Origin of the sequence: Bacillus badius NBRC 15713 (genome assembly GCF_001591605.1) — a bacterium.
Lineage (GTDB): Bacteria > Bacillota > Bacilli > Bacillales > Domibacillaceae > Pseudobacillus > Pseudobacillus badius.
In genome coordinates this window covers 1-179,298 of sequence record NZ_BCVF01000002.1, presented here as the reverse complement: position 1 = coordinate 179,298, position 179,298 = coordinate 1, and the positions used below count along the sequence as shown (strand labels likewise).

At 43.2% G+C, this 179,298-nt stretch carries 187 protein-coding genes, 6 pseudogenes and 3 riboswitches; of the genes and pseudogenes, 48 read left to right on the top strand and 145 right to left on the bottom strand.

Annotation, left to right across the window (positions count from 1 at the left end; all coding sequences use genetic code 11):
- Window positions 1–133: 133 nt before the first annotated feature.
- The 5 genes from BBA02S_RS02110 to BBA02S_RS02090 form a co-directional block, all read right to left on the bottom strand.
- The gene (locus tag BBA02S_RS02110) at window positions 134–691 is read right to left on the bottom strand and encodes a GNAT family N-acetyltransferase (protein ID WP_041113589.1); all 558 of its coding nucleotides are present in this window, start codon (window positions 689–691) and stop codon (window positions 134–136) included.
- A 168-nt stretch (window positions 692–859) separates the two neighbouring features.
- Entirely contained in the window at window positions 860–1,951 is a 1,092-nt protein-coding gene (locus BBA02S_RS02105; RefSeq protein ID WP_041096002.1) for a branched-chain amino acid aminotransferase, read from the bottom strand.
- 155 nt (window positions 1,952–2,106) lie between these two features.
- Window positions 2,107–3,624: an ABC transporter permease/substrate-binding protein gene (locus tag BBA02S_RS02100; protein WP_041096003.1), complete on the bottom strand. Its 1,518-nt coding sequence runs from the start codon at window positions 3,622–3,624 to the stop codon at window positions 2,107–2,109.
- A complete protein-coding gene (locus BBA02S_RS02095; RefSeq protein WP_041096004.1) occupies window positions 3,617–4,585 on the bottom strand; it encodes an ABC transporter ATP-binding protein in 969 nt (322 codons plus the stop codon). The genes BBA02S_RS02100 and BBA02S_RS02095 overlap by 8 nt, the downstream gene beginning before the upstream one ends.
- Window positions 4,586–4,886: 301 nt before the next feature.
- Window positions 4,887–6,362 carry a PAS domain-containing sensor histidine kinase gene (locus tag BBA02S_RS02090; protein WP_041096005.1) on the bottom strand — a complete coding sequence of 492 codons (1,476 nt, stop codon included), beginning with the start codon at window positions 6,360–6,362 and terminating at the stop codon, window positions 4,887–4,889.
- Between the two features lie 181 nt (window positions 6,363–6,543).
- On the opposite strand from BBA02S_RS02090, the gene BBA02S_RS02085 reads away from it, so the two are divergent.
- The 3 genes from BBA02S_RS02085 (at window position 6,544) to BBA02S_RS02075 (ending at window position 9,876) form a co-directional block, all read left to right on the top strand.
- On the top strand, window positions 6,544–7,206 hold the full coding sequence (locus tag BBA02S_RS02085; protein WP_052475060.1) for an NUDIX hydrolase: 663 nt from the start codon (window positions 6,544–6,546) through the stop codon (window positions 7,204–7,206).
- A 290-nt stretch (window positions 7,207–7,496) separates the two neighbouring features.
- Entirely contained in the window at window positions 7,497–8,612 is a 1,116-nt protein-coding gene (proB, locus tag BBA02S_RS02080; protein ID WP_041097975.1) for a glutamate 5-kinase, read from the top strand.
- 22 nt (window positions 8,613–8,634) lie between these two features.
- Window positions 8,635–9,876: a glutamate-5-semialdehyde dehydrogenase gene (locus tag BBA02S_RS02075; RefSeq protein ID WP_041113590.1), complete on the top strand. Its 1,242-nt coding sequence runs from the start codon at window positions 8,635–8,637 to the stop codon at window positions 9,874–9,876.
- Window positions 9,877–9,913: 37 nt separating this feature from the next.
- Here BBA02S_RS02075 and BBA02S_RS02070 read toward each other — a convergent pair whose 3' ends face one another.
- Window positions 9,914–10,249 carry a hypothetical protein gene (locus tag BBA02S_RS02070; RefSeq protein WP_041096007.1) on the bottom strand — a complete coding sequence of 112 codons (336 nt, stop codon included), beginning with the start codon at window positions 10,247–10,249 and terminating at the stop codon, window positions 9,914–9,916.
- A 145-nt stretch (window positions 10,250–10,394) separates the two neighbouring features.
- Entirely contained in the window at window positions 10,395–11,126 is a 732-nt protein-coding gene (locus BBA02S_RS02065; RefSeq protein WP_041096008.1) for a hypothetical protein, read from the bottom strand.
- Window positions 11,127–11,388: 262 nt separating this feature from the next.
- Here BBA02S_RS02065 and yfkAB point away from each other — a divergent pair, with 262 nt between their 5' ends.
- On the top strand, window positions 11,389–12,501 hold the full coding sequence (yfkAB, locus tag BBA02S_RS02060; RefSeq protein WP_041113591.1) for a radical SAM/CxCxxxxC motif protein YfkAB: 1,113 nt from the start codon (window positions 11,389–11,391) through the stop codon (window positions 12,499–12,501).
- 47 nt (window positions 12,502–12,548) lie between these two features.
- Here the strand turns inward: yfkAB and BBA02S_RS02055 are convergent, their stop codons facing one another.
- The 4 genes from BBA02S_RS02055 to ytvI all read right to left on the bottom strand — a co-directional run bounded on the left by BBA02S_RS02055 (window position 12,549) and on the right by ytvI (window position 16,399).
- Window positions 12,549–13,490, bottom strand: a complete 942-nt coding sequence (locus BBA02S_RS02055) for a metal ABC transporter substrate-binding protein (RefSeq protein WP_041113592.1) — start codon at window positions 13,488–13,490, stop codon at window positions 12,549–12,551.
- A gap of 20 nt (window positions 13,491–13,510) precedes the next feature.
- A complete protein-coding gene (locus BBA02S_RS02050; RefSeq protein WP_041113593.1) occupies window positions 13,511–14,368 on the bottom strand; it encodes a metal ABC transporter permease in 858 nt (285 codons plus the stop codon).
- Window positions 14,368–15,111 carry a metal ABC transporter ATP-binding protein gene (locus BBA02S_RS02045; RefSeq protein ID WP_041113594.1) on the bottom strand — a complete coding sequence of 248 codons (744 nt, stop codon included), beginning with the start codon at window positions 15,109–15,111 and terminating at the stop codon, window positions 14,368–14,370. Before BBA02S_RS02045 ends, BBA02S_RS02050 begins: the two co-directional genes overlap by 1 nt.
- Before the next feature lie 256 nt (window positions 15,112–15,367).
- The gene (ytvI, locus tag BBA02S_RS02040) at window positions 15,368–16,399 is read right to left on the bottom strand and encodes a sporulation integral membrane protein YtvI (protein ID WP_041096013.1); all 1,032 of its coding nucleotides are present in this window, start codon (window positions 16,397–16,399) and stop codon (window positions 15,368–15,370) included.
- Window positions 16,400–16,587: 188 nt separating this feature from the next.
- On the opposite strand from ytvI, the gene msrA reads away from it, so the two are divergent.
- From msrA to BBA02S_RS02025, 3 genes are read left to right on the top strand one after another with little or no spacing between them, the layout of a single operon-like run.
- Window positions 16,588–17,130, top strand: a complete 543-nt coding sequence (gene msrA / locus BBA02S_RS02035; protein ID WP_041096014.1) for a peptide-methionine (S)-S-oxide reductase MsrA — start codon at window positions 16,588–16,590, stop codon at window positions 17,128–17,130.
- Between the two features lie 51 nt (window positions 17,131–17,181).
- The gene (pdxR, locus tag BBA02S_RS02030; protein ID WP_082040212.1) at window positions 17,182–18,600 is read left to right on the top strand and encodes a MocR-like pyridoxine biosynthesis transcription factor PdxR; all 1,419 of its coding nucleotides are present in this window, start codon (window positions 17,182–17,184) and stop codon (window positions 18,598–18,600) included.
- Window positions 18,601–18,620: 20 nt separating this feature from the next.
- Window positions 18,621–19,691, top strand: coding sequence for a DUF3900 domain-containing protein (locus BBA02S_RS02025; RefSeq protein ID WP_041113596.1), 1,071 nt, complete (start codon window positions 18,621–18,623; stop codon window positions 19,689–19,691).
- A 730-nt stretch (window positions 19,692–20,421) separates the two neighbouring features.
- Here the strand turns inward: BBA02S_RS02025 and BBA02S_RS21215 are convergent.
- The 4 genes and pseudogenes from BBA02S_RS21215 to BBA02S_RS02005 all read right to left on the bottom strand — a co-directional run bounded on the left by BBA02S_RS21215 (window position 20,422) and on the right by BBA02S_RS02005 (window position 23,509).
- Window positions 20,422–20,571 carry a hypothetical protein gene (locus tag BBA02S_RS21215; RefSeq protein WP_231557169.1) on the bottom strand — a complete coding sequence of 50 codons (150 nt, stop codon included), beginning with the start codon at window positions 20,569–20,571 and terminating at the stop codon, window positions 20,422–20,424.
- Between the two features lie 427 nt (window positions 20,572–20,998).
- Entirely contained in the window at window positions 20,999–21,535 is a 537-nt protein-coding gene (locus BBA02S_RS02015; protein ID WP_041113663.1) for a GNAT family N-acetyltransferase, read from the bottom strand.
- A 105-nt stretch (window positions 21,536–21,640) separates the two neighbouring features.
- Window positions 21,641–22,518, bottom strand: a pseudogene (locus BBA02S_RS02010) (tyrosine-type recombinase/integrase); the annotation flags it as partial.
- 151 nt (window positions 22,519–22,669) lie between these two features.
- A complete protein-coding gene (locus BBA02S_RS02005; RefSeq protein ID WP_041096023.1) occupies window positions 22,670–23,509 on the bottom strand; it encodes a LysR family transcriptional regulator in 840 nt (279 codons plus the stop codon).
- A 125-nt stretch (window positions 23,510–23,634) separates the two neighbouring features.
- On the opposite strand from BBA02S_RS02005, the gene BBA02S_RS02000 reads away from it, so the two are divergent.
- Window positions 23,635–24,375, top strand: a complete 741-nt coding sequence (locus BBA02S_RS02000; protein WP_041113597.1) for an SDR family NAD(P)-dependent oxidoreductase — start codon at window positions 23,635–23,637, stop codon at window positions 24,373–24,375.
- An 82-nt stretch (window positions 24,376–24,457) separates the two neighbouring features.
- Here the strand turns inward: BBA02S_RS02000 and BBA02S_RS01995 are convergent, their stop codons facing one another.
- The 18 genes and pseudogenes from BBA02S_RS01995 to BBA02S_RS01915 form a co-directional block, all read right to left on the bottom strand.
- Entirely contained in the window at window positions 24,458–25,408 is a 951-nt protein-coding gene (locus BBA02S_RS01995) for a sensor domain-containing diguanylate cyclase (protein ID WP_041113598.1), read from the bottom strand.
- A 278-nt stretch (window positions 25,409–25,686) separates the two neighbouring features.
- Complete coding sequence (locus tag BBA02S_RS01990; protein WP_052477283.1) at window positions 25,687–26,901, bottom strand: hypothetical protein; 1,215 nt, start codon at window positions 26,899–26,901, stop codon at window positions 25,687–25,689.
- A 35-nt stretch (window positions 26,902–26,936) separates the two neighbouring features.
- Window positions 26,937–27,587 carry a glyoxalase/bleomycin resistance/dioxygenase family protein gene (locus tag BBA02S_RS01985; RefSeq protein WP_041113599.1) on the bottom strand — a complete coding sequence of 217 codons (651 nt, stop codon included), beginning with the start codon at window positions 27,585–27,587 and terminating at the stop codon, window positions 26,937–26,939.
- Window positions 27,588–27,620: 33 nt separating this feature from the next.
- Window positions 27,621–28,250, bottom strand: coding sequence for an immunity protein Imm33 domain-containing protein (locus tag BBA02S_RS01980; RefSeq protein WP_041113600.1), 630 nt, complete (start codon window positions 28,248–28,250; stop codon window positions 27,621–27,623).
- Window positions 28,251–28,340: 90 nt separating this feature from the next.
- On the bottom strand, window positions 28,341–28,859 hold the full coding sequence (locus tag BBA02S_RS01975) for a GNAT family N-acetyltransferase (RefSeq protein ID WP_041113601.1): 519 nt from the start codon (window positions 28,857–28,859) through the stop codon (window positions 28,341–28,343).
- Between the two features lie 312 nt (window positions 28,860–29,171).
- Complete coding sequence (locus tag BBA02S_RS21495; protein WP_223663945.1) at window positions 29,172–29,255, bottom strand: putative holin-like toxin; 84 nt, start codon at window positions 29,253–29,255, stop codon at window positions 29,172–29,174.
- A gap of 205 nt (window positions 29,256–29,460) precedes the next feature.
- Window positions 29,461–29,931 (bottom strand): DinB family protein, encoded by a 471-nt coding sequence (locus BBA02S_RS01970; RefSeq protein ID WP_041113602.1) that lies wholly within the window; start codon window positions 29,929–29,931, stop codon window positions 29,461–29,463.
- Between the two features lie 39 nt (window positions 29,932–29,970).
- Entirely contained in the window at window positions 29,971–30,405 is a 435-nt protein-coding gene (locus BBA02S_RS01965; protein ID WP_041113603.1) for a VOC family protein, read from the bottom strand.
- Between the two features lie 92 nt (window positions 30,406–30,497).
- A complete protein-coding gene (locus tag BBA02S_RS01960) occupies window positions 30,498–30,914 on the bottom strand; it encodes a hypothetical protein (RefSeq protein ID WP_041096031.1) in 417 nt (138 codons plus the stop codon).
- Between the two features lie 128 nt (window positions 30,915–31,042).
- Window positions 31,043–31,402 carry a DUF7674 family protein gene (locus BBA02S_RS01955; protein WP_041096032.1) on the bottom strand — a complete coding sequence of 120 codons (360 nt, stop codon included), beginning with the start codon at window positions 31,400–31,402 and terminating at the stop codon, window positions 31,043–31,045.
- A 175-nt stretch (window positions 31,403–31,577) separates the two neighbouring features.
- Window positions 31,578–32,095 (bottom strand): annotated as a pseudogene (locus BBA02S_RS01950) (DUF2199 domain-containing protein).
- Between the two features lie 195 nt (window positions 32,096–32,290).
- Complete coding sequence (locus tag BBA02S_RS01945) at window positions 32,291–32,902, bottom strand: C39 family peptidase (protein WP_041096034.1); 612 nt, start codon at window positions 32,900–32,902, stop codon at window positions 32,291–32,293.
- Between the two features lie 58 nt (window positions 32,903–32,960).
- The gene (locus BBA02S_RS01940; RefSeq protein WP_041096035.1) at window positions 32,961–34,190 is read right to left on the bottom strand and encodes an MFS transporter; all 1,230 of its coding nucleotides are present in this window, start codon (window positions 34,188–34,190) and stop codon (window positions 32,961–32,963) included.
- 284 nt (window positions 34,191–34,474) lie between these two features.
- Window positions 34,475–35,038 carry a hypothetical protein gene (locus tag BBA02S_RS01935; RefSeq protein ID WP_156141451.1) on the bottom strand — a complete coding sequence of 188 codons (564 nt, stop codon included), beginning with the start codon at window positions 35,036–35,038 and terminating at the stop codon, window positions 34,475–34,477.
- 182 nt (window positions 35,039–35,220) lie between these two features.
- Complete coding sequence (locus BBA02S_RS01930) at window positions 35,221–35,928, bottom strand: potassium channel family protein (RefSeq protein ID WP_041096037.1); 708 nt, start codon at window positions 35,926–35,928, stop codon at window positions 35,221–35,223.
- Window positions 35,929–36,198: 270 nt separating this feature from the next.
- A complete protein-coding gene (locus BBA02S_RS01925; protein ID WP_255211739.1) occupies window positions 36,199–37,410 on the bottom strand; it encodes an S-layer homology domain-containing protein in 1,212 nt (403 codons plus the stop codon).
- A gap of 290 nt (window positions 37,411–37,700) precedes the next feature.
- The gene (locus tag BBA02S_RS01920) at window positions 37,701–38,150 is read right to left on the bottom strand and encodes a GNAT family N-acetyltransferase (protein WP_041113606.1); all 450 of its coding nucleotides are present in this window, start codon (window positions 38,148–38,150) and stop codon (window positions 37,701–37,703) included.
- Between the two features lie 37 nt (window positions 38,151–38,187).
- A complete protein-coding gene (locus BBA02S_RS01915) occupies window positions 38,188–39,633 on the bottom strand; it encodes an aminotransferase-like domain-containing protein (RefSeq protein ID WP_041113607.1) in 1,446 nt (481 codons plus the stop codon).
- A 99-nt stretch (window positions 39,634–39,732) separates the two neighbouring features.
- Here BBA02S_RS01915 and BBA02S_RS01910 point away from each other — a divergent pair, with 99 nt between their 5' ends.
- A complete protein-coding gene (locus tag BBA02S_RS01910) occupies window positions 39,733–40,335 on the top strand; it encodes a LysE/ArgO family amino acid transporter (protein ID WP_041113608.1) in 603 nt (200 codons plus the stop codon).
- 145 nt (window positions 40,336–40,480) lie between these two features.
- Window positions 40,481–40,879 carry a DUF1259 domain-containing protein gene (locus BBA02S_RS01905; RefSeq protein WP_082028085.1) on the top strand — a complete coding sequence of 133 codons (399 nt, stop codon included), beginning with the start codon at window positions 40,481–40,483 and terminating at the stop codon, window positions 40,877–40,879.
- A 60-nt stretch (window positions 40,880–40,939) separates the two neighbouring features.
- Here the strand turns inward: BBA02S_RS01905 and BBA02S_RS01900 are convergent, their stop codons facing one another.
- Both BBA02S_RS01900 and BBA02S_RS01895 read right to left on the bottom strand, forming a co-directional pair.
- Window positions 40,940–41,392, bottom strand: a complete 453-nt coding sequence (locus tag BBA02S_RS01900) for an SMI1/KNR4 family protein (protein WP_041113609.1) — start codon at window positions 41,390–41,392, stop codon at window positions 40,940–40,942.
- Between the two features lie 53 nt (window positions 41,393–41,445).
- Complete coding sequence (locus BBA02S_RS01895) at window positions 41,446–41,886, bottom strand: WapI family immunity protein (protein ID WP_156141453.1); 441 nt, start codon at window positions 41,884–41,886, stop codon at window positions 41,446–41,448.
- A 194-nt stretch (window positions 41,887–42,080) separates the two neighbouring features.
- Here BBA02S_RS01895 and BBA02S_RS01890 point away from each other — a divergent pair, with 194 nt between their 5' ends.
- From BBA02S_RS01890 to BBA02S_RS01875, 4 genes are all read left to right on the top strand, one after another.
- Window positions 42,081–42,680 carry a short chain dehydrogenase gene (locus BBA02S_RS01890; RefSeq protein WP_041096044.1) on the top strand — a complete coding sequence of 200 codons (600 nt, stop codon included), beginning with the start codon at window positions 42,081–42,083 and terminating at the stop codon, window positions 42,678–42,680.
- A 178-nt stretch (window positions 42,681–42,858) separates the two neighbouring features.
- The gene (locus BBA02S_RS01885) at window positions 42,859–43,086 is read left to right on the top strand and encodes a FeoA family protein (RefSeq protein ID WP_041096045.1); all 228 of its coding nucleotides are present in this window, start codon (window positions 42,859–42,861) and stop codon (window positions 43,084–43,086) included.
- On the top strand, window positions 43,083–45,095 hold the full coding sequence (gene feoB, locus BBA02S_RS01880) for a ferrous iron transport protein B (RefSeq protein ID WP_041113611.1): 2,013 nt from the start codon (window positions 43,083–43,085) through the stop codon (window positions 45,093–45,095). The genes BBA02S_RS01885 and feoB overlap by 4 nt, the downstream gene beginning before the upstream one ends.
- 21 nt (window positions 45,096–45,116) lie before the next feature.
- Window positions 45,117–45,275, top strand: a complete 159-nt coding sequence (locus tag BBA02S_RS01875; protein WP_041096047.1) for a FeoB-associated Cys-rich membrane protein — start codon at window positions 45,117–45,119, stop codon at window positions 45,273–45,275.
- An 88-nt stretch (window positions 45,276–45,363) separates the two neighbouring features.
- On the opposite strand, the gene BBA02S_RS01870 is transcribed toward BBA02S_RS01875, so the two are convergent.
- Complete coding sequence (locus BBA02S_RS01870) at window positions 45,364–45,822, bottom strand: divergent PAP2 family protein (RefSeq protein WP_041096048.1); 459 nt, start codon at window positions 45,820–45,822, stop codon at window positions 45,364–45,366.
- Between the two features lie 339 nt (window positions 45,823–46,161).
- On the opposite strand from BBA02S_RS01870, the gene BBA02S_RS01865 reads away from it, so the two are divergent.
- Complete coding sequence (locus BBA02S_RS01865) at window positions 46,162–46,989, top strand: glycerophosphodiester phosphodiesterase (RefSeq protein ID WP_041096049.1); 828 nt, start codon at window positions 46,162–46,164, stop codon at window positions 46,987–46,989.
- Between the two features lie 225 nt (window positions 46,990–47,214).
- Here the strand turns inward: BBA02S_RS01865 and BBA02S_RS01860 are convergent, their stop codons facing one another.
- The 10 genes from BBA02S_RS01860 to BBA02S_RS01815 all read right to left on the bottom strand — a co-directional run bounded on the left by BBA02S_RS01860 (window position 47,215) and on the right by BBA02S_RS01815 (window position 56,562).
- Entirely contained in the window at window positions 47,215–48,084 is an 870-nt protein-coding gene (locus BBA02S_RS01860; protein ID WP_052477284.1) for a GNAT family N-acetyltransferase, read from the bottom strand.
- Window positions 48,085–48,137: 53 nt separating this feature from the next.
- Window positions 48,138–49,364 carry an MFS transporter gene (locus BBA02S_RS01855; RefSeq protein WP_052475063.1) on the bottom strand — a complete coding sequence of 409 codons (1,227 nt, stop codon included), beginning with the start codon at window positions 49,362–49,364 and terminating at the stop codon, window positions 48,138–48,140.
- A 54-nt stretch (window positions 49,365–49,418) separates the two neighbouring features.
- Window positions 49,419–49,910, bottom strand: coding sequence for a GNAT family N-acetyltransferase (locus BBA02S_RS01850; RefSeq protein ID WP_041097985.1), 492 nt, complete (start codon window positions 49,908–49,910; stop codon window positions 49,419–49,421).
- Window positions 49,911–50,053: 143 nt separating this feature from the next.
- Window positions 50,054–51,280, bottom strand: a complete 1,227-nt coding sequence (locus BBA02S_RS01845) for an MFS transporter (protein ID WP_041113612.1) — start codon at window positions 51,278–51,280, stop codon at window positions 50,054–50,056.
- Window positions 51,277–52,320: an ArsR/SmtB family transcription factor gene (locus BBA02S_RS01840; protein ID WP_041113613.1), complete on the bottom strand. Its 1,044-nt coding sequence runs from the start codon at window positions 52,318–52,320 to the stop codon at window positions 51,277–51,279. The genes BBA02S_RS01845 and BBA02S_RS01840 overlap by 4 nt, the downstream gene beginning before the upstream one ends.
- A 127-nt stretch (window positions 52,321–52,447) precedes the next feature.
- Window positions 52,448–53,026, bottom strand: coding sequence for a YdhK family protein (locus BBA02S_RS01835; protein ID WP_156136571.1), 579 nt, complete (start codon window positions 53,024–53,026; stop codon window positions 52,448–52,450).
- A 100-nt stretch (window positions 53,027–53,126) separates the two neighbouring features.
- Complete coding sequence (locus BBA02S_RS01830) at window positions 53,127–53,807, bottom strand: response regulator transcription factor (RefSeq protein ID WP_041113614.1); 681 nt, start codon at window positions 53,805–53,807, stop codon at window positions 53,127–53,129.
- The gene (locus BBA02S_RS01825) at window positions 53,804–55,180 is read right to left on the bottom strand and encodes a sensor histidine kinase (protein WP_041113615.1); all 1,377 of its coding nucleotides are present in this window, start codon (window positions 55,178–55,180) and stop codon (window positions 53,804–53,806) included. The genes BBA02S_RS01830 and BBA02S_RS01825 overlap by 4 nt, the downstream gene beginning before the upstream one ends.
- A 163-nt stretch (window positions 55,181–55,343) precedes the next feature.
- Window positions 55,344–55,754, bottom strand: coding sequence for a DoxX family protein (locus BBA02S_RS01820; RefSeq protein ID WP_041113616.1), 411 nt, complete (start codon window positions 55,752–55,754; stop codon window positions 55,344–55,346).
- A gap of 25 nt (window positions 55,755–55,779) precedes the next feature.
- Window positions 55,780–56,562 (bottom strand): dioxygenase family protein, encoded by a 783-nt coding sequence (locus tag BBA02S_RS01815; RefSeq protein ID WP_041096055.1) that lies wholly within the window; start codon window positions 56,560–56,562, stop codon window positions 55,780–55,782.
- A gap of 138 nt (window positions 56,563–56,700) precedes the next feature.
- Here BBA02S_RS01815 and BBA02S_RS01810 point away from each other — a divergent pair, with 138 nt between their 5' ends.
- From BBA02S_RS01810 to BBA02S_RS01795, 4 genes are all read left to right on the top strand, one after another.
- Window positions 56,701–57,249, top strand: coding sequence for a helix-turn-helix domain-containing protein (locus BBA02S_RS01810; RefSeq protein WP_041113617.1), 549 nt, complete (start codon window positions 56,701–56,703; stop codon window positions 57,247–57,249).
- Window positions 57,250–57,444: 195 nt separating this feature from the next.
- Window positions 57,445–58,482 carry a dipeptidase gene (locus BBA02S_RS01805; RefSeq protein WP_052477285.1) on the top strand — a complete coding sequence of 346 codons (1,038 nt, stop codon included), beginning with the start codon at window positions 57,445–57,447 and terminating at the stop codon, window positions 58,480–58,482.
- Window positions 58,454–59,680 (top strand): DUF819 family protein, encoded by a 1,227-nt coding sequence (locus BBA02S_RS01800; RefSeq protein WP_041096057.1) that lies wholly within the window; start codon window positions 58,454–58,456, stop codon window positions 59,678–59,680. Before BBA02S_RS01805 ends, BBA02S_RS01800 begins: the two co-directional genes overlap by 29 nt.
- A gap of 83 nt (window positions 59,681–59,763) precedes the next feature.
- Window positions 59,764–60,300 (top strand): helix-turn-helix domain-containing protein, encoded by a 537-nt coding sequence (locus BBA02S_RS01795; RefSeq protein ID WP_041113618.1) that lies wholly within the window; start codon window positions 59,764–59,766, stop codon window positions 60,298–60,300.
- Between the two features lie 62 nt (window positions 60,301–60,362).
- Here the strand turns inward: BBA02S_RS01795 and fosM are convergent, their stop codons facing one another.
- Entirely contained in the window at window positions 60,363–60,785 is a 423-nt protein-coding gene (gene fosM, locus BBA02S_RS01790; protein WP_041113619.1) for a FosM family fosfomycin resistance protein, read from the bottom strand.
- 183 nt (window positions 60,786–60,968) lie between these two features.
- Window positions 60,969–61,244 (bottom strand): YqhV family protein, encoded by a 276-nt coding sequence (locus BBA02S_RS01785; RefSeq protein ID WP_041096060.1) that lies wholly within the window; start codon window positions 61,242–61,244, stop codon window positions 60,969–60,971.
- Between the two features lie 176 nt (window positions 61,245–61,420).
- On the opposite strand from BBA02S_RS01785, the gene BBA02S_RS01780 reads away from it, so the two are divergent.
- Window positions 61,421–61,774, top strand: a complete 354-nt coding sequence (locus tag BBA02S_RS01780; protein ID WP_041096061.1) for a hypothetical protein — start codon at window positions 61,421–61,423, stop codon at window positions 61,772–61,774.
- Window positions 61,775–61,847: 73 nt separating this feature from the next.
- Here the strand turns inward: BBA02S_RS01780 and BBA02S_RS01775 are convergent, their stop codons facing one another.
- Both BBA02S_RS01775 and BBA02S_RS01770 read right to left on the bottom strand, forming a co-directional pair.
- On the bottom strand, window positions 61,848–62,324 hold the full coding sequence (locus tag BBA02S_RS01775) for a C40 family peptidase (RefSeq protein ID WP_231557175.1): 477 nt from the start codon (window positions 62,322–62,324) through the stop codon (window positions 61,848–61,850).
- A 125-nt stretch (window positions 62,325–62,449) separates the two neighbouring features.
- Complete coding sequence (locus tag BBA02S_RS01770) at window positions 62,450–63,268, bottom strand: GDSL-type esterase/lipase family protein (RefSeq protein ID WP_041096063.1); 819 nt, start codon at window positions 63,266–63,268, stop codon at window positions 62,450–62,452.
- A gap of 207 nt (window positions 63,269–63,475) precedes the next feature.
- On the opposite strand from BBA02S_RS01770, the gene BBA02S_RS01765 reads away from it, so the two are divergent.
- Complete coding sequence (locus BBA02S_RS01765) at window positions 63,476–63,781, top strand: DUF6509 family protein (RefSeq protein ID WP_041096064.1); 306 nt, start codon at window positions 63,476–63,478, stop codon at window positions 63,779–63,781.
- An 86-nt stretch (window positions 63,782–63,867) separates the two neighbouring features.
- On the opposite strand, the gene BBA02S_RS20935 is transcribed toward BBA02S_RS01765, so the two are convergent.
- The 9 genes from BBA02S_RS20935 to BBA02S_RS20930 all read right to left on the bottom strand — a co-directional run bounded on the left by BBA02S_RS20935 (window position 63,868) and on the right by BBA02S_RS20930 (window position 72,262).
- Complete coding sequence (locus BBA02S_RS20935) at window positions 63,868–64,008, bottom strand: hypothetical protein (RefSeq protein WP_169799348.1); 141 nt, start codon at window positions 64,006–64,008, stop codon at window positions 63,868–63,870.
- Between the two features lie 174 nt (window positions 64,009–64,182).
- The gene (locus BBA02S_RS01760; protein WP_041113621.1) at window positions 64,183–65,466 is read right to left on the bottom strand and encodes an acetyl-CoA hydrolase/transferase family protein; all 1,284 of its coding nucleotides are present in this window, start codon (window positions 65,464–65,466) and stop codon (window positions 64,183–64,185) included.
- Window positions 65,467–65,598: 132 nt separating this feature from the next.
- Complete coding sequence (locus tag BBA02S_RS01755; protein ID WP_041113622.1) at window positions 65,599–66,633, bottom strand: ribonucleotide-diphosphate reductase subunit beta; 1,035 nt, start codon at window positions 66,631–66,633, stop codon at window positions 65,599–65,601.
- Window positions 66,634–66,646: 13 nt separating this feature from the next.
- Window positions 66,647–68,872, bottom strand: coding sequence for a ribonucleoside-diphosphate reductase subunit alpha (locus BBA02S_RS01750; RefSeq protein WP_041096067.1), 2,226 nt, complete (start codon window positions 68,870–68,872; stop codon window positions 66,647–66,649).
- 267 nt (window positions 68,873–69,139) lie between these two features.
- A riboswitch (cobalamin riboswitch) is annotated at window positions 69,140–69,317 on the bottom strand.
- An 82-nt stretch (window positions 69,318–69,399) separates the two neighbouring features.
- Window positions 69,400–69,819: a sporulation protein gene (locus BBA02S_RS01745; RefSeq protein ID WP_082040213.1), complete on the bottom strand. Its 420-nt coding sequence runs from the start codon at window positions 69,817–69,819 to the stop codon at window positions 69,400–69,402.
- A gap of 245 nt (window positions 69,820–70,064) precedes the next feature.
- Window positions 70,065–70,694, bottom strand: a complete 630-nt coding sequence (locus BBA02S_RS01740; protein WP_041096069.1) for a metal-dependent hydrolase — start codon at window positions 70,692–70,694, stop codon at window positions 70,065–70,067.
- Between the two features lie 282 nt (window positions 70,695–70,976).
- On the bottom strand, window positions 70,977–71,189 hold the full coding sequence (locus BBA02S_RS01735) for a hypothetical protein (RefSeq protein WP_041096070.1): 213 nt from the start codon (window positions 71,187–71,189) through the stop codon (window positions 70,977–70,979).
- Between the two features lie 158 nt (window positions 71,190–71,347).
- Window positions 71,348–71,665, bottom strand: coding sequence for a hypothetical protein (locus BBA02S_RS01730; RefSeq protein ID WP_052475065.1), 318 nt, complete (start codon window positions 71,663–71,665; stop codon window positions 71,348–71,350).
- A 249-nt stretch (window positions 71,666–71,914) separates the two neighbouring features.
- Entirely contained in the window at window positions 71,915–72,262 is a 348-nt protein-coding gene (locus tag BBA02S_RS20930) for a hypothetical protein (protein WP_041096071.1), read from the bottom strand.
- 213 nt (window positions 72,263–72,475) lie between these two features.
- Here BBA02S_RS20930 and BBA02S_RS21210 point away from each other — a divergent pair, with 213 nt between their 5' ends.
- Complete coding sequence (locus BBA02S_RS21210) at window positions 72,476–72,607, top strand: hypothetical protein (RefSeq protein ID WP_255211737.1); 132 nt, start codon at window positions 72,476–72,478, stop codon at window positions 72,605–72,607.
- Window positions 72,608–72,690: 83 nt separating this feature from the next.
- Here the strand turns inward: BBA02S_RS21210 and BBA02S_RS01720 are convergent, their stop codons facing one another.
- Window positions 72,691–73,785, bottom strand: a complete 1,095-nt coding sequence (locus BBA02S_RS01720) for an AbrB family transcriptional regulator (protein WP_041113623.1) — start codon at window positions 73,783–73,785, stop codon at window positions 72,691–72,693.
- A 125-nt stretch (window positions 73,786–73,910) separates the two neighbouring features.
- Between BBA02S_RS01720 and BBA02S_RS01715 the strand changes: the two genes are divergently transcribed.
- Window positions 73,911–74,783, top strand: coding sequence for a LysR family transcriptional regulator (locus BBA02S_RS01715; protein WP_041096073.1), 873 nt, complete (start codon window positions 73,911–73,913; stop codon window positions 74,781–74,783).
- A 143-nt stretch (window positions 74,784–74,926) separates the two neighbouring features.
- Window positions 74,927–75,508: a hypothetical protein gene (locus BBA02S_RS01710; RefSeq protein WP_041096074.1), complete on the top strand. Its 582-nt coding sequence runs from the start codon at window positions 74,927–74,929 to the stop codon at window positions 75,506–75,508.
- Window positions 75,509–75,575: 67 nt separating this feature from the next.
- On the opposite strand, the gene BBA02S_RS01705 is transcribed toward BBA02S_RS01710, so the two are convergent.
- From BBA02S_RS01705 to BBA02S_RS01665, 9 genes are all read right to left on the bottom strand, one after another.
- Window positions 75,576–77,174, bottom strand: a complete 1,599-nt coding sequence (locus BBA02S_RS01705; RefSeq protein ID WP_041113624.1) for an amidohydrolase — start codon at window positions 77,172–77,174, stop codon at window positions 75,576–75,578.
- A gap of 200 nt (window positions 77,175–77,374) precedes the next feature.
- Complete coding sequence (locus BBA02S_RS01700; RefSeq protein WP_052477286.1) at window positions 77,375–79,558, bottom strand: bifunctional diguanylate cyclase/phosphodiesterase; 2,184 nt, start codon at window positions 79,556–79,558, stop codon at window positions 77,375–77,377.
- A gap of 41 nt (window positions 79,559–79,599) precedes the next feature.
- Window positions 79,600–81,318: a methyl-accepting chemotaxis protein gene (locus BBA02S_RS01695; RefSeq protein ID WP_231557170.1), complete on the bottom strand. Its 1,719-nt coding sequence runs from the start codon at window positions 81,316–81,318 to the stop codon at window positions 79,600–79,602.
- Window positions 81,319–81,365: 47 nt separating this feature from the next.
- Window positions 81,366–83,501, bottom strand: coding sequence for a sensor domain-containing protein (locus tag BBA02S_RS01690; protein ID WP_041113625.1), 2,136 nt, complete (start codon window positions 83,499–83,501; stop codon window positions 81,366–81,368).
- 428 nt (window positions 83,502–83,929) lie between these two features.
- Window positions 83,930–84,451, bottom strand: a complete 522-nt coding sequence (locus BBA02S_RS01685) for a MogA/MoaB family molybdenum cofactor biosynthesis protein (RefSeq protein WP_041096078.1) — start codon at window positions 84,449–84,451, stop codon at window positions 83,930–83,932.
- Between the two features lie 20 nt (window positions 84,452–84,471).
- Window positions 84,472–85,482: a GTP 3',8-cyclase MoaA gene (gene moaA, locus BBA02S_RS01680; RefSeq protein ID WP_041096079.1), complete on the bottom strand. Its 1,011-nt coding sequence runs from the start codon at window positions 85,480–85,482 to the stop codon at window positions 84,472–84,474.
- A 57-nt stretch (window positions 85,483–85,539) separates the two neighbouring features.
- Window positions 85,540–86,145, bottom strand: a complete 606-nt coding sequence (locus tag BBA02S_RS01675) for a molybdenum cofactor guanylyltransferase (protein WP_041096080.1) — start codon at window positions 86,143–86,145, stop codon at window positions 85,540–85,542.
- A 7-nt stretch (window positions 86,146–86,152) separates the two neighbouring features.
- A complete protein-coding gene (gene moaD / locus BBA02S_RS01670; RefSeq protein WP_041096081.1) occupies window positions 86,153–86,383 on the bottom strand; it encodes a molybdopterin converting factor subunit 1 in 231 nt (76 codons plus the stop codon).
- Window positions 86,376–86,849 (bottom strand): molybdenum cofactor biosynthesis protein MoaE, encoded by a 474-nt coding sequence (locus tag BBA02S_RS01665; protein ID WP_041113626.1) that lies wholly within the window; start codon window positions 86,847–86,849, stop codon window positions 86,376–86,378. Before BBA02S_RS01665 ends, moaD begins: the two co-directional genes overlap by 8 nt.
- Window positions 86,850–86,966: 117 nt before the next feature.
- Between BBA02S_RS01665 and moaC the strand changes: the two genes are divergently transcribed.
- Window positions 86,967–87,461 (top strand): cyclic pyranopterin monophosphate synthase MoaC, encoded by a 495-nt coding sequence (moaC, locus tag BBA02S_RS01660; protein ID WP_041096083.1) that lies wholly within the window; start codon window positions 86,967–86,969, stop codon window positions 87,459–87,461.
- 7 nt (window positions 87,462–87,468) lie between these two features.
- On the opposite strand, the gene BBA02S_RS01655 is transcribed toward moaC, so the two are convergent.
- The 7 genes from BBA02S_RS01655 to BBA02S_RS01625 form a co-directional block, all read right to left on the bottom strand.
- On the bottom strand, window positions 87,469–88,491 hold the full coding sequence (locus tag BBA02S_RS01655; RefSeq protein ID WP_041113627.1) for a ThiF family adenylyltransferase: 1,023 nt from the start codon (window positions 88,489–88,491) through the stop codon (window positions 87,469–87,471).
- Window positions 88,492–88,666: 175 nt separating this feature from the next.
- Window positions 88,667–89,200, bottom strand: a complete 534-nt coding sequence (gene mobB / locus BBA02S_RS01650) for a molybdopterin-guanine dinucleotide biosynthesis protein B (protein WP_041096085.1) — start codon at window positions 89,198–89,200, stop codon at window positions 88,667–88,669.
- Window positions 89,185–90,450: a molybdopterin molybdotransferase MoeA gene (locus BBA02S_RS01645; protein ID WP_041096086.1), complete on the bottom strand. Its 1,266-nt coding sequence runs from the start codon at window positions 90,448–90,450 to the stop codon at window positions 89,185–89,187. The genes mobB and BBA02S_RS01645 overlap by 16 nt, the downstream gene beginning before the upstream one ends.
- Before the next feature lie 97 nt (window positions 90,451–90,547).
- Window positions 90,548–91,564, bottom strand: a complete 1,017-nt coding sequence (locus BBA02S_RS01640; RefSeq protein ID WP_041113628.1) for a zinc-binding dehydrogenase — start codon at window positions 91,562–91,564, stop codon at window positions 90,548–90,550.
- Window positions 91,565–91,780: 216 nt separating this feature from the next.
- Window positions 91,781–92,167: a hypothetical protein gene (locus tag BBA02S_RS01635; protein ID WP_370670936.1), complete on the bottom strand. Its 387-nt coding sequence runs from the start codon at window positions 92,165–92,167 to the stop codon at window positions 91,781–91,783.
- Between the two features lie 129 nt (window positions 92,168–92,296).
- Window positions 92,297–92,617, bottom strand: coding sequence for a 2Fe-2S iron-sulfur cluster-binding protein (locus BBA02S_RS01630; protein WP_041096088.1), 321 nt, complete (start codon window positions 92,615–92,617; stop codon window positions 92,297–92,299).
- A gap of 205 nt (window positions 92,618–92,822) precedes the next feature.
- Window positions 92,823–94,220 carry a M20/M25/M40 family metallo-hydrolase gene (locus BBA02S_RS01625; protein ID WP_041096089.1) on the bottom strand — a complete coding sequence of 466 codons (1,398 nt, stop codon included), beginning with the start codon at window positions 94,218–94,220 and terminating at the stop codon, window positions 92,823–92,825.
- A 330-nt stretch (window positions 94,221–94,550) separates the two neighbouring features.
- Between BBA02S_RS01625 and BBA02S_RS01620 the strand changes: the two genes are divergently transcribed.
- Window positions 94,551–95,348 carry an SDR family NAD(P)-dependent oxidoreductase gene (locus BBA02S_RS01620; RefSeq protein ID WP_041096090.1) on the top strand — a complete coding sequence of 266 codons (798 nt, stop codon included), beginning with the start codon at window positions 94,551–94,553 and terminating at the stop codon, window positions 95,346–95,348.
- 46 nt (window positions 95,349–95,394) lie between these two features.
- Here BBA02S_RS01620 and BBA02S_RS01615 read toward each other — a convergent pair whose 3' ends face one another.
- From BBA02S_RS01615 to thiD, 7 genes are all read right to left on the bottom strand, one after another.
- Window positions 95,395–96,495, bottom strand: coding sequence for an ABC transporter substrate-binding protein (locus BBA02S_RS01615; protein WP_041096091.1), 1,101 nt, complete (start codon window positions 96,493–96,495; stop codon window positions 95,395–95,397).
- A 13-nt stretch (window positions 96,496–96,508) separates the two neighbouring features.
- Entirely contained in the window at window positions 96,509–97,288 is a 780-nt protein-coding gene (locus BBA02S_RS01610) for an ABC transporter ATP-binding protein (protein ID WP_041096092.1), read from the bottom strand.
- A gap of 4 nt (window positions 97,289–97,292) precedes the next feature.
- Window positions 97,293–98,108: an ABC transporter permease gene (locus tag BBA02S_RS01605; protein WP_041096093.1), complete on the bottom strand. Its 816-nt coding sequence runs from the start codon at window positions 98,106–98,108 to the stop codon at window positions 97,293–97,295.
- 168 nt (window positions 98,109–98,276) lie between these two features.
- The gene (locus tag BBA02S_RS01600) at window positions 98,277–98,729 is read right to left on the bottom strand and encodes a YaiI/YqxD family protein (RefSeq protein ID WP_041096094.1); all 453 of its coding nucleotides are present in this window, start codon (window positions 98,727–98,729) and stop codon (window positions 98,277–98,279) included.
- Between the two features lie 30 nt (window positions 98,730–98,759).
- The gene (locus tag BBA02S_RS01595; RefSeq protein ID WP_052475067.1) at window positions 98,760–100,346 is read right to left on the bottom strand and encodes an ATP-binding protein; all 1,587 of its coding nucleotides are present in this window, start codon (window positions 100,344–100,346) and stop codon (window positions 98,760–98,762) included.
- A gap of 415 nt (window positions 100,347–100,761) precedes the next feature.
- A complete protein-coding gene (locus BBA02S_RS01590) occupies window positions 100,762–101,523 on the bottom strand; it encodes a hypothetical protein (protein WP_041096095.1) in 762 nt (253 codons plus the stop codon).
- 154 nt (window positions 101,524–101,677) lie between these two features.
- Window positions 101,678–102,502, bottom strand: coding sequence for a bifunctional hydroxymethylpyrimidine kinase/phosphomethylpyrimidine kinase (thiD, locus tag BBA02S_RS01585; RefSeq protein WP_041096096.1), 825 nt, complete (start codon window positions 102,500–102,502; stop codon window positions 101,678–101,680).
- A gap of 124 nt (window positions 102,503–102,626) precedes the next feature.
- On the opposite strand from thiD, the gene BBA02S_RS01580 reads away from it, so the two are divergent.
- Together BBA02S_RS01580 and BBA02S_RS01575 are read left to right on the top strand one after the other, a co-directional pair.
- A complete protein-coding gene (locus BBA02S_RS01580) occupies window positions 102,627–104,132 on the top strand; it encodes a phytoene desaturase family protein (protein WP_306305157.1) in 1,506 nt (501 codons plus the stop codon).
- Window positions 104,133–104,597: 465 nt separating this feature from the next.
- Window positions 104,598–105,440, top strand: coding sequence for a polysaccharide deacetylase family protein (locus BBA02S_RS01575; protein ID WP_041096100.1), 843 nt, complete (start codon window positions 104,598–104,600; stop codon window positions 105,438–105,440).
- A gap of 123 nt (window positions 105,441–105,563) precedes the next feature.
- Here the strand turns inward: BBA02S_RS01575 and BBA02S_RS01570 are convergent, their stop codons facing one another.
- From BBA02S_RS01570 to BBA02S_RS01555, 4 genes are all read right to left on the bottom strand, one after another.
- Complete coding sequence (locus BBA02S_RS01570; RefSeq protein WP_169799347.1) at window positions 105,564–106,913, bottom strand: polysaccharide deacetylase family protein; 1,350 nt, start codon at window positions 106,911–106,913, stop codon at window positions 105,564–105,566.
- A gap of 1,041 nt (window positions 106,914–107,954) precedes the next feature.
- Window positions 107,955–108,926, bottom strand: a complete 972-nt coding sequence (locus BBA02S_RS01565; RefSeq protein WP_041096104.1) for an NAD(P)H-dependent flavin oxidoreductase — start codon at window positions 108,924–108,926, stop codon at window positions 107,955–107,957.
- A gap of 183 nt (window positions 108,927–109,109) precedes the next feature.
- The gene (locus tag BBA02S_RS01560; RefSeq protein ID WP_041113630.1) at window positions 109,110–110,267 is read right to left on the bottom strand and encodes a CapA family protein; all 1,158 of its coding nucleotides are present in this window, start codon (window positions 110,265–110,267) and stop codon (window positions 109,110–109,112) included.
- Window positions 110,268–110,465: 198 nt separating this feature from the next.
- Window positions 110,466–112,142, bottom strand: coding sequence for a glycosyl hydrolase family 28-related protein (locus tag BBA02S_RS01555; RefSeq protein WP_041113631.1), 1,677 nt, complete (start codon window positions 112,140–112,142; stop codon window positions 110,466–110,468).
- Window positions 112,143–112,422: 280 nt separating this feature from the next.
- Here BBA02S_RS01555 and BBA02S_RS01550 point away from each other — a divergent pair, with 280 nt between their 5' ends.
- From BBA02S_RS01550 to BBA02S_RS01530, 5 genes are all read left to right on the top strand, one after another.
- Window positions 112,423–113,418, top strand: a complete 996-nt coding sequence (locus tag BBA02S_RS01550) for a glycosyltransferase family 2 protein (RefSeq protein ID WP_041096110.1) — start codon at window positions 112,423–112,425, stop codon at window positions 113,416–113,418.
- A complete protein-coding gene (locus BBA02S_RS01545) occupies window positions 113,357–113,746 on the top strand; it encodes a GtrA family protein (RefSeq protein ID WP_041096112.1) in 390 nt (129 codons plus the stop codon). Before BBA02S_RS01550 ends, BBA02S_RS01545 begins: the two co-directional genes overlap by 62 nt.
- Window positions 113,743–116,358, top strand: coding sequence for a YfhO family protein (locus tag BBA02S_RS01540; protein WP_041113632.1), 2,616 nt, complete (start codon window positions 113,743–113,745; stop codon window positions 116,356–116,358). Before BBA02S_RS01545 ends, BBA02S_RS01540 begins: the two co-directional genes overlap by 4 nt.
- Before the next feature lie 58 nt (window positions 116,359–116,416).
- Complete coding sequence (locus tag BBA02S_RS01535) at window positions 116,417–116,740, top strand: YflT domain-containing protein (protein ID WP_041096117.1); 324 nt, start codon at window positions 116,417–116,419, stop codon at window positions 116,738–116,740.
- 275 nt (window positions 116,741–117,015) lie between these two features.
- The gene (locus BBA02S_RS01530) at window positions 117,016–117,753 is read left to right on the top strand and encodes a CBS domain-containing protein (protein WP_041096119.1); all 738 of its coding nucleotides are present in this window, start codon (window positions 117,016–117,018) and stop codon (window positions 117,751–117,753) included.
- A 143-nt stretch (window positions 117,754–117,896) separates the two neighbouring features.
- On the opposite strand, the gene BBA02S_RS01525 is transcribed toward BBA02S_RS01530, so the two are convergent.
- From BBA02S_RS01525 to BBA02S_RS01485, 10 genes and pseudogenes are all read right to left on the bottom strand, one after another.
- A complete protein-coding gene (locus tag BBA02S_RS01525; RefSeq protein WP_041113633.1) occupies window positions 117,897–118,574 on the bottom strand; it encodes a C40 family peptidase in 678 nt (225 codons plus the stop codon).
- Window positions 118,575–118,786: 212 nt separating this feature from the next.
- Complete coding sequence (locus BBA02S_RS01520) at window positions 118,787–119,281, bottom strand: PaaI family thioesterase (RefSeq protein WP_041113634.1); 495 nt, start codon at window positions 119,279–119,281, stop codon at window positions 118,787–118,789.
- A 121-nt stretch (window positions 119,282–119,402) separates the two neighbouring features.
- Window positions 119,403–119,660, bottom strand: a complete 258-nt coding sequence (locus tag BBA02S_RS01515) for a DUF2533 family protein (RefSeq protein ID WP_041113635.1) — start codon at window positions 119,658–119,660, stop codon at window positions 119,403–119,405.
- Between the two features lie 80 nt (window positions 119,661–119,740).
- The gene (locus tag BBA02S_RS01510; RefSeq protein WP_052477287.1) at window positions 119,741–120,061 is read right to left on the bottom strand and encodes a hypothetical protein; all 321 of its coding nucleotides are present in this window, start codon (window positions 120,059–120,061) and stop codon (window positions 119,741–119,743) included.
- Between the two features lie 52 nt (window positions 120,062–120,113).
- Window positions 120,114–120,407: pseudogene (locus BBA02S_RS01505) on the bottom strand (helix-turn-helix transcriptional regulator); the annotation flags it as partial.
- Window positions 120,408–120,639: 232 nt separating this feature from the next.
- Window positions 120,640–120,801: a hypothetical protein gene (locus BBA02S_RS20510; protein ID WP_156136572.1), complete on the bottom strand. Its 162-nt coding sequence runs from the start codon at window positions 120,799–120,801 to the stop codon at window positions 120,640–120,642.
- Between the two features lie 51 nt (window positions 120,802–120,852).
- Window positions 120,853–121,101, bottom strand: coding sequence for a YesK family protein (locus BBA02S_RS01500; protein ID WP_041096139.1), 249 nt, complete (start codon window positions 121,099–121,101; stop codon window positions 120,853–120,855).
- Window positions 121,102–121,678: 577 nt separating this feature from the next.
- A complete protein-coding gene (locus BBA02S_RS01495) occupies window positions 121,679–122,164 on the bottom strand; it encodes a hypothetical protein (RefSeq protein WP_041096141.1) in 486 nt (161 codons plus the stop codon).
- A gap of 97 nt (window positions 122,165–122,261) precedes the next feature.
- Window positions 122,262–122,594 carry a zinc ribbon domain-containing protein YjdM gene (locus BBA02S_RS01490; RefSeq protein ID WP_041096143.1) on the bottom strand — a complete coding sequence of 111 codons (333 nt, stop codon included), beginning with the start codon at window positions 122,592–122,594 and terminating at the stop codon, window positions 122,262–122,264.
- A 123-nt stretch (window positions 122,595–122,717) separates the two neighbouring features.
- On the bottom strand, window positions 122,718–123,140 hold the full coding sequence (locus BBA02S_RS01485; protein ID WP_041096145.1) for a hypothetical protein: 423 nt from the start codon (window positions 123,138–123,140) through the stop codon (window positions 122,718–122,720).
- A 156-nt stretch (window positions 123,141–123,296) separates the two neighbouring features.
- Here BBA02S_RS01485 and BBA02S_RS01480 point away from each other — a divergent pair, with 156 nt between their 5' ends.
- Window positions 123,297–123,629, top strand: a complete 333-nt coding sequence (locus BBA02S_RS01480) for a hypothetical protein (protein ID WP_041113636.1) — start codon at window positions 123,297–123,299, stop codon at window positions 123,627–123,629.
- Between the two features lie 24 nt (window positions 123,630–123,653).
- Here the strand turns inward: BBA02S_RS01480 and BBA02S_RS01475 are convergent.
- Window positions 123,654–124,224: pseudogene (locus BBA02S_RS01475) on the bottom strand (MOSC domain-containing protein).
- A gap of 203 nt (window positions 124,225–124,427) precedes the next feature.
- A complete protein-coding gene (locus BBA02S_RS01470) occupies window positions 124,428–125,033 on the bottom strand; it encodes a histidine phosphatase family protein (RefSeq protein WP_041113637.1) in 606 nt (201 codons plus the stop codon).
- A gap of 304 nt (window positions 125,034–125,337) precedes the next feature.
- Between BBA02S_RS01470 and BBA02S_RS01465 the strand changes: the two genes are divergently transcribed.
- Together BBA02S_RS01465 and BBA02S_RS01460 are read left to right on the top strand one after the other, a co-directional pair.
- Window positions 125,338–125,520: a CsbD family protein gene (locus BBA02S_RS01465; protein WP_041113638.1), complete on the top strand. Its 183-nt coding sequence runs from the start codon at window positions 125,338–125,340 to the stop codon at window positions 125,518–125,520.
- 197 nt (window positions 125,521–125,717) lie between these two features.
- Window positions 125,718–126,173 (top strand): DinB family protein, encoded by a 456-nt coding sequence (locus BBA02S_RS01460; protein WP_052475068.1) that lies wholly within the window; start codon window positions 125,718–125,720, stop codon window positions 126,171–126,173.
- Window positions 126,174–126,566: 393 nt separating this feature from the next.
- Here the strand turns inward: BBA02S_RS01460 and BBA02S_RS01455 are convergent, their stop codons facing one another.
- The 19 genes from BBA02S_RS01455 to BBA02S_RS01365 form a co-directional block, all read right to left on the bottom strand.
- Window positions 126,567–126,839: a YiaA/YiaB family inner membrane protein gene (locus BBA02S_RS01455; protein WP_041096154.1), complete on the bottom strand. Its 273-nt coding sequence runs from the start codon at window positions 126,837–126,839 to the stop codon at window positions 126,567–126,569.
- A 171-nt stretch (window positions 126,840–127,010) separates the two neighbouring features.
- Window positions 127,011–127,877, bottom strand: a complete 867-nt coding sequence (locus BBA02S_RS01450; protein WP_052477289.1) for an energy-coupling factor ABC transporter ATP-binding protein — start codon at window positions 127,875–127,877, stop codon at window positions 127,011–127,013.
- A 16-nt stretch (window positions 127,878–127,893) separates the two neighbouring features.
- On the bottom strand, window positions 127,894–128,670 hold the full coding sequence (cbiQ, locus tag BBA02S_RS01445) for a cobalt ECF transporter T component CbiQ (protein WP_041096156.1): 777 nt from the start codon (window positions 128,668–128,670) through the stop codon (window positions 127,894–127,896).
- The gene (locus BBA02S_RS01440) at window positions 128,667–128,960 is read right to left on the bottom strand and encodes an energy-coupling factor ABC transporter substrate-binding protein (RefSeq protein ID WP_041096158.1); all 294 of its coding nucleotides are present in this window, start codon (window positions 128,958–128,960) and stop codon (window positions 128,667–128,669) included. Before BBA02S_RS01440 ends, cbiQ begins: the two co-directional genes overlap by 4 nt.
- A gap of 3 nt (window positions 128,961–128,963) precedes the next feature.
- Window positions 128,964–129,716, bottom strand: a complete 753-nt coding sequence (locus tag BBA02S_RS01435) for an energy-coupling factor ABC transporter permease (RefSeq protein ID WP_041113639.1) — start codon at window positions 129,714–129,716, stop codon at window positions 128,964–128,966.
- Between the two features lie 33 nt (window positions 129,717–129,749).
- Entirely contained in the window at window positions 129,750–130,526 is a 777-nt protein-coding gene (gene cobA / locus BBA02S_RS01430) for a uroporphyrinogen-III C-methyltransferase (protein ID WP_041096162.1), read from the bottom strand.
- Window positions 130,523–131,161 carry a precorrin-2 dehydrogenase/sirohydrochlorin ferrochelatase family protein gene (locus BBA02S_RS01425; RefSeq protein ID WP_041096164.1) on the bottom strand — a complete coding sequence of 213 codons (639 nt, stop codon included), beginning with the start codon at window positions 131,159–131,161 and terminating at the stop codon, window positions 130,523–130,525. The genes cobA and BBA02S_RS01425 overlap by 4 nt, the downstream gene beginning before the upstream one ends.
- Window positions 131,139–132,554 (bottom strand): cobyrinic acid a,c-diamide synthase CobB, encoded by a 1,416-nt coding sequence (locus BBA02S_RS01420; protein ID WP_052477290.1) that lies wholly within the window; start codon window positions 132,552–132,554, stop codon window positions 131,139–131,141. Before BBA02S_RS01420 ends, BBA02S_RS01425 begins: the two co-directional genes overlap by 23 nt.
- Before the next feature lie 12 nt (window positions 132,555–132,566).
- On the bottom strand, window positions 132,567–133,694 hold the full coding sequence (locus tag BBA02S_RS01415) for a cobalt-precorrin 5A hydrolase (protein WP_052475071.1): 1,128 nt from the start codon (window positions 133,692–133,694) through the stop codon (window positions 132,567–132,569).
- Window positions 133,691–134,464: a precorrin-4 C(11)-methyltransferase gene (gene cobM, locus BBA02S_RS01410; RefSeq protein ID WP_041096166.1), complete on the bottom strand. Its 774-nt coding sequence runs from the start codon at window positions 134,462–134,464 to the stop codon at window positions 133,691–133,693. Before cobM ends, BBA02S_RS01415 begins: the two co-directional genes overlap by 4 nt.
- A complete protein-coding gene (cobI, locus tag BBA02S_RS01405) occupies window positions 134,461–135,162 on the bottom strand; it encodes a precorrin-2 C(20)-methyltransferase (RefSeq protein WP_041096169.1) in 702 nt (233 codons plus the stop codon). Before cobI ends, cobM begins: the two co-directional genes overlap by 4 nt.
- Window positions 135,159–136,373 (bottom strand): bifunctional cobalt-precorrin-7 (C(5))-methyltransferase/cobalt-precorrin-6B (C(15))-methyltransferase, encoded by a 1,215-nt coding sequence (locus BBA02S_RS01400; protein WP_041096171.1) that lies wholly within the window; start codon window positions 136,371–136,373, stop codon window positions 135,159–135,161. The genes cobI and BBA02S_RS01400 overlap by 4 nt, the downstream gene beginning before the upstream one ends.
- Entirely contained in the window at window positions 136,366–137,469 is a 1,104-nt protein-coding gene (locus BBA02S_RS01395) for a cobalt-precorrin-5B (C(1))-methyltransferase (protein ID WP_041096174.1), read from the bottom strand. Before BBA02S_RS01395 ends, BBA02S_RS01400 begins: the two co-directional genes overlap by 8 nt.
- A gap of 2 nt (window positions 137,470–137,471) precedes the next feature.
- Window positions 137,472–138,119: a precorrin-8X methylmutase gene (locus BBA02S_RS01390; protein ID WP_041096176.1), complete on the bottom strand. Its 648-nt coding sequence runs from the start codon at window positions 138,117–138,119 to the stop codon at window positions 137,472–137,474.
- Window positions 138,109–138,900, bottom strand: a complete 792-nt coding sequence (gene cobK / locus BBA02S_RS01385; RefSeq protein ID WP_041113640.1) for a precorrin-6A reductase — start codon at window positions 138,898–138,900, stop codon at window positions 138,109–138,111. Before cobK ends, BBA02S_RS01390 begins: the two co-directional genes overlap by 11 nt.
- The gene (locus BBA02S_RS01380; RefSeq protein WP_041113641.1) at window positions 138,897–139,781 is read right to left on the bottom strand and encodes a sirohydrochlorin chelatase; all 885 of its coding nucleotides are present in this window, start codon (window positions 139,779–139,781) and stop codon (window positions 138,897–138,899) included. The genes cobK and BBA02S_RS01380 overlap by 4 nt, the downstream gene beginning before the upstream one ends.
- 15 nt (window positions 139,782–139,796) lie before the next feature.
- Entirely contained in the window at window positions 139,797–141,383 is a 1,587-nt protein-coding gene (cobJ, locus tag BBA02S_RS01375) for a precorrin-3B C(17)-methyltransferase (RefSeq protein WP_041113642.1), read from the bottom strand.
- Window positions 141,384–141,402: 19 nt separating this feature from the next.
- Window positions 141,403–141,786 (bottom strand): (2Fe-2S) ferredoxin domain-containing protein, encoded by a 384-nt coding sequence (locus tag BBA02S_RS01370; protein ID WP_041096183.1) that lies wholly within the window; start codon window positions 141,784–141,786, stop codon window positions 141,403–141,405.
- 184 nt (window positions 141,787–141,970) lie between these two features.
- Window positions 141,971–142,162, bottom strand: a riboswitch (cobalamin riboswitch).
- A gap of 103 nt (window positions 142,163–142,265) precedes the next feature.
- Window positions 142,266–143,165, bottom strand: coding sequence for a GHMP family kinase ATP-binding protein (locus tag BBA02S_RS01365; protein WP_052477291.1), 900 nt, complete (start codon window positions 143,163–143,165; stop codon window positions 142,266–142,268).
- Between the two features lie 251 nt (window positions 143,166–143,416).
- On the opposite strand from BBA02S_RS01365, the gene BBA02S_RS01360 reads away from it, so the two are divergent.
- Window positions 143,417–144,037, top strand: a complete 621-nt coding sequence (locus BBA02S_RS01360; protein WP_041113643.1) for a class I SAM-dependent methyltransferase — start codon at window positions 143,417–143,419, stop codon at window positions 144,035–144,037.
- Between the two features lie 329 nt (window positions 144,038–144,366).
- On the top strand, window positions 144,367–144,939 hold the full coding sequence (locus BBA02S_RS01350; protein ID WP_041096189.1) for a biotin transporter BioY: 573 nt from the start codon (window positions 144,367–144,369) through the stop codon (window positions 144,937–144,939).
- Window positions 144,940–145,000: 61 nt separating this feature from the next.
- Here BBA02S_RS01350 and BBA02S_RS01345 read toward each other — a convergent pair whose 3' ends face one another.
- From BBA02S_RS01345 to BBA02S_RS01325, 5 genes are all read right to left on the bottom strand, one after another.
- Complete coding sequence (locus tag BBA02S_RS01345; protein ID WP_041096192.1) at window positions 145,001–145,771, bottom strand: NRDE family protein; 771 nt, start codon at window positions 145,769–145,771, stop codon at window positions 145,001–145,003.
- Between the two features lie 21 nt (window positions 145,772–145,792).
- The gene (locus BBA02S_RS01340) at window positions 145,793–146,845 is read right to left on the bottom strand and encodes a mechanosensitive ion channel family protein (protein WP_063441459.1); all 1,053 of its coding nucleotides are present in this window, start codon (window positions 146,843–146,845) and stop codon (window positions 145,793–145,795) included.
- Window positions 146,846–146,928: 83 nt separating this feature from the next.
- Window positions 146,929–148,266: a D-serine ammonia-lyase gene (locus tag BBA02S_RS01335; protein ID WP_041113645.1), complete on the bottom strand. Its 1,338-nt coding sequence runs from the start codon at window positions 148,264–148,266 to the stop codon at window positions 146,929–146,931.
- A gap of 69 nt (window positions 148,267–148,335) precedes the next feature.
- The gene (dapF, locus tag BBA02S_RS01330) at window positions 148,336–149,328 is read right to left on the bottom strand and encodes a diaminopimelate epimerase (protein ID WP_041113646.1); all 993 of its coding nucleotides are present in this window, start codon (window positions 149,326–149,328) and stop codon (window positions 148,336–148,338) included.
- Between the two features lie 117 nt (window positions 149,329–149,445).
- Entirely contained in the window at window positions 149,446–149,787 is a 342-nt protein-coding gene (locus BBA02S_RS01325) for a GlpM family protein (protein ID WP_041096198.1), read from the bottom strand.
- 138 nt (window positions 149,788–149,925) lie between these two features.
- Here BBA02S_RS01325 and BBA02S_RS01320 point away from each other — a divergent pair, with 138 nt between their 5' ends.
- Complete coding sequence (locus BBA02S_RS01320; protein WP_041096200.1) at window positions 149,926–150,810, top strand: LysR family transcriptional regulator; 885 nt, start codon at window positions 149,926–149,928, stop codon at window positions 150,808–150,810.
- A gap of 60 nt (window positions 150,811–150,870) precedes the next feature.
- Here BBA02S_RS01320 and BBA02S_RS01315 read toward each other — a convergent pair whose 3' ends face one another.
- From BBA02S_RS01315 to ribD, 5 genes are all read right to left on the bottom strand, one after another.
- A complete protein-coding gene (locus BBA02S_RS01315; protein ID WP_041096202.1) occupies window positions 150,871–152,157 on the bottom strand; it encodes an NCS2 family permease in 1,287 nt (428 codons plus the stop codon).
- 147 nt (window positions 152,158–152,304) lie between these two features.
- Window positions 152,305–152,775: a 6,7-dimethyl-8-ribityllumazine synthase gene (gene ribH, locus BBA02S_RS01310; protein ID WP_041096204.1), complete on the bottom strand. Its 471-nt coding sequence runs from the start codon at window positions 152,773–152,775 to the stop codon at window positions 152,305–152,307.
- A gap of 16 nt (window positions 152,776–152,791) precedes the next feature.
- Complete coding sequence (locus BBA02S_RS01305) at window positions 152,792–153,985, bottom strand: bifunctional 3,4-dihydroxy-2-butanone-4-phosphate synthase/GTP cyclohydrolase II (protein WP_041098010.1); 1,194 nt, start codon at window positions 153,983–153,985, stop codon at window positions 152,792–152,794.
- A gap of 22 nt (window positions 153,986–154,007) precedes the next feature.
- Window positions 154,008–154,655, bottom strand: a complete 648-nt coding sequence (ribE, locus tag BBA02S_RS01300; RefSeq protein WP_041096206.1) for a riboflavin synthase — start codon at window positions 154,653–154,655, stop codon at window positions 154,008–154,010.
- A gap of 5 nt (window positions 154,656–154,660) precedes the next feature.
- Window positions 154,661–155,749 (bottom strand): bifunctional diaminohydroxyphosphoribosylaminopyrimidine deaminase/5-amino-6-(5-phosphoribosylamino)uracil reductase RibD, encoded by a 1,089-nt coding sequence (ribD, locus tag BBA02S_RS01295; protein ID WP_041096208.1) that lies wholly within the window; start codon window positions 155,747–155,749, stop codon window positions 154,661–154,663.
- A 145-nt stretch (window positions 155,750–155,894) separates the two neighbouring features.
- A riboswitch (FMN riboswitch) is annotated at window positions 155,895–156,037 on the bottom strand.
- A gap of 631 nt (window positions 156,038–156,668) precedes the next feature.
- On the opposite strand from ribD, the gene BBA02S_RS01290 reads away from it, so the two are divergent.
- Together BBA02S_RS01290 and BBA02S_RS01285 are read left to right on the top strand one after the other, a co-directional pair.
- Complete coding sequence (locus BBA02S_RS01290; RefSeq protein WP_041113647.1) at window positions 156,669–157,217, top strand: DUF7010 family protein; 549 nt, start codon at window positions 156,669–156,671, stop codon at window positions 157,215–157,217.
- Between the two features lie 219 nt (window positions 157,218–157,436).
- The gene (locus BBA02S_RS01285) at window positions 157,437–157,838 is read left to right on the top strand and encodes a carboxymuconolactone decarboxylase family protein (protein ID WP_052477296.1); all 402 of its coding nucleotides are present in this window, start codon (window positions 157,437–157,439) and stop codon (window positions 157,836–157,838) included.
- A 101-nt stretch (window positions 157,839–157,939) separates the two neighbouring features.
- On the opposite strand, the gene BBA02S_RS01280 is transcribed toward BBA02S_RS01285, so the two are convergent.
- Genes BBA02S_RS01280 through BBA02S_RS20505 form a run of 4 tightly spaced genes read right to left on the bottom strand, consistent with a single transcriptional unit; the run spans window position 157,940 to window position 159,750 of the window.
- On the bottom strand, window positions 157,940–158,383 hold the full coding sequence (locus BBA02S_RS01280; protein ID WP_041113649.1) for a DUF1064 domain-containing protein: 444 nt from the start codon (window positions 158,381–158,383) through the stop codon (window positions 157,940–157,942).
- The gene (locus BBA02S_RS01275; RefSeq protein ID WP_041113650.1) at window positions 158,380–158,568 is read right to left on the bottom strand and encodes a hypothetical protein; all 189 of its coding nucleotides are present in this window, start codon (window positions 158,566–158,568) and stop codon (window positions 158,380–158,382) included. Before BBA02S_RS01275 ends, BBA02S_RS01280 begins: the two co-directional genes overlap by 4 nt.
- On the bottom strand, window positions 158,565–159,470 hold the full coding sequence (locus BBA02S_RS01270) for an ATP-binding protein (protein ID WP_231557171.1): 906 nt from the start codon (window positions 159,468–159,470) through the stop codon (window positions 158,565–158,567). The genes BBA02S_RS01275 and BBA02S_RS01270 overlap by 4 nt, the downstream gene beginning before the upstream one ends.
- Window positions 159,355–159,750 carry a hypothetical protein gene (locus BBA02S_RS20505; RefSeq protein ID WP_156477585.1) on the bottom strand — a complete coding sequence of 132 codons (396 nt, stop codon included), beginning with the start codon at window positions 159,748–159,750 and terminating at the stop codon, window positions 159,355–159,357. The genes BBA02S_RS01270 and BBA02S_RS20505 overlap by 116 nt, the downstream gene beginning before the upstream one ends.
- 348 nt (window positions 159,751–160,098) lie before the next feature.
- Here BBA02S_RS20505 and BBA02S_RS01265 point away from each other — a divergent pair, with 348 nt between their 5' ends.
- The 3 genes and pseudogenes from BBA02S_RS01265 (at window position 160,099) to BBA02S_RS01255 (ending at window position 162,748) form a co-directional block, all read left to right on the top strand.
- Complete coding sequence (locus tag BBA02S_RS01265) at window positions 160,099–160,728, top strand: TetR/AcrR family transcriptional regulator (protein ID WP_041113651.1); 630 nt, start codon at window positions 160,099–160,101, stop codon at window positions 160,726–160,728.
- Between the two features lie 5 nt (window positions 160,729–160,733).
- A complete protein-coding gene (locus tag BBA02S_RS01260; protein WP_041113652.1) occupies window positions 160,734–161,273 on the top strand; it encodes a GNAT family N-acetyltransferase in 540 nt (179 codons plus the stop codon).
- Window positions 161,274–161,389: 116 nt separating this feature from the next.
- A pseudogene (locus BBA02S_RS01255) lies at window positions 161,390–162,748 on the top strand (ISL3 family transposase).
- 29 nt (window positions 162,749–162,777) lie between these two features.
- Here the strand turns inward: BBA02S_RS01255 and BBA02S_RS01250 are convergent.
- Window positions 162,778–163,014, bottom strand: coding sequence for a hypothetical protein (locus tag BBA02S_RS01250; RefSeq protein ID WP_156136583.1), 237 nt, complete (start codon window positions 163,012–163,014; stop codon window positions 162,778–162,780).
- A 442-nt stretch (window positions 163,015–163,456) separates the two neighbouring features.
- Between BBA02S_RS01250 and BBA02S_RS21490 the strand changes: the two are divergent.
- From BBA02S_RS21490 to BBA02S_RS20095, 3 genes and pseudogenes are all read left to right on the top strand, one after another.
- Window positions 163,457–163,743 (top strand): annotated as a pseudogene (locus BBA02S_RS21490) (thermonuclease family protein).
- 293 nt (window positions 163,744–164,036) lie between these two features.
- Window positions 164,037–164,198, top strand: coding sequence for a histidine kinase dimerization/phospho-acceptor domain-containing protein (locus BBA02S_RS21155; RefSeq protein WP_197072548.1), 162 nt, complete (start codon window positions 164,037–164,039; stop codon window positions 164,196–164,198).
- 54 nt (window positions 164,199–164,252) lie between these two features.
- On the top strand, window positions 164,253–164,615 hold the full coding sequence (locus BBA02S_RS20095) for a sensor histidine kinase (RefSeq protein WP_169799346.1): 363 nt from the start codon (window positions 164,253–164,255) through the stop codon (window positions 164,613–164,615).
- Between the two features lie 551 nt (window positions 164,616–165,166).
- Here BBA02S_RS20095 and BBA02S_RS01235 read toward each other — a convergent pair.
- From BBA02S_RS01235 to BBA02S_RS20490, 5 genes are all read right to left on the bottom strand, one after another.
- Window positions 165,167–165,697: a DinB family protein gene (locus BBA02S_RS01235; RefSeq protein WP_231557172.1), complete on the bottom strand. Its 531-nt coding sequence runs from the start codon at window positions 165,695–165,697 to the stop codon at window positions 165,167–165,169.
- A gap of 145 nt (window positions 165,698–165,842) precedes the next feature.
- Window positions 165,843–166,031: a hypothetical protein gene (locus BBA02S_RS01230; protein WP_041113653.1), complete on the bottom strand. Its 189-nt coding sequence runs from the start codon at window positions 166,029–166,031 to the stop codon at window positions 165,843–165,845.
- A gap of 337 nt (window positions 166,032–166,368) precedes the next feature.
- Window positions 166,369–166,761: a DUF2178 domain-containing protein gene (locus BBA02S_RS01225; RefSeq protein WP_041113654.1), complete on the bottom strand. Its 393-nt coding sequence runs from the start codon at window positions 166,759–166,761 to the stop codon at window positions 166,369–166,371.
- Between the two features lies 1 nt (window position 166,762).
- On the bottom strand, window positions 166,763–166,966 hold the full coding sequence (locus tag BBA02S_RS01220) for a helix-turn-helix transcriptional regulator (RefSeq protein WP_041096399.1): 204 nt from the start codon (window positions 166,964–166,966) through the stop codon (window positions 166,763–166,765).
- A gap of 150 nt (window positions 166,967–167,116) precedes the next feature.
- Window positions 167,117–167,338 carry a hypothetical protein gene (locus BBA02S_RS20490; protein ID WP_082028099.1) on the bottom strand — a complete coding sequence of 74 codons (222 nt, stop codon included), beginning with the start codon at window positions 167,336–167,338 and terminating at the stop codon, window positions 167,117–167,119.
- 786 nt (window positions 167,339–168,124) lie between these two features.
- On the opposite strand from BBA02S_RS20490, the gene BBA02S_RS01210 reads away from it, so the two are divergent.
- Window positions 168,125–169,777 carry a PucR family transcriptional regulator gene (locus tag BBA02S_RS01210; RefSeq protein ID WP_052475086.1) on the top strand — a complete coding sequence of 551 codons (1,653 nt, stop codon included), beginning with the start codon at window positions 168,125–168,127 and terminating at the stop codon, window positions 169,775–169,777.
- Here BBA02S_RS01210 and BBA02S_RS01205 read toward each other — a convergent pair.
- From BBA02S_RS01205 to BBA02S_RS01170, 7 genes are all read right to left on the bottom strand, one after another.
- Entirely contained in the window at window positions 169,754–171,214 is a 1,461-nt protein-coding gene (locus BBA02S_RS01205; protein WP_041113655.1) for an aminoacyl-histidine dipeptidase, read from the bottom strand. The two genes, BBA02S_RS01210 and BBA02S_RS01205, sit on opposite strands and share 24 nt — an antisense overlap.
- Before the next feature lie 338 nt (window positions 171,215–171,552).
- On the bottom strand, window positions 171,553–171,954 hold the full coding sequence (locus BBA02S_RS01200) for a hypothetical protein (protein ID WP_255211738.1): 402 nt from the start codon (window positions 171,952–171,954) through the stop codon (window positions 171,553–171,555).
- A gap of 46 nt (window positions 171,955–172,000) precedes the next feature.
- Window positions 172,001–172,255 (bottom strand): LD-carboxypeptidase, encoded by a 255-nt coding sequence (locus BBA02S_RS01195; RefSeq protein WP_041096405.1) that lies wholly within the window; start codon window positions 172,253–172,255, stop codon window positions 172,001–172,003.
- 294 nt (window positions 172,256–172,549) lie between these two features.
- Window positions 172,550–173,761: a M20 family metallopeptidase gene (locus BBA02S_RS01190; RefSeq protein ID WP_041096406.1), complete on the bottom strand. Its 1,212-nt coding sequence runs from the start codon at window positions 173,759–173,761 to the stop codon at window positions 172,550–172,552.
- Between the two features lie 27 nt (window positions 173,762–173,788).
- On the bottom strand, window positions 173,789–175,222 hold the full coding sequence (locus BBA02S_RS01185) for a YfcC family protein (RefSeq protein WP_052477293.1): 1,434 nt from the start codon (window positions 175,220–175,222) through the stop codon (window positions 173,789–173,791).
- 784 nt (window positions 175,223–176,006) lie between these two features.
- On the bottom strand, window positions 176,007–177,503 hold the full coding sequence (locus BBA02S_RS01175) for an aminoacyl-histidine dipeptidase (protein WP_052477294.1): 1,497 nt from the start codon (window positions 177,501–177,503) through the stop codon (window positions 176,007–176,009).
- A 33-nt stretch (window positions 177,504–177,536) separates the two neighbouring features.
- Window positions 177,537–178,973 carry a YfcC family protein gene (locus BBA02S_RS01170; protein ID WP_041113656.1) on the bottom strand — a complete coding sequence of 479 codons (1,437 nt, stop codon included), beginning with the start codon at window positions 178,971–178,973 and terminating at the stop codon, window positions 177,537–177,539.
- Window positions 178,974–179,298 lie beyond the last annotated feature (325 nt).

Genomic DNA, 179,298 nt, shown 5'->3' with positions numbered 1-179,298 from the left:
TGGAAAGCAACAGGACCCCTCCGCAAGAAAATAAAAAAGACTGTAGACAAACTTCCATTTTCATTGACTTTGTCTGCAGTCTGAAGCACCTGTTCATACAGGTGCTTGTTTGGCTGGCCATCTCTCTTATACGTTATTGCTTGCCTTGCTTTTCTTTCCATTCATTTGCTAAAATCCCGTAAACCACGTGATCTGTATAATGATCATATAACCATTCTGCCTGTCTGATGATGCCCTCTTCTACAAACCCCAGCCTTGCAGGAACGCTTCTGCTTTTTTGATTCCCCACAGCAGCCCGTATCTCCACTTTATTTAAATGCAGGCGGCTGAAAGCATAGTCAGTCAGCGCCTTAGCAGTCTTTGTCATAATTCCCTTTCCTTGATATCCTTCTGCGAGCCAATAGCCTATTTGAACGGTTTTATTGGACCAATTGATGCTGTTAAAACCGGCAACGCCGACGATTTCTCCATCAAATAATATTACCGTATTCATACTCTTATTTTCAGCATAGCCTTTTAAACAAATTTTGATAAATTCTTGTGAATCTTCCACTTTAGTTGTTCCGTCTACCCAGGGCAGCCATTCTCTTAAATAGCTTCTCGATTGGTCCGTTAGTTCAAAAATTCTTTCAGCATCATTCAACTCAATTAACTTCAAGGATAAATTTTCATCGACTTTATGTACAAACATGGTCTTCCCTCTCCTCTATATGTATTTATGCTCTAACATGAATAAACTACAGGCCACCCCTGTGAAGAGATAAAAAAAGAGAAGCTGATCGCATGGCGACTAGCTTCTCCCTGTTCTAAACGATAGTTAGCTGCTTATCAATGAAATCAGCTGATGAAAAAGCTTTTTTTATTTTGCTTCTGCATATTGGTCAACTTCTACAGTCCAGTTAAATGGATCAGGCTCTTTCCCGCTTTGAATGTTCGTAATGGAGCTGTAAAGCTTTTTAGCAACCGGTCCTGTAACTCCCTCGTTGATGATCATTTTTTCATCATTCCAGAATAGCTCGCCGATTGGAGAAATGACGGCTGCCGTTCCTGTGCCAAATGCTTCTTCCAGCTGTCCGGCTTTATAGGCTTCGTAAATTTCTTCCATTGCTACACGGCGTTCAATCACCGGCAGGTTCCAAGATTTTAACAGCTCGATCACAGAGTTTCTCGTTACGCCCTCTAAAATACTGCCGTTCAGCGCAGGAGTGACGATTTCTCCGTTGATTTTAAAGAAGACGTTCATGCTGCCGACCTCTTCAATGTACTTCTTTTCCAGGCCGTCCAGCCATAAGACTTGTGTGTATCCTTGGCGATCGGCGACTTCTTGCGCTTTTAAGCTGGACGCATAGTTTCCTGCTGTTTTTGCTTCACCTGTTCCACCGGCTACCGCCCGGACAAATTGGTTTTCGACCAAAATTTTAACTGGATGAATGCCTTCTTTGTAATAAGCACCTACCGGCGACAAGATAATGATGAACTTGTATTGGCTGGATGGCGCTACCCCAAGGAACGGCTCTGTCGAAATGATAAATGGGCGAATGTAAAGCGATGTGCCTTCCGCTTTTGGAATCCATTCTTTCTCAACTGAAATTAATTGTTTCAGCGCTTCCAAAGCAAACTCTTCATCCACCGGAGGGATGCACAGACGCTCGTTGGAACGGTTTAAGCGCTCAAAGTTTTTCTTTGGTCGGAATAACAATACCCGACCCTCTTCTGTTAAATAGGCCTTTAATCCTTCAAACACAGTTTGGCCGTAATGAAAGACCATGCAGGCCGGGTCCAATGAAAGCGGCTCATAAGGAACGATCCGAGGATCATGCCAGCCCTGCCCTTCCGTGTAATCCATAATAAACATGTGGTCCGTGAATATTTTCCCGAAGCCAAGTTCTTCTGCTTTCGGTTTCGATTTTTTTTCAGGACTTAGGTTGAGTTGGATAGTCTGTTCTTTCATGTCGCACTGTCTCCTTGCTGTAGATGAATTTATTGAAAGTAAAGTGATAAAATAATAGTATACAAAACATTGTACAATTTTTTAGAATCTTTTAACAATAGTTTATTGCAAAATTATTGTAAAACATTTTCAATTCTTTGTCCAACCAATTTTTTCTAATTCAAAAGCCCTTCCGCCTCTAAAAAGTCCCGTGCCACTTCTTCCGGCTTCTGGTCGTTCACATTCACTTCGTAGTTCATCTTCCGCATTTGGTCATCTGTCACTTTGCCGGCAAGCTTGTTTAACGTTTTTTCGAGCTCCGGATGCTTTTTCAGTGTTTCTTTTCTTAGCAGTGGAGCTCCTTGATAGGGAGGAAACATCTGAAGATCGTCTTCTAACACCGTTAAACGGAACTGCTGTAATTCACTGTCCGTGGAGTAGGCATCTATTAAATTAATATCGCCTGATTTAATCGCTTGATAGCGCAGCTTAGGCTCCATTGTTTGGACGGACGGAAAGCGCAGGTTGTATTTTTTTTGAATGCCGCGATAGCCATCTTCACGATCAGCAAATTCCAATGTAAAGCCGGCTTTCATTTGCCCTTCTGCTTTTTTTAAATCGGATATCTTGTTTAGTTGAAGGTCTTTGGCCGTTTGTTCGGGAACAGCTAAGGCATACGTATTGTTGTAAGCCATCGGACGAAGCAGCGCCATATCATATTTTTTCAGCAAGCCGGATTGCGCTTGCTTGTACACAGCTTTCTGATCGGTGCTTTTTGCCTCCTCTTTTAAAAATTCAGCGATCGCCGTTCCGGTGAATTCCGGGTAAATATCAATCTCTTTTGCACGTAAAGCATTAAACACAAAAGAGGTTTTTCCGAGCCCCGGCTTTAATTCCACCTCCAGGTCGGTGTCTTGCTCGATCAGCAGTTTATACATATTCATTAATATTTCCGGTTCACTGCCAAGCTTCCCGGCAATCACGACTGTTTCTTCTTTTGATTTCATCAGCGACGGGGCAAGCAGAATCGCGCAGGCTGCCACAACTGCGATTCCTGCGATCGTTAAGGAGCGTTTAAATGAGACATTCTCAGCGGCTTTCAGCACCATATCAAAAAAGATAGCGAGCAATGCTGCCGGGACCGCTCCTAAAATAATTAAAGAGGTATTATTGCGGTCGATGCCAAGCAAAATGATATCGCCAAGGCCTCCTGCTCCGATCAAAGCCGCGAGAGTCGCCGTTCCAACAATCAATACCATCGCGGTCCGAATCCCCGCCATGATCACCGGCATAGCGAGCGGAAGCTCTACCTTGATTAATTGCTGATAGCTTTTCATGCCCAAGGCTCTGGATGCTTCAAGCAGTGATGGATCGACTCCGGTAATTCCTGTATATGTATTACGCAAAATTGGAAGAAGAGCATACACAACGAGAGCGATAATGGCGGGAACACGCCCGATGCCGAACACTGGAATCATCAATCCCAGTAAAGCCAGCGACGGAATCGTCTGCAGCACAGCTGTCACGCCGATAATGCTCTCGGCTGCCTTCTTGTGACGGGTTAAGTAAATCCCTAAAGGAATCGCAATGATGACGGCAAAAAACAAGGAGATGAAAGAAAGTTGCACATGCTCGAGCAGTGATTGCAGCACATCTGTCTTTCGATCATTAAATACACTGATAAATTTATCCATGGGCTCTTCTCTCCTTCAACATGGCCGACACATAAGCTAAAGCGGATTGTCTTGTAATGATCCCGATGATTTGGCCTTCTTGTTCTACTTGAATTTGCTCCTCTTGCATAAGTTGTTCAATCGCTGCTTCTAGCGGCAATTCAGCGGCAATTGTCCGTATGCCCGGCTGATTGGCTGTAATCGGGACGGGCTGTTTCACAAGGGCTTGGCCTACTGTGAAAGTTTCCTGGATTGCCGGTCGGGCGGTGCCGATAAATTGCTTCACAAACTCATTCGCAGGCGCGTGGAACATGTTTTCAGGAGTATCGAGCTGAACAATTTGGCCGTCCTTCATGAGGCAAATCCGGTCTCCAAGCTTGAATGCTTCCTGCATATCGTGTGTAACAAATACAATGGTTTTATGGATGCTTTTTTGCAATTCAACAAGATCATCCTGCATTTTCTCCCTGCTTACTGGATCTAAAGCACTGAACGGCTCATCCATTAACAAGATATCCGGATCGGCTGCTAAAGCCCGTACTACCCCGACACGCTGCTGCTGGCCGCCTGATAATTCCGCCGGCCTCCGCTTTTTGTACTTATCCGGTTCGAGGCCGACCATGAACAAAAGCTCATCTACTCGTTTTTCTATTTGATGACGGTCCCAATTTTTCAACTCTGGAACGATCGCGATATTCTCTTCAACAGTCAAGTGAGGAAATAAAGCAATTTGCTGAAGAACGTAGCCGATATTCCAGCGCAGTTCATGAATATCATAATTGCTGATTTCCTTCCCGCCGATCTCAATCGTTCCTTCAGAAGCCTCAATGAGCCGGTTAATCATTTTCAATGTCGTCGTTTTTCCGCAGCCGCTGGGCCCGGCAAGAATGAGAAATTCTCCCTTTTGTATAGATAAATCGATCGACTTTACAGCGGCTGTTCCATCCGCGTACTTTTTGGAAACCTTATTAAATTGAATCATATGTACTCCTCTTTCTTTTTTTCTCCCTAACCCTTTCCCTGAACACTCATACTAGCAAACATTTTCTTTTTCATGAAGCAAAAATGCTTGCTTGGTTGCGGATAATGATGGATGACAGGTGTTGGGATGATGAAGAATAACAGGAAAAAAGCCTATGTTCCGCAAGAACATAGGCCAGTGATCCTTATCTCTTTCACTTCAATCGCGCTTTAGGCGCTGCTTGGGCTGCTTTACATGTCGTCATCGTTTTCGGTTTTCATGCTGCTGATCCTTTAAGGAGTGCAAGGAAAAACAAAATTGGTTATCTGCTGCTAGGAAGGCGGATTTCTACTTTTGTTCCCTTTCCTTCTTCGCTTTCAAAGAAAATCTTTCCCTTGTGGTGCTCGATAATTTTAAAGCTGACCATAAGCCCGAGTCCGGTTCCCTTTTCTTTATTCGAATAGAACGGCTCCCCAAGGTGAGGAATCCGTTCCTGAGAAATGCCGATCCCGTTATCTGCCACCTCGATGCCAATCGAATCGTCCCCGGCTTTTTTTGTGCGAATCGTCACCTGTCCTCCATCCGGCATGGCTTCAATCGCATTTTTGATTAAATTCAGCATGACCTGCTTGATTTGTTTCTCTTCCACCCGGACCAAAGGAAGCTTTTCTGCCGGCTCCAGAATCAATTGTACTCCGTACAGCATCGCTTCCGGCTCCATAAATGCAATGGTGTCTCTTAAAATGTCATTCATTTCTTTTTCAACGAAGAACATTTCCTGGTTCGGCTTGGCAAGCATTAAAAACTCCTGCATGATCGATTCAATCCGGTCAAGCTCCGCCAGAATAATCTGGCTGTACTTATGATGAGTCTCCTGTCCCCACAATTGTGTAAATCCTTTAATGGCTGTTAAAGGGTTTCTCACTTCATGGGCAATGCCCGCTGCAAGCTGGCCGACCGCACTTAATTTATCCCGTTTGTTGAGCAGAATCTCCTTTTCTTTTAAATTCGTAATATCTTGTGTAATGACAATGACACGGTTCTTAAAATGCTCAGCAATAATTTTGCGGGAGCGGAGCCAAATAACAGCGCCATCTTTGTGGACAGCTTGATACTCAATTTCTGATCGTTCGCCATACGCTTCTTCATGTGCAAACCGTTTGAATCTCTCCCGGTCTTCCGGATGAATCACTGATAGAAAGGAGCTCAGGTCCTGATACATCTTGCCTTTTGAGTGTCCCAGAATTTTTTCATAGGAGGGACTAACGTAAAGGGCGCGGTTTGTAAAGCGGTCGTATACACAAAAAATATCATTAATATTTTCTGAGATATCCAGAAATTTCTTCTCATTTTCTTTTAATTCTTCTACTTTGCGATCTAGTAAAAGAGCAGTTTCAATTTTTTGGGTAATATTTCTTGTAACACACACGGCAGCTATGAATTGGCCGTTTTCATCATGAATAGGCGATACGGAAATTTTGACATGAAGAAGAGAGCCTTCTCTATGAAGGCGAATTGTTTTAAAATGATGAACGGTTTTCCCAGATAATAGCTTCTGTTTCAAAAAGTCAAATTCGCCCTCAAGGTGTGTGGGAATAGTCGGCAGGAGTTCTCTCTGCCGTCCCGTTAACTTCCAGCCATACTCCTGTTCGAATGCCTCGTTTACAGCAATGATTTTTCCATTCTGGTTAAAGATGCATAGAGGATCACAAACAGCTTTTAAAAAGGCATCATACCAATTGTTGTGCTCAACTGGCAAATGGTTTGATACGATCAATCCAGTTTCATTTGTTTTCACTTCTATCCTCTCCCCCTTATTACTATGTCTAAAATTCTTCTACTTTTCATTAAAAATCTTTCAACAAATGGTGAGTTTTTATGACAATTTTTGTTTGGACTCTCTCCCCGGTTCTTTTTTCACAAGATTCAGCGGATGTTCTATAATAAGGACAGAGAGATTGTAAGGAAGAGGTGCCGCTATGAAACTGAACCAACTATTTGAACACTTTCAAGGACGGACGCCTGCCATTCTAGGCAGTGAACACTTTGCTAAATTTGCTGTCCTTCTCCCCCTTGTTGAAAAAGATGGAGAGATTCATGTGCTATTTGAAGTGCGTTCCTATGAAATGCGCCGGCAGCCGGGAGAGGTTTGCTTCCCCGGCGGAAAATGTGATCCGGAAGATCGGGATGAACTTTTTACTGCTATCCGCGAAACAGCTGAAGAGCTTGGTGTGTCTCCTTCTGACATACGCGATACTTTCCCGCTTGACTTTATGCTGTCGCCCTTTGGGACGATCATCTTTCCCTTCGCAGGCGCCGTGCCGGCTGATCAGTTGCAGCTGAATCCTGATGAAGTGGCAGAGGTGTTTACGATCCCTTTGAACTATTTGCTGGAAACTGCACCGGACCGTCATACCATTCATTTCAAGGTCGAACCGGCGGAAGGCTTTCCGTATGATTTAATTATTGGCGGAGAAGATTATAAATGGCAGCCGCGCACGATGGATGAATACTTTTATTCTTACGAAGGCCGTATTGTCTGGGGCTTAACTGCCCGCATATTAAAGCATTTTCTTGATATTGTGAAATCATCGGGCATTTATAGGTCATCTTCTCCCCCTCTTGACAAATCAGAGAAATGATAGATAATTATGAATAATCATGAATAAGTAAACGATCAAGGGATTAGTAAACAAGTGAAATGCGTCAGAGAATGGAACTCACCGGCTGAAAGGTTCCTCGCAGGCAGCTGTTGAACCTGCCCTTAGCAGGCATCGCTTATGACAACATAAGCCGTTCCCCGCGTTATGGGTGCAAAGCGGACGCTTCTACGCGTCAATAAAGGTGGTACCGCGGAACAGCATGCCCTCCGTCCTTTGATGAGGAGGAGGGGCATGCTGTTTTTTTATATACAAGAAAAGGATGATGGATGGTGAAAAAATCAAGGGTTGTTGTGAAAATCGGCAGCAGTTCTCTGACGGATGAGCAAGGAAATATTGTAGAAGAAAAAGTGAATGATCATGTGTCCGCCATCGCAAAGCTCCGTGAAGAGGGGCATGAAGTCATTGTCGTTTCTTCCGGTGCCATTGCGGCTGGCTTTCGGTCACTAGGATATACGTCCCGCCCGAAAACGGTCGCGGCCAAACAAGCATCGGCCGCAGTTGGGCAAAGCTTGCTTATTCAAAAGTATATTTCTCTGCTGGCGCCGTTTAACCTGGTCGCTGCCCAGATGTTATTAACAAAGGAAGACTTCTATAGCCGCGGCCGCTTCCATAACTTCTATACATCGATGTCGGAATTACTGAGAGCCGGCGCCGTTCCTATTATTAATGAGAATGACTCTATTTCTATTGAAGAGCTGACTTATGGGGATAACGACATGCTGTCTGCTCTTGTCAGCGGCTTTACTCAAGCGAATGCACTGATTATTCTCACCGATATTGATGGCCTTTATGACAGTAACCCTATCAATAATCCGGGGGCCAAACGATTCCACTTTATCCCTGAGGTAACTGATGAACTGTTGTCTTATGCCGGTTCGAGCGGCACCTCCATTGGAACCGGCGGGATGAGATCCAAGCTGCTGGCTGCCAAAAAAGCGCTGGCTCTTGGAGTGCCGATTTTTGTGGGAAATGGTTCCGGCGAAGAGAAGCTGCTGGATATTCTCGCGGGAAAAGGGTCCGGCACCTATATTGGCGCCCCCTTTAAAAGCCATATGCAAATGAAAAAGCAATGGCTGGCCCACCATGCCAAGCCAAGCGGGCAAATCATCGTCGATCAAGGCGCTGAGCAAGCTATTTTATTGCGGGGAAAAAGCCTTTTGCCTGTTGGAGTGCTAGCCGTTGAAGGATTGTTTCATGCAATGGATGTAGTGACGGTGCTGAATGAAAAAAACGAAGTGCTCGGCAAGGGGCAAGTGTATTATTCTTCGGCAGATTTAGAGAAGGTGAAGGGACAAAGCAGCGCCCAAGCCCGGCGCTATTCAATCAATGAGCGGGCAGAAGTGATTCACCGCGATAACTGGGTAACAACGAAGATTATGGTTTAATCAAAAGAATGGAGTGGAGACAATGGGAGAATTACTTGAAAAGGCAAAGCTGCTCAAGGCAGCTTCCTATCAAATGGCCATGTTAACGGAAAAAGAGAAAAACCTGGCGCTGGAGCAGATCGCCGATGCGCTGCTTTCGAATATCGATTTTATTCTAGAAGAGAATTCACAGGATATGGAGGCAGGAGCTGCCGCCGGTTTTGCCCCGCCTCTGTTAGACCGGCTGCAGTTAACAGAAGAGCGCATCCGGCAAATGGCGGACGGCGTCCGGCAATTGATCGAGCTTACAGACCCTGTTGGTGAAACAACAGAAAAGTGGACGCTTGAAAACGGCCTGAATATCCAAACCGTCCGGGTGCCGCTCGGTGTTATTGGCATGGTCTATGAAGCGCGTCCGAATGTGACGGTGGATGCCGCCGCTCTTTGTTTGAAAGCAGGCAATGCTGTTTTGCTTCGCGGCAGTTCTTCTGCCGCCCGTTCCAACCTGGCCTTAGCAAAGGTAATGAAAGCCGCGCTGCAGACATCTCCTCTTCCAGAGGATGCCCTGCAGCTGCTAGAAGATACAAGCAGGGAAACAGCGACAGAGATGTTTCGGCTGAATGATTACTTGGATGTATTAATTCCCCGAGGCGGAGCCGGCTTAATCCAGACGGTGATCAAACAGGCCACGGTCCCTGTACTGGAAACTGGCGTGGGTAATTGTCATATTTATATTGATGACAGCGCGGAAAAAGATATGGCGATTGCCATTGCGGAAAACGCCAAGCTGCAGCGCCCTTCTGTTTGCAATGCCGCTGAAACCTTGCTGATTCATAAAGACTGGCCGCACCGGCGCGCGCTGCTGCAGTCCCTCTTCGACAAAGGCGTAGAGCTTAGAGGCTCCGCTGACTTAACAGCCGAATGTTCATTTATGAAACAAGCAGCAGATGAGGATTGGCACACGGAATATTTAGCTCCCATCTTGGCAGTAAAAACAGTAGAAAACATCGAAGACGCCATTTTACACATTCAAACGTATGGAACGAAGCATTCAGAAGCGATCGTTTCTGAGAACAGCGAACAAGTGAACATGTTTTTCCGGGCGATTGATGCCGCCGTCCTTTATCATAATGCATCCACTCGTTTTACAGATGGAGAACAGTTTGGGTATGGAGCGGAAATTGGTATAAGCACACAAAAACTGCATGCACGCGGACCGATGGGACTGCGCGCCTTAACCACTGTGAAGTCGCTTGTAGAAGGAACAGGACAAATTAGACACTAAATGAAATCCGGCAGCTGCAATCAAGCTGCCGGATTTCTTACGTTACAGAAAAAGCTAGATGGATATAGTTGCTTTTCTGTAATACGAAGCCCTGTTTCATAAGAGCTTCCCACATATAACGATCCAATGCGTAAGGGCTCTTTTCCTGAAGTTTTTCTGCCTCTTCCTTTTCGATCGAAAAAGGATATAATTGATCGTCAATGAAAAAAGAGAGATAAATCGTTTCTTTCTGGCCGCTCCAGTCAAACAATAAGATGGCCTCCTGCTCCCAGTCATGCAATTGCACTTCGATGCAATTGACGACATGGTAAAAATAGCTTTCAGGATCCATCATTTTTGATAGATAGCTCCTCAGCATGCTGGAAGTATTCATGCTACTCCTCCATTCACCTTTTATTCTCACAAGTTATCTTATACACTCTTTATTCCCGTTACCCGCTGCTTTAATCAAGATCCCTCTATTTTCTTGAAAATGAAACAACGGACCGGCGAAAAGCACCGGTCCGTTGTTAGACGTCTTATTTCAATTCTTGAAGAATGAGCTGTTCGCCTTCTTTTTTATAAGTAAAAGCGATCTCTGTTCCTTCTTTAAGTGTGTCAAACTTTTTCATCGTTTCACTTTCAGGAGCTACCTGGAAAGATTGCGGCTGGCCGTTCACTTCAATTTCAACGGTATGCGGGTCAGCCATTCCGTTAAAGATGCCTTTTGCTTCAACAGCTGTTCCAGTTTCTGGCTGCTTGGCACCTTCGGATTTTAACTCTTGAAGAATGAGCTGTTCACCTTCTTTTTTATAAGTGAATGTAATTTCTGTTCCTTCGCTCATCTTATCAAACTTCTTCATTATTTCACTGCCGGGAGCTACTTGGAAAGACTGCGGCTGACCGTTGACTGCAATCTCAACCGTATGCGGGTCGCCAACGCCGTTGAAAATTCCTTTCGCTTCCACTGCTTTAGCAGGCTGAGTTTGTTCAGCAGGCTGTTTGTTTGCTTCGTCTTTTCCTTCAGTTGTCTCTTTGTTTGCTTCAGGTGCATCATCTGCTGGTTGTTCAGTTTCTGTTTCTGTTTCGCTGGCAGGCTGTTCAGTTGTACCTTCTTCTTCCTGCTCTACTTGTGTATCCTGTTCAGGCTCTTCTGCCGGCTCTTCAGCAGGCTTGTCCGTTGACTGCTTTGTCGTTTCTTTTTCTGAACAGGCGCCCAATATTCCTCCTGCAAGCACCACAGCTCCCAGGATCATTGACCACTTTTTCATAGATGAACTCTCCCTTCACTTACTTTCCTTACAGCCTACATTGTAACATACATGGAATTTTTCGCTAACTATTTACATAATAAACAGGAAAAATAGTACTCTTGCATGAGTGAGAACTGAAAGAGGACAGCGTCCATTTTCTTATCACAGGAATTGGAAGCGTTTGCTTTGTCCACCCTCCTTCTCGTTTCCATTTTTCCTGTTCATTTATGAAGAAAATAACAGTATAATAGTTGGTTGTATAAAGAAATGAGGGTTAAACATGAAACAATCGATTTCACCTGCATTTGATCCGTGGGAAGCTTACTTAGACGTAGAGCAGACGGGCCAGATGCAATTGTCCAATGTCGAGTTCACGACAACGACATTATGCAATATGAGATGCGCGCATTGTGCTGTCGGTTATACGCTGCAGACGAAAGATCCAGAGGCTTTGCCGCTGGAGATACTCATCCGTCGGCTCGATGAAGTGCCTGCGTTAAGGGCATTGAGCATTACCGGCGGTGAGCCGATGCTGTCGAAGTCCTCGGTGCGCGAGTATGTGCTGCCGCTTTTGAAATACGCGCATGAACGAAACGTGTATACCCAATTAAACTCTAATTTAACACTCGAGCTGTCTCGTTACGAGGAAATTGCCCCGTATTTAGATGTGCTGCATATTTCCCATAATTGGGGCACGACAGAAGAATTTGCTGAAGTAGGATTTGCCAACATGGCGCGCAAACCATCCTTTCAGCAGCGTGAAGCTTTATTTCAGCGAATGATTGATAACAGCAAAGCATTATCCCGGATGGGAGTGATGGTATCGGCAGAAACGATGTTAAATAAAAGCACACTGCCTTATCTTGAGAAAATCCATCGCCAGGTCGTCGAAGAAATGGAATGTGCCCGCCACGAAATTCACCCAATGTACCCGAGCGATTTCGCCAGTGCGCTTGAATCGCTTTCCTTGGATAGAATTCGTGAAGCGATTCACCGCCTGCTGGACGTTCGTGACCAGCACGTGTGGATGCTCTTTGGCACGCTGCCTTTTTATGCCTGCAGTGCAGATGAACAGACACAGAAGCTGCTCAAACGATTGCGCGGGGAAAAAAACGTAACGGTTCGCAATGATCCGGACGGCCGTTCCCGTTTGAACATTAATATCTTTACCGGGGAAATCATTGTGACAGATTTCGGTGACGCTCCCCCGTTAGGAAACATTCAAACAACCGCATTGCAGGAGGCCTACGAAACGTGGAATCAATCCCGGCTTGCGGCCCAGTTGAACTGCCACTGTGCGAATGTTCAATGTCTAGGACCGAACATCTTAGTGAAAAATGCTTACTATAAAAACATCAGCTTTACGGATAAAGCAGCTATGCTTGTTAAATAAAAAGAAGGCGCCAGGTTAGCGCCTTCTTTTTTGCTACTGATCGTTTTCTATTCTTCTTTTAAATGATCGAGAATCACAGAGATATTTGATTCCATCATTTTTATATAGGAGTCCCCTGCTTCTCCCGGTTTTCCAAGAGAATCTGTAAATAGCGTGCCGCCAACCGGAACGCCGGTTTCTTCTGAAACGGTATTCATGTTGCGGGGATCAACGCTTGTTTCAACGAATAAGACGGGTACTTTTCTTTGCTTCACAATGTCTACAATGGTTTTTACTTGCTGTGGTGTTCCTTGATTTTCGGCATTTATTTCCCAAATATATCCTGCTTCAAAATCATACGCTTCGCAAAAATATTTAAAAGCCCCTTCACTTGTTACCAAATACCGTTTTTCTTTTGGGATCTGACTAAAGTTTTCCACTGCTTCGTTATGAAGATCTTGCAGTCTGGCAATATATTCCTTCGCATTCTTTTCATAAATGCCAGCATGTTCCGGATCTATCTTTATAAGTGCCTTCTTTGCATTTTCTGCATATTTAATGCCGTTGCGGATATCGAGCCATGCATGAGGGTCTTCTTCCCCTTCCTTGCCTTTTGTAGTTAAGTGCTTGGCTTCTACTCCTTCGCTCAGTCGAAAAACAGGAGCATCCTTTCCTGATTTTCCAGCGGTATCTAATAATTTTTCAAACCAGGAATTACCTGCTTCTAAATTTAAGCCATTATAGAAAACCGCGTCTGCATCCGTTGCTTTCTGAATATCCAATGGAAGCGGATCATATTCATGCGGATTCGATCCTACCGGCGCCAAGCTATGAATATCCACCCGGCTGCCGCCGATATTTTTCACAATATCATATAAGATGGAATAAGTAGTGACAATCTGCAATTTTTCTTCCTTGCTGCGTTCATTCGCTTTATTTTCGTTTCCGCATCCAGCCAAAAGGAAAATAGCGATCAAGCCTGCAATTAAATATCTCCATTGTTGTTTCATCTTTTAAACTCCCTTTGTATTTAAACTAAAGATCCTTTTTTTCTTCGTGCTTTGATAAAGTTCCACAATACTCCCCGCTTCGGTGAAAAAGTAAAAGCTAGTAAAAATAGCATAGTAGCTATTAATACAATCGTTGCACCAGAAGCTAAATTGTAGGTGAAGCTAAAGTATAATCCAATAACTGATGAAATTACTCCCAGCCCCGCTGACAGATACAGCATCACCCATAAGCGGTCCGTTAGTAAATAGGCGGTGGCTGCGGGAGTAATAAGCATAGCGACGACAAGCACAATGCCTACTGTTTGCAACGAGGCTACTGTCACCATTGTCAGTAATGTCATCAAAAAGTAGTGGATGCCTTTCACAGGCAAGCCATAGGCGGCTCCCATTGTCGGATCGAAGGAAGTCACAAGCAGTTCTTTATAAAATAAAAAAATAGAGAAAAGAACAAAGATGCCTATGCCTAAAGTAGTCCACATATCTGAAGGGCGGACAGCTAAAACATTGCCGAACAATATATGATACAAATCTGTGCTGCTCTTCATCAATGTAATGAGAATAATCCCTAAGGCGAAGGCAAAGGTGAACATAATACCGATCGAAATATCATTTTTAATGCGGCTGTTTTGACTGACAAATCCGATCGCTACAGCAGTAAGTATTCCCGAAAAGACGGCCCCGACGAAAAAGTTTATACCAAGCATATAAGCGGTCGCTACTCCGGGAAGCACTGCATGGGAAATCGCATCTCCCATTAACGCCATGCCCCGCAAAATAATAAAGCACCCGACTGTCCCGCAGATAATTCCAACCATAATGGAAGTGAACAGTGCTTTTTGCAAAAAACCATATTGAATGACGGCATCCAGAAATTCCACTAGGCTTGCACCTCCAGCTTGTCAAGAAAGGAAAAACGTCCAGAATAAGCTTTGGATAGAACGTCGGCCTGCAGTACTTGATCAATCTTTCCAGATCCGATGAGCTCTTTATTTAACACGATCAGCTGATCGAAGTAGTCATTCACTTTGCTTAAGTCGTGATGGACCACCAGAATTGTTTTTCCGTTTGTGCTTAACTCTTTTAAAATATGAATGATGGTCTCTTCACTAGCTGCGTCGATGCCCACAAAAGGTTCATCAAGGAAAAAAACCTGGGCTTTTTGTGCAAGCGCCCTTGCCAGGAAAACACGTTGCTGCTGTCCGCCGGAAAGCTCCCCGATTTGGCGTTTGCTGAAATCCTGCATCCCTACTTTTTCCAGACATTGCAGCGCCCATGCTTTTTCTTTTTTCTTCGGTCGCTTAAACAAACCTAATGTGGGATAACATCCAATGATGACGGCATCTAGAACAGTAATCGGAAAATCCCAGTCGATATGGCTTCTTTGCGGAACGTAAGCGATAAACTTCCTCATTTCCTTTATGTTTTTTCCATATATTTTCACCTCGCCTTGATCTTTTGGTATTAAATTTAACAAGGCTTTTATCAAAGTAGACTTCCCTGCTCCGTTTGGCCCGATGATTCCTACTAGACTCCCTGGATCAACTGAAAAGCTGACGTCCCTTAATGCCTCATTTCCATGATAGGAAACGAATACATTCTTTACTGTAAGTGCACTATCCATTTCAAATCCCCTTTCGACAGTTTCCAAATAACAACATAAATTTTCTTTGTAAAAAAAGTTTCCTTAAGGCAAAAAATAGGCCAAAAAAATTTAAATGATTGGATGGGATCACAAAAAAATAATATGCTGAAAATGACATTTGTTATAGGTTAAAAAAGTTTCCCTTGCACAAAAAAATAAAGCATAATCAAACTTCTGTCAAGTATTTCAATTAAAAAAAGCACCATCCCTATATCGGAATGGTGCCTTCTGGCTGTCAGATTTTCCATCTGCTTTTTATAATTCCAGCTTCCCGGAGCGTGTCATACACAATGACAATAGCCGGGCCAACGAAAAAGCCGATAAACCCGAGCAGCTTAAAGCCGATGAATAAACTGATTAAAGCGGCGAGCGGAGAAATGCCCATATTGCTGGAGAATACCTTCGGCTCCAGTATCCGCCGCACAACTGTAATGATGATAAACAGCACGATCAAGCCAAAGCCAAGAAATTGGTTTTCTTGGAAGAAGCAAATGATTGCCCAAGGCACAAGCACAGAGCCTGTTCCGAGAATCGGCAAGATGTCGACAAAAACGATTAAAATCGATAAAAGCATGGCGTAAGGCACTTTTAAAATCGATAAACCGATAAAGGCCATGAGAAAAGTCACGATGCTCAAGAAAATTTGCGCTTTAATAAAACCAATTCCCGCGCGATTCAGCTGAGCAGTGATTAAATACAGCTTTTCCTTTGTCGCTTCCCGCAAATGCCTTTCTGTCTTAATCCGCAATCGGGAGAGCTCCAGGCTGAATAAGAAGACGGCTATTAAATAAACTAAAAACTCAATGAGGAACCCGGGAATGGCCGCTGCCAGGCCAATCAGCCATTCAACGACTCCCTGCAGCATGCTCGTCACGGACTGCAGCGTATTTTCGATCGTTGTCTCAAATGATTGAAATACATCGGGAGGCAAAGATTTAAAGTACCGCCCCGACTGGTCGAAGAAATCTTTCAAGGATTCTTTATAGAAGTCATTAGCGAAAGACGGCGCCTTTTGTGCAAGTGTCACCACTTGATCGATGAATAGATTTACGATAAACCACACGAACAGGGCAATAAAGAGCAAGTAAAGCAAAAAGGTGGCGAGCACTGCCCGGAAGCGCGTCCATTTAAAGCGCATCATAAACCATTTCACCGAGTTCTCAAGCATAATGGCAGTGATCAATGCCAGAAGAAAAGGCAAGGAATAAGGAATTAAATAGATTGTTATAATTATTAAAGCGGCTGTAGTAATCCATCTTTTTATCATTGTATAATCGGCGGCTCCTTACTTCGTGTCTCATTGTGTGTAATTTCTATAATAAACCATTTTATCTTGGAAAGTCACTTTTTAACTAGCGGAAAAAAGAGTTTTGTCTCATGATTGATTGGTGACAAATGAAGAGAGTAAGTGATAACATGAACTATTATTCTAAGTATATAACGAGGTGAAGCACCATGAATAAAAAATTAGAGAAAGCAACATTCGCCGGCGGCTGTTTTTGGTGTATGGTGAAGCCGTTTGATCAATGGGACGGCGTACATGCGGTGATTTCCGGCTATACCGGCGGCAAAGTGGCCAACCCGACTTATGAACAAGTAAAAAGCGGAGCGACCGGCCATTTAGAGGCTGTGGAAATTACCTATGATCCCTCTCTCATTTCTTACGAAACGATTCTTGATTTATATTGGCCGCAAATTGATCCGACAGATGACGGCGGCCAGTTTCATGACCGCGGCGATTCTTACCGGACAGCTATCTTCTATCACACAACGGAGCAGAAAGAGCTAGCGGAAGCCTCTAAGAAAAAAATAGAAGAGAGCGGAAAATTCCAAAAGCCGATCGTCACCCGCATTTTGCCGGCAGCGCCGTTTTATCCGGCTGAGGATGACCACCAGGACTTTTATAAGAAAAACCCTGAAGAGTATCAAGCGGACCGCCGGAAATCAGGACGGGACGAATTTATAAAAGAGCATTGGACAGAAGATAGTAAGCACTGACCGAGGGTGATATGATAGAGGGAGCACAACAATAGGGAGATTGAAAAAGCAATGAGCACAAATCTTGCGAAATATGAAAAAGTAATGAATTACATCAAAAAAGCCATTTCAAGCGGTGAATGGCCGATTGGCAGCAAAATTCCGAGTCAGCGCAAGCTGGCGGAATTGCTGTCCGTTAACCGCTCAACGATCGTTACGGCACTTGAGGAGCTAAAGATAGAAGGATTAATCGAAGGCGTAATGGGAAAAGGCACGATGGTCGTCAACAATACGTGGACACTTCTGGCCGCCAGTCCCCCTTCATGGGATGAATCTGCGCCTTTTTCTGCTCCTAAGCCTTTGCCTGCTCCTGTCCTGGAAACAGATGGTGTGAAAGCGCCGGAGCATTTCATTGAACTCAGCAAAGGCGAACTGGCACAGGATATTTTTCCGACCGATAACATGCAGCAAGTGATGATGAGGCTCGCTCAAAGCCTGGAGCCTTTCGGTTATGAAGAACCAAAAGGCTATCTTCCGTTAAGAAAGGCAATCAGTGATTATATGAGAAAGCAAGGGACAGACATCACCCCTGCTTCCATCCTAATCGTTTCCGGAGCCATTCAAGGATTGCAGCTGATATCCGCCGGTCTTCTGCACAAAGGGTCGACCGTTTTTCTCGAGAAGCCGTCTTATCTTTACTCGCTTCACACGTTCCAATCTGCCGGCATGAACCTATCAGGCCTGCCGATGGACGAGGAAGGACTCCGGGCAGACGCCCTTCTTAAAAAGGCGATGGCGGGCCCTGCTTCCGTCTTATATACGATTCCCTGCTTTCATAATCCGACTGGCATCTTAATGTCAGAGGCGCGCCGGAAGGAATTGCTCGATGTCTGCGCCGAAAAGCGGCTGCCGGTGATTGAAGATGATATTTACCGGGAGCTTTGGATAGACTCGCCTCCCCCGCCGACGCTCCAGTCGCTCGATGTGAATGGGCATGTACTGTATATCGGCAGCTTTTCAAAAACACTGACTCCCGGCCTTCGCATCGGCTGGATTGCCGGTTCGGAACAAGTGATTGAACGTCTGGCCGAGATCAAGAAACAGACAGACTACGGTTCCAGCTCCCTTTCGCAGCTCGTTGCGGCAGAATGGATTTCGAGCGGCTTGTACGAGCAGCACTTGTCTTTTGTCCGGAAGGAATTAAAGAAACGTCGGACGGCAGCCCTTCATGCACTCGATGAGCATATGAGCGATCTGGCTGAATGGGACATTCCCGCCGGCGGCTTTTTAATCTGGCTGCGCATGAAGGAAGGCATTCAATTAAAGGACATTTATTCCAAAGCTTACCGCGCCGGTCTTTCATTAAATGTCGGCAGCATTTATACGGGAGAGTCTGTTCAAGCAATTCGGCTGTCCTACGGCTACGCTTCAATCGAGGAGTTTGAACAAGGCATCAGGAAGCTGCGGCAAATCATTCTTGAAGATAACTAACATAAAAACAGGTGATAACCATGGATTTTAAAATACATTACCTCTCCTTCTTCTTAGTCCGCGTAGATGACAAAGAAGAAAACAAGCGGGCCCAGCACTTTCGAACGCTGGATGAGGCGGAATATGAAAGCAGCCCGCTGAAGGATTTTCTCGATGGCGAATTCGCGAAGATTGTGAAACGCAAAGCGGAGCGTCATCCGAAGGCCGAACAAGTACCTACAAAAATCGGCTTTTTTACAGCGGAACCGGGTCATGACCTGACATCGAACCCGAACTATAACTTATTTGCGAAAGCCCGCTCCGCCTTTTCCTTGCTTGAGTTTCAGGAAGCGAGCGAACAATTTGCTTCGCTCTATGTGCAAACGAGCGCGGCACGCGGCGGTGTCTTCATCGTCGCCAAAGCACAGCTAAGAAAATACTTCGACGATCCCTTTGTCTTTGTTTTAAAATGCGACTTTGAACCGAAAGTCGCCTCGATTTCCGATGCCTCCTCCCTCATCGAGCATGTGGAGCTGGCCATCACAACTAAAAATATGAAATCCATTCAATACCCCTACATGCCCGAAGAAGGAATGATCGAAGAAGGCGAACTGAAAATCCACCAGGCTTCCCACGCCCGCTATTTTGAAGACTTCTTAAAATACGTCGGCTACGAACAGTCGATGCCTGAAATCGTGAAAACACAAGTGATGGACTTCGTACGGGAAACGGTGATTGAAGACTTAGAAGATGAAAGCCCCGAGCGTGCCCAGTTTGAAGAAGCCATGGAAATTTGGGCGGAGAGTCCAAAACGGGAGCTGCAGGAGCGCTTTTCGACGGAAGAAATCGTGGAAGTGGCCAGCCGTATGGTCGAGCATACGCCTGAGCTTGAACTCAAGATGAAGCTGGACCATATGGGTGTCAAAGCGATGCTGTCGGACTTCGGAGAGTCGGTGCATTTGGCTAAAATCGGCGACCGCTATGTTGTTCTGATGGAAGCTGATTCAGTGATCTTTGAAAAAGGCTTCTCTCCTATTGAGTTTCATAAGCCTGAGGATTTGGATGAGGTGGTTGAGCGGATTCGGGAGAAGCATGGGAGCTTTTCGAGGTGAGGCAGAGCTGAGGGTTTGTGACCACAATATAAAAAATCATTATGTTTCTTGACCTATCAAAGCCTTTTTTGAAGACAAAAGGAGCAGCACTCTAGGAAACTCTCTTTGTTACATACAGTTTCAAAATGAACGCTCCAGAATAAGCTGAGATTGTGCAATTTCAAACTATTTGAAGGGTTTAATCAACGTAAACCAATTTAATATCAGGCACTATCATTGGGGATCAACGAACAATTACATCATCCAATCAAAAAATAATGGGATGAAATTATAACGTTTAGGAAACGAATAAGCTTTTGGTCCATCCGTCTAGGGAACTTACATAACTAAGGGTTCCTCTTTTAATTTCAAATTCACTTGAAGTTTCCTTGTTCATGGTCACTTCCCTTCCCCCGCCTTTCTCACAGGCTGCTGGAAGGGTTCTTTGCATTCTTTGAAGACGAATTTAATGGCAGACAGGTCGTCAGGTAAGGCTGGCGATATTGTGTATGTATGGAACATATGCCCTTCACAGCTGCCCCCTCCTTCATTTCGGCATTCGTACTCTCCTCCTCCTTCTATGGAAAGATCGAAAAAGGGATGCTCCTGAAAAGGAATAGAAGGTTCACTGGCTGTATTGGCATCGATAGCAAAATGAACAACACTGGCATTTTCAAATTGACGGACCAATGTGACAGAGAAAAACAGATCGTCTTTTTCAAATGATTTTAAAACGTGAATATTTTTCAGACTAGGCAGAGACCCACTGTGCAGTTGGAGAGCCTGGATTATGATTAGAAAGGTCTTTCCGTTGCTTTATTAGCTTGCATATCTGTTCATGGATATCTGCAATCTTTTCATCATAGTGTTCTGTTGGTGGTTCAAACGGCATTTGTCTCATATTCCGCCCTCCTATTTAATTTCAGGTAGCTCCATTTTAACATATAACGGCAAGAAGAGAGGCCCATTCCTTAGGCGATAAAGGGCATTTCATTCCGCTCCCCGCATTTGTTCATCAGCTAAGTGGCTGTTTTCGTCTATTTCCACCTCAGCACATGGAGGAAGAGGTTGTTATCAAGAGTAAATTATTAAAAATGAATTAATGTCAATGCTTTTACTTTAAGGACATGTATTTAACGCATTTAAATCAAACGGAAATGTAGCTTTAAAATAATGATTGATAAAAACCGTGCTTCAAACGTTCGTTTTACAATATAAAAACCCTACTGTTTTGAAAAAAGATTGATCAAAACAGTGGGGTTTCCTTTGTGGAAGAGCCAGGTTTTTATAAAAAAGATTGATTATTTCAATTACTAATCCTCAAATTTTTAAATTTCCGTCTTTTTATATTCCTTTTGTAGTATAGACATGATGATTTCATCCGAAAATTTCCCATTATAGTATAAAGAATCTCGTAAAATCCCCTCTTGATTGAAGCCTGATTTTTCGTAAGCTCTAATGCCACGCTTATTATGGCTGAATACTTCTAATTGTAAGCGATTCAATTTTAATCCTTCAAAAACAAATTTTAAGACTAGCTGAATAGCTTCTGTACCAAAACCCTTACCTGTCAACTCAATAGCATTCATTGAAATTCTAAAACCAGCTTTGCTGTTATCTTCATCTATATCAGAAATTGATAGTTCTCCAATCATTTGTCCATTTTCATTTAAACAAATAGCAAAATCATAGCGTGATGAATCCTCATTTGAACTTCTAATATGTTGTTGAATTTGATCCAAAGTGAACGAACCTTTTGTTCCAGTCATGTATCGGATTTCTTCATCTTTTGTATTGTTTAAAAATATTTTTGCATCTGATTCCTCTAAAGGACGCAGATAAATTCTTTCGCTTTTTAAATTCATGGTTGTTCCTCCTACATATAAAATTCTATTTCTTTTATAATATTTTATCCTTACAGAGAAAAATATCCAAAGAATGACTGCCCAAAACCCTTGTAAAACACTATTCATATTCCTTATAAGGTCTAATACACTTTGATATTTTAGAGGTTTCCCAAAATAAGATTCTTTGAGATTTATAAATATATAATCATGCTCTAAATCTTCTCCATATTCATGAACTAAATAATCGGTATATAAAGCCATTAATTCCTTGCTAACATCGATTGTTCGTTCTTTTCTAAGCTTAATATAAGCCCCGTTTTCATTACGATCTCTTGGTGTGATATTAATTAGATTATCCCAAGTAGAAATATCTTCGACACGAAGGGATAATACCTCTCCCATGCGAAGTCCTCTTTCATACATAAGCATAATAAGTAACTTATCTCTTTTTGTATGACACGCATCAATTATTGCTTTAACTTGTTCGTGATCTAAAACTTGTACAAGCTTTTTTTGACCCTAAGTTTTAAAATATTTTTTTGATAAGATTTTCCTTTAGAAATATGGTGAAGAAACCCCTTAAAATTTCTTCCCCTCGCTTCTTTAGTCATGTCTATAGCTTTAAAATCTCCTGTACGATTTAAATACTCTAAAAAACTAGTAACAGCATTAAGTATGGCATTAACAGATGTTTCTTCTCTTTTAGCCTTCTTTGGTTGTAAATCTATTACCTTTACATCCCCCGCTGGATTTCTTAACCATCCAACAAAGTTTGACATTTCTTCGAATTTTAAATCCTCTAATCCAATTCCTCTCTGGCTCATAAATTCATAAAACAACTTGAGATGATAACAGTATGTTTTAATCGTATTTGGTGCTTTCCCTGTATTATCTAAGTACTTTATATATATCTTAACCGGTTCTATCACTTCAAAATTTTTGTCTAGTAGTATGTATAATGGATATGGTTTTTCCTCCACAACTACTTTTTGAACTTTCATTTCCCCACCACCATCAAATACTTTAACTACTATAAATAATACCTATATATATATTCATTAGTTAAAGTATTGAAATTAAAAAATCCTAAACTTTGAGTACTTAGAGTACTCTAGTTTAGGATATTATGTTTAAAAATTCATTGGAAAATTGTCATCTCTGTAAAAAGCGAATGAATTTTTTTATGCTTTGCGGCTGCTGCTTTCTTTGCTTGATTATAAAATCAACGTTCATGGTTTCAGGCAGCTCTTTAGATTGAAGGGCTTGTAATTCCTTTCGGCTGTGGACTACATCCGCTGGCACGATGCTGATGCCGAGTCCGTCATGAACTGCCTGTAAAATAGATTCGAGCGAATCGAGTTCCAGGATCGCCGGTTCATAAAAATTGCTGTCTTTGGAAAAATCCAATACTTTCTTTCTGTACAGGCAATTTGTATCGCTATTGACAATTAGGGTTTGACCATGCTGCTTTCTTAGCGGATGGTGTTTAGGTGAAATGAGTACCGGCTTCTCCGTGTAACTGTAAACACTCTCGAACTGTGAGCGGTTATATGTTCCGCTGATAAACGCCCCATCAAGTTCCCCATAGGATAGCATTTCCTGCAGCTTTTGCCTGTCACTGGTTCTTGCTTTGACCTCTATGCTTTGATGTTCTTTCAAAAACGCAGACAACAGCTGAGGGATTTTTACGGCAGCAATCGTTTGCGGAGCACCTATTGTTAAAGTTTCCTTCCATTTTCGGGGATTAACGAATGATTTTGCCTCCTCCATCAGCAGGATAATTTGATGAGTATACTCCAGTAAGGTGCTTCCTTCCTTAGTTAGCGTGATCCCTCTATTATTGCGTGTAAATAATTTCACGCCTAATTCATCCTCCAACCCCTTCATTCGCTGACTGACGTTCGGCTGTCCATAGCCTAACTTTTCAGCGGCTTTAGAGATGGATTGCAGCTCAGCAACCTGTTTAAACATTCTTAAATCCTGGCTTTCCAAAGGTCATCTCCCCTTCATTGATATCATTTAAAATGATACCCGCTTCATTATTAAGTATTATACTCTTCTCGTGCTTCAAAATATAATAAAAGCAGCATTCATCCAACAAGGAAAGAAGGAGTTCGATGAGATTAAGAGATAAAGTGGTTTTGATCACTGGGGGCGGCACGGGCGTTGGAAGAGCAACCGCTTTGAAGCTGGCAGCGGAAGGAGCCAAAGTAGCGATTAATTACAGCCGGTCTGAAAAAGAAGCCGCTGAAGTTGTCAACGAGATTATGCAGCTAGGGGGAACGGCTCATGCTTATCGAGCAAACGTGGCCGCAGAGCAAGAAGTGAAGAAGTTAGTATCCGATGTGGCCGCTTCTTTTGGAACAATCAATGGTTTAGTAAACAATGCGAGCATGACAGCTCAGATAGTTATGGATGACTTAGACGCTGTAACAGATGAAGTGTGGGACTCCCTTTTCCGCGTAAATGTCAAAGGAATGTTTCATTGTGTGAAAGCTGTAGTCCCTTATATGAAAAAACAGCAGTCAGGTGTGATTGTTAATATGGGCAGCGTGGCAGGAATGACCGGAATCGGCTCCTCTATCCCCTATGCAGCGACAAAAGCGGCCATTCATGCTATGACAAGATCATTAGCCATTGCCTTGGCTCCTCATATCCGAGTGAACAGCATTGCTCCTGGTGCCATCGACACCAGATGGTGGGCAGGGAATGAAGAAAAGATGTATGAGCTTGCCGGTAATTTGCCGTTGCAGAGAATTTCAACACCGGACGACATCGCAGAGGCTATTCTTTTTCAGTTAAGCCAAGGCTCTGTTACCGGCCAAATATTTGTTATTGACAACGGCCAGACACTTTAACTATCCGTCCTTTTCAAAGCCGGAGCTGAGATCAGATGAAAAAGCCATCGTCTGTTCAAGACGATGGCTTTCGTTTCCTTTATCACACTGGCTGTTTTCGCTCGCCTTTATTCTGATACATATTTTTGTCTGCTTCGGAAAATAGTTCGGCAATCTGCCCAATGGAGTGCGGAGAAAAAGCAGTGCCGACAGACAGTTGAATATTTATCTGAGACTGGCGGTTATTATGGCTGTTTATCTTCTCTAACAGGTGATTGGCTAATTTATTTATTTCCGCCGCCGTTGTGCCGGTTACAAAGAGAATAAACTCGTCACCGCCGATACGGGCAACTGTAACAGCGGGAGAGGAAAGCTGATCCAATAGCTCTGCTGCGGCTTTAATAAGGACGTCTCCTGCTTTATGTCCATAATGGTCATTAATCGATTTTAAGTTGTCCAGATCGCACACGATCATTCCAACCGGCGCGTTAACTTGTTCATCGAATTTGAGGAATAGCGATTCGAGATAGGCCCGGTTATATAAATCTGTTAAAATGTCGTGATGGAGCCGGTACTCCAAGTCCTGCTGCAGCTTTACTTTCTCGTCTATATTCCTCATAATGCCTTGGACAGCTATCAGTTCTTCGCTGTCATAAATAGGGGTGGCGTATTCTTCAAACCACCTGTAGGCTCCAGTATGATCTTTCCAGCGCTGTAGGAGAATTTGATTATAATCCAGCTCCCCTGTTATTTTCTTGCATAAATTCTCGTAGTCATCGGGGTGGATTTTTTCAAAAGGAGCATAAGCGTCTTTAAAGGATTGCTGAATTGTTCCTGGCCCCATCACTCTGTCAAGGGAGGGGCTGATATATTTAAATCGCAATTTAGGCTTCACTTCAAAATGGTAAATGACGTCTTTTGAGCTTTCCACTAATTGAAAGATGGTTTGTTCACTTTCCGCTTTTGTTTGCTGTCTTTTTTTGTTTAACTGAAGGAGAAGGGCTGTTATTAGACTGCCTGCAGCTAACCCTCCCAAGAAATATAATGACCACATTATCAGTTCTCCTGCTTTGCAGTATATTGAAAGATGAACTTGCAACGGTTCATCTTTCCCTTAGGTAAAATGGTATTGATAGCGCTTTCAATTGATTTCTATAAGCTGCTCTTAGCTTCCTTCTGTTCATAAGAAAAGAAAGACTTATATTTTTTTCCATTAGGCGTTTATATTACAATAAATAAGAAGATAAAACAATAGATTTTAGGTAATTGATAACAGGTATTTAGAACTAAAGTGGTACAAAAGCAAGAAAGTGAACAAGTTGAATGATTTATTCAAGGGTGGCTCGGTGATTTTCTGATCGTATCCTGATTCATAATGTCTGATATGTTAAATCGGTATTCATTCGGCAATTTGTCCGCTTTCCGCGAGATTTCGGCCCTCATGCTTTTCCGTCCCTTGATGACGATCTCTTCCTTTTGTATGAGTAATTGTCCAAAGCTGTACGGTGCCCAAAAGGTGTTGATGAAATTGATAGGAACCACCTTTGATTGATTGGAACGCAAATCTGTTAATTGGAGCTTATATTCCGCTTTCGTCAGATGATCCTTAGGAATAGTGTAAATAATCTCCGCTAAATAGTTTTTATTCTGTTTAAACATGTACACTAAATCGATATCTGTGCCTTTTTCTTGTATGAAGTGGATAACCTTTTCTATTTTTGCCTTTTCCAAGTGGTCAAAATCAGCTATTAGCCTTAAGCCATCGCAAATGCTGTCAAATACCAGCTGCGCCTTCCCCTCCTGATCCCTCAAGTGATAGTCAGTTAAATCGATGGCGGAATAGGTGTACTGACACCATTCATCTATTGCGATCTCTTGCTTTGCGTCCTCGAGCGTTTCACCGATACTCACATAAATTTCATCATAGCCGGGCAGTTTAATGTCCGCTCTCCTAAGCAAATGGCTAAATAATTCTGAATAGATATAATCAAAGGGCGCCAGGCAGTTTGGCGGACCGTCCACCCTTACACCTATAAGCCTTTTAGTTAAAGGCTGAGGATTTATGGAACGACTGTACATGAAGCAATCCGCCCTCTTGATCCGATTATGAAATGTAATTTCTTTTTCCTTTTGGGCGTAGGCCTTTAATTCTTTCAGATCCTTAGGGATAAATGTTAAAGACGCTTTATAGTCATCAAGAAGCTGCTCTTTGTGGTAGTCCGCAGGTGGTTGGCTTTCGATTGAGCGAACCTTATTGATCGCTTCCTCCACTTTGAGCAGCGCAGTTTGGAAATCCTTCATGTTTAATTTTCTGCTGTCTGTAAAGTCCATAGCCACTTCTACTTCAGCCATTGTTTTATATAGCGTTTTTAGTTTTAATTTTCTCGTTTTGGGCGGATGGTTAATGAATCGCACGAGAATGCATTCAAAGGCAGTTCCGTGAAACTTGCCGATCAGATGCTCATTTAAGAAAGTATCAAGCAGGTCCAGCGAGGCACTTTTTGCCTCCTTATTCTTAAAGTCTTTATACTTCACTAGAAATCTCATATAAGCCTCCACAGTAAATCATCAATGATTCATAATTAAAAGTTCCGGATCGTTCCTCTATCTGTTTTAACGATAACTGGAGCGATGATGCCTGGTTTATTGGAAAATATCCACCTTCTTCCTACAGGGCCGATAATAAGATAATTGCCATCTTCATACTCCCCCATAAAGTTTAGATACTTTTCATAGTAAAGCGGCTCGTTATTGCGCGGGGGAATGGCCAAGTCCAGCAGTTCATCAAGCTGCTTTTTCGTTTCATTGGTTGGCACGCCCATTTCGCTGACTCCTGCTATATGGCACGGAGCAAATTGGTCAGCTGCCGCTTCAGGCGTTGTTTCTGTTCTGGCAATGTATTCAACGATGTTGCCAGCTGGATCTTCAAAATAAAAAGCATGAGCCTTTGCTCCATCAAAGTAGATTTCATCCGCTCCGTCCTCCGTCAGCAACGGTACCTTCTTCGCCATCCATTGCTTGGCCGATGAGAAAAGATTTGGCGGAATGTTGAAAGCAAAATGATAATAATAGGCATGTTCTTCATCTCTATGTAAGGTGAAACGGCTGCTTCCAACTTGGAAATGAGCCGTTTCAGCGGTTTCTGAGACACAATCAAATGCTAAGACATGTTTATAAAATGACAAGCTTTCCTCATAATTCGGAATGTAAAGTTCAATTTGTTCAATATTCATTTGCTTCTCCCCTTGTTTCAGCTTGAAAATTCCTCATTTACTTAAGTAGCTATCCCAATTATAATCTTCAATCTGGTAAAAGTCTCCTCTATCATCTCTTTCATAAGCACATAACGGAGGCTCCTCAATAAAAACTAAAATAGAATCATCTATATTTAAAATCACGCCGATGGAAAGAACTTGAAAGTTTTCCGGATCGCTGAGAAATTCATCCTCTTCATAGCCGCTTAAGATGGACCAGCCGGAATCCATCTCTTCCGCAGGATCGTCTCTTAACATAAAGTTAAATTCGCCTTTTTCGAGGACATCCCTGCTTACAATTACCTTTGTGTCAAAATAAATATCCCAGTCGGATGCAGCGGGGTCCTCATATTCGGTATCGCAAATGTTTTCCACGCCGAATGACATCTCCGTGCCGGCCTCCAAGGGCAAACGGCAAGGCTGATTTTCCAGCTTGCCAATGAACGTTTCCCCGTTCATTTGGATAATCTCCACCCACATTCTTTCTGCATGAAACCCGTCTTCCGCCACTTCTTCCGCCGCAAAAATTAACTTAACCAAATCTCCCGCCTTCAGCTTCTCCAAAACATGCAAACTAGGAAGGTAAAACGTATAGGGAGACTCCTTATTCCGCTCATAAACATTTTCTAAATACCAGGCCACTTGGCATTCCTCTCCTTTGATTGATGATGCTTTTTAGCTGTAGCTTGCTTAGGGTTTTTCATCTTTTTTCCAGTATAGTGCCTCATTAGTTTAACCAGACAAACTAGTCAAAGCATAATAAATGAAATGTAACTGCTGCCCATTCATTTCGAACGTTTCGCTGCCGGTCGCTATTCTCTTAAATCCGTTTTTTTCTAAAACCTTTTGAGAAGCTATATTATTAGCTGTTGTTTTCGCTTGAATCTGTTTTATGCCTTTCGCCTTTACTGTTTCTATTAATAATTTCAATGCTTGATTAGCAATCCCTTTTCCCGTATGTTTTTGCCCCACCCTATAACCGACATGAGCGGCTGTATGAGATTTATCAATATCTACTAAATTGATTCTGCCTAAAATGGAATGATCTTTGCCTTTAATTAAGTAGAAATAGGAACCCCCCTGAGCTTGTTCCTCAAGTAAAGCCTCATGTCTCTTGTTAAACATCTCAGGGATGTAGTAGTCCTCTCCGCGAGCAGGCACCATTTGTTCAAAAAATGCTCTGTTTTCAAGCTCAAATTGATATAAGGCTTCCGCATCTGCCGCCTGTAATCTGTCAAGATATATTTCCATGTATAGTGGCCCCCATTTCTTTTTTAAAAGATTCTTCTTCAATGATTCTGCTTCGTCAGCTTACGTGTATTAAAGCGATGGAAGAGCATATAAAGGCTGATCGGACAGTCTGAAATTAGCTGAAGCCGTAATCCAATGTTTTCAAATTTTTATCAATAGGGTATAATGAGAATAGAGTAACGTACCTTAAAAAAGACCGTTTCGATGCGGGAACATCAAAACGGTCATCCAATAGCAGGTTCCCTTTTGGGGATCGGCACCTTTATAGGCATTTGCTAAAACCGCCCAGAGCCTCCAATCTCAAGGGCGGTTTTAGTCTTTTTTATGGAACGACAGAACGGACACAATGAGACTTGCAAACGCAAGCGCAATCATTAATGATTCGTACACTGTCATATGGCATCACCTCCCTCCTACCGGGAGAGTGTGCCGGCCACCCTTGAGAAAACCTATGCTATTGTTGTCCTCATTATAGCATTTTTCTAATGGGAACGTCTGTTTCTAAATGAAATTGATGAAAAATACCCTGTGAGCCGATAGGGCACCATTCATAAAAAAGAGGCCAGCGCTGAACACAGTCTATGTGCCTAAGCAGCTCCTGTTACTTCACTAAAGGCAAGACCTGTTTTATTTGCTCAAAGTGATGCAGATCATGTTCGGCCAGCCCTTTAAAGTATTCGTACAAAGATACACTGGCGGTTCCGATTGTGTAGTTTACTTCCCAGCCGTCATCAGGCAATTCATCAATGGCTTGATAAAGGGCTTCTCTTACAGAGACAAAGCGGCTGATGGTCTCTTGTTGTTGCTGTTGCCTGCTCATAGAAGCTGATTGTGCATTGATTGCTTGAACGTCCGGGCTTTCTGGAAATTCGCATTCTGAGGACAAATAAGGCAAACGCTTCTGCAGCACAAACTCATCCCAAGGTGTGAGGTGGCCTATAATTTCCGCTGCCGTCCATTTTCCTTCATTGATCGGAGCTCTCCAATCCTTTTCGCTTAGAGAGTGCAAGGACTGAACAAACGCTATCGAACCTAATTGATGCTGGAGAATTTCTTGCTTCCACTTATTCACTAAGCCACCTCCATACTGTGATAGCTTCTTTTTTAGAACCTAAAATGTATTTCGCATTTGACCTATAACATCATCGAAAGACTTTTCTCTGTTTATCCCCATTGAAAGGGTGATTAGGTATCCATCCGGATCTTTTAATATCAGCTCACGGGCGTTCCAAGGACGGTCAACAGGCCCCTCTATAATGATAGCATGAGCCCGACTGGCGTTTTTGAAATATACATCTACCTCTTGCACCGATAAGTTTAAGACGATTCCCTTCCCGTTAGCTTCCTTATCATGCGGCTCTGGAGCGGATACTAATAATATGTCCTGATACTTGCTTCCGCGGATGTGGGCCATTATAGGCTGTCCATCTTTTCCCGGCCACTCAAACACCGATTTGAAATGAAGAACCTCTTTATACCAGGAAAGAGAGTTCTCCATGTGACTGACAGACAGTTTAACAAACAAAGGCATAGGATAAAATTCCATTGTGCTTCCCTCCATAAGTAAGATACGTAAAAGATAAGCTATTACGCAGCGGGAGGGTCAAGCGGTTGTTTTTTGAGCTTTTCTGGAGTTCATTAATTATCTATTAAGTTATTCTGAAGGATATAGCCTTTTTCCCAGGTACCTATAAGCAAAAATTGATCCGCCGTGCTGAATTCCACGAAGCATGCAGAAGGAACCTTCTCTATGGTCATCACCTCTAATTGCGGGCTATTCAAAATAACCACCCAATCATTATAGGCAATAACTAACAGTTTTCCATCGTTCGATAAAGTGGCTTGACAATAATATGGAGGAAGTCCATTCCTGCTGGAAAGGGGTAACTGTATTCTGTTTATCACTTTTGTTAAATCAGAACTTAATAAGCTCACTTCATGTCTATTGATCAGTATGTAAGTATCTGAAGAAGTATGAAAGAATACTGCGTCCCAAGTAAGATTTTCCAAAGGGCGGATTACTTCAATAGAATGATCTGCTTCCCTTACTCTCAATATTGAATACTCTTATTGAATTTTGTTTGAAAAGAGAGGAGTCTTACTGCCTTTCATATAAGTATGTTTGCATTAAAAAATGAATAATAAAGTTGATGGATTCTTATTCAACTAAGGCGCCCAATCATTCAATATCTGCCCCAAAACTTTTCAATTTCATCTGAGGCTTTCCTTGTTTCAGCCCCCATATATTTATATGCAGTTTGTAATAATTTCTTGGAGTCGCCAAGCCGTGCGAGAATCGTAACACTTAATAAGTCTTTAACATCCTGATCACCTTGAGTTGCCATTCTCTCAAAGAAATGAAATAAATCTTTCATCTTGTCTATATCCTGCTCTTCACTAATTAACTCAATAAAATAATCATCACATTCACCAAAGAATACATGATTTAAAACTTCCCCATTAAACTCAATATGTTCCTGCAATAAAGGCTTATACTCCTTGAACTCTTCAGTAAAGTGCTTGGTTAAATCATTGTAATTCATTTTTTCCTCCAAGTTCTAAAACGTGTGTAATCATTATCATTCTATGAAGCGGATCGGTTCTCCTTCGTCACCTAACCTGCCCATTTAGTGAGAGAAGGATTTTTAAACAACTATATCATTAATTACAAGCGGCTTATGCCGCGCTCAAGAGCATACTGGGCAAAATGTAGCGTGCTTACTCCGTCATGCATAACTCTTCGGCTATTTGTTTTATGCGCTCTACTGTTATGCCTTCTCTTTGTTCTACGGCTAAGGGATGTTCAGTTGGCTCTAATTCAATAGAAGGACTGAATCCAACAGGACGAGTATGGACCCTTGTTTTTAAATTGATGGTTTCTGGATAACAGGAAAGGACAGTGGATAACCAGCCAAACATCGGTTCTAGCTTCTGCTCCCTTCCCTCTGCTTCCCAATGGTCTATAGTTGCTGAAAGCTGTTTTCACTTAATGATACCCAAACATCCCAAATAAATGGCCCTTCTCCATCTACTACAGGAATTTCAATGCATCCGCGAACAAAAAAATACTCCTCATCAATGATGCAGAGATCTTCGTTCATCTCTATTCTTTCCTCTTGTTCCTCTAATGGTATTTCATAACAATAGTCAGGAACTGGTCTTCCATAGCTCATTGGAAGTTCATTATGATAGTTTCCACAGCATCGGCATGTATACCCTTGTTGATAATGACTCATTATATCTCCTCCGCAAGAACGTTACTTTACAAAATTAGTCTAGCATGAAAACAGGCGGTTAGATTCATTGACGGTGTTGAACGATCTTTATAACATAAGCAAAAAAGAGACCAGAATATACGCCGAATGGAAGAATGTTCCTTGTCTCTTTTTTTGTAAAAGGTGCTGTTAGCTTCTTTGATGGATGTTTACTAACTACCCTAATTGAATCAAAATCCCCCGCTGGGCATAAAAACGTGCAAAAACTGCCTCGTTTAGACGAACCTGTTCCTGGCTGGCACGCGTATCTCCTGAAGGGTTATGAAAGATGACTTCCCGGCGCTCTTTGTCCCGCCCAAAAACGTACACCAGGTGCCCTCCCGGATGAGGAGGGATTTTCTCCGGGGTTCGTATGCTCGGATGAACAGAAGCAATAAATACATGCTCCTGCTCCAGCCACCTGCACACATCTTCTACCGGCGTATGCTCCTTTACCTCCGCCTGCAGCCCAAATACATCCGCAATAAATTGGACAAAGGGGCGATAAATTAATCCTTTAATCCCCCCATCTTCATTGACAACGTAGCCGCCGTATTCCCGGCATTCTTTCATAAGGGCAATGGTGGGGATCACTTGTTTTCTTTGCTGGGCAAGAAGCATTTTCAAACAGGCCATTCCGCACATATGCGGACTCCATTCTGCGTATTCGTCCGGATCGGAGGCACCAGATAGATGCCATAAAGGATCGTCCGAAGGGTGCAGCTTTCCTGATAAAAAGGCTGAAACTAAGTCGCGGGATTCCCACTGGGCAAAATAAGGAACGGTCATTGTCTGGATTCTCCTCTCTTTACATCCGCCGATTCATCGGCTTTGAGAATGCGGTGTGTTATTCTTTGCTTGATTTAGCATGTTCAAAAAGCTCCTGCCTGTTAACGAAAGCCAGCAAAAAAGAAGCGAGAAAAAGAGCGGTCGCCATTAAAAAAGTGATACGGACGCCGTAACGTTCAGTGATAAATCCCAATAACAGCGAGGAAATGCCGAAAGCTCCATAAATTAATGTGCCTCTTGCGGAATACACCTTCGCCAGCAGCCCTTCCCTTGCGTTTTGTTGGATAAGGGTCACTTCTGCGACATCACGCGCCATTTGCGGCAGTCCATAGAGCAAAGATACGAACAAGGCGAACCAGGCCAGAGAGGTCATGCCGAACAACAAAGTAAGGGCGGTTAAGCAGAGCGAAGACCACATAACCGTCTGGCCCAAACGGCTCTTTAACGCTTGCGAATAACGGTAAACGAGCACTCCGCCGATGAGCATTCCGCCAAAGAACGACGCATTGATCATCCCCCACCAAACCTCTGTTTTGTGAAGCGCCTGCTCCACATATATAAATAAAATAGCCGCAATCCATACACCGCTTGCCAACGTTTCCAATACGTTCATCAAGCTGACCGTCCGTAATGGCTTCGTCTTCCAGATAAGGTGCCAGCCTTCTTTTACTGCTGCTAATTTATTAGAGGTTGTTTCCCGCTGTTTGTGAATCGTTTGATCCTTGATAAAGAACATCAGCAGGGAAGAAAGAGTAAACAAGCTCCAAGTGAACCAAAGAAGAACGGGGCCTCCCCACAGAATGAAAAATAAGCTGCCGATCGGCCAGGCAATTAACTGGGTGATTTGGTCGGAAATCGCTAAGAGACTATTGGCTTTGATTAGCTTCTCCTCTTTTACAAGATTAGGAACGAGCGCATTTCGTGCAGGCGAAGCCCATCCATCCAAAAAAGAAATGCCTGCAATCAGCACGTACAAACACCAAATCATTTCTTGTTCAAGCTGCAGAGAAAATAAGCATAAAACCAACAGCAAAACCGTTTTCCCAAGCTGGGAGTAAAACAAAATCGGCTTTAATGGATATTGATCAATGACGATCGGCGCCAAGATTCCGCTTACAAGCGCGGTCATCGTAATCACAAACGGCACAAGAGACATAAAAGTAACCGACTGGGTCACCTTATACACCATCGTTAGTAAACTGACAGTATATAAAACATCCCCAAGGTTCGCCAGCATTTGCCCAACCCAAAGAAAACGAAAGGATGTTTCGTTTTTGTATGAAGACATAGATATCCCTCACCTCTTATTTATTTTTTTGTGATTTTTAAGAGTAAGGGATCTTTCTACATCGGATAGCCTCCTGTTAATGAAAGGAATATGTATTGAAGCTCAAGAAAGAAAAAAGGCGAGTAAAGCAACGTATAAAGTTAGAATTGTCTGTTTGTCTACTGTTATATTTCTCTTTCTGTAATATATTACCACAAAAGAAGCGGCGTGTATTTATCTTTAGCTGATGATAAAAAAATCGGCTCTTCCGCGTTTCTTTTTAAGTTGTCACAGATAGCGGCTGTTTACTTTGCCTGTTTCTGCATCCATTCCTTGTATTCAAACTCTGTATATTCGTCTGTTTGCACAACGGTCCAATGGTTGTTTTTGAGCTTTAGGGAGATTTCTATTAATACTTCCCCTCCAGCTTCGTCAAAGTCATTGCTTATATAGTTAATGCCGCCATGAACAAGGACAATTGCTTCTTCCTCATTGACGGTTTTAACTTTCATCCGTTCATGACTTTCAATGCTGTAATTGGCATCTATCCACTTCCTGCCGTTATTTAACGACTCTACTTCCTCCTTCTCAACGTTTATCCCTTTTTGAGGATCATCATTTACTTTTAAATCCGGGTACTTATTCCACAAAACAGTAATGTCATTCTGCTGCACCGCCTGCGTGCGGTAATACATATACTGCAGGATCAGTTTGTTATATTTTACCCAATCCGATGGTTCTGGCTCAGCAAAGCCTTTGTCAGTCTCCTCCCTATTCTGGCCGGCTGTATCCTCTGTGTACTGCTGGCAGCCAAATAAAGAACAGATCATCATAATCAGTATGATGCCCGAAAGATAGCTCTTCATCATATCCCCCTTATCAATGTAACGAGGCTGTTTCGGCCTCTCTTCTAGACCAGTATAATGGAAAGTGAAGGTGAGTTAAATATTTACTTTTATGTAAAAAGGGAGGTGGGAAATAAAAAAAGAGCTATTTTATAAGCCCTTCATCTCTGCTGCTACAAGCTGCCCGCTTCACGAAAGAAGCTTCTCTATTGTTGTTCCCGCTGCTTTCTTTTCAAATGCATTTGAATGAGTTCGATATCTTCAACTGATAAATCATCCGTATCCTCTATTGCCTGGATGACCCGAAAGACTTGTTTGTCGTGAGAGCCTTTGCTTCTCTTGCTGAAATAACTTGTAATGGCTGAAGTAAATGTCCCGATAATTCCTATCCCAACAAACATTAAGATAACCGCTAGAAACCGCCCAAGCGGAGTAGAGGGCGAAATGTCTCCATACCCCACCGTTGTGGTTGTTACAATTGCCCACCATAAGGCATCTGCATAGGAATGGATGGACGGCTCTACCATCACAATAGGGATTGGAATGATAAACAATAGGATAATAGCAACAATAAATAATTTATCCAACCCATTGGTTTTGAAAATTTTATATATGGGCGTCAAATAGTGCGAACCGATGCCCAACAGGCGTACAACCCGAAAAAAACGGATAAACCGGGCAGTTCGGAAGAAAGCATCAAACGGGATAATGGCGATGAACTCTAGCGGATGCTTTTTGATGTACTGCCATTTATTTTTTGATCGCAGCAAGCGGATCGTATAATCTAGAACGAAAATAAGCCAAATAATCTGGTCATACATTAAAAGCTTCTTATCATTTGAAAATGCAAAGAAAATCGAAATAATGACAAGAAAGAACATCACTATTTCGTATGCCAGTACATAATTTTTCAAACACACCAACTCCTGTAAATTCCGCGTCAAATCAGGGAACCTTCAAATAGCCTGCGCCAACGGTCACTTTCTATTCATCTGATCTGATCGTTATAGTTCTTCAGGCATATTATATACTCTCCTGCATGCTTTTTTCATTATAAACAAAAAAATCCTCCTGGATGAGAACGTTTTAAGCAGCCTGTCGTTCCTTGATGCTTTACAGAAAAAAGCAGCTAAAAGGAAAGCTCTTCCTTCTAACTGCTTGATGTTGACCTGTCCAGGCAATTTTCACTTTAACGTAGTCATTCCCTTTTCCTCCATGCGTTGGAAGAATGCCGAAATTTGAGCGCGAGTAAGCGGTTCGTTAAAATGATAGTCTTCAAATGTTTTTTCCCCTGTTTTTCCCTCTGAAAGATGATGCTTGTACATAAATCCGACAGCAGAATATGGCCCGTACGGTGCACCTTGAGAAGCGGCAATGACCTGTGCCAATTGTCCGCGTGTGACCGTGCTGTTTTTGCCAGCATCTGTAGAGTACCCTTTCAATGGGAGGTGATACGGTTTAAAGAAGTCATAGTACTGCTGTGCCCGATGTCCGTACGTTGCGCCTGGTTTAAATCCAAAATATTTGGCCGCAATCACAGTTAAATCGGACTCTTTCAGCAAAGAAAGGGGTTGGAAACGTCCATTCTGAAAGCCCTGAATAAGCCCGGTGCGGAAAGCCCAAGTGATATTTCCGCGCGCCCAGTGATCCTTCCGCACATCACGAAATGCAGGATATAGCCAGTTTTCCAGCTTCCAATGCAGCCTTCTTGGATCGTAGCTTAGCTCTGGTGTCCCTCCTGATGTTAAAAAGAAAACACTTCTCATATGCCATCTTGTTTCATCATCAAGCGGGATTCCGTTCACAAACCCATTTTGTGAAAATACATTGGTTTCACCAATCTTCAGCATATCTACAGGCAGTTGTTTATACCAATCTTCAGAATCCGTCATTGAAAATTCATAGATGGTTGTGCCTTGTGGTATTAAGAAATCTTCATTTATCCATAGATCCCCAACCAAATCTGTTGCTTTTGGCTGGCCAAAATGGAAATAGCCATATTGATTGTCCTTGTCCCAAACATCTTCAAAAGCATGGTTTCGCAGCGTTCTCCAAAGCATCGAGCCGTTTTCTGCATCAATGGCTGCCCCTTTTTCCTTTGAAGTATAGGCAGCATAAAAACCGTCTTTTGAAATAATCATATAATCTTTTGTATTGTACGGGCGAGCGATTATGTAATTATCTGTTTTCTCATAAATTTTGCTGAAGCCATATTTCATGTTATTGAAATCAACTGGCTTATGAGTATGCGTATACACAGAAATTCCTGCGCGTTCCCGCAAAATATTGTACACATCAGGCGTTACTTCCCACTCTGGCTTTGAGGAGGGCGTTTCTGCCGCGAATGCAAAGCTTGGGAATAGTAAAGAAAGCGATAAACAAAACAAGATCAACATCTTTTTCAATTATATCTTCTCCTTGTAGCAAGCTTATTTCATTCTACTTGCTTTTCCGAAAAAATGTAATAGTTATTTTTGTATCGGTTCACTCAAGCGTTTACAGGTGATCATACTGTAGAATGATAGACATAAAAAAACACTTTAATGCGGGAACATCAAGCGGCTCCAGGCTATTGACGATACGGCGACATCCCCTGCATCCTGCCTATCTCTCGATTAGCTATTGTCTATCATTATCGCAATGAAGAAACTTCTTTTATTTATATGCTTGGATAGCTGGACGAACATTACCTCTTTATCCATTCATATTGAATATCAGGCAGGTTTTCTTCATTTTCATGTCCCTTCGCTATGATTCTAAACCCATTTTTTTCATAAAACCGTTGGGCATTTTCGTTTATTTCAAATGTATATAGTGTTAAACGACCGTCCGCTTGTGCCTTCGCTTTATTAAGCAATAGTTGCCCAATGCCCATTTTTTGATAATTTACGTGGATATACAGTTGGTTGATTTCCCTGGTGTTATAAGCAATCATGCCAACTACGTGCTCATCGATCAAAGCTAATTCGACCTGATGCTGTTCAGGCAATAGGTGATTTAAAAAGTAAATATGGTTTTCAAAGCTGTGCATGTCTTTTTGCCCGATGGCTTTTTCTTTGCTATCTCTCCACATGTTGACTGTCTGTTCTGCATATTCCGGTTGGTAATCAATGACTTTGATGTGTGGGGAATTCATCTAATCCCTCCCTTGTGTTTTTCAAACCGATGGTCTCTCAGAACCGGTTGTCCTCTCTGTCGCCTGGCTGAATCAGGTTTCGCAAAATGTTTAGTCCTTGCTTTAAGTCCTCCAGTGAAGCATAGGCGTAAGAAAGACGGATATGCTGCAAATCACTCGGCTCATAAATATAGCCTGGATTGATCAAAACGTTATGGTGAAGCAAGTTTAGGAATAAGGCTTTGTTGACAACCGGCTGATGGAATTTGAGCCAGATGTAAAAGCCGCCTTCAGATGTTTTCCATGTCGCCATGTTCCTAAATGTTTGTTCTAATAATTCTTCTGTAAATCGGGCTCTTCTTTTCAACTGTTCACGAAGATCGATTAGATGTTTTTCGTATAATCCTGACGAGATCCAGTGTGCGGCGATTTCTTGCGAAAATGCGCTGGAACCGTAATCTGTTTGCATTTTAATATCTGCCAACCGTTCAATGACAGGTGAAGGCGCCACAACCCAGCCAACCCGCAGCCCTGGACTTAGGGTTTTAGATATGCTGCCGATATATAATACTTGCCCGGAAGTGTCCCATGATTTGATGGCAGGCGCCGGTTTTTCAAATAACAGTTCATGATATACATCATCTTCAATAATCGGAATTTGCAGCTCCCTGCATGTGTTGTATAATGTTTTCTTCTCTTCTGCCGGCCAATTGTAGCCGGTTGGATTGTGCAAGGTTGGTATGCAGTAGAATAAAGATTGTCTTTTTCTTTTATGTGCCCGCAGGTTGTCGGCTAAATGATGATTTCTTGATATCGATACTATGCGCATGCCGGCCGATTGAAAAGGATGTACAGAGTTTAAATATGAAGGCGGTTCGTGAAGGATGGTCGATCCTTCTTCCAATAATCCGACGGCGATTAATTGCAAGGCTTGCAGGGCACCCGAAACAATTAATATATTGTCTGGTGTTGTATAAATGCCCCGCTTTTTTAAATGCTGGCATAAGATTCCGCGAAGCTTTTCGCTGCCTTTAGGTGATGAATAGCCGATTGCCTTTGAATCCAGGCTAATTTGTGCCAGCGATTGTTCAATTTGTCGAGTCGGGAGTAATTCCGGCGCAAGTTCGCCTGTCCCTAGACGGATGACCTCTTCCTTTTGTTCGTATTCATTGATTAACTGGATCGTGTGATAGTTTGGTTTATGAAGGCTTGATTCAATATGGTGCTGCCAATTCGGCTGTGACTTGTTCAATAGGACGTTCCATGAATTATTCGCTACAAATACGCCGGATCCCATCTTAGATTCAATTAAGCCGTCCGCTCTTAATTCATCAAACGCCAGTTGGACAGTGCTCCGATTGACATGAAATTGAGCGGCCAGCTGCCGCTGGGTTGGCAGCTTTGTTCCGACTGTCCAATCCCCCCGCTCAATATGAGTTTTGATCCAGTCGATAATTTGTTCACGGACAGTCAAATGGGACTGGTGGTTTGGTTTCCACTTCATACGATCCTCTCCTAAATTGGATGGATAAGAAACCATCCAATTGGTTGTTTTCTTTTAGTTGTAGCATAGTAAGATAAGGATGGAAAGGGAGTTGGGGATATGGAAGCTATTATTCATGGCATCATTTTAGCCTTCGGTCTTATTCTGCCGTTAGGTGTGCAAAATGTATTTATATTTTCACAAGGAGCAACACAGCCCAGGCTTATTCGAGCTTTTCCGGCAACTATTACAGCTGCATTATGTGACACATTGCTCATTTTGTTAGCCGTTTTCGGATTGTCCGTGATCGTCTTGCAGTTTGAATGGCTCCGTTTTGCTCTAATGGCAGCCGGCATCTTATTTTTACTGTACATGGGGTGGGTGATCTGGCGGTCGAAGCCAGCAGCAAATGAACCAACCAATGCCTTGCCGATTCGCCAGCAAGTGGTCTTTGCTTCTACGGTTTCCTTGTTGAACCCCCACGCCATTTTAGATACGGTCGGTGTGATCGGGACGAGCGCTTTAAAATACAGCGGAACGGAGCAGCTCTTTTTTACGCTGGCATGTATTGCTGTTTCGTGGATTTGGTTTTTTGGTTTAACTTTTGCTGGAGCAGTGATGACAAAGCTGGATGGGACAGGAAGTATAATGACTGTTTTTCAAAAAAGCTCGGCTCTGTTTATTTGGGCAACGGCTATTTATCTATTTACCGGCTTGATTTAATGCACAAAACAGCCCTGCTGTATGAAGGGCTGTTTTGTGTCTATGAAAATACAAAAAAAGCTTCGTTTTTTGTGTACTTGTCCAGACAAGCTTGTTGACTGCTGCATATAGTATAGCATAAGAGAAGAAAGGAGGAATATTTAGGATGTCACGTAACATGTCAGCTTGTGAAAGACTTGCAGCGATTATCGGAGGAACAGTGATTGCCACCTCTCCCGCTTGTGTTGTTCAGCGTCTTCGAAACATTGAAGCTACGATTCTCGGCCGCCGCACCCGCTCCCCTTTAGCCCTTCCTTTTGCCCTATCCTTTGAAAATAGCAGAAATGGCGAAACGCTTAATCTCGGAGAAACAGTGATCCTTCAAGAAGAAATCAATCCGTTTTTAACAGCTTTACGGGAAAGAGGCATCAAGGTCACAGCTGTTCACAATCATTGGCTCTTTGATCAACCGCGCTTAATGTACATGCACTGGGAAAATGTTGGAGATCCATTTGAATTTGCGAGAAACAGTATTGAAGCAGCCAGACAAGCGCGTTTACTTTAACGACTAGCCAGCCGAGACGCTTATAAGCGTCTCGGCTGGCTTCTTATATGAAAACCAACATTATTCTTCTTCCCACTGGCACAGCCCTTCAAGAAATACAAGGAAATCAGGCGCTAACTCGATGATTGTCTCGCCGTCATCCTCAATGAGAATAACAGGCGGATTTTCGCTGGTTTTTCTGTAATCCAGCGCAATCCACGTATGGCCGTCTCCTGAAATGAGGACAATATGTTTGGGAAGCCCCCATTCCTCTATTAAATATCCAGTTTCCAAGATACCGCCTTCTCCAATGCCTTTTAGATGATCTACATGAATATGATCGTCCGCCCAGGATGTTGGCACACTTGTTGGATAGGCGTCATACAGCAGGTACCCGCCATTTTGTTCTCTTAAAATATCGATATAGCTTTCAGGAAGCTTGACTTGAAGGATCTCCTCCGCTTTTGCCACCGCCTCATCCGTCAGCGGCTCCTGTTGGCCCTCATTGTCTGTCTGCCAGATGCTTTTGTTCATTTGATTTTCTTCCCTTCTCTTGTTATTTACAGTTTTTTAGAGAAATCACTCAGCTATAGCTCCTCTATGACTGGAAAGGACGAAAGAATAGTATGCAGCTGCCTAATTGAGCTGGTTAAATAAGATTGATCCGAGTTGAATTCAAATTGGAGAACGGCCCCATCTCCAGGTGGATAGCATGTCTCTGCCTCCCATAAAATTCTCCCCAAATTATCTATCGTACCTTTCATGCAAATCGCTCCTTCTATATGCTTAAAAGCGGCGGTTCCTTCCAGATTTTCATGCATAGCTGTTAATTCGTCAGCGAAATCTGCCAACTCATCTGTCCTTAGCTCACAAGTAAATTGTGCAACATATCCCGGGATCGTTATATGTACAACAGACGTTATCCAATTTTTATCCCAGTCATTTGTGCTGTCTGGATAACTCCTCTCCAGCACTTCAATCTCGATCTTTGTCTTCTCTCCTGACAGGGAAATGTTCAATTTTCTCAACCCTTCCGTTTTACGGGATCAATATTATCTCATAAACTCCCTTTTTTGTGTATAATTAGCAAATTAATTATAGCGCATCTTAATGCTCCTTGTCATAGCTGGAAAAGTCCATGCAAACTGCTTTCAAAGTTTCCCAAAGAAGATTTATACTGTCCTATATACCTTATTTTATATTTAGTTAAGGAGCGTAAAAGATGAGAATTCTTATTGTTGGAGCGAGCGGCACCATTGGCCGGGCTGTAGTGGGAAAACTAGAGAAGCACCATGAAGTTATTTGTGCCGGGCGCAGCAGCGGCGATGTTTTTGTTGATATTACTTCTGTTGACAGTATTCAAGCGATGTATGAAAAAGTCGGAAAGGTAGATGCCGTTGTTAGTGCAACGGGAAAGGCGCATTTTGGTCCCCTGTCAGAGCTGACGCCTGAGTTAAATGGAATTGGCATTGAAAGCAAGCTCAAGGGGCAAATTCATTTAGTGCTAGCAGGAATGGATTATGTCAATGACGGAGGCAGCTTCACTTTAACCACTGGCATTATGATGGACGACCCGATTCTTCAAGGTGCTTCTGCGGCAATGGCGAATGGCGGAGTAAAAGCGTTTGTAAAAGCTGCCGCTATTGAACTGCCGCGAGGAATCCGCATCAATAGTGTCAGTCCAAATGTTATTCAAGAATCACTTGATAAATACGGCGCCTTTTTCCCAGGTTTTGAAGCTGTGCCTGTTCAGCGTGTAGCGCTTGCCTATCAGAAAAGCATCGAAGGCGCACAAACCGGACAAAATTATGAGGTGTATTAACAAGTCAGATCCCTCTGTCCGATTAGATCGAGCCGGCCGGCATATTTTAAACAATAGTCATTATTTATATATAAATTCGTTTTTGCATAGGAAAGGAAAATGATATAATTGAGAAAAATAATCATTATCCAACGCACAGATCATAGTATCTGTTTATAGATGGCTGGAGGGAATTAACGTGGTTCTTTCAGAATTAGGTCGGGGAGAAAAAGCAAAGATTGTAGATTTATCCAACATAGATCAAATGGTTAAAAGGAGATTGCTGGATTTCGGTATTATGGAAGGAATCGAAGTGCAGTTAAAACAACGAATGCCGTTTAAAGGCCCTTTCATGCTTGATTATTGCGGACAATGCCTGGGAATCCGCCATCAAGAAGCTGCCCGGATAGAGATTAAACGAGTATGATGCACATTGCTCTGCTTGGTAATCCGAATACCGGAAAAACTTCTTTATTTAATAATTTAACCGGGTCCTACGAATATGTTGGGAACTGGAGCGGTGTTACCGTTGAAAAGAAAGTAGGAGCACTGAAAAATAAAACAGGACAGCTTATTGATCTTCCAGGCATTTATACCTTGAATCCGTTATCGAAAGATGAAGGCGTCGTGTCCAACTTTTTTCTCCATGATTCGTTTGATGGAATTGTCAATATTGTAGACGCCTCCCAATTGGAAAGAAATTTAGTTTTAACTTTGCAGCTGCTTGAATTCGGAAAGCCGATTATTCTTGGATTAAACATGACGGATGTGGCAAAAAGCCGCGGCATTTATATAAATGAGCAAAAGCTTTCAGCGGCGCTTCAGGTGCCGGTTGTGCCGATTGTGGCGAGAACAGGCCAGGGGTGCAACCTGTTAAATGAGCAGCTCTTCAGCTTGCAAAGTAAAAAACAAGCGCCGCTTGTTTTGGATTATGGGGTGGCTTTAGAAAAAGGAATTGCTCAATTAATTGCTGCCATGCCGCAAGAGCTGACGGAACATTTGCCTCCCCGCTGGCTGGCTTTGCAGTTTTTTGAAGGAAACAAAAACGTATGGGAGCATTTATCCTCCTTTATGGGCGACGATGCGCTGACAAAAATATATGAAGAGACAAAGACAAATGTTCAGAAAGAAGAAAATGCAGATACTTTATCTCAACGGATATACAGAGTCAGACGGACATACATTCAAGCGATTGTTGAACAAGCTGTTGATCAGCAGACAGCCGGGGCAGCCACTTTAACAGATCGGATTGATGCGATTGTCACAAATAAAGTGTTCGGTCTGCCGATCTTTTTGTTATGTATGCTTTTGTTATTTAAGCTAACATTTGATTGGCTTGGCACCCCGCTTTCCGATCTGTTAGATGCTTTTTTCTCAGGCCCGCTCACCGATTGGCTCGCTTTTGTTCTAGGAAAAGCCGGGGCATCTTCTTTCATTCAGTCACTCGTGCTTGACGGAATTGTTGCCGGTGTCGGCGGCGTACTGGTATTTATGCCGCAAATTTTTATTTTATTTTTCTTCATCTCTCTTCTTGAGGATTCGGGCTATATGGCTCGGGTGGCCTTAGTGATGGATAAGATTATGGAATCGGTCGGGTTAAATGGGAAAGTATTTATCCCGATGATTATCGGCTTTGGCTGCAATGTGCCAGGAATTATGGCCGCCAGAACGATTGAGCAGCCCAAAGAACGATTATTGACCATTCTTTTGACGCCTTTAATGTCTTGTTCGGCTCGGCTGCCGGTCTATGCTTTATTTGTAGGCGCGTTTTTTGTGGAATACCAGACAATTGTTGTTTTTTCATTGTACTTATTAGGCATTGCGATGGCTCTTTTATTGGCTAAGTTGTTTTCCATGACGATTTTAAAAGAGGAACAGTCTGTGTTTGTTATCGAGCTTCCTCCTTATCGCCTGCCTCAATCAAAAGCGCTGTTTCGCAGCACATGGGATAAGGGCAAAGGATTTATTAAAAAAGCCGGTACGTTTATCTTTGGCGGCTCCGTCATTATCTGGCTGCTGACGTATGCGGGTCCTCAGGGCTTGAATGTAGATATGGACAACAGTTTCCTTGCCGCCATTGGCGGATGGGTTGCACCGCTTCTTGCGCCGCTCGGCTTTGGCACTTGGCAAGCTGGGGCAGCGCTCATTACCGGATTTTTGGCAAAAGAAGTCGTCGTCTCGAGCATGAATATCATTTACCACGTTCCTGATGTTGATTCTTTGCAGGGACTGATGGCAACAGAATTTACGCCGCTGTCTGCGTTCACTTTTATGGTTTTTGTTCTTTTGTATGTGCCTTGCCTTGCGACAGTCGGAACGATCCGCAAAGAAACCGGTTCAGCTAAATGGACTTATTTCTCGATCGTTTACGCATTAATCTTAGCATACAGCTTGTCTTTTATTATTTATCAAGGAGGCAAGCTGCTAGGCTTTTAACCACCTGGGAGGAATGCACCTATGTTAGTCAATATTGTGATCGGCGCTCTGATTTTTGGTTATGCAGGCTGGACTCTCTTTCGCTATATTAAGAAAAGCAAAGAAGGAAAATGCGCCGCTTGTTCCTTGAAGGATAGCTGCCAAAGTGATTGCGAAACTGTTTCAAGTTCAAGAAAATGATCATTTGTTTCCCCTATTAAGAAAAGGAGCTGCTGCAAGCGGCTCCTTTTCTATTTGTTTTCACGCATCCTCCCTATGTACAAGGAGGTTATTTTTTGGACAAACGATAGCCGGCTGTTCCGATTGCTGCTCCCAGCAATGCGCCTCCGATTACCTCACCCGGCTTATGGCCCAGCACCTCTTTTAACGGATCAGGCACCTTTTCCTCATATTTTACAGGATCATCTTCTTTAATTTTATCCACTAATTCATCCAAATCGTTTACCTTTAAAGTAAGCTCTCCTGTTTGCCGGCGAATTCCTTGTGCATCATACATGACAATCAGTCCGAAAACAACGGATAAGGCAAAATCAATAGTCGATACTCCTTTTTTCAAGGCAATATAAGTAGCCAGTGAAGAGACACCGGCAGAATGAGAGCTAGGCATCCCTCCTGTCGCCAAAAATTGTTCCGGCTTCCACTCTTTTTTCTTCATGTAATGAAGTGGTATTTTTAATGCTTGAGCAATTCCTATACTTGTTAATGCAATGCTAATTCCTCTATTCAAATGGCTCACCTCCGTATTATTTTGAAAACAATGGCTTGTTTTTATTCTCTTCGAATGGTATTAAACACCGATTTAAGCTTCTCTTATGATAGTTCTCTTTTTTTATGAAGTATAAACAACAAAAAAATAAAAATAGTTTGAGCGTCTTTTAATGGTTCTTAGAGGCTGTTTTGCTTTTTATTTATTTGAATTTTGCACATAAGTCTTCTTTCAATGTAAAGATTGTTTCAGCAAATTTCGCCAAAAGTTGAATGCTTTTTACATCTTCTTAATTTTGGCTAAACATTCCTCCGCTACCATTAATCTCGTATCAAATATCTGTACATAGGAGATGAAGACATGAAAAAGAATGTATGGTTAGGAGCAGGATTGGCTTTCACTTTAATGCTCAGTCCGTTTCAGCAGGCTTTTGCCGCTGGTACAAACGGAGAACGCAAGCAGGTGGACAATGTTGCCCATCGCGGCGCCTCCGGTTATGCGCCGGAGAATACCCTTGCCGCTTTTGATAAGGCGGTAGACATGAAAGCGGATTATATTGAAATTGATGTCCAGCAAAGCAAAGACAATGAATTAGTTGTCATCCATGACACAACAGTGGACAGAACAACAGACGGCACTGGCAAAGTAAAGGATTTGACGTTTGAACAACTGCGCGCCTTAGATGCCGGCAGCTTCAAAGGCGAACAATTTAAAGGAGAAAAAATCCCTTCTTTTGATGAAGTGTTAGACCGTTATCATGGGAAAATAGGCATTTTAATTGAATTAAAAGCACCAGAGTTATATCCTGGCATAGAGGAAAATGTGGCAAAAGAATTAAAAGAACGCCATCTTGATCGTCCGCAAAATGAAAAAATCATTATTCAATCCTTTAATTTTGAATCTATGAAAAAAACGGATGCTCTTCTTCCAAAGGTTCCTATTGGTGTGCTGACCTCCTCTAAAGCCCAGGCAACTGAACAGTCTTTAAAAGCGTTTTCCGCCTATGCGGATTACTTTAATCCAAGCTACGGAATTGTCACAAAGGAGATGGTAGGGCAAGTCCATAGCTTGGGAATGAAAATTTCTTCATGGACTGTGCGCAGCCAAGAAGCGGCTGATTTTCTATTAGATATGGACGTTGATGCTATTATTACCGATTATCCGGACTATGTGGACCCGAGAAAATAAATTTCTTTCCCCTTAACGCCGAAAAGAACCTGTACAACAGCACAGGTTCTTTTCGGTTGAATGATATTTTCTCACACAATCGTGTACATATTTATATCGTTTTTGTTAAACGATATAAAACCATTCCGCCATTACTTTGTACAGAAAGCTTAGAAGCCTATGACGAAAACATCGGGTTCGAAAAATTTTCAATTGATCTGTTAAAAAAATGGTCTGTTAAATCTCCTATCCGAAAATTTGCGCCGCAATCCCATAGAGATGCGCATTTCTCTCCGGCAAGGAATTCGCATGAAGGATCATCACCGGCGGTTTGCTGACCTCTTCAAATCCTGCCCCCTTTAATAATTCAATAAATGTCTGATTATCTGCCGGGATGTCCATTCTCAGCTCTCCTTTATGGCTGCGCGCTAACTGATCAACTAGATCAAGCGCAGATCTGTCATCAGGAGCGACAATAGGACCCAATGTTAAATAAACGGGACCTAGTACAGAAAGGCCGTAGCCGACGATTTGGCCTGCGGAATCTTTTAAGACTGCAGCTTCGTGAGATTGCTCTATTCTGTTCACAAGAAACCTCTTTCTTGCCTCCCCAAAAGCAGATTGATCAATCGCCGCAATGCGATCGATCTCGTTCCCTGTCAAGCTGTCCAACTGATAAGAGTCCCGAAAAGATGGATTAAAACACCTAGAATAACGGCCAATCATTTTGTGGACATGCCCCACTTCTTTAAACCCTAGTTTCTCATATAAAGGCTGTCCCTCCGGTGTAGCAATGAGCATAATCGCCGTATCCGCCGGCACTTGATCGATACATGACTGAACAGCCTTTTTTCCAAGCCCCTGCCCTCTGTATTGATCATTCACAATCACCATGCCGAGCGAAGCTGATGCTGTATCATAAGGGATAATTGCTGCACTGGAGACCACTTCTCCCTTTTCATTCTTGTGCCCCATTACTACACCCGATGACAAAATAGTTTTGAGTTCTTCTGTATGATAATCCCAGCCGACCGACTTTGACAGTGCAATCAGCCCCGGGATATCCCGCTCATGAAGCCCTGTTATTGGAAGCTCTTTCGTTCCCGATGTATCCATTGGTTCTCTCCTTTAAATATTAAGTGTTTTCCCGAGGGCATCAACTGCCCGTTTCAACACTTGACACCCTTCTTTGCAGTAAGCACTCTTTCCTTTTTAAACGCACGCACAGCAAAAGTGAAAGAAATAAAATAAAGAAAAAAGGCGAAATAATAGACATAAACGACTCCGAGTGTGTCTGCAATCAAGCCCGTCAGACATACGGAAATAGCAAAGGTCAAGTAGTACAGGTTATCTTTGGCAGCGTACAGTTTAGATAACCTGTCCCGCGGGACTACTTTTTGTATATATGTTTGCTGGCATATATCCCTTAACTGATAAAAAGGTCCCATGAAAACCACTAAAGCAAGAGCTAACCAAGGGGTTGCATTCATTGCATAGATCAGCACCAGAAGACTGATCGCAAAAGAACCAATCAGGATGCCTCGAATTAAGTGTTTTTCCATTTTTCCGGCATAGGCTGCCATCCAAACGCCCCCAGCTATGCTGCCGGCATAGTAGGCCGTATTAATATAGCCCCACCATTCCTCTCCCTCATCTAACACCTCACTCACAAAAGCTAATGAAATGGCGCCAATCCAAATGCCTGAAGCAACTCCTTCTAGCAGATCCATCATCGTAATGGTTCTCATCTGTTTGGCAGCAGTAAACAGAAACGACCATCCTTCTTTTATGACTTCGGTTTTCGGCCGCTTCTGTGTTTTTGTCATTCTCTTGGTTTTGAACTGCAAGGAACAAACGAATGATAAGCAAAAAAGAACGATGCTGGCTGTTAACACCGGTGCACTTCCATAATAGCTAACAGCTGCCGCGCCCAAAGACCAGCCAAGCAGCGCAAATGACTGATCTGCAGCAGTAATCAGGCTATTCGCCTTTCCTATTTGCCCATCCGCGACCATTTCAGGAATCAGTGCAAGCCGGCAAGGAGCAGCAAAGCCATCAGCAAAGCCGGTAATGCTAATGAATAAATAGATCTCCAATAAAGCCGGGAATGGCTCTGTTCCCATTGTCTGGATAATCCCAAAAACGATTATGGACAAGATAGACTGAAGGAGTAAGGATGAGGCCAACAGCTTCTCCAGCGGAAACTTCTCGGCGGCCAATGGAAAAACAAAGGTGCTGGCAAGCTTGCCGGCAGCATGAGCCAGCATAATAAACGCAGCCAGAATGGCCGAGTCCGTCAACAAAAACAGGCTCACCGTGAGCGTCATCGTGTAAAGAGAAAAAGCAAGCTTGCCAAAAGAAATACTGCACCATAAAAAATAAAAATATTTATTCATGATCCATCGTACTCACCTGTCATAAAGATTGAAAAAGCAAGCCCTTCTATCATTTTATAACTTCATTTGAAAAATAAATTGCTCCCCGTTCATTCCCATAGAACGGACTCCGTGATCCTTAAATCCCCCCGTTTGGTAGACGTGCTGCGCTGCTTTGTTTAAATGGTTCACGGCCAAGATAATTTCATTTTTATCTGGAAAATTTTCTTTTACAAATAAAGGAAGCAGTTTGATGGATGTTTTGGCTATCCCTCTGCCTTGTAAATGTTCATGAATCGAGTAGGCTCTTAAAAGAACGGCATGTGTATTCTCACTGTACGGCTCTACACCTTTCCCTTCATGAAGGACAAAGAAGCCAGCGGGCGTTTGATTGTAAAGAATGACAACAGGATAACGCTCTTTGTCTCGTTCGCATGCTAATAACGCCTCCGATGGCAACGCCGTATACTTTTTCTGCTCTTTTGATAAATGGTAATATTCCAACTTTTCACTATATTCCGGTTTGTAGAGCTCTAATGTGATGATCTCTTTTCGAACAGTTGTCATGAACAACGGCCTCCCTCCTGAAAAGAACATATATTCCCCTCTTGTTTTATTGTAAATATTTTCTTGATATGATTCAAGCAGATTTTTCAAAAAGATTCCGAGCCAGAATGCAGGGTGCCCGCCATTATCACAAAAAAAGCCAGCTAATTTATTTCCCTGCCTGAATTTTTGGGTAAGCTTTTGCGAGTATGTAAAAGTGAAAGAACGACATAAAACAATCCCGGCAAGACGATGACTAGGCCAACGGCTACATACACTTGGCGTATAGGCAAACCGAAAAATGAGGAGGAGGCAAACAGTATTCCCAAGGGCATAGCCGCCCGCAAAAAAAGCAGCCGCACAGCACTTAATTGAGCCAAGCGGTCTCTAGGCGCCTCCTGCTGAAAAATGGCCGCACTTTGAGCGTTAAAGAAAGGAAACAATACTCCTCCAAGCAGTTCACATATCGAGGCAGCAAAAGTTGAAGGGGCAAAAGCCAGAAGCACAAATGAAAGTCCTCCCCCGGTTAAGCCGAGGTACATCATCCAATCGGTCTTTTTCAGTTTTGTGAGCAGGAGCGAACCAATGGCATAACCGACTGGAAATGCTCCAGAAAAGATGGCATATTCCCAAGGCTGGCCATTCAATTCCTCCCGAATAAAAGGAACAGCCAAGACCATGGCAGCACCGACTGCAAACTGCACCGCAGAGGAAAGAACAGAAAGACGCAAAAGGCGCGGGTATTGAAAAAACGACCGGTACCCCTCCTTCATTTCTGACCACCAAAACTCTCTTGTCCAAATAACGGCTTCCTGTTCATGTGTCTCTGACATACGTGAAAGGGCAAAAAAACTAATAAGGTACATCGCCGCAGACAATCCATATATAAAATGAGCAGGACTGACAAGCAAAAGCAAGGCAGTAGCTCCTGGGGCAAGAAAGCTCATCAGGCGAATCGCTCCATCTAACAAGGCGTTTGCTTCTGTTAGCTCCTTTTCCTGACAAATGTCAGGAAGAAGCGAAAAAGACAAGCTGGCATAAATCGGCTGCATGATCCCTAACAAGCCTTGCAACACGATTAATGCTAAAACAACTCCTGTTTCTGTGCCGATGAAGGAAGCGGTTAACGGAAGAAGATAAGCGCCAGCCCGAATCAATTGGATTGTTCGAAGCAGCTTTGATTTCCTTACATAATTCAGAAAAGGGGCACTGATGCTTTGAAACATTAAAGAAGGAAGAAAATAAACAAGCCAAAGCACACCCATCCATTCTTTGGAACCCGTCAATTCAAACAACAACAGACCGTTGATGATGCCTCCTGCCGCTCCGCCAAATTCCGAGATGATTTCCCCAAACCACAAGGCTTTAAAAGAAGCTGATTGCCTTTTCATCGATCCATTCCAAGATAATCCGCAAGCTGTCCGGAAAAATCCCTTACTTGCGATAAATTAGCTGAATAAATGCCCTTTTCCACACGAATAAACTTTGCAGATTTCAAAATCGAAAGCTGATGATGAAGCGTAGTTTTCGATATGTGAAACTGCCTGCTCATTTCCTGAAGCGACAACGGCCCTTTGAATAACTCGTAAAGCAATTTCAAGCGAAGTTCATCTCCAAGCGCCTTATGCCCGCGAACCAATGCGTTTGGCGGAACACCCGGCTCCAGCAAGGATTCCTCCTTTAACGGGTAAAAGAAAAGTTTAGTATCCGGCGTGCGCTGTTCCAAAATCCATGGACGATAAGAAACGTGCGGAATGAATTTAATCGTCCAGATGGAAGGTTCAGGAATATAATTCACGCCATCTGTTATCCGTTTCATTTCCTCAATGGGCTTTTCTTTGTCCAATAAACAAGATTGTTTTTGTTCAAAAGCCAATGCCTGCATCCACTTGTCCCACTCTTCCTGCCGGCTCATCCATTCGTGCCATCCCGTCAATACCTGTCGAAACAATTCGCCAATTTCCTGAAAGGAATACTGTGAGAGATGACGAGTATATGCCGCCAAGTAATCGTGCCCTTCGAAACACGCTGCATACTCTTCAAATAACCCCATGTTTTCATATTGTGCAGCCGCGGCTTTTCGCAGAGGCTCATCATGACGGCTGCTGTAAGGCAGGAGCACCTCATAAAACTGAGTCGTCGATATTTCTGAAAGACATACTAAAAAATCTGAAATAGATAAAGCAGAAAACTGATTTTGGAGCATAATCAATCCGTACCAAAAATTAGTTTGTTCTATTGCTTTTAAATTCTTGGTTAATGCTGACGGCATAGACTTCTGTTGTACTTTCCAGGTTTCATCTAATTCGAATGTGTGCCGAAGCCGGGTATGCGTATAGCCTGCAATGCCGAGAATAACCTCCCAAACAGGCGAAAACTCGACCTGCAGTGAAACATTTTCTGTCGGCTCTGAAGAATAGAGATTTTTCATATAATTGCCCCCTTTGTTTATGATTCTAAAATATCAGAATTTAAAATTCAATATATTTCGAATTTATTTCCTCAAAAAAGAACTTATCTACCATCTAGATAAGTTCTTTCTCTTTCTTTTATAAAAATCATTTCACGGCTGACAGTTCACTTTCAGTTACCCATTTATGATTCTTTACTTTTTCTCCATTTGTTGTTGATACATAATCCACCATGTAAACCGTTGTTTTTTCGGACGATTCAATCTCCGCCTCGGCTCCTTTCATTCCAGGCATATGATCTGCTTCAAGTGTCACTTTGGTTCCAGGCTCCAGGACATTGCTGCCGGCTTCTTTTATTTCCTCCTGGATCACCCATTTATGGTCTTCCACCTTTTTTCCGCCAGTTGTTGGCGTATACGAGACGACATAAGCAACCGTATCATATGCTCCTGAGATGGTTGCTTTTGCTCCTTTCATCCCAGGCATATGCTCCGTTTCAAGAATGGCTTGACTTCCAACCGGATACGTTGGGCTATCTTGTTCCTTTAATCCTTCCGGCACTTCTCCTGAGCTGGAATGATCCATCTCCCCATGATCCATTTCCTCCATATGTTCTGCTGGCTCTTTGGGTTCCGGACTCTTTTTGCTTTCCTCCTTGTCGTTTGAACAAGCGCCTAATATGAACAAAAGGGCAGCGACTAAAAGAATCAATGTTTTTTTCAGCATATAACTCTCCTCCTTTTATCTTCATTCCCTATCATAGCAAGGAATTTTGCAGAAAATATGGAGGCGGACCGGGAAAATCTAAACTTCTGTCCGCGGGCTGCTATTCACTTTTGCTGATCCATTTGTAGCCTACTCCCCAAACAGTAGAAAGATATTGATCAATCGGAAAGCCTGCTTGCCGCAGCTTCTCGCGAATATTTCTGACATGGGAATCAATGGTTCGGTCTTCGGTCAAAGCTTCATCCCCCCAAATGCTTTCAAGCAAATTCGGCCGGGAAAATACTTTATTCTGGTTGCGGAGCAATAGCCCGAGCAAAGAAAATTCTTTTGGGGTGACCTGAATGGTTTCCCCCTGGTAGATAAGCTCATGAGCCTCTCCATCCCATAACAGCCCGTCGCATTCCATTTGCTCTTGCTGTGCACTTTTGACCCTTCTGAGAATCGTTTGAATTCTTGCAAGCAATTCTGCCTCATCAAATGGTTTTGTGATATAATCATCCGCCCCTGTTTTCAATCCTTTTACTACATCTGTTTTTTCATTTCTAGCCGTCAGCATAATGATCGGCACATCGGAAAACTCTCTAATCCGCCGGCATGTTTCCCATCCGTCTAGTTCAGGCATCATAATATCTAATAAAATTAAATCTGCTCCATTGTGTTTCATATGAGCAATCGCTTCTCTGCCTGAGCTTGCTTTGACGCAATGATAGCTTGGTGATAAATAGATCTTTAACAAATCAAGCATCCGCACTTCATCATCTACAAGCAGTATAGTCTTCACTCTTTTTCCTCCTTCAGCCAAATCACAAATGCAGTTCCTTTATTCCTTTCACTTTTCACCTCTATCCTGCCCCCATGCGCCTCCACTAGTTCTTTCACAATCGACAGTCCTAGGCCCGTCCCCCCTAAATGTCTTGAGCGGGATTTGTCCACCCGGTAAAAACGATCAAAAACAAAAGGAAGATCTTCCTGCGGGATACCGGCCCCTTCATCTCGGATGGCGATGAACACTTCCCCCTTTTCCTGCTGGGCAATAACACTTGTTTTCGTATGCGGATCCGAGTATTTAATCGCATTATCCAATAAATTAAAGAGAATTTGTTCGAACCTCACAGGATCAACCATGACATACAGTGTTTCGTCACAGTTCATATCAAGCCTTATTTCTTTTTCTTGAAAAGCCGGCATCATTTTTTCATACACTGTTGCTAAATAAGAAGAAAGGTGTATGTTCGTCCGTTGGATAATAAAGGCATGGCGGTCTAGTTTAGCCAGGTCGAACAAATCCTTCATCATAGCAGATAGCCGCTCTGATTCTTCATAAATAATTTGAAGATAATGCTCCCGATCTGCTTCCTCTATGCTCTTTCTTCGCGCGACGTCTGCGTAGCCCTTTATATAAGTCAAAGGCGTGCGCAATTCATGAGAAATGCTGGATAAAAACTCATTTCTTTGCTCTTTTAAACGCTTTAAGTCTTGAGCAAGAATCGTGATAGATCGTGACAGCTCTCCCAATTCATCGTCCCCCCTGTCCGGCAGCTGAACCGAAAAATCACCTTTGCTCAGCTTTTCTGTCGCTTGCTTCATTTGAATAAGGGGAGTTGTTAAAGCCTTTGAAAGAAACAGATTCGTTATAATTAATAAGATGAACATGACAGCAGCAGCAAATAGAAGGTGCTGGTTTAATTTCGAAATCAGCTGCTGGATTTGATCTGTGCTTTTAAACATATACACATAGCCGCTCTGATTTTCGCCGGCTGTATAAGGGCTGACGGTAGAAATATATTTTTCGTTTTTCCAGCGGCTTTCGAGAATCATGCCGCCGCGAGGAATATCCTTCAGCTTTTTCGAGACAATCTTTTTCTCTCCTGCGTCCACTTTGGAAGAGCTGATCAGAATTTTTTGAGCGTCATCTGTAATAATCACTTCGGTATCAGCTTTCAATTCCATTAAAGCAATATGATGCAGCGTTTCAGCGTGAAACGAATCCTCCAGTACTTCCCTATGACTATTCCCCCTCGCAAGCAAAGCATCCAGCTCTTCTTCCACCCTGCTTTCCACGAGACCGGTATGCAAAACAAAAAACAGGCAGACTTGAATCATCAACATGACAAAAAAGAACCAGAGACCCAACTTCAAAGTAATTTTGTTCATTGACACCACCGCTTTTCCAGTTACTATCTCTATCATACTGAATAAATAACAAAAATTTGTGCAGTTTTTAAGGAATTTTCTCCTCAATGATTCGGCTGATTAGTTGTTAACGCACAAAAAAAGGAAGTGCATCTGCACTCCCTTTTCACCTTTGCTATGAAACTTAGTTAGAGCCGCTTCTTCCAAAAAGAAGGCTATCCACTGAATACAGCTTGCTTCCTGTTAAAACAAGAGACACGGCCATAGCCAGAAACGCGAGATCTAACTCATATCCGGCCGACTGGCCATCTCCTAAAAAGCCGGCCGCCAATTTTACCTTCACCATGGCCCCTATCATCAGCAAAGCGAAAAGAGCCGAAAGGACTTTAGTGCCTAAACCGATCACTAAAGCGATGCCTCCAGCCGCCTCTAAAAAGGCGACTCCGTAAGCTAAAAATCCAGGCAATCCAATGCTGTCAAACCATCCGGCACTATTCTCCAGACCTCCTTGGAATTTTGCCAGTCCATGCACAAAAAAAGAAACCCCTAATACTACACGCAATATAAGTGCGCTCCATTCATATTTTCTATTCATTTTTTCTTCCTCCTAATCAAATTTCTTATCCAAATTGCCATACGCTGTGACTTAAATTTCCATATCGATAACTGCGATGCATAAGTTGGGCTTTCGGTTCATTATCTGCCGCCCCCATCGCGTAAAAGATCGGAATAAAATGCTCTTTTCCGTACGGCGGCACCGCTAGATCTGCGGCCGGCGCCAGCCTGCTGTAATGAAAAAGTGATTCTACATCCCAATTCGTCAAGCAGCGGGCGAGCCACTCATCAAAACGCAGGGCCCATTCATCGATATTCCCATCATTCCCGGCCATTTTCACAGCACCTAAATTGTGCACCGTTCCCCCGCTTCCGATAATCAATAGGCCTTTTTCTCTGAGCTTGGATAAAGACTGGCCGATCTTATACTGCTCTTCTGGTGCCAGATGCGGATTCACCGACATCGCAATGACCGGAATATCGGCATCTGGATAAAGCAGGCGCAGCACGACCCAGGCTCCATGGTCTAATCCTCTGTTTTTTTCTATTTCATAAGAGACATGCTGCTCCTCAAATGCTTCCTGAATTTCTTTTACCGTTTGATGATCCCCTTGGGCTGGATACTCAATTTGGTACAAAGCCTCCGGAAAACCGCCGAAATCATATATTGTCCGATATTGCTTTACATCGCTTATTTTTTGTACAGTTGACTCCCAATGCGCTGAAAATAAAATAATCGCTTTCGGGCGCGGCAACGTTTGGCCCAGTCTCTGTAAAAACTGTGTATATTCATTCGTTTCAATAGCTAAAAGCGGTGCGCCATGGGCGATAAAAAAAGCTGGCATCATTAGCCTTCCCCTCCTCGTTTATTCCTAATGTGAATATTTGTTTCTTATAAGATAACAAAATAACTCGTGGATGGTCAACAGTTTTTTTGTTAATATAGAATTAAGTTTCTTATCAGAAAACAACGGAGGTAGAATTTCATGGATATCGGTTCAGCCATTCGAGCGATCAGAAATCGAAAGAAAATCACTATTGCCCAAATGAGCGAAGGCACGGGCCTTTCGAAGGGATTTATCAGCAATATGGAAAATAATCATACATCGCCATCTATTTCTACATTGCAAACAGTCGCCAATTTTTTGAATGTCCCTTTGCCGTATCTGCTGCTGAAGAAAGATGAACGGATGCAGGTCGTAAGAAAAGATGAGCGCCGCTATACTACCCACACAAAAGAAAAGATCAAAGTGGAACACTTAATATCAAAAGACGGATTAACACTCCAGCGTGTAGAGTTTCCGCCTGGAACTGCCACAGGAGAAGAGCCTCATGTTCATGAAGGAAAGGAGTGTCATCTCGTTCTAAAGGGAAAGGTTCTCGCAGAACAAGGGGAAGATTCTTTTGTATTAGAAGAAGGAGATTCATTTAGCTGGAATGCCTGCGCCCCCCATTTCGTCAAAAATATCGGCGAGGAAAGAGCGATCGTTTTGATCGCTCTTTACACAGATACAGCCTCTAGTGACCCTTTGTAAAATTGAAGAAGCGAATCTGTTTTTCGGCTTGTTGAAGAGCAGATTCGCTTATTGTATTTGAATTTAGCACATTGTTAATTAAGTTTGATCGAATTTTATTCCCCTAAATTCCTCGAATAGTTTTTACTTTGAGAAAATTCAGTTATAATATATTAAATAAATTATAATATAACATAATCATCAGGAGGATTCGCTTTGAAAGTTTTTGATTTGCACTCCGATCTATTTACAGACATTGCCTGGAGACGAAGCCGCGGCGAGACGAATGTCTTTGACCGCATTCATTATCCTAAGTTGAAAGCAGGCGGCATTACAGCAGCGATTTGCGTCTTTTGGGTAGAACCCGCCTTCTCTAAGCAGCCATATGAAAGATTTCAGCAGCTGCTTACATATGTAATGGAAGATTTACAAACCTCGCAACATGCCTGTATTTGTCATCCTTCTCAGCAGAACGGAGCCCAGCCAGGCACAGAACAAATTCAAATTTATTTAGGAATAGAAGGACTTACCTTCATGGAACAATGGAACGGGGACACAACTCTGTCGAAAATAGAAAATGCCTTCGCCTCTCTTAGTGAAAAGCAGATGATGCATGCTATTTTTGCTTGGAATGAGCATAACTTTTTAGCTGCGGGTACAGGAGCAGGCTCTTCAACAGAACGAAAAGGTCTGACGGATTATGGAAAAGTCGCTGTCCGAACAGCCAACAGAAAAAACTGGCTGCTTGATGTTTCCCACTTAAGCGAAACGAGTTTTTGGGATATGTATCACACAAGCTCCCTTCCGCTTATGGCTTCCCACAGCAATGCCAAATCGCTATGTGACCACGAGCGGAATATAACCGACGATCAAATCAAAGCGATCGCCCGCAGAGGAGGAATTATCGGACTGAATGCCTATGGAGAATTTGTCCATGCCGAAAGCCCAACAATTGACCGTTTTATTGACCATGCTGTCTATATTGCTGAACTAGTTGGTCCGGAGCATCTGGCATTTGGGTTTGATTTTATTGACTATCTGCACGCGTATGATGTAGGTTCTGATTTCGCCGTCTATACTAAAGGATTAGAAGATACGTCAAAGATCCCTTGCCTGCTTAAAAAAATGAGCGCAAGAGGCTTTTCAAAAGAAGAATTAGAAGCAATTAGCTTCCATAATGCTAATCAATATATTCAAAACCATTTATTCAAAGGGGGGCATATCATTGGAACACACACTTATCCAAGCAGATGATACGTTAACGTTATGGGGAATTATTATTGTGTGGGCTTCAGCTAGCATTTATTTGGAGCAGCGCTACAAATGGGCCTCTAAAGTTTCCGGCGCCATTCTGGCGCTAATCGGGGCTATTATTCTATCAAACACAGGCATTATTCCAACCGAATCACCCGTTTATGATGCCGTATGGGGGACCATTGTTCCCTTAGCTATCCCATTGCTTCTTTTTCATGTCAATCTAAAAAAGATATGGAAAGAAAGCGGAAAACTGCTTATTATTTTTCTATTAAGCTCTATCGGAACAGTTGCCGGCACAATCGTCAGCTTCTTTTTGTTAAAAGATCACATTCCTTACCTTGATAAGATCGGCGCCATGATTAGCGCCACTTATATTGGCGGCGGCGTCAATTTCGCGGCAATGGCGGCAAAATTTGAAACACCAGGCGAATTAGTTTCTGCTACAGTAGTAGCCGATAACTTAATGATGGCCATCTATTTTATTGTCCTGATGATCATTCCTACACTCTCATTTTTTAGAAAGCGCTACAGCATTCCCCACATTCTTGAGGTGGAAAGCGGAAACTCTGATGGCGATGGCACCACACTGGCTGAAAGCTTCTGGAAACGAAAAGATATTTCTTTAAAAGATATTGCTCTTTCTGTCGGAACAGCCTTTTTGCTCGTCATTATTTCATTTAAAATCGCCGGGTTTTTAGATACAGCTATCCCTTCCGGCGAAAATGCGTCTGTGCTAATGAATTTGCTCAACGGCCTTTTAGGCGACAAATATTTAATGCTGACAACGATTACGTTCATTCTTCTGGGCCTGTTTCCTAAATACTTTGACAGCATCAATGGCAGCCAGGAAATCGGCACCTACTTAATTTATTTATTCTTTGTTGTCATTGGAATTCCGGCATCGATCCCTCTGATTCTAACAAATGCACCGCTGCTCCTGCTGTTTACATTTATCGTTGTCATGATCAACATGATCATTTCTTTAACTGCAGGAAAGTTATTAAAGACAAACCTTGAAGATATCATTCTGGCAAGCAACGCTAATATTGGCGGGCCAACAACCGCAGCTGCACTCGCTATCGCCAAAGGCTGGAAAGACCTAGTCGGACCCATCCTGGTTGTCGGCACACTCGGCTACATTATCGGCAACTACATTGGCACCCTGTTAGGTTTCTGGTTTTCGAGTATAATATAAGTAACATCCGCCCGGCAGGCTTAATGAATGCCGGGTTTGCTGTATAATACAAGCATACAAATAATCTAATTGAGGGAGATGCTATGTTTGACGGGACAAAAATTCGCGACCTACGAACCGCTCAAAATCTGTCTTTAAAAGCACTAGCCGAAAAATCCGGTGTAAGTGTCAGCATGATTAGCCAAATTGAACGCCGAACGACTGATCCGACTTTGACAACCCTTTACAAACTATGCAAAGGCTTAGATGTATCAATCTCATCACTCCTTGAAAACGATGAGCAATCTACCTATATTATTCGAAAAGAAGAGCGAAAAACGCTTACGTTTCCCCAATCCCCTTCCAAGTATGAATTGTTAACCCCTATTACAGAGGGTACGATCGAAATGATTATGATTCATTTGGAGCCGGGTAAAGAAAGCGAACAGCTTGTGGAGCATTCAGGAGAGGAATGCGGGCTTGTTTTAAAAGGACAAATGACTGTCGTCTTAGGGGATAAAGAGTATATTTTAAATGAAGGCGACTCTATCCGCTTTAAGAGCACGGTTCCCCACAGGTTCTTCAACCACTCAAATGAAACCGCTCTCTCCGTATGGGCGATGACTGGGCGTGTGTTATAGTTTCATGGCCATTGCTAAAGAGCTTCGAAAGAAGCTCTTTAGCATGTCAATCTGCATAATAGTTAATCATAAAACTCCATATGCTTTTTTTCTTGCCGATAGTAATCTAATCTTTCCTGCAAGGTGCCTGTATGAAATTCGAATTTGTGGCCGTCCGGGTCGGTGAAGTAAATGGATTTCTTATCCCTTTCGCTTCTGGGACGTCCTGATAAAATATGGACATTCAATTTCTCCAGCTTGTCATACGTCTCGTCATACTGCCCTTCCTCAATAGAAAAAGCAATATGCGTATAAGATTGCCTTATTTCATTTCGGGGGATATCGTGCTCGACATTTAGCGCAAGCCATATTCCATTTAAGTCAAAGTAAGCTGTACTCCTGCCCTTTACTAACAACTTAGCCCCGAATACTTCCTGATAAAACCTGATAGACGCATCAAGGTCAGAAACCGAAAATAAAAAATGATTCAGTCCTTTTATAGACAACTAAGTCACCCCCGCCTTTTCCCAATGAGTATTGCCAAACGCATATTTATTCTCTTCTTTCCATCCGTTCAGTCACCTATATATTACCTTACCTGCTTGAAAACCGGAAAACAAAAACAGTCCCTGTGCGAGACTGTTTTTTCAAACATGCATAAAGATCCAATCAGTTCGCCGGCTTTTCATTTAGCCGCTTTTGACCCCATAAAGGATGCAACCTACCCCTAGAAACACCCAAAATATCGCTTGAAAAGAGATTTTGTCTGTCAGTCCTAACAAGCCGATCGATGTCGTTGCAATTAAAATAATGGGACCGACTAAGGCAAGGGAGCTATTGAGAATCAACGCCTTTTCTATATCATTGAATTTTAACATTAAAAAAGCAGCCATCATTTCAATTCCGCCAGATAAGATTCTCAACACTGCCATGCCCAGTACCGCTTTTTCAATAAAGGTAAACATATACTCCTCCAATAACGCCGTTCTTTTTACATTTATATGCAGACGTTTGAAAAAGCAGGACAAGGGTTTTAAACTTTTTCGGAAATTGTATCTTCTAGGCTTCCGCCCTGCCATATGGTCTCCCCATGCATATTGTATAGGTAGATTGACCTTGTGAGAAAAGGAGATGGAATGCTATGAATCCATATTATTACTACCCGGGGCTTGTCCAGCAGTCTGCTGATCCGTATGCTGGCTACTCTTACGTTTCACCTCAAGAAGAGTATGGAGGAAGCCGACAGCCTTCCGCGCTGGAAAGAAGAGTAGAAGTGCTAGAACGGGAAAACGAACGGCAAGTGAGGGAATTAACACGATTGAGCAGGGAAATCACCCGAATCAACCAGGAGATCAATCGCCTAAATCGGGAAATTAACCGTTTGAACCAAAATGATGAGCGCCACACAAGACGGCTCAATCGATTAAACCAGCGATTGCGAACGGTTGAGAACAGGCTCAGCATCCCGTTTGCCGCAATAGAAGACGGATTTTAATTACAAAAATCAAGCCAGAATGCGCTGGCTTGATTTTTGCTGGATACTATTTAGCGTATATCCGCCGACAGCCCTATTTAATCAGCCGCTTAGCCCCAATATAACGTTCCTTCCAATAATGACTGCTCATCTTCACTTTTTTGACCCCTTTTGACGTGGCTCCTACAAATGTGCCCTTGCCGGTATAAATAGCAACAAAGGATACTTTCCCCTTTTTTCCTGTTGCATAAAACACGAGGTCGCCGAATTGCAAATCCTTTTGTTTGACAGCTTTCCCCTTTTGATATTGTGCAGCGCTCGTTCTTGGGATGTTCATTTGGGTGGCTGCTTCTTTATATACATATTGCGTAAATCCCCCAGCATCAAACCCTTTCGGGGAGATGCCTCCATACTTATAAGGAGCACCGATGAGCAGCTCCGCCTTTGCAGCTGCTTCTTCCCCATAATTAATCGTAGCTGATGCCTGATTGACTGGCCCGAATAGCCAAAAGAAGGCAAGAGTGAAAACGGTACATACTGCCACTGTCCACCTGGAAACCGACAAGCTCATGTTCACTGAAACTACCCCCTGATTAGTAAAAATGACACACGAAACTAAATATATGCCCAGTTATGTTTATTATTCCAATATCGGCACATAATAAAAAAGCAGATAAAAAAACACATCTGCTTTTCTTATACCGATCCAATGAAAGGCTTTTTCTTCAGCTGTTTCAGCATTTGTTTGGACAAGGCTTCATACCCGAGCGCATTTGGGTGCACGCCGTCCGATGAAAGATATTGCAGGTGCTGGCTGTTGATTACCTTGGTCGTTTCCAAAACGATGGAATGTTCATACTGGCGGGCTGTCTCATAAATTTTCACATTCCATTTCGGCAGCAGCTGATCGGCTACCTTATAAAGGTTGTGATTCTGCTTTAACGGATTATACATTTCTAAAAAGACAATCGTTGCAGAAGGATTTTCCTGCTTAATTTTTTCAGTGATGGCCGTTAAATTCTGAATAAAGGTTCCTCTCATGGAATCAAAGTTTGCTACTACATTTTTGTAGTCGCCCTGGTTCAGCATTTCTAAAATATCATTGCCGCCGACATTGATCGTAATTAGGTCCGCTCTCTTCATTTGTTCGTCAAATGCCCCTCGCTGCACGAGTGTATTTAAATTTGTACTGTTAATACCCAGGATACCCTCATTTTCCAAGGCAACCGTTTTTCCTGTCTGCTCTTCAAGGAGACGAGAGAAATCATCAACAAAGCTTTTTTCATTTTCTGAACCAAAGCCAGCAATAATGGAATCGCCAATTGCTAAATGAGTTAAAGTCTCTTTATCCATATTGCTAAAATAATCAACATAAGAAAGCGCTGCCTGTGCGGATGTAGGTGCAGTCTCTTCCTTCATTTGCCGGATTTGATAAGTAGGATAATAAAGCCAAAGAGATACAGCTATGGCAGCAACAACGAGTACAGAGATGATATATTTAATTAAACGCTTCATGTTTCTCTCCTTTTCTCCTTATCAAAGTTCTTGTTTATTCGTTTTTCACCTGTTCCTTCCGGAAAGGAAATTCACTAGTCATTGTTGACGAATCTTATAATAATCATACCTGTATTTACAAGCAAAAAAACCTGATGTACTCCTCTATATTGGTTTTATGTTAAAATAAAACGAACTCATATTACTTTTTAAAGGACGGATTCGGAAATGGAAATTACACACCATACAGTGGAGCTGCTTGAGGACCCATTTGGGCTGCTCGCTGGAGAGAGATTTGAATTTCATCTGTATGCCAATGTGGATGAAGAAGATGAGCTATATTCAGAAGCAGGGTTTTATATTCGCGCGCTCTATTTGGTCAGCGGAGATGAGGAAAAAGTCCTTCACTACCATCTGCATGATCGGGCAACCGGGGAAGTGCTGGACTTTGAACTTGAGGAAGACGAGGAAGCGCTTGTGGCGGATTATTGCCGGAATCACTTGCCTGAGGAAGAATCAACAGAAGCGGAATAACAGACAAAAACCCCGCTGCATGCGCGTTGCTGCCTGCGGGGTTCAAGTTATTTCTTCTGCTAACGTATCCGTAATAATCACATCCTTTATTTTGCTTCATCTTTTAAATACCCCTGCAGCTGATCTTCCGTTAAATGCTTGACGAAATGATAAAAACTGATGGATTCCATTTCATGATTCTCACAGCTTGCCATATAATACTCATAAGCTTCGCGGTACATCTCCATGCTTTTCACCTCCCTTCTGTTGTATAACAATTAAATTATTTTAAATATATTATATAACAGAAAAACAACAATATCAACTCTTTGCCTCTATTTTACCCAGAATTTTCTGATAATAAACGTTAACTATATAAAAGCAGGAAAACGATGGATAACGATCGTTTCCCTGCTTCACTGCTACATCAGGTAGCCCCTATTCCTCGCTTGATCAGTCAGCTCCTCCTGAAATTTCGGATGAGCCACTTGAATAAGCGCCTGCACACGCTCTCTAACTGTTTTTCCGCGCAGCTGGGCGATGCCATACTCTGTCACAATATAGTCTACATCATTTTTAGATGTAGTCACAGGCGTTCCGGCAGCTAGAACCGGGACGATCTTTGAGATGGTATCGTTCTTGGCCGTGGAGTGCAAGCAAATAATTCCCCTGCCGCCTTGCGACATGCGTGCGGACATTCCAAAATCCGCCTGTCCGCCAGATGAAGACCAATACACATCACCCACTTTCTCAGAATTGCATTGTCCAAGAAAGTCCACTTCGATAGTGGCATTGATCGTCACCATGTTCCGGATGCCGGAAATACGCCGGACATCATTTGTTTCGCTTACGGGAAGCATATAAATGGTTTTGTTTTCATGAAGAAAATCATACAGCTTTTTTGTGCCGTAAGCAAAGGTAGCTGTGGTTTTTCCCGGATAATCGATGCGGCTGCTATTGGTGACGGCACCGCTTTGATACAGTTCCACTAATTGATCAGGGATCATTTCCGTAACAATGGATAAGTTTTGATGATTCTTCAATGAATTCATGACAGCATTTGGAATAGCGCCAAATCCGATTTGCAAGCTGTCTCCATCATGAATCAAACTGGCCACATAGCGGCCAATCGTTTCATCTTTTTCTGTAATGACCGGCACCGGCGCTTCGATGAGCGGCTGATGCTGTTCAATCAGCGCCGTCACCTCGGATAAGTGAATTTGATTCATGCCATAAGTTCGTGGCATATACTCATTCACTTCTAATAAAATCGTTTTGGCTTCCTTTGCCAGTGAGGCAGTATAATCACAATTCGTTCCTAATGAAAAAAAGCCGTTTTCATCCATCGGAGAAACCGTGGCCATAATTACTCTTTGATCCGTTGTTTCCTTTAATAGTTCAGGAACATCCGAAAAGTGATTAGGCAACAGATCAACGGCTCCTTCACGGAAAGCTTGTCTGTCGCCCCCCGATAAAAACATAGAAATGACCTTTAATTCCTCCTGTTTTTTTCTAATGGCCGGACGGGATGTCAGCATTTGGAAAAGACGATTCCTCTTTAAATCTTCTCTTTGCTCTAAAGCTGCCAGCAAGGCTGGCGGCTCACCCGCGATTAAAGGAACGATAATGTCATCGCCTTCCTCAATCAGGCGAACCGCCTCCTCTGCCGTTGTCCACTTTTTTCGATATTGTTCCTCATTTGTCAAGCAGGACACTCCCTTAAGTCGTTAGACGGTTTTTCACACATTCTTTTTCTAATGAAAGAAAGGGTTTGTCTTAATCATATATACTAGCCGCCGGTTGTCAAGCAGTCCTGTTGAACGGGCAAGAACGCTAAATCAGAGCTCGTCAAAGCCGTTTGCTTCACTTGTTTTCGTATAGGCACGGGATTTTTGTTCAAAAAAGTCTGTTTTGCCGAGATCCACCTCTTGATAAGCGATGATCCAGCGCATTGGATTTGTCCGATATCCTTCAAACGGGGCAGCAAAACCTAGCTGCTCCGCTCGTTTATTGGCCATAAACCGAATGTAGCTTTCCAGTTCATTCATCTGAATGCCGTCTATCTTGTGGCCGATGACGGATTTTCCCCACTCGATTTCAAGCTCAGCCGCCTGCCGGAAGGCTTCCTGTCCGTAAATGTGCAGCTCCTCTGTGTCATATTGCGGATTTTCGTTGAGCACTTCCTTAAAAATCTTTTCAAACAGGCCTACATGAAGCTGTTCATCCCGGTTAATGTAATTGATCATCGTGCTTGTCGCAATCATTTTTTGATTGCGTGCCAAATTGTAGAAAAAGGCAAAGCCGGAATAGAAGAAAAGCCCTTCCAATATAACATCGTAAATAATCGATTTAAGAAAGTTTTCGATGGTTGGTTCGTTAGCAAAGGCTTCATACCCTTTTGTAACAAACTCGTTGCGCTCCTGCAAAATCGGCTCGGTACGCCAAAAATCAAACACTCGGTCTTGTGTATCCTTATCAGCCACACTTGATAAAACATAGCTGTAAGAATGATTATGGATCACTTCCTGCTGGGCAAGAATAATCATTAACGCATGCAAGCTGGAGTCTGTTAAATAGTCAGCCGCTCTGCCCGCATAATCGGTTTGGATGCTGTCAAGCAGTGCGAGCAAACCGATAATTTTCAAAAAGGCGTTTCTTTCATCGGGCGTCAATTCGCTGAATTGCTGGCGGTCTTTTGTCATATTGATTTCAAACGGCGTCCAAAAGTTAGCAAGCATCCGTTTATACTTCGGATAAGCCCAGCTGAAACGGACATCGTCCCAGTTTAATATATTAGAGCTTCTGCCGTTGATAATGCCTGTAGAGCGGTTCGGTGCGCTATGGTCAATGATTTCTCGTTTTTTCAATTTCATGATGAATTCCCCCTTACGAATGGCAGCTTTCGCATTCTTCGATATCTGAAGCAGTCGACCGCACATAATAAGTTGTTTTCAACCCAGAGTTCCAGGCATCTACATGCAGGTCGAGCAAAGCCTTGGCTTTAATGTCGTTGCGGACGTATAAATTAAAGGAAACCGCTTGATCAATATGGCGCTGGCGTTTGGCATTCTGGCGAATGCTCCAATGTTGGTCAATCAAATAAACCGTTTTATAATACCAAGTTGTTTGCGGAGATAAATCAGGCGCCGTCACTGGTATTTTATAGTTTTTCTTTTCTTCCATATATTCTTTGCGGAACACAGGATCAATTCCCGCTGTTGATCCGGCAATCAGCGCGGTCGAAGAATTCGGTGCAACGGCCAGCAAATATCCGTTTCTAATGCCGTTTTCCTTCACCTTGTTCTTTAACTTCTGCCAGCTTGAGCTCGTGTAGCCTCTTTGTTCAAAATAAGCGCCGCTCTCCCAGTCGGAGCCCGAGAAGATTGGATACGCGCCTTTTTCCGCTGCCAGCTCTGCACTTGCCTGGATCGTTAAGAAGGAGAGCCGTTCATACAATTCATCACAATAACGGACGGCCTCATCGGATTCCCAGCTTAGCCCTTTTAACGCCAGCAAGTGCTGCCAGCCGAACGTTCCGAGTCCGATTCCCCGATATTTCTGATTGGTCAGCTGAGCCTGCAGTACGGGAATGCTGTTGATTTCAATCACGTTATCCAGCATGCGGACCTGAATCGGAATTAAACGTTCAAGCACATCATCCATGACTGCCCGTGCTAAAGAGACGGAAGAGAGGTTGCAGACCACATAATCGCCAGGGTCTTTCGTAATCAGAATCTTTCCGTCCTCGCTTTTTTCTTCAAGCACGACGGTCGGACTCATGTTTTGGCAGATCTCGGTGCAAAGATTGCTGGCATAAATCATGCCGGCATGTTTATTGGGGTTGGCACGGTTGACAGTGTCGCGGTAAAACATATACGGCGTTCCCGTTTCCAGCTGGGAAATCATGATGGCCTTCATAATATCAATAGCTGGCACTGTTTTTTTGCTTAAATCCGGATGGTTCACACACTCTTTATAGCGTGTTCTAAATGTACCTTCCCCTCTTTTTTCATCAAATGAATCTTCGAGTGAGTATCCCATTATTTTTCTTACTTCATGCGGATCAAACAAATGCCATTCTTCCCGTTTCTCCACTGCTTCCATGAATAAATCCGGTATGGCCACGCCGGTAAACAAATCATGCGTGCGGCGGCGTTCATCTCCATTATTCAAGCGGGTTTCCAGGAAGGAAAAGATGTCTCTGTGCCATACATCCAAATAAACAGCGATCGCTCCTTGGCGCTGCCCAAGCTGGTCGACAGATACTGCTGTGTTATTCAACTGCTTCATCCAAGGGATAACACCCGAGCTGACATTTTTAAAGCCGCGAATGTCACTGCCCTGGCTGCGGATTTTCCCTAAATAAATGCCCAGTCCTCCGCCATTCTTACTTAAATTGGCCGCATCCGTGTTCGCATCAAAAATCCCTTGCAAGCTATCATCGATGGTATCGATAAAGCAGCTCGACAGCTGGCCGTACGATTTTCCTGCGTTGGCGAGTGTCGGTGTAGCCGTTGTCATGTATAAGTTGGAGAGCGCCCAATAAGCCTCTTTCACATATTGAAGGCGCACAGCTTTCGGTTCATTCATCATCAGCGTCATAGCGATGACCAGCCATCTCTCCTGCGGAAGCTCTGCCGGCTGCTTATCGAGCGTCCGGGCCAGATACCTTTCGCTTAATGTAACAATTCCGATATATGTAAATAGTTGATCCTTGCTGGGATCGATCACTTGGCTTAACTCATAAATTTCCTCTTCTGTGTAAGAAGCGAGCAATTGAGGGGTGTAAATACCTTCTTCCGTTAATAACTGAAGCAGATGCAAAAAATTTCCGTATAGGCTGGTTTGTTCTCCCCGTGTGCTGGCCGCTTGTTTATACAGCTGCTGTAAATGGAGACGGGCAGCCACAAATGTCCAATCCGGCTCCTCGCTTGTGATCCGTTCAACCGCTGAATTCAAGAGCAGCTGCCACACTTGCTCATCTGTCCATGCTTCTCTCGTCTCCAGCGTTGCGTTTATTTTACTTTCATAGCTTGATAGTTCAATCTGGGGAAACTCCCTCTGAATTTCAGTAAATATCTTTTCTGCTGTATCTTGGACTGTTTGGATCATGTGTGTTCCTCCTAAACGATAAGTAGTTTAGAAAGAGATTTTTTCAACAAGGCTCTCTTAAAATGAACGATTAAGAAACTAACCTGAAATCATAACAAAGCCTTCAACAAAAAAACCATCTTTCCAATTGAAAGATGGGATAAGGGCGAAGAAGATCATTAACGAACGAAAAAGTGCACAGACCCGCCCGAAACATAAATAAAGAGCTTGCCTGAACAGAAGGTCTTTTTCATTTTCTCCGCGCTTTCTTCCCAACTCCCGAAGAAGAGTAAACGCTGTAAAAAGGCAGGTCTCCTGGCTTGTGCTTCTTCCTTGCGCATTCCTTCCCGTCCATTGGACAGTGGATTGCCGTGCGCTCGTCCACACTTACAGTTGCGGGTACAGCTTCGGTATTTCACCGAATTCCCTATTAAGCTGAAACAGCACCTTTTTACTAAATGTTGATTTTATTTAATTATAAACACTAAATGTTGTGTCCGGATTAGTATAACAATGAAACTTCCCTGAAGCAAGCCCCATTCATTTTTCTATTTCCTTTTGGGTAAAATAATGACTTCGTCTTGATCAAAAGGATCAACGGCTTGCGGAATGACAGCCGTGGTTTTCAAAAATGTTTGATGCGCAGCACTGGTGGGCGGATGTTCTGCATCAATTTCCAGAGTGAAGGGAATGGTTAGTTTCTCCTTAGGCTGAATATCACGTTGAATCGGTATAGTCATTTCCTTTAACTCTTTATCGTGATAGGAGAAATCACTGTCTTCCCGCACTTCGTGAATTTGCAAATACCAAGAGATAACGAGCGCATCAATCGGCTCTGCTGCTTGGCCGCCGTTAATTAATACCTTTCCTTTCATTTTCTCCCCCGCATGGTAATCTGTTTTTTCCAGAACGGTATCGATGGCGACTCCGCCGATGCCTATGCTGGATAAAATATTTTTCCACATCATGTCTTCCCCCTTTTTTTTGATTCCCTATTAGTATAATATTCCCCCTGACTTGTTGTTTAACCTTTTTAATCATGAGTTTTTTGAATTTTGCATATACTGAAACAAGAAAAAATAATTTGCAACCATCCCATTTTTAATAAACACACGAAGAATAGCCGCCGCTCACCTAGTTATTCGTTAAAAACAAGAGGGCCTTCTGCAGCGGCAAACTCCCCCAAATCATGGCTGTCATCTAAACAGCCGCTTTAAAACTCCTTGTTAAACAGCGGTTGAAACCATCTAATTCCTCTTTTATTGGCCGGCCAGACTTTCATATCGGCAACTAAATGGCTTAAGTAAGCAATAGAAGCCGCAGCAAAGCTGCCTTCAAGATGGGTGCTTTGCTGGAACTCCCAGGCAATCCCTGCGAAGCAAGCAGCTCCGATCAAGGAATGGGTTAACGACCGGTGAGATAAAAAGGAGGAAGCGATGATAAATACACTTAATAAAAGCAGCCAGAACACATCCGTGTACCAGGCCGCAGCCGCTAGAGCCGCGCCGGTGATAAAGAGCATGGTGCGCTGTTTAATAAACAGGCGGGGCAATACTGTTAGACAAAGCCCGACAGTGAAGCCGGCTGACTGAACAAACCCTTCCAAGCTTATGTAACTGTAACCGACCAAGAGCAGTCCGGCCGCAGCAAAAAACAAAATGAGCCACTTTTTTGATATGGTAATCCGATTAGACAGCTTGCCGTTTACATCCAGATCCGGCGCGAGGCCAGCTATCGCGCCTATGCCGATCAGGGCAGCCGTCGTTAATGGATCTGTATGAAGATAGACCGCTGTTCCCAGACCGGAAGCCCCTCCAATCACTAAATGAGCCGATCCTTTCATTGATTGTCATCCTTTTCTTTTTCTCCATTATAACAAACAAACGTTCCCAATCCTACAAAAAAATAGCATGGATAGATTCACCAATGCTTAGTCCGTTGAGCGTGAAATTGGAATGATTATAAGCACATTTGGACAAACTTACTGAAGCTTATTTATGTAGAATCCAAAGAAACAAACTATTCTCTCCAAGTTCTTAACATCAACTAAAAAAGAGGTTCGGAATAAAACCATGACGAACCCCTTTTGTCAGCAAGCTGACACATCTATAATCAGGCATTTCCCTTAGTCCTTCTTCGAATGTGAAGATCGGCCGATAAATCCATCTACTTGCTGCGACAAATCCTCGACCAGCTCTTTCAACAGCTGCTTTTGTTCAGTGGACAGCTTTTGTTTCGCTTCTTCTAAATCGATGCCGTTTTTTTGAAAGATATCGCTGACAAGCAAATCGATAATTTTATTAGAAATCACGTTGGGATTCTTAGCTGAATCACTCATGTATCTCCCTCCCTTTCAAGAACACTGTGTCCCTCTACTATATGCAGGAGTCAATTAGAAAGGAACTCTTTCGCTGCTCAATAGGCGCTAGAAAAGGTGATGATTAACCAAAAACAGGCAGAGAAAAAGGGTTAGTTTTTTTCTGCCTGTTTTTACTTTCAAGATTGATTGGAATGGCGCTCAATCACCTGAAGCAGCCAATCCTGCACGCTTTCAATATATTCCGCGGAAATATCAAGCTCTGCAAGCACCGTTCCCTTGCCGATAATTTTCAGTCCCGGTACAAGTGCCGGCTTTTTAGGATTCATTGAATACACAACCGTTTCTATGTGTTGAACAGGAATCCGAACATTAGTAATAGGACCTTTGCTGATTAAGAAGCCGTTATCCACTTTAATTACGTTCTTTTTCCAGCAATATTCCGTCGCTGTAGCCGTACATTCAACGGCGGTGTCTTCATTGAGGAAAGGTGTCATATATATACCTCTTTTTCACTGTATATGGTAGATAATATCAATTGATCAATTATAACCTAACAGCTTTGGGCAGTTTTGTAAATAAAAATCTATCCTCTTGATTAATTTACATAATACAATTATGATTACCTATTGCTGGAATTCGCAGTCCGTCCCTCTGCGTTGGGCTCTTTATAGACTACTCCTTGAAAAAAAACACAGCCCCATTCTTATCGCTGGGGCTTGACCTCTTCGCTCAGGGAACTCGCTTTATATGACTTTCGCTTTTGTATATACACCTGTTTTTCTCTCTTTCACTTCTCTGATCAGCACCCTGGAATTTCTTACCTTTAACAGATAAGAAATATTTGAACTAGTAAAGACAGCTACTCGATCCATCTTTCCTGAGATTGTTTCGAGATTAAGCCAGAAATGCTGTTTTGCAGTTTTGCCGACTCTTGTCACTTCTACAATTTCCGCTAATGGAATCTTTACTTGATTCATTGAATCGCTGACTATTAACATATCTTGATCTATTTTATAGTTTGATGTCTGTTTTTTGCGCTGAAAATAAAGCCAAACAAACAGTGCACCTGTAAGGAGCAACAATAATTCCACTTCATGACACCTCCTCTTTTTCTCCATCTGGCGCTCTTCAAATAACATTTTTCCCATCCCTATTACTGTACCCATTTTTCTGCTTTTTACCCATGCAACAGCCCATTCTTTAGAAATAAAATTTTGTTAAAAAAGTTTAAGCCAAACAAAAAAAGATAATATCAATACTAAGGTATGCCCACTTTACGGGATACCGGTTGAGGAGGAAAAAAGATGAAAAAACCAGACGAGGAAAAGCTATTAATCCGGATTACACAGCTTGAAGAAATTGTTCTTGAGCTGTCTGATCGAATAAGACAAATAAGCGAGGAGCTTATAGAAATGAAAAATGAAAAAATTCACTAACAGCAGCCTGACGCTGACCTTCTTTCTTATGGCAGGCTGCTCATTCAAATAGTCAAGCCAGGGAAGCATTCCCTGGCTCTTTATTATGCAGAAGCGCGGGTATGAGCGTCTTTCCGCAGCTCCCGCGTATGCAATAGGCGAAACAACGGAGGCAGGATAAGGCAGACGGCTAAAATTCTCAATACTTGCACCGCGACGACAAATGTTGAGTCGGCCTCAAGGACTACCGCTGTTGTGGCCATTTCGGCTATTCCCCCCGGTGCAAAAGCAAGGGCGGCTGTTTTAAAGTCGATGCCGGTTAGGAACGAAACAAAATAGGCGCAAATAAACATCACTGCAATAAGGCCCACTGTGCTGATCAAGCCCACTGCTAGGATCTGGTGCAGCCCGCTAAACATTTTTTTATGAAAACGGGAGCCGATGGATACCGCGATCAAAACCTGCGACAGCACAATCAAGCTATGCGGCCAATAAGCGATCATATCCTGTCCGGCCAATGAAGAAGCCAGCGATTGAACAAGAGCTACCGCGGTCATGCTGCCGAGCAGCCAAGGCGCTGGAAACCTCAAATACTTGCCGGCATAATAGCCGCTCCAGCCAGCAAAAATCAAGAAAGCCGTCCACAGCAGCTGAACCGGTTCAAATGCCGCTGCAGGCTGAACAGCTGCACCAGCAGACGGATGCACCGTCCATAACGATACGAGCACGGGAATGAGCAGGATAACGAGAAAGACACGCATCGTTTGGATGATGCTTACTACTGCCGTATTCGCTCCCACCTCTTCTGCCAGGGCCGGCATAGCTGATAGTCCGCCGGGAGCGGTGCCAAAAAAGCTCGTCAGCATATCTGACCGGCTGAACCTCCAAAGAATCACACCGGAAAGCAAAGAGAAAAGAACAGATAACCCCATCATCAGCATAATGACAAACCAGTGTGATTGAAAAACAGTCAACACCGACAAATTAATTTTTTGGCCGAGTTCTATTCCGAGGATTAATTGGCCGGTATAGAGCCAGCCCTTCGGCAACTCTTCCTCTGAACGCTTAGGAAAGGCAAAGGAAAGACAGGCTGCTGCAAAAAGCGTCCCCAGCATCCAGCCGATGGACAGGCCGGTTAGCGATAACAAAAGCCCGCCTATGCTGCTCATTAAAAGAACGAACCATTTTCTTGCTTTCATCCGATCCTCTTCTTTCTTTTCTTATTTTCCATGTATCCATTATAATAATGATAAAGAAATAAATAAAATATCGCTTTTTTATGATTATCCATAAAATAATTTTATACCTAAAAGGAGAGAGGTTCTTGGACGAACGCGACTGGCTCATCTTACAAACGTTATTTAAGGAGAAAAACATGACAAAAACCGCTCATGCGCTCTATCTTTCCCAGCCAGCTTTAACAAGCCGAATCAAGCAAATGGAAAAGGAATTTGGTGTGCAGATTGTCAATCGCGGCAGACGGGGAGTAACCTTCACCCCTCAAGGAGAATATTTAGCCAGGTGCGCCCGCGAGATGCTGTTGAAGATGCAGCATATTAAGGAGAACGTCCTTAATATGGAAAACAAGATGACCGGTACCCTTCGGCTCGGTGTTTCAACATTTTTCACTGATTATAAGCTGCCGGGCCTGTTAAAGCTCTTTAAAGATGAATATCCCGAGGTTGAATTTAAGGTAATGACGGGATGGAGCAACGAGATGATTCATCTGGCACATAATCAGGACGTGCATGTCGCTTTCATCAAAGGCGATTATAGCTGGAAAGGCGGAAAAAAATTACTGTTTGAAGAGCCCATTTATATCGCTTCCAAAGAACCAATCGCTTTGGAGGATTTGCCGAATCTGCCAAGGATTGATTATCACACTGATCAGAATTTGAAAACCGTCGTTGATAACTGGTGGGCCGAGAACTACACAAAGCCTCCACTCGTCAGCATTGATGTTGATAAAGCAGGCACTAGTAAAAATATGATGGCCAACGGCTTAGGCTATGCCATTTTGCCCGGCATGCTATTAAGCGACTTGAAGAACATTCACAAAATAGCCATCCAGACAAGAGACGGCCAGCCAATTATCCGTAAAACGTGGATGGTGTTTCCGGAAGAATATCTGCAACTGAATATCGTTCGGGCATTTGTTGAATTTGTCGAGCGGACCGATTTGCAGAACATACCATAAGTCGCCCATAAAAGATGGTTGCTTGGCTCCTTAGCTGTGAAAATAAAAAGTGAATCAAACAAAAAACCTTCTTTTCAGTAAATTTTCATTTATGTTCCTTATACTAACGATAATGTTCCATTAAATAATCGGAGGTACAGACAATGAATTCCAAACAAGGAACAAGACAGAGCACTTCCTTTTTATCTGGCTACATCCCAAATCGAAAAGAACGGCACCTCACATTCATCAGTTTGCTTGCCACAGTATGTTTTCTGTTAATTGGTTTTTTGTTCATTTGGTTCAACAAGCAGACGCTCATGGCACAGGAGCACGAAGCTTATGAAGAAATCATTGAACAACTTGGTTCTATTTCAAGAATTATCTACTTTGCGGTTTTGGCGGTTTATCCTGTTTTTCTCTTATTAAAATGGAAACGCCTGCATACGATTCAATGGCGGAACATCAAGTTGAAAAACATTCTGGTGTTTCTCGGAAAGAATCTTAGAAAATGGCACGTACCTTTGGCCCTTGTCTCAACGGGAGTGATTTTGCTTCATGGTTATTTGGCGATCATTAGGGGATTTAAGTGGGATTTCACGAACCTTACAGGAGTGGCGGCTTTCATCCTGTTAGGCTTTCTCTTATTCATGGGGTTTAAGCGGTTTAAGCGGCAGGATAAAAAGTGGCATTTCAAACTGGCGCTCGCATTCCTCATTTTATTTATGATTCATTCTTCCCTTTAAGAGACTCATCGACAAACAGACAAAAAGAGCAGTCCTTGCCAAGCGCAGGGACTGCTCTTTTGTTTATTTATCTCCGGTAAACTACTTTCCCGTTGACGATAGTCATTTCAATGTTCACCGACAGCAGCCCGTCTGGATGTTCCATCTGCAACAGGTCGTGTGAATAAACCGTCATGTCGGCGAGCTTTCCAGGTGAAAGGGTTCCTTTTTTATGTTCTTCATTGGTTGCACAGGCACCGCCGATTGTAAAAAGCTTTAAAGCAGACAGCATAGACAGTTTTTCCTTTTCATTCCAGCCATTATGTGATTGCGCAGGCGCCCGTCTCGTCACTGCGGCGTGAATGCCCAGCAAAGGATCTGCCGGCTCTACCGGGGCATCTGACCCGCCTGCGCACAACACTCCAGCTGATAGCAATGATTGCCATGCATATAAATACGGCACTCTCTGTTTTCCAAGCCTGTCTTGCACCCATGGAAAGTCTCCAACTACAAACCGCGGCTGAATATCTGCCACTATAGATGGATCGGCTAAGCGCTGCATCAAGTCTTCCCGCAGCAAAGAGACATGAATAATCCTGTCGCGGTATTGAACTTTCGGAAATTGATCCAGTATTTTCAAAACATTTTCAACTGCCTGGTCACCGATCGTATGGACAGCAATCGGCATCGCCTGCGCCCTTGCGGCTTCGATCATTTCATAAAGCTCCCCTTGGCTATGCTGCGCTTCTCCTAACTGATCAGGCGCATCATCATACGGTTTAGATAGAAGAGCCGTTCTTCTCCCAAGCGCCCCGTCGGCAAAAATCTTAATGGCGCCTATCTGCAGCTTATTGTTCCCATAACCAGCATGCATGCCCCGTTCCTTTAAACGGGGCAAGAATGGATGGTCAATCAGGAGGTTGCAGCGCAGCCCTTGCTGCTCTTCATTCAGCAGCTCGTCATATAATTGATAGGTCTGATCAAAGCCGCCTAAGTAGAGCGGGTCATTCGTATGCACACTTGTTATTCCGCACTTGCTCGCATGGTGCATCGCCTGCCTTAACCCTATTTTTAATTCGTCGTACGTCAGCTCCGGTATATGCTCCGTAATCAGCCTGGAAGCCGATTCAAGCACAAGCCCGGTTGGACTTCCTGTTCTTTCATCAAGCACGATGCTTCCTCCTGTTGGAATTGGCGCAGAAGGGTGATAATGACACACTTCAAGTGCTTTGCTGTTTATAAGAAAGGCATGATGACAGACTCGCTTTAAATAGATAGGGCAATGCGGAGCCACATAATCCAGCTCTTGAATCGTCGGAATGGCTCCATCCATGAATAGATTTTCATCCCAGCCCATTCCTAACAGCCATTTCCCGGGAGGCGTCTTATCCGCTCTTTCTTTTATTCTCTCCAGCATGTCCTCTTTAGAAGCAACGCCAGTTAAATTCAAGTCCAAGTATTGAAAAGCAATCCCCGACAGGTGAAGATGGCTATCAATCAGTCCGGGGGTTGCCATTTTCCCTTCTAAATCAATGATCTTTGCACCGCTTCCTCCCCAATGCAAAATCATCTTTTGATGCGTCCCCATGTCAGCCACCTGTCCATTTTCCACTACAACTGCTTCCACTAACGGTTGATTGGCATCAAGTGTATAAATCGCCCCGTTCGTATAAATGATTCTCTCCATACTCTTCCTCCTCCATCTACCATTGAAGGCCATTCCCCTTATCTATGTAAAGCTGCTCTCTTTCCTATCCATATTTCAAATACACTGATAATTGTAATTGTATCATACCTTTTCCTGTTAAAAATAGGATTTCCTTTGAATAAATGCACGTAAAGCAGCCCTAGACGCTCAAACGGCATCTAGGGCAGAGACATTCACTTTTATTTCACGTCCGTCAGCTTTAGCTGTTGGCAATAGCTGCTTGCCTGTCCTTGAATCTCTGCAAATAAGCAGCTTATTTTTTCAGGAGGGAGCGGCGGGCTGAAAAGATAGCCCTGTACTTGATAACAATTGTTCTCCCACAAAAAGGAGAGCTGTTCCATCTCCTCTACTCCTTCGGCAATAACAGAAAGGCAAAGGTGCTCAGCAATCGCAAGGATGGTAGAAATTAACGCCGCATTATGTTTATCTGATGGAACATGCTGAACAAATGACCGGTCAATCTTTAAACAATCGATAGGCAAGTCCTTTAAATAATGCAAGGAAGAATAGCCCGTCCCAAAATCATCTACAGCGATACGTATTCCTAGCTTTTTCAAGTCAGCTAGCATGCTGGCTGCATAGCTCATATCCGTTGTCATGCTTTCTGTAATTTCCAACTCCAGAAAATGAGGGGCCAAATCGGCTTCTTTAAGGCTATCTTTAATTATGTCCACGAGGTTCTGCTGAAAAAATTGCCGGGTAGATAAATTGACTGCTACACCTATATGCGAGATCCCCTGATTATGCCATTCCTTTAACTGCTGACAGGCTGTCTTTAATACCCATTCACCGATCGGTGCAATTAAGCCGGTTTCTTCAGCAATCGGTATAAACTGGCTCGGAGAAATCCAGCCTCGTTCCGGATGCTTCCAACGGATCAGCGCTTCAAATGAGACAATGTCCCCTGTACGTACATTCACTTGCGGCTGATAATCAATATGCAATTCTCCTTTTGCAAGAGCTTTATGCAAATCATGCTCCAGCATCAGCCGGTCGATGAACTGCTTGTCCATTGCTTCCTGATAAAACTTTAGCCGCTGTGTTTCTTTCTGAGCTTCATATGCCGCCATCTGAGCATGCTTTAAGAGTTCATCTTCATTTGTTCCGTGCTCAGGGTAAAGGGCAATTCCGATATTTACTGTCATATTCAGCTGCAAATGCTGGACTTGAATGGGCTCCTTCATTAGCTCCTGCACTTTTTCACAGAGATTCAGCACCTCTTCTTTATGGTCAACAGAAGTAAGAAAAATGGTAAATTCTTTTCCTCTCTTCTTCCCTATAAATACATTTGAAGAAACGAGCGAGTATAGGCGTTCAGCAACAGATTGCAGTGTTAAGTCACTAAAAGTATGACCCAAAGACTCATAAATGGCATCAAAACGGTCAATTTCAACAACAAGGACTGCCTTTTGCGAATCCGGTTCATTAGTTAACGTTTGACCCAGCTTTTCTTTAAAATAACGAACGTTCGGAAGCTTTGTACGTTCATCGTGATAGGCCATATAATGAAGCGATTCTTCAGATTCACGCAGGCGCCGCTCCGCTTTTCTTACTCTTTGAAATGGCTCTTCCACCGACGTATAGTACAGAGCTTTTAATAAACAATAAAAACCGGTCAGCTGAAACAAATGGCCAATAAAATTAGTAATATCATATACACTTTTATAAGAAGTAAACATGGAATCACCGATAATTAAATAGACCGAAGCGATAATCATCATAAAATTGCGGGTTTTTGCTTTGTTAAAATTTTTCACCAAAAATAAAAAGCAAAAGCATTGCAGCAAAATCGCCGTATATTGCAAGCCGACCTTTATACTTGTTGGCCCTGAGCCTTCAATCACTAATTCAGGCAGCAGCTGTACAGGATAAAAAATAAGGGCAATCCAACTGACCGCATAAACCAAGGCCAAACTGTATGAAATCCAGCGGTACGAGGTATTTACTTGCCTGTCCGGTATTAAAAGGATCATAAGCAATCCAAAAGCCTGCGTCAGCCTGGAAATCATATAGAACCAGGTCGCATTGTAGGGAGTACTTTCCATGAGAAAAAACGGCATCCCTTTATAAGTAATCGCATGAAACATTTCCAGCCAGCCCACCGAAAAGAACAGGGCCCCTAACCATAACCGCTGATTGGATAAAATGTATGGAGAAATCATCCATGCCTGAACAGCAATAGCAAAAGATGACCCGATAATGAAAATTTCAAAAATCAAATGGAGGATCACATAATTCCGCTCGTCAAAAATAGCAAAAAGTGATTCTCGAAAGCATAAAGCAAGAACTAAGAATAAGAGGGGGATCAGAATCCCCCAGCCATCCACTTTCCAAAACTTATCTGTTATCCTTCTCTGCTCCAAAGGAGGCTCTCCTCTCACACTACCTAAAGTTTACAAACCAATCACAGCTCTTTCTCCAATTGGGACAGCAAGGCAATCACGCGGTCAGATGCCTGCTGTAATTGTTCAAAAGCTTGCTGGGCTCCTGCTTCGTTCCCTTGCTCATAATTTTGAACGGCTTGTTTTGCGTAATAATGCACGGCTTGATGAGGTTCCTCCAGTTGTTGAAAGGCCGAACGATTTTTAACTTGGGATGATAATTCGCCATAATACCAGCGGCCGAGCCGGCAAGATTCATAAGAAGACACTTGACTAGAATTAATCTCCTCTATGTTAAGCAGCATATTGTATATTCTCCACTTCCAAAGCAGATGATCTGTTTTAGCTACTTGAACAATATCTTTATCATTCAGCTTTATGTTTGTATCAAAGAAAGTGAGACGGTATTCATCCATTTGTCTGCTTAACTCAAAAATTAACTGAGCGGTTTCTTTGGCAATGCTTTGAGAAAGCGTGCCAAGATCAAACATCGCTGAATTCCGCTCGGCAATTTCCATAACAGCAGATGTCTGCTCTTGCGTCATTGCAGCGATCTGTGAGGTTGACTGATTAATCTCCTGCATCGTTAAAACGATCTTCTCCAGCGCCTGATCAGCAGATTGGGCTTCAGCCACACTGCGCTCCACCAGCTTTTCTGTGTTGCTCATTTGCTCTGTCACAACATGAGAGACTTTTTGCAAGGATTCCATATTGGATGTAATTTGCATGGTTTGTTCTTTCGTATGCTCAGCCAGCTTTCGGACCTCGTTAGCTACAACGGCAAACCCTTTCCCATGCTCACCAGCGCGCGCGGCTTCGATGCTGGCATTTAAAGCGAGCAAATTGGTTTGCTCCGTAATTTCCCGGATCACTTTCACGATACTTTGCGTTTGTTCAATTTCATCGTTTAACTGATTTGCCTGCTCCGTTACATGTTTGTATACTTGGCCTACTTGCTGAATGTCTGCTAGCGCTCCATTGATGACTCCCTTGCTTTCTTCTGCTGAGCGTACGGCTTCATCTGTTCTTTCAGCTACCTTAACAGAATGATTGGCTACCTCCATAATCGATGCACTCACCTCTTCTGTAGCAGAAGTGATGCTGTAGCTTTCTTGAATCATATTATCCATTCCTGTAATCAGCTGTTTAGTCGTATCCAGCTGGGTCATTTCATTCAGCATGCCGGAGACATCAAACAAAAATGATTTGAACGTTTCTTCCATATATACACAAACAATCAACTGCTGATCAAAAGCAGCCAGTTTTTGAACAGCCAGCACAGCCTTCATCATTTTATCTGGGCGATGACTCATTTTTTCCATTAAAATCGTTGTCATCATTTGAATCAATAAATGATGAGCAGCTACGAAATGATCGGCGGTTAGATGAATGCGGCTATGTACTTGGCCAATGATCACTCGGTTTTTTACATAATCCCTGTCGACCTCTGCCTGCAGCAGCTGTTCGATATACTTTTCCATTGTCATTCGTAAGCGTGCGACCGTGGAATGCTCCTGAATCATTTGTTGAAGATGATCAATTTGAGCAATGTATTCGTAAAACTCCTCTACAATCTTTTCTTTGTAAGGGAGCAAGATAGAAGACGCCTCCTTTACATAATCAAGCGTTTCCTGGCTGATATTCATGCACAATAACCGTTCCTTGATTTGCTGATCAACTCCGGATATTTCCTGTGGATCTGAACTATGCAAATACTCTAACCATGATTTTGGCTTTTTCATAAAAAGATTCATCATTTTACCCCGTTTCTATCTGCCTCTCGATTGATCTATTCACTTGGCTGTATTTCGGCAAATTCTATTAAATATTTTTCAAACTCTTCTCCAGATAAAGGCTTGCTAAACAAAAAGCCTTGCCCTTGAACGCAGCCGTCTTCGTTTAACACAGCCAGCTGCTCCTCGTTCTCGACTCCCTCGGCAATCACGTTAATATCCAGCGTCCGGGCAAGCGTTAACACTGCTTGGACGATGGCTTGGCTTTCTTCATTTTTGTGAATATCACGAATGAAAGAAGCATCAATTTTTAATGTGTCGACAGGCAAGTGTTTAATATAGCTAAATGAGCTATATCCCGTGCCGAAATCATCAATGGAAATATGAATGCCCATCTCCCGGAGTTGCTGCAAAGTATCCGCAGCATGGCCAACGTCCGCCAGAATGCTTTCTGTTACCTCGAGCTCCAGCCACTGCGGCTCTAATTTGGTCTCTTCCAAGATTTCGCGGACTTTTTCTACAATATACGGATGGGCCAGCTGGCGGACAGATAGATTGACAGATATCATCAGCGGCGGATAGCCCTTTTGTTGCCATTCTTTGTTTTGCATACAGCCTCGCCGAAGCACCCATTCCCCCAGCGGCAGGATAAGCCCTGTTTCTTCAGCAACCGGGATAAACTTATTCGGAGGGATTTTTCCGAGTTCTGGATGATACCATCGAACCAATGCTTCCATTCCGATAATTTTATTTTTGGACAAATCCATCTTTGGCTGGTAATCAATATGGAATTGCCCCAGTTGAATCGCTTTTCTTAATTCATTCTCAAGTAAAATGCGCTCCAACGATTTCGCTTCCATTTCTGAATGAAACAATTCATAGCCATTCCCGCCCCGCTCCTTCACAGAATAAAGAGCTGTATCAGCTTTATTTAACAACTCATCAGCGTCATCGCCATTCGCAGGGAACAAGGAGATGCCAATGCTGCAAGAAGGAGAATAGTTTTGGCCTGCCACTTTCAATGGTTCTTGGAAGCTGGTTTGTATTCTTTTCGCTACCTGCTCAACCTCTTGCCGATCAGATACATTCTTTAAAAGAACCGTAAATTCATCTCCGCCTAAGCGGGCCACTAAATCGCTTGACCGCAATGATTTTCTGATCCGCCGCGCTGCCTCTGTAATAATAAAGTCCCCATTCTCATGTCCCCAAGAGTCATTTACAAATTTAAAGCGGTCTAAATCAATAAACATAACAGCAAGCAAGGAAGAAGAACGCTTAGCCTGTTCTACCTCCTGCCGCAAGCTATTCATAAACAGCCTGCGGTTCGGCAAATCGGTTAACGTGTCGTGATAGGCTAAATGATAAACCATTCTGTCCGCTTTCTTCCGTTCAGTAATATCGCGCATAGCCAAAACAAAACGATTAATCTCTCCATCTTTACCTGCGATTGAATTGATTTTCGTTTCCATATCGTTGTATTTCCCATGGTGGGCCTTAATACGGAACTCGAGCAGGGAAGCAACTTTTTTCTTAGAGGAGAGAAGTTCCAACTCAGCTGCGAGGGCAGCTTGATCGTTTTCATGTATCCATTGAAAGATGTCTCCTGCATGCAATTTAGCAAGATCATCTCCTAACAGCGGAGTATGAGAAGGTGACATGTAGAAAAACTTCCCATCCTTATCAATCACCGAAACAAGATCAGAGGCATGCTCTGTAATCAAGCGATATTTTTCCTCGCTTTCCCTTAATTCTTCTTCCATTTGTTTTCGCAAGCTAATATCATTTCTGATGGATACATACTGGTAAGGCTTGCCGTGATCGTTTAAAAAAGGAACAATCGTCGTATCTACCCAGTAATAAGATCCATCTTTCGCCTTGTTTTTTACTTCTCCCCGCCATACTTTTCCGGATCCGATGGTTGCCCACATCTTCTTAAAAAACTCTTTCGGATGATAGCTTGAGTTTAAAATCCGATGATCTTCGCCGAGAAGTTCTTGCTCTTCATACTTAGAAATTTTGCAAAACTGCTGATTTACATAAAGAATCTTTCCCCGGGAATCAGTAGCAGCGACAATCGAAGACTGATCAAGCGCATATTTAACATCCGTTAACTCTTTTAAAACACTCTCCAGCTGCTCGCTTTCCCCGTTAAAAGCTCTTTTTTCATAAGGGTGCATTGAAAATTCAGGCATACTTTTCTCTCTCTTCTTTATATTTCTTTTGCATCGTGCGGCTTTATTAGGCAGGATGGAACCCATTTATAAAAAACCGACTCAAGTAAAGAGTCGGTTACACTAGTCGCTCCAAGTCATTCAAGTGCCCTTATTCAAAGGACTTTTCATCGCTTTCATGTTAAAGTAACAATATGAAGTTTATAATTATTCACTGAATAGCCTAGTATCTACACACAACAATAATAGTTCTAAATACCCAAAAAGTCAACATGAACTACTGCCCTTTCAAGAAAAAAGATATAAGAATATATAAAGGGATCACTCATAGCAGCTTTCTGTCCCTCATGATTTGCATCCAATAATCCGGCCATCTATTCACCTTCTTGTCATAAGTAAACAAAAAAGCAAATGGACCAATTTCAGGCGAGTCCATTTGCTTTTTCACTTTATCTGTCTTTGTTTAATTCTGTTACGATATGACCTATTTCTGGCAGCACGAGTTTTTCCATTGCCAGCGTTACAGCTCCGGTCGAACCTGGAAGAGAGAAAATCACTGTCCTTCCGGCGACACCGGCCACAGCTCGGGACATGAGGGCAGCTGTGCCAATATCTTCAGCATAACTGAGATAGCGAAACAGCTCGCCAAAACCTGGAATCTCCTTCTCAAATAACGGCATAACCGCTTCAATGGTAACATCCCGCTTGGCTATGCCAGTACCGCCGTTCACAATAACAGCGTCCACTTCAGGATCGCTAATTCCTTGCTGAACAGCTTGAACAATTTCCCCCTTTTCATCAGGAACGATTTGATAACGAGCCACCGCATGCTGATGACTGAGCAAAGATTCTTTAATCTTCTTGCCGCTTTTATCTGTTTCTTCTGCTCTTGTATCGCTAACTGTAATCACCTGGCAAACCGCGCGCCTTGCAGCGTGGCCTTTATGGGCATGTACTTGTGTCCCCTTCACTTCCCCTTCACTTCCTTTCTTCAACCGCCAATATAAGACATTTCAATTTTCGGGCGGTTTTTTGCCGTTTCTTCTGTTCTCTCATCAGAATAACGATCTATTCTTTGATTCCAAATAGCGGCAATATGCTCCTTGACTTCTTTTATGGAATCAGAAGACCGAAGCACCGGCTTTAAATCATGGCCTTTAGCGGAAAACAAGCATGTATACAGCTTTCCGTCCGCCGACACTCTTGCCCGGGTGCATGTAGAACAAAAAGATTCTGTCACTGAAGAAATCACTCCAAATTCTCCGCTCCCGTCTTGATATTGAAACCGGCTGGCCACCTCACCGTAGTAGGAGCCCTTCACGGATTCAATAGGAAACTGGCTGCTGATCAGCCGGATGATTTCTTTTTTGGATACGACAGATGAAAGCTGCCAGCCATTTGTACTGCCGACATCCATAAATTCAATAAAGCGAAGAGGAATTCCCTCTTTTTTAAAATGCTCCGCCATCGGCAAAATTTGGTGGTCGTTAATGCCCTTTTTAACGACCATATTTATTTTAATGCCAAGACCGGCAGCCTTTGCTGCTTCAATTCCTTTTAATACGGCTTTCACGCCGACAGCCCGTCCGTTCATTTCTTTGAAAACCCGGTCATCCAGTGCATCCATACTAATATTTACACGCTGCAGGCCCGCCGCCTTTAATGCTGTAGCATACTTAGGAAGCAGCACACCATTCGTCGTTAAGGCAATATCCTTAATGCTGGTTTTTGTATATAAGTCATGAACTAATTCAGAAAGATGTTTCCGGAGCAGAGGCTCTCCCCCCGTCAGTCGGATTTTTTCCACTCCAAGCTCCGCCGCTGCTTGAACGATGCGAACAATCTCCGCGAATGTTAAATATTTTTCCTTCGGCAGAAACGGATAATCCGCGCCAAAGATTTCAGCCGGCATACAGTAAGAACAGCGGAAGTTGCACTGATCTGTCAAGGAAATCCGAATGTCTCTCAGCGGTCTGTCAAATTTATCTTTTACTTGTTCCATTCTATTTCCCCTTTCTGGATGCCGGGGCTGCACAGCTGTCCATGACTGAAACGGATTTCATGACCGGTCTGCAAACAATTGATGGTAGGCATCCTTCGTATTAATATTTTTAAACCATTGTTCAGCGAATGGCAGATCTGCTTCTGTGACTCGCCGCTTCTTTATACAATCAAGCAAAGCTGTCATCCGAAAATTCCCTTTTGTCAGCTGAGCCGCCAAAATCGGCAAAACTCTCTGATGATAGACAGCAGCAAGCGGCTGTTCCCGGCCGTCGATATAAGGGATAACAGCATCGTATGGCTCCTCGGCTGCAGCAACTAGCACACCAATGACACGTTCATTGATTAAAGGCATATCACACGGCAGGACAATATACCACTCAGCGGCCAGCTGTGTCATTGCACTATATAATCCGGCAAGCGGCCCTTTTCCGCGAAAAGGAGGGGAATCTTCTATGACCGCTGCCGGCTGCTCCAAACGGAACCGGCTCACCAGAGATGGGTGACTGATAATAACCGTTCTCTCCGCAAATGGAGCAAGCGCCTCTAAGGAATACTCGTAAAAGCGCCGGCCTTTATACTGCACAAAAGCTTTTGGCTCGCCAAATCTTCTTGATTCACCGCCAGCCAATATCACACCTGCCAGCTGTTTCTTCTTCGTCATCGCTTCCTTATCCGCCGCTTACAGGCGGAATGAGCGCTACCGTATCTCCAGACTGGATCAGATCTTCCGGGTCCGCATATTCTTCATTGACAGCAACAATTAAAGCATCTGTCTGAATAGCATATTTCTCTTGAAGCTCGTTTAGCAGCTGCTTCACAGTCAATTTCTCATGCGCCACTTCCAGCTGCTCTTTTCCAATCTGCTCTTTCAGATGGGCAAAGCAAAGAACATTAATCATGACTTTCTACTCCTTTCGGTTTTCCCTCCGGATAGACTTCTGTCTCTAATTGATTGCCAATCCATTGCTCTCCGTCTTCCCAATGCTCTTTTTTCCAAATGGGAACGATCTGCTTAATCCGCTCAATGGCGTATTCACTCGCCCAAAATGCATCTTTGCGGTGCGGTGTTGATACCGCGATGACCACCGCAATCTCAGAAATAGCCAAATGTCCTGTGCGATGAGTAATCGCCGTTTTCGCATCTGGCCATTGCCGGCTGATTTCTTCACCGATTTTTTCCAATTGTTTTTCAGCCATAGATCGGTACGCTTCATATGTCAGCGATAAAGTCCGGCGGCCGCGCGTGTATTCCCTGACCGTTCCGATAAAGCTTGAAACAGCTCCGGCCTCCGGGCGTACCACCTTCTTTGTTACTTCTTCAACAGAAATTGGCTGATCAGTCACAATAAATAATCGTTCCAACATCTATTCCCCCTACAAAGCTCAATATTCATACACGGCGTTTATTCCGTTTCTTTCTCCTCTCATGTTACAATCAAATAGTTCCTTTACAGAAAAATAACGAATGAAAAGAGGGATTGTATGCCTGAATTTACTCATTTCAATAAACAGGGCAGAGCCCAAATGGTGGATATCACAGAGAAAAAGGAATCTCACCGCTTAGCAGTTGCCAAAACAAGCGTCCTCGTCAATGAACACATTTATCAGCAAATCCACGATCAGTCGATCAAAAAAGGGGACGTGCTTGCCGTTGCACAAGTAGCGGGTATTATGGCTGCCAAACAAACCGCTGCTTTGATTCCCATGTGCCACCCTATCCCCATCAGCGGCGTGGACATTGCTTTTGACTGGGTAAGCGAAGCATCCGATTACAGATTAGTCATTACCGTTTCTGTAAAAACAAAAGGCAGCACGGGCGTTGAAATGGAGGCTTTGACAGCTGCGTCTGCTTGTGCGTTAACAGTCTACGATATGTGCAAAGCTGTTGATAAAGGCATGGTCATTGGCCCCACTTACCTGGTGGAAAAATCAGGCGGAAAAAACGGCGATTTTCGCCGCAGTGATCCCATCCGTTAGAAGAGACTTAGCCAAATAATCTGGCGTAGTATTTCTTTGCCTCTGCCTCGTCGTTTGTTCCGTGGACAAGTACCCGGCCGTCATAAAACACGACTAGCCGATGAGGGGAGAAGTGAATCGTTACCATATAAGGGTTGCGTTTGACGGAGTAACCTTGCCGGGCAAACGTTTGCTCCAGCGCAGGAAGATTGACTTCCCCCGGTTTGGCAGGGCGAATTTGCACAGTGTCCCTTCCGCACAGCACCGCTGTTTTGGTTAAATTCTCACTGGATAAGTGCGGGTAAACAGGCGATTCGCCGCATGTTGGGCATGTGCTTCTCTTCACTTTGCCGACATTGATTTCTTTATGCATATTTTTCCAAAGGTCAAACATAATGAGCCTGCCGTTTAACGCCTGCCAGTCTTCTACTAATATTTTCATTGCTTCGGTGACCTGGTAAGAAATAACATGAGTGGCTGCAGGACTAATAATACCTGCTGTGTCGCATGTATGTCCGCTGCCAACAGCCCCTTTTTCCCATAAACAGCGAAGACATGGAGTTTGTCCGGGAAGAACGACGAAAACCATTCCATGGCTGCCGGTGCAAGCCCCGTAAATCCACGGAACTCCCAATTGGTGGGCAACGTCATTGATCATCAGCCTTGTTTCATAGTTATCAGTCGCATCAATAATTAAGTCTGCCTCTTTTGCCCACTCCAGTAATTCTGCATAAGAAGCATCTATCACTTCGGCATGGATGCGAACCGCCGAGTTAATCGCTGTCAGCCTTCGCTTCGCAGCGACCGCTTTTGGGATAGCCAGCCTGGCATCCTCCTCGCTGTACAGCTGTTGACGCTGCAAGTTGCTTTCTTCTACATAGTCGCGATCAATAATCGTTAAACGTCCAACTCCTGCGCGGACCAATGCTTCAGCATTTCCGGTACCCAAGGCTCCTGCGCCAATAAGGAGCACATGTTTTTCCTGCAATTTTTTTTGCCCCTTTTTGCCGACAGGCGAGAAAAGCTCCTGTCTTGAATAGCGTCCTTGCATTTCTCTCTTCCTTTCTGGCGCGGGACTAATCGTTTTAAGTTTAAAAACAAACAGAACACCCTGCCCTTGATGATGAGGACTGCATAGCCACCTTCTGCGCTTTTTTATTCCGCGCCTTCTATCTAGATGTCTATTATCATACCATACGGATAAGCCCGCATTAGCCTCTTCTTTCTCAGTCAGTCAGCAAACAGCGCTTCATATAATAAACGAACCACTGAAGATAGGCTGCTTCTTCGGAAAGCAAAAAAACAGGGAAGGCGGACGGCTTTATCGAGAGGGGTTCCCAGCTGATGACTGCTTGGATATGTGTCAGCTCATCAAGCAAGTCAAGTTCTTGTTCTCCTTTAATTAACACGATTTTCGGATACTGAGCCTGCTTATACCCTTCAACGAGCAGCAGGTCAACAGGAAAGTGCCCATATAGTTCAACGATTTCCTCCAGCTTCCAATTATCCTTGGCAACAGTAATCTGAAGCCTGCCTCCGCCTTCTACACCCGTTGCAAGCGCGCCCGCCTGCCGGTATTTTCCGCTGTCTTTTTGACCCTCTAAGAGTAAGGGCAGTCCGCCGTGACCATGATGTTTCAAGGCAGCAGCAGTCCAGCCGTGCTCGCCAGTCTTTTTGATCAGCTTTGTCATTAACGTAGTCTTTCCGCTGTTTTGGAAACCGACAATTTGAAGAACGGGTTTTTTCACTCCCAAGGCCATTCACTGCCCTCAGGCGAATCGAGCAGCAGGACATCCACCTGATCCCCTTTTTGGAAGCCTCTCGTTCCGCCGGGCAACATGGTTAACGCATCTGTATAAGCAAGAACCGCCACAGCATTGGATTTATTGAATCCGCTTGGATCAGCCTGCAACACACCATCCTCTATCCGGAGAGAGCTTCTAATAAAGCGCGTAAACGGATTGGGCTTTAAAAAGTCTCCTGCGAGCTCCGCCTTCACTTTTTTCAGATGAGGCTTTTCGGAAAATGATTGGTGCAATATAACAGGACGGACAAATAGCTCAAAGCCGACGTAACAAGCAGACGGGTTTCCTGACAAGCCGAACAATACCTTGTTATTCGTCTCAGCAACGGTCGTCACGCTTCCCGGACGCATCGCTACTTTATTAAATAATACTTCAGCACCGATCTCTTTATAGATATCCGGAAGCAAATCAAAGTCGCCTACCGAGACGCCGCCTGTTGTAATAAGCAAATCTACTTTTTGCAAGGCTTCCTGAATAGCAGACAGGCAAAGGTCAAATTGATCAGGGAGCTTGCCGAAATAAAGTGGAGCAGCACCTGCTCTTTCAATTTGCGCAAGAATCATATGGGCATTGCTGTTGCGAATTTTCCCAGGCTGTAATTCTTCATGCACATCAAGCAGCTCTGATCCTGTGGCAAACACGCCAATAACCGGTTTTTCAGCCACCTCCACCGTACTGTAGCCGAACGTGGCCAAAAGCGCCATGACCCCAGGGTTAATATACTCGCCTTTTGAAACGAGCACTTTGCCTTCCGGTGTATCCTCACCGGCAAAAGAAATGTGATCTCCAGGCATAAACGGACGCTTAATCGTAATATACTGGGCAGGTCCATCTGAATGCTCAGCCGTCAATTCAAACATCACCACCGCATCACAAGACTCGGGAACTTGCGCACCTGTCATGATTCTTACCGCTTCCCGCTCCTTCACTTCCCCTGAAAAGACCTCTCCGGCACCAATCTCCCCAATGACCCGGAATGTCAGGGGATGATCTCTTGAAGCTGTTTCAGAGTCCCTGGCTCTAATGGCAAACCCATCATACGGAGAACGGTTAAAGGGAGGGACAGGATGTTTAGCCACCACATCCTCTGCCAGCCTTCGCCCATACGCCTGATCGATATGTATTGTTTCTTTTGTTCCGGCTCCTGCTGCCTCCATCACCTTTTTGACAGCTTCAGCAACCGTAATCGGGATTCTTTTCTCCAACTTCCTTCGTCTCCTCCTCTATAGTCCAGCGATTTATCTTCATTCAGTGTATCGCAAAATAATATAAGGAGCAAAACCCAATGATCATTTAACTGATTCATGCGCCGCTATCTGGTATTTCTAATACAATCTTTCCAAATTGACGGCCTTTTTCCATATATACTTGCGCCTGGACCGCCTCTTCTAATGAAAAAACCCGATCAACGACCGGCCGGATGCGATGCTGTTCAAAGAATTGAAGCATCTGTTCAAAATCCCGGGGACTTCCCATGGTTGTTCCCATTACATTCAAATGCTTGAAAAAGAGCCGCGGAAGCACAAAGTCAGGCACAGGCCCAGCGGTTGCTCCAAAACTGACGATCCTTCCGCCCGGCTTCGCCAATTGAATCAGGTCATTAAACGTTTGGCCGCCTACGCCATCAATCGCAAGGTCTGCTCCTCCCATTTGAGATTTCAACTCCTTGATGTAAGTATCTGAACGATAATTTGTGCCGCCGGCTGCGCCGAGTTTTTTCGCTCTTTCAAGCTTTTCTTCACTACTTGAAGTAACAAATACACGAGCCCCGGCGGCAACCGCGATTTGCAAGGCAAACAGCGCCACTCCGCTGCCAATCCCTGGAATCAGCACATTTTCTCCTTTCTTCACATTGCCCCTTGTGATCAATGCCCGGTAAGCAGTTAAGGCAGATAAAGGAAGGGCGGCTGCTTCCTCTAAAGAAAGATAAGGCGGCTTTACATAAACGTTTTCAGCAGGCACAACGATGTATTGGGCATACGTGCCATTTGAAGGCATTCCAAGAATGGAATAGCTTGGTCCATTAAAAGCCTCTTCCACTCCCCAATTTAAAGAGGGATTAATCAAGACTTCTGTTCCAATGTCCATAGCTTTCACGCCTTCTCCCACAGCGGACACTTCTCCCGCTCCATCAGCCCCAAGGATAGAAGGCAGTGTCATGCCCGGATACTTTCCATAAGTAATCCACACATCTCTTCGATTAAGCGCGGCATATTTCAGCCGCACGAGCACTTCATTCTTCCCAGGTACTGGAGTATTCACCTCTTCGTATGAGAGCTGTTCGGGTCCGCCTGTTTTTCGTAACACAATAGCTTTCATTTCGTTCACTCCCCTTATAGCTGCTTCTCTTTATCTAAAATTAACCGAATAATCAGTAAATAACAACCTTTCTGCTTCTCTTTTTATTTAGGGCGATAAGCTTGTCCCTGCAATCCAATAAAAATCCGGCAGCTTTGTCTCTCTGATTAAAAGAGCTAAGCTGCCGAACGTCTCTCTATTTCTTAGCAATAGTATCCGTACGGATAGCCGTAACTATCAGTATCCATATCCGTATCCGTACGGATAGCCGTAACCATACGGATAGCCGTAGCCATAGCCATAATACGGAGCAAATAACGCGCTGCCTAACAATCCGCCGGCAAGCCCTCCGATGAACGGGCTGCCAAAACCATAATAAGGATATCCGAAGCCATAGAATGGGCGGCCAAAGCCAAATGGTCTCCCAAAACCAAACGGTCTGCCAAAACCAAACGGACGGCCAAAGCCGAACGGTCTGCCGAACCCAAAGGGACGACCAAAGCCAAACGGACGGCCAAAACCACCAAATGGTCTAATCCTGCTATCTTCAGTTATTGCCTGTTCTTCCTCTGCTCTCATATCGTACAGATGCCCTTCCGGCAACATTTGAGTTTCTAGGTTCATAAAAGCGCCTCCATCTTTTTAAAAATTTAAGTTTCAATTAATCATATGCTTAAATCACAGATTTTCTTGGGCGCTTTTTAAATCTATCGGGCGATGTCTGAAGATTGAAAGGCGGATCATGACAGAGTGTTATTCAGCTGGCCGCGGACCTATTTTCATTCCGGAATTTTCTTTTGTTAAAATCGGGCGCACCGTCACGTCACCATTTACATAAACCTGGCAGGATAACCGCAAAAGATCTTCAATCCCCTTTTCCGAAAAAGCATTTTTTTCTGCAAGAGTCGCTTCATAGTATTCACCGTCCAATACTTCTACCCGGCAAGTTGTGCACCTTGCTTTTCCTCCGCATTGATGGAGAATATCTACACCATTATCTTCCAACGCTAAAACTAATTTTCGGCCTTTCTCTACCTCGAACTCTCCATATCCGATAACAGAAATAATGGGCATCTAAATGGCCTCCTCGCAAAGATTCCTTTTCTTCTTCGTCAAATACCAGTGTCGGTTAAAGAACAAATTTGTATACAAATAAGCACAGATCTGCTATCGCACCAATAATCTGCTGATTGGCATGGACCAAGGACCGTTTTTAAGCAAAAATAAAGAGAGCAGCTGGAAAGCAAGCTCTCCAACCACCCTCAGTATGCTCGTATGCTTAAAGCGGACGTTCTTCAAAAGGAGGCTCCGCCGGTTTCGGAGCTACTTGAGCACGCTCTAGAGCAGGCGTGTCTTTGCGGGCAATTTGATAAACGCCGGCACCGACTACTTTCGCCATATTCTCCATTTTTTCTTTGCTGATTTTATCGATTGTATCTGTCGGCTGATGATATTCCGGCTCTAGCGGTGCATAAGAGAAAACAGCGGCAGCAATACCGCCTTCATGAAACGGCTGATGATCGCTCCGTCCAACCTTTCCATAGGTAAGCGGCTTAAACACGCGGCTGCTTGCTGATGCCCCTGTATTGGTAACGACGTTTCTCTCGCCATCTACTGTAAACATAATCATATCCCCTGCATTTTTGCTGCCGACCATATCAAAATTGAACATGCCAATCGACCGGTCAATCTCCTCTTTTGTTAACGTAGAGACGTAGTGATAGGAGCCAAGCAAGCCGATTTCCTCCGCGCCGAACGTCAGAAAGCGCACTTCCGTATCTGTTTGCTGGCTGCTCAATACACGGGCAATTTCCAGATTTACCGCCACGCCGGATGCGTTATCGCTCGCACCAGGAGAGCCTGGTACAGAGTCATGATGGGAACCAACGTAAAGAATTTGTCCGGTATCGTGATTTTTATGAGCTTTTTTCACAGCCACTACGTTATGGGACGTTTTTGTAACCATGCCGCCGCCCAGCACTTTTACCGTTGCTGTCACCGTCTGCTCCTTCTCTATTAAGGCTTTCAGTGCTTCTCCTTCGGTCTTTGTTAAGCCAAGTGTTGCTACATAATTTCCGGAAGAAGGGAGGCTGCTTTTTAAAGGGCCAGTTGTATTATTATAAATAAGTACAGCCTTTGCCCCTGCTGCCGCTGCATTCGCTGCTTTTTCAGCAAATGTGATGCCTCCCCGCTCGATCAGCGCAATTTTTCCAGCTGCGTCCTTGCCGGCAAAATCAGACGCCCGTCCCAATCCGGCATCCATGATTTCTCCGGTTGCTCCCTCAGCTGGAGTATTGGGAGAATACTTGAACACACTTGGTTCTAAACCTTTTCCTGAATGCCCGGCAATTTGAATCGAAATTTCTTTTGCTTCCTCGTAAGTTTGAAACGTAAACGGCTGGATGTTCACGTCCAATCCGTAGGAACGATATTGGGCAGCGATATAGTCAACCGCTTTTCTTTCCGCTTCGCTGCCTGTCACGCGCTCCCCAATGCCGACAGACAAAGCCGAAACATGCTGATAAATTTTCTCGGCATCAATTTTTTGAACAACCTTGTTGTCCAATGCCTGCGTTGCCGCCTTAGCCGCGATAGGCGCTTCATAAACTGAGAGCGGCACCGCCAGCACACTTGCTGCCATCACACCCGATAAAACCGCTTTTCTCCACTTCCCCATCTTATTCCCCCGCTTTCTTGTTTTTATGATTCGCTCGTGCTGACACAACTATGTAAGTTATTGATAATCATATAGGAAAGTAAGCGTTTTCAAAATAGGCTGTTATTAGTATATTTGCCTATATCCAGCTGATTTTTCCTGCAATACTAATCTCATAGACCTATAAACAAAGAATAAACATGTGATTAAGTCCTCCCGATAAACAGGAACGGCCTAGTCAAAAACGCCTTCGGTTCTCCTGTACGCCTATTTATTCGTGCATTTAACAGTCATTCTGTTATACTATTTAAATAGTTCTGAATACTTTCTATACATAAAGGGGTTTATAGAATGAAAGCACATACAGATTTCAATGGAAAAGTCTGTTTGATCACAGGAGCAGGAAGCGACTCAGGCATCGGCTTCGCTGCAGCCGAGATTATTGGCGGACTCGGCGGAAAAATAGCGATTACCTCCACAACCGAACGGATTTACGAACGGGAAAAGGAACTAAAAGACCAAGGGATAGAAGCAACCGGCTACACCGCAGACTTAATGGATGAGAAACAAGTGCACAAGCTTGTGCAAAGTGTATTGAAGGATTACGGAAAAATTGATATTCTCATCAACAATGCCGGAATGGGACAGATTGGCTCCCCTGAAAAATTTATTCCTTTTGCTGAACTGGATGCAACAGAGTGGGACATCTCCATTTCCCGCAACTTATCTACATGCTTTTACGTCACTCGCGCCGTTCTTCCACAAATGATTGAAAACAAGTATGGAAGAATCGTCAATGTTTCGTCTGTTACCGGTCCGCTCGTCAGCAATCCCGGAGAGTCCGGCTATAGTGCAGCTAAAGCAGCAATTGTTGGGATGAGCCGAGGAATTGCTATTGAGGTGGCCAAGCATCATATTACCGTCAATAATGTGGCCCCTGGATGGATCGCGACCGGTTCACAAACAGAGCATGAACGAATTGCAGGTGAAAATACACCGATGGGCCGAAATGGCCAGCCTGATGAAGTTGGACACTTGATTACCTTTCTTGCATCAGAACAGGCTTCTTATATTACCGGCCAGCTTTTCGTTGTTGATGGCGGCAATACAATTCAGGATTATAAAGGCCCGCGCGAACATTATTATTAATAGCAAAAGAGCACAGAAGGATCCTCTGTGCTCTTCTCCATTTCCTTTATTTATTTGTCTCATATCCCCCGATGATTTTCACGGCTTCTGCAGCTAATGAAGGATCAATCGCTTGGTCAAGGTCAATCGTTCCGCGAATGGCCCCGTTGGCCTTATACATGTCGTACTGCTTTTTAATATCCTCAACGTACATTTGTCCGTCTGGGTTTAACCCTGTCACAAAAACGTTTTCCCACATTTTTTCATCTTTCAGAGCAGTATGCTTTGTCATAATTTGAATAATTTCTGCTTTGTTTTTCCCGTTCATAAAAGCGTCATTGTAATCGCGTACTCCCTTTAAATAGGCGGTCATGAACCGCAGGGATACCTCTTTTTCTTCGTTGACAAATTGCGGCGATGCCAGCACCATAGCGATCTGTGCTTCCGGCGCATAGTCAGTCGTGTCGCCAAAGCGCACGTGAAGCCCTTTCTTCTCTCCCTGGGTAATAAAAGGCTCGATCTGAAGAGCCGCATCGACGGTGCCATTGTTCACCGCAGCCATCATACTCCCGAAATCAGGCATTAATACGAATTTTACCTCCTCTCTTGTCAGTCCGCCGTGTGCAATCATTTGCTCAAATATATAATCATCTACACCATCTTTCGTTGAAATAGCAATCCGCTTTCCTTTAAAGTCCGCGTACTCTTTGATTTCCCCTTGTTTATCTTTGCCGATCACGAAAGAGAAGTACGATTTCCCTTTCACATTGTGTCCTTTATCAGCAATAATCTTTACATCAATCCCTTGGGCAATGGCGTTGAAAAAAGAAGCTGTTGATACACCGCCGGCAATATCCACTTCTCCAGCAGCCAAAGCCGGCAGCATGTCATCGCTATTGGCAAATTGAGCAAACTTTACTTCGATATTGTAATCTGCAAAATATCCTTTTTCTTTTGCGATGTAAAAGCCGGCACCTGAGGCCGCTCCATCTTCTGCGATAACGACAGTTGTTTTCTTTTTAAGAGGAGTTAAATCGCCGGATGGGTTCTTTTGATTTGCATTCCCGCCAGAGTCCCCCTCCTCTGTTCCTGATGGTGTGCAGCCGCTGGCGAGCAGCAAGAAAGCGGCCAGCAGCAGCGAATAAAAACAAAGCATTCGTTTTCCCATCACTTTTCCTCCTTTATTCTCTGGATGCTTGCACCTCATCTTGCAAATGCTTGCGTATCTCCATAAAAGCAGCGGCCGCTCCCTGATCCGCCCGCACTTGCTCCATGGTACGCGGCCGCGGCAAATGAACTTGAATTTCGCTGGCGATCTTTCCCGGCTGGGCACTCATCAGCAAAATCCGGTCTGCCAGCAAAAGGGCCTCATCAATGCTATGAGTAATAAATAACACCGTCTTCTTTGTCTCTGTCCAAATCGCCAGCAGCTCCTCCTGCAAAATAAATTTATTTTGCTCATCCAAGGCAGCAAACGGTTCATCCATCAATAAAATCTCGGGGTCATTGGCAAAAGCCCGGGCAATGCTCACACGCTGCTTCATGCCGCCTGAAAGCTCCTTAGGATAAAGGGAGGCAGACTCGTTCAGCCCTGTTTTCTTCAAATAATAGTCCGTTCGTTCTTGAATAATGCTTTTCGGCAGCTTTCTCATTTTCAAACCAAATGCGACGTTCTCCTTGACTGTCAGCCAGGGAATCACTCCTTTTTCCTGGAAAACCATTGACTGCAGCGGCCGATCCTTACCGCTCGGCACAATTTGATAAGAGCCGGTGCTTGCCTTCTCAAGGCCGGCCAAAATTCGAAGCAGCGTTGTTTTTCCGCAGCCGCTTGGTCCAACGAGGCAGACGAATTCTCCGTCCTTAATCGTCGTGGTCATCCGATCCAAAGCTGTGACACGGCTTTCTTTTTTATAAAAAACCTTCGTCAAATTTTTAATCACGATTTTAGACGGCTCTTCCACTTGATCACCTCCAAGGAATTAGCTTTTTTTGCAGCATTCGCAGTCCCAGCGAAAAGAGATAACCGAAAAATGAAATTAAAATCAGCCCGACAAACATCTCCTTTAATAAAAAGGCTTTATACGATGTCCATATTAAATAGCCGATGCCTGATGTGGCTCCCATCATTTCCGCCGCTACAATGGTAAGCAGCGCAATAGCCTGCCCCATCTGAATCCCCTCAAGCATGACCGGAAGGGAACCAGGCAACGCAATTTTAAAAAAATACTCTTTTGAACCAGCTCCGTAGTTTTTGGCGACATCCAAATAAATCGCATCGATGTTTAACACGCCGGCTGCCGTGTTGATCACGACCGGAAAAAATACACTGCCGGCAATGGTTACAACTTTGGACATATCGCCAATCCCGAATAAAATAATAATAAGCGGAAGCAAAGCAAGCGTCGGAATAGGCATCAGAGCCATCACCAGCGGAGAAATAAAGTGGCGGACCGGAGAGTAAAGCCCCATTAACAGCCCAATAATCACTCCGGGAATCACGCCAAGCAGGAACCCCGCAAAAATACGGTAAAGAGAAATCCAAATGTGGCTGAACAGTTCTCCGCTCATCCCCATCGCAAGGAATGTCTTTAGAATCTCAAACGGCGGCGGAAAGAAACGGGGATCAATTAAAGCAGTGCGCGATAAGAATTCCCAAAGCAAAAGCACAAAAATAGGGGAACAAATCGTCAGTGCTTTTTTGTACCTTTCTTTTCTTTGCTGCCTCTTCCATTCTTCTTGTTCAACCTTAAACGGATCAAAACGAACAGCTGTTTTTTTCATCCTTCACACCTCACCACCTCTACAACTATAAAGTATGTAAAAAGCCCAGAAAGTGTGAAACTAAATGGCGCATCCGCCTCCCTATCCCGAACTGTCAGGAGAACATATAAAGCCCCGCCCTTGTTAAGATAGATAACAAGGGCGGGGCTTTTAGCGCGGTCTAAAGATTTAATTTCCAGGAACGATCAGCCGTTTGATAAGCTTTGTCAGCTGTTCTTCAAACTGCCGATCATCTTCCCTGCGTCTTTTTTTCGGTCCTTTTAACCTGCCGCCGGCTTGCCGCGCTTTTTTAGCAGCGTGGCGAAAGCTGAGAAGCTGATCAATATTCTCCGTTGTATACAGGCGGCCGTTTTGATCAATAGGATGGGCTGCCTTAGCAAGCACCATAGCGGCCAAGCCATAATCTTGCGTCACGACAATATCTCCTTTTTTCACTCGATTCACTAAAACAAAATCGACTGCATCCGCTCCTTTTGACACAGTAATTGTCTCCGCTCCCTCTCTCTGCATAAGATGGGCAGTGTCGCAAATCAATGTAATCTTCAAGCTGAATAGTTGGGCTATTTTGATCGCTTGATCAATAACCGGACAGCCATCTGCGTCAACTAGAATAGCCGGCATGACACTCCACTCCTCCCTCAGCATGGGAAGTCATTCCATGCTGCTAATCGGCAAAACCATCTCCACCGTCGTTCCTTTTTTTACTTTGCTTCGGATGTTCAGCGTCCCCTTATGCTGCTCAATAATATGCTTGATAATCATATAGCCGAGCCCTGTGCCCGCTTCCTTTGTTGTGTAAAATGGGGTGCCCAGCTTCTGAATTTGCTCAGCCTCCATCCCTTCTCCTGTATCTGTGATTCGGATCATCACTTTTGCATCCGGTGTTTCTTCCATGCGGATGATCAGCTGCCCGCCCAGCGGCATCGCTTCGACGCTATTCTTAAAAATATTGATAAATACTTGTTTTAATTGATTTTCGTTGCAATGAACCCTGCAGCTGTCTGTTATTGCTTCTGTTATTACTTCGATATTGTTCATACTGGCTTGCGCTTGGAACAAAGCAATGGTTTCCTCTAATACCTTCTTTACATTCTTGTTCTGAAAATGGACAACATTCGGCTTAGATAACACTAAAAATTCACTGACAATCAAATTAATCCGGTCAATTTCTTCAAGAATTAACTGAGCGTGCGACTCCTCAAAGCCTTTCTCTGCAAGCTGGATAAAACCGCGGATCGTCGTAAGCGGATTCCGGATCTCATGAGCCACACTCGCAGCCATTTGGCCTACAGCCGCAAGCTTTTCTGTATTTACCAACAGTTCTTCCGTCTGCTTGCGGCGGCTGATGTCCTTTATTTGGGCAAAAGCGCCGATTAATCTTTGTTGTTCATCGAGAATTGGCAGTGCATCAAATAAAACCGTCTGCTCACGTCCATCCTTTTCAGCGAATGATAGCTCCAGATCTGTGTATTGCTCATTCTTTTCGATCACCTCGTTTAAGTAGGCGCCAAAACGGTCCAGTATATGCACCGGTTGAAAAAGCACCTGCTCTCTTTTCTGCCCGGTCAAACGCTCAGCTGCATGGTTAAATCCAATCAGGTTTCCTTCTTTGTTTGAAATAATCATACCGTTTCTCGTCGTATTCATAATCAGCTGATTGATGATATGCAGTTTCTCGTTTTGATTCAGCAGCTGCAGCTCCCTTTCGATCGAATCTTTCATCATAAGCAACAAGGTCAGTAAGAGAGGGCTGCCTTGATCAACGGTTGTCATAAAGGAAATGGCGCCTATCATATGGCCGCTGATCGGATCTTTAATGGATACGCCATAACAAGCCGAAGCATGAAGACAGTGATGGTAATGGTCGAGACCGATGACTTCGATAGGCTCATTGTACTTTAACGCCAAATTAATACAATTGATTCCGTAATTTTCTTCCGTAAAGTGTACGCCTTCTTTTATGCCTAACTGATTGACTGTCTCTTTAATCGTTTGATCTCCAAGCATTTGCATGACGTAACCTTCGCGATCGGTCGTAGCCGTTAACACCGGAAATCCTTGCATGGAAGAAATAAATCTTTCAAAAGAATGATGAACAATCTTGAGGAAGCGCTTATGCTCTTGACACTTTTGCTTCAGCTCCTCCTCTGACAAGATATCGTTGAATCCCGGTATGGCGAGAGGGTCCATTCCCTGCTGCTGGCATTGCTGCTTTAAGGTATCAAAACATACATCCATTCGCTCTATTCTCCCCTATCCCTTAAATAACTAATTATTTTCTGCAGTTTCGCCTATAGCTTGAGTTTATCAGAAGAATGATCAAAACCGAACAACCTATTTCCTAGGCTCTCTTGATAGATTGTTAATTAATAAACAGCCTGATCAATAGACAAATCCCGATACCATCCCCTCGCGAATGAAAGGAAGGAAGCAAGTTTATTTATATATGCGACTCATTCTAGACAAGCGATTGAGGAGAATCGCAGCTGTTGTGAAGGGATATCTCATCATTTAGTGAAGATGGATCAAGTAGTAAACTAGGATTTTGCAGCTGCAGCTTTAAAATAAAGCAGGATCAAAATCCTCTCACAAACCGGTATTTGATGATAAATAAAAAGAATCTATTTTGAAAAAGATGGATCAAAATAGATTCTTATCTACTTGAATCGTTATAACCATTCGATTCCTCCACAATTTGCTTTAAGTATCCTTCGGGAATGGCTTCAGTCATTAAGATATTCTTTGAAAATGACTGATTCTCTGTCGTTGTAATTTCAAGTAACAGCCTATCCTTTAAGCTAAGTTTGTATGGCTCGTGAATAATAATGTCTACTGTATCTCCTTGTTTAAGTGTCAAGGGGAAAACAGCTTCCTCACGATTTTGCTCGAAGGAAATCGTTGCTGCACTATCATAATGACCAATTGAGTCAATCGTTACATCTTCCGCAGATGTATACGTATAGCGAAGTAAATGATGATCCTTTGCCGCATCAGCCGCCTCGTCTTCCAATAGGAGAACAAGCATGGTTTCAATCGGAGAATAGTCTTCAAATGAAATTTGAACAGGTAATACACGTCCTTCAAGGGAAAGAAAATAGGCAAGCTGGTCATCTGTCAGTTTCACTACGTCTTCTCGCAGCTCATAGCCATTTTGTGCTGCTAATACTTGTGTAAAATCAGTTATCCCATCCTCATGAATGTTGGGTCGCAGAGGATAAAAACCTTTTGTGTTATGCGCAATTTCCATTACATACGTATCATCATCTTGATCAACTATATATGAAACTGCTAATGTTTTAGTTACTTCGTCAAATTGAACGGACATTATAACAGGTTCTTCTAAATTTACTTTGGGCCAAGCAAAATATACACCCACCGCCATGAAGGCCGCTAAAGTAATGATCCATTTCTTCATCTGACAGATCAGCCCCCTTCCTCTTAGTACTTCACTCACTCAAGCAAATTGGCTTACACCTCACACACCTATTTATGGAAGAAACCAATTTGTAAAACAAATAGAAACTAGAAAACGCCAACGAAATTTTTGGCATTTTCATGGAGATCACCTTTTATTCTATCGTCACCTTACAAGCTGTTTCATTGTATTTGCTATAAGCGGCATGATTTGTTGGCCCGACACCTCTTTTAAAACGAATGGAGTGTCGAATGGCTGCCGTAATAAATTTTTTCGCTTTTCCCACTGCTTCTGGCACGCTTTTTCCTTTCGCCAGCTCAGCGGTGATCGCTGCCGAGTATGTACAGCCTGCTCCATTGGTGTGGATCGTATCAATGCGCGGAGCTTCCAATAAGAAGAATTGCTTGCCGTCAAATAGGACATCAATAGCTGGTCCTTCTAAGCGGCCGCCTTTGACAAGAACATATTTCGGACCGAGATGGTGCAGTGCCTGCGCTGCTTCTTTTAGCTCTTCGATCGATGTGAGTGGACCAGCTTCTAATAGTTTGGCTGCTTCAGGCATATTGGGCGTAATGATCGTGGCCAGGGGCAAGAGCTTTGTTTTCATGGCATGAATCGCATCATCCTTTAGTAAGGCAGACCCCATCTTTCCGATCATTACTGGATCAACAACAATATTAGCCACAGCGGCTTCTTCAATCCACTGGGCTGTTTTTGCAATAATTTCTTCCGTGAATAACATACCTGTTTTAATCGCATCGGCTCCAATATCGTGCAAAGCGGTATATACTTGTGCTTCAATCGCTTCAATCGTTTGCGGGAAAATTCCTTGCTCAGTTCGCGGATGACTAGCCACGATCGCAGTAATGGCACTCATTCCAAATACATCTAGCTCTTGAAATGTTTTTATATCTGCTTGAATGCCGGCGCCCCCTCTAGCAGCTGAGCCAGCAATTGATAATGCTCGAGTAATGGTCATAACATCTGATCCTTTCCAAATAGATGGTAGTTTTATTATATCGGGGAAGGACAGAAAGAAGCAATCATCACTATCTGACTGGAGAAAGAGCTAGAATTTGAGTTTATTTATTTTCCTCTTCATAATGAGAATGGGAGGAATGGATATGTCAAAACGTGTCATGGTTGTAGGAGCAGGTATAGCCGGGTTAACGGCTGCTTCAATGCTTGCGAAAGTCGGATATCAAGTAACGGTATTAGAAGCATCGTCTGAACTTGGAGGTTGTGCTAGTAAATTTCAAAGGCATCCGTTTTTATACCCGGCAGGAGCGACATTAGGAATGGGGCTTGAGCCAAACGGCATCCACGAACGAGTATTTCGTTTTTTGCAGAAGCCGTTTCCGGTTGAACCGTTAGAAGTGGTGATGGAGATGATTCACCCTGCTCATACTTTTACATTTTATCGGGATCGCGTTCGGCATGTAGAGCAAATGAAAGCTCTATTTCCAGAAGAAGCGAAACGGATTGAGGCGTTTTATCAAGAAATCTTTGAAACCGCAGGCATCGTACGGACGTTAATGCAACGATTGCCGATTTTACCCCCAACTACTATTCGGGAATGGAGCTACTTAATGGCATCGATCCGCCCTATTCATGTGAAGCTGTTGCCTAATTTTAACCGGACATTGCATGATGTGTTGAAAAAACACTCTCTACATACCTTGCGCCCTTTCGTACATATGCTTGATGGGCTGCTCATTGACAGTATGCAGACCGGGAGCCGGGACGTGTCTTATTTGCTGGCAGCAGTCGCTCTCGATATTTATCACGAAGGCGCCTTTTATGTTCCGGGCGGTTTGTATCGGCTAGCTGACAGGATGGGGGAAAGCATAGTAGAGAACGAGGGCATGATTAAGAAAAGAAGAACGGTGGAAAAGGTCACAGCATCCGGCAATCAATGGATTGTATATGATCATCGAGGGCAATCGTATGAAGCCGACTTTGTGATTTTAAATAGCGCCATTCAGCAGCTGCCGCAATTATTGGAACCAAAGCTGGTTCAACAGCTGAAAAAACCGCTGAAGCAGCATGTGAATGAACCGACGTGGGTGACGCTCACACTGTATATTACTGTTCATGCGCAAAAGCTGGGTGAGCCGCTGCCATTATTTCGGCAAATTTCAACGAGCAGTGACGGCAATATGGCCGAAGGAGAGCATTTTTTCATGTCTGCCTCCGAGTTAGGAGATCATAGGCGAGCGCCAGACAATTATCAAACGATTACGATCTCTACGCATTCGAATCCAGCTCACTGGGCAACAAAAGAGCAGTACGACCATTATCGTGCGGCCTTGGCAGAAAAAATGTTAACAGCGGTTGAAAAAGTCGTCCCCTCTTTCCGAGAATCAATTGAATCGATGGAGTACGGGGCACCAAAGGCGTGGGAAAACTACACGAAAAGACCCAATGGCTACGTCGGCGGTTTTCCGCAAACAGTTGCCCACGCTTTATTCCGCTCTATTTCACACCGATCAGGCCTCAACAACCTCTACCTTTGCGGAGACCATATTTTTCCTGGTGGAGGAACGATCGGAGCGGCGGCAAGCGGGATTCATGTGGCTCGATCGATTTCGAAAAACCGGTTGATTTAACTAGCAATCAGTGAGGAATCAAGCCCCTCACTGATTGCAGGTTCACTTTACGAGTCTGCTATTGTCAAGAGTCATCGCTGCCTCTTTTAGAACAGTGACTTCCTCAGCATCAGGTGGTGAGCGGCAGTCCCCTGATTTTTGTTGCAGTGCCTCTAAAAATTCTGGTGGCTGATCCAAATAGACCCATGCTTTATGAACTTCCTTGAACTGCCCAAAGTAGCTAAAAGGAGCATTTTATTTGCAGTGAATTTAGCCTGCCTTCCCTTGTGATTGTGAATATTTTATGATTAGGTCATTTTCATAGAGGAAATGATCTATTGTCGTTATGTCACCATTGCTTAAAAATATCAGGCGGATGGATGGATCGTTTCCTATTTTTCTTTACACAGTGAAACCCAAACTTGTTCATGGGAGGTTATAATAAAGTGATTGATACAGTTTGAGATTAAAGAATGAGGGAGAAATATGAAAGCAAGATGTTTACTATTAAGTACGTGTGTATCTTTATGTTTGCTTCAAGGATGTAGTCAGAAAGAGGAGAAAGAATCAATTCCGGCAGCGGAAAAGGAAGTAGCAGAAGTGTCAAAAAAGGCGCCTGAAGAAGTAATGAAGCCCCTTGATTTAAGTGCATTTGAACGCAAGCCCGTGCAATGGGGCGAACAGGTGGATGGAGTAAAAACAAGAATGGAAACGGACGAGAAGAAAATGGCGCTTACCTTTGATGCATGCGGAGGGACTCATGGCAGTGGCTATGATGAAGAACTCCTCTCTTTTTTACGAGCGGAACAGGTTCCAGCTACGTTGTTTTTAAATGAACGTTGGATTCAGGCAAATAAGGCGCTTTTTTTAGAGCTAGCGGCTGATCCTTTGTTTCAAATTGAAAACCATGGAACGGAGCATGCCCCGCTGTCTGTCGCAGGTGGAGAAGCATGGGGAATTGAAGCCACTGCCTCGCCGCAAGCCGTTTATGATGAAATTATGAGCAATCACCAAACGGTAAAAGCCTTGACAGGCAAGGAGATGACGATGTTTCGTTCGGGAACAGCTTATTACGATGAAGTGGCTGTTCAATTAGCGGAGGAGCTCGGCTATCAAGTGGTTAATTTTGATGTGCTTGGCGATGCGGGAGCGACATTTTCGAGCGAACAGGTGAAACAAGCATTAATAAGCGCAAAAGAAGGTGCCATTGCTCTGTTGCATATGAACCAGCCACAAAGCGGCACAGCTGAAGGAGTGAAGCAAGCGGTGCCGGTTTTGCGGGAGCAAGGCTATGAGTTTGTGCTGCTTGGAAATGAAACGTTAGAATAAGAAACAGCTTCAGATATTTAGCCTATACGCCACCCAGCATCGGCTCGAAGAAATAACTTTATCAAACAAAAAGAAACACCGCCACCTGGTTATTCAGGTGACAGTGTTTCTTTGCTGCATCCATCAGTTCACTTTACTATAATATGGACCTAATTCCGACTGGTTGTTTAATGACAGCAACTGTGACACGGTTATAAATTGATAGCCTTGTTTTTTAAGAGCTGTTAATAAGGAAGGCAATGCTTCTGCTGTTGAAAGGTGAATATCATGCATCAATACAATCGAGCCAGGCTTGACCGTCCGCAGAACTACATCATTGACGGCTTGGGCATTCCGGCTTTTCCAATCAAGCGAATCAACTGACCATAGAATAATTGGTGTCCCTTCGCGTTTAGCCGCGTGCAGGACTTTATCATTGTAAGCTCCGTACGGAGGGCGCAACAGTGTCGGCTTATATCCAGTCGCTCCTTCAATCTTGCGGCTTGCTTCTCCAAGCTCTTGCTGAATTTGAGCATCTTTTAACGTGGACAAATCCCGGTGGCTCTGAGTATGGCTTCCGATCTCGTGCCCTTCAGTCAATACCTGCTGGGCTACTTGAGGATAATATTCAGCCTGACTGCCCAGCATAAAAAACGTCGCAACCGCATCATGGGCTTTCAACGCACTTAAAACTTTAGGAGTCGAAGTGGCATTCGGTCCATCATCAAAGGTAAGAGCCACATATTTCCCATTAGGATCCAATTTAACGGGCTTCCCACCCGGCTTAATAAGCTGTCCTTTTGACTGCTCGGATGTTTTGATTTCCTTGGCGATGTCTTCGTTTAAAAACGGCTTGACCTGCTCCACCGGAAGAACTGCTTTCAATGATCCAGCCGGCCCGGCTGCTGCCTCATGCTTATCAAAATACAGAATAAATGATTTTTGGCTGATGGACCATTTCCACTGACTTTCATCTTTCAGAGCATCCTCCAGCAAATCATCCATTATGTAAAAGGCGATATCTTCCTGGCTGTTTAATTGATCGGTCACCAACGCGCGGATTTCATCCAGACTGTCTTTCTTATCCTGCAAAATATCCGTCACCGTTAAAATTTTATTTTGAGCTACGTCAATAACAAATGTTTTAATCGTCTCTTGTCTATTTGCGCCTTCAGTGTACTGATAAGCGGAAAAAACAAGACTGTATATATGGTCATTAACTTTGCCTGTATCTACTTCAATTGTTAAGTTTGCACGCTTTTTCTTTTCAAATAAATTCGAATGGGCTTTTACCTCTTCGACAAATTGTTCTTCCTGTCTTTTTGCCCATTGCTGAATCGGCTGGTTGACTTTTTCGCTGGCGGCAAGAGGCATGCTGATCGCCAGTGTATAATCTTTCGTTTCACTCGTTCTTGTTTCCAGCTGTAACCCAGGATATTTACTCAGTTTCTTTGTTTCTACTTTTTCATTCTTTGCATATGTAGAGTTTTCCAATATACGGTTAAATCCTATGAGTACAAAAAGAAAAATTATAGTCAGAATGACCCAAGCAGGCCAACGCAATCGTTTCATTTTCTCTAAATCCCTTCAATAATAGCTAGATAATATGAATCTATATACACTGTAATAATTGCATGTAAGTTTTCTAGCATTTAGCAAAAAAACCAAATGTCGACCTCTCGTATTTTATGCTATTTTTTGTTAAAGGTCAATGGAATCAGGGAATATAATTCGACAATATGGCAAAAAATATAAATTAGAAGGTTATAAGAGAAAATGTAAACGATTCCCCTTTTGTATCTTTTCTGAAAAAACAGACTAAAGAACCATAAAAGTCTTTTTCTATCCTTTAGTAAGTTAGATGCATCGAACAATGCGGACGGTTGATTTCGATTCCAATCCTCAAGGTGCACGAGGGTAGAACAGTCCTATAATGATGGCTGTTTTAGAATAAATAGATCAATCTCCCGAGTTGAACTTTCGAAAAACAATCCAACAGAGCCAAATAGATATGATCGCTTTAGATCAGCTTGTCCCATAAAGCCATTTAGCCCGCCAGATGACGGGCATAACCAATTTATTCAAGATTTATTGGAAAATAACTTATTACCTATCAAGCCACCGACTAAAGCAGATAACCCAGTAACTATTAATGAGGTAACAAGGCTTGCGTTAGGAAGTAAATACTCTGATAAAAAAACCGTCATTCCAACAAATAGACCTGTAAACAAAGCCGTTCCAACGTTGCCCCTTTTTATAACAGACACCTCCAATATTTGACATAAAAACGATAATGATTATTCTATTCAAGTCACTCCGTTAGTTGAACAAGTATTACACATTGAACTTTGACAAGCGTAAGCTATCATAAGTGTCCGTCATTCAAATTGCTCAAAATCCATTTGTTTTAATGGCTGAACCATTATAATAGAGCCCAACAACAAAAGAGGTTCAGAATAAGAGCATTCTGAACTTCTTTTGTTCGCAAGCCAAGACATGAATGAATAATCATTCATGTCTTGGCTTGTCTTTTCACTATACTTTTTCGCTTATCAGCATTTGTCTTGCTTCATTATAGGCATCCTTCAGCTCATCAACAATTTGCGAGACCGTTTGAACGCTGTGAATCATATGAACGCCTTGGCCAGCTGACCAAATATTTTTCCATGCTTTCGGCCCATCTTCATTCATTTTGGAAAAATCGGCTTGCTCCTTTTTCTCTAATTGATCGGGATCCAATCCTGCTTGCCTAATACTGGGCTTTAAGTAATTAGCCTTTACCCCGCTGAAAGCGTTTGTGTAGATTAAGTCATCAAGTGTGGAATCAATCAGCATGTCGCGGTACTCTGTTTGGGCAAAGCTTTCTTCTGCTGGAATAAAGCGGGTTCCCATATAAGCAAAATCAGCTCCAAGCGCTTGTGCAGCCATAATATCCCGGCCGTTCGAGATGGCCCCTGACAGAATGGTGATGCCATTCCAAAACTCCTTCACTGCCCCGACAAATGCGAAAGGATTAATCGTGCCTGCATGGCCTCCCGCTCCTGTGCACACCAATATCAGCCCGTCTACTCCTCTTGCAGCTGCTTTTTTGGCATGCGACACAGTAATTACATCCGCGAAAACTAAACCGCCATATTGATGAACAGCTTCTGCGACTGGGCTCGGGTCGCCTAACGAGGTAATAACAATCGGCGGCTTATATTCTTTAATTAACTCTAGATCTTCGTCATACCGCTTATTTGAACGGTGAGCGATAAAGTTAACGGCCCAAGGAGCAATAACCTGGCCCGGATTTTGGCGCTCAGCTTCCTCCAGTTCGAGTGTAATTGCTTCCATCCACTCCTTCAGCGTTTCTGCTGTCCGGGCGTTTAACAGCGGAAACGAGCCGATTATCCCTGATTTGCAGCCTTCAATCACCATCCGCGGACTGGATACTAAAAACATCGGAGCCATAATTACCGGCAGAGATACTTTCTTTTCCAGTTTTTTCATGAGTTCTTTTCTCATCTTTCCCCTCCTTTTTTTCAGGTATATCCTATTCTTCGTCATCTCTGTCCAGAAATCCTTTGATTCTCTTAAAGAACATGATTGATCTTTCTGCCGATTTTGATGCGGAGGAGTTCCTTCCGCTCTTTTAAATACAAAAAAAGCTGGGCAAATAATGTCTTATTTGCCCAGCTTTCCTTTCGCTTACTTGCCGGTTTCATATTGCAGCCAATCTGATCCATTAATTTGGTCAGAGACATCGATAATTTTCTTCTTGACTCGCTCCGCTTCTGCGCCTTCCAATTTTTTAGGCTGATAGTTATTCCTATAGGCCACAGAAGAGATAGAGAATGGAACAACATTAATCTCTTTTTTGTCCGTCAATTTCCCGTTCTTCAGATGAAACGTCTGCTGGAATACATACGTATCTTTATCGCTTGGGTTGCGGTTGCCGCCAAACATAAAGTTGCCTAGACTGTAAACAATAAATTTGCCATTGTATTCTTCTACCCCCTGAACGACATGAGGATGATGACCAAGAACCAAGTCGGCCCCGCTGTCTACCGTGTAATGTGCCAGCGTTTTTTGTGACTCTGCCGGCACATAGCTTCGTTCCACTCCCCAATGATAATGAACAAGAACGATTTCAGCGCCTTTTTTCTTTAATGACTGGATATCCTTTGCTACTTGCTCGCGAATCTCTCTTGTATCGTTCCAGCCTTCATAGCCGAGAGCGCCTACCTTTATTCCTTTTACTTCCGTTATATATTGATGGTCGTAGCCAAAGTAGCCTATTTTTTGTTTCTTTAGTGTCTCTATCGTATCTTCATAGCCTTTTTGCAAATAGTCATGAATATGATTGTTAGCCAGATTGACGCTCTCAATTCCGCCAAGCTCCAAAATTTGTGCATAAGAAGGATCACCTTTAAAGCGGAATTTCTTGACGGCTTTTTCTGTAGCATTTGTCAAGGTCGTCTCTAGATTAACAGTTGATAAATCATCGTTTTTAAAAATATCGTCTAATTCTGCTACAAAGTACGGAAGACCATTCTTTTCTGCTTCATCAGGAAAAGAGCCTGCATATTGGAACGTTTCATCCGTCCCAAGCGTAAAGTCTCCAGCCGCACTAATGGTGAGCGTGGTTTCCTTTATCGGCGCCGATTGTTTTTTCTCTGCTTGCTTTGCTTCTGCTCTTCCTTTGTTTGTATCTACACTTACTGCGGTTTCACCAGATTTTAAGCTGAAATTATATATGGAGAGTCCGACAATCAACATACTGAGAACACAAAGCGTCAGTTTCACTGATTTTTTTAAGCGTCTGCGCTTTCTTCTCTTCTTTCGGCTGTTTAGTTCATTATTCATCTTCTTGCCAATAGCCCCTTTATGTGATTATTTTTCCACCTCCTATGAATATACTACAATTTTTGTTAAATAACTATCACTATTTTATCAGGGTTTGTGTATCTATCCGGCTGTTTCTGGTACTCTTCCAGCACTCCCGGGAGAAAACTGCAGGATGAAACAAAGAATAGCTTCAACCTGGGCATTTCTGCTATCACATTAGCGGTTCAAAGCCTCCTGTGAAAAATCAGTTTCATATCCATGCGCCACAATGTTCTTCAAAACTGCCGATGAAGTTTCTGCCTGGCAGCCGCAGGTTCCGCCTGTTACCTTGGCGCGTAAATTTTCGACGGTTGCCTGTTTCACCCCTGCCCCGATCAAAATGCCCGTTTTAGCAGACTGTTCAATTACTACATTTTTCATATGGACATCATCCGCCTTTTGCGGTCCGCCAAATACTTTGATATCTACTCCGGCCGTTCGAAAGTCTTTGATGTGCAAGTTGTGAAGGTGGACGTTTCGTGCCCGGTATTGAATAGCGATGACCGGCTGTTTGTTATAGTTGTAAATCGGGTCGCCGACCGCAGCAAACCGATTGATTACCACATTTTTATAAGCTGATACAACGAGAGCCCTCGGCTTGGAATCCCGATAAAGGGCGGTTCTGATAGGAGCAACGGCTACAATGCGGGAAGCGGTAATATTATAGGCGGTAAGCGATTCCGGGTCGTCGGCACTATGGTGGCCAATATGCCGGAAGTTAAAGGAACGATTATCATTCACAGATAAGTGGCCAATAATATGCACATTGTTTGCGGCTGATGAATTATGATGCGCCTTTACTTCCACCCCGCCAAAGCATCTGGCGGTCGAGTTGTTGAACAGCCAAACGTTTTGCGACCCATCGTCTACTTCGATGCCGTTCGAATTAGAAAATCCTTCATTATGCGCCTTTCCGCTCGGATCACACATATAGGAGTTAGAAATGAAAATATAATCGCTATGATGGGTGGTGATGCCGTCATCGCCAAACCCATAGCCCTGCAGGCCATCCAGCCAAACGTACTTGCTGCCCCCCTGCGCTCTCGTGCCATCCCCTGAGTAACTGTATTTCGTGGAGGACACATCGAAGCAATGAAGCCCCGGATTGACCGCTTTCACCTTTTTGACCCATCCATAGGTAACATGGGCATAAGTCAGGCAGCTTGAACGGTTGCCGCCCGTGCTCGTTCGCGGGATATCCCCAAGGCGTTCGACATTCCAATCGAGTGTCATGTTTTCCACACAAAGATGATGATTGCCTTTTTTATGATCCGCATTGGTAATCAGCCAGCTGCTTTTCGGGGCTTGATCATGAAGCTTAAGAATTGTTTGCTCTGCTCCTTCTCCCATCAGATAAGTAAAAGAAGGAAGACGAATTTCTTTTACTATGAAGGTTCCTTTCGGGATACGCACCCTTACTTTTCCGTTGCCGATTGCTTTCTGAAACGCCTCTGTACAATCTGTTATGCCGTCACCTACAGCTCCAAACTGCTCCACGCTGACTTCTCGAACGATGTTATTTAAAGCGGCGTATTCCTTATCCAGCCTTTCCTTCCAAGCTGGAAAAACGTTTCCACCCTCATCTGTTAAAGTGGCTGATGGCGCAGCAGGCTTCGCTTTCTCTGCCGGAAGCAGCAGCTGAACAAAAAATGAAACAGCCCTCTGAATAAAACGGCTAATCGAGAACGGCCGGGGCGCCTCCGCAACAACAGAAGCAGAATAGCGAGTTTTTTGTCTATCGAATAAATTGCTTGTTTCCTGAACAATTTGGTTTATAGATGGTTCATTTTGGAAAAACTGAGAAATGAGCTGATCATTTTTGGAAGGATTATGATTTTTAGGTAAATCAAGCATAAGCTGACACCTGCCCTTTCAATAAGCTTTTTTATTTGTTGCTATCAAATGTACCCTTGTTTTTCAAATGAAATCAAGCTTGAATGACCGAACCTTTCTTTCAAAGGATTAAAAAATCCAGAAATAGGGTATATGTCGATTTGACAGAATGTATATCATAAACCGAAATATCATGGCTTAAACTTTCTTTTCATTCTTCTGTCAATTTGGGGCATACATAAGAAAGAAACTGCACGTTACACAACAGAACCAATTTTATGAAGAGAAGAGGCGGAGAAGTGTGAATACCATTTCAATCATCATACCAGCTTATAATGAAGAAGCGAACATCTCGTTAATCTATGAAAGCATCAAAAAAGAATTTACAAAGTTAGCGTATGATTTTGAAATCTGTTTTATTAACGATGCCAGCACAGATAATACACTAGAAGAAATGAAACAATTAGCTGTAAAAACAACAAAAGTAAAATTCATCTCGTTCTCGCGCAATTTCGGCAAAGAAGCTGCCCTGCTCGCTGGCCTGCAGCATGCCAACGGCCGGGCCGTCATTATTATGGATGCCGACTTACAGCACCCTCCTTCTTTAATTCCTAAGCTGCTGAAAGGCTATGAGGAAGGATTTGACCAGGTCATTGCACGGCGCAACCGCAACGGGGAAAAAGCTGTAAAGAGATGGCTTTCCTCCTCCTATTACAGGTTAGTGAACCACATTGTGGATGTCGAGCTGGAGGATGGCGTCGGGGACTTTCGGCTGCTCAGCGAAAAAGCGGTTCAAGCCGTTCTTTCCCTTAACGAAGGGCAGCGGTTTTCTAAAGGGCTGTTTTCATGGATCGGCATGAATCAAAAAATCATTGATTACAACAACGTATTAAGAGAAAATGGGGAAACAAAATGGTCATTTTCCAAATTGTTGAATTATGGGCTGGACGGTTTTATTTCATTTAACAACCGGCCGCTAAGAATATGCTTTTACTCAGGAGCAGTTGTTTTATGTTTGGCGCTTATTTACAGCGCAATTACCTTTGTTCAAATTTTGCAAAACGGCATCGAGGTTCCCGGTTACTTCACGATTATTACAGCCGTGTTAATACTGGGGGGCATCCAGCTTGTCAGCCTCGGTGTAATCGGCGAGTACATCGGCCGAATTTATTATGAAACCAAAAAACGGCCGCCTTATTTAATACAGGAAACCAATTTTATGAACGGAGCGCAGTATGAAAAGAACAAGCCAAGAATTTATCAGATTCGTCATAATCGGGGGAATCAATACCTTTAATTATTACTTTGTTTATTTACTTCTTCATAAGATCCTCGGATGGCTGTATATGCCCTCCCATGTGATCGCCTTTTTCGTCAGCTTTGTCGTTTCCTTCTTTTTAAACTCTTATTTTACGTTTAAGGTAAAGCCGACATTGGCGAAATTTTTAAAGTTTCCGTTATCGCAGGCGGTTAACTTTGCAGCTTCTTCCCTTTTTATGTATGTGTTTATTGAATACTTCGGTATAAACAGCATGATCACTCCTATCCTAGCTGTATTCGTTGCCCTGCCTGCTACATTTATCGTTACAAGCAAAATTTTGAAAAAAGAGAGTGTTAGTGCATGAGAAAAAAAAAGGTCTTGCTTTTGATGATAAGCAGTCTGCTTTTATCGGCGGCTGCTCATTTCTTTTTTATCCAAGAGTGGCTGAATGGCCGATTTATGATCGGGCCAAATGACGGCTTGTCGCAAATGGTTCCGTTTAAGAAATTTATTTACGATCAATATAGCGAGGGGAATTTCTTTTATTCATGGGCGTTTGGCTTAGGGGGCGGATTTTACAGCCAGCTCGCTTATTACTTTTCTACTTCCGTCATTTTCCTTATTACTGTAGCCATCGTTTTTTTATTAGAAACTGCTGGACTCATCTCGCCCCCTGATTTGTTATTTTGGGCGAATAGCGTATTAATCGTCAGCCTTATCAGACTCGCTCTAATTATCTTAACAGCTGCCTTCGCCTTCAAATATATGGGCATTCGCCTGTCAGCAGCTTTTACCGGCGCCGCTGTCTACGGCTTGTCGGTTATGTATTTTCGGCATGTCATATTTTGGGAGTTTTTCACAGATGCGATGCTCTGGCTGCCCCTTCTCGTTTTAGGCACGGAGAAAATCATCCGTGAGGGAAAGCCGGCCTGGTTTATCGTTGCCTGGTCGCTCATGTTTTTCAATAATTTTTACTTTGCTTATATTCACTTGATCTTTCTATTTATTTACCTCCTGTTCCGCTGGCTGATGCCGCTTTCCAAACAGGAGCTTCCCAAACAGAAACAGCTCGGGCTTTTTTTCACGGGAGGGCTTATTAGTTTCTGCATAAGTGCTATTTCCTTTCTCCCTGCTGTATATGGATTTCTTAACAATCACCGGCCGGCCTATCAAGCAGAGATTCCTTTTTTCCTAATTACAGATCATGTACTATACGCCAGCAAGTATGTGATTTTGCCGGCTATCCTGCTGTTATTTCTCTTCACTGTCCGGTTATATAAAGAGCGTACATACCGTTTTTTTGCTGTACTGACTGTTTTCTTGATTATTCTTCATTTCAGCCCATGGGCAGCAAGCGCATTCAACGGCTTCTCGGCCCCGCAATACCGCTGGGAATATCTGCTTTCCTTTGCAGCAGGCGGCTGTGTAGCGGCGGGCTTGCAAGTGCTGCATAAGCTTCAAATCCGGCCGCTTATTTTCTCTGCAGCAGGAGCTTTTTTGCTTTATTGGCTGCTGGCAAAAGTAACCATGCAGATCATTGAGCCCGCGCTTCTTCCGACCTTTGCACAGCAAAGAGACCTAATTATTCAGCTTTTTGTGCTTTCTGCTTTTCTGCTGATGCTTTACTCATGGAAAAAAAGAGCCGTTCTCTTCTTTTTGTTACAGCTTGCCATTATCGTCTCCTGCCTCGTTGTTGTCAATAAGTATGAACAAATGACCATGTCTGAAAAATTCGGCGTAGACCAGGTTTCCCGCGACTTTTTGCAAAGCCCGGAGTATGACGGAGCGGAGCAGCAGCAATTGATCAAAGAAATTCAGCGTTCCGAAAAAGATCCTTTTGCACGAATCGACTGGATGAACGGCCTTAGAAACAATACACCGATTGTGCAAAACTTTAACGGAACAAGCCTGTATTCAAGTATCTTTAACCAGGAGCTGCTCTTCTTCTATTGGCGCGATCTGCAAATCGATATGGGCCGGGAAAGTGTGAGCCGTTATGCTACTTTAGGCAACCGGGCAAATCTTTACGGCTTGCTGCAAACGAAGTACTGGATGAGGGAAAAAGGGACAGCAGCAAATGCGCCATACGGTTTCACTCCGGCAGCGGAAACGGCTCACTACAAAGTATTCCAAAACACGCTTCCCCTTCCGTTTGTTCGAACGACAAGTAACGTATTTTACGAAGAAGACCTGAAAAACCATTCGGCGCTTGACAAAGAGCACGCCATGCTTTCAGGAGTCGTGCTGGAGAAAAAGCATGGGCCAGGCCAGGTAGTGGAAAAAGAGAAAAATACGATTGAACAAGCGGAAATCAGAGAGGCGGATGCAATTTATAAGAACGGTAAATTACAGGTGGCAAAAAATGGCGGCGGCATGATCATCACCCCCCGTCCTTCCTCCGAAAAAACAAAAGATTATTATGTGCAATTCTTTATTAAAAATGTTCATGGAAAAGGTTTTAAGCTGAAAGTCAATCAATATGAAACCACAAGAAAAGCGGCTGAGTCTATTTATAAAACCGGCATTTCCACAGTTGTGATTCGGGTGCCGAAAGCGGAACGACTCTCCATCCAGCTGCCTAAAGGAACCTATGAGTTAAAAAATCTGAAGCTGTATGAGGAAGATTACGAGGAGCTGCACCGAGCGGCCGCACAACCGATGAAGCAGCCTGCTATGAACTGGAATAAGAACAAAGTCAGCATTGAATATAAAAATACAGCAGGAGAGAAGTATATGGTGCTTCCTATCCCATTTGAAAAAGGATGGCACCTGAAAGTAAATAATGAAACGCGGCAGATTGAAAAAGCGAATTTTGCCTTTACCGGCATCCCATTGCAGACAGGTATGAATCGTATTGAACTCGTCTACCGTCCGCCCTTCTTTGCTTTATCAATGGTTTTGCTCGTCCTTGGTCTCTTGGGAGCTGCCTGGCTTATTCAGAGGACGTCTAGAAGGAAAAAATATTCTCATGTTTAAACCAAGCGCCTACATGGTAAATATATAAAGAATATAAAAATATGAGGAGGCCAATCAAATGGTTACAACAAAAACAGTAGAAAATGCCGTACAAGCAAAACAAGAGATCGAAGGTTTACTTGCCCAAGGGTTTTCCCTTGATGATATGTATATTCTCGCCCATGATGGCCACCGCGGAGAAGATATATCCGAGGCGCTTCATACAAATGAAGTCGGCATGAAGGAGCAAGGGCTTTTAACTAGCATGAGCAACATTTTCAAATCACGAGGCGATGAGCTGCGCAGCAAAATGGAAGCGCTCGGCCTTTCCCAGCAGGAAGCGGAAACGTATGAAAAAGAATTGGATAAAGGCAAGCTGGTTCTGATCGCTAATAAAGAGTAATACACAGACCAAAAAAGCTGTCGTGGAGCGGAAAGTTCCCTCCATGACAGCTTTTTCTGACGTATTTTGCGGCGAAAAGACGTCCGGCCACATCCAGACGTTCCACCCCTAAAGGCGGGCTTCTCGACTTACGCAAATTAGCTCATCGCTTGATTACTATAACATACCTTCCCCCTGAACAGCAATCTATTTTTTACATTGACGGCTAATTCCTGAAAAAAGAGCGCGATAAACGAACGGTGGAAACAGACGGAAGCCAACAAAGGAGACTCATAATGGAAAAAGAAACCAAAACAAACAATGGATTATCAGAACGGTTTGAAACGGCATTTAATCGAATACACAATCATTTAAAAGCCATCACCGCACAAAAAGACGGAGATGCTTTCCTGGAACTTCTCCATACGAGCGCACGCAACCACGCCAGCGTCCGTGCCCATCTCGACGAATTGAAGCAATACGCCAAATTGCGGAACGCGATCGTTCATCAAAAGACAGAAGCGAACTATTACATAGCCGAGCCGCATCAAGAAATTGTCGAGCGCATCGAACAAATTGACAAGATGCTGTCGGAGCCGGCGGAAGCGATGTCAATCGCCTCGTCACCCGTCTATATTGTGGAGGCAGACACTCCGCTCATTCAAGTACTTGAAATGGTCCGCGATTTTAAAATAAATGAATACCCCGTGTACGAAAAAGGAGACTGCCAAGGGTTACTGACCGGTCGGGACATATTAAAATGGATGGCCAATACGCAATTAGACGGACAAATTACGATCGACTCCGTGAAGGTAAAAGATATTCTGCCGGAAAAAAATGAATATCTCATTTCTTTCGCCAAACGGGACGCAAATATTTTTGATATTGAATATACCTTTGAAGAATACCAATCGCAGAACAAGAAATTAGAAGCGATCCTGATTACCCACGAGGGCAGATCAGACGAATTGCCGGTTGGCATTATTACCTCCTGGGACTTAACTAAAAACAATGACGTTATTTTAAGTCCCTAATGTGCCTTTAAACACTCGTCTGTGAACGATGCTGCCTGCCGATTACAGCGATCAAGCAATAAAAAAACGGATATAAACCTGTCCCGGTTTATATCCGTCCTGTTTTATTCACTTGATAAAGCAAAGTAAACGGTTTCTTTTTATCAGTAAGTTTTTGCTCCTAAGTAACGCTTAGACCAATATGTACTTCTGAGCGAGCTGATGGTTACTCCCGCTGAAGAAGAACTATGTATAAATTGGTTGCCTCCTAGATAAATCCCGGCATGTGATGCTCCTTTTTTGTATGTTTCAAAGAAAACAAGATCGCCGACTTTCGGGCTGCTCGTTCTTTTTCCTTTAGAATAAATACCTGATACTGTTCTCGGCAAAGAAATATTCGCGCTGTTTCTGTATACATAACCTAAGAAGCCGCTGCAATCAAATCCTGACGGTGTGGTGCCGCCCCACTTATAAGGAACCCTCATGAACTTTTGAGCGTAAGATGCCGCATTTGTTTTGCTGGATGCACTGCTTGCCGGTTTGGAAGCGGCAGGAGAGCCTGATTTCCCCAGTACCCGGAATGTATTTTTTCCTGCGATGCCATCAGCCTTTAGCCCATGTGCTTTTTGCAATTTGATGACGGCCGTTTTTGTTAATGGGCCGAAGGTGGTATCTAGTGAAGAATGATAATATCCTTTTGACTTTAAGGCTTGCTGCAATTCCTTGACATCCTGATGCTTCATCCCGCTTTTTAACGTTTGATCCCCTAGTGCTGCTTCTCCCACAGCCGGACTCGCCAATAAAGCGCCAGCCATTGTTGCTGCCACGATCCATTTTCTCACTCTTTTTCCCCTGCTTTCTATGTATTTTCTAGTTGTCCCTTATTTTAGCATTGAAAAATTGCTAGCATATTTTAATTAGATTACAAATATATTAAACGTTTGGAGATCTTCTATTCTCCTTTGCTTTTCTTCTATGCTGATGAGACCAAGGCGATAATAAATGTAAAAAGCAGAAGGATGCACGTAGGCAAGCTTCTGCTTTTTCAGTTATTTTATTTTTCTGTGTTGCCACTCAAAAAATTACTTGGCATCACAACCGCTACTACTTCTCCGCGGGCGCAGAGCATGTCATCGGCAAACACTTCTATATGAACCTTCCATTTCTTTGGATGAATTTCCTCTATGGTGCCAACTGCTTGTAATGGAATGCCTTGCGGCGTCGGCTTCATAAAGTCGACATGCAAGGAAGCGGTTACAAAACGAGGCGGCTGTGACCCGTCCCCTACGTGATGACCGTTTTTGCGATGCAGCGCTAAAGAAGCTGAACCTGTTCCGTGACAATCAATCAATGAGGCGATCACTCCTCCATATACAAATCCTGGAACGGCTGTATGCTCCTTTTCCGGTGTATAAACCGTAACCGTTTTCTCCCCTTGCCAGCCTGTCCGGAAATGGTGTCCTGTTTCATTTAAACGACCGCACCCATAGCACCAAGCAAAATCATCTGGATAATAATCTTGAATCGCTTCTGTTGCTGTTTTCTCCATCACTCTTCCCCCTTTCAAAACTAGTATACCACACCAAATCTATTACTATTTTCCAATTCCATAAGAAAATGATAGATAAAAAACCGTTCCCTTATTAGCGGAACGGCTTAGCTCACTCTATTTATTTCAACGTATCTACATACGCCTCTACCATTTTCGGTGTGACTAGCTTGCGGGAAGGAATGAGCCGGTGGTTTGACAAAAGGTTAATCCGGGCAGTCACTTCATTAATTTGTTCTGTGGTAAACGCCTTTCCTACTTTGCAAAGTTCCACCGCCTCTTGAATATGCTTCTCTCTTTGCTGATCAAGGCCGATGAATTTCTGATACAGCTGGTTTTGCTTTTGAGCATGAAGCTCAAGGTCTTTATGTACACTCATGAATGTCCACTCCTGTCATTTGAGATCATCATTATCTCTTATATTAACAAGTTTACGGAAAATACTGAAGAAATAAATGTTTACTTTGTCTCTATCCGAAAAGCATATACAGCTTCTCCTTCTTTCCAGTGAGCATGAATAATATAAATGTAGGTTCCTTTCTTTTTAGGTAACATAACCTTATTATCTTCTACTTCTTGCGAGTGATCTTCGTTATTTCCCCAAATCCCGGCTTCTATCGAAGAAGGCCGATCATCAAAGTGGATCTTCAGTTCTGATCCTGCCGGGACAGCCGGATACTCCTTCCCCTTGGTCAATTCCTCTGGATCAGCAGCATCAGCTTCGATGCTACGTCCGCTGTCCTCCCAGGAATAAGTGCCTATTTCATAAGGAACCTCCATTGTTCCCACCGTTAAATAAGGGTCAGGAGGATGAGGAAGGACTAATTGACAGGCCTCCCAATGTTTTGTCATGAGAACGGCGGATGTAGCGGTGCGCGGCTATTTCCGCTATCTCTACCGGATCAGAACTGCCGAGGGCATCCTGTAAAATCCGGCTTTCACGAAAAAGCGCACATATAGCAACAGTTGTCGTCCAACCGGCCAAGCTCCGCCCCTTTTCGATCTGGACAATCGTTTTCTTAGAAAGGCCAATTACTTCTGCCATTGTATCCTGAGTGTATCCCTGTTCTGTCCGAATCAGTTTCAATTTTTCAGAAATGAGCTGGTTTAACCGTTCTTTATCCATTCATTCCCACCCTCCTTTTAGTGTAATTTTACACTAAAAGAGCAATAATACAATGGATTTGACCATTTTTTGCTGATAAAAGATATCAAAATGACCGTAAACGATTAAAATATCAACAAAAATACTATAAAAAAGCTGGCTCTGCCTCCCAGCAGAACCAGCTCTGTGCCGTTTTTCACCTTATCGCTTTCTGCTTTTAGGTTTCGCAGCGATCGTCCCGGCCTCTTTGTTCTTATCGTTTAAACAACACATCATTTGCCACTGTCAATAAGCCAAAAAAAGCAAGAAAAAGAATAGGGGTCGATTTTAATTGGGGCTGATAGGCAAAGTAAATGCCAAAAAGGCTAGCTGTTAAAATGACTTTGTACCAGAGGTTATCCAGAAACTTAAGCATGGTATCCTCCATTCTAGTATTAGTTAGTGCTGACTATGCCGAAAAGCCTGCTCACATGTTTCGGCGCTGAGAAGCTGATAAAACAATGAACATCCCGATCAGCGCGGCGAAGCCAATGAAGCTGATGATCATCATCACGCCCATTCCTTCCCAGCCGCCAATCATAAAAGGGCTGGCTAAAGCGGCTGACGCACTGGCTAACGAAATGGCATAAAAAAAGGCAAACATCTTCGAATGCTTGACATGTTTAGTAAGCAAAAGTGTAGCCGCCAGAAGAATAACCGCCCCCATCACAAACATTTTGTTCACTCCTTTTAAGCATAAGGCGCACATCCCCCTTGATGCTGCTGAAATCCGTTACTCTTTTTTCGATTTCCCTTGCATCAGATCATCGAATGGGGTTTGCCGATTGCTTGGTAAAGTCTTCTTCTTTATCATTCTATAAATGGAATATGAAACAACAAAGACGGGGACAGCAAGAAATATATACGCCATATCATCGCTCCTTTAAACGGCCTTCTCTATTTTAAGCTGGCAAAAGCCATTGCCTATCAGGCGCTAAGACTTTTGAAAAATAACGATAAAAGGCGAAATGCCGGCTGCCGGTAGGCAAAATCAGCAAGCCACTTCATCGCAGAAGCACTTTCTAAAAGTTTTTATGATCGCTTTAAACTCATCGTTACACGCCTTGCTTTAAATCCTCTCTCTAGGGCACACATCCCGCTAAGCTTCTCTTTGCATAAGCGAACAAAGCTTTCTTATTGAATCTTGCAGGCGGGCAGGCCTACTGCTTTTCAATGCATATATTCCTTTTATATCCTTTATTGTAACATACATCCACTCCATGTACGCCCATCACCTATTTTTCTTCTCACAACTAACCAAACGTATCCGGCGCCCAAGTCGCTATGCCATTGCCGGGAACCGCTACAACAAGCCACTCATCCCCTGTATATCCCTCGCCGTCCCCCGCTTGCCAGCATTCATACTGTTCATCATATCCGTTGATAAAAAGCGCTTTTTGGGATTTGAAAACGATAAATAAATGCGGAGACTCGTCACCAAGCTGCACATCTGTCACTTCTTCACGGCGAAGGCCGGCCACTTGCTTGATCGCCTGTTCTTCAGTGAGCTCCTCGATCATTGGCAGAGCCTTCCCTGAATGTTTAATAGCAGCTGGCAGTACAGTAAATTTATTGATCTCAATATTCACCCATAGTTTATCCGGCTCTTTTTCTGTGTAATGGAGAAAATATAAGAATGTACCGCCAGGCCCTGCACCGAATTTAATGCCATCCAGTTGGCTGCCAATCAATAATTGCTGCAACGCTTTTTCGGCAAATTGTTTGTCCTCTGCTTTCATCTGCGACTCCCCTTTTACTTTTTTCTGACGATGGCTAAAAAAAAAACGCCCATGAAGAAGCGGTTGCTTCTTCATGGGCCTCAGCTAGATGAGTTACTTATACTTTCTTAACAAACTCGGATTTTAACTTCATCGCTCCGAACCCATCGATTTTACAGTCAATATTGTGGTCTCCATCGACTAATCGAATATTCTTGACTTTTGTCCCTATTTTTAAAACCGATGAACTGCCTTTTACTTTCAGATCTTTAATGATTGTGACTGTATCACCATCATGCAAAGTGTTGCCATTCGCATCTTTAAATACTTGCTCTTCTTCCGTTTCTGACTCCAGCGTCCATTCATGGGCACATTCTGGACAAACGAACAAATTTCCATCCTCATAAGTATAGGTTGATGTACATTTCGGACAGTTTGGCAAAGCTGGCATCCCTATTTCCTCCATTCAAACACATTCAGTTTTTTAGATTCAGCAGTTGAACGAAATACATAATAAGTATTTCCTCATACTTTTCTATCGTGTCATAACCTTGCCTTATTGACAATCCTTTTTCTATTCTGCTTGAATAGTAAATTGGGCATACGGTTCGCCATCCACTGCCACTTGGACTTCCCATGCTCCCGATTGGTCAAATACCAGCTTCGCTCCGCTTTGACCGTTTTCTATCACCACTTCATACAAATCGTTCTTCTGTCCCGTCTCCTGATGCAGAGCAGACAGGTAATAAGTTTTTCCCTCTAGCTGTTCAGACTGCTCTAGAAATTGGATGTGATAGTGCCGGCCTTTCCCTGCAGGAAATTCCGGCTCGTCATTTTCCCCATTCAGCTTCCTGATCCCAAACTTTCCCTTTTCCCCGTAAAGAAGCTCTCCATTCATTTTAAATAGAGAAGATTGTTCTTCCGCTTCCCTCTTCGTTTGGCTTTCTGTACATCCTGACAGTAAAGAAGCAACAATTAGCAGCAAAAAACGATCCACCGCCTATCCCTGTTTCCCATCCTCTTTCCCCCTATCATTTTATTAACAAAGAAGCTGGTACAAATCCCGCAATCTATTCCGCTGCATGAATATTCCCCCTCTCCTTTACATACAAATGAGGCAACACGTCATGTTGGATAAGAAAGGAAGAATGCAATGAACAAGAAGCCAACTGCTTTCCTGCTGACGGTTCTTCTCGTCCTTCTCACCGCCGTCTCAAGCCTTGATTTCTCCTCCCGCCAGCTTGTTGACGAAAAGACCTCGCTGCAGCCAGATAGCGCGCCAGTCATCGCAGAAGTGAAAGGGGCGGACAAGCAATGGCAGCCTAAAAGCTTCAAGCTGGAAGAACAGCTGGTGAATCGCGAGGAGATCGGCCACTACATTGTTGAAACCTACCGTGAATATGAGGTGTACACAGATGGCCAAGGGAATGTGAAGGAAAGTGTGCCTACTTCAAACTATAACTATATCCGTTATCGGAAAAATTAACTTTCTGCAGGCAAAGCCCGCTTTTTAATCAATCAGAAATACTTCGTCACCAGCCTGAATGTCTCCTGTTTTTATCACAGAAACGTACACGCCAAAATAATTGTTTCTTTCCTTTACGACCGCTTTCAGCAAAGATGGCTGTCTAGGACCGCTCTCCGGGTCAACTGTAATTATCATGCATCTCTCGCAATGACGCTTTAACTGAATCTCTACTTCCCGCCCGATTCTGAGCCGCTTGCCAAACCAGCTTTCTTCTATAAACGGCGTATTATCTTTTAATGATAAAATTAAAGGGGGGCGGGAGCGACGGTTATCCACCCCCGATTTTTCCTAACCTTTCAATCGAGGCGTCTGTAGCAAGCTGGATCGGCTCTTCCTCAATGGCGCCTCAAGGAACTTGAACAAGCGAATACTTCACAAGGGAAAGTTTCTTTTTCGATCTCACTTCCAGTTCTTTCAGCTGTTCGCTATCTTCAAAGCGGACAAAGGTTCCTTTGGGCGTTGTTATTTAAACTTCAGGATAATCTTCTATCCGTTCTTCCCCTATAAACCTTGCTTGATACTAGACCATATCCGGAAATTGGGTCATCGTCAAAAAATGGCCCGGCCGGCTTTTGTCCTAAAAAGCATGGCTGCGGTCACCATATAATCCCTACTCCATCAGCTTCCCTCTCTGGACGCTTTCTCCACGAAAGGATTTTGCCGGATGCCTAACTATTTCCTTAATTGAGCCAATGAACATCCCATTTCCCTTCCCTCTGTTAAGTCAGTGTTCAGATTTCCGCAAAATTCTCCATTCTATGACAATCTTTGCCTATTAATTTGTCGATCGCTTGCCTCCTCATACGTGTAACTAGTACAGCTCCAATGGCGGCGACCTGGCCTTTTCTCTCCTTTCCAGCCATTCTTTAATAGCTCGCGAGCAATGAACTGATTGAACACCCCATGTCCGGAGAGAAGCACGTGTTCATGTTGGGCAGCCAATTCCATTAATCGCCTGCTTGCCTGAACAGCTCTCTCCTTCGCCTCCTTCATGGATTCTTTGTCTCCTTTGTATCCCAGCAGCCAGGCACAGCGGCAATATACCGCCCAAACAGATGGAGGAGCTTTTAAGTGTAAAAAAGAAAAAGCAGAAACAGGCAGATCTGCTTCCCGAAAAAGCGGATCGGAGAGGATAAAAGATGCGGATCCAAGCTTTTCGGCTGACTGAATGGAGCGGCATCGTGTACTCGCAACGATTAACTTTGCCTCCTTCGCTTTCAGTTCCGTTTCTTCTGGGACGGCGGCTTCTTGAATAATTCCCGCTGCTTCATAACCATCGACCCATTTGCGAAATTCAGAGCATGGCATAGCTGATTGATCCGCATAGCTCGATTTCCCATGCCTCACAAGCGTAATTTTCATCTTTTCACTCCCTCTATATCATTTTTTATATTTATCATTTCCCAGAAAATATTGTTCGAATATTCTTTCAAATGGTTAGGCAGCTTGCTAAGCGAATGATGGATTGCTGCTCATCCTTGTGCTATCGAGCAAAATGTTCCGCATACCTATTTATCTTCCTACACTAAATAAATTTTTTCAAGGATACCACTTCTTTATTTGGTATTTTTTTACATAAACAAACCGTATGTTTGGATGGCTTCACAAAGGGTATGAAATAACTATTACTTCATTTAACATTTATTACGCTATAGGAGGTTTTACAATGAAAGATCATGGCATGGAGGACAAATTAAAAGGAATGGGAAATAAAATGAAAGGAGAAGCAAAGGAAACTTGGGGCAACATGACAAATGACGAACGCACCAGAACTGAAGGAAAGGCTGATCAGCTAAAAGGGAAATTTCAAGAAAGTGTCGGGAAAGCAAAAGATAAGCTGAGCGATTAATGATTAGATAGTGAGCGTCAAAAGAAAAGAACAGCCTGAAAATTAATACACTGCACTTCGCCTTGTTAAAGAGAGGGTTAACAAGGCGAAGTGCTTTTTTTGTTTTATTTTTCTTTTCACGCAGGAATCTTTGAGACGGGCTTTTTTCCATTTTTGTCTTATAATATAAAAGAGAATATATAAATGGAGGAATGGTTATGGCTATTTGGGAACGATTAAACTTTGCACGCACCGCCACGGTGAACACATTGGAAAAAATTGATGAAAGCAAATGGGACGAGCAGCCTGAAGGTTTTTCCAATACTATTAGATGGAATGCCGGACATATTTATCTTGTCATGGAGTCATTAATGACGATTGCTGCACCTGATTTAGAAACAAAGATCCACGAATATGCGCCTTTTTTCAGCCCCGGCACAAAACCTTCGGACTGGCCGGATGCTGCCCCTTCAAAAGAAGAAATTATTGAACTGCTTACGGAACAGCACACACGCCTGCAGCAGCACCTGGAAGGCCGCCTGTCACAACAGCCGGCAAATGAGATTGCTATTGGGCCCTTGAAGCTCGAAACAATTGACGACCTGCTGAATTTCCTGTTGTTCCACGAAGGCATGCACTTAGGCACGATACAAGCTCAAATGAGACTGATCTAATGCAGCACAGGCTGGCCGTAAAGAAACCGGTCAGCCTGATTTCCTATCCTTTGATTCCTTGGAGCCATTCTGAATAACAGTACTCACACATCGTCTCTTCACGTTCTTGGTTTTCGTGAAAAAAAGAAATGTAATGCGTCCGCTTCTGTGTTAAATCCTCATCGCAATAAAAGCATGTCTGGTCCATTGAGCTACCATCCTTTGTTTATAAAGTGCCTCTAACAAGATAGTTTTATTGTCCCCTTTATTGTTTAGAGCATATCCGGAGAAATATTTTACAGAAGGTCGTTGCTTTTTAATCGAACATAGAGGCACGTGAAAAAGCATGGAAAAGATTTGACTTTTCCATGCTTTTTCACTCATTTCCTATCAGATAATGCTTGAAAGACTGGGTTAATCCACTTTTTTCGATATAGACAAACCCTGCTGCCGTTCTCTTTCCTGCTCTGCAATAATTTCATTGTCTTCTGCATTGTCTCTTGTTACTTTCTGCGTCAAAATCGCCCCAACGGCTACTAAAATCATAACGGCGATATAGTATCCTTTTTCATTCAGCTCCATATCAGCGTTATAAAGACCAATACTAAATAAAAGAACACCCGCAACAAACGTAAAATATGCCAGTACCGTAAAAGCAGTCGTATTTCGCTTTCTGTACTTCTGCATGCCAATGACCTCCTCAACATAGTCCAACATAAAATAAAAAATTCCTTTTATGCTATATTTTATGATTTTTTCAAAAGAAAGACACTTTTCTTTATCATATCAATTTACTTGCTGAACGGGTACCTTTTTATGGATCAACAGTCATTTATTCCTACAAAAAATGCCTATCTTTTATTTCAAAAGCATGCGTTCTGTGACCATTTCTCTAGTTTGCTGCAGTTCTTCTTCTATCCATGTCAGTAGCTCCTGCTTGGATTTCGGAACTTTTTTTATTTTTTGTCCTGACTTCGCTTGCAAGGCCGCAAATACTTCCATCATCCACGGCTGCTCTAAATGGCAGTCTGCCAACAGCGCTTGGTCATGAAACAGCTCCTCCGCACCGGCAAATGCCCGAACTCCTCCGCTTTGCAAAATTAATATTTCATCGGCCCATTCGTAAGCAAAGTTCACGTCATGAGTCGAAAGCATAACCGTCGTTTCTTCATTATGCAATTCATTTAAAAGCTGCATAATTTTCCGGGCATAGTAAGGATCAAGCCCGGCTGTTGGCTCATCAAGAATAAGAAGTTTGGGCTGCATAGCTACTACACTGGCAATAGCTGCCCGCTTTTTCTGCCCGAGGCTTAAAAAATGCGGCGGCTTATACTGAAATTCCAGCACGCCGGTTTTCTCCATCGCCTCCAATGCTGCCTGCTCGGCACGCGCTTGGGACCACCCCAGGTTATTGGGGCCATACAGCACATCTTCACGAACAGTTGGGGAGAAAAGCTGGGTATCGGGATGCTGAAAAACGATGCCGACCGCCCTGCGCAATTCTTGCAGCTGCCGCCGCTTGTAAGCAACTGGGGTGCCGTTAAACAAAAGCTGACCTTCTGCCGGCTGAAGCAATCCATTCATATGGAGAAACAGCGTTGATTTTCCTGCTCCATTGTTTCCAAGAACAGCAATCTTTCTTCCGGGAGTAATCGCAAGCGACACGTCGTTTAATGCTTTTGTTCCGTCTGTATAGTGATAACTAACGTTTTTTAATTCAATCATTGGATTCCTTCCCTTGTTAGAAAATCAGGCCGATGCTGAAGGATAAAGACAACAAGATGAAGGCAGCCGCCCATGCATATGGACGCAGCCGGTAGCCATTGCTTGTCCTTTGCGCCATTTCAGCACCTCCGCGGGCATCTACTGCTAATTGCACCGCTCTGGCCTCTCTCATCGTTTGTATAAATAAATTAGCCGTTAAGCTCGATAACGACTGGAGAGACGAACGCCAGCCGCGATAACCGGCCCGTGACTTTTGCGCTTTATAGGTTTCTTCCGCCTTCACTACTAATACGAAGATAAACCGGTAAGTCACAGCTGTGAGTTCAATGAATACTTGCGGTACACGCAAATGACGCAGAGCAAAGGCTACTCCCGAAAACGGCGTTGTTAAAATAAAGAAATACATACAGCTCACCCCGGCATAAGCAGACAAACATAAGACAAACGCTTGCCTGGCTCCTGCAGCAGCAATATAAGCCTGCCAGCCAAAGATGTCCCCGCTTTGAAGAAGACTAGCCGGAACTGTGCCGGCCGGGGCAACAGATACCGCAAGAGGAACTATGCTGATTAATAAAAAAACGAGCGGCAAGCTCAATAAAGCGAGATAGCGGCGCCAAGGAATCCCTGCCACCGCTACCGCCGCCAAGCTCATTGTCAAAAAAACGAAAGCTGAAACCGCAGGGCTTTTCAAAAGCAGGACCAAAAACAAATGGGAAAAAGCAAAGATTGCTTTTTCCACCGGATGCCAATCTGCGAGGCGATTATGATGGGCGTAATAATCAATTGCCTTCATTGCGGATGTTCAGCCGCTTTTTCTTCCATTTTTCTTTTCATTCGGCTGGAACCGATGAAATAACCAATAAATAAAGCGCCAATTGCCGCCTGCAAAACGAAAAGCAGGCTCTCTACTTCACCGCTCGGAGGTTCCCACAGAGCATCAAACCAAGGGGTATAGTCAGGGTTGATTTCTGTAATCGCTTCTTCTGCTTCGCCATCCGCTCCATTAAATTCAGCCGCCCGGTTGAAGATAAGCGGCACTACAGCCAAAAGAACGACCAATATCAATAAAAGAAGATTTTTCACCGCTTATGCTCCCTTCTCTACAATGCTCAATTGTTTTAATTCGTTTGTGTTATACTTTAGCAGCCAATTCATCACAATCACCGTTAAGATGCCCTCACACAGCGCCAGCGACACTTGTGTCAAGGAGAAGATACCAGCAAACTTCATAAATGAAGCCAAAACTCCTCCGATCTCAGCTGGAAAAGCGAGTGCCAGCTGCAAGGAGGTCAGCGTATATGTACTTAAATCTCCTAGGAAAGCCGCTAGAAAAACAGCTGCGGTAAAGCCAATATTCATTTTTCTGCACCCTTTATAAACCGCATAAGTAATCAACGGGCCGGCCACAGCCATGGAAAAAGCATTGGCTCCAAGCGTGGTGATCCCGCCATGGGCAAGCAGAAGCGCTTGAAACAGCAAAACGATGGTTCCGAGAACTGTCATCGCCAATGGACCAAATAACACGGTGCCAAGTCCTACCCCGGTCGGATGCGAGCTGCTGCCAGTTACAGATGGAATTTTTAAAGCGGAGAGTACAAATGTAAAGGCTCCGGCAAGACCGAGCATCATTTTTGTTTCAGGGTGCTCCTTGATCGTTTTTTGAATAGACCTCAGGCCGGCAGCGAGAAATGGCAGAACAAGAACCCACCAGAAAATGGCCCACTTTAACGGAAGAAACCCTTCCATAATGTGCATCGCAGCGGCCGGCTGAATCGAATTTATCCAAAAGTAGCATACAAACGCGATCGTGATTACCGCTAATTTGTTCCTATTGCGCATACATAGTCACCTTCCAACTAAAAGTTTTCAAACTTATAAGCTCATCGGCTGCTTCCGCTTTTCAGCCTCAAACCATTTAATTTTTTCCCGAAGTTGAACGACCTCGCCAATAAGGACAATAGCCGGATTCTTTATTTGATGATCTTTCGCTATTTGTTCTATCGTCGCCAGCTCTCCAGTCACTGTCCGCTGCTGATCGGTCGTTCCCCATTCAATCAGAGCAGCTGGTGTGGAGGGCTTTTTGCCGTAACGGATCAACTGAGTACAAATATGCGGCAAATTCCCAACCCCCATGTAAAAAGCGATCGTATCAATCCCCTGAGCAAGAGCAGGCCAGTTAAGATGATCTTTTCCCTTCTCCTCCCGTCCATGTGCCGTGACAATAGCAAAGCTGGAAGCATGGTCACGATGGGTCACTGGGATGCCAGCATAGGCGGGGGCAGCAATCCCTGCGGTGATTCCGGGAATCATTTCAAACGGAATCCCGCGTACGGCCAGTTCCTCCGCTTCTTCTCCCACCCGGCCAAATACGCATGGATCGCCGCCTTTTAAACGGACAACAGTCAAGCCCTGCTCCGCTTTTTCCACGAGAAGCTGGTTAATCTGCTCCTGAATCAGGGCATGTTTGCCTGGCAGCTTGCCGCAGAAAATCAACTCAGCGCCTTTTTTCGCATAAGTGAGCAATTCTTTATTGACAAGCCGGTCATACGCGATCACATCGGCTGCCTGAAGACATTCCATGCCTTTGACTGTTATCAATTTCGGATCGCCCGGCCCCGCACCGACTAAAAACACTTTTCCTATGTTCATTGCTTCTCCCTCCAATCGGTTAACATCTCCGTAAGCAGCTGCTCTCTTTCAATAGAAGAGGCTGCCTTCACTTGTTTTTCAAATCCGGGACTGGCCAGTTGCTTTAACAGCACTTGTCTCATTTCTGAAGCGGGCAGCGATTGCTTAATCACCGTCCGGCACTTTTCTAAAAACGCTATATACGCAACATCGGCATCATTGAATTGCTCCTTGAGCTCCCGGATGATCCGCTTGCTTAACGCCGGGCTTGCCCCATGCGTGCTCACTGCTATACACAGCTTATCTCGCTGAAAAGAAGCAGGAACAATAAAACGGCTCCCTTGCGGATCATCGGTCAAATTGATGAGCTGGCAAGGAGAAGCGCTTTGCTGAACCAGCTCATTTGTTTCCCGGCTGTTGGTAGCAGCAATAACAAGAAAAGCATCTTTTATGTCAGCGGGGGCAAATTCTTTCTTTTGCCAGCTGATCGTGCTGCCGCTGAGCAGTTCGTTCATTGCTTCTGATACTTCTGGGCTGATTACTTTCACAACCGCCCCTGCGTCGATTAAAGAACGGGCTTTGCGGACGGCTACAGCCCCGCCGCCGACCACGACTGCTTTTTGGCCGGCAATGTTAAGCATCACCGGATAAAGCATAGTCTTCCCTCCCCATTACCTGCAGGTTCTCTTTATACTTTTCACACGCTGCAACAAACCGGGCAGCCATTTCTGGTGAAGAGGCAAAATGAAAGTGAATATAGCTGGCGGCTACATGATGAAGCAGGCAGCCTTCTTCTTTTGTTCCCTTTCTTCCTGAAGCTTGCCAGATTGCCGGTGGCGGATTGTCAGATAAAAACGTTGAATAATGAAATTCATGGCCGCGCGCCTTTTCACCAGCCGGCAAAAGAAAATTGGGCCGCAGACCTGTCAATTCCCGATAGCCAAGCGCCGCCAGCCGCTTCTGCATCTTTGTCCTCCCCGGGATCACTCCAGCCATCGGATACACGCGACCGGCCGTATCTTCAATCGATTGTGTTAAATACATGAAGCCTCCGCACTCGGCAAGCACCGGCATCCCGCTTTCAGCAGCCAGCCGAATAGAATTTCTTGCTTGTTCATTCTCAGTCAGGCGGGCAGCAAACTCTTCCGGAAAGCCGCCGCCGATATACAAGCCCGCGGCGTCCTGTGGAACCGGTTCATCAGCAAGCGGCGAGAAAAAGGAAAGCTCAGCGCCGGTTGCCTCCAGCAGTTCGAGGTTTTCTTTGTAATAAAAATTAAATGCTGCATCCCGGGCAACAGCTATTTTCACAGTTGCCGGTTTTTTCTTTGCGAACAACGAGGAAGCGGCCTCTTCTATAGCGGGTGCTTCTGCTATTTTCCAAATTTCGTCCAGATCAAACGCAGCGGAAACGAGCTCGCCAAGCGTCTGAAAAAGCGGGTCCAATTCTCCCCGTTCGACAGACGGCAGGAGGCCAAGATGGCGCTCCGGAATCGCTGCCTCCATGTTTTTCTTTAAGTAACCGACCACCGGGAGCCCGCATTCTTGCTCAATAGCCGCCTTCACGAGCTGATAGTGGCTCTCGCTTCCGACCCGGTTAGCAATTACACCGGCTATCTTGCTTCCCGCATCCATCAGTTGAAATCCCTTGACGATGGCCGCTGCACTGCGTGCCATACTGGCACAGTTGACAACCAGCAAGACAGGACAATCAAGCAGACGGCTAATATCAGCCGAGCTTCCTTCATCGGTGAGCGGGTCGCGGCCGTCGAAATAGCCCATAACCCCTTCCATGATAGAAATTTCTGCCCCCGCTGCCCCTCTCACATAAACTTCTTTTACTGTTTGCCTATCCAGCATCCAACTGTCAAGGTTTCGGGACGTCCTGCCAGTCACAGCTGTATGGTAAGCAGGATCGATATAGTCGGGCCCGCACTTAAACCCTTGCACGATGCGTCCCCGCGCATGAAAAGCGGCCATCAAGCCCAGCGTCACGGTCGTTTTTCCTGCACCGCTGCTTGTCCCGGCAATCATGATTCGTCTTTGTCCCATCCTTCTTCCTCCTTATGAATAGGAAATCAATCCAACTGAGATGGTGACATTTCCCGATTTTTTCTTCGCCAGCAACAACTCATTACTCCCGCTGCAGAGCATAGCAGCCGGCTCGCTCACCCCGTAAGCGCCGGTGAATTTATACACTGTTTCTGAAGGCTGGGTGATTTCTTTTTGGTTCAGCTCATCCGGCCCGTAATAAACAAAATCCCAGCGGTATTTTTGTGCGGTTTCAAGCAGTCCCTCTTCATCTTTTTTCAAGTCAATCGTTGCGATCGCCTTGACACTTTTCATGCTTATCTTTAACTCGTTCAATGTCTCTGCAATCACTTGCTCAATCTCCTCCGCTGACGTGCCGCGGTTGCAGCCCATACCAAGCACGATCACTTTGGGACGGAATAGCACACCATTCGCCAGGATAGCCTCTTCCGCTTTTTCAAGCTCTCGATGAGTAACAACAAGAGCGGCCGCTGGTTCAGCAGCCAGAGCTTCCTTTATTGTTGAAAACAGGTGGATATTCTCCGGCATCGGAGTATCGTACATCCACCAGTTTGTCTCTCCGGATTCTTGTATAACAGCTACCTTTTCTTCGTTGACGACAGCCGCACTCACCGGGGTTAACTTCTCGTCCGACTCCCACACCCAGCCGAAGCGGCGGCCGAATAGATCCACAGGAATCGTCTTTTGGACATCGGATGCGGTGGTCACCACCGGATATGCCCCGATTAGAGCGGCGACTTCCCGAGCCAGCTCATTGGCGCCGCCGATGTGGCCGGAAAGCACACTAATGACATGCTCTCCCTTATCATCGACTACAACGACTCCAGGGTCCGTCTTTTTATCTTTTAAAATCGGAGCGATCATCCGGACAACAGCTCCGAGCGAAATAATCAAGATGAGCCCCTTATATTTAGCAAACAGCTCGGGCAACAGCAGACGGACAGAACCTTCAAACAAGGTAATTCCGCGTCCGCTTTCATCGCCCTGCTCAAACTTTTTCATATAATACAGATCGCTGCCGGGAAAGACGGCATGAATGTTTCTGGCTAACTGTGTGCCATGCTTGGTGATCGACACAATTGCATAGTCGCCTGCGGCAATTGCTGCCGGCAGCCGGGTCGTTTCTGTTTGGACGGTCACGATTTCACCCCCCGGCGGTAGCCGTGCGTGAACGCTTTGTCATACAGCTTAGAACGAAAATCCTTTTCGTGAATGGCCGGATCAAGTGCCCAGCCGGCTAATATCATCGCTTGTTTGCGGATGCCGTTCTTTCTCATATCTTCATCCAGGTTAGCAACCGTGGTGCGTACAATTTTCTCATCCGGCCAAGTAGCTTTATAAACAACCGCCACTGGTGTCTCCGGCGACCAGCCGGCGTCCATCAGCTCTTTCATCACCTTCTTGGTCAGAGTGGCACTGAGGAAAAAAGCAATCGTACAGTGATGCTTTGCCAAATCAGCCAGCTTTTCCCGTTCAGGAACCGGGGTGCGCCCTTCTGCTCTTGTTAAAATTACGGTTTGTGTCAGGTCTGGAATTGTTAATTCTGCTCCTGCACTGGCAGCAGCCGCGAATACAGAGCTCACTCCGGGCACAATTTCAATCTCTGCCCCTTTTTCTTTCAGCAGCGCTATTTGCTCCATGATCGCCCCGTAAACAGCCGGATCGCCCGTATGCAGCCGAACAACTTTCTTGCCTGCTTTTAAATGGCTGATCATGACATCTGCCATTTCCTCCAAATGCATGCCAGCTGTTTTTAAAATCTCCGCTTCCGGCTTTGCTTCCCGAAACACGTCCTCGTTAACGAGGGAGTCCGCATACAAAATCACATCTGCTTCCTTAATAAGACGAAGTCCCCGGACTGTGATTAAATCAGCCGCTCCTGGACCGGCCCCAACGATAAACAGCTTCATTTTCTCACCACCATTAACGTTAAATATTCCGGTTCTGCGCCTTCCAGTTCCTCTATGCTCCAAACGATTTCCTCTTCCGATGTTACCTTGGAAACCACTTTTGCCTTATCAGTCAAATTCAGCTCTTTTAAAATGCGCAGCATTAAATCTATTACTTTAGCTACTTTAATAAAGACGACGCAATCGTGCTCTTCAATCGCCCTTTTCATTGCTTCATAGTCGTCCTTCGCCGGCACAATCGCAACCAGATCATCCCCGTCAGCCAGCGGCAGCGACAAGCGTGCAGCTGCTCCATTGATAGATGAAATACCAGGAATCACTTTCATGCGGATGTCACCGTAGCGCTCTTTCATAACTTTCATCATGTGGATAAATGTGCTGTAAAGAAGAGGGTCCCCTTCAGTGATAAAAGCAACGTCTTTTCCTTCACTCAATTTTTCCCAGACCGCTTCGGCTGTCGCGTTCCATTCTCGTTCGAGAATCGCCGGATCTTTTGTCATTGGAAAAACAAGTCCCAGCATTTCTTTTTCAGCGGGATCAACATAAGCATCAATAATTTTTCTTGCATAGCTTTTGCTGCCTTTTCTCTTTTTCGGATAAGCAACTACAGGGGACTCCTGCAACGCCCGAAAAGCCTTTACTGTGATCAGTTCCGGGTCTCCGGGTCCTGCGCCTACCCCATATAACGTACCTGTCATGCTTGCTCCTCCTTCAGCCTCTTGGCGGTAATGATATAAACAGGGTTTAACCCTTCCATTCTCGTTAAATGTAAAATCGGCTTGCTTCTTGCCATTTGCGCCAGTAGAATATCCACCTGGAATCCGCGCTTTTTAAAAGCCTGCTGCGCTTCTGACAGATTTTCGAGCGTGACGACATTCATCACAATGGTGCCGCCATCCTTTAAACGGCCGCAGCACTCATCAAAAATGCCCTCCATATTTCCGGCGGTTCCGCCGATAAACACCGCGTCTGGATCAGGAAAACTTTCAAGTCCCTCCGGCGCTTTGCCGAGCACCGCTGTCACGTCTGTGCGGAATTTCTTGAAATTTTCCTGTGCATTTGCCCAGTCAGCCTCATTTTTTTCAATGGCGTAAACCGCACCTTCTGAAGCGACTCTGGCCGCTTCGATAGCAACGGAGCCGGTGCACGTGCCAATATCCCAGACGATGCTGTCCTTCTGAAGAGCCAGCTGGCCAATAGTCAGAACGCGGATTTCCTTCTTCGTCAGCAGCCCCTTATCCGGCTTTCTTTGGACAAATTCCTCATCAGGAATGCCTAACGGCCACACTTTCCGCTTTTCTTTTCGCTTTAAAATCACGACATTTAACGGCGAAAATTCAGCTGTTTCCATGTCCTCTAAAGCCAGCCATCGGCAGCGCTCATGTTCGCCGCCTAAGTTTTCGGCGACGAACGCCTCGTATTCATTTATTCCGTAAGAAGCTAAATACCTGGCAATCGCTTGGGGGGAGTTGCTTTCATCCGTTAATAGGGCCACCTTGGCTTTTCCGTCGATCCGCTGCGCAAGCCCGGTCATCCTGCGGCCATGCAAGCTAATGACAGCCGCATCGTTCCAGCTTTCTCCCATGCGGGCAAAAGCGAGCTGCACAGAACTTGGCTGCGGATAAATTTCTACTTCGGCATGCTTGGCTAAATAACTGCCGATCCCAAAGAACAGCGGATCTCCCGACGCAAGCACAACCGTTTTTTGCTGCGGCTGGCACAGCTTTTCTTTTAGTTCCCGCAAGTTTCCTTTAATCGTGAAGGTGTCTCCCTTGTAATCCGGAAAAAACCCCAGCTGCCGCTCGCCTCCGACTAACAGGTCAGCTTCATGCACCCACTGTTCATAAAGAGCCGGCAAGCCGTTGGGACCGCCGTCTCCTATGCCGATAATTTTGATTTTTTCACCCATGACGCTCCGCCTTTCCTAAACATTCGCCTTTGAATGTATATAACGTTGTCTCTATTTCCATCCCGCCGCCTACTTCCTTCAGCGCATGCTCACAGCAGCTCGCGCAAAGAATAGTGAAGAAACGATCATGGCCGGCAGCTGCCATCAGTTCTCCGGCATGGGAAGCTGTATTGGCCCCTCTGACTTCTTCCGCTTCTGCTAAAGAAGCACCGGCTTCTAATGCGGTATCCGCAAGAAAATTAAAGTCGACTGGCGCGCTTTTTGAATGGACCATCATCACCCCTTGAGCAACTTTGGAAAACTTGCCCATCATGCCGACCATCGATATCCGTTTGATGCCGAGCCGCTTGCAATGTTTTAATGTAAAACCGACAAAATCCCCCATTTCAATAAAGGCTTCTTCTTTTAATTCAGGGAGTTGCTGGATCGCATATTTCTCGCTGCGCCCGCCGGTCGTAATCGCCACATGATCGCAGCCCCCAGCGCGCGCCACCTGTATCGCTTGAATAATGCTCGCCTTATAAGCAGCGGTCGAAAAAGGCATAACGATTCCACGCGTACCTAGAATCGAAATGCCGCCAATAATCCCCAATCGGCCATTAAGCGTTTTTTTCGCCATCTCTTCGCCGCCCGGAACCGAAATAATAATCTTCAAGCCGTCTGTCCGCTGGAACTCCGCTAATATTTTTTCCGCTTCTGAAAGGATCATTTTCCGTGGCACAGGGTTGATCGCCGCCTGGCCGACTTCAACCGCAAGGCCGGGCTTCGTTGCGCGGCCGACACCTTCCCCGCCGTCCAACTCAATGCCCCGCTCTTCTTTTAAGATAACTTCTGCATAAATAACAGCCCCGTGAGTGACGTCCGGATCATCGCCAGCATCTTTCTTTATCGCTGCTATAGCCCGGTCCTCTTTTATTTCACAATGCTCTACCGGAAAAGTAGCGAACACTTTTGCCGGCAAATAAATCGTGGCGGTCTCCTGCTTTTCCCCAGACAGTAAAGAAACGAGGGCGGCCTGAACCGCGGCTGTTGCACAGGCGCCAGTCGTATAGCCTTTTCTAAGCGGCTTGTCCTCTTTCTTTTCTTTCGCTTTCATCGTCATTGCTGTTGCGCGAGCAGGGATAACGCGTTGACAGCAGCAACAGTCACTGTGCTGCCGCCTTTTCTTCCGATATTCGTGATATATGGGATATCGAGCTTGGCCAGCTCTTCTTTAGATTCAGCAGCAGAAACAAAGCCGACCGGCAGGCCGATCACCAGGCTTGGCTTGGCGGCTCCCTCTTTCACAAGGCGGATCAATTCCAGCAAGGCTGTCGGCGCGTTGCCGATCGCATAGATGCCGCCTTCCCCTTCAGCGGTGGCTTTGCGCATGGAAATGATCGCTCTGGTCGTATTTAATCGTTTGGCTTCCGCCATCACATCTTCATCAGAAATATAAACGTGCGTGCTGCCGCCGAACTTTTCGATTCTTGGCTTGCTGACACCGGACTGCACCATTTGCACATCACAAATAATCCGTTCTCCGTTCCTGATTGCCTGAATGCCTGCTTCTATCGCCTGTGGATGAAACAGCATGCTTTTGCCGAGCTCAAAATCAGCCGAAGCATGAACCACGCGCTGCACAACTTTATATTGTTCATCGGTTAATGAGTGCGGACCAAATTCTTCTGTAATAATGTCAAAGCTGAGTCCTTCAATCTCCATCGGTTGAACCGTTTCTGGTTTAAATTCTGTTTTAAAATCCATCTCCATGTCCCCTTTTAATCTTGAGTTTACGCAGCATGTCCCGGACTTCTTCAAAGCTTGAACAGCGGTTCGAATAGTCAATGGACGGGCGTTCGATGACGATCGTTTCAATACCGAGTTCTTTCGCCGCTTCGATCTTTTGATCGACAGACCCCCGCTGGCCGCTTGCTTTCGTGACCATACATGCCACGTCATATTGCTCGTAAAGAGCTTGATCGAACTTTTTCGTGAACGGCCCTTGAATGGCCACAATGTTTTTTTGCGGCAAGCCAAGCTGTTCACACTTTTCCATGTTGTCTTTACGCGGAAGCATCCGGCACACAAGGCGGATATCTTCGATCGGAAGCAAGCGTTCAGTGAAAATAGCTAATGTTTTGCTTCCTGTTGTCAGCATGACGGTTCCTTTGGTCTTTGCTGCTCTGTCGGCTGCCTCTTCATATGTGGAGACATATGTAATTAGGGACGACTCTTGGAAGTCCTGTTCTTTCCTTTCAAAGCGAACATACGGAATGCCAGCTTGTGAAGCAGCCGCCATGGCGTTTTTAGACGCTTCTTCAGCAAATGGATGGCTTGCATCGACAACGGCCGCTGCCTCTTTTTCGCCAATAAACGCCTGCATCGCTTCAGTGTCCATGCGCCCGGCAAATGCCGGAACCCCCACCTGTTTTAATTCATTGACCGCATTTTCGGTTACAACCGATGCGATGACCGAATAGCCGTCCTGTTGCAGAGTGACAGCCAGCTCCCTTGCATCACTTGTTCCCGCCAAAAAGAAAATCATTTGACTGTTGCCGCCTCGCTTCCCTCTTCATGGCTATGATGATGATCATGGTCATGATCGTGGTGGTGATGATCTATATGCTCCATCGCTTCAAAGCGGTATTGGCAGGTGTCGCAATTCATATAGACCTCCCCCTTCAGCACTTCCTCCACCCGGTCTTTAATAACTGTCTTCAGCTTCGGATGAAAGCCAAAATACTCCGCAAGCGTAAAAGAAATTCCCGGATAAGCAGCCTTGAACTGTTCTGTCATCTGCTCAAGTCTCTTGATTAAGACACCAGTAAAAAGGAAATATGGGAGAATAATGACTTTCTCCGCTCCGAGACGCACCGTCTTTTCCACCGCTTCTTCCAAGCTTGGGGACGTGACACCGATAAATGCCGGCTCAATCATCGGAACACGCAGCTTTTCCCATAAAAGCCGGGTGATTTTGAACAAATCGCTGTTGGCATCGGCATCACTGCCGCCGCGGCCAAGCAGGATCACAGCAGTTTTCTCATCGGTCCCTTCCTGATATTCCCCTGTCTCCAAAAGACGGCTTTTGCAAATATCAATCGCTTCGTAGTGGATGCCGATCGGCTTGCCATATGTAAATTGAACCGCCGGATACTTTTCCTTGGCTTCATCTATTTCATGAGGAATGTGAATTTTAGAATGGCCCGCCGGCAGCAGCATTAATGGAATGAGCGCAACAGATGTGGCCCCTTTGGCAATGCAGCTATCAATGCCCTTTGCGATATTTGGCTGTTCAAATTCCAAGAAACATGTTTCATATAGGAGGTCTTTTCCAAGCTCTGGAACGAGCTGGCCGATAAACTGCCTAATTTGTTCATTTCCTTCTGGATCTCGGCTTCCATGGCCGACAAATAAGATTGCCTTCATTTACTGTCCGCTCCTTTAATCCCCGCACGGTGCAGGTTCAATATCGATTTTCGGTTCCATATTGCGATAGTCAAAGCTCTGAATTCTTTTGACGCGTTTGAAATATTTAAAAAATCGTTCATTCGGATGGCCTTTTTCTTTATATTCAGCAATGATTTCTTCTAGAAGCGGAACCAGCGCTTCCGGTTCGATCCCTTCAGCCACAGGCTGGCCGGCATGAGCCGTCCGTCCGACTGTTTTGGCTCCTAGAAACAAGTCAAACTTTCCTTTGCGAAAAACAAGGCCGATATCTTCTTTGACCGCTCCGTAGCAAGCCATGCCGCAGCCGTTCACTCCAATTTTTAGTTCTTTCGGCATCTCCATGCCGTCAAACTTTTCGTGCAGCTGTTCAGCGTACGGAATAGCGTCCTTCTTCTCGCCATCGCAAAAGTCGCAGGCTTTCACAGTGGCTACATCCCCAATCGGTGAAAGCAGAAAACCGGCGTTTTGCAGGTCGGTCGTCAATTGATCCGGCTCTTCTGTCGGCACCCGCAAAATAATTTGATGATGAGGCGTATATTCGATTGAGCCTCTTTCTCCGGCTGCCTTTGAAAGAACAAGCATTTGCTTAGCAGAAAATACCTTGTTCGCCACACCAGGACTGACAGCGACTTCAAAAATGGACTCGATTTTTCGCTGGAACAGCGGCTTGCTGACACTGGCTTTTTCTTTTCCATCCAAGAGCTGAAGGGCTTTCATGCCCAGCTTATAGAGATCGCTTTTTTCTTCTTGTCCCCCATGAAGCGCCCATGGCTCATTTTTAGGCTTCAGCCGCTCGTGCGGTTTCAATGGCTGTTTTTCTGATGTTAACGTATATTTACGCTGATAGCCGCGCGGCGTGATCATTTTATTGTCATAGAGAAAAGTGGCTGAATTGCCGATAATAACGGTCGTCAGCATGCCAATGTCATGATCGAGCATACGTTGAAGATCAGTGATGACAACCTGCTCTCGTTCTCTGTACGCACTTTTAACAAGGCCGACCGGTGTATCCGGAGAGCGATGCTTTAACAAGATTCGCTGCGCTTCCGCAATTTGCCTCGTTCTCCGGCCGCTCTTTGGGTTGTATAGTGCAATAACAAAATCCGCAGCCCCCGCGGCCTCAATCCGTTTGGCGATGAGCTCCCACGGCGTTAAGTGATCGCTGAGGCTGATCGTACAAGCATCATGCATCACAGGAGCCCCGAGAAGCGAGGCGCATGAATTGATCGCTGACACCCCAGGGACAATCTCTACGCCTACGCCGCTTTCCTCTTTCCAGCCTTGCTCAACAAGCACTTCATAAACAAGCCCCGCCATGCCGTAAACACCGGCATCTCCGCTTGAAATCACGGCCACTGTTTTACCTTGCTCTGCTAGTTTAACGGCTGCCTGTGCCCGGCTGACCTCCTCTGACATTCCCGTGCTGATAATCTCTTTGCCTTTAATAAAATCAGCAATCAAATCAACATATGTTTTATAGCCAATAATGCAATCGCTTTCCTTCAGCGCCTCTTTGGCCCGCTCGGTAATATGCTCCGCGCTTCCCGGTCCAAAACCGATGACTAATAATTTTCCCTTCACTTCGTTCGCCCTCCCGCATTTACTTGATCTTTTGCTTTTCTTTCTCTTTAGCTACTCCGGTTATGCGATCATTTTTCAGGGTCATGCCGTTGTCATGCGATGTATACGTAACAGCGTTCTCAACCGGCTCGCCTTGCTGCAGGTGAGAAGCAACAATCTTTTCTGCAAGCTGTTCGTCCACTTCGTGATACCAGGTTCCTTCCGGATAAACGATTACCACACAAGCATCTTTGCAGCGGCCGTTGCATCTCGTTCTCGTCGTATGCACCCGCACATCTAAATCACGTTCTTTAATTTCCTTCCTGATCGCCTGGGTTACCTCTTCCCCGCCTTTTCTCATACAGCTTGATCCGTTGCAAATGAGCACATGATGGTTCATTTCCGTTAAATCCCATGTCGCCATTTCATTCACTCCTCTTTTAAAAGTAGCCTTTTTAGTGAATAAAGCCTTAAAAACAAAAAAGCCCTTAACTTCGGAGGAAGTTAAGGACTAAGAGCTGCGTATTGAAGCGGCTAAAGGAACGTACAAACAACCGGACATGCCGGCTTTGCTCCATGCACTCATCCTATTCTTCCCTCCGAAGAATGATGGTTCGAAGAAGAAAGCAGGTCTCCTGGCTTGCGGATCGCTTTACTCTTGTCCCTTCCCGGCATCACGCCAGTGGCTGTTGACAATTTCATCACCGTTTACAGTAGCGGGGGCTGCATCGGACTTTCACCGATTTCCCTATTATCCCGGAGTTTTATAACTCCTGGGCACTCTCTTCTTATTTATTCAATTGTATGTATGCCATCCTGAATTTTCTAAAATTCTAACTCTTTTTAATAGATTAGCAGGTTATTCATTCATTTGACAAGAAAAATTTTACACAGTTGGACAAACTATAGCTGGTGCAAGCCCGCCTTTTTCGGCCCAAAAGCGACAGAAGGACCAGATACAGAAGCGGAAAGAACAGGCTGCCACTTGGTTTTTTGCTCAATGATCCGCTCAGCCTGTTCTTTCTTTTCGAGAAAACGAGGATCATTTTTTGAAAATAATAAACCAATCACTGTTCCGCTGTGACCGGCAATCACTCCACAGCCGAATGTTACCGCCAGATTTGCAAACAAGTCAAAAAAAGGCTTGGAAAGCAGGCGGTCATTTAACGCGGCGCTTTTCGTCGCCGCTGATAGAATGGCCGCTTGGTCTCCTGACAACAGCCCTTGATGCAGCTCGTCAAACAGCTGCTTCATGGCGGCCTTCTCGGCAGGCGAATAAGACCGCTTCATCCTGTAATAGCGCTGCGTATTTAAACGGCCGCCGCTATCATAGCCAAGAAGAAACAGCTCCGGTACATCCGGATAAGCATGAAGCAGCTCACCCGTTTGCTGGTTGATTGCATTGATTCCTTCGTACATGACTCCATCAGTCGGCTCAATGGCAGCGGCAATCTTTGCAATATCCGTCCCCGGCAAGCTGGTGCCAAAGCTTGCCGCAACAGCGCGCACCGCAGCTGTCATATCAGCCGAACTGCTCGCCATCCCTTTGCCGACGGGAATTTGAGAAGAGAGGTAAAGCATGCCTCCTGTGTTTTTTCTCAGCCGTTCTAAAGCAAGCTCGGCGGCCTGAACTGCTTTTTTCTTATGTGATTGATGGCTGCGCACTCCTTGGAGACCGTCCGGAACGAACACCGCCCGGCTCTTTATCGGCACCGGCAGTGTAAATAAAAACGGCTGGCCATCCCTTTCTCCCTGAGCCAGCTCTCCAAAGGTGCCAACTGAACTGCCCATTCCTTTGTTCAAGTCTTCACCCCCTCATTCATCCGTGTCATCTTTTACACTACTATACTACATGACCAAAAGGAGAGCTAAAATTATTGAAAAATTTTGTTCGCTGTAGAGCTTATTTTGAATTTTTCATACAATGTATCTTTAATAACCTTTATTAAATAAGACTCATATTTTAAGCTTATAAGTAATAGGGTGCGGCTGCTTGAAGTCAAACACAGAAATAGCCCGTCTATACAATGAAGAAGCCTTTAAGGGGGATAAGTATGAATAATTCCTGGAACAAGATCATCTATAAAGCCTGGTCGCCAATGTACGATAAAATCTTTAATTCCGGGGCTTTCTTACAAGCCCGCAAACAAATCTTTGAGCATATTCCTTTTGACAGCGGCCAAAAAGTTCTATTTGTCGGCGTCGGAACAGGCGCTGATTTAGAGTTAATTGATCAAGCCCAACTGAATGTAACGGCCATTGACTTTTCACCCGATATGCTGCACCGGGCACGGGATAAATTCAAGCATTCCTCCATTGAGTTCTTAGAAATGGACGCCCAAAATATGGCGTTTGAAAATGAAACATTTGATTATGTCATTGCCAGCCTGATTCTTTCCGTTGTACCCGATGCTGATAAGTGCTTTAAAGAAATGGAGAGGGTGTTAAAAAAGGAAGGTACCATCGTTATTTTTGATAAATTTATTCCGAAAGAACAGACGCTGTCGTTGCCAAAAAAACTGCTCAGGCCGCTAATTCAACTATTAGGAACAGATATCGGATTGGATTTTGAAGAGTTATACCGCAGAAACAATAAGCATTTGACGATTACTGAAGAGAAAAAGGTCCTGATGAATGGGATGTACAGAAAAATCATGATTCGCAAGATAGGTTGACTCGTTTTTCAGTTTCTTCTTAAAGAAGGGCCGGTCCAGAAACTACGAAAAATAACTTTTTGGTTCGGCCCCTTTTCCTTCTCCAAAACAGACAGATCTTCATTCTGGCCGAAGCTTTCTAAGGCAATCGCCGCTTTCATTCTAAACAGGCAGAGAAAAATCCTTCCTTTTTCTCCACCTGTTTTTAGTTTAAAGTCTCCTGAATACCCTCTTATTTTTTTCCGCCGATCGATTCTGTCTTTTACAGAAACTAAAAACAATTGACACATTTAGTCATCTATAATTAAAATATAGTTAACAAATTTAAAAGATAGATTGGAGGCTTGACAATGTCTGCTCAACATGAACGATTAAGAATGATGCTGACAGCCGCTCTTTTCGCGGCTATCATTGGTATTTTCGCCCAAATTACGATTCCGCTTCCCTTTGTCCCGATTACCGGGCAAACGCTGGCAGTCGGCTTGGCAGCCACTATTCTCGGTTCCAGATATGGGGCGCTGTCCGCTCTGTTGTACATGCTGGTCGGAGCAGTTGGTGTGCCTGTATTTTCCGGCATGTCGGCAGGAATGAGCATCATCTTTGGACCAACCGGCGGATATATTATCAGCTTCGTCCTATCAGCGTTCTTTATTGGCTGGTATATTGAAAAAACTAAGGCCACTGTGCCTCAGGCTTTTTCGGCTAACTTGATCGGTATGGTGATTAACCTTGCTTTCGGGACGGTTTGGCTGAAGATTTTTGCTGAACTGAGCTGGATGGAGGCATTGGCGGCTGGATTCCTTCCATTCATTATCGGCGGCATTATAAAAGCCTTCCTTGCTGCCTGGATTGGAATTGAGGTCCGCAAACGCTTGGCTTCTGCCCGTCTGCTCCCTCAACCAACAAAGAACCGTACAGCCTGATCGGCAAAAAGAGCTGTCTTCAAGCGAGCCAACATGGACTAGCTTGCAAGACAGCTCTTTTTTAAAACGGTTCGACTGCAAATTGAAACGATGCTTCTCCGCTAAGCGTTCCTTGGACATACGTTCTTTCAGCAAAAAACACCCGATTCCTCCGATCAACCAAGACGACAGTCGACGACCTTGTGCCGTAGCCCTCACTGTTAATAAAGAGCGGCGACAACCTTCTTTCCCAATCGAGGGATACACCCGTGTGAGGCAGCTCCTCATCCGGTGCTTGCCGGCCATCTTGTAAAAAAGAAAACAGACAATCAGCCGGGCGACCCTCAGCACGATGCAGGCACTCTTCTAAATAAGCCTTTCCTTTCTCGGACTTTGGCCACGGACTGTTTAAAAACGCATTGCTCAAACTATGAACACCGGGAGCGATTTTTTCTTTACAATCGCTTTTATTGTTATAATACCACAGCTCGTCTGCCGTACCAGCCAGCAAGTTAAAGCCCGGATAATCGTCTTTTTGGCGCTGCAGATTGTCCATAAAGGTCTCAGGCAGCTCTGCTCCCGTTAAAAACGCTTGAACGATTTCTCCGCGCGATCGCTTTCCTGCCGTATGTTCCGCAGGGTCGCGGAAATTCGTTAACGCCGCAATCCGCCCCGTTTTCGTTACCCCGAGCCAGGTTCCCATCTTTTCCAAATCACGTCCGGCCAGAATAACGGGCTGATCCTCCCAATAATGGGCCGGCTTGGTCGGACGGTTGAAAAATTCATCCCGGTTTGCAGCGATGACTAATTTATATTGCTCCTGCGCCTGAAAACAAAAGTTAATTAAACACATAAAGGGACACCTTTCTTATCGTTACTGCCGCTTCACTTCAATCGGCTGTGAAGCGAGCTGGATTTGATGCTCTTGGAATAAGGAAGCAACAGCATGGCGGAGCCGGCTTTCAATCTTTTGTTTGATGCTGATATTCTGTACAGGCACCTCTACCTTAAACACCATTGCTTCATTGCGAAAATCGATAAAGCGGACAGTTGTTGGTCCCTGCGGCTCGATTTCTTTTTCGGCGATGACTTTATCGGCTGCTCTATACAGCAGTCTCTCCACCTTTTCCGTATCTTGCCCAAATGTTACTTCTATGACTACTTCTGCTACAATCTCGGCTCCTGAACGGTTTGGCACAATTTGCTCAATGAAATACTGATTAGGCACCACCAAGGAACCCTCCGTCGCTGTTTTCACAATGGTCGAACGGAGTCTGATGCTTTCCACCCGCCCAAATTTGCCATTCACTTCTATCACTTGACCCACTTCAACCGGGCGTTCAAATAAGATAATGATCCCTGATATGAAATTACCGGCTACATTTCTCATGCCAAAGCCGATCCCGATCCCCAGCACGCTAAATAAGGCCGCCGCCGCTGTTAAATCAAGCCCGACTGTGGCAAAACTGATTGCCAGTGCCACGATCATGACTGTATAGTAAATCATTCGGTTGAACGTATAGGCGACACCGCTCTCCAATCCATAGTACTCGTAGACTCTGCTCATTACCAGACGGTTAAACAATTTCACCAGCCTTTGGGCGAGAGATACGGTAAGAATCGCAACAAGAATCAAAAAGACAGTGACCTCGGCGTCTCCCGATGTATAAAGCGGGTAAAACAGCCATTTTTCCTTTGAAAAATAGTATAGAAACAATAACAGCAGGCCGTAAAAGCTGAGCCAATTCAAGGTGGTGCCAAGCAGCGGCACCAGTTCCCTCTTCCATGAGTCCTGTTCTCCTGTTCTTCTATTTAGCCATCTCATCGTGAGCCATTTGGCAATGATAATGATAGCTGCAAACAGGAGGAATTGCAGCAGCCTGCCCATCAAATGGTCGGCTGAAAAAAAACGGATCACGTTCTCCATATGATCACCACTACTCTATTTTCTCTTTCCTTTCTCCTTTACCTGAATGAAAGGAGATTAAACAAAAGAGAAAAGGAGCGGTTTTATTGAGAAAACAGCTGCTCTCCCTTGCGGATCATGGCTGCCATCTCTTCTTGCGGGACCAGGCTTCCGCCTGTGGACCATACGAGATTGACAGCATTGGCTCTTTGCTCGTCCGTTAAGTGTCTTTCGAGCCAGCCGCTTCTCTTAGCCCGGAAAGGTCCTTCTACTCCGGCAAGAGCGGAAGGTTCAAGGTACTCGCCCTCAAGCTTGGCCATTTGTCCTAAATACGTAAATAGCTGATCGTCCGATATAGTAAAAACCCCATCGAGATCATTCGCTACTGCTCTGCCGACAAAGCTGGACGCCCTGCCGACGGCCAGCCCGTCCGCTTCTGTTGCTAAGTGAATACCGGCATCCTGCACAGCTATCCGGTCATGCAGGCCGGTCATTAATCCAAGCAGCATGCACGGAGCTTGCACCGGCTCCGCAAAAAAACTATACACATGCTCGCCAAACACCCGCTTCAGCCCAGCAAAGATCCCTCCCGGTGCGCCGCCCACTCCGCATGGTAAATAAACAATCAATGGATGATCTTTATCCACGAGAAGGCCTCGCTCCTGAAACTGCTCTTTCAAACGAAGGGCAGCCGTTGAATAGCCAAGAAACAACTCCCTGGAATGCTCATCATCAATGAAAAAGCTGTTTTTTGTCTGCGCACTCAGCGTTCTGCCTTCTTCTACAGCTCGGCTGTAATCATCGGCATATTCAATTACCTGCACGCCTCTTTCACGAAGCCGTCGTTTCTTCCATTCTTTCGCATCTATAGACATATGAACCGTTGTCTGAAACCCAAGCGCTGCGCCTGTCATGCCAATGCTTAAGCCTAAGTTCCCTGTAGAGCCGACAGCAAGTGAATAGCGGGAGAAAAATTTTCTCATTTCTTTGCTTGCTAGTTTACTATAATCTTCTTCTGTTGATAACAGTCCATTCTCTATCGCAAGCTGTTCTGCATGCTTTAACACTTCATACATGCCTCCGCGCGCTTTCACCGAACCGGCGACCGGTAAAAGGTGATCGGCTTTCATATATAATTGTCCCTCGATCTTTTCCTGATGATACGCTTCAAGAAAAGCTTTCATACGGCCGATTTCCAGCAAAGGCGATTCAATCACGCCAGCCGAATCCCTCGTTTCCGGAAAAACAGCTCCCAGAAAAGGAGCGAACCTTCTTAAGCGGGCCTCTGCGTCCTCTATTTCTTCCAGCTGGATAGGCAGCTGGTCCTCTGTGCTCATTGATTTTTGTTCATTGAGCCACGTGACCTCCTGTCCACCTTTCATAGCTGTGATTAACGGCCATCGCGCTTCAAGATGATCTACTTCCTGTTTGCCCTTCGTCATTTATACGCCTCCTCTGTCCCCCTTGATAGAAAGAAATTCCAAGAGTGCACTCTTGGAATTTCTTGTTGTTTAGGCAAATACCGTTTTTTGTAAAAATTCTTTTACCTCACTGCCCAGTTTTTCATATTGAACTTGCTCTGTCCGTTCCTGCTTCCCGGCAATAGCGAAAGCGGACGGAGTGCGAAGATCTATTTCCACAGCCGCCTCGTATAAGTAGGTAGCGTTACCGATTAAATCAATCCAATAGCCGCCATCTGCTTTGCGATGAGCCACACAGCAGACCTTGCCGCCGTTGTTATATACCTCAATGGTTTCCTCCAGCTGATTTTTCTCAAGCAGGCACGTAATCAAGCTGGACGCGGACATCGCTGTTCCGCAGGCATTCGTAAATCCGACTCCGCGCTCAAAGGTGCGCACATAAATTTTTCCCGGCTCAATTGGGTGAACGAAGCTGACGTTCACGCCATCAGGGCAAATGTCATTCGGGCCATTCAGCTTTTGCGCAATCTGCTTTTGCTCGTCAGAAGCGATTTGCTCTTCATTCACAATAGCAATTAAATGCGGGTTCGGCACAGCCGCCGCCGAAAACGCGATTGAATCGGAAAGCGCAGGCACCAGTTCATTTAACAATGTGTCCTTTCCCTCGATATGCATCGGCAGGCTGGACAGCTCAAACAAAACCGGTGAGATTTCCACGCGATACGTCGGCACCTCGTCATAGAGCTCCTCATCTTTTGTTACCTGCAAATCTGCTTTCATCGTCTCCACAACGATCTCATCTTTTTTCAGAAGCTCGCACACATAACGGCCAAGGCAGCGCAGGCCGTTCCCGCACATGGACGCTTCAGAGCCGTCGGAATTAAAAATTCTCATCTTCGCGTCAGCCCGCCCGCTTTCCATCACAAACAAAATGCCGTCCGCTCCAAGGCTGGACTCTCTGTTACACAAGGCGATCGATAAATCCCTTCTGTCTTCCTCGGAAAAAGAATAGCCATTTGTCCATTCATCGATTAATAAAAAGTCATTACTTGATCCATGGCATTTAATTAATTCAATTTGCATGTCTTCTCCCCACAATCCACTTATGTTTTTCTATTAGCATACAAAAAAATCAAACGCCGGTCTATCTTTTCCTTGCTGCTGCGCTCACACTTCAGGAAGCCGGCGCCAGCATCGGCATTACGCACTTACTTTATCGGAGAACAAGATTAAATACCCAGCCATATAAAACAAATAAATGCAAGAAGCGCCAATCACCGCGTGCAGGGGTTTCACCCAATGCGTCAGCAAGAAGATGCCGGCTACTAAAATGACCGCCCCTAAAGCGCCGAAGACAGCACTTTTTTGCGTTGTTTGAAACTCATTCAGGTTCATATTCTTTAGTTGTAAGCTCACGTTAATCAGCGTCATCACAGGAAGCAGCGTGATCACCCCCGAGAGAAACAAATATTTGGATTGACTTAACAAGGAGGCCGCTACCAGAATCATGCCGCCGATTACAAACTGCACAATGTAACTCACTGCTTTCTCTCCTTTTCTCAATATCCAAAACTGGATGAAGTAGAAGTTGTGATCATTGTATTCCCTGGCTAATTATAAGTAAACTAAATATAATTGATATCAATTATAATAAAATCTTATATCTTAGAGGTGGCGGCAATGAATGTAAAAAAATACCTCGCGTATATTAAAGTTGTGGAAACTGGCAGTTTAACGAAAGCGGCCGACCTGTTAAACTACACGCAGCCAAGCATTAGCCAAATGATCAGCAGCTTAGAGGAAGAATACGGCTTTGCTTTGCTCGTCAGACAAAAAAATGGCGTGAAGCCGACGGAGAATGGTTTAAAGGTATTACAGGCGATGAGAGAGATTGAAAGAGGCTATGAAAAATTGTTGGGAACGGTTGACGGGATTAATGGGATGGAAACCGGGAAAGTCCGCATCGGCGCCTATATTAGCATTGCCACCAACTGGATGCCGCGGATAGTCAGCGAATTTAAACAGCGCCATCCCTTTATTGAAATCCAATTATATGAGGGCAATGCATCAGAGTTAGACGACTGGCTGGAGGAGGATACAATCGATTTTGCCATCGGCTCCTCTCATCATCACAAATGGGATTTCCGCTTTTTGCTGGAGGACCCGATCGTTGCGGTCATGAGCACCAGGCATGAATGGGCGCAAGCCAATATCATCAGCTTACAAGCGATAAAAGAAGCAGAATGGATTTTGCCGTACCCGGATTCCTTGTTCGAGGTGCACAATTTTTTAAAAAAGGAAGGCATCCAGCCGCGGATCACGTATCAAATCAGAGGGGACGAAACGATTCTTGCCATGATCCGCCATAATTTAGGGATCAGCCTGCTGCCGCGCCTGCTGTTAAACAGTACAATTCTGGACGGCATTGCCACTAGACCGGTTGAAATTCCTTTATCACGAAAAGTAGGCATTCTGACAAATACGAGAAAGCATGCCCCTACGCCCGCTATTTCGAAAATGATCCATTTCATCAAGGAATGGGTCAATAAGGAAGTAGGCGAGTAAGTTTTCTCGGCAAAAAAAGCACACCACTTGTCTATAGCGGTGTGCTTTTTGTCATAGTTGTCAAGCATAATGCACAATAAAATTCAGCAAGAAGAGCACGGAAACAATCCACAGCAGCTTCGATACCTCGCGCCCTCTGCCCATGACAACCTTTAACAGCGGATATAAAATAAAGCCGGCTGCAATGCCATCCGCAATGCTATACGTAAACGGAATCATCACAATAATGAACAAAGCCGGCACTGCTTCCGTTAAATCGGTTAAATCCAAATGACGAATGTTTTGGATCATCAAGCTGCCGATCATCATTAACACAGGAGCAATCGCCATATCCGGAATCAGCTTCATATAGGGAATAGCAAAAACTGAAAGCAGAAACAAGATGCCTGCGGTCAGTGTAGTCAGCCCTGTTCTTCCTCCTGCAGCGATCATTGCGGAGCTTTCCACCGTAGACACGGTCGGACTCGTTCCGAAGATCCCTGAAGAAAATGAAGAAAAAGCATTAGCCTGAAGCGCTCTTTTAAATTTATCTGGACGGCCGGCAAATTCTGTATGGCCATGGACTAAACCGACATTTTCAAACACGAGTACCATGGTCAGCGAAAACACAGCAGACCAAAAAGGCACCGATAGCCAGTCAGACAATGAAAACGCGGCGAATACATCGTTGTATACAGCAACAGAAAAGGACGCGTCTCCTACTTCCGGCAACAGCCCGGCGACCCACGCCGCAACAGTTCCAAACAAGATACTCCATAGAAAGCCGCCCGGTACGCCTTTTAAAAACACAATGAGCGTCACAATCAGCGTCAGCACTGTAATCAGTACAGCCGGATCGCCCAAATTGCCGAGCGCTAAAATAGAATGCTCGCCCCGCACGACAAGCCCGCCTTTTTCAAGACCGATCAGCATAAGAAAAAAGCCTAATCCAACTGAAATGGCTTCCTTTAAAATCGGCGGAATCGACGCATTCAGCCAGTCGGCCAATTTTGTGACCGATACAAGCACGAACAGCACGCCCGATACAACAACAACGCCAAGCGCTTCCTGCCAGCTCAGTGCCATTGACTGGACAAAGGTGTAAGCAAACATGGCATTCAGCCCCATGCCCGGCACAAGCAAAATCGGCGCATTGGCCCAAAATGCCATAACCACACATCCGACCGATGAGGCAAGTATCGTTGCTACTACAGCTCCCTCAAACGGCACGCCAGCCTCGGACAAAATAAACGAGTTCACGGCTACGATATAAATAATCGTAAAAAAGCCGATGATCCCGGCGGTAACCTCCCGCTTCATTGTTGTGTCATGATCAGCTAACTGAAAAAAACCTCCACTCTTTTTCATCTTACATGTACCTCTCGTACAGCGCCCTCTCCCTACCCGCTAGAGCTGGTCAACCAGCCTAGCCACAAAAGGTATTTTACCAAAGCCCCTTCATAAGAACAAGCCTCATCAAAAAGACCGCCTTCCAAGGAGGCGGCGGTCTTTTCATTATCCTTCAATAGATCTTACTAAATTAGCCATTTCAATGGCTGTCGCAGCAGCCTCCCAGCCTTTGTTGCCGGCTTTTGTTCCAGCTCGTTCGATCGCTTGTTCAATCGTATCAGTTGTCAATACTCCGAAGATCACCGGTACACCTGACTGCATGCCCGCTTGTGCCACGCCTTTAGTCGCTTCGTTGCTGACATATTCAAAATGGGCAGTCGATCCGCGAATGACAGTGCCAAGTGTAATCACTGCATCATATTTGCCGCTGTCCGCCATTTTTTTGGCGATTAACGGGATTTCAAACGCGCCCGGCACCCAGGCAATGTCCACGTTGTCTTCTTCCACCCCGTGGCGGCGCAGGGCGTCTTCTGCTCCGCTCAACAGTTTGCCGGTAATAAACTCATTAAACCGAGCCACAACAATGCCCACTTTCAGTCCTGTGCCAATTAAATTTCCTTCAAATGTTCTGCTCATGTTCTTCTCTCCCTGATTAAATAGTTAAATAATGACCTAATTTCGTGATTTTCGTTTCTAAATAACGGCGGTTCTCTTCCTTCGGCGGCATTTCCAAAGGCACCCGGTCGACGATTTCAAGCCCGTACCCTTTCAGGCCGGCAATTTTGCGCGGATTATTCGTTAACAGCTTCATCTCTTTAATGCCAAGATCCCGCAAAATTTGGGCGCCAATGCCATAGTCACGCAAATCATCCGCAAAACCAAGCTTCTCATTTGCTTCTACTGTATCATAGCCTTGCTCTTGCAGTTTATATGCCTTTAGTTTATTAATAAGACCGATCCCGCGGCCTTCCTGGCGCATATAAAGCAGCACGCCCCGGCCCTCCTCTTCGATTTGCTGAAGTGCAGCATGCAACTGCGGGCCGCAATCACAGCGGCAGGAGCCGAAGACATCACCCGTTAAGCATTCAGAATGGACCCGAACAAGTACAGGAGCCTCTTCATCGATTTCTCCTTTAACAAGGGCGACGTGTTCCTTGCCTGTCAGCTTTTCCGTATAGCCGACCGCTTGGAAATGCCCGAATTCGGTCGGCAGCTCGATAGTTACTTCCCGGGTAACAAGCGCTTCTTTCTTGCGGCGGTACTCTATCAAATGCTGGATCGTAATAATTTTTAAATCAAGTTCTTCGGCCAGTACGAATAAGTCGGGAAGCCGCGCCATCGTTCCGTCTTCCTTCATAATTTCGCAAATCACTCCCGCGCCCTGCTGACCGGCAATCAACGCCAAGTCCACTGCCGCCTCTGTGTGGCCGGCTCTCTTTAAAACGCCGCCCTTTTTAGCGACCAGCGGGAAAATATGCCCGGGCCGTTTAAAGTCAGCCGGCGCCGCATCCTCTTTCATCATTGCCTGTATCGTTTCCGCCCGTTCAAATGCGCTGATTCCCGTATGGGTGGATGCGTGATCAATGCTGACAGTAAATGCCGTGCCGTGGCTATCGGTATTGTGATCGACCATCATGTTCAACCCAAGCTGCTTCGCTTTCTCTTCTTCTACCGGTACGCAAATGAGACCGCGCCCAACCTTTGCCATGAAATTGATCATCTCGGCATCCGCAAAGTCGGCCAAGCCGACAAAATCACCTTCATTTTCCCGATCCTCATCATCCACGACGATGATGACTTTTCCTTTTTTTAAATCTTCCAATGCTTCTTCTATGGATGCAAACATCTTTTTCACCCCGTCTGTTTTATTAAGCAAAGCCATGTTTTTGCAATAAGTCCATCGTTACGTTAGAAGCCGGCTTTTCCGCCTTGCGACTCAGCATCCGCTCTACATATTTTGCAAGCATGTCGCACTCGATATTAACAAGGTCACCAATCGCCTTCTCCGCTAGAATCGTCTCCTCTTGTGTATGGGGAATAAGCGAAATGGTCAGCTCTTTTTCAGATACATAAAAGAGGGTCAATGACGTGCCGTCGAGCGCTATGGAGCCTTTAGGCATCAGGTATGGAGAAAGCTCCGCTGAATACTGGATATCAATGTAAAGTGCGTTCTCCACGCGCTTTTTCCCGGTAATCACACCGACTCCATCGATGTGACCGGAAACGAAATGGCCGCCAAAACGGCCGTTTGCCGCCATGGCCCGTTCCAAATTCACTTTCAATCCCCGGCTGAGCCTGCTGAGGGATGTGTCCCGAAACGTTTCTGGCATCACATCAACTGTAAAGCGTTCGGAAGTGAAGCTTGTAACTGTTAAACAGACTCCATTGACCGCAATGCTGTCCCCGAGCCGGACATCCTCAAGCACCTTGTGAGCCGTAATGGTCAGCTGCATCGATTTGTTTTGGGCAAGCACTTCTTCTATCATGCCGATTTCTTCAATTATGCCTGTGAACAATATGGTTACCCTTCCTTCCGCGAAGCTGTAATCTTAATATCTTGTCCAATCATCTCCACCTTATCAAACACTAGCTGGATGGACTCATCCATCGTCGGGAAGCCTTCTCCCGCAAATGGGGTGGGCGCCATTTTGCCGCCGATCAATTTAGGTGCCATATAGATGACGATTCGTTGAAAGGCTTTCTCCTGAAAGAACGAAGCGTTCACTTCGCCCCCGCCTTCGACAAGCAGCGTCATGATCTCTTCTTCTCCTAACTTTTCCAGAAGAAGCGGGATATGAATATCGGCCGTCTCCAGGCGAATCACATCAGCGCCAGCCGCGATAAGCGCTTCCTCTTTGTCTAGAGAGGCTTCACTACCGCAAACGATGATCGTATCGGCTTCTTTGTTTTCAATAACATTTGCTGTGATGGGTATACGTAAATGCGTGTCTAAAATGACTCGAATGGGGTGTTTTCCTCCGTGGGGCAAACGGGTGGTCAGGAGAGGGTTATCCTGAAGAACGGTATTGACACCGACGAGGATCGCGTCATGCTCATGTCTGAGACAATGAACATCTTCCCTTGCCGGCTGATCAGTAATCCAGCGGCTATGGCCTGTGTAGGCAGCTGTTTTGCCATCGGCTGTAATGGCTGTTTTCATTGTGACGAATGGGGTTTGATGCTGAATAAAATGAAAAAACGGTTCTAACAAGCGATCTGCTCTTTCCCGGCAGACTCCAATCTCTACTTCAATTCCGGCAGATTCCAGCTTCTGCACGCCTTTTCCGCTCACTCTAGGATTCGGGTCCACCGTCGCGATAAATACCCTCTTAATCCCAGAGGAAGCTACTAAATTCGCGCATGGCGGCGTCTTTCCATAGTGTGAACAAGGCTCTAATGTTACATATAAATCGGCACCGGCCGCTTCCTTTCCGGCCGCACGAAGAGCATGAACCTCCGCATGGGCTTCGCCCGCTTTCAAATGGGCGCCCATTCCGATGACACGGCCGTCCTTCACGACCACCGCACCGACTGGCGGATTCGGAGATGTCTGTCCCTTCACTCCTTCCGCAAGCGACAGGGCTAACTCCATATACTGTTCCTTTAACATTTCGCTAGTCCTCTCTCGATTCCTAAATATTTTCGTCCAATGAATGGTTTACAGCCAATAAACCAACAAAGCCCCGTATATATAATATATACGGGGCGCAAAAGGCATAGCCAAATAAGCATTTTAAAACCTGTTTTTAAAATACTTCATCCTTCTCCCATCCAGACTATCACTGTCGGCTTCGGAATTTCACCGAATCCACCGGTTCGAAAACGAACACGGGTCACGGACTAAGAGCATTAGCTCATCACCGCCGGTGGGGAATTTCACCCCGCCCCGAAGGATACACTATTCAAGTTAATTCTTATTATCACTCTAGGAATACGATTGTGTCAAGGTTTAATGTGTGTGAATTCTGATTAATTCGGATGAAAAATGAGGGTTGTTGACCAGTTTCGTCAACAACTCTTCTTTAAACTAAAGCTATTCGTTGACTACACTTCCTTATGTTACTTTGTTTCATTCATTGGCACTATTTCAAATGATTCTTCTCATTGATGCGCTGCCAGTTACCCACAATACACATTAAACACTACTACGAAATCAGTTTGCATCTATCCTTCAAGATATAAAGGATGAGTTCTATATGGGTCCTAAAACAAATGATTTTGCACCTTATAAAGATATTCGTTTTAACATGAACTGCCCCGTAAATGTTAGACACAAATTAACATTTACGGGGTGTTTTTGTGATTAAATTTAATGCAGAAGAAAAATTACAGATTGTTTTACGTTATCTAGATGGGGCAAAAAGTTATCTTGAGCTGTCGAAGGAATTTAAAGTAGATAAAAATTTTCCACGTACTATGCATAAACCTTTTCATTATAGTTATCTTGAATAAAATAATAGTAGTAAATACATTGAAAAACTGTTAAATTGTAGAAGTTGGTAATTCGCTATAAAGGAGTGCATACATATATGAACCGAACACTTGAACAATTACAAACTGATATCATCTTTACTGGAAAGAAGGGCTATCCTATTTTATTATCCGGCGCTATTGTCTTTTTATTATTTGCCTTTATGCCCTTATTTTTTCCAACGAAGACCCTATCTCTTATATGGATTTTTGGATTAAGTGTCATTTTCCCATTTGGAGTCCTACTAGGCAAAATAGTGAATGTTAATCTTTTATCTAGTGATAATCCATTAGGTACGTTAGGTGGAATGGTTGCAGCTATACAAGCATTTTACATACCTGTATTTATCATCGTGTATACGCACATCCCTGAATATATCCCTTTTACCATCGGGTTATTAGCAGGATCTCACTTTCTGCCCTATATGTGGATTTACAAAAGCAAAGCTTACTTATTTGTCACTCTTGCCGCTTGTATATCCTCTTTCATCTTAGGCGGGTTCTTTATTGAACTCGCATTTAATCTAGTCCCTTTGGCCATTTCGATTTCGTATGGAGTCGGTGTTCTACTAATTCTTAGAGAACTCAAAGTGGTCAAACCAGCTTAATCACCTAATAGGTGATTTTTTTATGTTTATTACACTCCTTCACATTTTCAACGAACTACGACATAGCTTTCTAAAAAATCCTATTTACGAGATACAACCTACTAATTCCAAGCCTTACCATTAGCACGTATGTTCGAAATCGCTTATAGTTAATTTATGAATGTAAAGGAGTGAATAAACTTGAAAAGATTAGACTATTACAATGTAGGCTCAGAAGGTATGGATATTATGATGCAAATGGAGAAATACACCAAGAAATCTTCTATCAACAGAAAGCTAAGAGAGCTTATAAAAATAAGGGTCTCTCAAATAAACGGTTGTGCATACTGCTTAAATATGCATACAAGCGATGCTCGGAAAATGGGTGAAACTGAAAAACGCATTTACTGTTTAAGTGCTTGGAATGAATGTGATTTTTATTCTTCTGAAGAGAAAGTTGCTTTCGAACTGTCCGAACACATTACTCTAATTCCTACCAAAAGAGTTCCAAACGACCTATATCAGCGAGTACGTGAACATTATAACGAGAAACAATATGTTGACCTTGTTCTTATTATTAATCAAATCAACAGCTGGAATAGAATTTCTATCGCAATGGGAAATACAGCAACGGAAGAATAGTTAATCAACACGAACATCTTTTTCGATGTTCGTGTTTTCTCGTTTATGGCGCATTTTGCGTCTATTACGACTCAGTGCCGCGTTTGTTCTTCTTCCTGTTATCAATGTATATCCTTAACGCGCTTTCTCCCTCTCATCTTCATTTTCTTCCTCACATAAACTCGATACTCTTTCGTTGGCAAAAACCCCTCATGATCAGGACTATATGTAAGCAAACTCAAAGTATGAGGATACTTCTTCTCAAACAACTTCCGCTTGATTTTGAAGGCTTCAGTCTCTGCTTCCCTGATGTCTATCACTTCGATACTTCCGTCCTTGTGGTGCACTTCAAAATCAGCTGCATATTCAATTTTTTCATGGAGGACCCCATTCTTCGTAAAAGCTTCTTGGAGCAAGTACCGCGGCTGAGTCCGAAAGAAGAGAATTTGATCATTCGCCTGTAGCCGTTTCAGATGCTTATAATACCTCGCTTCGGCTTTGCTATCGAAAGTGATGCCGTCCACCACCACTTTCTTAGAGCCATATTTTGACCTCGCCTTTCTCAACTTGCATCCTTCCCAACAAGTTCAGCTTGCCGCATAGCTTCATGCAATCTCTTTTTAAAACTCGCATGTTTCTTCTTCCAAATCTCTTCCGGCATTGGACCGCATTTGAGACAAGGCTGCTTCATCCACCCAAATCCAATATCATTTGTGACTACATAAGTACCGTTGCATAAATTGCACATCATCGTTTTAACCTCCAATCTACTCCTTCTGCCTCTAACAGATACTCTCCGCATTCTCCAATCAACCTACTTGCCGCTGCATATCCAATTTTGTCGGCAAGTGTCCCTCGATCTTCATTGCTGTTAAAAACAATCGGCTTTTGCTTGCGGTATCGTTCGTTAATGATTGTGTAATACATCCGTTCACGCGCCTCTGTCCAACTCACTTTCCCGATGTCATTCCAAATGAGTACATCCGCTGATAAAGCACCACTTAAGAGACGATAATTAGTTTCTCCCTCATCATCCATCTTCTTCGCTTGCATAAGCTCTTCCATGAACGAAACATCTGAAACAACGAGTACGTTAAATCCTTCTTTGATCAACTGCTTGGATAAAGCTATCTGCAAGTGTGTTTTGCTAATCCCGAAGTTGTTATGCTGCTGCTTTAACACTGCTCTCTCTGAAGAGGGCATTTCTTTTAGTCGCTGTTCTCCAAAAACGGCAATCAGTCCAAAGTTATGAGCTGGAATGCGTTTCTTTTTCTCATCAACTTGCTTGCTGATCTTGAACAAGGACCTATACCTCTTTGTTAGCTCCAGCATGTCCCTCTGAACCGGTGATGAGGTTTCATAGTTTTCAAAGTTCGCTTGGGTAAACTCCTCTGGAATCAGGGATTGTTTAAATCGCCTCTTCCATGCTTTTCTCTCACGGCATTCACAAGGCTTGGCAAATTCATATAGCAAGCCGTTGGTGGCTGCCTCTTGGTAATACACTAACTCCGTGTCTCTGCAAATGGCACACTCGTATTCAGCCGCCCCAAGCTCTTCTGGCTTCTTCAAGTTCTCGGTAGGCTTGTTCCACCGATTTACCTTTGCTTGCAGATCGGCCATCACGTCTGCGATACTGGTAAACTTTCTGGCCATTCTTATCAGCTTCCTTTTCTGCAAAATGATGGTCTAAGATTTTAGGCAAACAGTACCCAAAGCTGTTGATCTTGTCTCTTGAATGTTTTGGATTGAACTCAGCAAAACACTCTTCCAGCCAACTAAGCGCTTTTTCAATGTCTATGTCATAAGAGAGCAATTCCATGATGTATCCACGATCTTTAGGGCTTACATCAAAGCCACGTATACCAGCAAGTTCCATGTAACGATTGCGTATCTGCTCATAAGCGCTCAAAGAAGTACCTGGTATTTGTCCCACACTCCCATTGGGCAGCTGAACGATTTCGGTTGTAGGCACCCCGCCAGTTGGTTCTTCGCGCGCGTTAGTAGCAGCAGCAATATATTTAATATTTTTGGGTATTCGGATTTTAGTGTGGAAGCACAATAGAATTTTTGAAAGTAAAAAACAACTAACTTACATTACAACAATTCAATTGTTTTGCTCATTTTAACACACCGATTATGAATAAATTCCCCACCTTATTTACAAAATAATATTCACAACTCTTGAAACTATACACTAATGTCGTTATAATTGATGCTGTAAAACGACATTAGTGTATAGTTTATTGGTGTGTCTCTTATCAATTATTATGGAGGTGGCTTTATGGCACCTAAAGTTAGCGAAGAATATAAAAAGGAGAGAAAAAAAGAATTAGTAGAAACAGCCAAGAAAGTTTTTATTAAAAAAGGGTTTGTTCACACATCTATGCAAGACATTATGGACAAAGCTGGAATCTCAAGAGGTGCATTATATAGTTACTTTGATAATATTGAAGACGTTTTTCTCGAAGTCTTAAAATATGATGACCAAAAAGACATTCAATATTTTGTGTCGTCTGATGAAGGTTCAATATGGCTACAATTAAAAAACTGGGTTGAAGAACAGCGATTATATATTGAGAGAATTGACCAAACATTGCTCTATGCAAGAGCGGAATTCTTTTTGTCATCTAATTACGCAAATGATAAAGATAATTTTCCTTACATTTCTGAACGCTACAATCGAATTATTGAAGCTATAGAAGAAGTATTAAATGAAGGCAAACGTAAAGGAGAATTTAGACCTCAACAATCTACTCGTTCTATTGCACGGTATCTTGTATCATTTATAGACGGCTTGATGTTAGACACGTTTCAACTGGGACATGAACAAACAAAAGTAAAGGAGCAATTATCTGTTTTACTTTTCACTTTAGAAATATTAATTAATCCAAAATCTGCAAATAAGGAGTGATTGTTATGTTGTTTGAATCCTCAAGAATGAGATTAAGAAAGATGACAAAGGAAGATACAGAACTTTATAACAAGTGGCGAAATGATTTGGAAGTTATGCATTCAACCAACCCATCTTTGGATGTTTATCCGATGGAAGCAACTAAAGAATTTGTTGATCATGTTATTTTGGGATCGCCTACAGCCAAAAGCTATATCATGGTTGAAAGAGGGAAAGAAATACCAATTGGCATTGTATCATTAATCAACATAGATTATAAAAATAGAAATGCTGAATGTATTATTGATATCGGGGAAAAGGAATATTGGGGAAAAGGCTATGGTTCAGAGGGTTTGAAATTACTGATGGATTATGTTTTTTACGAAATGAACCTCCATCGAGTTTCCCTTAAAGTATTTTCATTCAATGATAGAGCTATTCGTTTGTACACTAAAATTGGTTTCCAGGTGGAAGGAAATAGTAGACAGAGTCTATTTAGAAATGGTGAATGGCATGACATCATTCATATGGGAATTCTACAAAATGAATACTTGAGAAACAAGTAAAAAGTATATAAAATTGTCCCGCCATAATAGTAAGGACAGCGATCAAAAAATTGAATACTTAACAGAAAAAGGCATTACTCTAATCATCAAGTAATGCTTTTTGTTTATTGTCTAAAATGTTACAAAAGGAAAATGAAAAAATGACCCAAAATATGCTTAACCTACCAAGTTTTAAAATTATTGATATGTATGAAAGCGAATCTGATTATAGATTCTTAGTTGAGACTATTTTACCGCCACCCACCTACTGTCCAAAGTGTGGTACCATTGCAAATTTATATAAGCATGGTAAAAAGAAACAGTTATTTTTCGATTTACCAATGCACGCAAAACGTGTTGGTATTTATGTCAATCGCCAACGATATAAATGTAAGGAATGTAAAGAAACATTTTTTGAAAATCTAACAGATATAGATATCAATCGTTCTGTTACAAATAGGCTAATAAATTGGATTCAAGAAGCAAGTCTTGAAAAAACTTTTACCAGTGTTGCTGAAGAGATTGGCGTTGACGAAAAGACTGTACGAAACATATTTAATGACTACGTTGATGAACTTGAAGCTCAAACTGATTTTAGAACTCCTAAATGGCTTGGTATTGATGAAGTCCATTTACTTAAAAACTATAATTGTGTTATTACAGATGTAGAAAACAAGTCAGTAATTGACATATTACGAAAACGTAATAAAGATACTGTTATCAGTTACCTTTCAAAGCTCCAAGATATTGATAAAATTGAACTTGTAGCAATGGATATGTGGAATCCTTATAAGAGTGCTGTTAATACAATGATACCACATGCCAAAATTGTAATTGATAAATTCCATGTTGTTAAATTAGCCAATGAAGCCTTAGAGAAAATCCGAAAAGCTAACCGTCAAAATGTTACAGTCAAAGAACGTAGACAACTTATGAGAGATCGTTATGTCCTTCTTACAAGAAGTAAAGACTTAACAGACTTTGATGACCAAATAAAGCTACAAGTATGGACTCAAAACTTTCCATTACTCGGACAGGCTTATGAACTTAAAAAGCAATTCTTTGACATCTATGAAGCCGAATCAATTAACGATGCCTATAAACTCTATCAAAATTAGGTTTCAAATGTACCTAAAGAACTGATAACTTATTTTGAGGATCTGTTTAAGGCTATGAAAAATTGGGAAGAAGAAATATTCAACTATTTCAATTCCCCCATTACAAACGCTTATACAGAATCCCTTAATCGATTAATTAAGACAATGAACCATGTTGGTCGTGGTTACTCTTTTGAAGCCCTTAGAGCAAAGATTTTATTTACTCAAGGCTATCGTAAAGTTAGAAAGAAAAAGAAGTTCAAAGAAATTGAAGTTACTTTTGGAAAAATGTTACCTGATCCATTCCCAGGTTGGTCACAAACTGGTTATGAATGGGTGTATGAAGATGGTGCTGATTTTTCCACACTGACTAAGGTGATAGAGGAGGGTTCTCTTTAACCCTCTTTCCACACTAAAATCCGAATACCCTATTTTTCTTCCTCGTCGTCACCTAAGTCATATTCTTCAAAATTAATTTTTTCTTTTAACCATTCTCTGTCAAAGTACCGTTCAATATGTTTTAAAACTCCCTCGAATTTTTCATAGGCTTTTGGATGAGGATAAATTTCTCTGTTATCTAATGAAAAACTTATGCACTGATATGCTTCATGAAATAAAATCTCTTTGTGTCGATCGTCATAAATCATCCTAGCAATATTCTCCAAAGTTACCCCTTTGCACCCCAAGCCATTGAGGATCAAATTAGAAGAACAGCCTAAGACTTAACTTTTTTGTGTCCAAATTATTGACTCAAATCCAATTTCAAGTTGATTTGTAGGATAATACAGGAAAATGTTTTCGACTTATACACGCTGTGGCGTGTCTTTATTTTTGCTTAATCACCGGTTCTTTTATCACGATTCTAATCTACTACCTACAAAAGGAGCAACGCTTATGTTAAACAAGAAATCGAAATTACTTAAATCTGTCGCCGCTGCTGCCCTATCTTTATCATTACTCGGCAGCTCATTCACACCATTTGCCATACAAGAAAGTAACCATGTTTAAGCAGCAGCACCTAAAACCGCTGTTACTTCAAAGGTTACTGAAGTAGTTGATGGTGATACCATTAAGGTCACTTATAAAGGAAAAAAAGAAACTATCCGTATGATTTTAGTGGATACACTTGAAGCAAAAGATTCAAAACAATGCGTTCAGTTATTTGATAAAGAAGCTTCTGATTTCACAAAAAAAGCCTTCAAGGAAAAAACGTAAAGGTTGAGCTTGGCGTTCAGACTCGTGACCAATATGGTCGTATTCTTGCTTACATCTATTTAAATGACACAATGTTTAATAAGACATTATTAGAAAAAGGGCTAGCCCGTGTTGCGATCTATCCGCCAAACACTCAATATTTAGAAGAGTTACAGGCCGCTGAAGCAACAGCAAAATAGAAAAAGCTTGGTAGCTGGTCTAGTACGAATGCAACGAATGGGAAATTGGATCATGGCTCTTATGTGGCGTATTGGTGTTAATCGTTATATTTCTTGTGGGAAAGGTGTACCTTATACGGAAATCTGCACAGGAAATACAGGGCTCATTGGACGAAATAATCACATCGGATACCAATATTTTAATTAGCATTTCTAGCCGTGATAGACAGATGCGACAGTTGGCAAATAGCCTAAACACCCAACTTAGTACGCTACGCCGAGAACGTCACCGTTATCAACAAGGCGATACTGAATTGAAGGAAGCAATCACAAATATTTCCCATGATTTGCGCACTCCGTTGGCTGCTATTTACGGTTATCTTGATCTGTTGGAAGGGGAAGATAAGTCTGAATCCGTCCAGCTTTACCTTGGTCAAATCCAGAATCGGGCTGAGGTCTTGAAGCAATTGACATAAGAACTTTTCAACTATTCAATCATCAACACTGTGCTAGAAATAAACTATGAAGACTTGACCCTGAATCAAGTGCTGGAAGAGAGTTTGATATCCTACTACGGTGCATTTAAAGGGCGACATATCAAGCCAGAAATCGAGATTCCAGATTCACCGATTCATCGGGCACTTGATTCCACTGCCCTCAGCCGTATTTTAGGAAATATCTTAAGTAATGTCATCAAATACAGTGATGGCGATTTGGTGGTAAGTCTCCATGGGGATGGAAAAATCATTTTCACCAATTCTGCCAAAGATTTATCACTGGTTATGGTAGAAAGGCTTTTTGATCGCTTTTATACCGTTGAAGATGGAAGAAGCTCCACCGGATTAGGTTTATCTATCGCAAAAACTCTAACAGAACGTATGGGGGACACATAAACGCTTATTATCAAGACGGAAAACTAGCAGTTGAATTGTACTTTCCTGAAAAAATTAGAATATATTAGGTTAGAAAAGTAAATTGGTGTCACCTCAGACTTTAAAATGGACAATTCTCCGGTTTAAAATTCCCCTTTCATAATAGATAATCGTTACGTACTTTTGATTTTTTAAGGTGCAATGTGACGGTGATAAATGAAGGGGAGTTTTTTTTATGATTCGATATTCATATCAGAAAGGCTGGTCTAAAACGGCAAATAATTTTGGGTTCGCCCTGTTACGGCAAATCGGCTGCATTCACCCTACCATCACATGTGACTATAGGCTTGTCATCATATCCATTATATTCAAACTAAAGATCGTTTTACTAGGATTCATTTCAATCCCTGGTAATCTCGCCACTGTAAGTTTAAAATAAAGTTTGGTCAAAATAATCATTTAAAACTCGATATAGCGAAAAGCAAAGAGCCTGCTTTTGAAAAAAGTTTGTTCAAAACAGGCTCTCAAAATATTTCTTTCAGTTAAAGCGCCCCTTCACTGAAGAACGGTGACTAGGTATTAGCGAAAAATGGAACTTCTTTCACACCTACTAAACGTGCGTAAACAAAAAGTTGGCCCTTATGGTGAATCTCGTGATCATACATTGCAGTGAGATATCTTTTCTTCGATCCTTGAAGTTTTGGGTGCGATGAATTATTTTCGACTTCCAAATCTGCATCAGTCAATGATTCGTATGTAGCCTTTGTTTTTTTCGTGAATTCCTTCACAACTTTGCGTACGTCTCCCATCGTTTGACATTCAGGAATGTCTGGTGAAGCAAACTCTTCCGTTTTGACCATTGAAACGAACACATCATTCCACCCAGCAACATGCAACGCCAGTTCACCAAGTGCAATTGCCCCTTCCCACGGTCTGAAATCAATATGTTCGTCGTCGATGGATTCCAGTAACTCCTCCAACACATTCCGATGTTGTAACCATTCATGCATCATTTGCTTTGCTTGGCCCAAATTAATTCCTCCCTTATTGGGTCTTCCATCTAAACCTAAAAAACCCTTTAAACATAATTCAATATAAAACATTTTAATCCCTTTTTAAAACTGATGTTGTTACTCTATTAAATAGCTGGATCGAGGATACTTTTTTTCCTAAAAAACACCTTTTGGACACCTCATATCCAAAGGGTAAAACATCGCGACTTTATTTAAAATCCACCGCCATCCCCGATTATAAAAACCACGGTTGTTTACTCGATAATCGGATAACTAAGTTCATCCCGTTTATTTTTTTATCAGTTAATTTTCCGATTATGAATCCCAATAAAATATTTGTTATTAGTAATGGCGATGTTTCACCTTCAATTAAAAATGTTAATACCCCTGCTACAACTCCAAATAACAACGTATTTAAACTCATTAATCATTCGACCTCCCGCTTGTATTTTAACGATTTAATGTGGTAACAACTTCCATTATACTATCACTATTTTCAGACGAATCTATCATTTATGATTATTCTCTCCTCTGTTGAAGAACTTCATATCGTCTCAACCCCTTACGCTCATTGCTTTGTATATTGGACATAAAAAAGAGCACCCCGAAGGATACTCTCTTAATGTTTACTTCTTACTAAAGATTTCCCCTGTAATTTCTTCGCTTTCATTCTCTAGGATACTTCGAAATTTATTATTAAATTCTTCTTTAGTAAAAATGTTTTTTCTGACCGTTTGTTTAATATATGAAAATACACATTATTATTTGTACTTTTTTGAATAAACAAATTCAGTAATCGGAACTGTAATAAATGTAAGACCTACCACAATAACAAGGGGGTAATTATCAATTTCATTAAAGTTACCAGTCCCTTCAGAAATAAATAGAATTAAACCAGAAAGAATCATTAGTACATAATAACCTATCTTGGCACTTTGAGTTTCGATATGTCTATCTAATTCATCCTTCTCACCACCACCTTCATGTTGTCCCCAATTAAGCCAATTAAAGAAATAACTTAAAGCAAGGAAACTAAAGAATATAGAAGCAGCATCAATAGTTTCAAATCTTATCCATTTATATAGGGAAAATCCTGAAATTGATAAGAAAACAATGAAGACTATAAATGCGATAATTTTTTTGGTATTATTCATTCTATTTTCCTCCCTTCTCCGATATAAATAATTCCTCCATAGTGACCTTTAATGTCCTCGCAATATCGAATGCTAATTGTAAACTTGGGTCATATTTATTGTTTTCAATAGCATTAATCGTTTGCCTACTCACATTACATTTTTCTGCTAATTTCCCTTGTGAAAGACCACTTTTTTCCCTGTATTCCTTAATTTTATTTTCCATTCACCAAGCCACCTTTAGATTCTATAAGGTGTAAAATATCTTTTACACTCTTATTATAAAAAAAGATATATAGCATGTCAAATATGTTTTACACCTACATATCTTTTTTATAAATATATTAACTTGCCTCATTTTCACTATAAAAGTTCTTCAATTTGCTTTTTGAACTCGGCTGTAAATGTACGGCGTTCTCGCTTTATCATGTTTGAAGCTCCTTATCTGTTTTAGATCAAGTGTACGCGACCTTGATTTTCTGTCCAGATAAGTATAGACGCTCCAGGTGGAGAAATGCGGCACTTTATCATGGAAACCATAACTAAGAAACCAGTTGTAATCCATATTCGTTTCTACTTCTTCCCTCGTCTTGTGCATGGAGCGGATACCAGATGTATATTCAATAAATGTCAGTTTAATTTAAAGAACGAGATCGATGCCTGGGCGATCTACTTTCTAGTACAACTCTTCCATCCAGTCCTAAATAAAATAAAAGAAAAATCAATCGTTGCCTCCATTTTACGAACCAGATGATTCTCAGCTACAAGCTGATCCAGAGCAATCATTTCTATTTGGTCCCGTTGGATAGGATTGTGTTTCAAAAGCACCTTCATGACCTCAAGCATTTTATCTATTTATTTTAAAACAGGTAATCATTATACGATTACCCTAACTTTGTAAACTCTGTGGATGGATCAGCCTTCACAGACACTTTTGTGGGGAGGAAACTCAGCGCTCGCCCTGCGGAAAGCGAAGCAGCCTAGAATGGAAACCAACAGCCCCCATCCACAAGAAAAATAAAAAGACTGTGGACAAACTTCAATTTTTATTGAGTTTGGCTACAGTCTGAAGCGCTCTTAATTGAGCGCTTTTACATTTTTAAGAATTAAATAGTTCTCATACAACATCTTTTGACTGTAAATCAAGCAATGCTGAACTTCCCCTTTTTAGTAGAATTTCCGCCTAGCATACTGAGCTATTGAACTGTTTTTCATTCCATCCTTCTTTATGATAGGATTAGATATAGAGAAATGCGCTATTATTGCTAATAGTCATATAATTCAGCGCTAAAGGGAGCAGTATAGCTAGATTTAATTAACATTTATTTGCAACATTTTTATGAGATAACTATTCTCATCAGTTTTAACTATGGGGGTTAATAATATGTCTGGTGAACAAAAGCTTACTGTAAGAGAGATACTAGAACGTCCACATTTTTGCGAAGCTAAAGTTATCGCCGGTTCTAAAGGTTTAGACCGCTTTGTGGAGTGGGTTCATATTCTTGAATTGGACCATGACAGCCTTTTTATAAATGGAAACGAATTAATCCTTACACCTAATATTTTTTTTAATAACAATAGAAATCCGTACTTGACTTATTTAGAAGAGCTTATAGAGCAAAAAGCCACTGCTTTGTGCATTGCAGCAGGGCAAGATACTATTCCTGACGATGTGCTTGAATTTGCAGAGAAAAATTCGTTTCCCTTGATTGTAGTAGAGAAAACAGTAAAGTTTGTAGACATCACAATGGATCTGCATACCTTAATTGTTAATCGCCAGGCAAAGGCTTTGCTTGAGCTTGAGTCATTTTCTAAAGAACTGTCTAATTTAAGTCTTCAATCAAAAAGTATCAATCATATTCTACAGGCATTCCATCGGCTGCTTTCTGCACAAATTATTTACTATCCGGTGACAGGCAGTCCAATATGTTTTCCACAAATAAAACAGCCAGAGCATCAACAGTACTTAAAACAGCTAAGCGACCATTTCAATAATAATTCTATTACTGCAACATACGGTCTCCAAATTAGTTTGGGAACTAAAAGAAACATATTTTATCAGCCCATTGTAACCATGGGACAAGTTCTTGCTTATGTAGGCGTTGTCTTGGATAAGAGAGATACCGATGATTTTCTAATCCGATCATTAGATTATACTGCCACAGCAATTGCTCATAGTTTATTACGCCAGCTATTCTTAGAAGAAAGAAATTTAGAAAATCAGGCTCTTTTATTGGATGACCTATTAAATAATAGAATTCAAAGCGAAGAGTTAATGCGTACAAAACTAGGAATCTTTTCTAACGATACACACAATTTTTCCTATTATTGCGGAGTTATCCAATGGGGGATACCTAAGTCTAATCTTCATTATGAAGAGCGGGATTCTTTACTACAGGGTCTCTCCATTGTAACACGGACAGTTATTAGCCGAAATTTCCTTCATCCCATCATACTGACCATGGGAAATCGTTTATACTTTCTTATCTATCAAGCTCAAGCTGAACATAAGAATCTCTTACCTATACAAGAGCGAATAAAAACAACTGTTAATCAGATAAGAGATTCACTTTCTACCTTATTAAAAGATGGAAGGTTTCTAATTGGCATGAGCAAACCAAAGCACATGCTTACTCATGGGTATGAAGCATTCCAAGAAGCAAAACAAGTCATTGAAGTAGCCCAAATTACAGAACCTGCTACTAATCCATTTTATGAGAATATTGGCGTGTTCCGTGTTTTGCTAAATATGAAAGATAATCAAACAATTCATTCTTTGATTCAAGATTACTTAGGAAAAGTACTACAACATGACCAGCAGTATGGCGCTGAATTACTAAAAACTCTTAGAACCTATTTAAATAATAATGGCTCAAAACAAGATACAGCCAAGCAGCTATATATCCACCGACAAACTGTCAATTACCGAATTGAAAAACTGAAAGAATTACTAGGCGACTTTATGAACCCAGATCACAGAATCTGTATTGAAATTGCGTTAAGAGCTTATGATTTACATCGTATTCATTTCTTTTAGAATAGAGAGAAGGTACTCCCATGTTCTTAAGGTGGATGAAATACTAATATGTTCACTCGGCGTATGAATATTATGGATGTCGGGGCCAATACAAATGGCATCTACATCCATTTTTTTCACTAATATTCCACACTCAATACCGGCATGAGTGGAAATAACCTCAGCAACTTTATTATATTTTTCCTTATATACCTTTTCGCAAAGGTGCCTAATTTGAGAAGAAGGACTGTACGACCAAGCAGGATATTCTGAGTGAAATGCAACCTCACAGTTTAACACGTTCGCCAGCATCCTCATTTGATTGACAATCTCCACTTGTAAGCTGTAGACGGAACTTCTGATTTCGCTCTCAAATATGATTGTCTTATTAGTAGTTATGATGACCCCCAAACTGCTTGAACTTTCTACGAGTCCTGGGAAGTCCATGGACAGACTTTGGACATTATTTGGCATTAATGTTAAAGCTGCAATTACTTTTTCTGTGGTTTCCTTGGAAAACATCTTAGTGAATTTTTGCTCCACACGCTGACATGTAACATAGACGCCTGGATCAGAACTTTTTAATTCTATTTGAAGAAGTTCATTCCACTTCCGAATGTTACTTTCAAGTTCCTCAAAACTTCTAGTATCCACCAGTATAGTAGCTTCTGCCTCCCTTGGAATAGCGTTCACTTTTGTACCGCCGCTTATTTCTTCTATATAATAGTCAAACTGAGCAGAAAAATCCCGCAAAACTCGTCCTAATAATTTATTAGCGTTTCCTCTGCCTTTATCAATGCATACACCAGAATGCCCCCCTTTCAGACCTCCAATACCTATCTGGAAAGCTGCCATCTCCTTCTTTGGCTTTTCAAAAAGAATCGGTATTTTATATTGTCCAATTACACCTCCAGCACTGCTCACAAGGAATTTCCCTTCCTCCTCTGCATCAATACTAATGAGTACACTCCCATTTAAAAGAGTGGGATCTATTTGTCTTGCCCCATTCATTGTAGTTTTTTCTTCCGTGGTTATCATCACTTCAAGATTTGGATGGGGAATCCGCTCGGAAGCCAGCAGCGCAAGAGCATAAGCAAGAGCCACCCCACTATCTGCACCCAATGTTGTATCGGTGGCATACAGCATATCCCCTTCTATACGTAATGTAAGAGGGTCTTTTTCAAAATCATGGATAGTCTTCCGGTTTTTTTCGCAGACCATATCCATGTTTCCATGAATGATAACGGTGGGTGCGTATTCATATCCAAATGTTGCTGGTTTTTTAATAATTACATTCATGGCTTGATCTTGGATGACTTCCAAACCATGATTTCGGGCAAAATCAACCAAATAATTGCTAATTTTTTGTTCTTTCCCTGAACACCTTGGAATATTCGAGACTTCTAAGAAATAATAGAACACACTATATTGTGTTAGCTCCTCTATATTTTTATACAAAAGAAATCCTCCTTCAATGCAAATGGCAATAAATTATTTATGTAAATGAAAAAAGAAACAAGCTATATGTATTGCTTGCTTCTTTTTATTTTATCATGAAATATATTTACTTCTGTTTACTAGCAATCAAATTTTTTTAAAAGCATAGAGGGCATCTTTTTATTTTTCTATTTTTAAAGAATTGTATCAAAGTATAACAGATCACATAATGATATTGTATAATCGGATAGAGCACTTTACCGACCGAGTAGACTAGTAGCTTAAATTGTTTAGTGACTACGTTTCCCAATAGAAAAAGAGTGTTCAATAAAGTGGTTCTATCTTAGTTTTTAAATAGATTATCCAATTGTTCCAGATTCTTCGATAAATAATTCACCTGTTGTTTCATTTAAATAAACTTGGCAGCCTAGTGGGATGGTAGCCATATCTCTAGTATGCCCTAGAGGCAAACCATATATAGCAGGCACTTTTACAAGATTCATAAAGTGTTCTAATATGTCTGTTAAAGTTAACGAATTTTCGAAACCAGTCTTGCTATCCGGAAGACAGTTTACACACTCTCCAAATACAATTCCCCTTGTTTCTTGAAGTTTCCCAGCATTGTACAAGTGATTAATTAAGTGGTCTATTTCCCATGGCTCTATATTCCACTCCTCAATTAATAAAATTTTTCCCTTTGTCTCTATTTCATATGAAGTACCTAAAGAGGCACAAATCAAAGTAAGATTTCCACTAACTATTTCTCCGCGAGCTTCTCCGGGAAACAGTGGTTGAATCCATCTCCTTTCATCCGCCAGTTCTATTTCTCCAACGGGTTCTGTACAAGTGAATGCTTTTTTTCGTGTAGTCAGATAAGTCGTCCCGGTTAAGTCTTATTACACCAGGGCCATCAAATGTGGTAAGGCCTGTAAACTTATTAATCGCTATATGAAGTGAGGTGATATCGCTAAAGCCGAGGAATACTTTTGGATTTCTTCTAATAAGATCAAATGCACGCTGTTCATCACTGCCTGCTAAGTATTTTGGTTTTAGATTAGTCATTTCGAACCCTCTTTTATATTATTCCTTTGAAAAGCTAGGATGATTGTTTGCACGTTGGTTTCACTAAAATTCACAAAGATGTCCTACTAGACATGCTTATAGCAGTTTGGCTCTCCTCTATTTATTTCGCTTTTTAATGTATAATTTAACAAATTGAATTATTAAATACCTCTTAACCATAACATTGCTGACTTTCCTTCTTGAAAACTAATAAATCACTAGTGCTCTCAAGCTTGATTCTCTTGAAATATCTTTTACTATCCTTAATTTACTGAATTTTTGTACCTGCATACATTATCCTTTGTTTGAAATTATCTCTTTATGTTCTCGTTTAACAAGTTCTATTTTGACAGGATCTGTATAGAGCTCTAATGCAGTGAAGGCCATCGCGTTAATAACCTGAGTCATTTTTTTGTATGCATACTCAGAGTTTACATATCTCAAAGCTTCTTCTTCATGTACTTTAAAAGGTTTGTCCGCTTCTAGATCGACTTCTACATACAGAGTTGGGCAGTTATAACTTACATTCCCTAAGTCTGTAGATCCCGGAGGTTGAGCTTCCTCCTTAGACAAAAACTTATTAATTCCTACTTCCCTTAGATTATTTTTCATCATATCCATTAATAGTGGAATATTTATTAAATCATCAAAAGTATTTCCTAGGTACTTATACTCTAACTTTGCCCCTGTTATTAAAGCGGCCCCCCTTGCACAATCTATTACTCTAGATTCCACATATTTCAAGTAATCTCTGTCCTTAGATCGCACAGTTATCTGACATACACCTCTATCAGGTATAATATTGGTAGCGACTCCACCTTCTGTAATGATTCCATGCATTCTAACATCGGGCTTTACGTGTTGTCTTAGAGAATTTATCCCCATAAATGTTAGTTGCACTGCATCAAGCGCGTTTATTCCCTCCTCAGGATACGATGCTGCATGGGCGGCCTTGCCTGTAAATTCAAATTGAATCTCACTCATGGCAAGCGCTGCAGAATCTATAATAGTTTCGTTTTCTAGATGAGCTTGAAAAATAACGTCTATATTATCAAAAGCTCCTTTCTTTTCCATGTTCACTTTGGCCCCGAATGTTTCTTCCGCTGGAGTTCCTATCAAAAATATTTTACCTTTAAAATTATGTTTTATTTTCGATAACACTATTGCGCAACCACACATAGTAGCTGCAATCCAATTGTGCCCACAAGCATGGCCTTTGCCACTTGGTGTATTGTAGCCAGGTAAGGCATCGTACTCTGCTAAAAATGCGATAGAGGACCCGTTTTCATCGCCATATTCGGCTATAAAGGCTGTTTCTAGATCTTCGTATGGAAAACTCACTTTAAATCCATGACCCGCCAGAACCTCTGCTAAATATCTTGAAGAAATATGCTCTTCGCCCCCTAGTTCCGGATGATTAAATATAAAATCACTTATCTCTTGGAACTCTGTTCTATATTGAGATTCAATGGCTGATACAGCGCTTTTTAATTCCTTTAGGTTCACTTTTGAACTCCTCCTCTGTGATAAAAACTAAAACATTGCGGTGGCTATTATCATGAATAGAATTTGTAAAATGACCATTATCCCAAAAAGCGGCAACATAAATTTATACCATCTAATCATTGAGATGCCCATTATGGCGCATTCTACTGCCACACCTGTTGGCCAAAACATATTGGAAAATCCATCTCCAAATTGATAGGCAACTATTGCTATTTGTCTGTCTAATCCTGCAAGGTCTGCTAGGGGCGCCATGATAGGCATGGTTGCCATTGCCAAAGCAGGTCCTCCAGTTATAAATAGGTTGATGACATTTTGAGCAAAAAGCATGCCCAATGAAGTGACGTAACTATTTGATTCTCCCAGAAAAGAAGACAGATAATGAATTACAGTATCCAACACTGTCGAATCTTCCATTGTAATGATGGCACCTTGTATAAAGCCTATGGTCATTATTCCAAATAGTATTTCCTTAGCTGAGTCAATAAATATATCCATAATTTTACCAAGAGAGTATTTACTGAAAAACCCTACGATAATAAACATTAGTAAAAATAAAGCGGCCAGCTCATCAATATACCACCCTAATTTCAAAGTAGAGTATACGATCATTCCAAATGTAAACAGTAAGCTGAGTAAGCTTAATTTATGCTTGAGCAACAATGGCTGTTCTTTTAATTCTATATGATTAGGAGTTACTAACCTTGATCCGTATAACACAGATTTTGTAGGATCCTTTTTAACCTTTCTTGCATAATGAGTAACATACCATATTACTACTATTTCAAATACTACAAATACAATAATTCTAAATAGCATCCCCGAGTATAAGGGCACATTAGCAAGTCCCTGGGCAATTCCTATAGTAAAAGGATTAGTAAGTGCTGCCGCAAATCCTGTAGCAACGCCCACGAAAACGATAGCACCGCCTACTACCGCATCATATCCTAGTGCAATGGCTGCGCCAATGAAGACAGGTATTAACCCATATACCTCTTCGTAAAGCCCTGCTGTGGCACCTAGAAGTCCAAAAACGATCATTGAAACTGGAACAAATAAATAAGTCTTGTGTCCTAATTTGGCTGCGATGTTGCCTAATATTGCACCCATGGTTCCATTCACAGTTAGCATATGTACAAAAGCATACGCGAACATGATAAAGAAGGTAATAGATGCTGTCTCAACAAATCCCATTTGAAAATTCAAGAACAAATCAAAAATAGAAGGTACATCCTTTTCAACGGTATGATAACTATCATCTACAACGACCATGTCCCCATTTTCATTTTTTACTCTATCAAACGTTCCAGAGGGAAGCACGAGGCAAAGCAGATAGATGATAAAGACAATACTTAAAATTATTACATAAGGATGAAGGTTCTCAAAATCAAATAATTTCTTTCTCCCATAGCCTTGATTATTCTTAAAATCATTTTCGGTGCTTTCGAATTTAAAGGTTTCCATGCATGCCACCCTTTCTTGATTTTTTGTTAGTATTTTTTCTTAAAACGTACAACGTTGTATCGGTTAATAGCATTGAACTTTTAACAACAGAAATGGATAGTTTGATAAGCAGAAATATACAAGTAATGCGTGCGCTATGGGTTATATTTCTTGCTGAAGTAAATGGTAAAACGCGCTTGGTGGATAGGCAGATCTGTGATGAAGGTGTAGATCAATTTTGAATGGCGATTTTCATGAAATGGAAAACAATTACATAGATGAAGTGTACAAAACCCATCTTTTAGTAAGCGTTTTCAAAAGTACGAGAATTAATTTTTCTTATGACCATAATAGTAAAATAGACTAGCGCATCACGCTCCCTTATACTACTATGAAAGAGGCAAAATTGCGCTCTCTCTTTCTTTATCCAGCACATCAAATTTTCTTGAACACTTTTCGTTTATTCAAGAACATATAGAATTGACCATATTACTAATAGACATTTTAACTTTTTAGGACCTCATCTTCCCCCCTCTTTAATTAGACACGGTTGTAATTGTATATTATTTGATTATTCAGTCTTTTTATATGAACATTTTGTATATAAATAAATGTCTATATCTGTGCATTTTGTATATACCTTATTTAATATTTGTCATTATAAACGAGATAATCTTTTGTTTACATACTTTATTTCGTTAAAACAGAGATTCCAATTAATATTATTCCTATATGCTGTTCATTTTCAATAAAAAACTGCAGATCCACTCTGTAAAGTAGAGTGGATCTACAGTTTTTTATTCTATCATGAAATAACATTTACTCGTTCTCGTTGCCAATTGAAGTTTTTTGTTTTTTTCAAAACGTACAGAAAGTACTCCCAGTTCTCTGTTGTAGAAGAGATGCTTAGATGCTCATTTGGAGTATGGACACAGTACATGTCAGGACCAATCGAAATGGCGTCTAAGTCTGGAATTTTTTCTAAAAGAATACCACATTCAATTCCAGCGTGTACTGTAATGATTTCAATATCCGTACCATACTTTTCTTTATAGGCTTCTTCAAATAATTTTCTAATCGGCGATTCAGGACGATAAGGCCACTCTGGATAATCTGAATCAGTAGATAATTCGCCTCCAAGTATTTCTGCTATTATTCGTGCTTGATGAACCATCGCATACTTCAGGCTTTTAATCGAGCTTCTTGATTCACTTTCAAATTTTATCTCTGTAGCAGATGTGGTAACAACCCCTAAATTCGTTGAACTCTCCACTAACCCCTCTAGTGCCCTACTCATGCTTTGAACGCCATTTGGAATGACCATTAGGGCAGCAATTGCTTTATCCATGGTGGCTTTTGAAAAAACTTTTGCAGAAGTAGTATCTATCTGTTCAATTTCAATACACACATTTGAATCAGACACCCGAAATTCATGTTTAAGAATGCTATTCCAATTTTTAATTTTTTCTGTTAACTTCTTAATAGCATTTGAAGGGAGCTGAATAATCGCCTCTGCTTCACGGGGGATGGCATTTACTTTTAACCCACCACTAATTTTTTGTATAGAGTAAGGTAATTCACTTGATAAGTCATATAAAACTCTTCCCAACAGTTTATTGGCATTGCCTCTTCCTTTATCAATGTCGATTCCAGAATGCCCCCCATACAGTCCACTAATGCTTATACAGCATGTCACTACCTGTTTTGGCGCTTGCTCCCAACTAATTGGCAGAGTTTGAGTAACAATGACGCCACCGGCGCTGCTTACTAACAGCTTCCTATCTTCTTCTGAATCAATATTTACAAGTATTTTACCATCTATATGGACAGGGTTAATTTCATGAGCTCCCCGCATAGTTGTTTCCTCTTCCGTGGTGATAAGTACTTCCAGTGAAGGATGTGGAATATCTTGAGAATCTAATAGAGCCAAGGCATAGGCAACAGCCACACCGTTATCTGCTCCTAATGTTGTGTCCGTAGCGTATAACATATCTCCTATAATTCTTAACTGTAGGGGATCTTTCTCAAAATCATGAGCATTGCCTTTATTCTTTTCACAAACCATATCCATATGTCCCTGAATAATAACAGTTGGCACGTTTTCATATCCGGAGGTAGCTGCTTTTTTTATAATTACATTTAATGCTTGATCTTGAATTACTTCAAGATTACGTTCATGAGCAAAGCGAACTAAATAGTCGCTAATTTCTTTTTCATTTCCTGAACCACGTGGGATATTAGATATTTCCACAAAGTAATGAAACACAGGATGTTTCGTTAAATCTTCCAAGTTGTTATGCATCATACCCATCCTTTTTCTTATATATTTAAAAAATTATGGCCCATAGTTAATAAATACGGCAATGATCACGAATACGACTTCTAAGGCAAATATCATCAAGAAAAGCGGCCATAAGAATTTATACCAACGATCCATAGGAATACAAGCAATCCCACATATAACGGCAACAGAGTTAGGCCATATCATGTTGGCAAATCCGTCCCCCAGTTGAAAAGCTAAAACTGCAATCTGCCTATTTAATTCAAGTACATCAGCTAACGGGACCATAATTGGCATAGATGTAACTGCTTGAGCGCTTGCTGAATACAAGAAGAAATTCAAGATCGTTTGCAGAACCAACATAGCTGAGCCTGCAACGTGAGGGGATACTCCGTCTATTGTGGATGCTGTATAATGAACAATTGAATCAATAATGTGGCCTTTTTCCAGCACGACTAAAACAGCGTTAGCCATACCAATAATCAATACACCAAAGGTTGCATTTCTACAAGCTTCAATAAAAACCTCTGATATCTGACTGAAATTCAACTTATTTACAAGCCCAATAATAATCATCGCAATGATCAATACACCCGCTAGTTCCTTTAGATACCATTGATACTTCGCCGTTCCAAAGACAAGTGTAAAAATTGTAAGCGCGAACAAAATTAAACTGATTTTGTGCCGGTTTGTAAACTTTAAGTTTACAAGATCGTTAGAACTTGCATCTGAAAGAAAAGAAAAATTCACATCTTTCACGACACTCTTTTCTGGATGGGCTTTTACTTTCCTAGCATAACGCACAACATAAGAAATGGATAATGCCATAAAGCATACAAAAATAACAGCACGGTAACCAATACCTGAGAACATTGGAACATCAGCAATGCTCTGGGCAATTCCGATAGTAAATGGATTAGTCAATGCTGCAGCGAAACCTGTAGCTACTCCTATGTAGACAACTGCTAGACCAACGATTGCATCATATCCAAGTGCTATCATAATTCCCATCATTAGAGGAATATATCCATAGCTTTCTTCGTACATGCCAAAAGTAGCTCCCATGAGCCCAAACATAATCATAAATACAGGAATGATTAAAATTTCTTTTCCCTTCGTCTTTCGAACAAGTGCCCCAACTCCACTATTGAAAGCTCCTGTTTTCGTAAGCATAAAAATAAAACCATAGGAGAAAAAAACATAAAAAATAATCTCAGACCCGCGTATCATCCCTTCATACATACTTGTCGTGATATCGAAAATACCGACTGGTGATTGCTCAACATGTTGGTAAGAGCCTGGTACCACAACTTGTTTTTGGGTGATTGGATCATCCACTCTCTTAAATTCACCGGCTGGTATGATGTATGTTAATAAGGAAACAATGATAAGAATAACCCCCATAATGACGTAACTATGAGGCATCGAGAGTTTGAATTTTTTCGTGTGTGATGTTTTTGTTTCTGATAATTCTGTTTCGTCTTTAAGCATGCTTTTCCCCCTTCTAAACAAATATTAAAATCCCCTAGCGCTAGTGATCTTGCAAAATAATAATTTCACAATTAAATAATATCTAACTATTCAATCAACTTATATATACATGTTGTTCAATATTAGATGGTTATTCTTAAACACTTTGTATAATGAAGATGTCGAGTTGATCTGTCTCTTACACTTCTTTTGAGAAAAGACTATCATTACTCCTCGCCAATATCGTTGACTTTCTAATATAGCCTATAAGCCAAATGAAACTCGAATTCTTAAAGAGAAAACCTTGCTCATCCACTCACCATTCAGTTAATCATTTTTAAACGGT

What these genes read in the sequence shown, in the direction of transcription:
- BBA02S_RS02110 (WP_041113589.1), bottom strand. Translation starts at nt 691, where the DNA reads ATGTTTGTACATAAAGTCGATGAAAATTTATCCTTGAAGTTAATTGAG.
- BBA02S_RS02105 (WP_041096002.1), bottom strand. Translation starts at nt 1,951, where the DNA reads ATGAAAGAACAGACTATCCAACTCAACCTAAGTCCTGAAAAAAAATCG.
- BBA02S_RS02100 (WP_041096003.1), bottom strand. Translation starts at nt 3,624, where the DNA reads ATGGATAAATTTATCAGTGTATTTAATGATCGAAAGACAGATGTGCTG.
- BBA02S_RS02095 (WP_041096004.1), bottom strand. Translation starts at nt 4,585, where the DNA reads ATGATTCAATTTAATAAGGTTTCCAAAAAGTACGCGGATGGAACAGCC.
- BBA02S_RS02085 (WP_052475060.1), top strand. Translation starts at nt 6,544, where the DNA reads ATGAAACTGAACCAACTATTTGAACACTTTCAAGGACGGACGCCTGCC.
- BBA02S_RS02075 (WP_041113590.1), top strand. Translation starts at nt 8,635, where the DNA reads ATGGGAGAATTACTTGAAAAGGCAAAGCTGCTCAAGGCAGCTTCCTAT.
- BBA02S_RS02070 (WP_041096007.1), bottom strand. Translation starts at nt 10,249, where the DNA reads ATGAATACTTCCAGCATGCTGAGGAGCTATCTATCAAAAATGATGGAT.
- BBA02S_RS02065 (WP_041096008.1), bottom strand. Translation starts at nt 11,126, where the DNA reads ATGAAAAAGTGGTCAATGATCCTGGGAGCTGTGGTGCTTGCAGGAGGA.
- yfkAB (WP_041113591.1), top strand. Translation starts at nt 11,389, where the DNA reads ATGAAACAATCGATTTCACCTGCATTTGATCCGTGGGAAGCTTACTTA.
- BBA02S_RS02055 (WP_041113592.1), bottom strand. Translation starts at nt 13,490, where the DNA reads ATGAAACAACAATGGAGATATTTAATTGCAGGCTTGATCGCTATTTTC.
- BBA02S_RS02045 (WP_041113594.1), bottom strand. Translation starts at nt 15,111, where the DNA reads ATGGATAGTGCACTTACAGTAAAGAATGTATTCGTTTCCTATCATGGA.
- ytvI (WP_041096013.1), bottom strand. Translation starts at nt 16,399, where the DNA reads ATGATAAAAAGATGGATTACTACAGCCGCTTTAATAATTATAACAATC.
- msrA (WP_041096014.1), top strand. Translation starts at nt 16,588, where the DNA reads ATGAATAAAAAATTAGAGAAAGCAACATTCGCCGGCGGCTGTTTTTGG.
- pdxR (WP_082040212.1), top strand. Translation starts at nt 17,182, where the DNA reads ATGAGCACAAATCTTGCGAAATATGAAAAAGTAATGAATTACATCAAA.
- BBA02S_RS02025 (WP_041113596.1), top strand. Translation starts at nt 18,621, where the DNA reads ATGGATTTTAAAATACATTACCTCTCCTTCTTCTTAGTCCGCGTAGAT.
- BBA02S_RS21215 (WP_231557169.1), bottom strand. Translation starts at nt 20,571, where the DNA reads ATGAGACAAATGCCGTTTGAACCACCAACAGAACACTATGATGAAAAG.
- BBA02S_RS02015 (WP_041113663.1), bottom strand. Translation starts at nt 21,535, where the DNA reads ATGAATTTAAAAAGCGAAAGAATTTATCTGCGTCCTTTAGAGGAATCA.
- BBA02S_RS02000 (WP_041113597.1), top strand. Translation starts at nt 23,635, where the DNA reads ATGAGATTAAGAGATAAAGTGGTTTTGATCACTGGGGGCGGCACGGGC.
- BBA02S_RS01995 (WP_041113598.1), bottom strand. Translation starts at nt 25,408, where the DNA reads ATGTGGTCATTATATTTCTTGGGAGGGTTAGCTGCAGGCAGTCTAATA.
- BBA02S_RS01990 (WP_052477283.1), bottom strand. Translation starts at nt 26,901, where the DNA reads ATGAGATTTCTAGTGAAGTATAAAGACTTTAAGAATAAGGAGGCAAAA.
- BBA02S_RS01985 (WP_041113599.1), bottom strand. Translation starts at nt 27,587, where the DNA reads ATGAATATTGAACAAATTGAACTTTACATTCCGAATTATGAGGAAAGC.
- BBA02S_RS01975 (WP_041113601.1), bottom strand. Translation starts at nt 28,859, where the DNA reads ATGGAAATATATCTTGACAGATTACAGGCGGCAGATGCGGAAGCCTTA.
- BBA02S_RS21495 (WP_223663945.1), bottom strand. Translation starts at nt 29,255, where the DNA reads ATGACAGTGTACGAATCATTAATGATTGCGCTTGCGTTTGCAAGTCTC.
- BBA02S_RS01965 (WP_041113603.1), bottom strand. Translation starts at nt 30,405, where the DNA reads ATGGAATTTTATCCTATGCCTTTGTTTGTTAAACTGTCTGTCAGTCAC.
- BBA02S_RS01955 (WP_041096032.1), bottom strand. Translation starts at nt 31,402, where the DNA reads ATGAATTACAATGATTTAACCAAGCACTTTACTGAAGAGTTCAAGGAG.
- BBA02S_RS01945 (WP_041096034.1), bottom strand. Translation starts at nt 32,902, where the DNA reads ATGACCGTTCCTTATTTTGCCCAGTGGGAATCCCGCGACTTAGTTTCA.
- BBA02S_RS01940 (WP_041096035.1), bottom strand. Translation starts at nt 34,190, where the DNA reads ATGTCTTCATACAAAAACGAAACATCCTTTCGTTTTCTTTGGGTTGGG.
- BBA02S_RS01935 (WP_156141451.1), bottom strand. Translation starts at nt 35,038, where the DNA reads ATGATGAAGAGCTATCTTTCGGGCATCATACTGATTATGATGATCTGT.
- BBA02S_RS01925 (WP_255211739.1), bottom strand. Translation starts at nt 37,410, where the DNA reads ATGTTGATCTTGTTTTGTTTATCGCTTTCTTTACTATTCCCAAGCTTT.
- BBA02S_RS01920 (WP_041113606.1), bottom strand. Translation starts at nt 38,150, where the DNA reads ATGAATTCCCCACACATCAAAGTCATTGATTACCAACCGGAATATGCA.
- BBA02S_RS01915 (WP_041113607.1), bottom strand. Translation starts at nt 39,633, where the DNA reads ATGAAGTGGAAACCAAACCACCAGTCCCATTTGACTGTCCGTGAACAA.
- BBA02S_RS01910 (WP_041113608.1), top strand. Translation starts at nt 39,733, where the DNA reads ATGGAAGCTATTATTCATGGCATCATTTTAGCCTTCGGTCTTATTCTG.
- BBA02S_RS01905 (WP_082028085.1), top strand. Translation starts at nt 40,481, where the DNA reads ATGTCACGTAACATGTCAGCTTGTGAAAGACTTGCAGCGATTATCGGA.
- BBA02S_RS01900 (WP_041113609.1), bottom strand. Translation starts at nt 41,392, where the DNA reads ATGAACAAAAGCATCTGGCAGACAGACAATGAGGGCCAACAGGAGCCG.
- BBA02S_RS01890 (WP_041096044.1), top strand. Translation starts at nt 42,081, where the DNA reads ATGAGAATTCTTATTGTTGGAGCGAGCGGCACCATTGGCCGGGCTGTA.
- feoB (WP_041113611.1), top strand. Translation starts at nt 43,083, where the DNA reads ATGATGCACATTGCTCTGCTTGGTAATCCGAATACCGGAAAAACTTCT.
- BBA02S_RS01875 (WP_041096047.1), top strand. Translation starts at nt 45,117, where the DNA reads ATGTTAGTCAATATTGTGATCGGCGCTCTGATTTTTGGTTATGCAGGC.
- BBA02S_RS01865 (WP_041096049.1), top strand. Translation starts at nt 46,162, where the DNA reads ATGAAAAAGAATGTATGGTTAGGAGCAGGATTGGCTTTCACTTTAATG.
- BBA02S_RS01860 (WP_052477284.1), bottom strand. Translation starts at nt 48,084, where the DNA reads ATGGATACATCGGGAACGAAAGAGCTTCCAATAACAGGGCTTCATGAG.
- BBA02S_RS01855 (WP_052475063.1), bottom strand. Translation starts at nt 49,364, where the DNA reads ATGAATAAATATTTTTATTTTTTATGGTGCAGTATTTCTTTTGGCAAG.
- BBA02S_RS01850 (WP_041097985.1), bottom strand. Translation starts at nt 49,910, where the DNA reads ATGACAACTGTTCGAAAAGAGATCATCACATTAGAGCTCTACAAACCG.
- BBA02S_RS01845 (WP_041113612.1), bottom strand. Translation starts at nt 51,280, where the DNA reads ATGAAAAGGCAATCAGCTTCTTTTAAAGCCTTGTGGTTTGGGGAAATC.
- BBA02S_RS01840 (WP_041113613.1), bottom strand. Translation starts at nt 52,320, where the DNA reads ATGAAAAATCTCTATTCTTCAGAGCCGACAGAAAATGTTTCACTGCAG.
- BBA02S_RS01835 (WP_156136571.1), bottom strand. Translation starts at nt 53,026, where the DNA reads ATGCTGAAAAAAACATTGATTCTTTTAGTCGCTGCCCTTTTGTTCATA.
- BBA02S_RS01825 (WP_041113615.1), bottom strand. Translation starts at nt 55,180, where the DNA reads ATGAACAAAATTACTTTGAAGTTGGGTCTCTGGTTCTTTTTTGTCATG.
- BBA02S_RS01820 (WP_041113616.1), bottom strand. Translation starts at nt 55,754, where the DNA reads ATGAATAGAAAATATGAATGGAGCGCACTTATATTGCGTGTAGTATTA.
- BBA02S_RS01815 (WP_041096055.1), bottom strand. Translation starts at nt 56,562, where the DNA reads ATGATGCCAGCTTTTTTTATCGCCCATGGCGCACCGCTTTTAGCTATT.
- BBA02S_RS01810 (WP_041113617.1), top strand. Translation starts at nt 56,701, where the DNA reads ATGGATATCGGTTCAGCCATTCGAGCGATCAGAAATCGAAAGAAAATC.
- BBA02S_RS01795 (WP_041113618.1), top strand. Translation starts at nt 59,764, where the DNA reads ATGTTTGACGGGACAAAAATTCGCGACCTACGAACCGCTCAAAATCTG.
- BBA02S_RS01785 (WP_041096060.1), bottom strand. Translation starts at nt 61,244, where the DNA reads ATGTTTACCTTTATTGAAAAAGCGGTACTGGGCATGGCAGTGTTGAGA.
- BBA02S_RS01780 (WP_041096061.1), top strand. Translation starts at nt 61,421, where the DNA reads ATGAATCCATATTATTACTACCCGGGGCTTGTCCAGCAGTCTGCTGAT.
- BBA02S_RS01775 (WP_231557175.1), bottom strand. Translation starts at nt 62,324, where the DNA reads ATGAGCTTGTCGGTTTCCAGGTGGACAGTGGCAGTATGTACCGTTTTC.
- BBA02S_RS01770 (WP_041096063.1), bottom strand. Translation starts at nt 63,268, where the DNA reads ATGAAGCGTTTAATTAAATATATCATCTCTGTACTCGTTGTTGCTGCC.
- BBA02S_RS01765 (WP_041096064.1), top strand. Translation starts at nt 63,476, where the DNA reads ATGGAAATTACACACCATACAGTGGAGCTGCTTGAGGACCCATTTGGG.
- BBA02S_RS20935 (WP_169799348.1), bottom strand. Translation starts at nt 64,008, where the DNA reads ATGGAGATGTACCGCGAAGCTTATGAGTATTATATGGCAAGCTGTGAG.
- BBA02S_RS01755 (WP_041113622.1), bottom strand. Translation starts at nt 66,633, where the DNA reads ATGAAATTGAAAAAACGAGAAATCATTGACCATAGCGCACCGAACCGC.
- BBA02S_RS01750 (WP_041096067.1), bottom strand. Translation starts at nt 68,872, where the DNA reads ATGATCCAAACAGTCCAAGATACAGCAGAAAAGATATTTACTGAAATT.
- BBA02S_RS01745 (WP_082040213.1), bottom strand. Translation starts at nt 69,819, where the DNA reads ATGATGTGGAAAAATATTTTATCCAGCATAGGCATCGGCGGAGTCGCC.
- BBA02S_RS01740 (WP_041096069.1), bottom strand. Translation starts at nt 70,694, where the DNA reads ATGAAAGGATCGGCTCATTTAGTGATTGGAGGGGCTTCCGGTCTGGGA.
- BBA02S_RS01735 (WP_041096070.1), bottom strand. Translation starts at nt 71,189, where the DNA reads ATGAGTGATTCAGCTAAGAATCCCAACGTGATTTCTAATAAAATTATC.
- BBA02S_RS01730 (WP_052475065.1), bottom strand. Translation starts at nt 71,665, where the DNA reads ATGACACCTTTCCTCAATGAAGACACCGCCGTTGAATGTACGGCTACA.
- BBA02S_RS21210 (WP_255211737.1), top strand. Translation starts at nt 72,476, where the DNA reads ATGAAAAAACCAGACGAGGAAAAGCTATTAATCCGGATTACACAGCTT.
- BBA02S_RS01720 (WP_041113623.1), bottom strand. Translation starts at nt 73,785, where the DNA reads ATGAAAGCAAGAAAATGGTTCGTTCTTTTAATGAGCAGCATAGGCGGG.
- BBA02S_RS01710 (WP_041096074.1), top strand. Translation starts at nt 74,927, where the DNA reads ATGAATTCCAAACAAGGAACAAGACAGAGCACTTCCTTTTTATCTGGC.
- BBA02S_RS01705 (WP_041113624.1), bottom strand. Translation starts at nt 77,174, where the DNA reads ATGGAGAGAATCATTTATACGAACGGGGCGATTTATACACTTGATGCC.
- BBA02S_RS01695 (WP_231557170.1), bottom strand. Translation starts at nt 81,318, where the DNA reads ATGAAAAAGCCAAAATCATGGTTAGAGTATTTGCATAGTTCAGATCCA.
- BBA02S_RS01690 (WP_041113625.1), bottom strand. Translation starts at nt 83,501, where the DNA reads ATGCCTGAATTTTCAATGCACCCTTATGAAAAAAGAGCTTTTAACGGG.
- moaA (WP_041096079.1), bottom strand. Translation starts at nt 85,482, where the DNA reads ATGGAACAAGTAAAAGATAAATTTGACAGACCGCTGAGAGACATTCGG.
- BBA02S_RS01675 (WP_041096080.1), bottom strand. Translation starts at nt 86,145, where the DNA reads ATGACGAAGAAGAAACAGCTGGCAGGTGTGATATTGGCTGGCGGTGAA.
- moaD (WP_041096081.1), bottom strand. Translation starts at nt 86,383, where the DNA reads ATGATTAATGTTCTTTGCTTTGCCCATCTGAAAGAGCAGATTGGAAAA.
- BBA02S_RS01665 (WP_041113626.1), bottom strand. Translation starts at nt 86,849, where the DNA reads ATGTTGGAACGATTATTTATTGTGACTGATCAGCCAATTTCTGTTGAA.
- moaC (WP_041096083.1), top strand. Translation starts at nt 86,967, where the DNA reads ATGCCTGAATTTACTCATTTCAATAAACAGGGCAGAGCCCAAATGGTG.
- BBA02S_RS01655 (WP_041113627.1), bottom strand. Translation starts at nt 88,491, where the DNA reads ATGCAAGGACGCTATTCAAGACAGGAGCTTTTCTCGCCTGTCGGCAAA.
- mobB (WP_041096085.1), bottom strand. Translation starts at nt 89,200, where the DNA reads ATGGCCTTGGGAGTGAAAAAACCCGTTCTTCAAATTGTCGGTTTCCAA.
- BBA02S_RS01640 (WP_041113628.1), bottom strand. Translation starts at nt 91,564, where the DNA reads ATGAAAGCTATTGTGTTACGAAAAACAGGCGGACCCGAACAGCTCTCA.
- BBA02S_RS01635 (WP_370670936.1), bottom strand. Translation starts at nt 92,167, where the DNA reads ATGAACCTAGAAACTCAAATGTTGCCGGAAGGGCATCTGTACGATATG.
- BBA02S_RS01630 (WP_041096088.1), bottom strand. Translation starts at nt 92,617, where the DNA reads ATGCCCATTATTTCTGTTATCGGATATGGAGAGTTCGAGGTAGAGAAA.
- BBA02S_RS01625 (WP_041096089.1), bottom strand. Translation starts at nt 94,220, where the DNA reads ATGGGGAAGTGGAGAAAAGCGGTTTTATCGGGTGTGATGGCAGCAAGT.
- BBA02S_RS01620 (WP_041096090.1), top strand. Translation starts at nt 94,551, where the DNA reads ATGAAAGCACATACAGATTTCAATGGAAAAGTCTGTTTGATCACAGGA.
- BBA02S_RS01615 (WP_041096091.1), bottom strand. Translation starts at nt 96,495, where the DNA reads ATGGGAAAACGAATGCTTTGTTTTTATTCGCTGCTGCTGGCCGCTTTC.
- BBA02S_RS01605 (WP_041096093.1), bottom strand. Translation starts at nt 98,108, where the DNA reads ATGAAAAAAACAGCTGTTCGTTTTGATCCGTTTAAGGTTGAACAAGAA.
- BBA02S_RS01600 (WP_041096094.1), bottom strand. Translation starts at nt 98,729, where the DNA reads ATGCCGGCTATTCTAGTTGACGCAGATGGCTGTCCGGTTATTGATCAA.
- BBA02S_RS01595 (WP_052475067.1), bottom strand. Translation starts at nt 100,346, where the DNA reads ATGGATGTATGTTTTGATACCTTAAAGCAGCAATGCCAGCAGCAGGGA.
- BBA02S_RS01590 (WP_041096095.1), bottom strand. Translation starts at nt 101,523, where the DNA reads ATGAAGAAATGGATCATTACTTTAGCGGCCTTCATGGCGGTGGGTGTA.
- thiD (WP_041096096.1), bottom strand. Translation starts at nt 102,502, where the DNA reads ATGACCATTACTCGAGCATTATCAATTGCTGGCTCAGCTGCTAGAGGG.
- BBA02S_RS01580 (WP_306305157.1), top strand. Translation starts at nt 102,627, where the DNA reads ATGAGAATGGGAGGAATGGATATGTCAAAACGTGTCATGGTTGTAGGA.
- BBA02S_RS01575 (WP_041096100.1), top strand. Translation starts at nt 104,598, where the DNA reads ATGAAAGCAAGATGTTTACTATTAAGTACGTGTGTATCTTTATGTTTG.
- BBA02S_RS01565 (WP_041096104.1), bottom strand. Translation starts at nt 108,926, where the DNA reads ATGAGAAAAGAACTCATGAAAAAACTGGAAAAGAAAGTATCTCTGCCG.
- BBA02S_RS01560 (WP_041113630.1), bottom strand. Translation starts at nt 110,267, where the DNA reads ATGAATAATGAACTAAACAGCCGAAAGAAGAGAAGAAAGCGCAGACGC.
- BBA02S_RS01555 (WP_041113631.1), bottom strand. Translation starts at nt 112,142, where the DNA reads ATGCTTGATTTACCTAAAAATCATAATCCTTCCAAAAATGATCAGCTC.
- BBA02S_RS01545 (WP_041096112.1), top strand. Translation starts at nt 113,357, where the DNA reads ATGAAAAGAACAAGCCAAGAATTTATCAGATTCGTCATAATCGGGGGA.
- BBA02S_RS01540 (WP_041113632.1), top strand. Translation starts at nt 113,743, where the DNA reads ATGAGAAAAAAAAAGGTCTTGCTTTTGATGATAAGCAGTCTGCTTTTA.
- BBA02S_RS01535 (WP_041096117.1), top strand. Translation starts at nt 116,417, where the DNA reads ATGGTTACAACAAAAACAGTAGAAAATGCCGTACAAGCAAAACAAGAG.
- BBA02S_RS01530 (WP_041096119.1), top strand. Translation starts at nt 117,016, where the DNA reads ATGGAAAAAGAAACCAAAACAAACAATGGATTATCAGAACGGTTTGAA.
- BBA02S_RS01520 (WP_041113634.1), bottom strand. Translation starts at nt 119,281, where the DNA reads ATGGAGAAAACAGCAACAGAAGCGATTCAAGATTATTATCCAGATGAT.
- BBA02S_RS01515 (WP_041113635.1), bottom strand. Translation starts at nt 119,660, where the DNA reads ATGAGTGTACATAAAGACCTTGAGCTTCATGCTCAAAAGCAAAACCAG.
- BBA02S_RS01510 (WP_052477287.1), bottom strand. Translation starts at nt 120,061, where the DNA reads ATGGAGGTTCCTTATGAAATAGGCACTTATTCCTGGGAGGACAGCGGA.
- BBA02S_RS20510 (WP_156136572.1), bottom strand. Translation starts at nt 120,801, where the DNA reads ATGCTTAAGTTTCTGGATAACCTCTGGTACAAAGTCATTTTAACAGCT.
- BBA02S_RS01500 (WP_041096139.1), bottom strand. Translation starts at nt 121,101, where the DNA reads ATGTTTGTGATGGGGGCGGTTATTCTTCTGGCGGCTACACTTTTGCTT.
- BBA02S_RS01495 (WP_041096141.1), bottom strand. Translation starts at nt 122,164, where the DNA reads ATGAAAGCAGAGGACAAACAATTTGCCGAAAAAGCGTTGCAGCAATTA.
- BBA02S_RS01490 (WP_041096143.1), bottom strand. Translation starts at nt 122,594, where the DNA reads ATGCCAGCTTTGCCAAACTGTCCGAAATGTACATCAACCTATACTTAT.
- BBA02S_RS01480 (WP_041113636.1), top strand. Translation starts at nt 123,297, where the DNA reads ATGAACAAGAAGCCAACTGCTTTCCTGCTGACGGTTCTTCTCGTCCTT.
- BBA02S_RS01470 (WP_041113637.1), bottom strand. Translation starts at nt 125,033, where the DNA reads ATGAAAATTACGCTTGTGAGGCATGGGAAATCGAGCTATGCGGATCAA.
- BBA02S_RS01465 (WP_041113638.1), top strand. Translation starts at nt 125,338, where the DNA reads ATGAAAGATCATGGCATGGAGGACAAATTAAAAGGAATGGGAAATAAA.
- BBA02S_RS01460 (WP_052475068.1), top strand. Translation starts at nt 125,718, where the DNA reads ATGGCTATTTGGGAACGATTAAACTTTGCACGCACCGCCACGGTGAAC.
- BBA02S_RS01455 (WP_041096154.1), bottom strand. Translation starts at nt 126,839, where the DNA reads ATGCAGAAGTACAGAAAGCGAAATACGACTGCTTTTACGGTACTGGCA.
- BBA02S_RS01450 (WP_052477289.1), bottom strand. Translation starts at nt 127,877, where the DNA reads ATGATTGAATTAAAAAACGTTAGTTATCACTATACAGACGGAACAAAA.
- cbiQ (WP_041096156.1), bottom strand. Translation starts at nt 128,670, where the DNA reads ATGAAGGCAATTGATTATTACGCCCATCATAATCGCCTCGCAGATTGG.
- BBA02S_RS01435 (WP_041113639.1), bottom strand. Translation starts at nt 129,716, where the DNA reads ATGCGCAATAGGAACAAATTAGCGGTAATCACGATCGCGTTTGTATGC.
- cobA (WP_041096162.1), bottom strand. Translation starts at nt 130,526, where the DNA reads ATGAACATAGGAAAAGTGTTTTTAGTCGGTGCGGGGCCGGGCGATCCG.
- BBA02S_RS01425 (WP_041096164.1), bottom strand. Translation starts at nt 131,161, where the DNA reads ATGCTTTATCCGGTGATGCTTAACATTGCCGGCCAAAAAGCAGTCGTG.
- BBA02S_RS01420 (WP_052477290.1), bottom strand. Translation starts at nt 132,554, where the DNA reads ATGGGACAAAGACGAATCATGATTGCCGGGACAAGCAGCGGTGCAGGA.
- cobM (WP_041096166.1), bottom strand. Translation starts at nt 134,464, where the DNA reads ATGAAGCTGTTTATCGTTGGGGCCGGTCCAGGAGCGGCTGATTTAATC.
- cobI (WP_041096169.1), bottom strand. Translation starts at nt 135,162, where the DNA reads ATGACAGGTACGTTATATGGGGTAGGCGCAGGACCCGGAGACCCGGAA.
- BBA02S_RS01400 (WP_041096171.1), bottom strand. Translation starts at nt 136,373, where the DNA reads ATGGGTGAAAAAATCAAAATTATCGGCATAGGAGACGGCGGTCCCAAC.
- BBA02S_RS01395 (WP_041096174.1), bottom strand. Translation starts at nt 137,469, where the DNA reads ATGAAAGCGAAAGAAAAGAAAGAGGACAAGCCGCTTAGAAAAGGCTAT.
- BBA02S_RS01390 (WP_041096176.1), bottom strand. Translation starts at nt 138,119, where the DNA reads ATGGATTTTAAAACAGAATTTAAACCAGAAACGGTTCAACCGATGGAG.
- cobK (WP_041113640.1), bottom strand. Translation starts at nt 138,900, where the DNA reads ATGATTTTCTTTTTGGCGGGAACAAGTGATGCAAGGGAGCTGGCTGTC.
- BBA02S_RS01380 (WP_041113641.1), bottom strand. Translation starts at nt 139,781, where the DNA reads ATGAAGGCAATCTTATTTGTCGGCCATGGAAGCCGAGATCCAGAAGGA.
- BBA02S_RS01370 (WP_041096183.1), bottom strand. Translation starts at nt 141,786, where the DNA reads ATGGCGACATGGGATTTAACGGAAATGAACCATCATGTGCTCATTTGC.
- BBA02S_RS01360 (WP_041113643.1), top strand. Translation starts at nt 143,417, where the DNA reads ATGAATAATTCCTGGAACAAGATCATCTATAAAGCCTGGTCGCCAATG.
- BBA02S_RS01350 (WP_041096189.1), top strand. Translation starts at nt 144,367, where the DNA reads ATGTCTGCTCAACATGAACGATTAAGAATGATGCTGACAGCCGCTCTT.
- BBA02S_RS01345 (WP_041096192.1), bottom strand. Translation starts at nt 145,771, where the DNA reads ATGTGTTTAATTAACTTTTGTTTTCAGGCGCAGGAGCAATATAAATTA.
- BBA02S_RS01340 (WP_063441459.1), bottom strand. Translation starts at nt 146,845, where the DNA reads ATGGAGAACGTGATCCGTTTTTTTTCAGCCGACCATTTGATGGGCAGG.
- BBA02S_RS01335 (WP_041113645.1), bottom strand. Translation starts at nt 148,266, where the DNA reads ATGACGAAGGGCAAACAGGAAGTAGATCATCTTGAAGCGCGATGGCCG.
- dapF (WP_041113646.1), bottom strand. Translation starts at nt 149,328, where the DNA reads ATGCAAATTGAATTAATTAAATGCCATGGATCAAGTAATGACTTTTTA.
- BBA02S_RS01320 (WP_041096200.1), top strand. Translation starts at nt 149,926, where the DNA reads ATGAATGTAAAAAAATACCTCGCGTATATTAAAGTTGTGGAAACTGGC.
- BBA02S_RS01315 (WP_041096202.1), bottom strand. Translation starts at nt 152,157, where the DNA reads ATGAAAAAGAGTGGAGGTTTTTTTCAGTTAGCTGATCATGACACAACA.
- ribH (WP_041096204.1), bottom strand. Translation starts at nt 152,775, where the DNA reads ATGAGCAGAACATTTGAAGGAAATTTAATTGGCACAGGACTGAAAGTG.
- BBA02S_RS01305 (WP_041098010.1), bottom strand. Translation starts at nt 153,985, where the DNA reads ATGTTTGCATCCATAGAAGAAGCATTGGAAGATTTAAAAAAAGGAAAA.
- ribD (WP_041096208.1), bottom strand. Translation starts at nt 155,749, where the DNA reads ATGTTAAAGGAACAGTATATGGAGTTAGCCCTGTCGCTTGCGGAAGGA.
- BBA02S_RS01290 (WP_041113647.1), top strand. Translation starts at nt 156,669, where the DNA reads ATGAACCGAACACTTGAACAATTACAAACTGATATCATCTTTACTGGA.
- BBA02S_RS01285 (WP_052477296.1), top strand. Translation starts at nt 157,437, where the DNA reads ATGGATATTATGATGCAAATGGAGAAATACACCAAGAAATCTTCTATC.
- BBA02S_RS01275 (WP_041113650.1), bottom strand. Translation starts at nt 158,568, where the DNA reads ATGATGTGCAATTTATGCAACGGTACTTATGTAGTCACAAATGATATT.
- BBA02S_RS01270 (WP_231557171.1), bottom strand. Translation starts at nt 159,470, where the DNA reads ATGGCCAGAAAGTTTACCAGTATCGCAGACGTGATGGCCGATCTGCAA.
- BBA02S_RS01265 (WP_041113651.1), top strand. Translation starts at nt 160,099, where the DNA reads ATGGCACCTAAAGTTAGCGAAGAATATAAAAAGGAGAGAAAAAAAGAA.
- BBA02S_RS01260 (WP_041113652.1), top strand. Translation starts at nt 160,734, where the DNA reads ATGTTGTTTGAATCCTCAAGAATGAGATTAAGAAAGATGACAAAGGAA.
- BBA02S_RS01235 (WP_231557172.1), bottom strand. Translation starts at nt 165,697, where the DNA reads ATGTTTTATATTGAATTATGTTTAAAGGGTTTTTTAGGTTTAGATGGA.
- BBA02S_RS01230 (WP_041113653.1), bottom strand. Translation starts at nt 166,031, where the DNA reads ATGAGTTTAAATACGTTGTTATTTGGAGTTGTAGCAGGGGTATTAACA.
- BBA02S_RS01225 (WP_041113654.1), bottom strand. Translation starts at nt 166,761, where the DNA reads ATGAATAATACCAAAAAAATTATCGCATTTATAGTCTTCATTGTTTTC.
- BBA02S_RS01220 (WP_041096399.1), bottom strand. Translation starts at nt 166,966, where the DNA reads ATGGAAAATAAAATTAAGGAATACAGGGAAAAAAGTGGTCTTTCACAA.
- BBA02S_RS20490 (WP_082028099.1), bottom strand. Translation starts at nt 167,338, where the DNA reads ATGCACAAGACGAGGGAAGAAGTAGAAACGAATATGGATTACAACTGG.
- BBA02S_RS01210 (WP_052475086.1), top strand. Translation starts at nt 168,125, where the DNA reads ATGTCTGGTGAACAAAAGCTTACTGTAAGAGAGATACTAGAACGTCCA.
- BBA02S_RS01195 (WP_041096405.1), bottom strand. Translation starts at nt 172,255, where the DNA reads ATGACTAATCTAAAACCAAAATACTTAGCAGGCAGTGATGAACAGCGT.
- BBA02S_RS01185 (WP_052477293.1), bottom strand. Translation starts at nt 175,222, where the DNA reads ATGGAAACCTTTAAATTCGAAAGCACCGAAAATGATTTTAAGAATAAT.
- BBA02S_RS01175 (WP_052477294.1), bottom strand. Translation starts at nt 177,503, where the DNA reads ATGCATAACAACTTGGAAGATTTAACGAAACATCCTGTGTTTCATTAC.
- BBA02S_RS01170 (WP_041113656.1), bottom strand. Translation starts at nt 178,973, where the DNA reads ATGCTTAAAGACGAAACAGAATTATCAGAAACAAAAACATCACACACG.